General features: G+C 69.4%; 157 protein-coding genes and 9 pseudogenes. 89 read left to right on the forward strand and 77 right to left on the reverse strand.

What is annotated here, in order from left to right:
• Positions 1–277 precede the first annotated feature (277 nt).
• Positions 278–919, forward strand: coding sequence for a flavin reductase family protein (locus ACTWP9_RS23660; protein WP_443248262.1), 642 nt, complete (start codon positions 278–280; stop codon positions 917–919).
• A 48-nt stretch (positions 920–967) separates the two neighbouring features.
• On the opposite strand, the gene ACTWP9_RS23665 is transcribed toward ACTWP9_RS23660, so the two are convergent.
• Complete coding sequence (locus ACTWP9_RS23665) at positions 968–1,402, reverse strand: arsenate reductase ArsC (RefSeq protein ID WP_443248263.1); 435 nt, start codon at positions 1,400–1,402, stop codon at positions 968–970.
• A 92-nt stretch (positions 1,403–1,494) separates the two neighbouring features.
• On the opposite strand from ACTWP9_RS23665, the gene ACTWP9_RS23670 reads away from it, so the two are divergent.
• From ACTWP9_RS23670 to ACTWP9_RS23680, 3 genes are read left to right on the forward strand one after another with little or no spacing between them, the layout of a single operon-like run.
• The gene (locus tag ACTWP9_RS23670; RefSeq protein WP_443248264.1) at positions 1,495–1,803 is read left to right on the forward strand and encodes an ArsR/SmtB family transcription factor; all 309 of its coding nucleotides are present in this window, start codon (positions 1,495–1,497) and stop codon (positions 1,801–1,803) included.
• The gene (arsB, locus tag ACTWP9_RS23675) at positions 1,800–2,900 is read left to right on the forward strand and encodes an ACR3 family arsenite efflux transporter (RefSeq protein WP_443248265.1); all 1,101 of its coding nucleotides are present in this window, start codon (positions 1,800–1,802) and stop codon (positions 2,898–2,900) included. The genes ACTWP9_RS23670 and arsB overlap by 4 nt, the downstream gene beginning before the upstream one ends.
• A gap of 56 nt (positions 2,901–2,956) precedes the next feature.
• Complete coding sequence (locus tag ACTWP9_RS23680) at positions 2,957–3,298, forward strand: STAS domain-containing protein (RefSeq protein ID WP_443248266.1); 342 nt, start codon at positions 2,957–2,959, stop codon at positions 3,296–3,298.
• Positions 3,299–3,313: 15 nt separating this feature from the next.
• On the opposite strand, the gene ACTWP9_RS23685 is transcribed toward ACTWP9_RS23680, so the two are convergent.
• On the reverse strand, positions 3,314–5,194 hold the full coding sequence (locus tag ACTWP9_RS23685) for a hydroxysqualene dehydroxylase (RefSeq protein ID WP_443248267.1): 1,881 nt from the start codon (positions 5,192–5,194) through the stop codon (positions 3,314–3,316).
• Between the two features lie 128 nt (positions 5,195–5,322).
• Here ACTWP9_RS23685 and ACTWP9_RS23690 point away from each other — a divergent pair, with 128 nt between their 5' ends.
• Entirely contained in the window at positions 5,323–6,117 is a 795-nt protein-coding gene (locus ACTWP9_RS23690; protein WP_443248268.1) for an ABC transporter permease, read from the forward strand.
• A gap of 33 nt (positions 6,118–6,150) precedes the next feature.
• On the opposite strand, the gene ACTWP9_RS23695 is transcribed toward ACTWP9_RS23690, so the two are convergent.
• Both ACTWP9_RS23695 and aztA read right to left on the reverse strand, forming a co-directional pair.
• Positions 6,151–7,338, reverse strand: a complete 1,188-nt coding sequence (locus ACTWP9_RS23695; RefSeq protein WP_443248269.1) for a GTP-binding protein — start codon at positions 7,336–7,338, stop codon at positions 6,151–6,153.
• 73 nt (positions 7,339–7,411) lie between these two features.
• On the reverse strand, positions 7,412–8,125 hold the full coding sequence (aztA, locus tag ACTWP9_RS23700; protein WP_443248270.1) for a zinc ABC transporter ATP-binding protein AztA: 714 nt from the start codon (positions 8,123–8,125) through the stop codon (positions 7,412–7,414).
• 49 nt (positions 8,126–8,174) lie between these two features.
• Between aztA and aztB the strand changes: the two genes are divergently transcribed.
• The 6 genes and pseudogenes from aztB to ACTWP9_RS23730 form a co-directional block, all read left to right on the forward strand.
• Positions 8,175–9,053, forward strand: a complete 879-nt coding sequence (gene aztB, locus ACTWP9_RS23705; protein ID WP_443248271.1) for a zinc ABC transporter permease AztB — start codon at positions 8,175–8,177, stop codon at positions 9,051–9,053.
• Entirely contained in the window at positions 9,050–10,294 is a 1,245-nt protein-coding gene (locus ACTWP9_RS23710; RefSeq protein WP_443248272.1) for a hypothetical protein, read from the forward strand. Before aztB ends, ACTWP9_RS23710 begins: the two co-directional genes overlap by 4 nt.
• Before the next feature lie 8 nt (positions 10,295–10,302).
• Complete coding sequence (gene aztC / locus ACTWP9_RS23715) at positions 10,303–11,244, forward strand: zinc ABC transporter substrate-binding protein AztC (RefSeq protein ID WP_443248273.1); 942 nt, start codon at positions 10,303–10,305, stop codon at positions 11,242–11,244.
• 89 nt (positions 11,245–11,333) lie between these two features.
• Positions 11,334–12,524, forward strand: coding sequence for a zinc metallochaperone AztD (aztD, locus tag ACTWP9_RS23720; RefSeq protein ID WP_443248274.1), 1,191 nt, complete (start codon positions 11,334–11,336; stop codon positions 12,522–12,524).
• Between the two features lie 279 nt (positions 12,525–12,803).
• A complete protein-coding gene (locus ACTWP9_RS23725; RefSeq protein ID WP_443248275.1) occupies positions 12,804–13,118 on the forward strand; it encodes a DUF1330 domain-containing protein in 315 nt (104 codons plus the stop codon).
• Between the two features lie 48 nt (positions 13,119–13,166).
• Positions 13,167–13,377: pseudogene (locus tag ACTWP9_RS23730) on the forward strand (IS5/IS1182 family transposase); the annotation flags it as partial.
• 55 nt (positions 13,378–13,432) lie between these two features.
• On the opposite strand, the gene ACTWP9_RS23735 reads toward ACTWP9_RS23730, so the two are convergent.
• From ACTWP9_RS23735 to ACTWP9_RS23765, 7 genes are all read right to left on the reverse strand, one after another.
• Positions 13,433–13,762, reverse strand: coding sequence for a hypothetical protein (locus ACTWP9_RS23735; protein WP_443248276.1), 330 nt, complete (start codon positions 13,760–13,762; stop codon positions 13,433–13,435).
• A gap of 81 nt (positions 13,763–13,843) precedes the next feature.
• Positions 13,844–14,797 carry an ATP-grasp ribosomal peptide maturase gene (gene tgmB, locus ACTWP9_RS23740; RefSeq protein ID WP_443248277.1) on the reverse strand — a complete coding sequence of 318 codons (954 nt, stop codon included), beginning with the start codon at positions 14,795–14,797 and terminating at the stop codon, positions 13,844–13,846.
• 12 nt (positions 14,798–14,809) lie between these two features.
• Entirely contained in the window at positions 14,810–15,097 is a 288-nt protein-coding gene (gene tgmA, locus ACTWP9_RS23745; protein ID WP_443248278.1) for a putative ATP-grasp-modified RiPP, read from the reverse strand.
• 185 nt (positions 15,098–15,282) lie between these two features.
• Positions 15,283–16,233, reverse strand: a complete 951-nt coding sequence (locus ACTWP9_RS23750; protein WP_443248279.1) for a tocopherol cyclase family protein — start codon at positions 16,231–16,233, stop codon at positions 15,283–15,285.
• 2 nt (positions 16,234–16,235) lie between these two features.
• A complete protein-coding gene (locus ACTWP9_RS23755) occupies positions 16,236–17,324 on the reverse strand; it encodes a polyprenyl synthetase family protein (RefSeq protein WP_443248280.1) in 1,089 nt (362 codons plus the stop codon).
• Positions 17,321–18,421, reverse strand: coding sequence for a prenyltransferase (locus ACTWP9_RS23760; protein ID WP_443248281.1), 1,101 nt, complete (start codon positions 18,419–18,421; stop codon positions 17,321–17,323). The genes ACTWP9_RS23755 and ACTWP9_RS23760 overlap by 4 nt, the downstream gene beginning before the upstream one ends.
• Positions 18,418–19,443: a methyltransferase gene (locus tag ACTWP9_RS23765; RefSeq protein WP_443248282.1), complete on the reverse strand. Its 1,026-nt coding sequence runs from the start codon at positions 19,441–19,443 to the stop codon at positions 18,418–18,420. Before ACTWP9_RS23765 ends, ACTWP9_RS23760 begins: the two co-directional genes overlap by 4 nt.
• A gap of 344 nt (positions 19,444–19,787) precedes the next feature.
• On the opposite strand from ACTWP9_RS23765, the gene hppD reads away from it, so the two are divergent.
• The 3 genes from hppD (at position 19,788) to ACTWP9_RS23780 (ending at position 23,143) form a co-directional block, all read left to right on the forward strand.
• A complete protein-coding gene (hppD, locus tag ACTWP9_RS23770; RefSeq protein ID WP_443248283.1) occupies positions 19,788–20,948 on the forward strand; it encodes a 4-hydroxyphenylpyruvate dioxygenase in 1,161 nt (386 codons plus the stop codon).
• A gap of 138 nt (positions 20,949–21,086) precedes the next feature.
• Positions 21,087–21,836, forward strand: coding sequence for a demethylmenaquinone methyltransferase (locus ACTWP9_RS23775; RefSeq protein WP_443248284.1), 750 nt, complete (start codon positions 21,087–21,089; stop codon positions 21,834–21,836).
• Complete coding sequence (locus ACTWP9_RS23780; protein WP_443248285.1) at positions 21,833–23,143, forward strand: geranylgeranyl reductase family protein; 1,311 nt, start codon at positions 21,833–21,835, stop codon at positions 23,141–23,143. Before ACTWP9_RS23775 ends, ACTWP9_RS23780 begins: the two co-directional genes overlap by 4 nt.
• Before the next feature lie 333 nt (positions 23,144–23,476).
• Here ACTWP9_RS23780 and ACTWP9_RS23785 read toward each other — a convergent pair whose 3' ends face one another.
• Positions 23,477–23,905, reverse strand: a complete 429-nt coding sequence (locus tag ACTWP9_RS23785; protein WP_443248286.1) for an SRPBCC family protein — start codon at positions 23,903–23,905, stop codon at positions 23,477–23,479.
• A 272-nt stretch (positions 23,906–24,177) separates the two neighbouring features.
• On the opposite strand from ACTWP9_RS23785, the gene ACTWP9_RS23790 reads away from it, so the two are divergent.
• Both ACTWP9_RS23790 and ACTWP9_RS23795 read left to right on the forward strand, forming a co-directional pair.
• Entirely contained in the window at positions 24,178–24,669 is a 492-nt protein-coding gene (locus tag ACTWP9_RS23790; RefSeq protein WP_443248287.1) for an HIT family protein, read from the forward strand.
• Positions 24,670–24,787: 118 nt separating this feature from the next.
• On the forward strand, positions 24,788–25,993 hold the full coding sequence (locus tag ACTWP9_RS23795; RefSeq protein WP_443248288.1) for an MFS transporter: 1,206 nt from the start codon (positions 24,788–24,790) through the stop codon (positions 25,991–25,993).
• Positions 25,994–26,291: 298 nt separating this feature from the next.
• On the opposite strand, the gene ACTWP9_RS23800 is transcribed toward ACTWP9_RS23795, so the two are convergent.
• On the reverse strand, positions 26,292–26,696 hold the full coding sequence (locus ACTWP9_RS23800; protein ID WP_443248289.1) for a winged helix-turn-helix transcriptional regulator: 405 nt from the start codon (positions 26,694–26,696) through the stop codon (positions 26,292–26,294).
• Between the two features lie 62 nt (positions 26,697–26,758).
• On the opposite strand from ACTWP9_RS23800, the gene ACTWP9_RS23805 reads away from it, so the two are divergent.
• The 15 genes from ACTWP9_RS23805 to ACTWP9_RS23875 all read left to right on the forward strand — a co-directional run bounded on the left by ACTWP9_RS23805 (position 26,759) and on the right by ACTWP9_RS23875 (position 44,389).
• On the forward strand, positions 26,759–27,616 hold the full coding sequence (locus tag ACTWP9_RS23805; protein ID WP_443248290.1) for an MBL fold metallo-hydrolase: 858 nt from the start codon (positions 26,759–26,761) through the stop codon (positions 27,614–27,616).
• Between the two features lie 285 nt (positions 27,617–27,901).
• Positions 27,902–29,071, forward strand: a complete 1,170-nt coding sequence (locus ACTWP9_RS23810) for a Gfo/Idh/MocA family protein (RefSeq protein WP_443248291.1) — start codon at positions 27,902–27,904, stop codon at positions 29,069–29,071.
• A gap of 92 nt (positions 29,072–29,163) precedes the next feature.
• Positions 29,164–30,126, forward strand: a complete 963-nt coding sequence (locus ACTWP9_RS23815) for a PmoA family protein (protein WP_443248405.1) — start codon at positions 29,164–29,166, stop codon at positions 30,124–30,126.
• A 14-nt stretch (positions 30,127–30,140) separates the two neighbouring features.
• A complete protein-coding gene (locus ACTWP9_RS23820; RefSeq protein WP_443248406.1) occupies positions 30,141–30,932 on the forward strand; it encodes a cupin in 792 nt (263 codons plus the stop codon).
• A gap of 69 nt (positions 30,933–31,001) precedes the next feature.
• On the forward strand, positions 31,002–32,294 hold the full coding sequence (locus tag ACTWP9_RS23825; protein WP_443248292.1) for an ABC transporter substrate-binding protein: 1,293 nt from the start codon (positions 31,002–31,004) through the stop codon (positions 32,292–32,294).
• A complete protein-coding gene (locus ACTWP9_RS23830; protein ID WP_443248293.1) occupies positions 32,294–33,295 on the forward strand; it encodes a carbohydrate ABC transporter permease in 1,002 nt (333 codons plus the stop codon). The genes ACTWP9_RS23825 and ACTWP9_RS23830 overlap by 1 nt, the downstream gene beginning before the upstream one ends.
• 32 nt (positions 33,296–33,327) lie before the next feature.
• Positions 33,328–34,194 (forward strand): carbohydrate ABC transporter permease, encoded by an 867-nt coding sequence (locus ACTWP9_RS23835; RefSeq protein ID WP_443248407.1) that lies wholly within the window; start codon positions 33,328–33,330, stop codon positions 34,192–34,194.
• 4 nt (positions 34,195–34,198) lie between these two features.
• A complete protein-coding gene (locus ACTWP9_RS23840) occupies positions 34,199–34,798 on the forward strand; it encodes a hypothetical protein (protein WP_443248294.1) in 600 nt (199 codons plus the stop codon).
• Positions 34,799–35,138: 340 nt separating this feature from the next.
• Positions 35,139–35,348 carry a hypothetical protein gene (locus ACTWP9_RS23845; RefSeq protein WP_443248295.1) on the forward strand — a complete coding sequence of 70 codons (210 nt, stop codon included), beginning with the start codon at positions 35,139–35,141 and terminating at the stop codon, positions 35,346–35,348.
• Positions 35,349–35,364: 16 nt separating this feature from the next.
• The gene (locus tag ACTWP9_RS23850) at positions 35,365–36,597 is read left to right on the forward strand and encodes a hypothetical protein (protein WP_443248296.1); all 1,233 of its coding nucleotides are present in this window, start codon (positions 35,365–35,367) and stop codon (positions 36,595–36,597) included.
• 305 nt (positions 36,598–36,902) lie between these two features.
• Positions 36,903–38,426: a hypothetical protein gene (locus ACTWP9_RS23855; protein WP_443248297.1), complete on the forward strand. Its 1,524-nt coding sequence runs from the start codon at positions 36,903–36,905 to the stop codon at positions 38,424–38,426.
• Between the two features lie 111 nt (positions 38,427–38,537).
• A complete protein-coding gene (locus ACTWP9_RS23860) occupies positions 38,538–39,845 on the forward strand; it encodes an AAA family ATPase (protein WP_443248298.1) in 1,308 nt (435 codons plus the stop codon).
• A gap of 143 nt (positions 39,846–39,988) precedes the next feature.
• On the forward strand, positions 39,989–41,227 hold the full coding sequence (locus ACTWP9_RS23865) for a vWA domain-containing protein (RefSeq protein WP_443248408.1): 1,239 nt from the start codon (positions 39,989–39,991) through the stop codon (positions 41,225–41,227).
• Between the two features lie 180 nt (positions 41,228–41,407).
• Positions 41,408–43,048 carry a serine/threonine-protein kinase gene (locus ACTWP9_RS23870; protein WP_443248299.1) on the forward strand — a complete coding sequence of 547 codons (1,641 nt, stop codon included), beginning with the start codon at positions 41,408–41,410 and terminating at the stop codon, positions 43,046–43,048.
• Between the two features lie 489 nt (positions 43,049–43,537).
• Positions 43,538–44,389, forward strand: a complete 852-nt coding sequence (locus ACTWP9_RS23875) for a hypothetical protein (protein ID WP_443248300.1) — start codon at positions 43,538–43,540, stop codon at positions 44,387–44,389.
• A 315-nt stretch (positions 44,390–44,704) separates the two neighbouring features.
• On the opposite strand, the gene ACTWP9_RS23880 is transcribed toward ACTWP9_RS23875, so the two are convergent.
• Complete coding sequence (locus tag ACTWP9_RS23880; RefSeq protein WP_443248301.1) at positions 44,705–45,298, reverse strand: hypothetical protein; 594 nt, start codon at positions 45,296–45,298, stop codon at positions 44,705–44,707.
• A gap of 512 nt (positions 45,299–45,810) precedes the next feature.
• Between ACTWP9_RS23880 and ACTWP9_RS23885 the strand changes: the two genes are divergently transcribed.
• Positions 45,811–46,605, forward strand: a complete 795-nt coding sequence (locus ACTWP9_RS23885; RefSeq protein ID WP_443248302.1) for a class I SAM-dependent methyltransferase — start codon at positions 45,811–45,813, stop codon at positions 46,603–46,605.
• Between the two features lie 37 nt (positions 46,606–46,642).
• Here ACTWP9_RS23885 and ACTWP9_RS23890 read toward each other — a convergent pair whose 3' ends face one another.
• The 5 genes from ACTWP9_RS23890 to ACTWP9_RS23910 all read right to left on the reverse strand — a co-directional run bounded on the left by ACTWP9_RS23890 (position 46,643) and on the right by ACTWP9_RS23910 (position 50,461).
• Complete coding sequence (locus ACTWP9_RS23890) at positions 46,643–47,017, reverse strand: hypothetical protein (RefSeq protein WP_443248303.1); 375 nt, start codon at positions 47,015–47,017, stop codon at positions 46,643–46,645.
• A gap of 211 nt (positions 47,018–47,228) precedes the next feature.
• On the reverse strand, positions 47,229–47,534 hold the full coding sequence (locus ACTWP9_RS23895; RefSeq protein WP_443248304.1) for an SCO5918 family protein: 306 nt from the start codon (positions 47,532–47,534) through the stop codon (positions 47,229–47,231).
• A 112-nt stretch (positions 47,535–47,646) separates the two neighbouring features.
• Complete coding sequence (locus ACTWP9_RS23900; protein WP_443248305.1) at positions 47,647–49,155, reverse strand: DEAD/DEAH box helicase; 1,509 nt, start codon at positions 49,153–49,155, stop codon at positions 47,647–47,649.
• Positions 49,156–49,536: 381 nt separating this feature from the next.
• Positions 49,537–49,740, reverse strand: a complete 204-nt coding sequence (locus ACTWP9_RS23905; RefSeq protein ID WP_443248306.1) for a cold-shock protein — start codon at positions 49,738–49,740, stop codon at positions 49,537–49,539.
• 430 nt (positions 49,741–50,170) lie between these two features.
• Positions 50,171–50,461 (reverse strand): MerR family transcriptional regulator, encoded by a 291-nt coding sequence (locus tag ACTWP9_RS23910; protein ID WP_443248409.1) that lies wholly within the window; start codon positions 50,459–50,461, stop codon positions 50,171–50,173.
• A gap of 572 nt (positions 50,462–51,033) precedes the next feature.
• Between ACTWP9_RS23910 and ACTWP9_RS23915 the strand changes: the two genes are divergently transcribed.
• The gene (locus ACTWP9_RS23915) at positions 51,034–51,678 is read left to right on the forward strand and encodes a hypothetical protein (RefSeq protein WP_443248307.1); all 645 of its coding nucleotides are present in this window, start codon (positions 51,034–51,036) and stop codon (positions 51,676–51,678) included.
• A gap of 275 nt (positions 51,679–51,953) precedes the next feature.
• On the opposite strand, the gene ACTWP9_RS23920 is transcribed toward ACTWP9_RS23915, so the two are convergent.
• The 3 genes from ACTWP9_RS23920 to ACTWP9_RS23930 form a co-directional block, all read right to left on the reverse strand.
• Positions 51,954–53,420 (reverse strand): amino acid permease, encoded by a 1,467-nt coding sequence (locus tag ACTWP9_RS23920; RefSeq protein WP_443248308.1) that lies wholly within the window; start codon positions 53,418–53,420, stop codon positions 51,954–51,956.
• 367 nt (positions 53,421–53,787) lie between these two features.
• Positions 53,788–55,416, reverse strand: a complete 1,629-nt coding sequence (locus ACTWP9_RS23925) for a PucR family transcriptional regulator (protein WP_443248309.1) — start codon at positions 55,414–55,416, stop codon at positions 53,788–53,790.
• A 499-nt stretch (positions 55,417–55,915) separates the two neighbouring features.
• Positions 55,916–56,656 carry a VOC family protein gene (locus ACTWP9_RS23930; protein WP_443248410.1) on the reverse strand — a complete coding sequence of 247 codons (741 nt, stop codon included), beginning with the start codon at positions 56,654–56,656 and terminating at the stop codon, positions 55,916–55,918.
• A gap of 60 nt (positions 56,657–56,716) precedes the next feature.
• Here ACTWP9_RS23930 and ACTWP9_RS23935 point away from each other — a divergent pair, with 60 nt between their 5' ends.
• A complete protein-coding gene (locus ACTWP9_RS23935; RefSeq protein WP_443248310.1) occupies positions 56,717–57,139 on the forward strand; it encodes a helicase associated domain-containing protein in 423 nt (140 codons plus the stop codon).
• 128 nt (positions 57,140–57,267) lie between these two features.
• Here the strand turns inward: ACTWP9_RS23935 and ACTWP9_RS23940 are convergent, their stop codons facing one another.
• Positions 57,268–58,023: a hypothetical protein gene (locus ACTWP9_RS23940; protein ID WP_443248311.1), complete on the reverse strand. Its 756-nt coding sequence runs from the start codon at positions 58,021–58,023 to the stop codon at positions 57,268–57,270.
• A gap of 206 nt (positions 58,024–58,229) precedes the next feature.
• Positions 58,230–58,865 carry a hypothetical protein gene (locus tag ACTWP9_RS23945; protein WP_443248312.1) on the reverse strand — a complete coding sequence of 212 codons (636 nt, stop codon included), beginning with the start codon at positions 58,863–58,865 and terminating at the stop codon, positions 58,230–58,232.
• Positions 58,866–60,492: 1,627 nt separating this feature from the next.
• Between ACTWP9_RS23945 and ACTWP9_RS23950 the strand changes: the two genes are divergently transcribed.
• The gene (locus ACTWP9_RS23950) at positions 60,493–60,669 is read left to right on the forward strand and encodes a hypothetical protein (RefSeq protein WP_443248313.1); all 177 of its coding nucleotides are present in this window, start codon (positions 60,493–60,495) and stop codon (positions 60,667–60,669) included.
• 148 nt (positions 60,670–60,817) lie between these two features.
• Here the strand turns inward: ACTWP9_RS23950 and ACTWP9_RS23955 are convergent, their stop codons facing one another.
• A complete protein-coding gene (locus ACTWP9_RS23955) occupies positions 60,818–61,783 on the reverse strand; it encodes an NAD(P)H-dependent flavin oxidoreductase (RefSeq protein WP_443248314.1) in 966 nt (321 codons plus the stop codon).
• Between the two features lie 141 nt (positions 61,784–61,924).
• On the opposite strand from ACTWP9_RS23955, the gene ACTWP9_RS23960 reads away from it, so the two are divergent.
• The gene (locus ACTWP9_RS23960) at positions 61,925–62,161 is read left to right on the forward strand and encodes a hypothetical protein (protein ID WP_443248315.1); all 237 of its coding nucleotides are present in this window, start codon (positions 61,925–61,927) and stop codon (positions 62,159–62,161) included.
• A gap of 45 nt (positions 62,162–62,206) precedes the next feature.
• Here the strand turns inward: ACTWP9_RS23960 and ACTWP9_RS23965 are convergent.
• Positions 62,207–62,620: pseudogene (locus ACTWP9_RS23965) on the reverse strand (SAM-dependent methyltransferase); the annotation flags it as partial.
• Positions 62,621–62,761: 141 nt separating this feature from the next.
• On the opposite strand from ACTWP9_RS23965, the gene ACTWP9_RS23970 reads away from it, so the two are divergent.
• A complete protein-coding gene (locus ACTWP9_RS23970; RefSeq protein WP_443248316.1) occupies positions 62,762–63,442 on the forward strand; it encodes a DUF899 family protein in 681 nt (226 codons plus the stop codon).
• Positions 63,443–63,510: 68 nt separating this feature from the next.
• Here the strand turns inward: ACTWP9_RS23970 and ACTWP9_RS23975 are convergent, their stop codons facing one another.
• On the reverse strand, positions 63,511–64,368 hold the full coding sequence (locus ACTWP9_RS23975) for a maleylpyruvate isomerase family mycothiol-dependent enzyme (RefSeq protein WP_443248317.1): 858 nt from the start codon (positions 64,366–64,368) through the stop codon (positions 63,511–63,513).
• A gap of 201 nt (positions 64,369–64,569) precedes the next feature.
• On the opposite strand from ACTWP9_RS23975, the gene ACTWP9_RS23980 reads away from it, so the two are divergent.
• Positions 64,570–64,857, forward strand: coding sequence for a hypothetical protein (locus ACTWP9_RS23980; RefSeq protein WP_443248411.1), 288 nt, complete (start codon positions 64,570–64,572; stop codon positions 64,855–64,857).
• Positions 64,858–64,894: 37 nt separating this feature from the next.
• Here ACTWP9_RS23980 and ACTWP9_RS23985 read toward each other — a convergent pair whose 3' ends face one another.
• Positions 64,895–65,671 (reverse strand): GntR family transcriptional regulator, encoded by a 777-nt coding sequence (locus tag ACTWP9_RS23985; RefSeq protein ID WP_443248318.1) that lies wholly within the window; start codon positions 65,669–65,671, stop codon positions 64,895–64,897.
• Between the two features lie 129 nt (positions 65,672–65,800).
• Between ACTWP9_RS23985 and ACTWP9_RS23990 the strand changes: the two genes are divergently transcribed.
• The 4 genes from ACTWP9_RS23990 to ACTWP9_RS24005 all read left to right on the forward strand — a co-directional run bounded on the left by ACTWP9_RS23990 (position 65,801) and on the right by ACTWP9_RS24005 (position 70,347).
• Positions 65,801–67,123, forward strand: coding sequence for an MFS transporter (locus ACTWP9_RS23990; RefSeq protein ID WP_443248319.1), 1,323 nt, complete (start codon positions 65,801–65,803; stop codon positions 67,121–67,123).
• 70 nt (positions 67,124–67,193) lie between these two features.
• Positions 67,194–68,492, forward strand: a complete 1,299-nt coding sequence (locus ACTWP9_RS23995) for an L-fuconate dehydratase (RefSeq protein ID WP_443248320.1) — start codon at positions 67,194–67,196, stop codon at positions 68,490–68,492.
• A gap of 59 nt (positions 68,493–68,551) precedes the next feature.
• A complete protein-coding gene (locus tag ACTWP9_RS24000; protein ID WP_443248321.1) occupies positions 68,552–69,577 on the forward strand; it encodes a zinc-dependent alcohol dehydrogenase in 1,026 nt (341 codons plus the stop codon).
• A complete protein-coding gene (locus ACTWP9_RS24005) occupies positions 69,577–70,347 on the forward strand; it encodes an SDR family oxidoreductase (protein WP_443248322.1) in 771 nt (256 codons plus the stop codon). The genes ACTWP9_RS24000 and ACTWP9_RS24005 overlap by 1 nt, the downstream gene beginning before the upstream one ends.
• A 169-nt stretch (positions 70,348–70,516) precedes the next feature.
• Here ACTWP9_RS24005 and ACTWP9_RS24010 read toward each other — a convergent pair whose 3' ends face one another.
• The 3 genes from ACTWP9_RS24010 to ACTWP9_RS24020 all read right to left on the reverse strand — a co-directional run bounded on the left by ACTWP9_RS24010 (position 70,517) and on the right by ACTWP9_RS24020 (position 74,941).
• Positions 70,517–71,668, reverse strand: coding sequence for an ABC transporter substrate-binding protein (locus ACTWP9_RS24010; RefSeq protein WP_443248323.1), 1,152 nt, complete (start codon positions 71,666–71,668; stop codon positions 70,517–70,519).
• A 359-nt stretch (positions 71,669–72,027) separates the two neighbouring features.
• Entirely contained in the window at positions 72,028–73,515 is a 1,488-nt protein-coding gene (locus ACTWP9_RS24015; RefSeq protein ID WP_443248324.1) for an arabinose isomerase, read from the reverse strand.
• A gap of 55 nt (positions 73,516–73,570) precedes the next feature.
• A complete protein-coding gene (locus ACTWP9_RS24020) occupies positions 73,571–74,941 on the reverse strand; it encodes an MFS transporter (protein WP_443248325.1) in 1,371 nt (456 codons plus the stop codon).
• A gap of 308 nt (positions 74,942–75,249) precedes the next feature.
• On the opposite strand from ACTWP9_RS24020, the gene ACTWP9_RS24025 reads away from it, so the two are divergent.
• Positions 75,250–79,326, forward strand: coding sequence for a glycosyl hydrolase (locus ACTWP9_RS24025; RefSeq protein ID WP_443248326.1), 4,077 nt, complete (start codon positions 75,250–75,252; stop codon positions 79,324–79,326).
• Positions 79,327–79,355: 29 nt separating this feature from the next.
• On the opposite strand, the gene ACTWP9_RS24030 is transcribed toward ACTWP9_RS24025, so the two are convergent.
• Complete coding sequence (locus ACTWP9_RS24030) at positions 79,356–80,348, reverse strand: LacI family DNA-binding transcriptional regulator (protein ID WP_443248412.1); 993 nt, start codon at positions 80,346–80,348, stop codon at positions 79,356–79,358.
• An 80-nt stretch (positions 80,349–80,428) separates the two neighbouring features.
• On the opposite strand from ACTWP9_RS24030, the gene ACTWP9_RS24035 reads away from it, so the two are divergent.
• Positions 80,429–80,575, forward strand: coding sequence for a hypothetical protein (locus tag ACTWP9_RS24035; protein WP_443248327.1), 147 nt, complete (start codon positions 80,429–80,431; stop codon positions 80,573–80,575).
• Positions 80,576–80,672: 97 nt separating this feature from the next.
• Here ACTWP9_RS24035 and putP read toward each other — a convergent pair whose 3' ends face one another.
• Together putP and ACTWP9_RS24045 are read right to left on the reverse strand one after the other, a co-directional pair.
• Positions 80,673–82,223, reverse strand: a complete 1,551-nt coding sequence (gene putP / locus ACTWP9_RS24040; protein ID WP_443248328.1) for a sodium/proline symporter PutP — start codon at positions 82,221–82,223, stop codon at positions 80,673–80,675.
• Between the two features lie 221 nt (positions 82,224–82,444).
• Positions 82,445–83,131: a haloacid dehalogenase type II gene (locus ACTWP9_RS24045; protein ID WP_443248329.1), complete on the reverse strand. Its 687-nt coding sequence runs from the start codon at positions 83,129–83,131 to the stop codon at positions 82,445–82,447.
• Positions 83,132–83,215: 84 nt separating this feature from the next.
• Between ACTWP9_RS24045 and ACTWP9_RS24050 the strand changes: the two genes are divergently transcribed.
• A complete protein-coding gene (locus ACTWP9_RS24050; RefSeq protein WP_443248330.1) occupies positions 83,216–83,764 on the forward strand; it encodes a CGNR zinc finger domain-containing protein in 549 nt (182 codons plus the stop codon).
• Between the two features lie 21 nt (positions 83,765–83,785).
• Here the strand turns inward: ACTWP9_RS24050 and ACTWP9_RS24055 are convergent, their stop codons facing one another.
• Genes ACTWP9_RS24055 through ACTWP9_RS24075 form a run of 5 tightly spaced genes read right to left on the reverse strand, consistent with a single transcriptional unit; the run spans position 83,786 to position 89,789 of the window.
• A complete protein-coding gene (locus tag ACTWP9_RS24055) occupies positions 83,786–85,213 on the reverse strand; it encodes an MATE family efflux transporter (RefSeq protein ID WP_443248331.1) in 1,428 nt (475 codons plus the stop codon).
• A gap of 8 nt (positions 85,214–85,221) precedes the next feature.
• Positions 85,222–86,247 carry a cysteine synthase family protein gene (locus ACTWP9_RS24060; RefSeq protein WP_443248332.1) on the reverse strand — a complete coding sequence of 342 codons (1,026 nt, stop codon included), beginning with the start codon at positions 86,245–86,247 and terminating at the stop codon, positions 85,222–85,224.
• Positions 86,248–86,285: 38 nt separating this feature from the next.
• Positions 86,286–87,695, reverse strand: a complete 1,410-nt coding sequence (locus ACTWP9_RS24065; RefSeq protein WP_443248413.1) for an alanine racemase — start codon at positions 87,693–87,695, stop codon at positions 86,286–86,288.
• Positions 87,696–87,736: 41 nt separating this feature from the next.
• The gene (locus ACTWP9_RS24070) at positions 87,737–88,762 is read right to left on the reverse strand and encodes an ornithine cyclodeaminase family protein (RefSeq protein WP_443248333.1); all 1,026 of its coding nucleotides are present in this window, start codon (positions 88,760–88,762) and stop codon (positions 87,737–87,739) included.
• A gap of 31 nt (positions 88,763–88,793) precedes the next feature.
• Positions 88,794–89,789: a TauD/TfdA family dioxygenase gene (locus tag ACTWP9_RS24075; protein WP_443248334.1), complete on the reverse strand. Its 996-nt coding sequence runs from the start codon at positions 89,787–89,789 to the stop codon at positions 88,794–88,796.
• Between the two features lie 305 nt (positions 89,790–90,094).
• On the opposite strand from ACTWP9_RS24075, the gene ACTWP9_RS24080 reads away from it, so the two are divergent.
• From ACTWP9_RS24080 to ACTWP9_RS24100, 5 genes are all read left to right on the forward strand, one after another.
• Positions 90,095–91,633: an ABC transporter substrate-binding protein gene (locus ACTWP9_RS24080; RefSeq protein WP_443248335.1), complete on the forward strand. Its 1,539-nt coding sequence runs from the start codon at positions 90,095–90,097 to the stop codon at positions 91,631–91,633.
• Positions 91,621–92,655, forward strand: coding sequence for an ABC transporter permease (locus tag ACTWP9_RS24085; protein WP_443248336.1), 1,035 nt, complete (start codon positions 91,621–91,623; stop codon positions 92,653–92,655). The genes ACTWP9_RS24080 and ACTWP9_RS24085 overlap by 13 nt, the downstream gene beginning before the upstream one ends.
• A complete protein-coding gene (locus ACTWP9_RS24090) occupies positions 92,652–93,500 on the forward strand; it encodes an ABC transporter permease (protein WP_443248337.1) in 849 nt (282 codons plus the stop codon). Before ACTWP9_RS24085 ends, ACTWP9_RS24090 begins: the two co-directional genes overlap by 4 nt.
• A complete protein-coding gene (locus ACTWP9_RS24095) occupies positions 93,497–95,050 on the forward strand; it encodes an ABC transporter ATP-binding protein (RefSeq protein WP_443248338.1) in 1,554 nt (517 codons plus the stop codon). The genes ACTWP9_RS24090 and ACTWP9_RS24095 overlap by 4 nt, the downstream gene beginning before the upstream one ends.
• A 141-nt stretch (positions 95,051–95,191) precedes the next feature.
• Positions 95,192–95,788 (forward strand): hypothetical protein, encoded by a 597-nt coding sequence (locus ACTWP9_RS24100; RefSeq protein WP_443248339.1) that lies wholly within the window; start codon positions 95,192–95,194, stop codon positions 95,786–95,788.
• An 83-nt stretch (positions 95,789–95,871) separates the two neighbouring features.
• On the opposite strand, the gene ACTWP9_RS24105 is transcribed toward ACTWP9_RS24100, so the two are convergent.
• From ACTWP9_RS24105 to ACTWP9_RS24115, 3 genes and pseudogenes are all read right to left on the reverse strand, one after another.
• Positions 95,872–96,648, reverse strand: coding sequence for a sulfite exporter TauE/SafE family protein (locus ACTWP9_RS24105; RefSeq protein WP_443248340.1), 777 nt, complete (start codon positions 96,646–96,648; stop codon positions 95,872–95,874).
• 196 nt (positions 96,649–96,844) lie between these two features.
• Positions 96,845–96,979: pseudogene (locus tag ACTWP9_RS24110) on the reverse strand (D-alanine--D-alanine ligase); the annotation flags it as partial.
• Positions 96,980–97,135: 156 nt separating this feature from the next.
• A complete protein-coding gene (locus ACTWP9_RS24115) occupies positions 97,136–97,567 on the reverse strand; it encodes a GNAT family N-acetyltransferase (RefSeq protein WP_443248341.1) in 432 nt (143 codons plus the stop codon).
• Positions 97,568–97,836: 269 nt separating this feature from the next.
• Between ACTWP9_RS24115 and ACTWP9_RS24120 the strand changes: the two genes are divergently transcribed.
• Positions 97,837–99,237 carry an alpha/beta fold hydrolase gene (locus ACTWP9_RS24120; protein ID WP_443248342.1) on the forward strand — a complete coding sequence of 467 codons (1,401 nt, stop codon included), beginning with the start codon at positions 97,837–97,839 and terminating at the stop codon, positions 99,235–99,237.
• Position 99,238: 1 nt separating this feature from the next.
• On the opposite strand, the gene ACTWP9_RS24125 is transcribed toward ACTWP9_RS24120, so the two are convergent.
• From ACTWP9_RS24125 to ACTWP9_RS24135, 3 genes are all read right to left on the reverse strand, one after another.
• The gene (locus tag ACTWP9_RS24125; protein WP_443248343.1) at positions 99,239–100,597 is read right to left on the reverse strand and encodes a cytochrome P450 family protein; all 1,359 of its coding nucleotides are present in this window, start codon (positions 100,595–100,597) and stop codon (positions 99,239–99,241) included.
• Complete coding sequence (locus ACTWP9_RS24130; protein ID WP_443248344.1) at positions 100,594–101,718, reverse strand: SagB/ThcOx family dehydrogenase; 1,125 nt, start codon at positions 101,716–101,718, stop codon at positions 100,594–100,596. The genes ACTWP9_RS24125 and ACTWP9_RS24130 overlap by 4 nt, the downstream gene beginning before the upstream one ends.
• Positions 101,719–102,125: 407 nt before the next feature.
• Positions 102,126–103,772, reverse strand: a complete 1,647-nt coding sequence (locus tag ACTWP9_RS24135; protein ID WP_443248414.1) for a PucR family transcriptional regulator — start codon at positions 103,770–103,772, stop codon at positions 102,126–102,128.
• Positions 103,773–104,074: 302 nt separating this feature from the next.
• Here ACTWP9_RS24135 and ACTWP9_RS24140 point away from each other — a divergent pair, with 302 nt between their 5' ends.
• The 3 genes from ACTWP9_RS24140 to ACTWP9_RS24150 are packed head-to-tail and all read left to right on the forward strand — an operon-like array spanning position 104,075 to position 109,667.
• Positions 104,075–105,340 (forward strand): aspartate aminotransferase family protein, encoded by a 1,266-nt coding sequence (locus ACTWP9_RS24140; protein WP_443248345.1) that lies wholly within the window; start codon positions 104,075–104,077, stop codon positions 105,338–105,340.
• A complete protein-coding gene (locus ACTWP9_RS24145) occupies positions 105,295–108,231 on the forward strand; it encodes an FAD-binding and (Fe-S)-binding domain-containing protein (protein WP_443248346.1) in 2,937 nt (978 codons plus the stop codon). Before ACTWP9_RS24140 ends, ACTWP9_RS24145 begins: the two co-directional genes overlap by 46 nt.
• Positions 108,228–109,667, forward strand: a complete 1,440-nt coding sequence (locus tag ACTWP9_RS24150) for an NAD-dependent succinate-semialdehyde dehydrogenase (protein WP_443248347.1) — start codon at positions 108,228–108,230, stop codon at positions 109,665–109,667. Before ACTWP9_RS24145 ends, ACTWP9_RS24150 begins: the two co-directional genes overlap by 4 nt.
• A 207-nt stretch (positions 109,668–109,874) precedes the next feature.
• Here ACTWP9_RS24150 and ACTWP9_RS24155 read toward each other — a convergent pair whose 3' ends face one another.
• Positions 109,875–110,726: a class I SAM-dependent methyltransferase gene (locus ACTWP9_RS24155; protein WP_443248348.1), complete on the reverse strand. Its 852-nt coding sequence runs from the start codon at positions 110,724–110,726 to the stop codon at positions 109,875–109,877.
• A gap of 59 nt (positions 110,727–110,785) precedes the next feature.
• On the reverse strand, positions 110,786–111,835 hold the full coding sequence (locus tag ACTWP9_RS24160; RefSeq protein ID WP_443248349.1) for a methyltransferase: 1,050 nt from the start codon (positions 111,833–111,835) through the stop codon (positions 110,786–110,788).
• A gap of 356 nt (positions 111,836–112,191) precedes the next feature.
• Between ACTWP9_RS24160 and ACTWP9_RS24165 the strand changes: the two genes are divergently transcribed.
• From ACTWP9_RS24165 to phzG, 5 genes are all read left to right on the forward strand, one after another.
• Complete coding sequence (locus ACTWP9_RS24165) at positions 112,192–112,695, forward strand: PhzA/PhzB family protein (RefSeq protein WP_443248350.1); 504 nt, start codon at positions 112,192–112,194, stop codon at positions 112,693–112,695.
• A 99-nt stretch (positions 112,696–112,794) separates the two neighbouring features.
• Complete coding sequence (locus tag ACTWP9_RS24170) at positions 112,795–113,430, forward strand: isochorismatase family protein (RefSeq protein WP_443248351.1); 636 nt, start codon at positions 112,795–112,797, stop codon at positions 113,428–113,430.
• Complete coding sequence (locus ACTWP9_RS24175; RefSeq protein WP_443248352.1) at positions 113,427–115,445, forward strand: anthranilate synthase family protein; 2,019 nt, start codon at positions 113,427–113,429, stop codon at positions 115,443–115,445. The genes ACTWP9_RS24170 and ACTWP9_RS24175 overlap by 4 nt, the downstream gene beginning before the upstream one ends.
• A gap of 82 nt (positions 115,446–115,527) precedes the next feature.
• A complete protein-coding gene (locus tag ACTWP9_RS24180; RefSeq protein WP_443248353.1) occupies positions 115,528–116,406 on the forward strand; it encodes a PhzF family phenazine biosynthesis protein in 879 nt (292 codons plus the stop codon).
• A 44-nt stretch (positions 116,407–116,450) separates the two neighbouring features.
• Complete coding sequence (gene phzG / locus ACTWP9_RS24185; protein ID WP_443248354.1) at positions 116,451–117,095, forward strand: phenazine biosynthesis FMN-dependent oxidase PhzG; 645 nt, start codon at positions 116,451–116,453, stop codon at positions 117,093–117,095.
• Between the two features lie 111 nt (positions 117,096–117,206).
• On the opposite strand, the gene ACTWP9_RS24190 is transcribed toward phzG, so the two are convergent.
• Positions 117,207–117,785, reverse strand: a complete 579-nt coding sequence (locus ACTWP9_RS24190) for an HD domain-containing protein (RefSeq protein ID WP_443248415.1) — start codon at positions 117,783–117,785, stop codon at positions 117,207–117,209.
• Between the two features lie 192 nt (positions 117,786–117,977).
• Here ACTWP9_RS24190 and ACTWP9_RS24195 point away from each other — a divergent pair, with 192 nt between their 5' ends.
• The 4 genes from ACTWP9_RS24195 to ACTWP9_RS24210 all read left to right on the forward strand — a co-directional run bounded on the left by ACTWP9_RS24195 (position 117,978) and on the right by ACTWP9_RS24210 (position 122,193).
• Positions 117,978–119,453, forward strand: a complete 1,476-nt coding sequence (locus tag ACTWP9_RS24195; protein WP_443248355.1) for an ankyrin repeat domain-containing protein — start codon at positions 117,978–117,980, stop codon at positions 119,451–119,453.
• A gap of 305 nt (positions 119,454–119,758) precedes the next feature.
• Positions 119,759–120,610 (forward strand): hypothetical protein, encoded by an 852-nt coding sequence (locus tag ACTWP9_RS24200; RefSeq protein WP_443248356.1) that lies wholly within the window; start codon positions 119,759–119,761, stop codon positions 120,608–120,610.
• 63 nt (positions 120,611–120,673) lie between these two features.
• Complete coding sequence (locus ACTWP9_RS24205; RefSeq protein ID WP_443248357.1) at positions 120,674–121,204, forward strand: GNAT family N-acetyltransferase; 531 nt, start codon at positions 120,674–120,676, stop codon at positions 121,202–121,204.
• 212 nt (positions 121,205–121,416) lie between these two features.
• Positions 121,417–122,193: a glyoxalase gene (locus ACTWP9_RS24210; RefSeq protein ID WP_443248358.1), complete on the forward strand. Its 777-nt coding sequence runs from the start codon at positions 121,417–121,419 to the stop codon at positions 122,191–122,193.
• A 48-nt stretch (positions 122,194–122,241) separates the two neighbouring features.
• Here the strand turns inward: ACTWP9_RS24210 and ACTWP9_RS24215 are convergent, their stop codons facing one another.
• Positions 122,242–122,952: a DNA-binding response regulator gene (locus ACTWP9_RS24215; protein ID WP_443248359.1), complete on the reverse strand. Its 711-nt coding sequence runs from the start codon at positions 122,950–122,952 to the stop codon at positions 122,242–122,244.
• A 22-nt stretch (positions 122,953–122,974) separates the two neighbouring features.
• On the opposite strand from ACTWP9_RS24215, the gene ACTWP9_RS24220 reads away from it, so the two are divergent.
• Positions 122,975–123,817 carry an oxidoreductase gene (locus ACTWP9_RS24220; RefSeq protein WP_443248360.1) on the forward strand — a complete coding sequence of 281 codons (843 nt, stop codon included), beginning with the start codon at positions 122,975–122,977 and terminating at the stop codon, positions 123,815–123,817.
• A gap of 233 nt (positions 123,818–124,050) precedes the next feature.
• Here the strand turns inward: ACTWP9_RS24220 and ACTWP9_RS24225 are convergent, their stop codons facing one another.
• The 4 genes from ACTWP9_RS24225 to ACTWP9_RS24240 all read right to left on the reverse strand — a co-directional run bounded on the left by ACTWP9_RS24225 (position 124,051) and on the right by ACTWP9_RS24240 (position 128,536).
• Positions 124,051–126,261: an MMPL family transporter gene (locus ACTWP9_RS24225; protein ID WP_443248361.1), complete on the reverse strand. Its 2,211-nt coding sequence runs from the start codon at positions 126,259–126,261 to the stop codon at positions 124,051–124,053.
• Positions 126,262–126,263: 2 nt separating this feature from the next.
• Positions 126,264–126,515, reverse strand: coding sequence for a hypothetical protein (locus ACTWP9_RS24230; protein ID WP_443248362.1), 252 nt, complete (start codon positions 126,513–126,515; stop codon positions 126,264–126,266).
• A gap of 135 nt (positions 126,516–126,650) precedes the next feature.
• Positions 126,651–127,319: a response regulator gene (locus ACTWP9_RS24235; protein ID WP_443248363.1), complete on the reverse strand. Its 669-nt coding sequence runs from the start codon at positions 127,317–127,319 to the stop codon at positions 126,651–126,653.
• A 68-nt stretch (positions 127,320–127,387) separates the two neighbouring features.
• Complete coding sequence (locus tag ACTWP9_RS24240) at positions 127,388–128,536, reverse strand: sensor histidine kinase (protein ID WP_443248364.1); 1,149 nt, start codon at positions 128,534–128,536, stop codon at positions 127,388–127,390.
• 176 nt (positions 128,537–128,712) lie between these two features.
• Here ACTWP9_RS24240 and ACTWP9_RS24245 point away from each other — a divergent pair, with 176 nt between their 5' ends.
• Both ACTWP9_RS24245 and ACTWP9_RS24250 read left to right on the forward strand, forming a co-directional pair.
• On the forward strand, positions 128,713–129,135 hold the full coding sequence (locus ACTWP9_RS24245) for a hypothetical protein (RefSeq protein ID WP_443248365.1): 423 nt from the start codon (positions 128,713–128,715) through the stop codon (positions 129,133–129,135).
• A 211-nt stretch (positions 129,136–129,346) separates the two neighbouring features.
• Positions 129,347–130,246 carry a hypothetical protein gene (locus tag ACTWP9_RS24250; RefSeq protein ID WP_443248366.1) on the forward strand — a complete coding sequence of 300 codons (900 nt, stop codon included), beginning with the start codon at positions 129,347–129,349 and terminating at the stop codon, positions 130,244–130,246.
• 37 nt (positions 130,247–130,283) lie between these two features.
• Here the strand turns inward: ACTWP9_RS24250 and ACTWP9_RS24255 are convergent, their stop codons facing one another.
• From ACTWP9_RS24255 to ACTWP9_RS24275, 5 genes and pseudogenes are all read right to left on the reverse strand, one after another.
• Positions 130,284–134,135, reverse strand: coding sequence for an nSTAND1 domain-containing NTPase (locus ACTWP9_RS24255; RefSeq protein WP_443248367.1), 3,852 nt, complete (start codon positions 134,133–134,135; stop codon positions 130,284–130,286).
• A gap of 284 nt (positions 134,136–134,419) precedes the next feature.
• Positions 134,420–136,327, reverse strand: a complete 1,908-nt coding sequence (locus ACTWP9_RS24260) for an amino acid transporter (RefSeq protein WP_443248416.1) — start codon at positions 136,325–136,327, stop codon at positions 134,420–134,422.
• Positions 136,328–136,909: 582 nt separating this feature from the next.
• Positions 136,910–137,572 (reverse strand): annotated as a pseudogene (locus tag ACTWP9_RS24265) (DUF4982 domain-containing protein); the annotation flags it as partial.
• Complete coding sequence (locus ACTWP9_RS24270; protein WP_443248368.1) at positions 137,532–138,440, reverse strand: serine hydrolase; 909 nt, start codon at positions 138,438–138,440, stop codon at positions 137,532–137,534. The gene ACTWP9_RS24270 and the pseudogene ACTWP9_RS24265, both read right to left, overlap by 41 nt.
• The gene (locus ACTWP9_RS24275) at positions 138,437–139,399 is read right to left on the reverse strand and encodes a LysR family transcriptional regulator (RefSeq protein WP_443248369.1); all 963 of its coding nucleotides are present in this window, start codon (positions 139,397–139,399) and stop codon (positions 138,437–138,439) included. Before ACTWP9_RS24275 ends, ACTWP9_RS24270 begins: the two co-directional genes overlap by 4 nt.
• A 153-nt stretch (positions 139,400–139,552) precedes the next feature.
• Between ACTWP9_RS24275 and ACTWP9_RS24280 the strand changes: the two genes are divergently transcribed.
• The 3 genes from ACTWP9_RS24280 (at position 139,553) to ACTWP9_RS24290 (ending at position 143,567) form a co-directional block, all read left to right on the forward strand.
• The gene (locus tag ACTWP9_RS24280) at positions 139,553–140,620 is read left to right on the forward strand and encodes an MBL fold metallo-hydrolase (protein WP_443248370.1); all 1,068 of its coding nucleotides are present in this window, start codon (positions 139,553–139,555) and stop codon (positions 140,618–140,620) included.
• 151 nt (positions 140,621–140,771) lie between these two features.
• A complete protein-coding gene (locus ACTWP9_RS24285) occupies positions 140,772–142,397 on the forward strand; it encodes a serine hydrolase (protein WP_443248371.1) in 1,626 nt (541 codons plus the stop codon).
• Positions 142,398–142,571: 174 nt separating this feature from the next.
• Positions 142,572–143,567: an MBL fold metallo-hydrolase gene (locus ACTWP9_RS24290; protein WP_443248372.1), complete on the forward strand. Its 996-nt coding sequence runs from the start codon at positions 142,572–142,574 to the stop codon at positions 143,565–143,567.
• A gap of 111 nt (positions 143,568–143,678) precedes the next feature.
• Here the strand turns inward: ACTWP9_RS24290 and ACTWP9_RS24295 are convergent, their stop codons facing one another.
• Positions 143,679–144,200, reverse strand: a complete 522-nt coding sequence (locus ACTWP9_RS24295; protein ID WP_443248373.1) for an HAD domain-containing protein — start codon at positions 144,198–144,200, stop codon at positions 143,679–143,681.
• A gap of 88 nt (positions 144,201–144,288) precedes the next feature.
• The gene (locus tag ACTWP9_RS24300; protein WP_443248374.1) at positions 144,289–144,747 is read right to left on the reverse strand and encodes an Lrp/AsnC family transcriptional regulator; all 459 of its coding nucleotides are present in this window, start codon (positions 144,745–144,747) and stop codon (positions 144,289–144,291) included.
• Positions 144,748–144,824: 77 nt separating this feature from the next.
• On the opposite strand from ACTWP9_RS24300, the gene ACTWP9_RS24305 reads away from it, so the two are divergent.
• The 3 genes from ACTWP9_RS24305 (at position 144,825) to ACTWP9_RS24315 (ending at position 152,460) form a co-directional block, all read left to right on the forward strand.
• On the forward strand, positions 144,825–145,901 hold the full coding sequence (locus tag ACTWP9_RS24305; protein WP_443248375.1) for a Glu/Leu/Phe/Val dehydrogenase dimerization domain-containing protein: 1,077 nt from the start codon (positions 144,825–144,827) through the stop codon (positions 145,899–145,901).
• Positions 145,902–146,431: 530 nt separating this feature from the next.
• On the forward strand, positions 146,432–147,097 hold the full coding sequence (locus ACTWP9_RS24310) for a TauD/TfdA family dioxygenase (RefSeq protein ID WP_443248417.1): 666 nt from the start codon (positions 146,432–146,434) through the stop codon (positions 147,095–147,097).
• A 524-nt stretch (positions 147,098–147,621) separates the two neighbouring features.
• Positions 147,622–152,460, forward strand: a complete 4,839-nt coding sequence (locus tag ACTWP9_RS24315) for a CHAT domain-containing protein (protein ID WP_443248376.1) — start codon at positions 147,622–147,624, stop codon at positions 152,458–152,460.
• Positions 152,461–152,524: 64 nt separating this feature from the next.
• On the opposite strand, the gene ACTWP9_RS24320 is transcribed toward ACTWP9_RS24315, so the two are convergent.
• The 3 genes from ACTWP9_RS24320 to ACTWP9_RS24330 all read right to left on the reverse strand — a co-directional run bounded on the left by ACTWP9_RS24320 (position 152,525) and on the right by ACTWP9_RS24330 (position 154,248).
• Complete coding sequence (locus ACTWP9_RS24320; RefSeq protein WP_443248377.1) at positions 152,525–152,716, reverse strand: hypothetical protein; 192 nt, start codon at positions 152,714–152,716, stop codon at positions 152,525–152,527.
• Positions 152,688–153,362, reverse strand: a complete 675-nt coding sequence (locus ACTWP9_RS24325) for a DUF6338 family protein (RefSeq protein ID WP_443248378.1) — start codon at positions 153,360–153,362, stop codon at positions 152,688–152,690. The genes ACTWP9_RS24320 and ACTWP9_RS24325 overlap by 29 nt, the downstream gene beginning before the upstream one ends.
• A 268-nt stretch (positions 153,363–153,630) precedes the next feature.
• Positions 153,631–154,248, reverse strand: a complete 618-nt coding sequence (locus ACTWP9_RS24330; protein WP_443248379.1) for a TOPRIM nucleotidyl transferase/hydrolase domain-containing protein — start codon at positions 154,246–154,248, stop codon at positions 153,631–153,633.
• A 197-nt stretch (positions 154,249–154,445) separates the two neighbouring features.
• On the opposite strand from ACTWP9_RS24330, the gene ACTWP9_RS24335 reads away from it, so the two are divergent.
• Positions 154,446–155,105 carry a hypothetical protein gene (locus tag ACTWP9_RS24335; RefSeq protein WP_443248380.1) on the forward strand — a complete coding sequence of 220 codons (660 nt, stop codon included), beginning with the start codon at positions 154,446–154,448 and terminating at the stop codon, positions 155,103–155,105.
• A 118-nt stretch (positions 155,106–155,223) separates the two neighbouring features.
• Positions 155,224–155,432 (forward strand): annotated as a pseudogene (locus ACTWP9_RS24340) (ectoine synthase); the annotation flags it as partial.
• A 179-nt stretch (positions 155,433–155,611) separates the two neighbouring features.
• Here ACTWP9_RS24340 and ACTWP9_RS24345 read toward each other — a convergent pair.
• The 4 genes from ACTWP9_RS24345 to ACTWP9_RS24360 form a co-directional block, all read right to left on the reverse strand.
• Positions 155,612–156,040, reverse strand: coding sequence for a VOC family protein (locus ACTWP9_RS24345; protein ID WP_443248381.1), 429 nt, complete (start codon positions 156,038–156,040; stop codon positions 155,612–155,614).
• A 289-nt stretch (positions 156,041–156,329) separates the two neighbouring features.
• Positions 156,330–156,977, reverse strand: coding sequence for a YceI family protein (locus tag ACTWP9_RS24350; RefSeq protein WP_443248382.1), 648 nt, complete (start codon positions 156,975–156,977; stop codon positions 156,330–156,332).
• Between the two features lie 798 nt (positions 156,978–157,775).
• Positions 157,776–159,161: an MFS transporter gene (locus tag ACTWP9_RS24355; RefSeq protein WP_443248383.1), complete on the reverse strand. Its 1,386-nt coding sequence runs from the start codon at positions 159,159–159,161 to the stop codon at positions 157,776–157,778.
• 277 nt (positions 159,162–159,438) lie between these two features.
• On the reverse strand, positions 159,439–160,131 hold the full coding sequence (locus ACTWP9_RS24360; RefSeq protein ID WP_443248384.1) for a GntR family transcriptional regulator: 693 nt from the start codon (positions 160,129–160,131) through the stop codon (positions 159,439–159,441).
• Between the two features lie 130 nt (positions 160,132–160,261).
• Between ACTWP9_RS24360 and ACTWP9_RS24365 the strand changes: the two genes are divergently transcribed.
• The 4 genes from ACTWP9_RS24365 (at position 160,262) to ACTWP9_RS24380 (ending at position 164,799) form a co-directional block, all read left to right on the forward strand.
• A complete protein-coding gene (locus tag ACTWP9_RS24365; RefSeq protein ID WP_443248385.1) occupies positions 160,262–161,182 on the forward strand; it encodes an ornithine cyclodeaminase family protein in 921 nt (306 codons plus the stop codon).
• A 62-nt stretch (positions 161,183–161,244) separates the two neighbouring features.
• Positions 161,245–162,528 (forward strand): NAD(P)/FAD-dependent oxidoreductase, encoded by a 1,284-nt coding sequence (locus ACTWP9_RS24370; RefSeq protein WP_443248386.1) that lies wholly within the window; start codon positions 161,245–161,247, stop codon positions 162,526–162,528.
• Positions 162,529–162,910: 382 nt separating this feature from the next.
• Positions 162,911–163,729 carry an alpha/beta hydrolase family protein gene (locus ACTWP9_RS24375; protein ID WP_443248387.1) on the forward strand — a complete coding sequence of 273 codons (819 nt, stop codon included), beginning with the start codon at positions 162,911–162,913 and terminating at the stop codon, positions 163,727–163,729.
• A gap of 539 nt (positions 163,730–164,268) precedes the next feature.
• Complete coding sequence (locus tag ACTWP9_RS24380; protein WP_443248388.1) at positions 164,269–164,799, forward strand: hypothetical protein; 531 nt, start codon at positions 164,269–164,271, stop codon at positions 164,797–164,799.
• A gap of 55 nt (positions 164,800–164,854) precedes the next feature.
• On the opposite strand, the gene ACTWP9_RS24385 is transcribed toward ACTWP9_RS24380, so the two are convergent.
• Positions 164,855–165,166 carry a cupin domain-containing protein gene (locus ACTWP9_RS24385; RefSeq protein ID WP_443248389.1) on the reverse strand — a complete coding sequence of 104 codons (312 nt, stop codon included), beginning with the start codon at positions 165,164–165,166 and terminating at the stop codon, positions 164,855–164,857.
• Positions 165,167–165,482: 316 nt separating this feature from the next.
• Positions 165,483–166,181: a hypothetical protein gene (locus ACTWP9_RS24390; RefSeq protein WP_443248390.1), complete on the reverse strand. Its 699-nt coding sequence runs from the start codon at positions 166,179–166,181 to the stop codon at positions 165,483–165,485.
• Positions 166,182–166,304: 123 nt separating this feature from the next.
• Here ACTWP9_RS24390 and ACTWP9_RS24395 point away from each other — a divergent pair, with 123 nt between their 5' ends.
• Positions 166,305–168,398 (forward strand): WD40 repeat domain-containing protein, encoded by a 2,094-nt coding sequence (locus tag ACTWP9_RS24395; protein WP_443248391.1) that lies wholly within the window; start codon positions 166,305–166,307, stop codon positions 168,396–168,398.
• A gap of 746 nt (positions 168,399–169,144) precedes the next feature.
• On the forward strand, positions 169,145–170,089 hold the full coding sequence (locus ACTWP9_RS24400) for a hypothetical protein (RefSeq protein ID WP_443248392.1): 945 nt from the start codon (positions 169,145–169,147) through the stop codon (positions 170,087–170,089).
• 1,085 nt (positions 170,090–171,174) lie between these two features.
• On the opposite strand, the gene ACTWP9_RS24405 is transcribed toward ACTWP9_RS24400, so the two are convergent.
• From ACTWP9_RS24405 to ACTWP9_RS24425, 5 genes are all read right to left on the reverse strand, one after another.
• Positions 171,175–171,414: a hypothetical protein gene (locus tag ACTWP9_RS24405; protein WP_443248393.1), complete on the reverse strand. Its 240-nt coding sequence runs from the start codon at positions 171,412–171,414 to the stop codon at positions 171,175–171,177.
• A 1,019-nt stretch (positions 171,415–172,433) separates the two neighbouring features.
• Positions 172,434–172,907, reverse strand: coding sequence for a hypothetical protein (locus ACTWP9_RS24410; RefSeq protein WP_443248394.1), 474 nt, complete (start codon positions 172,905–172,907; stop codon positions 172,434–172,436).
• A 503-nt stretch (positions 172,908–173,410) separates the two neighbouring features.
• Positions 173,411–173,872: a VOC family protein gene (locus ACTWP9_RS24415; RefSeq protein WP_443248395.1), complete on the reverse strand. Its 462-nt coding sequence runs from the start codon at positions 173,870–173,872 to the stop codon at positions 173,411–173,413.
• On the reverse strand, positions 173,869–174,150 hold the full coding sequence (locus ACTWP9_RS24420; protein ID WP_443248396.1) for a hypothetical protein: 282 nt from the start codon (positions 174,148–174,150) through the stop codon (positions 173,869–173,871). Before ACTWP9_RS24420 ends, ACTWP9_RS24415 begins: the two co-directional genes overlap by 4 nt.
• 674 nt (positions 174,151–174,824) lie before the next feature.
• Positions 174,825–175,271, reverse strand: coding sequence for a PPOX class F420-dependent oxidoreductase (locus ACTWP9_RS24425; RefSeq protein ID WP_443248397.1), 447 nt, complete (start codon positions 175,269–175,271; stop codon positions 174,825–174,827).
• 329 nt (positions 175,272–175,600) lie between these two features.
• On the opposite strand from ACTWP9_RS24425, the gene ACTWP9_RS24430 reads away from it, so the two are divergent.
• Positions 175,601–175,978 carry a nuclear transport factor 2 family protein gene (locus ACTWP9_RS24430; RefSeq protein ID WP_443248398.1) on the forward strand — a complete coding sequence of 126 codons (378 nt, stop codon included), beginning with the start codon at positions 175,601–175,603 and terminating at the stop codon, positions 175,976–175,978.
• A gap of 26 nt (positions 175,979–176,004) precedes the next feature.
• Here the strand turns inward: ACTWP9_RS24430 and ACTWP9_RS24435 are convergent.
• Positions 176,005–176,609, reverse strand: a pseudogene (locus tag ACTWP9_RS24435) (PLP-dependent aminotransferase family protein); the annotation flags it as partial.
• Positions 176,610–176,647: 38 nt separating this feature from the next.
• On the opposite strand from ACTWP9_RS24435, the gene ACTWP9_RS24440 reads away from it, so the two are divergent.
• Positions 176,648–177,025 carry an EamA family transporter gene (locus ACTWP9_RS24440; protein ID WP_443248399.1) on the forward strand — a complete coding sequence of 126 codons (378 nt, stop codon included), beginning with the start codon at positions 176,648–176,650 and terminating at the stop codon, positions 177,023–177,025.
• 324 nt (positions 177,026–177,349) lie between these two features.
• Here the strand turns inward: ACTWP9_RS24440 and ACTWP9_RS24445 are convergent, their stop codons facing one another.
• Complete coding sequence (locus tag ACTWP9_RS24445; protein WP_443248400.1) at positions 177,350–177,832, reverse strand: MarR family winged helix-turn-helix transcriptional regulator; 483 nt, start codon at positions 177,830–177,832, stop codon at positions 177,350–177,352.
• Between the two features lie 111 nt (positions 177,833–177,943).
• On the opposite strand from ACTWP9_RS24445, the gene ACTWP9_RS24450 reads away from it, so the two are divergent.
• The 7 genes and pseudogenes from ACTWP9_RS24450 to ACTWP9_RS24480 all read left to right on the forward strand — a co-directional run bounded on the left by ACTWP9_RS24450 (position 177,944) and on the right by ACTWP9_RS24480 (position 183,321).
• A complete protein-coding gene (locus ACTWP9_RS24450; protein WP_443248418.1) occupies positions 177,944–178,690 on the forward strand; it encodes a dienelactone hydrolase family protein in 747 nt (248 codons plus the stop codon).
• A 316-nt stretch (positions 178,691–179,006) separates the two neighbouring features.
• Positions 179,007–179,486 (forward strand): annotated as a pseudogene (locus ACTWP9_RS24455) (STAS domain-containing protein); the annotation flags it as partial.
• A gap of 60 nt (positions 179,487–179,546) precedes the next feature.
• A pseudogene (locus ACTWP9_RS24460) lies at positions 179,547–179,795 on the forward strand (IS5/IS1182 family transposase); the annotation flags it as partial.
• A gap of 328 nt (positions 179,796–180,123) precedes the next feature.
• Positions 180,124–180,708, forward strand: a complete 585-nt coding sequence (locus ACTWP9_RS24465; protein ID WP_443248401.1) for a 2'-5' RNA ligase family protein — start codon at positions 180,124–180,126, stop codon at positions 180,706–180,708.
• A 155-nt stretch (positions 180,709–180,863) separates the two neighbouring features.
• Entirely contained in the window at positions 180,864–181,232 is a 369-nt protein-coding gene (locus ACTWP9_RS24470) for a VOC family protein (protein WP_443248402.1), read from the forward strand.
• Between the two features lie 70 nt (positions 181,233–181,302).
• Positions 181,303–181,524, forward strand: a pseudogene (locus ACTWP9_RS24475) (hypothetical protein); the annotation flags it as partial.
• Between the two features lie 234 nt (positions 181,525–181,758).
• A complete protein-coding gene (locus ACTWP9_RS24480; RefSeq protein ID WP_443248403.1) occupies positions 181,759–183,321 on the forward strand; it encodes an MFS transporter in 1,563 nt (520 codons plus the stop codon).
• A 23-nt stretch (positions 183,322–183,344) separates the two neighbouring features.
• Here ACTWP9_RS24480 and ACTWP9_RS24485 read toward each other — a convergent pair whose 3' ends face one another.
• Positions 183,345–183,704: a hypothetical protein gene (locus ACTWP9_RS24485; RefSeq protein ID WP_443248404.1), complete on the reverse strand. Its 360-nt coding sequence runs from the start codon at positions 183,702–183,704 to the stop codon at positions 183,345–183,347.
• Positions 183,705–184,004: the final 300 nt, after the last annotated feature.

Below are 184,004 nucleotides of genomic sequence, written 5' to 3' on the forward strand. Positions count from 1 at the left end.
GGGCGCCTCACCTCTGTCGGCGGGACAATCCGCCGGAACAGCGCCCATAACTCGTCCGGCACCAACCGCTCGACAAGATCCGTCATGCACGGTTCAACGAACGATCACGCCATAAGAAACGACGTCTAAAGGCGCGGAGACGCCTGCGTCACCCTGCCGCCCGTCCCGAGCCGCCCAGTGCGGCGTCCGATTCCCGCCGGACCGGGAGGAGATGAGGGACCACAGTGGTGCGCGGTCCGTCCGAAGTGAGCGGGACGGCGTAGGGAAAGGCGGGGACGTGCACAAGGCCGTTGATGTGAAGGTGCTCTACTTCGGGACGCCGGTGGTATTGATCGGTTCACGGAACGAGGACGGGTCGGCGAACGTGGCGCCGATGTCCTCGGCATGGTGGCTCGGCGACTCCTGCATGCTGGGGATGGGTGACGACTCCCAGACGACGGCGAATCTGCGGCGCGAACGCGAGTGCGTGCTGAATCTGGCGTCCTCGTCGATGGCCGAAACGGTCGACCGGCTGGCACTGCTCACCGGCAGCAAGGAGATCGCGGACTACCGCCTCCGGCAGGGTTATCGGTACGAGTCCGACAAGTTCGCGGTAGCCGGACTGACCGAGCAGTCCGCCGAGCTGGTCCGGGCCCCGCGTGTGCTGGAGTGCCCGATCCAGCTGGAGTGCGTCGTCGAGGCGCACTACCCGTTCGGTACCCCGGAGCCGATCGCCACCGCGTTCCAGGTGAGGGTGGTGCGAGTCCACATCGAAGAGGAACTGGTCATCCCCGGTACGCACTACATCGATCCGGTCGCCTGGGACCCGCTGATCATGAAGTTCTGCGAGTTCTTCGGCGAAGGCCGAAACGTGCGCCCCTCCCGGCTCGCCGAAGGCTGGAACATGCCCCACGCGTTGCGGGATGCCGCTGTCCATTAGGGCCAGCCCCTCCGTTGTTCTGGGCAACCCCGTACTGTGTTGTCTCGTCTACGCCGTGGATTCCGGCTTCTCCGGGGTGATTTCGGCGATCAGGTCGTCGACCAGGGTCTTGATCCGGTCGCGGATCGGGCGGACGGCTTCGACGCCCTGACCTGCGGGGTCATCCAGTTTCCAGTCCAGGTAGCGCTTTCCCGGAAAGACCGGGCAGACGTCGCCGCAGCCCATCGTGATGCACACGTCGGACTCCTTGACCGCATCGGCGGTCAGCACCTTCGGGGTCTCGGCGGAGATGTCGATGCCGACCTCTCGCATGGCCTCGACAACCGCGGAATTGACCTGGTCGGCGGGTGCGGAACCGGCGGAGCGGACCTCGACACGGTCGCCCGCGAGGTGGGTCAGCCAGGCGGCGGCCATCTGGGAGCGGCCGGCGTTGTGGACGCAGACGAACAGAACGGACGGCTTGGAGCCGGAGGTCTCGGGCATGGCTGCTCTCTCGTCGGCCGGCGGGCGGCGCCTGCCACCCTCACATCACTCCGCGCTGGTATCAGCAGCAGATGATGTGAGAATATCAGCGCATGCTGACTTCAGCCGAACCTGATGTGATCCGGGTGCTGGGCGACCCGCTCCGGTGGCAGATCGTGAACCTGCTGGCGCGGGAGACGCTGTGCACCACGCACCTGGTCGAGGAGACCGGCGCGAAGCAGACGAACCTGTCGAACCACATGAAGGTGCTGCGCGAGGCGGGCCTGGTGGAGACCGAGCCATGCGGCCGTTTCACCTACTACAAGCTCAAGCCCGAGGTGCTGGCCGGTCTGGCCGGGCAGTTCGCCCAGCTCGCCGAGTCCGCCCGTGGCGCTGCCCGGAACAAGAGGGCCTGCCCGTGACCGCGACCGATTCCGCCGCCCGGACCGCCTCGGACCCGGCGGGGGATGATTCGATCGTCAAGAAACTCTCCCCGCTCGACCGTTATCTGGCGGTGTGGATCGTGCTGGCCATGGCCGTCGGTCTGGGTCTGGGCCGGGCCGTACCTGGGCTGGGGGACGCCCTGGCGGCGGTGGAGATCGGCGGGATCTCGCTGCCGATCGCGGTCGGCCTGCTGGTGATGATGTACCCGGTGCTGGCCAAGGTCCGCTACGACCAGCTGGACGTGGTCACCGGCGACCGGAAACTGATGGTCTCCTCGCTGGCCATCAACTGGCTCGTCGGTCCCGGGGTGATGTTCGCGCTGGCGTGGACCTTCTTGCCGGACCTGCCCGAGTACCGCACCGGGTTGATCATCGTCGGGCTCGCGCGCTGCATCGCCATGGTGATCATCTGGAACGACCTGGCCTGCGGCGACAGGGAAGCAGCGGCTGTCCTGGTCGCCCTCAACAGCGTCTTCCAGGTGCTCGCCTTCGGGCTGCTGGGCTGGTTCTACCTCGACCTGCTGCCCCAGTGGCTCGGCCTGGGCAACGGCCAGGGCCTGGAGGTGTCCGTGTGGCATATCGCGCTGAACGTGGTCGTCTTCCTCGGTGTCCCGCTGCTGGCCGGGTTCCTCACCCGGCGCCTCGGTGAGCGGAAGCTGGGCCGGGCCGCCTACGAGAACCGTCTGTTGCCGAGGCTCGGGCCGTGGGCGCTGTACGGGCTGCTGTTCACGATCGTCGTTCTCTTCGCCCTGCAGGGGAAGACGATCACCTCGCAGCCGCTGGACGTGGCCCGGATCGCGCTGCCGCTGCTGGTGTACTTCGCGGTGATGTTCTTCGGCACCTTCGCCCTGGGCAAGGGCCTGGGGATGGCCTACGACCGTACGGCGACGCTGGCGTTCACCGCTGCGGGCAACAATTTCGAGCTGGCCATCGCGGTGGCCATCGCCACCTTCGGTGTCACCTCCGGGCAGGCCCTGTCCGGTGTGGTGGGCCCGCTCATCGAGGTTCCCGTCCTGGTGGGGCTGGTCTATGTCTCCCTGGCATGGCGGCGGAAGTTCTCTCTCCGCACCGGGTGAGCCCACAGTGCGACGATAGAAAGCAGGGAGCAGGGCCGACCGATGAGGAGGCTGCTATGGCAGGCGGGTTCCACTTCACCTTGGCGGCACGGCCGACCGTGTCCGTGACGATGATCGACGGGCGGCGCGCCGAGCTCGTCTTCGCCGGTGATCTCGGTGCCGAAGTACTCCGTGACCTGGAGGAACAGCTGAGCGATCCCCGACTGCTCACGGCGCGTGAGTGGGTAGTGGACATGAGCGGAGTCACCCGGCTCGACCTCGCGTGTGCCTACGCCCTCCTCCGTGCCGCTGTCGAACGTCCGGAGACCGCGAAGCTCCTGGTCCACGGGGCACGGCGCGACGTACAACGGACTCTGCACCAGGCCGGCATCGACCGGCTCCAGGCTTTCCCTGAGTAAGCGAGCGGGCACTCCTCACCGTCGGATGCCCGGATCAGGTGATCGCGGCGTGTCCCATGCGCCGCCCTTCCTGGCGGCCGGCATTGGCCGCGCAGAAGGGCCCGGGGCCGGACGCTCGCTAGCTGCCCGGGAAGTCGAGGATATGGCGGAGCCCGAGGCGGTACCGATGGGCGTCCAGTTTCTTGGCAGCCTCGAACTCCGGTGGCTCGTAGCCACGGAACAGCCGCACCGCGTCAGCGTCGGAACCAGCGGACTCCAGCAGGGCGTTGACCGCCCGGCGCGCGGCCTCGTTCGCCGTTTCCATCGACGTGAAATCGTGCTGTAGGTGCGCACGTAGTCGGCGGCGAGGAAGAGGTTGGGGATGGCCGTGTGTGCCTCGGGGCGGTGGGCCCAGGACCCGGCGTCGTTGAGTGCGTACTCCTCGTCGTTCGACAGTTCGCCGGAGCGGGTTTCGGTGACGGCCGGGTCCAGGTGCCACGAGTGGAGCACGTTGTCGGGCAGATAGCTGTCACCGGTGTCCTCCAGCGACTCCTTGAGCTGGTGCCAGACCTCCTCCGCCACCTGTTTGCGGCTGCACCGCTTCGCGGGCCTTCCGTGCAGGGAGCCGGGCTCGTCCCAGTCGGAGATCACCACGGAGAACGAGTCGCGTGCCTGTCCATCGCCCCAGGTGCTGCGGAAGTCCTGCTTCCAGAACTGGGACTGGCTGATCGATACCAGCGCCCATGGCGAATCGATGAAGGCCACATGGCCCTGGACGACGGGCACCGGCCGGCGCAGAAAGAACTGGATGCCCTGCGACCAGGTCGTACGCAGCTTGTCCAGCGCTGCCAAGCGCGGGTCGGCGGCGCGAATCTCCGCACTCCACAGCGGCCTGGCCCGCTCGACGGGCACGGCCGCCACGAACCAGTCGGCCTCGATCCGGACCGTCTGCCCCGAACGCGTACGCGCCCGCGCCGACTCGATACAGCCCTCGCGCAACTGGAGCGACTCGACCGCGTGGTCCATCGCGAAGTTCACCCCGAGCCCGCGCAGGTGACGGGCCCACGGCTGTATCCACGCCTCGCTGGTGGGCCCGTTGAAGATGCGGTTCGAGGGGCCGTCCACGCCGCGCTGCAGGAGGGAGTAGAGGATCGCCTCGAGGCCCTGACCGGCGGTGCGCGTGCTGGCGTCCTCGGGCTTGAGCGCCTGAATGACCTGGGCGCCGCCGCCGAGGATCCTGCGGTAGTCCTCCGACTTGCCCTCGACCTGCAGGAAGTCCAGCCACTTCACCTTCTCCCACTGTCCGAAGCGCCGCTCCTCGCAGCTCGTCAGCAGCACCGCCAGCCGCTGTGCGAAGAACGCGGCCTCGTGCGGGGCCAGTCGGAACAGCTGCCCGACGGCTCCCTCCACCATGCGCCGCAGCGCGTCCACATCCAGCGTCCGGCCACCGAACGGCGTGACCGGGACGGGCAGATCGGCCCGACCGTCGTCCCGTGCCAGGCTGATCCACGGGACCTGCGTGAGGTTGTCGTGCACCCCGTGCTCGTTGCCTTCGAACGGGATGCGTCGCAAGGTGTCGGGCAGGTTGTGGTAGAAGCCGAAGACGCCCCGGTGTCCGTGCTCCCCGGGCAGATCCCGCCGCCCGCCCGATCCTGTGCCGGGTACGGGCATGCTGCGGGCCTTGCCGCCGAGTTCCTTGCGCTCGTAGACGGTGACTTCGAAGCCCCGCTCGGCCAGTTCATGGGCCGCCGACAGGCCACCGACGCCGCCGCCCAGCACTGCGACCGTACGCCCCTTGCCGCGCACGCGGCGTCGGCCGTGTCCCAGGGCAGGGGCAGTACCCAGCCCGGTGAGCCCGAGAGCCCCCGCGGTCCCGGCTCCGTAACGCAGCACTCTTCTCCGCTCGGGCTCCGGCACGTCGAGCACCTCCTCCACCAGCTGTTGCGAACGGCCGGGAGGGTAATCACGCCCGCACGAATGCGGAACAGCAGCCGCTGGCGCACCGTCGGTAACACGCCATGGTCACCGGGAAGGTAATCTGCACCATGCAGCTGAGTGCAGCCTCCCTCCTGCCGGTCAACGCGACGCTTGCCGGGCTGCTCGTCGCACTCCTCCTCGCAGCAGCCGGAGCCGCCGCCCTCTTCCATCTCTCCCCGGACGGTGTGCGTACCCACCGCGCCCGGCAGATCCTGTTCGCCGGTACGCGGGGCGCGCTCCAACTCGCGGCCGTTTCCCTGGTCATCGTCTGGGTGGTCCGCTCCCGGGCCGCGACCGTCGCCTTCCTGACGCTGATGCTGGGCGTGGCCGTACGGACCGCCGGTCGCCGCATCACCCGCGACCGGACATGGTGGACGACGGCCCTGCCCCTCACCTCGAGCGTGCTGCCGGTCATGGCGGCGCTTCTGACCACCGGTCTGATTCCGCTCGACGGCATCGCGCTGATCCCGGTCACCGGCATCCTCATCGGCGGCGCGCTGAGCGCGACCGTGCTGGCCGGGCGCCGCGCCCTGGACGAACTGAGGCTGCGGCACGGCGAGGTGGAATCGGGACTGGCGCTGGGCCTCACCGAGCGGGAAGCGCGGATGGAAATAGCGCGTCCCGCCGCCTCCGAAGCATTGATCCCCGGCCTTGACCAGACCCGCACAGTCGGACTGGTGACCCTCCCGGGAGCCTTTGTCGGCATGCTCCTCGGCGGCGCCGACCCCCTCGTCGCGGGCGCCGTCCAACTGTTCGTGCTCGTAGCACTGCTGGCGGTCCAGGCCGTGGCGGTGGCACTCACCACCGAACTCATCGCCCGCGGCCAACTGCGCCCTCCCCCGCAGGAGCCCTACCAGCCATGACACACACGCACCCGCACTCGCCGGGAGGGCGGATCAGAGCCGATCGTTGTCGGTGAAGAAGGGGTCCTCGGCGTCGAGCCAGTGCTCATGCCCCAGTACCAGCTCCTCGTCGGTCAGCAATGCCGCGTCCAGGGCTTCGCGGATCCGGGAAGCGTCCAGGTCGAGGCCGGTGAAGGTGATCTCGTTGCGGCGCTCGCCGAAGTAGTCGTCCCAGAACCAGGAGGCGGCCGTACGCCGCTGTGCGGACACGGCCTCCCACAGCTGCGGCGTGTCCGCCTCCAGCCATGGGCCCGCTTCCCGCAGCTCCAGGTGGGCACCGGCCGACCGCCAGGTCACCACGGAGTCGGGGCGGTTGGCCAGCCACAGATGCCCATGGCCGCGTACGACCCCGAGCAGCGCGACGGAGAGGGCCTCGGCCAGCCGCCCGGGATGCACCGGGTGGCGGGCCCGCCACAGGACGGAGCCCACACCGTGGCTGGTGCCGTCTCGCACATGCGGCACCGCCACGGGGTCCAGGCGGGCCCGCCACACCTCCTGCGGGTCGTACGACACCGGCCGCAGAGCGGCGGACGGCAGCCCTGCCGGTTCGGCACCGTCGTGGGTCACCACCCCGGCGCGGCCGTTGAGGTGCCGGATCAACGAGGCCACCCCGGGTGCGAGTCGTCCCTCCGTGCCGGCCGGGGAGCGCACCACGACGGTGTCCGCCGTCTCCACCTGCACCGCCGCGGCCTCGGCTCGGGTCACAGGCTCGCTCGCCGTCCACCCGTTCCATCTGCGCACCGCCCGGTGAACGCAGCTGATGTCCGCCATGAAGGAGCTCGGATCGACACTGGTCAGCACGGGACCCGCGACGTAGTGGGTGCCGAGCGAGCCGGTCGCAGTCCGGTCACGCCACAGCTCCAGCACGAAGGGCAGCGCGTCGAGGTTCTCGGGCAGCGCCAGGACGACGGCGTCCGGGCGGTGCGGCGCGCGCCCGATCGAGAGCAGGTCCTCACGGACGATCACCGCCGGTGCGCCGGTCGCCCCGCGCGACGCGACGTCCCGGATACGCGCGTCCGGCCCGCGCAGAAGCCGCTGGACGACCGGATACCCCTCCGGTCTGTTCTGCAGCGAGACGGCCAGGACCAGGGCGTTCGGTGAAGCATGCAGCACCTGGTCCACCAGGGCGCCGCGCGCCTCGGGGGAGTTGCCGGACACCACGCTCAGAAGGATCTGGGGCACGTTCTCTCCGTCAGTGGCTGGGGCTGGGGCTGGGGCTGGGGCTGGGGGTGTGGTGCTGGGGCGGCGGGGCGGGTCATGGTGCCTCCGGAAAGTCCCAGACCCGTCGCAGTGTGCTGTCGGTGAGGACCTCCCTCGGCTTCCCCTCCTCGATGAGCAGCCCTTCCTGAAGCAGCAGGCAGTGGTCGGACTCCCGGGCCGCGTGGAGGTCGTGCGTGGCCTGGACCACCGTCACCCCCTCGGCCGCGGCGGCGCCGAGCACGGTGGAGATGCTCTCCCGCGCCGCCATGTCGAGGCCCGTCGTCGGCTCGTCCAGCAGGAAGAGCTCGGCCTCCTGGGCGAACCCCTGGGCGACGAGCGCCCGTTGACGCTGCCCGCCCGAGAGCTCACCGAGCTGTCGTTCGGCCAGGTCGAGGATGCCGAGCCGGTCCATGCTGTCGCGCACGAGGGAGCGGTCCCGGGCTGTGAGCCGCCGCCAGGCGCCGCGGTGCGCCCATCGCCCCATCGTCACCGTTTCCCGGACGGTCAGCGGGAGGGTGTCGGCGACCGCGCTGCGCTGTACGACGAAGCACGGGCGGGAGGTGCTGCTCCTCTCGATGGAGCCGGAGGTGAGTGGGCGTACCCCCGCCAGCACGCTCAGGAGCGTGGACTTCCCCGAGCCGTTCGGCCCGACGACGGCGGTGGTCGCCGACCGGGGGATGGACGCGGTGAGTTGGCGCAGCACCGGACGCCGGGGGTATCCGGCGGCGACGTCGTGCAGCGTGACCTCGTACGGCCTGGGATGTGGCATGTCCTCCCCTTGTTGTTATGACAATCGTTTTCATTATAGGCTCCCGGTCATGGAGTGGTTGACCGGCCCGTTCGAAGTGGCCTTTGTCCAGCGGGCCTTGTGGAGCGGGATCCTGGTTTCCCTGATCTGCGCCACCACGGGCACGTGGGTGGTGCTGCGAGGCATGACCTTTCTCGGCGACGCAATGGCGCACGGCATGCTGCCCGGCGTCGCCGTCGCCTCGCTCTGCGGAGGCAATCTGCTGATCGGTGCCGCGGTGAGCGTCGGCGTGATGGCCTGCGGGGTGACGGCCCTCGGGCGCTTGCCCCGGCTCTCCCAGGACACCGGGATCGGCCTGCTGTTCGTGGGCATGCTGTCGCTGGGCGTGATCATCGTCTCCCGGTCGCAGTCCTTCGCGGTGGACCTCACCGGATTCCTCTTCGGCGATGTGCTCGCGGTGCGGGAGCAGGACCTGGTCGGCCTCGCCGTGGCGCTGTGCGCGGCCGTACTCGTGTCCGTGCTGGGGTACCGCTCGTTCCTGGCCCTCGTCTTCGACGAGCGGAAGGCACACACCCTCGGCCTGCGCCCTCGCCTGGCGCACGCGGCCCTGCTCGGGCTCGTCACGCTGGCCGTTGTCACGTCGTTCCACGTGGTCGGCACGCTGCTGGTCTTCGGGCTGCTGATCGCCCCACCGGCGGCGGCGCTGCCGTGGTCCCGGCGGATTCCGGCGGTGATGTGCGGTGCGGCGCTGTTCGGTGTGGCTGCGACCTTTACCGGGCTCCTTCTCTCCTGGCACCTCGGTACGGCTGCCGGAGCGACGATCGCCGCGGTCGCCGTCCTGCTGTTCTTCCTCTCCGTGCTCGTTTCCAGGATCCGGAATCGCCGGGTGGAGTACGCGCAGCCCACCCCCGCAGTCGAACAGCGAAGGGAATACGAGCACTCATCATGATCTGGAACCAAAAGAAGGCCGGGCCGGCCTCCGCCGCGGTCCTCTCCCTGGGGCTGCTGCTCGCAGGCTGTGCGGACCAGGGCGACGACGGGAGCAAAGAGGGGAAGGGAAGCGGAAAGAAATCCGCGTCGTCTTCGAAGCCGCACGGGTATGTCGCCGGAGCCGAAGAGGCTGCGGAGCAGCAGTCCCGCCTCGTACTGGCCGACAGCCGGAGCGGCACTCTGAAGATTCTCGATCTCATCGAGGGGAAGACCAGGCCGCTGGGCAGGACGGCCAAGGGCGCGGAACTGGTCACCGACGGCCGGTTCGCCTACGCCAATTCGCGCAGCAGCTCCAAGGTTTTCGACAGCGGCGCGTGGATGGTCGACCACGGAGACCACATCCACTATTACCGGGCCAAGGCGCGCGGCCTCGGCACGGTTCGGGGCAAGAAGACGGAACACGTCTACAGCAGTCCGTGGCTGACGGCCTTCACCTTCACCGACGGCACGGCGCGGCTGGTGGACCATGCGCGGCTGGAAAAGGGCCGTATCAGTTCCACCGCTTCCCTCGACGAGGTCGATCGGGGCCCCGTCGTTCCCCTCAAGGAAAATGCTCTCGTTCCGGCCGCCGGACCCGGCGGGGACTCCGTGGAGGTACGCGATCGGAAGGGCAAGAAGAAAGCCACCCTCGACGCGAAGTGCCCGGAACTCCGCGGTGCCGCGGTGACGCGGACCGGTGTCGTCTTCGGATGTGCCGACGGAGCGCTGTTCGTGACGGAAAAGCAGGGGAAACCCCGCGCGGAGAAGATTCCCTTCGGCCGGAAGGTGCCCGACAAGGAGCGCCCGGACTCCTTTCGCAGCCGCTCGCTCGGCACCACGCTGACAGCGAGAGCCGGCGACAAGGGCGTGTGGGTCCTCAACGTGGCCGAGCGCGACTGGAAGCTGATCGAGACCGGACCGGCGGCGGCGGTGAACAGCGCGGGAGAGGGGACCCCGCTTCTGGTGCTGGACGACTCCGGCACGTTGAAGGCGTACGAGATATCCGACGGGAAGGAGATTGCGAGCAAAAGAATCCTTTCCGAGTCGTCAAGCGCGAAGAACACCTCCCGCCCGGTCATCGAAGTCGATGCCAGCCGCGCCTACGTCAATGACGTAGCGGCCAAGAAGGTGTACGAGATCGATTACAACGACGATCTCCGCAAGGCCCGTTCCTTCCCTTTGGACTTCGCGCCCTCCGAGATGGTGGAGACAGGACGTTGAGGGCCGCCATGAGCACCGAGCGCCCGGACAGACGCAGTACGGCAGCAGGCGTCCTCCTGATCGTCTGCGCGATGCTCGTCGGCCTGACGGGATGCGTCGGCACCAAGGAGGGGCGTCCCACCGTGGTGGTCACCACCAACATTCTGGGCGACGTCACACGCAAGGTCGTCGGCGACGAGGCCGATGTGAAAGTACTCATGAAGCCGAACGCGGACCCGCACTCCTTCGGTGTCTCCGCCGCCGAGGCCGCCCAGATCGAGAGCGCCGACCTGGTCGTCTACAACGGCCTGGGCCTGGAAGAGAACGTGCTACGTCATGTGGACGCGGCCAAGGAATCGGACGTGCCCACGCTCGGCGTCGCCGACGCGGTGGAACCCCTCGCTTACAGAACGGACAAGACGGCGGGCAAGCCCGACCCGCACTTCTGGACCGACCCCTCCCGGGTACGCAAAGCGGTCGCGCTCATCGGTGCCGCGGTCGCCGAACACGTCGACGGGGTCGACAAAGGCGCCGTCAAGGCGCAGGCCACTTCTTACGGGAAGAAGGTCGGGCAACTCGGCGCGTGGATGAAGCAGCGCTTCGACACGATTCCGAAGAACCGGCGGAAGCTGGTGACCAACCATCATGTGTTCGGGTATCTGGCCCGGCGATTCGATTTCAAGGTGGTCGGCACGGTGATTCCGAGCGGCACGACTCTGGCTTCGCCCAGCGCTGCCGATATGAAGGCACTCACCACCACCATCGAGAAGGCCGGAGTCAAGGCGATCTTCGTCGACTCCTCACAGCCGGACCGTTTGGCACGTGTGCTCAAGAAGGAGAGCCACGTCGAGGTGGCCGTGATCCCGCTCTTCTCCGAGTCCCTCACGGAAAAGGGCAAGGGTGCCGCCACATACCTGCAGATGATGCGCTCCAACACGAAGGCGATAGTGCGAGGACTCGCCAAGCCCTGAGGCACTCGCCAAGCCCTGGCGCCCCGAACAGAACAACACTCCGGTCCGCCGACCTCCGTTCGGCGGGCGAAGAAAGGAAGTAAGAGGCCATGAGCAGCAGTTCGCGCGTCCGCAGAGCGGCGACCTTCTCCGCGCTCCTTTTCACCTCGGTCGTCATGACGGCTTGCGGTGCGGAGGACGCCGACAAGACGTCGTCCGCGAAGAACGAAGGAAAGCAGTCCGCCGCAGCGGTCAAGGACCCGCTCGCCGTCACACACGACGGCGGGATATACGTACTCGACGGTGAATCCCTCAAGGTGGTCAAGGACGTGCCGCTCAAGGGATACAACCGGGTGAACCCGGCAGGTGACGACAAGCACGTCATGGTGTCCACGTCGAAGGGCTTCCGGGTGCTCGACACGGCCCGGCAGAAGCTGACGGAGACCGAGTTCAAGGGAGCGGAGCCCGGCCATGTGGTGCAGCACGCCGGGAAGACGATGCTTTTCACCGACGGCACGGGCAAAGTGACGATCTTCGATCCGGCCGAACTTGACAAGTCCGAGCCGAAGGTCGACACCTACACCTCGGCCTCCCCGCATCACGGTGTCGCTGTCGAGTTGGAGAACGGCGAACTCGTCACCACCCTGGGCACCGCCAAGAAGCGCAAGGGCATTCTCGTGCTCGACGAGAAGCGCAAGGAGATCACGCGGAACGAGAAGTGCCCCGAGGTGCACGGCGAGGCAACTGCCAAGGACGAGGCGGTGGTCATCGGCTGCGAGGACGGCGTTCTCCTCTACAAGGACGAAAAGATCACCAAGATCGACAGCCCCACCGAGTACGGAAGGATCGGCAACCAGAAGGGCTCGGAAAAGTCCCACATCGTTCTCGGCGACTACAAGCAGGACCGGGAAGCCGAACTCGAACGCCCCGAAAAGGTTTCCCTGATCAACACCAAGACGGGCAAGCTGAGCCTCGTCGACCTGGGAACCAGCTACAGCTTCAGGTCCCTGGCCCGCGGCCCGAAGGGCGAGGCCCTGGTGCTGGGCACGGACGGGAAGATCCATGTCATCGACCCCGAGGCGGGCAAGGTCAGCAAGACCCTCCCGGTCGTGGACAAGTGGCGCGAGCCCTTGGACTGGCAGCAGGCGCGCCCGGAGATCTTCGTACGGGGCGAGACGGCCTTCGTCACCGACCCCGAGCAGAAGAAGGTCTACGCGGTCGACCTGAACTCCGGGAAGAAGAAGGCGACCGGCACCTTCGACAAGAAGCCGAACGAGATCACCGGAGTCGTGACCGAGTAGCCGGCCGCAGCGCAGTCTCCTCGCCGGTACGCCGCGCCAAGGCACTCCGGTGGGGGCACGGATTTCCGACCGCGCTGTTCGACGGGGTGCCCATTTGCCGGCACCACCCCCGCACCGAGGCGGAAGCGGAAGAGGGGCGGCTTCGACGGGGGCCGCCCCTCCGGGTGTCCAGACGGCCCGGGCCTGTTCGCTGCCTGATCAACTGCTGTGATCATCTCGCCCGAGGTGAATTAGTCTTCGCCCGTACACGCGGTTTCCCCAAGGAAACGGAGAACCCCCATGGGCGCTTACGCCATCGTCAACGTCGATGTGCTCGACGAGGAGGCCGGACTGGCGTACGCGTCCGTGGCCCAGAAATCCATCCTCAGCCACGGCGGCCGGTACCTGGTCGCGGGCCCCACGCCCGAGCCCGTCGAAGGCACCTGGAACTCCTCCCGGATCGTGGTCATCGAGTTTCCCGACATGGACCGGATGCGGGAGTGGTATGACTCTCCCGAGTACCGGCGGGCCCGGGAGATACGGGAGGGCAAGGTCCGGGTGGGGATGCTGTTCGTCGAAGGCGCGCCACCCGAGGGCTTCTCCCTCCCGGCCTAGTTTCTGTCCGTCGGATCACGTGACCCTCTCGCCTTCACCCCGGTGCTGAAAAGAATCCGTGGCAGCCAAGGAGGTCGGCCCGTCGGCTTCGACAAGCAGATGTACCGGCGCCGCAACGAGGTCGAGCGCACGATCAACCGGCTCAAACACTCAAGACCGGCTCAAACACTCAAGAGCTTGGGCCACGCGCTACGACAAGCGAGCCTATGTCTTCCATGGGACCGTCACCGTGGCTTCGATCCGCCTGTGGATCAGGCCCTGGCAGCCGCGTCGCCAGATCGTCTTCCGGGTTCGTACGGCCGGGAGCGGCGGGCCTACTCGAAGTAGGACCCGATGTTGTGCCACATGAAGGCGTCCTTCCACGTCGGATCGTTCTTCGCCCAGCCGAGCACGGCGTCCACCACCTTCTCTCGCGACACGGTGCGAGTCTGGAAGTGCAGGCTGGGCTCCCCGTCCCGGTACTCCAGCTGGAATGTGTTGTCCGGGCGCATAAGCACCTGCACGTACCAGTCTCCGGGAGCCTGGTCATCAGTGCGCTCCGCGACAACAGCTCGCCCAGGTTGCAGGTTCGCTATCGCCGCACTCAGTTGCGGCTTCGTCGTCCGCCTGGAGGCGGTCCCCGCTCCGTAGCTCATCATCAACATGGATGGATTATCGCGGCACCGATCGGCCGCACTTCCCGAGGCCGGCCAACTCCGCACTTGCAAAGATCCGCCGGACAGAACCTAGATGGTTCGGGCGAGCGCGGTGGCGACCGTCGCGGCGATGGGCAGGCCCGTGTGCTCTTCGATCCATGCCCACTGCCCGTTCGGGTTGACCTCCAGGAATACCCATCCTTCCGCGGTGATGAGGAAGTCGAGGGCCCCGAACCGCAGTTGCAGTGCTCCCATCAGCGCCGTGACCCCGCACCGCACCTCATCGGGCACCGGCACGACTTCGTATGACAGTGCCGGATAGTCCGACCGCCAGTCGAGCCGGGCGGCATCGCTGGCACCATGGATCGCTGCGGCGAACATCTGGTCATCCACCACCGTCAGCCGGACGGCGCCGGTGTGTTTCACGCGTTCCTGGAACATGTGGGCCGTCGCCGCGATGCCGTCCGCTTCGGCGAGATGCTCGGGCGCGACGACCGAGGTGTAGATCATGCGTCCTTCCGTGACGCCTTCCTGAAGCAGCGGGGAGGAGAGAGGCTTGTAGATCATCTCGCCGACTTCGTTCCCGAACTCACGAGCCGCCGACGGGTCATTGGTGATGATGGTATTCGGCACCGTCAAACCCGCCCGCACCGCCTCCTGAAGCTGCACGGGCTTGTACTCGGCAGCCCTGATCCGCTGGGGGTGGTTCAGCCATCGGGCACTGGCTCTGAGCAGCCCACCGACACCGAACTGCGCCTCCCTGCTCGCCCACTGGCCGACCGGTTCCCGTACGGCGTCGACGTCGAACGCGCTCGGCCGCCGGTAGTAGATCCCGACGACGTCGTCCATGTTCAGCTTCCGTGTAGAGGTGGCCAGTTGGGTCGTCCAACCAGCACCGGAAGCGGACAGGACTCCCGTCACCGTCAACGTACGGGGGAAATCTCCCGGGTCGCAGCGGAAGACATCCACGCCGCGATGGTTCAGCTCTTCCACGACGTAATCGGCTGTCGGGTCGAACCGCTGTGTCAGGACAAGGACGGTCACCTGAGGCGAGTCCTAGTCGTAGTTGCTGTCGCTGTTGCTGTCGGAATCGCTCCCGGAGCCGCCGTCCGGGTAGCTCATCTGGGTGCTGGTGGACATGTGCGTGGATTGATGAGTGGACGCGCTGAACGACCTCCTCAACGGCATCGTCACACCGTTCTCGGTCACGGTGGCGACCTGCCGAACGGGGTCGTAACCGATGACCGACCAGTCGATATGAACTGCCGTTGCCGGATCGGGATCCGTGGCGTAGCGGAGTCCGAAGGGGAATTGATCCGTCAGCTTGGTCTGCTCGCCGTTCACCAGGGGTGTCCTTCCCTATCGCCCAACCTGCACGAGACGGCTCGACATGACTCTCCTGGCGCCTGCCCAGCAGGAAGAAGCCGGGGAGTTCGTGTGTTTGTCTACCCAACAGCGATCGATCTACCCGTTCGGCTCTTCGCCTCTCTCCAGGACCTGACGCTCCGTTGTGAGCGCCGGCCTCCCTCTCAAGAAGACCGGGGTGCTCGGCCCCTCTCCAGGCTGGCGAGGCGGGAGGTTCCCGCGTACAGCGGCTTGCCGTCGCGGTCGACCTCCAGCCGGACCTCGCCCGCCAAGTGCTGCTCGGAGCCGCCAAGACGGTGGGGAGTCAGCGAGGGGATGGGGAGCTTCAAGAGGGGGTCGCCCGCTCCCTCACCGGTCAGACGCACCCGGTGGCGTAGGCCGACAGCCGTGACGTACCAGCGGTCGGCCCGTACGCCGCCCCGGACGACCGCCGCGGGCGGAAAAAGGTCGGTGCGCCTGCCCGCGAGATCCAGCACGAGGCCGCCCACGGGCACCGTGAAGCGCCCCCTCCCCAGCAGACCTCCGGCGAAGGCCACCCGGACGTCGGGGCGGTCGAAGCCCTGGGCCTGGCCCCACCACCAAGCGGGCGGAAGGCCGCGCCCCCAGGACTTCTCTGCGTACACCTGGCAGCCCGTCAGTTCCCAGCGCTCGTCCCCCAGCCGCGCGGCACCCTCGACCCGGGCGTCGAAGAGGTAGGGGTGCCAGTAGTGGTTGAGCCATGGCACCAACGAGAAGACCCCGGCAGCGGGCAGCAGGGTACGACGCCGGGTGCGGGGGAGCAGGGCCACCTCCAGATCCACGTCCGGCAGGGAGACCTTCAACCGGTCCCGTACGAAGGAGAGCGCGGGCGCCGCATGGATGCCGAAGCGGTCGCTGTCCGCCCATGCGCCGTCGAGCGTCGCGGACCGTACGAGGGAGAGGGGACTCGCGGCTGCGACCACTGTTCCCCAGGAGCGGCCGCGCCGCCGGCTGACCCCACAGGCGACCAGCAGCACCCGGCGCCGCGCCGTATCGGTGAACCGCCAGAGGTAGCCCTCCATCAGCGACCGGTGCGAGGGAAGCGGGTCTCCCCAGGGCAGGTCCGCGCCGGTGCCGCGCCACCACGTGCGCAGCATCTCTAGGAGCCCCGCCGCGTCAGATAGGTGGCCATGGCGGCGAACCGCCCGCGTACGTCGGCGGGCATGGGTACCGCCGCGAGCATCCGAAGTGCCAGTTCCCTCTGGTGTTCCGCTTCCCTCCGGGTGGCCTCCTCTCCACCGGCCTCGCCGATCAGCCCCAGCGCCTCGGGCAGGACCTGCCGGGTGAGGGGGGTGTCCTCACGGGTCAGCAGCTCCCGCAGGCGCGCGGCAGCGGGCGTGTCCCCCGTGAGCGCGAGGAGCACCGGAATTGTCTTCCGCGCCAGGAGAAGGTCGTTGCCGACAGGCTTGCCCGTGCGCCGCTGATCACCCCACAGGCCGAGGATGTCGTCGGCGCACTGGAACGCCACGCCCATGTGGCGGCCGAAGGCGGCAAAGCGTGCCACCTGCCGCGGCGGGCCGCCCGCGAGCAGAGCCCCCAACGCCGCCGCGCAGGCCAGCAGCGCTCCCGTCTTGCCCTTGGCGGCAGCCCGGTACTCCGCGACCGAGACGGCATCCGGACCGGCCCAGGGCCGCTGGACGAAGCTGAGGTCCCTCACCTGCCCGTACATGGTGGCGAGGAGCGCGCGGTTGAGCAGTGCGGCCCCCGCGGCCGAGCGGTCGTCGCGCCGCCGCAGCAGGGCCTCCATGGACAGCACATGGAGACTGTCACCCGCCAGCAGGGCCGGGCCGACGCCGAACCGCTTCCACAGCGTGGGCCTGCCGCGGCGGGTGGCGTCCCCGTCCGTGATGTCGTCGTGGACCAGCGTGAAGTTGTGCACCAGCTCGATCGCGACGGCTCCCGGTACGGCACGCTCGAACGGTGCGCCCAGTGCCTCTGCGGCGAGATACGTCAGAGCGGGCCGTACCGCCTTCCCACTGTCCGGCCCCGCTCCCGACGCGGCCTCTGCTGTCCCGTCCGTCGCGCCTGTGTGCTGCCACCCGAACTGGTAGGCGCCTGCCGGAGCCAGCGGACCGGGCAGGCGGCTGACGGCTGCCCGAAGCGCGGGCTGCGTCCGCCGGCGGGCGTGCTCGCACAACTGCTGGGCAACCCGGATGTCGGAGGGAGTCGCCCCCGCCGCGGTGGTCATGCCCGCTCTGCCTGCCCTTCGACCGGAGCCGGCCGTCCGGGCCGCGCGTCCGCCACCGGCCCACGGCGGGCAGCCAGTGCGGTACGCGTCAGCCACCACGCGAACACGACGGTGGTGCCGACCGCGATGGCGACCCACGGGGCGGGCGCCGGGCTGTCCCGCAGCGAGAGGTCTGCCAGAAGCGCGACCATGGTGCCGCAGGTGGTCAGCGGCAGCTGCATGGACGCCCAGAACGTGACGTTGTCCGCCCTGCGCCGCTCCACCATCGCCCCGGTGCGCAGCGCGTGCAGTACGTGGAGTCCGGCCGGAGCACAGGCCAGCTGCGCCACCGCCACCACGAGCGGCAGCTCTCCCGCCGCGGCCAGGACAAGTACCCCGGCGTACAGCACGCCCTGACCTACGGCGTACAGACGGGTCAGGCTGCGGGGACCGAGGGCCGACGCGAGAGTGTGTTTGCCGACGAGCCGGTCGCCCTCGATATCGGCGAGGTTCATGATCAGGCAGCGCAGCACCTGGAGCACACAGACGTGCGCTGTGCACCACAGCAGCAGCGGCGAGAGCGAACCGGACTGCAGCAGCGCGGCCAGCACCGGCCCCATGCCGTACAGCACGCCCGCGCACGTCACCTCCCCCAGGGCGTGGTAGTTCAGCCGGAGCGGCGGCGCCGTGTAGAACCACGCCAGCGCCATCAGCGCGACGGCCAGCAGCCGGGTGGCCGGCGTCGGCATCGCGGCGGTCAGCGCGAAACCGGCGAAGAGGGTCACGAAGGCGGAGGCGAGGCTCACCGTGGGGCTGAGCAACCCGTCGACCAGGGTGCGGCTACCGCCCGTCCAGGAAGTGGGGGAGGGGTTGGCCCGGTCGGCTTCCAGGTCGAAGTACTCGTTGCAGAAGTGCGTCATCAGATGGGTCGACCAGGCGAAGCCCAGCGTGAGCAGATACCAGGAGAGCGAGAAGCCCCCGCTCGCGTGGACGGCCAGCGTGACGCCGAAGCCGGTCACCATCATGCTCTGGAAGAGGAACTTGACGCGGGCCAGCTGAAGGAAGGCGGCCAACGTTCCCGGGGCCGCGGACCCGCCGGTCGGCTCCGTCGGGCTCATCGGGCCTCTTTGGTGGCCACGATGATCCCGTGCGGGGTCCAGCCGGGTACGGGGAAGCGCTCGACGGCTCCGAATCCGGCATCCCGCAGACACTGCTCGTGCAGCCGCCAGGGGTAGATCATGCCGCCTTCGGCAGGCAACGCGGCGAAGTAGACGCTGTCCAGGGCCGCGACGAGCGGGCCGTCGCCCTCGTCGTTCGACATGGAGTTGAAGATGACCACCCGGCCGCCCGGGTCGAGCGCGGCGTGCGCCTTGCGCAGCAGCGCCGTGTTCTGCTCCGGTGTCCAGATGACGAGCTGATGGGCGAACAGCACACAGTCCATGCCCGTGGGGAACGGATCGCCGAACATGTCGCACGGCTGGACGGAGACCCGCTCGGACAGTCCGGCCCGAGCGATGTGGGCGGCCGTCATTCCGGCCGAGGCGGGGATCTCCAGCACGGTGACCTCGAGCGCGGGATTGTGCCGGGCCAGCGCGATGGCGTTGACCGCGTCACCACCGCCGCAGTCGAGCAGCCGACGCGTGTGCGTGAGATCCAGTGTGTGGACCAGATGGGTGTTGGCCAGCTCGGACCAGGACTTCATATAGCGGTAGAAGACCGACTCCAGCCGCGGATTGCCGCTCAGCCGCCGGTAGAGGTCGGGCTGGTCCCCGGGGATGCGGCGCAGGCCCACGTTGCTGTTCCGCCGCAGCGATTCGGCGAAGTCGGCCTGCCCCTCGTACACGATCTCCTGCTCGAAGGCGACGGTGTCGCTGATCTTCTGCCAGGTGCCGTCGGCGCGCAGTGATGCGAGGAGGTCGGCGGTGCGGTAGTGGGAGCCCTCCTTGACGGTCAGACCGAGCGCGGTGCACCCCAGCAGCAGGATCGCGCAGGCCCGCTCCTGAAGCCCGAGCTGTTCGCGGATCTCCTCCTCCGGCAGGGGGCCGCGCTCCGCCAGCAGGTCGACCAGCCCCAGCTCGCAGGCCGCGCTCAGGTACTGGAAGGCGGCGTGGCCGAAGAGGACGAACGACAGGCGGTCCATGGTCAGTGGGGGGACCGACGGGGCGGAGACGTGGCCAGCAGCGCTAGGCCGCGTGGTCGTCGAGGAGGTCACGTGGAGCCCTTCTTCTTCGTGGTCCGGGTCATCGGGAGGCACGCACAGCAGGGACCGAATTCCACGGCCCGGCGAACAATTGCAACCAGAGGCCATCGCTAATCACCCGCTGGGCCTGCGGCGTCAAACATTCACTTGGCTGAGTGACGGCACCTCGCTGACACCCTCGTGGTGACCGGTGTGCCGCCCGGTGGAACGTACGGTCTGTGGCATGCGGCCGCATACCGCCCGGCATCTCCACGCCGCCTGACGCAGTGCAAAGGACCACGAACATGGAACTCCAGGCCACGGTTCCCGCAGGTGAGATGTCGCAGCCACGGACGGAATCCGCCGGAAACCGCCCATGCGACCTTCTGGGTATCGACCACATTCGGCTGTGCGTCGGTAATGCCCGGCAGGCGGCGCACTTCTACGTCAACGCCTTCGCCATGGAGGTGACCGCCTATCGGGGAAACGAGACCTCGCACAACGGGCTCTCGGAGTATCTGCTCAGCTCGGGACAGGTGCGTTTCCTCATCACGGGTGGGGCGTCCCCGGACAGCACCGCCGCACGGTGGGCCGCAGCTCATGGGGACGGGGTCAGCGATGTTGCGCTTCAGGTGCGCAACCTCGAGGAGGGCCTGGCGTACGCGGCCGCGGCCGGGGCGACCGTACTCGAAGAGCCCACGGTGCATGCCGACGAATTCGGCCAGGTCCGGACCGCCGCGATCGCCACGTACGGGGAACTGCGGCACACCCTGGTGGAGCGCGACTCCTACGAGGGGCTTTTCCTGCCCGGTTTCGGCCCACCACCCGTCGTTCCTGTCCCCTCCTCGCCACCGCTTTTCCACCAGGTGGATCACACCGTCGGCTGTGTGGAGTTCGGCCTCATGGACAGCTGGGTGGACTTCTACCGGCGTGTGCTGGGCTTCTCCACGATGGCCGAGTTCGTCGGGAAGGACATCGCGACCGAATACTCCGCGCTGATGAGCAAGGTGGTCGCCGACGGCACGGGAAAGGTCAAGCTGCCGCTGAACGAGCCCGCGCCGGGAAAGAAGCGGTCCCAGATCGACGAATACCTCCAGTACCACCGCGGACCCGGGGTCCAGCACATCGCGCTGGAAACCCACGACATTCTTGCCGCCACCGACGCTCTGCGGGCTGCGGGAGTGGATTTCCTCGCGACCCCCGACGCGTACTACGACGATCCCGAACTCCGGGCCCGGATCGGGGACGTTCGCGTGGACGTCGCCGAGCTGCGTGAGCGCGGCGTACTCGTGGACCGGGACGAGGACGGGTATCTGCTGCAGATCTTCACCCGCCCTCTCGTCGACCGGCCGACGTTCTTCATCGAACTGATCGAGCGGCACGGCAGCCAGGGCTTCGGCAAGGGCAACTTCAAGGCCCTCTTCGAAGCGGTCGAGCGGGAGCAGGACCGGCGGGGAAATCTGTAGCCGCGCCGCTTGCTGTGCTGGCTGCGGGGACGGGCGGGTGCACGGGCCGCCGTACGTACGAACCGACGTATGGACGTGCCGGGCCGGGCCTGCCGGACCCCCGGCTGTGTCAAACGCTGACCGACCAAGGAGCTGCCGATGAGCCGTGCGACCCTCGCGAAGGACCCGGACGAGGTCACTCGTATGTTCGACGAAGCCGCCGGCCGCTACGACCGGACCAACACCCTGCTCTCCGGTGGCCAGGACAAGCTCTGGCGTGCCCGCGCCCGTGCAGCGCTCGCGCTCGCGCCGGGCGAAAGGTGCCTGGACATCGCCTGCGGCACCGGGGTCTCCACCGCGGAACTCGCCCGGTCCGGCGCGACGGTCATCGGCATCGACCGGTCGCCCGGAATGGTGGCCTGCGGTGCCGCCCGCTCCCTCGACCTGCGGGTCGGGGACGCGTTGGCGCTGCCCTTCGAGGCGGCCACCTTCGACGCGGTGACCATCATGTTCGGGCTGCGCAACGTCGTCGACCCCGGCGCGGCCCTGCGGGAGATGGCACGGGTGACCCGGCCCGGTGGACGGCTCGTCGTCTGTGAGTTCAGCCATCCCACGTGGGTGCCTTTCCGCACCGTGTACCTGCGGTATCTGATGGGCGGCCTGCCCCGGATCGCCGACCGGATCTCCAGCAACCCCGCTGCGTACACCTACCTGTCCGACACCATCCGCGCCTGGCACGACCAGCGCTCACTCGCTGCGCTGATCCGCGAGGCGGGCTGGACGCGGGTCTCCTGGCGCAATCTGACCGGGGGCATCGTCGCGCTGCACCGCGCCCTGGCCCCGGCCGAGGAGCCCGCACCCCAGGACACGCACGGGTACCAGCAGCGGCACGAGGAGTCCCCCGTATGACGCGGCCGGAGCGGGCAGCCCAGGTGCTCGTCGTGGGAGCGGGACCGGCCGGATCGACGGCCGCCTACCACCTGGCCCGCCAGGGGGTGGAGGTGGCTGTCCTGGAGAAGTCCGGCTTTCCCCGGGAGAAGATCTGCGGGGACGGGCTGACGCCGCGAGCCGTACGGCACCTCGTACGGATGGGCATCGACACCTCCGCCCCCGGGTGGAGCCGCAACCGCGGACTTCGGTTCGTCTCGCGTGGGGTCACCCTGGAGGTGGACTGGCCGGAGAGCAACAGCTTTCCGGGCTACGGCCTCACCCGCACCCGCCACGACTTCGACCAGCTTCTCGCCGAACGGGCCGTCGCCGCTGGTGCCGTACTGCATACGGAGACCAAGGTGACGGCGCCGTTGCGGGATGCGGCGGGCCGAATCACCGGTGTCAGCGCGGCCTGCGGTCCTGACGGGGTGTCACGCGAGCTGTCCGCCCCCGTGGTGATCGCGGCCGACGGCGTCGCGGGGCGGCTCGGCCTCGCCATGGGCGTCACCCGGCTGGGAAACCGCCCCGTGGGTACGGCCGTTCGCCGCTACTACCGCAGCCCCGCCAAGCACCAGGACCCGTACCTGGAGTCCTGGCTGGACCTTCGCCGTCCCGACGGCCACATCCTGCCCGGATACAGCTGGATCTTCCCGCTCGGCGACGGCAGGGTCAACGTGGGTCTCGGGGTCCTCAACGACTCCCGCACCGGCACCACCGACGTCCGAAAAATGCTGGCCCCCTGGCTGGAGCGGACTCCGCAGGAGTGGGGACTGCGCGGGGAGGAGCACGCGGACGGACCGCTGCGCGGCGCGGCACTGCCCATGGGGTTCAACCGGCTGCCGCACCACCACGAGGGACTCCTGCTCATCGGCGACGCGGGCGGCATGGTCAACCCGTGCAACGGCGAAGGCATCGCCTACGCCATGGAAGCCGGAGAACTCGTCGCCGACATCGTGGCCCAGGCCGTGAGCCGTCCCGCAGGCCACTCCCGGCACCGGGTGCTGGAACAGTACCCCCAGGAGATCGCCACTCGGCTGGGCCGCTACTACCGGCTGGGCCGCGTCTTCTCCTCCCTCATGGCCCGCCCGCTGTTCACCTCGCTCGTCACCCAGAACGCGGTGAAGTCGCCCCGCGTCATGAGCGCCATGGTGCGGCTGCTGTCGAACCTGTCCGACCGCCCCGGTGCCGACGCGGTGGATCACCTGGTCAACACCCTGGTCCGGGTGATTCCCGGGGACAAGGAGCTCAGGCGCGGCGCCCACGGAGCCACCATCGCGCAGCGCTGACGCGAAGAAGCCGCGCCGCACTGGAACTTGCCCCGAGAGGGCCTGCCGCTTCGCGTGGCCCGCTCCGCGGCCGTGATCGTCGCGGGTGGTGCGACGTCCGGAGCGGACCAAGTGGGGCCTGACCGTCTGTGCGGCGGCCTCTGGACGCAAGCAGGGGTGCGCAACTGTCGAAATCCCCCGGTGTGTTGGTGCGGTGTCGCCCCGCTGCTCGCGCGTTGCGGCCCTGATCGGGCGGGCCAGGCGCTGCCTCGGCGATGGCTTCCTCAGCCTATGACTTTCGCGCGGTGAACGCGCCACGTAGCGGCGCTCTCCTTGGGCTCGGCGGCCTGCTGATCAGCTGGAGGAAAGAGCCTGGGCGGATTCCAGCAGCTCCTTGAGTCGGGCCAGGTCGGCGGCGACCAGGCCGGCGTCACGCTCGAACTCGACGTCGCTCATCTCCGGCTGTCGGCGAAGGGTGAACACCACTTCGCTCCCCGTGCCGTCGGCGATCACGCGGACCGGGTTGTAGATGGTCTCCCCGGAGGGCAGCGTGACGTCGTGGTCGAGCACGCCCAGCTCGTTACGGGGCGCGAAGGTGACCACGACCCGCCCCATGGGGGAGGACTCCGCGACCCATTGAGCGTCGATCGTCTCGATGGAGCTTCCCAGCCCCCGGGCCCACGAGGGCACGTTGGCCGGGTCCGACGCGTAGGCGTAGACATCGTCGACAGTGCGGTCGATACGGACGCTGAGGTGGCGGGATTCCTTTCCTGTGCTGTTCATGGCGCTGACGGTAACGGGCCACCGTGACCATCCTCTTGAACGAATCGGACGCGTAGCTCCACCGGACGGATCCCGGCGAGGCAATTCCGCGGCCGTTGTCCTGACCCCATTAATGTGCCTCGAACGCGATCAACGGCAAGCCGGCATGCCAGCGTCGCCGTCGGCCTGTTCCGGTTCGGTTCTGGTTCCGGTTCCGGTTCCGGTTCCGGTTCCGATCACGATTCTCGCGTAGCGGACCTGGAGCACTCACCACCGCCCATACGATTCCTGCTATGACGGCACCCAGTTGCTATACGTGCGCCCAGGAAGAACGCTTCGACGCTCTGCCACTGCGCGAGCGCATCGTCGTGGACCAGCATTGGCGGGTGGCCCATGCTTTCGACACGGCACTTCCCGGGTGGCTGGTGCTGGTGCCTCGCCGCCATGTCACGGCCATCCACGAGCTCACCGGCAGGGAGGCCGAGACGCTCGGAATGTGGCAGGTCAGGCTGTCTCGGGCGCTGCGCGATGTGACTGGATGCGTCAAGACCTACGTTGCGCAGTTCGCCGAGGTCGAAGGGTTCGCCCATGTGCACTTCCACGTCGTACCGCGGATGAGCGACCTTCCCCAAGAACTGCGTGGACCTCGTGTTTTCGGGTTGCTCAGACAGCCCGAACAGAATCGGGTGTCTGGCGACGTCACGGATGAGACGGTGCAATCCCTACGCGCCAACCTGCTTTCCGACTCTCACACCGCCTTACAGGTCACGGAAGTTGAGCGGTAGGGCTGTCGTGTGTGGCCGGCGGTACTGCGCAGGGCGGGGCGGATACGGCATCCGGGCCAGTACCGGGTCGTGAGGCGGGTGGCACAGGTGTGACGGGTGAGGGGCGGGAAGGCGCCGTATGGCCACTAGGCGACAGGTTCCCTGGCACAGGTCCGCGGTGCTCGTGGCCCTGATGCTGGCCGCCTTCACGTTCAACACCGCGGAGAATCTGCCGATCGGCCTCCTGGAGCTCATCGCCGAGGACCTGCGGGTCTCTGTGTCAGCGGTCGGCTACCTGGTCACCGGCTACGGCGTGACGGTCGCCGTGGCGTCCCTGCCGCTGGCCCACGTCATGCGGGCCGTTCCCCGACGGCATGTCCTTACGGGACTGCTGGCCGCGCTCGTCGTGTCCAGCATGGTCGCGGCGCTGGCCACCTCGTACTGGCTGCTGCTCGTGGCGCGGCTGCTGACCGCGCTCGCCCAGGCGCTGTTCTGGGCCGTGATGGGGCCGGTGGCGGTGAGCCTGTTCCTGCCCGAGGCCCGCGGTCATGTGGTCGGGGCGCTGTCCGTCGCCGGTTCGCTCGCGCTCGTGGCCGGTGTCCCCGCCGGGACCTGGCTGGGCCAGCAGAGCGACTGGCCGGTTCCGGTCGCCATGCTGGCGGGTCTGGGGCTCGCCTCCCTCGTGACGATCGCCGTCCTGCTGCCGACCTCGCGTCCGGAAGAAGGGCACGCCGCCTACGGAACCGATCCCGACGCCCGCCGGTTCGGGACCGTCCTCGCGGCCGGCACCCTGTCCGCCACGGGAGCGTTCACGGGATACACCTACATCGTGAAGTTCCTGGGCGACGTGAGCGGGTTCGCCGGGAGCACGGTCAGCGCCCTGCTGCTGGCCTTCGGCGTTGCGTGTCTGGCCGGGGTGAGCATCACCGGGGCGCTGCTGAACCGCTTCCCGTACTCCGCACTGACGGCTGCCGTAGCAACGCAGGCCGCGGGCATGCTCGGCCTGTACGCGGCAGGCACCGATCCCGTGGCTGCGGTGGTGTTCCTGGTGCTGGTCGGCGGAGCACTCGGGCCGGTGTTCATGGCCACCCAGAACGCGATGCTGCGCTGTGCACCGGGCCGCACGGACATCGCACTCGCGGCCAACTCCGGTGCCTACAACGCCGGTATCGCGGCAGGCGCCGCGGTCGGAGGACTGGTCCTGCCGCTCACCGGGGTGCGGGGCACCTTCCTCGTGGGCGGCCTGCTGACCGCTTCAGCCTGCGCGGTGCTGCTCGGCGAGCGGCTGCTGCCTGGGGGGCGTCGTCACAAAGCCGTGCTGACATCAAGTGTGAGGCAAGCGTGACGGCGCCGTTGTGAGCGGATCGCCCCCGGGCCGGAGGGTGCGGATCGGCGGATACGGATCGGAGGGTGCGGCTCGGCGGATGCGGACCGGCTCGGGCCTGAACGGCAAGCCGTCGTCCACCGCGGCGACCTCGCTTCCCCGAGGATGCGACGGACCCGGTGGACCTCCCGGTCAGCGAGCCGCCGACCACCGTGGTGCTTGCCGCCTCGCACGGGGGCATCTCCGGTGAAGAGACGTGACTGAGAGGGGCGAACCGGCAGTGGGGCGCACGTTCCCCCGTTCTCGATGGACCCCGCGATCAGCCGGCGGCGTCCCGCCGTGCCGCGCCCCACTCCCACAGGCTCCGCACCACCGGCTCCAGCGCCCGGCCCTGGGCCGTCAGGATGTAGCGGACCCGCGGAGGCCAGCCGGGGGTGCGGTGGCGCTCGACAATGGCCGCGCTGGTCAACTGCGCCAGCCGGTCGGAGAGGACCTTGTCCGAGAGGGCGGGCAGTGCGGCGGACAGCTCGGAGTATGTGGCCTCACCACGGCGTAGGAACTCGCGGAGTACCAGCGGCGTCCATCGGCCCGCCAGGGCGGCAAGGGTGATGTCGACGGGGCAGCGCGGTTCGTGGCCCGGCGGCACGAGGGCGCTGTCCGGACAGTCGGCCAGCGGGCCGCCACTGCCGCCCGACCGTGTGTGTCCAACTGTTTGGTGAGTCACGAAAGCCCCTCCTACCGTCCGTCGTGAACAGCCCGCCCGATTCTCTCCAAGGGGCACCAGCTATGCGCATCCACCACCTCAACTGCGGGTCCCTCCGGGAGATTCCACCGCTCGGCGAAGAACCCACGGTAGGCGTCACGAACCGCGAACCGGCCGCCGTCTGCCATTGCCTGCTCATCGACACAGGCAAGGACGGGCTGGTCCTGGTCGACACCGGCCTCGGCACCGCCGACCGGCAGCACCCCGAAGGAAGACTGGGCGCGGACTGGGTGGCCTACGCCCAGCCTGCGCTGGACCCTGAGGAGAGCGCGCTGCGGCAGGTCGTCCGCCTCGGGTACGCGCCGCAGGACGTACGGCACATCGTGCTCACCCACTTGCATCGCGACCACACGGGAGGGCTGCCGGACTTCCCTCACGCACAGGTGCACGTGCACCCCGACGAATACCTGGCCGTCACAGATCCCGCGGCACCGCACCACAGGCACAGCCGCGACCGCTTCATGCAGGCACACGGGGCGCACGGCCCACTGCTGACCCCCGCACCCGTGGAGGAGCGCACAGAGTGGTTCGGCTTCCGGGGCGTGGCGCGCCCGCAGGTGCCGGCGTGCGAGCTGCTGCTTGTGCCGCTGCCGGGCCACTCCGCGGGACACGCGGGCGTCGCCGTACGCGACGGCGACGGCAAGTGGCTGCTGCACGCGGGCGACGCATACATGTATCACGGCGAGATCGAGCACACCCCGCCCCTCTCCCATCCCGTTCTCGAACCGGTCCAGCAGGGAGCGCAGACCGACCCCGCGGATCGCCTCGCAGCCCGCGACCGACTGCGTGACCTCCGCCGCGACCACGCGGAAGAGGTCACCGTCTTCAGTGCTCACGACCCGTGGGAGCTGGCCCGCCTCGCCACCCTCGCGGGCGGTTGATTCTCGACGGAGCCTGTCTTGGACGCCGACCGAGCCGGGGCCGCGCAGGCTGGGCAGGAGGGGCGGACGGGGTGGAAGTCGCAGGAGTGTCGCAGGGAACGGGGCCGAGCCTCCTGGGAGTTGAGTCGTTTCAATCTCTTGCTGCCCGGGTCTTGTTCTGTGTTGAGGGCGGGCCTAGGGTCCCTCGCGGGGAAAGCGCTTTCTGCCCCCGCATCACCTTCCGTACCGCCTGCTTCCGTGCTGCTCCGTGCCCTGCCCATCTGTCCCACAAGGAGCCGCTCCTGTATGCCCGTTGAGACTGCTCCGGTCCGTGCCGCTGTCATCGGCGTCGGCGCGATCGTGACCGACAGCCACCTGCCAGCGCTGCGTGCGCACGCCGACCGGGTGCGCCTTGTTGCCGCGGTCGACGTGGACGAGGGACGGCTCGCCGCCTTCCGTGACCAGGCCGGCGGGCAGGTGGCCGGATACCGCGACGCTGCCCGGATGCTCGCCGCCGAGCGCCCCGATCTGGTGCTGATCGGCACCCCGCCTTCGCTGCACACCGCCCAAGTGTGCGCCGCGCTGGAGGCCGGTGCCTGGGTGCTGTGCGAGAAGCCGCTGTGCCTGTCGCTCGCCGAGTACGACGAGATCGCCGCCGCCGAGCAGCGGTACGGGGAAGAGCACACCGGTGGGGGCGGCGGTCGGCGCGCGGGCGGACCGTACGCAGCGGTCGTCTTCCAGCACCGCTACGGCTCCGGCGCCGTCCACGCCCGTGAACTGCTGACCGCCGGGGAGTTGGGCCGCCCGCTGGTCGCGCACTGCCAGACGACCTGGTACCGCGACGCGGCCTACTACGGCGTCCCCTGGCGTGGCCGCTGGAGTACCGAGGGCGGCGGTCCGACGGTGGGGCACGGCATCCACCAGATGGATCTGCTGTTGCATCTGCTGGGCGACTGGAGCGAGATCCGGGCGATGGCCGGCCGACTGGTGCACGACGTGGAGAGCGAGGACGTCTCGACGGCGCTCGTGCAGTTCGCGAGCGGCGCCATGGCGACCGTCGTCAACAGCCTGCTCAGCCCCGATGAAGTCAGCCGAATCCGTATCGACTGCGCGGACGCCACCGTGGAGTTGACCCACCTGTACGGTCACCGTAACGACGACTGGGCCTACACCCCGGCTCCGCATGTGGATGACGGCGGGCCGCGAGCCGTCCGCTGGCGCACGCCCGCGGCGGACGTACCCAGCTCGCACGCCGCCCAGCTCGGCCACTTCCTGGACGCGTGGGAGAAGGGGGCCCGGCCGCCCGGCAGCGGCCACGACGCGCGCCGCACCCTCGAATTCACCGCCGCCCTCTACAAGTCGGCCTTCACCGGACGGCCTGTCCGCCCGGGCGAGATCACTCCTGGCGATCCCTACTACCGCGCCATGCACGGCAACCACCCCGACTGGGCCCCGAAGGAGCGGACCGACCAGTGACGAGCGCACCCACCAACGCAACCGGAACCGCTGCCACGACCGTGACCGTACCGACAGCCGAAGCCGGGACCGCAGCCGCCGCCACGCACAGGATCACGGCCCCGGCCCACGCCCCGGGCAGCGCGGCAGGCCCTCTCACCGTCACCCACGTGCACGGCGAACGCGTCAGTGTGCGTGCTGCGAACGGCAGCGAGCTGATGGCGTACGTCTACGCCCCCGATCCGGACCCGTTCGAGTCCTGGAAGCCGTACGCGCACCCGCTGCGGACCCTCGGCGGGCGTCTGGTGACCGGCTACCGGCCCAACGACCACCGGTGGCACAAGGGCCTTCAGATGACGGCCAGCCACCTGTCCGGTCAGAACTTCTGGGGCGGCAACTCCTATGTGCACGGGGAGGGCTATCTGCCGTTGCCTGGCCGGGTGGGCTCCATGCGGCACGACGGCTTCGACGCGCTCACGTCGACCGACGCCTCGGTGGACTTCACCGAGCGGCTCACCTGGGTGGAGAACGGCGGCGGCCAGTGGGCGCGCGAGACGCGCTCCGTCGTGCTGCACTCGGTGGACACCGCGGCCGGCGCCTACGCCCTGGACTGGTCGATCGAGCTGACCAACATCCGCTGCGAGCCGCTGCACTTCGGCTCGCCCACCACGCGCGGCCGTGAGATGGCCGGGTACACCGGCCTGCACTGGAGGGGGCCCCGCGCCTTCACCGGAGGCCAGGTGCTGACCCGCGGCGGGGCCAGCAGCGCCGAGGCCATGATGGGGCAGCCCGCCGCCGAGCACCCCTGGCTCGGCTTCGTCGGCGAGCACGATGACGTGGACGGACACGCGACCCTCGTCTTCGCGCACGCGCCCGAGAACACCGGGTCGGTGCACGCCTCGCACTGGTTCGTCCGCTCCAGTCCGACGCCCACCGTCGCCTTCTCCTGGGCGTTCTTCGAGGAGTTCGAGCTGCCTCCCGGCGAGAGCTTCCGCTACCGCTACCGCGTCGTGGTCGCCGACGGGGCATGGGACGCCGACCGCATCGAGAAGCAGCTGTCCGCACTGCCCTGGTGACGGGCACCGGGCGCCTGGTGACGGGCACCGGGCGCGCACCCACCGACGAAGGGAGCCCCGCCGTGCTGGACGCACCCCTGCCGGGCGGCATCGGTCTGTCCCACATCAGTGCGTACCCGTGGCAGGCAGCTGACGGGGTGTGCGGCGGGAGCCCGCACATCCACCTGGCCTGCACCGAGGCGTATGTCGTCACCCAGGGGGAGGGCTCCGTGCAGACCCTGACCCTGGAGGACGGCTTCACCGAGGCGCCGCTGACGCCCGGCTCCCTCGCCTGGTTCACGCCGGGAACAGTGCACCGCATGGTCAACGGCTCCGGGCTGCGGGTGACCGTGCTGATGCAGAACAGCGGTCTGCCGGAGGCCGGTGACGCGGTCTTCACCTTTCCGCCGCACCTGCTGAACGACCCGGACGCGTACGCAGCCGCCGCCGCGCTGCCCGCCCCGGAAGGGCCTGAGACGGAGGGCACCGCACGCAGGCGGCGGGATCTGGCCGTCGAGGGCTATCTGAGGCTGCGCGCGGCCCTGGCGGACGGTGACACCGGCCCGCTGCGGGCCTTCCACCGGGCCGCAGCGGACATCGTCGCCGACAAGGTGGCCGCCTGGCGGGAGCGCTGGCAGCACGGTGCCCTGGCAGCCGCGGAGCGCACCGGAGAGCAGCTGGACGCGCTCGAAAAGGGCGATCACTCGCATCTGGCCGCCGCCCGCGCATACGCCGCGGGCCCCACCCGGCGCGACGGCTACGGAATGTGCGGCCGCCGCGACGAGTACGCGTTGGCGGGCACCACCCTGCCGTACTACGGCGAGTAGCGCCCGCACGCCCACCCGCCGGCCCTCACGTCCCGCTGCTCCGGCCGTCCCATGAAAGGTCCCCTTCTCATGCACCGACCGTACCGACCCAGAGCGCGGGCGTTCGGCGCCGCAGCCGCCGCGTTCGCGCTGTGCGCGGCGCTCGCCGGCTGCAGCCAGGGCGACTCCGCGGCGGGCGAAGGCAAGGTCGTGCTCCACTTCACCTGGTGGGGCAACGCCGACCGGGCCGCCCGCACCGAGAAGGCCGTCGCCGCTTTCGAAAAGGCGCACCCTGACGTCGACATCCGGACCTCCTACTCGCCCTACGAGGCGTACAAGCAGAAGCTCGCCACTCAGGCGGCGGGCGGAGACGCGCCCGATCTCGTCCAACTCGACTACCGGCAGATCAGCCAGTACGCAGGGTCCGGCATCCTCCTCGACCTCACCGAGCAGCGGAAGGCCCTGCCGACCGGGGAGATGGACAAGTCGCTGCTGAAGACCGGCCAGTTCGAGGGGAAGCAGTACGCCGTCCCGATGGGCGTGGGCACGCAGACGCTTGCGTACGACAAGAAGGCGTGGCGCGAGGCGGGCCTGCCACTGCCGCGTCCCGGCTGGACATGGGACGAGTTGGAGGACGCCCTGCGTGGGCTGAAGCGCGAGCACGGCAGCCCTGTGATGACCGACCCCGGCTCGATGGAGGACTGGTTCGAGGTCTATCTGCGCTCCCGGGGCAAGCGGCTGTACGACGAAAAGGGCCAGGTGGCGTTCAACGAGGACGACCTGACGGCCTATTGGGCCTTCACCAGCAAGCTGCGCAAGGAGGGCCTGGTCAGCCCGGCGGAAGGAACCACACAGCTGGACGGTTCCGTGGAGAACTCGCCCATGGGACGCAAGAAGGCGATGGCGGAGTTCAACTGGGACGCACCTTCGGCCGGTTTCGAGTCGGTCTACGGCGACCGGCTCGCGCTGGCGCCGATGCCGGCAGGGAAGGACGGCACCATGGGCCAGTACTTCAAGCCCAACGTGCTCATCGGTATCGCCGCCAACAGCCCCCACCCACGCGAGGCCGCCCGCTTCGTCGACTTCCTCCTCAACACCGACGAGGCCGCGGACATCCTCAGCGTCGACCGCGGCACACCCGTCAACAACCAGCAGCGCACGAGGCTGCTGCCGGAACTCACCGGCTTCCAGAAAGGCGTCGCCGAACTGCAGAAGTCGCTGCAGGGCAAGCTGAAGGACCCGCCGACGGCACCCCCACGCGGTGACAACGCCCTCCAGTCGGTCTTCCAGAAGGACTACGACCAAGTGGCCTTCGAAAAGGCCACTCCGCGCCAGGTGGCACGGGAATTCCTCACCGAGGCCGGAGCGGAGCTGAGGCCGTGATGCCGCGCACGCCTACCACACCGCGCCCGGCGGCCACCGCCCCGAGCGCCGAAAGCGCGTCCCCCTCGCGCACCGGGCCAGGAAGCCGCAGCCGCAACAGCGGGCGCCCGCACCGCAGGGAACGGCAAGGCCCCGCCTGGGTGTTCCTCTCACCATGGGTGCTGGGCGCGAGCGTGCTGACGCTGCTGCCGATGGCGGTCTCGCTGTATCTGTCGTTCACCGACTACAACCTGTTCGACCCGCCGTCCTGGATCGGGCTGCGCAACTACGTGCAGATGTTCACCGAGGACCCCAGGCTGCTGCGTTCGGTCGGCAACACCCTGCTGTACGTCCTGATCGCCGTACCGCTGCAACTCGCCCTTGCGCTGGCCGCCGCCGTCGCCCTGAGGTCGATGGGGCGCGGCAAGGACTTCTACCGCTCCGCCTTCTACGCCCCCTCACTGCTGGGCGCCTCGATGAGCATCGCCCTGGTCTGGCGAGCGCTCTTCAACGACGGCGGCACCGTCGACAACGTGCTGAGCACGTTCGGGGTGCACACGGGTGGCTGGGTCACCCGGCCCGGCTGGGCCCTGCTCACCGTCGCCCTGCTGACGGTCTGGCAGTTCGGGGCTCCCATGGTCATCTTCCTCGCCGGGCTCCAGCAGATCCCCGGTGAGCTCTACGAGGCCGCGGCCGTGGACGGGGCCGGCCGGTGGCGGCAGTTCGTCTCCGTCACCCTGCCGATGCTCTCCCCGGTGCTCTTCTTCAACCTGGTCCTCCAGACGATCCAGGCGTTCCAGGTCTTCACTCCCGCCTTCGCGGTCAGCGGCGGCCGGGGCGGCCCGGCCGACTCGACACTCTTCTACACCCTCTACCTCTACGACCGCGGCTTCACCGCCTCCCACATGGGCTACGCCTCCGCAATGGCCTGGGTGCTGCTGCTGGCCATCGGCATCGTCACCGCGGTGCTCTTCCGCACCTCACGCTCCTGGGTCTTCTACGCCAACGAGGAGGGCCACTGATGTCCGCGCAGACCACCAGGGCCGCACGCCGCATGGAGGTACCCCCTGCTCGAAGAGCTCGGGGGAGGGTCAACTGGCCCCGCGTCGCACTGCACGCAGGATGCCTGGCCGCCCTGGTCGTGCTGCTCTATCCCCTGGCCTGGCTGGTGGCCACCTCGTTCAAACCGGCGGACGAGGTGCTCTCCAGCCTCTCCCTGCTGCCCTCCCGGCTCGCCACCGAGAACTACACCACGGCGGCCGACGGCATCGAAGGCGTCAGCCTGCTCCAGCTGTTCGGCAACTCGCTGACCATCTCGCTCGGCGCCGTGCTGGGCAACGTACTCAGCTGCTCGCTCGCCGCCTACGCCTTCGCCCGGCTCCGCTTCCGGCTGCGCCGCCCGCTGTTCGCATTCATGATCGCCACCATCATGCTGCCGCACCACGCGGTCCTCATCCCGCAGTACATCGTCTTCAACCAGCTCGGCATGGTGAACACCTTCTGGCCGATGGTGCTGCCGAAGTTCCTGGCCACCGACGCGTTCTTCGTCTTCCTCATGGTGCAGTTCATGCGCGGTCTGCCGCGCGAGCTCGACGAGGCCGCCAAGATCGACGGCTGCGGCCCCTTCCGTACCTTCGTACGCATCATCCTGCCGCTGACCAGGCCCGCGCTGATCACCACGGCCATCTTCACCTTCATCTGGACCTGGAACGACTTCTTCACCCAGCTCATCTATCTGTTCGAGCCCGGGAAATACACCCTCACCCTCGCCCTGCGCACCTTCGTGGACACCTCCAGCCAGTCCGCCTACGGGCCGATGTTCGCGATGTCGGTGCTCGCGCTGCTGCCGATCGTGCTGTTCTTCCTCGCCTTCCAGCGGCTGCTGGTCGAAGGCATGGCCAACTCCGGACTGAAGGGCTGACGCCATGAGTACGCCTGTGGGCACACGCGAGCGGGGAGAGCTGTTCAGCCCGCGCTTCGAGCTGTTCGCCGACGTGCTCAGCCTCGGGCTCGCCACCTCCGTGGCCGCCCTCCCGCTGGTCACAGTCCCGGCCGCGCTGTCCACGGCCTGCACTCTTCTGCGCCGCCGCCGGCTGTACGGCGAACCCTGCACCGCCAGGCGTTTCCTGGCCGCCCTGCGCGCCCGCCCGGACCGGCGCGGGGACCTGGCAGCGGGCGCCGTACTGCTGGCGGCCGGCGCTCTGCTTGCCGCCGACGCCGCGTTGGTGGCCGCGGGACTGCCCGGCGCCGTACAGTTCGCTCTTCTCCTCGCCGCCGCCTCGGCCGCCTCGGCCCTGGTGGGGCTGCGGGCCTGCGCGGGATACCGGACCGGCGAGCGCCACGGCTGGCGCGGGGCCTGTCGGGAGGCGGCGGCCCGGGCCGTGCGGGACGTGCCCGGGAGCACCCTCGTACTGCTCGCCCTGTGCACGGCAGGCGTCTGCGTCTGGGCGCTGCCACCCCTGCTGTTCCTGGCGCCGGGGCCGCTGGCGATGGCGCTGACTGCCGTCGAACTGCGCCCGCGCTGACCCCGCCGCGACCTGGCCGTACGGCTGGCCCCCGTCTCACCGGCGACCTCACCCCGCGGCGGGCAGCTGCGCAGGGCACCCCTCGCCTTGCCCGCGGGGGAGGGGGCAGTGCTCGAGGGCGTTGTCCGTGGTCGCGGCGCCCGTGGGACAGAGGACAGTTCGCCCGGCGCGACCGCCGGCCAGTACGGAGACCATGTCCCGCGTCGCCTACAAGACGCTGTCCGCAGGGCTGGATTTCGGCTACGGATCGACGGTCGCGGCAGCGATGTTCACTACGAGGTGCTCATCGCCGCCGGATTCGGGCTGTTCATCGTCCGTCGGCTGAGGGAGGGGACTGACCATGACCACCCTGTACGCCCGGCCCGCGCCGAACCGTCCGCGGCACGGTCCGCGTTGCAACCGGGCCCTTGCCACGCGCCGTCGCGCCCCCTTCGGCGCCCTGCTTCTCGGCATCGTCGTCCGGTCGCTGTTCCCCACCGCCCCGCTCCTCGTTCTCGTACGGCTCTTCCAAAAGCGCATCGTCGAAGGCGTCACGGGGCCGGGGCGGTGAGGGGATGAGCGTGGCCATGACCGCCACCGAGTGGCGCGATACCTACACGCGGCTGGCCCACCGGGTCACCGCGGACGCAGTACGGGCGCACACCGTACTGACCGGAAACAGCGCCTGCGTCGACGGGCTCTGGCGCATCGATGCCGGACTGCTGGCCGCGATGGCGCACGCCGCGGCATCCCCGCCCGCCGGCGAAGAGGAAGCCCGGGGACGGGACCTGCTCACCGAGATCCTGGGCCGGGTGGAGGCCGCCCGCGGAGGTGAACTGGTCCGCCACTGGCCGGGCGGGCCCCGGTGGCTCACGGCGCTGCTCGGCCGACCAGGCCGGTACCAGCTCGGCGGCACAGGCCCGCAGGTCTCCTGGGCACTGGCGACGGTCGGGGCTCCGTCGGTGCTGGCCCTGGCCGACCGCAGCGCCGAGCAACTGGCGGTGGTCGACCCCCGCACCGGGCTCTGCCAGTCGGACACCGTGGTGCCCGCCGGGTCGGTCACTCCGTCCGGACGCCCGACCAAACAACCGCACTGCGTCCTGGAGTTCACGGCAGGCACCCGCTACGGCCAGGGCGCCGTGCTGCGCTCGACCCGGATCATCGTGCGCTTCGGCGACGAGCCGATCGAGCAGGACGAGGACTTCGCCGGACTGACGCCCCGGCTGCCGGGCGTGCGGGCCGGTCTGCTGTCGGGCCTCAACGGGCCGCCGGACGGCGACCTGGCCTCCCCGAACTGGCTCGCCGGCCTCGGGCGCGACTGGGCAGCGGCAGGAATACCCGTCGTCCATCACGAACTCGCCGAGTTCTCCACCCCGCAACGGCTGCGCGAGGCCCTGGACCTGCGCGTGGCGACCTCCGTCGGACTCAGCCTGTCCGAGCTGTATACGGTGAGTGGGCGGCGCGGCGAACCACGGCTGCTCGCCCGCGACATCGCGGAGCGCACCGGAGCCCGCCGGGTCGTCGTCCACGCCGACAACTGGGCGCTGGCCGTGCACCGGGACCAGGACTCCGACCCGGCCGGGGCGCTGCTCGTCGGCAACCTGCTCGCCGGGGCCCGCGCCCGGGCCGGTCGTCCGGCCGCCGAGCTGGTGCCGCCGCCCGACGCCGAGTTCACGGCCGACCTGCCGGCGGACGGCCCGCTCGGCGACGGCTGGCGGGCGACCAGCGTCCCCTCCCCCCATCTGCGCAGACCTGCGGGGACCGTGGGCCTCGGCGACACCTTCGTCGCCGGCCTGTTGCTTGCCGAGAGCCTGCCCTGAGCAGTCCCTGGGCCCGGGCCTTTCCCGTCCGCCGGCCATACCCGAGGGCAACGAACTGCCGGGCCGGCGTCGCTGCGATCAGGGTGTTGACGCCCGGCAGCTGCCAGTACCTGCTGATCGCCGAGTACGACCGCCGCTGCCGACCGCGCCGGCAACGCGACCAGTTGATCCCACCTCGAACTGCCCAGCTCCGCACGGCCGATCCAAGTGGACTGACAGCTCCTGTTCGGGATGGTTAGGATGCTGGTGATGAAGAACTTCTCCTCATACGGATTGGGGGAATCGTTCGCGCAAGGTGAGTGCTGATGGCACCTCACTTCGCGAACATGATTCCGGCCCGTTTGTCGATGTGGCAGCGCGTGCGCGAGTACGCCGTGCCACCGTCCATGATCGAGGCAGCGACCACACGGCGTGCGGTCGGTGACTGGGCAGGGGCTTGCGCCGCCGCCCGGATCGACGTCAATCTCGATCTGCGCGCCGTGCGCGACCGCCACGGCACCGATCTCGTCACCCATCTCCGTGCAGATCTGCGTCGGCTGGCGCCGGATCTGCTCCGATGGCACATGCCCAGGATCGCCCCCGACGGGCGGCTCCGGCCCGGCCTCACCATCTCGCTGGCCTGTTACGGGGGCTTCGGCACCGCGCCGCTGGAGCTGGTGGTGCGGACACCGCCGGCTTGGGCGGACGCCGGACAGCGGATGTCCCTTGCTCTGTGGGAGGGGTCCGGGAAGTCCGGGAACGACGCCCCCGGACACCATCCGCACCCACACCCGCACCCCGACCGGCGTTTCCGGCTCGACCTGCACCGGCACCTCTGGGACTCCGGGCGGAGCGGCGAACTGGCGCGGCGGTGCGGTGCGGGCGGGGTACGGCCCGTGGTGCCGCCCGACCGGACCCACGCACCCGGCCGGCCGGTCCTGCCAGATCGTTCCGATCGGCCTGACATCCACACTTCCACGTGGGCGGTGGGAAGTTGGGCCGCCGAGGCGGAGTTGCTGTTGCGGGCCGAGGGGCGCCCGCGCGGGGCCTTCACCGTGCGGCTCGGTGCGCGGAGTCGCGCTGTACTCGAACTCGTCGCCCCCGACGACAGCCATGCCCCCACGTTCCGGCCGCTGCGGAAGGCGCTGCCGCCACAGGAGGTCGCGGCGCTTCCGGTGCTGCCGGAGGCGGCGGCCCGGGTCCTTCCGGATCTGGAGCTGCTGCGGTCCGGGCTGGTCGCGGTCGAACGGCTGCACCCGCTCGTCGCCGCAGCACTGGCGGCCTCCGGCTCGGTGGCGTCCGGCTCGGCGCCGGTGGCCGGTCCCGTCTCCGAGCCCGGTGATCCGCATCGGGTGGAGTGCCGGGGCGAGGTCCACCGGATCGCGCTGCGGGACGGGGTGCTGACGGCGATCGATCACGACCCGGCCCAACTGCGCCGGGAGGAGCTGCTGGTGGCACTCGGTGGGCCGGCGCTGCCCTGTCTGCGGGCGATCGACGCGGTGCACCGCAATCCGGAGGCACTGCCCGCGGTCCGGGAGCGGCTCGGCCACGGTGACGTCACCGGGGCGCTGGCCGTGGTCGAGGGGCTGCTCGGTCCCGGTGCGGTCCTGCGCGACGGGCCGCTCCGGGAGGAACTGGAGTCGGCCGCAGCCCGCCGTATCGACCACGGGCTCTTCCGCTCGGGACTGGTCGCCGTCCATCCCGGTGCCGGTGCGGTTGGGGGCGGGAACGCCTCGGGCGTGGGGCACACGGATACGGGTCACCGACCCCGACTCGACCGCCGTACACCTCCCGCAATGCGCCGCAAGCAGAGCAGCCGGGCCCGGCCCCGTACCGGCCTGACCTGCTGACCGGCTGCCCCCACCGAAGTCCCTCCCCGCACTGCGCAATCCGCGGTGCAACTCCCACACGACATCCGGGACGGGCCGTCCCGTTCCCTTATCCCACCCCAGGTGATGCTCATGACCACCAGCACTCTCCCTTCCGCCTCCGTCCCGGCCGCCGCCACGCCCGCATCCACCCCCGCCGACGCATCCGGAACCGGCACCCATCTCGCCCTCGCCGACGACCTCCTGACCCTCCTGCGGACGACCACCACCGAGCCGCGCCCCGACGAACAGCTCGAAGCGCTCACCCTGGCCGTCGCGGCCGACCTGCCCGTGCTGCTCTGGGGCGAGCCAGGCATCGGCAAGACCGCGGCCCTGACACAGCTCGCCACCTCCCTCGACCTGCCGCTGACGACCGTGATCGCCAGCGTCCACGAGCCGTCCGACTTCTCCGGGCTGCCCATCGTGGGCGACGACCCGGCGGTGCAGGGAGTGCCGATGGCGCCGCCGCAGTGGGCCGTGGAACTCGTGCGGGCCGGGCGAGGGCTGCTCTTCCTGGACGAGCTCTCCACCGCCACCCCGGCCGTCCAGGCCGCGCTGCTCCGGGTCGTCCTGGAGCGGAGGGTCGGTGCGCTGCAACTGCCGCCGGGGGTACGGATCGTGGCCGCCGCCAATCCGCGCGCGTCGGCAGCGGACGGATGGGAGCTGAGCCCGCCGCTGGCCAACCGGTTCGTGCATCTGCACTGGGTGCACGACCGGGAGGTGGTGGTGCGCGGGCTGGGCGGGGTGTGGCCCCGGGCGCAGCTGCCCCGGCTGGTGCCCGAGCGGCTGCCGGAGGCGGTGGCTTTCGCCCGGCGCGCGGTCTGCGGCTTCCTGGAAGTCCGGCCGACGCTGATCCACCGGCTGCCGAGCACCGAGACGCGGCGCGGCGGAGCCTGGCCCTCGCCCCGGAGCTGGGAGGCCGCGTTGACCCTGCTGGCCTTCGGTACGGCGGCTTCCGTCTCCCGGGAGGTGCTGGCGCTGCTGGTGCGGGGCGCGGTGGGGGACGGGCCGGGGCTCGAACTCCTCGCCCATCTGGACCGGATGGACCTGCCGGACCCGGAGTCGCTGCTGGCCGATCCGGCCTCCGCCGAACTGCCGGAGCGGGGCGATCTGCGTCAGGCTGCGCTGGAGGCGGTGGTGGCCGCCGTCGGGGCGCGCCCGGAGCGGGTGCGGTGGGAGGCGGGCTGGGCGGTGCTGGTTCGGGCGCTGGAGACCGGCGCCCCCGACCTGCTGGTCGCCCCGGCGACAGCACTGGCCGCGCTGCGGCGCGACGACTGGGAGGTACCGGAGGCGGTCGAGCGGCTGGCCGGGGTGATCGGTCTCGCACGGCGCGCTGACCGCTCGGTGGGGCGGGCCGCGGCGGCGGCCGACGCTGGGCCGGCGACGGGGGCGTGCCGATGACGGGGTCCGCGAAGCGCCCGGGGCCGCACCCGCTGCCGCGCCCGATGTCCCGGCCCGCGCCGCCGCACCCGCCGCGGACCACCGTGCCGAGGCCGCCGGCCGACTCCGGCGGACCGGCCGACCGGCCCGGACTCCCGCTGGACATGGAGAAGTTGCTGGCCGCCCGGCTGCACGCGGTGAAGGTCCGTCCCTACCTGGCGGACGCCCTCTTCGCGCTGCACGTGGTGGAGGACCGGTCGGTGCCGACGATGGCGGTGGACGCGCACTGGCGCTGTTACGTCTCTCCCGGCTTCGTGGCACGCACCCCGGTGGAGGAGCTGGCGGGCGTCTGGGTGCATGAGGTCTCCCATCTGCTCCGGGACCACCATGGGCGGGGCGAGCGGTATGCGCGGGAACACGAGGAGCACGGGCCGGGCGAGCGAAGCGGAATCTCCCCGGCCGAAGGCCGGGGGAGGCTGCGGCGGAACATCGCGGCCGACTTCGAGATCAACGACGACATCTACGGTGACGGTCTGCCCCTGCCTGCCGGGGCGGCACTGCCGTCGCTGTTGGGACTGCCCGACGGGCTGCTGATGGAGGAGTACCTGCGGACGGCGTCGATGTCGGGGCTCGCAGCGGACCTGGCCTGGCTGGACTGCGGCAGCGGTGCCGACGGGCAGGACCGGCCGTGGGAGCTGGGGCCCGACGGGGCACACGGGCTGAGCAGGCAGCAGCGGGACGCGGTCCGCTTCCGGGTCGCCGAGGGGATCAAGGGCCGACCGGGCGACGCGCCGGACGGGTGGCGCCGATGGGCGGACGAGGCGTTCCATCCGCCGCAGCCCTGGCGGCAGTTGCTGGGAGCTGCGGTGCGCTCGGCGGCGGGTGCGCCCGGGGTGGGCGAGGACCACAGCTACCGGCGTCCGTCCCGCCACTCGGCCAGTGTCCCCGGGGTGCTGCTGCCGAGCCTGCGCCGTACGCCGCCCCGGGTCTGCGTGGTGATCGACACCTCCGGTTCGGTGAGCGACGCCGAGCTGGGCAGCGCGCTGCTGGAGGTGGCGGCGATCTCGCGGGCGGTGGGCGGACGGCGAGACCTGGTCTCGGTGATCTCCTGCGACGCGGCGGCCGGCGTCGCCGTCCCGCTCTGCCGGGCCGAGAACATCGAACTGATCGGCGGTGGCGGGACGGATCTGCGCTCCGGCTTCACCCGGGCGCTCCGCTCCCGGCCGCGCCCGGACGTGATCGTGGCCCTGACCGACGGTCAGACGCCATGGCCGTCCGCGCAGCCGCCGTGCCGCACCGTCGTCGGTCTCTTCCCCCGCCCCGCCCGCGCCGTGGACGAGGAGAACCCCGAATACGTCCCGGACTCACCGCCTTCCTGGGCGCGTGTCGTCGCCATCAGCTGAGAAAGACCAGGGGCGCCGCATCCAGGTCGACGTCCTGCGGCTTGTCGTGAATTGATGAAGTTGCTGCATAGGATCGATGGAGGTGATGCAGCAATGGACCATTTTGTGGAGTAAGTGACTCTAGTCTCCTTGAGGGGTTGATGGAGTATTGGGTCCTCGTATCGATGGTGGGGGGCTTCGGTGGATCCTCTGCAACCCGGCGACCCGTGCCGCGTCGGCAAGTACCGGCTGGTGGGGCGGCTTGGCGAAGGTGGCATGGGTCAGGTGTATTTCGGTCGTTCCCCCGGGGGACGTCCGGTCGCGGTGAAGCTGATCCGGTACGAATACGCGCACCGTGAGCGATTCCGCGCCCGATTCGCCCGCGAGGTCGAGGCCGCCAGCAGGGTCGGGGGGTTCCATACCGCATTGGTCATCGACGCCGATCCCGACGCCGATCCACCGTGGATGGTCACCGCCTACATCCCCGGCCCTTCCCTGCATGGTGCCGTCACCGCACACGGTCCGCTCGACGCGCAGGCCGTACGGACGCTGGGCGCCGGGCTCGCCGAGGGGTTGGCCGCAATCCACGCCTGCGGGTTGGTGCATCGAGATCTCAAACCCGGCAACGTCATTCTGGCCGCCGACGGTCCGAGAATCATCGACTTCGGTATCGCCAGCACGCAGGATGCCGGCAAGATGACCGCGACCGGCGCTGTCCTGGGAACCTATGCCTACATGTCCCCGGAACAGGTGAACGGGTATCCGCCCGAACCCGCCAGCGATGTTTTCGCCCTTGGCGCGGTGCTGGGATTCGCGGCCACCGGGCACAGCCCTTTCGACGGCGAGACAACCGCCGCCATTCTTCGTCGAATCACGAGCGAGCCACCCGACCTACGCGATATTGCCGTGGAGCGCGGGGATCACGACTTGATCGTCGCTTGCCTGGTAAAAGACCCCGCAGCCCGGCCGCCTCTCGCTGACGTTCTCGCCCGGCTGGCCGGGCCCTGGCCGAGTGCCGACTGGCTTCCCCCCGCCGTGATGAACATGATCGCCTCCAGGGAGGCCGAGTCCACCGGCGCCCTGGCCTCGGAGGAGGAATCGGGCCATCGGCTTCACGGACAAACCACGGTGGATCCATCTCCGAGACGGAGGATTCCGCGCCGCGTCGTCCTGCTCACGGGGCTCGTGGCATCGCTGGGCGCCGTCGTGGCCGGGGTGATGTTCCTGGTTCCCCCGGAATCCGACAAGGCGTCGGCCGTTCCCTCGGAACCCGCCAAGTCGTCGTCGATTCGTCCGGAGTCCGAGTCCGCCAAGCCGTCGATTCTCCCGGAGTCACTCAAGCCCTCGGCGCTCCCGGAGTCCATCAAGCCGTCGGCCCAACGCGGGCGCACCGTCACCGACGATGGCCGGGCATTCGGGCCCGGCGGATGGAGCCAGTTCACCGTGACGGTCGACCCGGCCAACACCGGCGTGCGGCTGACACGCCGCCTCGATTCCAGCGTGTCCGGGCAGAGCGCGTCAATCTCCGTTAACGGCAAAAAGACGGGGAAGTGGGTACCTATGGACGGAGCACTTACCGTCTGGGTGGATCAGACTGTCGTGCTGCCGAGGTCATCCACGAACGGCAGGAGAATTCTCACCGTCAGGAACACGTTCGCGTCTTCGACAAAAGATTTCAACGAGTTCACCTACTTCGTGGAGCAGAAGATCGGCGGCGTCTGGCGCCCAACCGATGTGGTCGACATCGGCCCCGGTAGCCTCGCCGACGAAAAGGCGCACAGATACCGCATCAAGAAGATGACCTGGGAGGGTACGCGTACGTTCAGCTATCGGCGTAGCTGACTGGTGATCTGCGAGTTGGTCGGGGCGGGCGGGAAGACAGCGCGCACTGGGCACAGAAAACCGGTCTCCTACACTGCAGTGCCCAGAGCGCTACGTGGCCGAGCCGCTGGCGTCGGGTCCTCGGCGAAGCGCTCGACTGGCTCCTGTCGAGCGGCTTCCGCGGGAAGACCGCCTCCGCCACCATGGTGTTCTCGACGCGTCGAACCCGGTCCGGCCAACTCGGGCCACCCACCTCACCAAACGGCCCGAGCGATGGGTAGGGCAGATGGCCACGATTTCCTACGACTCCCACCTCGTCCCCGGCGGCGTCCCCGGGCATTTCCTGCTCGCCCGGCATCACCAGGACGAGGACGTCTATCCCCAACTCGCCGCCGACATCATCGGTTCGTTCCCGCACGAACGCCACGATCAAGCGATACGAGGCCACGGCTCACACGGCGGAACAGCGACGATACGGTCGGGGACACCTCCCGTACGGATGCGGCTGGCGTGGTCCCGAGCAACCGGGACGAGTACGAGAGTGGGGAGGCAGGGACGATGACGCTGGCGCCGCCGCGGCCACCGAGCAAGGTCAACCTGCTGCCGCAGGATTACGGGAGCCTGTCTCGCGGTATTCCGCCCGCGCAGCCCGGCACGCTGTTCGTCATGGGCGTCAACGGCGGCATGAGCATGGCCCCCGACGCCGCTTTCCCTCTCGTGTTCGGCCGCAACGAACCCGAAGTCCATGTCTGCATCGCACCGCACGACGCACACGTCAGCCGCAAGCACGGCTACATCACCCGGGAGCACTCGCGATGGGTGCTCAACAACTCCGGACGCCTGCCCATCCGGCTCCCCGGGGCACGCCTGGTCCTGGGCGGCGACCGGGTCGAGCTCCCGTCCGGATTCACCCCGCTGTTCATCGTCGGCCCGAAACGGGAGCACCTGCTGGAGGTCCGTATCGCCACGCCGGCACCCGGCACAGGAGAGGACGGGGTACGCGAGGCCGCCACGCACGAGGGCGAGGTGTGGGACCTGACCGCGACCGAGAAGCTGGTCCTGGTCTGCCTCGCCCAGCGCTATCTGTGCAACGACCCCCAGCCACAACCACTCACCTGGGCCGAGGCCGCAGCCGAACTGGGCGAACTGTGCCCCGCGGAGAACTGGACCAGGAAGCGGGCGGCACGCATCATCGCCGGCGTACGGACCAGACTCAGCCGCACAGTGCCCGGGCTCATGGAAGACGAAATCCCCCAGCCCGTCGGCAATGCCCTCAACCACAACCTGATCACCGAACTCCTCGTAACCACAACCCTCGTCAAATCCGACCTCGCCTACTTGGAGGGCGACGAACATCACTGAGGGCCCTGCGAGCCGCCCGGATCTCCGCGACAGCGGTCGGAATCGCCATCGCCCACGCAATAGTCGAGCGCGCCTTGTTCGGTTGGCCGGCCGGGACGAACTCTCCGGAGCAGCGACGGGATTGGCCGACGTCCCGCACCGCATCGGACCGAGGATGCAACGGATGCGGCGGTCGGTGTGGCAACGAAAGCAGTTGTGCAGTTGTGCGGTGCGGGCACCACCACAACTGCACAACTGACAAGAGAGCATCCCGCTGGGCTGGGCCGGCCTGGGCTGCGCCTCGCGTGGGCTGTGGACTGTACGCAGTACCAGAAATCAAACGGGGCGGAAATGCACCGAACGAGCCTGCTTATGTCCCTTGTTGAAGCGCCCGACCGGCGGAAGCCAGACCAGGATAAGTGCGACGAGGCCGAGAACGATGGCGAGGAAGCTGGTCAGGAACAAGCTGTTGGGCGGCTGGTCGCCCAGAATGAGGGTGTGCGGCAGGATGAACTGGACGACCGCCATCACAGTGATCAGAACTCGCGCCCAGGTGGCGCCCGTACGCAGAACGAAGACGGTGAACAGCAGGAGGCATGCCGCGACAAAGATCGCGATACCGGCCCGCGCCGATATCGTGTCCTGAAGGCTGCTGACGGCCTCGTTCCAGAGGGGCCCGGACATGTCCTTGATCTCCGAGGCACTGGTCCCGGTAGGCAGCCCGACCGCGTCCGGGTTGTCGTCCATGGCCTGGCGCAGATAATCGTCGGCGAAGTCCTTTCCACCCGCGTAGACAATGAACGCGCCGATGAGGGAACAGAGCGCCGACAGCGCGGTGATGAGCGACACGACGACCACGAAGGCCGGACGTCTCGGCGGCGCGGGCGGGGCAGCGGGCGCCCCCTGCGCAGGGGGGTAGGGCTGCTGCATGGGGTGGGGGTAACTCACGGCGGAATGCTCCTTGCAAGGCTTGGCGCCTCAGTAGGTTTGCGGGTGCGAGGATCCTTGCATACCCGCAGGTCTTCAAACCGCCTTTTCTGTGAAACTAATCGGCAGAATACTCCACGCTCCCTCTCGAACAATTTGCTTCCGCGACAATGTGCTCGGGCGACGTGCAGCCACCGCGACCGGGGCGATTCGGTTTGTGCCCCTGCGCAGGCCGGTGTCGCCGGAAAACGCACGTGAGGGCTTCCGTCGCTCGCATCGTGGCGGTGGACCGACCCCGTCCGGATCGGCGCCCTGTACGGCCTCGTTGTCGCCCTCGCGTTCGCGACTCCGCGGACTGAGGTGTCCACGCTGCGGGTGCTGTCTGCGGCACGGCTCAACCCGATCGGAGACGGTGAATGTCACCTCGGCCATCCCTCTCCGAGATGTCTTCAGCCCATAGCGATCACCGGTTCGTGAGGCTGTTCAGCCAAGTGGAAGCCCGACATAGTGCCCTCATGACCGTGGGCTTCAGTGGTGATGTGGCCGAGTACTACGCAAAATTCAGGCGAGGCTATCCCGAACAGGTCCTCGACTTCCTGCAGGGATACTTTGCGCTGTCTCCGGAAGACAGCGTCCTCGACCTCGGATGTGGCACGGGACAACTTGCCATTCCGCTCGCGCCACGGGTCCGGGCGGTAATCGGAATGGACCCGGAACCCGACATGCTGCGCCTGGCTCGCGAGGCGGCCGGTGAGCGCGGAGTCCGCAATGCCACCTGGGTGCTCGGTGCCGACACCGATGTCCCTTCTCTCGGCGCACTGCTGGGACATAAGTCATCGCTTGCGATGACCGTCGTGGGACAGGCCCTCCACTGGATGCGGCACGACGAGCTGTTCCGCGGCCTCCTTCCGTTCTTCCGCGTAGGCGGAGGCATCGCCGTGATCTCCAACGGGACACCGCTGTGGCTGCAGGACTCGGCCTGGTCACGTGGTCTGCGTTCCCGGCTGGAACACCACTTCGACACCGAACTGACCGCGTCCTGCGGAACCGCTGACACGGATCGGCTCCGGTATGCACAGTCACTCGAAGAAGCCGGCTTTTCAGACCTGCGAAGCACCACGGTCTCCTACACCGCCGAGCTGACTTTCGACCAGGTCATCGGCGGTCTCTACTCCGCCATTCCCGCAGAGCAACTACCGACTGCCGAGCATCGGCCGGCATTCGAGGACGGCATCCGGGCGGCACTGCCACACGACGAGCCTTTCCCCGAGCACGTCCACGTCTCCGTACTCGTGGGCCGGGTCGGCTGACCGGACGCACATTGCCGCATGCTACGGCGCGGGTCGCTCACTGGTCGGAGTAGCTGAGGTCCCCCATGGTCCAGGCGCTCACGTCCTTGATGGCGATCCGGTACATCCCGCCCGTTTCAGGAATGCCAACGGTTCCCTGGAGGATCCTGGCGACATGGAAGTGCAGGTAGGAGGGCGACTTGGGGTCACGAGGCTCCGTGCTTTCCGGTACGGCCATGAAAGTTCCGGCGAACGGACCGAGCCGGTCCGAGTCCCTCAGAACCTCGGCCACTCGCCGCCTCCACACCGTCTCGGGAGCCAACCGCCCCGTGATGACAGCCCCGTGGACCACGACGGTGAGAGACATCTGATTGGTTTGCTCCGACTCCACCATGGCGGCGATGTCGACGAGCAGCTCGTCAGCATTCGACATGGGTGCTGATGCTATAAGGCCGCGCACCCGGTCCGCGACGGGCAGGGACTCGCGCCGTTCCGGGGACGCGAGCGGAGCATCGCCACGTGGCGATGCTCCGTCCCGACGTTGATACGTACGACGCCCCGGCGGCGTCATGTGACACCACCGGGGCCATGCCTGGGCTCGGGCATGCCTGAGGCCCAGGGACGCGCCTACGCCCCCCGGGTGGTCAAGCCTGCGGCGCGGTTCCCAGCAGTGCCGCCGCCGTCTCCTGGGGGGTGAGAACAGCCTCCGGCGCGGTGACAGGGCCGTGGCAGGTGAAGCCGAGCCGGGTCAGTGCCCTGCCCATGTCCTCGGCAGTGAAGTCGCGGCGGTCCTGCCTGGTGACCACTTCGCCGACCTGCTTGACAGGGAAGGTGCGGCGGCCGATGGTCACGGACGCCCCTGAGACGGGTTCGGGCTTGATGCCCTTCATCGCCTCCAGTACGTCGCTCTTGAGCAGGTAGAAAGCGGAGTTGGCGATCACGCAGCGCATAGTGCCTCAGCAGGGTTGAAGGGGGAGCTCCGGAAAGGGCTGACTGTCGGGGACGGTCGGCGGGCGAGGACACCCCCGGCGTGGCCGTTCTCGTCGAGCACGGGGGAACACGTCATGCGGCGATGTCGGAGGACGGGCGACGGCGTCCTCGGGCAGGCCGGCTCCGTCGCCCACGCTGCGCGGAGGAGCCGGTGCGCTTGGGGCGCTCGGCGACCGGTGCGGCGATGGTGACGGGTACGCCAGGGGGCTGCTGGGCGCCCGTGATACGGCTCAGTTCGGCCTCGCCCGAGCGCACCTTGGCCACCTGCGCCGTGATACCGGCGTCGGCCATCAGCCGGTTCACGCTGCGGCGCTGGTCCGGCACGACCAGGGTGACGACGGTGCCGGACTCACCGGCGCGGGCGGTGCGACCGCCGCGGTGCAGATAGTCCTTGTGGTCATTGGGCGGATCGACATTGACGACGAGGTCGAGGTTGTCGACATGGATGCCGCGAGCCGCGACATTGGTGGCCACCAGGACCGTGACGTGCCCGGTTTTGAACTGGGCGAGGGTGCGGGTGCGCTGGGACTGGGACTTTCCGCCGTGCAGCGCCGAGGCGCGTACGCCGACGGCCAGCAGCCGCTTGGTCAGCCGGTCCACCGCGTGCTTGGTGTCCAGGAACATGATCACCCGCCCGTCGCGGGCGGCGATCTCGATGGTGGTGGCCTGCTTGTCGGCGTCGTGCACGTGCAGCACGTGGTGCTCCATCGTGGTGACCGCAGCTGCGGAGGGGTCGACGGAGTGGACCACCGGATCGGTCAGATAGCGGCGGACCAGACGGTCGACGTTCCGGTCGAGGGTGGCGGAGAAGAGCATCCGCTGCCCCTCCGGCCGTACCTGGTCGAGCAGTTGGGTCACCTGGGGCATGAAGCCCATGTCCGCCATCTGGTCCGCTTCGTCCAGGACGGTGATGGCGACCTGGTTCAGCCGGCAGTCGCCCCGCTCGATGAGGTCCTTGAGCCTGCCGGGTGTCGCGATGACGACCTCGGCCCCCGCGCGCAGCGCGCTTGCCTGACGGCCGATCGACAAGCCGCCGACCACGGTGGCGAGCCGCAGTTGGAGCGACCGGGCGTAGGGAGTGAGCGCGTCGGTCACCTGCTGTGCCAGTTCCCGCGTGGGTACGAGGACGAGTGCCAGCGGCTGCCGGGGCTCGGCTCGTTGCCCCGCGGTACGGGTCAGCAGGGCGAGACCGAAGGCAAGCGTCTTGCCCGAGCCCGTGCGTCCGCGGCCCAGGACGTCCCGGCCGGCCAGCGAGTTCGGCAGCGTCGCCGCCTGGATCGGGAACGGCACGGTCACGCCTTCGGACTGGAGCGCGGTACGCAGCCGGTCGGGCAGGTCCAGATCGGAGAACTTCTCGACGGCCGGAAGCGACGCGGTGCTGCTGACCGGCAGTGCGAACTCCCTGGGCCGGGAGGGGGAACGATGCCCTTGACCGCCCGATCGCCCGGCCGTGGCCGAACGGGGCGGAGCACTCTTGCGGGCCGTCCCCTGCGGACGGCCGCGGCCACCCCGTCCGGAGCCGCCGGCGGCGCCCGTACGGGAGCGGTTGGAGCTGTCGTTCGTGCGGGTGGAGCGATTCATACGGAATTACCTTCCTCGGTGCGGCACGCATCGAGGGAATTCCTCCAGCAGCAGTGAGCTGCATGAGTATTCGCAAGAACGAGCCGAAGAAAAAGAACAAACAAAACCGGGCCACAGTGGCAGCCGGTCCTTTTCGGAAAGAGCAGCGGCGAGTCGGAACGGGCAGCGGAAAATGGGCCGGGAAAAGGCACTCGCCCTTCGGTCCGTGAGGGCCGGGAGCAGGATTCCGCCTTGCCGGAGACTTGGGAATTCGGCAGACGACGCTGCCGTTGACCCGCCGTGCACAGAGCCCGTCGAAGACGAGGGGCACGGTCAGGGGGACGAGCTGGGGGCGCGTACGCGCGGTGCACCCCGGCTGCCTGGTACGCGTCGACGTCGGCGTCAGGCAGGAACGATGTTCTCGGCCTGAAGGCCCTTCTGGCCCTGCGCGATGTCGAAGTTCACCTTCTGGCCTTCCTGAAGCTCGCGGAACCCGGAGGCGGCGATGTTCGAGTAGTGGGCGAACACGTCAGCGCCGCCACCGTCCTGCTCGATGAAGCCGAAGCCCTTTTCCGCGTTGAACCACTTCACGGTGCCAGCTGCCATTGAATCTCCCTCGGGGGCAGTGACCGGAATCCGCACCTTGCGAAACCGGAGTCGCTGCGATGATCTCCCCTCCGGAAACACCGGAAATGAAAAGTACGCTCGCCGATGAGCGGCGAAAGAGCATGTGAAATCTCTGGGAACCACAACTGCAACTGCCATCAGCGTAGCACGGTCGAGCCGGAGACCGCGATTAGTGCCCGCTGCGGCCCTCCAGGGCAGAAATCCTGGCTGCTCATTTTCGGCATTTCTGCACCGGCCGGCAGAGATTCCTTCCTCCGGTTGGCAGCAGTGCTGTCACCGCGGGTTTGAGGCATCGGCGAGTACGGTGACCGCCTTAGCCGGCTCCTGGGACGACGAGTGACGGCCGGCCCGGCCGGGCGGCGAGTGAGGTTACACCGGTCACCACTGCGGGCTGTCGAGGCAGCCGTCGTCAGGCGTCGGTCTTCGACTCGGACGGGGCGTCGCAGGAGTGCCGCGCGCGCAGTTGCTCGTTGATGCGGTTGGCTTCCTCGAGTTGGTCTTCGAGGATGATGATGCGGCAGGCCGCCTCGATCGGGGTGCCCTGATCGACGAGCTCCCGGGCCCGGGCGGCGAGGCGTAGCTGGTAGCGGGAGTAGCGGCGGTGCCCGCCCTCCGAGCGGAGCGGAACGATCAGGCGGGCCTCGCCGACGGCCCGCAGAAAGGCGGGGCTGGTGCCGAGCATCTCGGCGGCCCGGCCCATGGTGAAGGCGGGGTAGTCGTCGTCATCGAGCCTGCTGGCGGGGGTGGAAGGGTTGTCTGCGGCCACTGACACCTTTCGGAAAACGCGTCGAGGGCCCCTGCCGCGATGCGGTGCCAGGGCCCGGAGGGATCAACACCATCTACCGGCTGCTGCGCTGCACCGGTCTTCTCTTGCCCCGCCACCGCTCCGGGAGGACGGGCGCGGAGATCGCGGCTACGGGACCGGGGACCGTGTTCCAACCCGCAACTGCGCGCGGCTTCTTGGGCTGCCCGCCCCGGCAGTCAGTGGTGGAGCACCCAACATCCGGCCCCATCGCTCGGTTTCCCCTCCACGATTGCTTGACCTGCATGTACGGAGGTTCGTCCCCCGCCGAACCTGTCTGATCTTCACAGCTACGCGAAAAACTCTAACCCGTCCGCCCCTTCATGTCTTACTCCCGCGAGTGCAGATTTCCTGCCCGGCCCGCTTCGCCCGCTCCGGCCGAAGCGCTCTCGGCGGGGATCTGTGCCCGATCGAGGGACGTGGGGGCGTTCGCCCCCCTCCGCGCGCGGTGCGCCCCGAAGATGCGGGCCATGACACGAATTTCGCTGCGTGCCCTGGCCCGTCTCACCGTCCCGGCTCTTCTGTCCGTCCAAGCGATTCTGACCACGGGCGGAACCGCCGAGGCCCAGCACAGCTGCCGGCCTGCGGACTGTGGCCGCTCGGTCGTCGTCGCGCCGCTGTCCCAGGCCCCGCCGAGCCAGGGGTCGTGCACCAGCCCGGAGAAGGCCGTCTGCATGATCAGGGGCGAGACGCCGCAGCAGCGCCGCGAGTCCCGCGAGACGCGGATGCGCTACCACGCCCTGCTCGGTGAGATGGACCGGACGGAATGCGAGATGCGGGCCCGCGGGTATACGGAGGAGGAGATCGCCCGGCGGCTGGTCGCGATGCGCAACGAGGCCAAGGACATCACCCGCGCCGACATGAGCCCCGAGCAGGTTGCGAAGCTTGAGGAGCGCAACCGCGAGAAGTACGGCAACCCGCTGGGCCCGACGGCTGACCAGCTGTACGCCAAGTACGGCTCCTGGAAGGCGGTCAGCGACGCCGCGACCCGTTCCAGCAGGGCCGTCGACGCCGAACTCGGCCTGGAGTACCGTCCGTGCCCCTGCGAGCAGGAACAGAGCACGGACGCTCCGGCCGGCATCACGGGCAACGCTCCGGCCGCCGACGCGCACTGACTGTCCGAGCCGACGGCTCTCGGCAGCACTGGCTCCCGTGAGTCCGACGGCTCGCTGGCCGACAGTCGCCGACCGTGACTGAGCACTCGGCGACTGAGCACTCGACGGAGCCTCGCGGCGCCGCGCGTCCGTGTCAGCCGTATCGGGCGATCTGACGAAGCCCCGGTCGGCCGACAGGCGAAGCGGGCGGACGGGGCGGCAGGACAACAGGAAGCGGCCCCCTTGCTCCCCCGAAGTCGGCGGGAGCAAGGGGGCCGTAGCGCGTTCCCCGGCGGTTACTTGGGCGCGACCGCCTTCTCGGTTTCGGTTTCCTTTCGGCGGGCCCGGTCCCGGACCAACGAGATCGCGATCACGAGTGCGGCAACGAGCAGCGAGAGCAGTACCTGGCTCCGGCCGCCGCCCTCCTTGTCATCGGTGAGCATGTAGAGGAGCACGAACGAGATCATCCCGATCGTCGCCCACGTCAGATACGGGAACAGCCACATCTTGACGACGAGCTTTTCCGGGCTCTCGCGCAGGATGATCCCCCGCATCCGCAGTTGCGAGAAGCAGATGACCAGCCATACGAACAGCGCGACTGCGCCCGAGGAGTTCAGCAGGAACTGGAAGACCGTGTCCGGCCACAGGTAGTTGAAGGCAACCGCGACGAAGCCGAAGGCCACCGAGGCCAGGATCGCGGGCTGCGGGACACCGCGGGAGTTCGTACGTACGAAGGACCGAGGGGCGTCGCCGCGCTGCCCGAGGGAGAAGGCCATCCGGGAGGCGGTGTAGAGCCCGGAGTTGAGACAGGACAGCACAGCGGTCAGCACGATGAAGTTCATGATCTGCCCGGCGTGCGGGATGCCGATCGTGTCGAGGGCCGCCACGTACGAGCCGTGCTTGGTGATCGAGCGGTCGTTCCACGGCAGCAGCGAGACCACGACGAGGATCGAGCCGACGTAGAAGATGCCGACCCGCCAGATCACGCTCCTGGTGGCCTTGGCGACCGCCTGCCGTGCGTTCGGGGACTCACCTGCGGCGAGGGTGACGATCTCGCTGCCCATGAAGGAGAAGACGACCAGGAGGATGCCGGTGAGGATCGCGCCGGGTCCGTTGGGCAGGAAGCCGCCGTGCTCGGTGAGATTGCTGAAACCCGTCGCGGCGTGGTCGGAGCCGGGCAGCACACCGAAGATCGCCAGGCCGCCGAGAACGATGAAGCCGGCGATGGCGACGACCTTGATGCCCGCGAACCAGAACTCGAACTCACCGAAGGAGCCGACCGAGGCCAGGTTCGCGGCCGTGAGGACCACCATCACGATCAGTGCCCAGGCCCACTGCGGTACGGCGGGCACCCATCCCTCAAGGATCACGGCGCCTGCCGTCGCCTCCACGGCGAGTACGACGACCCAGAAGAACCAGTACAGCCAGCCGATCGAGAACCCCGCCCAGCGACCGAGCGCCCTGTCCGCGTAGGCGGAGAAGGACCCGGAGGTCGGGTTGGCGGCGGCCATCTCGCCGAGCATCCGCATCACGAAGACGACCAGGGCGCCGACCAGTGCATACGACAGCAGGATGCCGGGGCCTGCTGCGGCGATACCGGAGGCCGAGCCCACGAAGAGACCGGCGCCGATCACCCCGCCGATGGCGATCATCGACAGATGGCGGTTCTTGAGACCGGCCCGCAGACCTGGCTGCTCCGGAGCCTGGTCACTCGTGGGCGGAGCAGTGTCGGAGGGCAGTGAATCGGGTGGACGTGTTGTCATGTCGACATCCATTGAGTGGTTGGGAGGGCCATGGGGGAGCGGCTGCCTGGGTCGACGGATGGACGGCCCCCGACGGATCGCCGGATTGCTTCGGTGGGGGTCCAGCAGGCCGGGTATGCGCAGGGCAGAGGCGTCATGGTCCTGACGATTCCCGAAGTGTCACGGCGTGGAGCGGTCTCAGGATGCCGCGGTGACGTGGGCGACACCGCAGGTCCGGAGCTTCGCGCCGTCTCCTTGTGGGAGGTGAGCCGCGTCACTTGCGGAAATTGATTTGCGCAAGCGTATGGGGGGTCAGGGGGCGAGGTGTTTGTTCCCCAGGACAAAGTCGTCCTCGATGGCTGTCCGACCGACCAAAGCGGAGTCAGGGTCAGCTGGTGGGCGGCAGCCGCAGCTGGAGCATGGCCAGCAGACGCTGGTCGGGACGGCTCAGATCGAGACCGGTCAGCTCCTCGGCCCGGCGCAAGCGGTAGCGCAGCGTGTTGGGATGCACATGAAGCTGGCTTGCGGCAGCCCGAACGTCACCGAAGGAATTCAGATAGGCCAGCAGAGACTCGGCCAGTCGGCCCTGGTGCCGGCTGTCGTGCGCCACCAGGTCGGTCAGCCGCGGATCCCGGATCTCGGGATGGGCGGAGAGCAGCGTCAGCATCTCGCTGACCAGGACTTCCGCCTGGATGTCCGGCAGCGCGGCGACGGTGGTGGACACGTCGGCGCTCAGCATGGCATCGAGGATGCGGTCGGCCTCCCGGCGTGACTCGGGGACACCGCCGAGCCCGGACACCAGGCAGCCGACCGAGCCGCGCATCGGCAGCCCCAGATGGCGGCCTGCCGCATCGATGATCTCCTGGCCCCAGCCCCGCAGCGTGGCCGTGTCGATGCTGCGCGGCAGTTGAGGCAGGAGCACATAGATACGGGAATCGAGCTGGGTGACCAGCGCGCTGCGATGCCGGGCGGCGCTGTGCACCGAGATCAGGTTGGCCAGCTCGGTGTGGGTCAGCTCCGGTGCGGCGACCACTTCGGCGGTCCCGTACGAGAAGCCCAGTACGGCGGCCGGGCGCGCCGCGTCGAGGCCCAGGTGGTTGGCCAGCGGCTGCGGCCCGGTGCTCCCTTCCAGCAGCCCGGCGAGCAGGGTCCGGGTGAGAGCCAGGTCCTCCGAGAGCTCCCGGCGGCGGCGTGCCAGATGGTGCGCGGCGACCCGGGCGGCGCCCAGCAGCGCCTGCTCCGAGTGCTCGGACAGCGGCGTCGAGCCCTCCTGCACCCAGATGGTGCCCAGCTGTCGGTCCCCGGACCGTACGGCGACCGCGAGCCGACGGCGGATCCCCAGCTCGGGGTGGCTCGCGATACCGATCACTTCGTCGCTGGAGTGCAGATGCTGGAACACTCCCCACTCGCGCAGCTTCGCGAGGTACGCCTCCGGTCCCTGCCAGCCCAGGATGGAGCGCCGCCGCAGGTCGTCTATCTCGTCCGAGTCGGTGGAGCGGGAGTATGCCAGCACCCGGTTGGCGGCGTCCTCGATGCTGACGATGCCGCCGGTGAGGATGGCGGTGGTCTGGGCGAGCGAGAACAGATCGCCCTCCTCGGCCCCTTCCGCCGGGTGGCCCGGCGCGTCGTCGAGGGCGGCGCGGGCCAGCGCGTTCACCTGCTCCCAGCGTGCTTCGTTGCGCAGTGAGAGCAGGGCGACCCCGGCCTCGGTCGCGGTTTCGGTGAGGACCGCGGCCTGGCCGGGACCGTCCAGCTTGACCACAGCGGCGGCAGCACCGTCGCGCCCGGCGCCCCGTAGCGCGGGACAGGCGGCTCGGCCACGGGCACCGATGACGAGGACCAGCTCGCCGGGCCGGGCGGTCGGCGGGTCCTCCGGGTCGAGCAGATCGACCCCGCGGATCTCGACGTCCAGCCCGGCGGGAGCGGCCTGCACCTCGACCAGCGAGTCACCCAGGGCCATCAGCAACTGGCGCAGGCTGATGCCGGCTGGGGGCGGAGGTACCGCGGCCGGAACCATGATCGTCGCCTTTGCTGAGAGCCACGCGGGACTCCGATGCTATCCGGCCGGAACACCGAGCCCCCATACGAGCGGACGGTCCCCGTCCCACCGCACAGAGTCACGGCAGGCCCGGAGCCGGTTCGCCGGAATCCGAGGCCCGGCAAGCCCTCCGTGCGTACCCGCACCCGGAACCGCCAGCCGCAGCAGAACGCCGCCCCTGGGGCCACGGCTCGGCGACGTCCTCGACGGGCTGCTGGAGACAGCCCCGCAGACGGCGGCCCCTTCCCCGGTTGCCCCTGAACCGAGCGTGGCCAGAGAGGCGGCTGTTCCGTCGTTGGCGCGCGGTCGGGCTGCCTACGGCGGCTCCCGGCCTGCTCCGCGGGCGCAGGCCGCGGCCTACGCCCGCGGCCTGCGCCCGCGGCCCCTGATCCACGAGTCGTGGACTTCTGGTTCGACGGAGCAGCTGCTGGAGTCCCTGCGGCGCGCTCTGGCCCAGGTACGTCGTCAACGCTCCGCGTCAGCCCGGAGTGAGGATGTCGAACTCGTTGCCCTCCGGGTCGACGAGGCACGTCCACGACACGTCGCCCTGGCCGAGGTCGATGTCGGTGGCGCCGAGAGCCCGTAGCCGGGCCGCCTCCGCCGCTTGATCGTCACCGGGGTACGGCCGGAGGTCGAGATGGACGCGGTTCTTCACGGTCTTGGCGTCGGGGGTGCGGAGGAGCTTGAGATACGGGCCGACGCCCTTGGCGGAACGCAGCATCGCATGATCGTCGGTGACCTCGTGCAGGGTCCAGTCCATCGCCTCGTCCCAGAATCGGGCCATGGCCCGCGGATCGGTGCAGTCGGCCACGATCGCACCGATCGGTCCGGTGTCACGGTAGATCTCCCGAGGCTCCGCCACGCAGAACTCGTTGCCATCCGGGTCGGCCAGGACCGTCCACGGAACGTCGCCTTGGCCCACGTCGACGGGCGTCGCGCCGAGATCCTTCAGGCGCGCGACCAGGTCCGCCTGATGGGCGGCAGAGGTGGTGGCGAGGTCGATGTGCACACGGTTCTTCACCGTCTTGGGTTCCGGGACGGTAATGACGTCGATGCAGACGGCGGCGGGGTCGGGATAGGCGAAGCCCTCGGGTTCGACGTTGGTCACCACGCCGGGTTCCTCGACGGAGGTATTCCAGCCCAGCGCCTCCGCCCAGAACCGGCCGAGCGCGGAGTCATCCCGAGCATTCATCGCAATCTGAACAAGCCGCAATGTCATGCCCGCGATCCTATGCACACCGCCCCGCAGCGACATACGCACCTGCCGTCCTTTTCCTGCGTGGGCAAGACGACCTCGGTTCTCGCTTTCCCCGACGAGTACCACTGTCGCGAACTCGCGGAGAAGGGCCAAATGCACGGCGGCGGGCGGAAACCCTGCGCCTGCTCGGCTCGCCGGCCGTATACCGCCACCGTCACCCTCGGCGACAGCTACATCGACTACCCGGTGGGGCAGTGGGCCGCCGAACAACGCCGCGCCTGGCGCAACGGCGAACTGGAGGACTGGCGCACCGAACTGCTGGCCGAGACGGGCTTCGTCTTCGACCCCCGCGACCAGGCGTTCACCGAGTTCCTGGACGTGTGCGCCCTCTACTTCGCCGAGCACCACACCCTCGCCGCACCCCGCGAGGCAGCTATCGCAGGTGTCCGGAGCCCGGAGCAGGGAACGGTCCAGCAGGCCCGCGAGGCGGGACTGCTGGCCTGAACTGCCGCCAAAGGCGTGCCGAATGCGATTGCCTCGGAGAGAGCGTGGGGCCGCTCGCGCCGGCCGCGAGGGCTGCCATCGGGTTCCGCCTACGCCTCCAGGAGGTCATCCGGGGAGGGCGGCCGCCGTCACTGGGGTTGGGTCAGCCGGACGTACCCGTACGGATTGAAGAACAGGTCGTCCTCGTCGTAGCGGTCGCACATGCCGGTGCGCAGCAATCGACGGGGGGCGTCCTCGGTCATCCGATAGCCGGCACCGTCCTCGATCTCCTCCGCGCGGGGATCGGTGAGCAGATAGATCGCGAGTGTGTCCAATTGCGCGACCAGATCAGACACACCTTCTCCGGTCAGTTGCTCCTCGTCGACCTCGATCTCCACCTCAGGCGCACCGAGAAGGTGCATGCCGCAGCTGTAGAGCACCTCACCGTCGTAGATCGGCCGCTTCACCCAGGCGTTGACAAGGGCACTGGCCAGATCCTCGTCCTTGGCATCGGCCGCTCGGTCGGCCAGCGCAAGCCATCGGGCGCGGCCGTGCGTGATGCCGCTGCTCTCGTTCTTCACCGCGGCGGCACCGGATCGCAGCAAGGCTGCCGTCGCCGCCAGCAACCGCCGCGAAGTGTCGGCCGCCAGTTCCCGCATCATCGGCGCGGACAGCAAGTAGCCAACGGTGTCGTGGGATTCCACTGCGGCCCAGTCCGACTCGTCGAACGACGCCGCTGCCATACATGCCTCGAACGCCTCCGGCATCTGAGGATCGGGTTCGGCCTCGGAGTACTCACGGTCGAGGACGAACCCGCCGAATCCGGTGGCGATCTGTTCCATTTCCGAAAGGCCCAGCCCGGAGCCGAGTACGCACAGCACATGCCGGGGTATCGCTTCACTCATCCCCAGAGGTTATCGACACGATCTACGCTCCGCGCCGGTTCACCGAAGTATCGGGAGGCCGATACGGCTGACACCGCCACGTCTGCCCTGCTGTCTGCCCTGCCGTCAGGCCGCGCGTCGGTCCGGAGGGCCCGCGCAGCTCAGGCTGCGCAGGCCGGGCACCGGACAGACCGACGTGCGACGGTCGGTCAGAGCCTGTACGCGAGTCAGTCAGAGCCCGTACGCGGACGGGTCTGCACCTCGCCGAAGCCTTCCATCTCGTCCCAGTTGAGCTGGGTGATGGTTTCGGTGGACGTCCGGCTGAAGGTGAGCAGACGGCCGTCGCCGCTCCCGGACACCTTTTCCCAGCCGTCGAAGTCCCTGGTCAGCTTGGTGTTCCAGGTGGCGAACCGATAGCTGGCGGCGGCGATCGACTCGGTGGGCGGCTCGCCGTCCGAGCAGTAATGACCGAAGTCGGCGATGGCCGCGACCGTGCCTCCGAACGCCTTCAGCTTCAGGCTCTGGCACGGATCGGTGGCGGTCTTGTAGATCAGCTGCGGTGTGCTCCACTTCTTCGACTTGGGGCTGTAGTGCTGCTCGACGAGCCCTCGCCCCTCGTCGTAGTACATGCCGACGCGTCGTCCATCGTCCAGCGTGACGACATCGTCGAACCTGGCGCTCCGGTCCCCGGCGTCCCCGGCGTCCCCGGCGTCCGCGGCTTCCGTCGCGCTCGCCGAGGAACCTGAGGAGTCCTTCTTGGGAGCTTCCCCTGCCTGTGCGGTGGCCTGGACGAACACCGCGGATCCCGCCAATACGACGGCGGCACCGGCCAGCCCCACCGCACGTCCCCCGCGTTTGGTCATACGCAAAATCGCAACTCCCCTGTCGAGTTGGTCCGTTGGTCGATTGCCAGGGTGTTCGTTTTTCGTGCACGGCACCGAGAGCTCCGGACCATCTGATGCGGGGTTGTGACACGGGGAGGTCAGGCCGCATCGGGGCGGCGGATCCTGCGGGTGATCTGGCGCCACACGGTTCGGCGACGTTCGGATGTGACGGGTTCGGATGCGGATTCGGGCTCGGAATCGGGTTCCGGTTCGGGTTCGGCGGGCCCCGTGGGTTCGGCGGGCTCTGTGAGGGCGTCGGACTTGCGGGGCTTGGGTGCGGAAGCGGGAGGTGTGGTGCGGTTGGCTTCGGCGCGTGCAAGTGCGGCGATGGCCCGGAAAGGGTCGGTAGGCATAGTTCTCCTGCGGCAGACGTGATGAACCGGAGCGGTCGCCGCCCGGAGCACGGTGAGTCGAGGGCTCCGGACAGGCGGGTCCGGTCAGCAGCGCAGGATCTGCCCTTGGGTTGCCCGTGGGTGACAGTCTGCGGCTGTGCCCGGAGCCGGGTCTGCGGCAGCGGCCGGGACGGTTGGCAGACTGCTTGCGGGCGGGGAGTGCACCGCAGCAAGCGGGACGTGACACAGCCGGGGGGATGACGAGGTCGCGGGACACACCTTGGCGGAGGAGCCGTGCCCATGGTGATGGCCGCGTGGCGGCGTGGCCATGTCCATCTCGTGACAGGAGGTGCTGGCGGAGGCCGCGACGGGGGTGCGACTTTCGGGGCACCCCTGCTCGTCCGCAGCCAGGTGGGGGCAGCCGAGGGCGAGCAGGGTGAGGAGCAGGACGAGTACGCCCGCCAGGGGTACGGCCGGCCCGTGTGCGCGGGCCGTCACCTGATGACGAGCCATGGGGGGCGTTCGAAGGAGCATTCGTGCTCGCCTCCCGCCGTCCCGGTCGTGCCTTCTCCTGCCATGGTCGATGCGGTCGGGACAGAGCGGGTCGGCGGTCACCTGTACGGGGGCCGTAATTCACCCGCGTCGACTAACGTTCCGGGATCCGGCACCCCTCGTCATCGTGCCAACCCGGCCCTTGGGTGCCCGGCCCCGCGCCTTGGCGAGCAGCACCGTCCCGGGGCGGAAGTTCTCCATCACGACCTCGCAGTGCCGGGCCAGGCCGAGCACGATGTCCCGCCCCCATCGGTCCGCACGTCAAGGGTGACGGAGCGCTTGTTGCGGGCGAGGGTGCGGAACACCATTGAGGTCTCCACGGGCACGTCGTCGGCCGTGCAACCCGTGGCCTGTGTCTGGACGTTCGACCTTCACGGCCTGCGTCCCGAAGTCCGCGAAGATGCACGTCGCGAAGGTGCGGCGATGAAGTTGCCGAGTTCGAGTACCCGGATTCCGGAAAGCATGGACTTCTCTGCCTCGGTCGCGGCGACAGCTCGCGCGTTCGTCCGAGCGCCGGCCGCAACCTCGTTCGGAGCCCGCGGTACGTGGGTACGCGCCGCAGGCTGTTGGGCGTCGGCCATTGACTCCCATGTGTCCGGTGCTGCTGCAAGTCGTCGTAAATGTTCGGGCGTCCTGGCCGTCGCGGTGCCTCCGGAATTCAGGTAAAAACGCTGCTCCTTGATGTGACGAGCCGGCGCATCGCTGAACTCAGGAGGAAATTCGTGGAAGAGCATCTTTCGGCAGCGCGGAAGTACGCCAGGCAGGCGGAGGAGTTGGTGGAGGGCATCAGTGAGCCAGGGCAGAAGGCCACGGTCTGCGCTCTGTTGGCCATCGCTCATGGGGTGATGGAGGTGGGCTTCGACCTCGACAACGTGAAGAGTGCCATCCAACGGTCATGACGGCACTGCCCGCACGCTGGTTCTGCTGTTGGGCCCTCACTTGAGGGCCCAACAGCAGAACCAGCGCACTTGCGGCTGGGCTGGAGGATGTACGGCGTCTCATGGACACGCACGCGGCCCTGATCGCTGCGTACCGGAGTTGTTGCGGTCAGCGCCTGCCTGCTCGGGCCAACGCGTCCTCAGCCTGTGCGGCCATGGTGCGGACCAGATCAGCCGCGGACGGCAGGTCGTTGATGAGATCGACGGCCTCGCCGGCCCACTGCGGCAGCGCCGGGATCTCGCCGCGTGCCACGGCGTCTTGGTACGCCTGCTGGGCATGCGGGGCAACGGCGAGTTCTTCCTCCCGGCCCCGCCATTCGTCGAGGAAGGGGTGGCCAAGCGTGCGGGCTGTGTACTGCGCCGGCCAGCGCGAGCGGCGGGCGATGTCGAGCACTCTGTTGCGCTCGGTGTCCTCTCCGCGTCCCTCAACGATCGCCTTCGCTGTCGCGGGGGCGACCAGGGCCTCGGCCGTGGCTTGGAAGCGGGTGCCCAACAGCGCTCCGGCAGCACCCAGCGCCAGGGCAGCCGCCACGCCGCGGCCATCGGCGATGCCGCCCGCCGCCAGCACCGGCACCGGCGCTGCCAGATCCACCACGATGGGCACGAACGGCAGTGTGGACCGCCCGCGCCGGGCTCCGTGCCCGCCCCCTTCGGTGCCTTGCGCCACGATCACATCGGCGCCCAGATCCACCGCCCTGCGGGCCTCCTCCAGGTCGGTGACCTGAATGATCAGCGCCGTGCCCGCGCTGCGAATGCGCTCTACGAACGGGCTCGGGTCGCCGAAGGACAACATCACCGCCGACGGTCTGTACTCCAGCGCCCGCGCCACCGCACCGACGTCGATCGCCCACGTCAGAAAGCCGATGCCCCAAGGCTTCGCAGCACCCTCGTCGGCCACTGCACGCGCTTCACGGGCCAGCCAGTCCGGATCACCGTTCCCGCTGCCCAGCAGTCCGAGACCGCCGCCGCGCGAGACCGCCGCCGTCAGGGCACCACCGGCCGACCCGCCCATCGGTGCCAGCGCAATCGGATGCTGCACATCGAACAGTTCCGTGAACGCCGTCGCCAATCCCATGCCCCCGATCCTCCCCCGCCGTCACGCCGGTCGTACCCGGTGTGGTGTTGTCAGGTCGCCTGCTCCGAAATCTCTGGCGGGCAGTGCAGCGACGGGGAACGATCGCGGAGCATCGCTCTCCGGCCGTTGACGCTCGATTTCATGGCGCTGATCGACAGATACGGTGCTGCCCTGATGACAGGATCGACAATCGGCTTGGTCTTGAACCGCCATGCCGGAGTGGTCCGCTCCAAGGGCTTGGGCATCATGGCGGACGGCTCCAGCGGCTCCGTCTCCTACGACGACGTTGTGGTGCGCACCTCCGACGGCTGGAGGATCTCCTGCCGGAAGGTGTCGCCGCGGCGTACCCCGTTGAAGCGCGCGACCGAGCTCGACTGATCACGGGCGGTCATCCATCGACAACCAGGCTCCGTTCGGCGGGATTCAGGTGCCGGCGTGCTCGCGGTCGGCTTCGGAGGGCCGGCGGCCCCAGGCAGAGATCATCGGTGAGGTGGCGAGATCGAGGCGGCCTGACGCGATGTTGGCGAGGTGCTGCTCGATCTCCTCCTCCGTGGCGAGGCCCGCGGCGGTGAGCTTGTCGCGCACCTGGTGGACGGTGGCCGCCTCGAGGACGTCGCACGCGGGCGAGGTGATCGGGAAGTAGGCGTCGGCCTCGACATCGGCAAGACCGACCTCGCGCAGCAGCCGCGGCAGTTTGCGTCCGTAGGTGAGGTCGGCACCGCGCTGCTGAAGCAGCTGACGGAAGCCGCGGCGCAGCCGGTTGGCCAGTTCCTGCTCGGGGCCGTGTTCGTCAGGGCAGATCAGCGGCTGCAGCGCGGGATCGGCGTCCTCGATCAGGCGGACCTTCGGATCAGCTGGGCCGTGATCGGAGAGACGGGCCCCTTGTCGTTTCGCTGCCCGGCGAGCGCTGTGCGCAGGCTTACGGTGGTGGGCCAGAGCAGATGGTGGCCACCAGACAGCAGCCGGACCGGGGTATCGATGCGTCAAACCAATCTCACCGGAGAGTCGGCCGAATACGTCAGCGCCCGCGAGGAGCTGCGGCAAGCCGAGATCGAGCTGATGCGCCACCGCGAACGCGTGGCCGACCTGCGGCGTCGCTTGCCGCTGGGCCCTGTCGTCGATGACTACGTGTTCGAGGAAGGCCCTGCTGATCTGCAGGCCGGTGACGCGCCGGCGCGGACCGTGCCCCTGGGCGAACTGTTCACTCGGCCCGGGCGTGACCTGGTCGTCTACCACCTCATGTATGGCAAGAAGCAGACCGAGCCGTGCCCGATGTGCACGATGTGGCTCGACGGGTTCAACGGGGTGGCTCACCACGTCGCGCAGAACGTCGATCTCGCAGTTGTCGCCGCGGCCGATCTGCCCGCGCTCCGCGCCCACGCCCGGAACCGGAATTGGACGAATCTGCGGCTGCTCAGCGCCGGAGCCGGCACCTTCAAATACGACCTGGGCAGCGAGGACGCCGAGGGCAACCAGGACTCGACGGTGTCGGTGTTCACCCGCGACGACGACGGGTCGGTACGCCACTTCTACTCGGTGCACCCCCGGATGTCCGACGACATCGACCAGCGAGGCATCGACCTGCTCAGCCCGGTGTGGCACATCCTCGACCTCACTCGCCGAGGCCGCGACAACTGGGACGCCGCCCTCAGCTACTGAACGAAACCGCACCCCCCAACTGCGGGCCCGGGCTCCCCGCGCTCTTTGGCGCATGCGAAGCCGCGTGTTCAGTAGACGATGGACACGATCCGGCAGGCAGCTTCGGCAAGTTGGCGATTGCCGTCGATGCGGGAGCGGGCCAGTGCGGTCGCCGGCTCGATCGCACGGGTGCAGAGCCGCCATGCGGTCTCCGTGTCCAGGCTGACACGGGCGGCGGGTGGTCCGGCGTCGGGCTCGGCGAGGGACCAGCGGGCCTCGGTCGCGGTGACGGTCCAGGTGCCGCCGGCCGGGCCCTCGACGTGCACCTGGATCTGCGTGCCGACAGAGGCAGGGGTGTCGTGCAGGGTGTGGGGGAGTGCCCGCATGAAGGTGTCCAGAACGACGGACAGAGAGCGCGGGTCGGGATCGGTTTCCTGGCCGGTGGCATGGCGGATCTGCTGGCGATGGGTCCAGAACTCGGTGAAGTCCCGGGCGTTGTCGAGCCACATCGGAGCCGGGTCGACGCCGGCCCAGGACACCCCCAGCGACGGCTCGTCGGGGTCGGCCGTCTCGAAGAAGCGGGAGACCTGGTCACCGACCAGGTTCAGGGTGTCGATCAGTGCGGCGGGGCTGACCCGGCGATGGGCGGCGACCCACTCCTGGTTGATGCGGTGGATGAACGCTTCCAGCGTCTCGCCCGGCGCGAAGACGGGCCCGTGCTGGTGACCGTCGCGGTCACGGCCGAGGCGCCCGTAATAGTCACCGAGAACGTGGGCGGCCACATCGTGCACGGCCCAGCCCGGCACGGCCTCCTTCTGCCAGTCGGCAGGCTCCAACCCCCGCAGAGTGGCCATCAGCGCCGCATGCTCGCGGGCAAACAGTGGGCGGGCATCGATCAATCCGCCGAGCCAGGACTGGCCGGGAACCTCATCGGGCCGGGAGTTCATGCTCACAGCCTGCCAATCGAATGCCCGGCGCACTATCGGATATCTCCGCCGGGGGCATGAGAGTGTCTGGTTGTGTCGGAGACGGTGAGCGGGTTGCAGGCGGCGTTGGCTAAGGCTTTGTCTCCTTCATGGTCGCAACGCGCTGGTGCCGGGCGTGACCTCGCTTCCTTCGCCGATGTTCCAGAAGCTGCGGCAGCGTTGGTGGGTCTGCTGCTGGACGTCGCGGACACGGCGGTGACTCGCCGGACGGCAGAGGCCCTGGCCCAGGTGGGGACGGTGGCCGCCGCGAGGGTCATCGCGCTCGCGGTTGCCGATGCCGACGACAACCACGCCGACTGGATACAGACCGGGGTACAGGACGCGCTCGCTCCACCCGACGGTGCGCCGGGCCTCGTGGCAGTCTGCGGGCAACTCGCGAGGGACCCGGAGGCAGCTGTCCGTCGGGGTGCTGCGGAGCTCTTCGCGTGGACGGTGGACACCAGATGTTGAGGTGAGTCGGATGTCTGTCGGCCGGCTCAGGCAACGGTCACTTCACCAGGCGTCTCGGGGGTGTGTCCGGCAGCGTCGGCGGCGTTGCCGTCTCGTCGAAGGCCCTGGCGAACCTGTCGAACGCCTTCCGGATATGGCCGGTCATGGCCTGCTCGGCTTCCTCCGGGTCGCACTCATTGATTGCCGCGCTGATCCTGCGGTGCTCGGTCACGGTGTTGGCGGTGTCGATGTCTTCCGGGTAGAGCCGGAAGGTGTGCAGGTGGCAGTGGGTCTGTTCGTATGCCTGCTCCGCCACCGGGTTGCCGGTGGCCTTGAGGATCGCCGCGTGGAAGGCGGCGTCGTGCGCCACGAGCTGCTGGCGTACGTCGTGGTGGGAGTTCTGCCCTCCGGCCTCGTTCTCCGGCGCGGCCAGGACCTGTTCGAAGGAGTCGAGCTCACGGTCGAGCAGAGCGCCGGGGTTGCTCAGCCGGTCGACCGCTGCCGCGCGCGCTGCCCATGGTTCGACGAGCAGGCGGAACTCGAACAGTGCGCGCAGGCCGTCGAGGTCGAGCAGCGGGGTGGTGCTGTAGCCACGCCCCGGCTCGTAGGTGATCAGGTTGTCGCCTTCGAGTCGCTGCAGTGCCTCGCGTACCGGCGTCTGTGAGACCCCGAGGTCGCGGGAGAGGGCGACGATGTTGATGCGGGTGTCGGGCAGCAGCACACCGTCCATGATCAAGGAGCGCAGCCTGTCATAGACCCCGTTCGCCGCGGGCTTGGGCGCGTTCTTGCGTGGCACGCACACCTCATCGTTCGGGCCGGTGGATAGCTCTGTCACGTGATCGTAACTCCAAGTGGTCCCCTCCGTATCGGGCGGAGGTATTGACAGCAGCTCTATACGATCTACAGGATCAATATAGAGCTTAGCCAAATGCTATACACATCAGTGTCGATGTGAGGACATCACATGGCTGCATCCCCTGTTCGCCAAGACGCTGCGGTCCGTCCGCCGCGCACCGCCACCCGTACTCGGTGGATCATCATCTGGCTCGCGTTCGCCGGGCTGACGATCAACTACCTGGACCGGTCCAGCCTCAGCGTCGCGCTGCCTTTCATGGGAGAGGAGTTCCACCTCTCGAACACCCAGAAGGGCCTGGTCTTCGCCGCCTTCTTCTGGGCGTACGACTTCTTCCAGCTCGCCGCCGGCTGGTACGTCGACAAGGTCGGCCCCCGCCGGTCGTTCACCATCGCGGCCATCTGCTGGTCGGTCTTCACCATGGCGACCTCACTGGCCAGGGGTTTCTGGAGCCTGATCACCGCACGGTTCCTCCTCGGCGTCGGTGAGGCTCCCGCGCCGAGCACCTCGGCGAAGGTGGTCGCCACCTGGTTCCCCCAACGGGAGCGGGCGTTCGCGACCAGCATCTGGGACTCGGGGTCGCGCGTCGGGGCCGTGATCGCACTGCCCGTCGTGACGCTGCTCGTGGCGGTGACCTCCTGGCACATGGTCTTCATCGTGATCGGGTGCGTCGGCCTCGTCTGGGCCCTTACGTGGTGGAAGGTGTACCGCAGCCCCGCGGAGCACCCGTGGGCCAACGAGGCGGAGACCGAGTACATCCGGTCCGGTGGCGCTCGCGACGAGGTGAACGACGACGCCGGGGCAGCCTCCCTGCCCTGGAAGTCCCTGTTCCGGTACCGCACCGTGCTCAGCATGATGTTCGGCTTCTTCTGCCTGAACAGCGTGATCTATTTCTTCATCACCTTCTTCCCCGATTACCTGGTCAGCGAGCGTGGCTTCGACCTGCTGCAGCTCGGCTTCTTCGGCGCGATCCCCGGTATCTGCGCCGTCGGCTGCGGGTGGCTCGGCGGGCTGACCGCGGACCGGGCCGTGCGCCGTGGGCACTCCGTCGACCGCGTACGCAAGGTGACCATCGTCGGCGGGCTGGTCAGCGGCTCGGTGATCATGTTCGCCGCCGTCGTACCGGAGGCGTGGATGGCGCTTGCGCTGCTGTCCGTCGCCTACTCCGGGCTGACGGTCGCGGGAACCGGCATCTGGTCCCTTCCTGCCGATGTCGCGCCCAGCTCCCGGCACGTCGGGACGATCGGCGGGATGCAGAACTTCGCCTCCAACTTCGCCGGAATTTTGACCCCCATCCTCGTCGGGTACCTCGTCGACCGGACGGGCTCCTACATCTCGGCGCTCGGGGTGATCGGCTGCCTCGCCCTGCTGGGAGCGCTCAACTACCTCTTCGTGCTGGGCAAGGTGCAGCCCATCAAGGTCCGTACCAGCTGACTGCACGACCTCCGCACCGCTCCCGCCACCCGGGAACACCACCCGCGATCCTCCGATCCGAAGGAGAACAATGCCCCTGATCACTGCCGTGGACGTCCTCGACGTCCGGTTCCCCACCTCGCTGACGGGCGATGGGTCGGACGCGATGAACAAGGACGGCGACTATTCGGCGACGTACGTCGTACTGCACACCGACGACCCCGAGCTGGCCGGTTACGGCTTCACCTTCACCATCGGCCGGGGCAACGACCTGTGTGCGGCCGCGGCCCGGCAGCGTGGCAGCGCGCTGGTGGGCAGGAGCGTCGAGGAGCTCACCGGTGACCTGGGCGGCACCTACCGTGAGCTGCAGTCGGACTCCCAACTGCGGTGGCTCGGCCCCGACAAGGGCGTGGTGCACCTCGCGCTCGCGGCAGTGATGAACGCGGTCTGGGACCTCGCAGCGCGTCGGGCAGGCGTCCCCCTGTGGCAGCTGCTCGCCGGGATGACGCCAACCGAACTCGTCGACGCCGCCGATATGCGTTACCTGTCGGACGCCCTCACCCGCGAGGAGGCGATCGATCTGCTCACCCGGCTGGCCGACACGCACGAGGAGCGCACAGCCCAGCTGGAGAAGACCGGCTACCCCTCCTACACCACGTCCGCCGGATGGCTCGGCTACTCCGACGACAAGCTCAGGGCCCTGTGCGAGGAGGCGGTGCAGGCGGGATACCGCCATGTGAAGCTGAAGGTCGGCGCGAACCTGGACGACGACATCCGGCGGTGCGCCATCGCCCGGGAGATCATCGGCGAGGACGCCCATCTGATGATCGACGCCAACCAGGTCTGGGACGTGCCCGAGGCCATCGAGTGGGTCCGTGAACTCGCCCGGTTCAAGCCCCTGTGGATCGAGGAACCCACCAGCCCCGACGACGTACTCGGACACGCGCGGGTGCGCGAGGCGGTGGCCCCGATCGGGGTGGCGACCGGAGAGCACGGCATGAACCGGGTGCTGTTCAAACAGCTCTTCCAGGCCGAGGCGATCGACTACTGCCAGCTGGACTCCTGCCGTCTCGGCAGCGTCAACGAGATCCTCGCCGTGCTCTTCATGGCGGCGAAATACGGCGTGCCGGTGTGCCCGCACGCCGGGGGTGTCGGCCTGTGCGAACTCGTCCAGCACCTCTCGGCGTTCGACTTCATCGCCGTCTCGGGCAGCCTCGAAGGACGGGTCACCGAGTTCGTCGACCATCTGCACGAGCACTTCACCGACCCCTGCGTCGTCCGCGACGGGGCGTACGTCCTGCCCCGGCAGCCCGGCTACAGCGCGCGGATGTATGACGCGTCGCTGGCCGAATTCGCCTTCCCGGACGGCACGTACTGGGCCGGACGGTGACGCCTGCGACCGGCCACGCATCCGCCACGGGACGAAGCACGAGAGGAAAGAAGCGGACGATGCACGCAGCTACGTACGTCGGGAACGGGACCATCACCGTCGGGGAGACGGAACCGGCAGCCCCGCCCCTGGCAGGCCATGTGCAGATCGAGGTGGCTTTCACCGGAATCTGTGGCACGGACCTCCACATCCTGCACGGGGCCATGGACGGGCGGGTCACCCTCCCGGCCGTGATCGGACACGAGATGTCGGGGCGGATCGCCGCCATCGGCCCGGGAGTCGAGGGCTGGGCGGTCGGCGATCCGGTCGGCGTGATGCCGCTCGACTGGTGCGGTACATGCCCCGCCTGCACCGCGGGTCACCAGCACATCTGCCAGAACCTCGACTTCATCGGCATCGACTCGCCGGGATCGCTGCAGACCCGCTGGAACGTACCCGAGAAGGTGCTGGTCCGCCTGCCGGAGTCGCTGCGGCTCGACCATGCGGCACTCCTCGAACCGGTGGCGGTGGCGGTACACGACGTACGGCGCGCCGCACTCCGGCGCGGTGAGAAGGCCGTCGTCATCGGGGGCGGCCCCATAGGTCTCCTCATCGCGGTCGTGGCCAGGCACAGGGGAGTGCAGGTGGTCATCGCGGAGCTCGATGCGGCACGGCGGGCGACGGCTGCCGGGCTCGGGTTCGAAGTCCTCGATCCCGCAGCGGTCGACCAGGCCGCCTGGGTCGAGGAGTGGACGGCGGGCGCCGGTGCGGACGCGGTGTTCGAGGTCTCCGGCTCCGCGGCGGCCGTGCTCGGCGCGGCCTCGCTGGCCCGGGTCAGAGGCCGGCTGGTCATCGTCGCCATCCACCCCCAGCCGCGGCCCGTGGATCTGAAGCAGATCTTCTGGCGGGAGCTGACGGTGCTGGGAGCCCGGGTCTACGAGCGGCAGGACTTCGAGACGGCGGTGACCCTGCTCGACAGCGGGGAGATCCCGGCCAACCGGCTCATCACCGGCCAAGTGCCGCTGGCGGACGTGGCGGACGCGTTCCGCCAACTGTCCGAGGGCAAGGCGATGAAGGTGCTCGTCGACTGCGGGGGAGAGAACTGATGGCGGACAGTCCGTTCGATCTGACGGGCAAGCTCGCGGTGGTGACCGGCGCCCGGCGCGGCATCGGCAAGGCGATTGCCGAAGCCCTCGCCGCTGCCGGGGCCGACATCATCGGAGTGAGTGCCTCTCTGGAGCCCCACGGCAGTGCGGTGGGCGAGGCTGTTACGGCCCACGGGAGGACCTTCACCGCCCGCCAGGCCGACTTCGCCGACCGGACCGAGGTCCGTGCACTCGGTGCGGAACTCGCCCGCCAGGACCGGCCGGTGGACATCCTGGTGAACAACGCCGGGGCCATCGAGCGGGCACCGGCGGCCGAGCACCCGGACGACATGTGGGACCGCGTGGTCGAGGTGGATCTCAACGCCCAGTTCGTCCTCAACCGCGAGGTGGGCAAGTCCATGATCGACAGAGGCGTTCAGGGGAGGATCATCTTCATCGCCTCTCTGCTGAGCTTCCAGGGCGGGATGTACGTCCCCGGTTACGCGGCGGCGAAGTCAGGAGTCGCCGGGCTGACGAAGGCGCTGGCCAACGAGTGGGCACCACACGGGATCGGCGTCAACGCCATCGCCCCCGGCTACATCGCCACCGACAACACCCAGGCACTACGCGACGACACCGACCGGTCCCGGTCCATTCTCGAACGCATCCCCGCCGGCCGCTGGGGCCGGGCGGAGGACATCGGCGGGGCGGCGGTGTTCCTCGCCGGCTCCGCGTCGACCTACGTGTCAGGAGTCGTGCTGCCGGTCGACGGGGGGTGGCTGGGCCGCTAGGTGTTGCTGGTGCAGGGCCGCAGGTGGGCCCAAGGTTGAACGCCTCCGAAAAGAGAGCGGCACGCCCAATCGCCTCGATCGCGAGGGGGCACTGCTGCTGCACGTCGATGGCAAGGATCGCCACGCCTCAAGTTCGGACAGATCTGGGCAGTCGGACCTCCGTGCTCTGTCAGTCGGCGCGGAGGATCCGAAAGCGATCGGGTTCCGCCGGATCTCGATCGACGACTTGGATCGGGGGCCGAGCCCATTGCCATACGCTGATGCCGGGCGTGCCGGAGAACTGGATCCGCCCGCGGGTGCCTTCGACTGCAACGCGCGGCCAGGATTCGGCGATGCGCGCCCGGTCCGCGCCGTGGGAACGCAGCACATCGGCGAGGACGGCGATCGTGTCGTAGCCCTCGAAGGCGACGAAGGAGGGCGCTTCGGGCAGCTGCTCGCGGAGGGCCGTCTCGACTCGTACACCGAGTGGGGTGAGGCGCTCGGGCAGGTAGCGCAAGAACGGGACAGCGGCGCCGTCGTCGCCCAGCAACGCCGCCCATTCGGTGAACTCCGGCTGCCCGGCCGGAGCACCGATCAGGATCTCGGCGGTGCGCTGGTCGCTGCGGACAGCCTTGACGATCGGCACGGCCGGTTCCGGGTGGCCGACCAGAAGAAGGAGGGCTGTCGCCCGATGGCCGACGAGTTCGTCGCACACGGCCGTGGGGGTGAGCGCGCTCATGTCGAGTTCGACGACGGTGCCGCCGCGTGGAGCGAGGTGATCCCGCAGAATGCGGGTCCCGGATGCCCAGTAGACGCTTGGCTGGGCTGCTACGGCGATGCGACTGTGGCCCGCGTCGAGGAGGAAGTCCGCGTAGACCTGCCAGCCGCGGGACTGCGGCGGGGGGAGGCGCGCGACCCATCCCCGAGTTCCCGGCTTCGCTCGCGCAGGGGAGACCCCACTCGTCGGCTGTTCGGTGAGCGCGTCGAGAACCGCTGACGAGCAGAGGAACGGCACGCCGAGCGCTTCGGCCCTGCCGGCAGCGGCGCGAGCGACGACGCTGTGATACTCACCCGCCAAGGCGGCCACGCCCAGGTCGGCCAATTCCTCCACGGCCGCCGCGGCCCTCTGCGGATCGGCCGCGGTGTCTCGGACCACCAGTTCAAGCGGTCTTCCGGCGATCCCGCCGGCGTCATTGACCTCGCGAACGGCCAGTTCGAGTCCAGCGAGCAAGTGCCGGCCCGCCTCGGTCCAGCCGGGCCGAGTGAGCGGAACGAGAGCGCCGATCCGGACGGCTGATCCGTCAGTCGACTCCGCTCCAGGTGGCGATGGTGGCGTAGTCATGCGCCGGCGTCTCCCGTGCGGCGATGCGGTTGCCGTTTGCCCGGATCGCAGAGTGGCAGGGCTCGGTAGTACGCGTTCATCTCATCCCGCCGTGGCGGGCGCACCTGGGTGACCATGCCGGCCATTGCATCCACCACCATCGCCAACAGGCAACCGATTAATTGTTCGCCGAGCTGCCAGTTTCTCGGCGGTCGGGAGAAGGCCAAATTGAGTCGATCAGTGCCCCGTCATGGTGAGCAAGTCAGCAAGCCGAGTCCCACCCACGGCGGCTGCAAGGGGGGGACCGGTCCCGGCTTCGAGAGGGCCATCCACAAGCAGCCCTCGGTCGATCGCCGCGCCCACGGCGCCGGCCTCGTCCGTCACACCGCCCGGAAGTCGATGCCGAGCAGGCTCGCCGCTGCCTTGTAGTCGGCGGCATGGTGGCCGACCGAGAGCGACCAGTGGTGGCCGACGCCGGTGGCGCTCCACTCGTCCACCCATTCACCGGGGTCACGGCCGAAGTCGACGCGGCTGGTGGTGTTGCCGATGCCCAGCAGCGGACCGGGGACGACCGTGCCTTCCGAGGCGATGAAGGACAGGCTGCCGTCGGCGCCCTGCCCCAGTCCCAGGAGCGTGACGGGGCCGTGCTGGACGTCCAGCTCCACGCTGACGCCCCAGCCGCGCTTCCCGTGGTAGACGCCGAGCCCGCGCAGCAGCGGGTTCCGGGAACCGATCGCGAGATCGGCCGGGCCGTCGTGGCCCATCTCCACGACTCCGTCCACGAAGTTCAGCGCCTGGATCTCGGTGAACGACCCGCCCCCGCCCACGCTTTGGGAGGCGAGCTGCGCCACAGAGGTACGCAACTCGTACTCGCCCGCCGCCGGAATGCCACGAGCGGTCAGCAGCGAGGCGCCGAGAATCATTCCGGCGCCGAGGCGCTCGTGCTGCTCGCCGTCCAGGCCGCGGTGGTAGTAGGCGAGCGTGTCCAGGCCGAAGTCGTCGACGAGGCGGTCGAGGGCGACCGAGACGGTGGCGCCCCAGGCGAAGTCGTCCTCAGCGACGGAGTCGTCGAGGGTGAAGATCTCCCGCGCGAGGTCCATTCGCTCACTGGTCTCGGCTGCGGTCACCTTCTCCACCCGGTGCCGCAGGTCGTCGAACTCCAGCACTTCGATGTGCGAGCCGAAGGTGGTCGGCAGCAGCGTCAGGTCGGTCGAGACATCGAGCATCCCGGGGTAGAGGTGGCCCATCAGGCCGTGTCGGGCTTCCCGCAGCGCTGCCCGTACGTGGGCGGCGCGGATCCACTGCTCGATACGCCGCCACGCTGATTCCTGGCGCAGCCATCCGGACACCGACCGGAACGGGATGCCGGCACGGCGGAAGACGTTGCCGATCTCGGGGACGGGGCACTGGCCGCAGTAGGCGAGCCAGGCACCGGTGTCGAAGGTGGCGTGGTCCATCTTCTCGGTGGGCTGAAGGTCGATCACCAGCACCGGTGTGTTCGCGCGCTGGGCGATCGGCAGCACCATCGAGGAGGTGAGATAGGTGGTCAGGAAGAGCACGATCAGGTCGCAGTCCGCCTGGCGCAGCTTTTCGGCGGCGGCGGCGCCCTCCTGGGCGTCGGAGATGAATCCGGCGTCGGTCACCTCGGTGTCCATCGACTGGAAGCGCCGCGCCACATAGCGGGCCGATTCCTGCAGTTGGGGAAGGAGTCCGGGGAACTGCGGCCAGTACGTACCCAGACCGCCGGAGACGAGCCCGATGCGGGTGGGGCGCCTGGTCGCCGCCGGGAGCACCCTGTGCGGCGCTGCGGCGCGGTCGTCGGCGGGCTCTTCGGCGGGGGATGCGGGGTCGGTCGTTGTGGGGTGCATCGTCACTCCTCGGACGTGTACGGCGGCGTGTCAGCGTCGGGACGTACGCCCGGCGTCAGGGCGTGACGAGTTGGGCTTCCGGCTGGGCAGTGGCGGGAGCGGCGGCTGCGCGGGGCAGGAGTACGCGGATGATGAAGATCCCCACAGCCATGGCGAGGGCCATGCATCCGGTGATCGACCACAGCAGCAGCGAGGGGCTGAACTCCAGAAGCGCCGGCGTGAAGAAGGCCACCAGCGCGAACGTCGCCCGGGAGAGGGCGTAGGTCAGCCCCTGGGAGGTGCCACGGGTGTCGGCCGGAAGGAGGAGTTGCGACCACACCTTGTAGTTGGCCTCGCCTGCCAGCGGGTTGGAGATCTGGTACAGGACGAAGTACGCGATCATTCCGGCCAGTACGGCGCCGCCGGTGAAACTGGGGATGGCGAAGCCGACGGTCTGCACCACCGCCGCGACGAAGAACAGCCGGTCGCGCCACGCCGTGTCGGCGACCCGGACGAAGACCAGGGCCATCGCCAGCTGGACCGGGAGGAAGGCCAGGTTCAGCCCGGTCGCCAGACTCTGCGAAGCGTCGCTGACGGTGACGAGGAAGTACGTGCCGAACTGCCCGAAGGTGTTGGCGCCGAGCCCCCACGCGACGTAGAAGAGGAAGGTGGCGGCCATCGGCAGCAGAACGGACTTCTTCAACAGGCCTTTCAACTCGGGGCCGTTCGGCCGCTGCGCCCCCTTGGCGTCGTTCTCGGGGACGGTGGGCGGGGAGCCCAGCTCGGACGGCATGGAGGCGCCGTTCGCAGACGTGTCCGGCGACGCGTTCTCGGGGGCCTCCGCCGACAGCGCCGCAAGCCGCGACCGCAGGGCCCAGGTCACCAGGGCCGCGAGGGCGAGATGACCGACGATCAGGCGGGTGCCGAGTTGACCCATGGTCGAGAGGGCGAAGCCGAGCAGAGTGGTGACGGCGATGCCGACGGACCACATGACCTGGGTGAAGGCGACCAGACGGCCGCGCGCCCAGGCGGGGACCGCCTCCGACACCACGGCCAGCGACGTCGGCAGGTCGGCACCGGCTGCGAGCCCGGCGACGACGACACCGGTCAGCAGCACCTCCTCGTTCGGTGCCAGGGCGATGGCGAGCGCACCGCAGCTGTAGCAGAGGATGTCCAGGTTGTAGACCCGGCGTCGGCCGAAGAGGTCCGCGAGCCAGCCGCCGACCAGCGAGCCGAGGGCGATGCTGAAGGCGACGATCGCGCTGATGGCACCGGCCATCCACACGCCCATCCCGAAGCTCTCCCGCCAGATGGCCAGGCTCACCGAGATGCCGATGAGCAGGCCGGAGTCGAGGTAGGACGCCATCCCGGACAGGACAGCCAGTCTCCAGTACCGCCCCTGCAGGCGCTGCCTGGCGGGGGAGGAGGCAATCGGGTCGTTGGCCATGGCTGCGACTCCGTCGTCGAGTGGTCACATGGATGCCGTGCTGCGAGTGGATGCCGTGCTGCGCGGCAGCGACTGTAAGACTGATTGCAACGTTCCAACAAGACATCGCAAGGCATCGGTGCCAAATGTTGGGAGTGGGCCGTCGGTTGGGCCGATGACCCGCATACCCGCTCCGTCACTCCCCTGTTGCGAGCGGGCACCTCTGATGTAAAACGTTTTTACCCTTGCTCGTCGCGTCGACCCCGCATCCGCGTCGCCCCTCCGGTCTTCGATCAACCTCCCGACGTCCGTGGAAGGACCGAGCGTCCGTGATCTCCCCCGCACTGCAGCAGTTGTTCGACGAGCCGCCCCGGGACTTCGGTCCCACCCCGCTGTGGTGGTGGTCCGGTGCGCGGGTCACCCGGGAGCGGCTGGAGTGGCAGATGCGCAGGTTCGTCGAGGGCGGCGTGCACAACCTCGTCGTCATCAACCTGGCGCCGGCCGGTCCGGCCTTCGGCGCTCGGGCGGACGACCCGGCCTGGTTCAGCGAGGAGTGGTGGGCCCGTTTCACCGACGCCTGCGAGATCGCCCAGGACCTCGGGATGCGGCTGTGGCTCTACGACCAGATCGGATTCTCCGGCGCGAACGTGCAGGGCGGCATCACTCATCGTCACCCGGAGGCGGCCGGGCGGGCGTTGCGTGCGCGCCGGACCCGGGTCGTCGGCGGCGACCCGGGGCTGCTCGGGACGGAGAGCATGGTCGGCGCGTACGACGTGGTGACCGGCGAACGCCTCACGTCCGACGGCGCCGAACGGGTCGCGGTGCCGGACGGGACTCAGGTGCAGCTGGTCACGTCGGTGCCGACGGCTTTCGACTACCTCGACCCGTACGCCGTCGGCCTGTTGATCGACACGGTGCACGGCGCATACGAGCGCCGGGTCCCGCAGTACCTCGGCAGCGTCATCGCGGGCAGCTTCCAGGACGAACTGCCCGGCACCAACTCCTGGACCGCCCGCTTCCCGCAGGAGTTCCTCAGCCGCCGGGGCTACGACCTGCTGGACCACATACCGGCCCTCTTCACGGCCGACTTCGCGCCCGACTTTGCAGCCGACCGGGGACATGCGGCCAAGGTGCGCGCCGACTACTACGCCGTACGCGCCGAGCTCACCGAAGAGGCGCTGTTCAAGCCGCTCGGCAACTGGCACACGGAGCGTGGCATGCTGCTCGGCGCCGACCAGAGCAACCCGGCACGTGCGGGCAATCCCACCCAGGCCACCCAGATCTACACCGACTACTTCCGAACCCACCGCTGGTACAGCGCCGTCGGCAGCGATCACGAGGGCGACTCCAAGGTGCACTCGTCCATGGCCCATCTGTACGGCCACGACCGGGTGTGGATCGAGGCGTTCCACTCCTCGGGGTGGGGCGGCACTCTGGAGGACACCTACGACTGGCTGCTGCCCTTCCTGCGCAGCGGGGCCAACCTCTACAACCCGCACGCCGGCTATTTCGGCACTGCCGGCGGCTGGTTCGAGTGGGCGCCGCCCTCCACCGACTGGCGCCAGCCTTACTGGAAGCACTACCCGGCGTTCTCACGGGCGGTCGCCCGGATCGCCTCCGTCATGACGTGGGGCACATATGACGCCGAGGTCGCCGTCCTCCACCCGACCACCACCGTGCAGGCATTGCTGCCGCTGGGGTCTCCGATCGACCACTTCGGCGACGGCCGGCTCGGCGGCACGTACACCGATATCGACGAGACACAGGAGCACTACCTCGGCCTGTGCGGCGCGAACAACTGGTTCCGGACCCGGATCGGTGCGCTGGACCGCGAGGGCATCTCGTTCGACGTCATCGACGACGCCTCCGTCCAGCGCGCCGTCCCCGCTGACGGCTGCCTGCGGCTGCCCGAACGGGACCTTCGCTACTCGACGGTGCTGCTGCCGTCGGCGAGCGTGCTGGAGGAGCCCACCGCGCGTCGGCTGCTCGAACTGCTCGACAGCGGTGGCCGGGTGGTCGTGGTGGGCCGGACCCCGTCGTCGGCGGCCGGGATGGCAGGCGACGACGCGGTGGTGGCGGCGCTGGCCGCGCACCCGCGGCTGGAGCGGGTGCCCGACGCGGCGACCGCGGCCAGGGCGGTGCGTGCCGCGGCAGGCCATGCGACCGGTGACGTTCCGCTGCTCGTACGGCGTCGGGGCGACATCGGGGCCGCCTTCGTGACCGGCGCTTTCCCCAACGCCAGCGCGTACCGGCTGCGCGAGAGCTCGTCCGGGCCTCAGGATGACCACGACTTCGACCCCGCACGCTACGCCCTTGCGTCCACGGTCCGGGTGAAGGCACACGTGGCCGAGGCAGAGGTCTGGAACCCGGCCACCGGGACGCGCGAGCCCGCCCGCTGCACCGTCTCCGGCAGTTGCTCGACCATCGAGGTCCCGCTCGACGGGGCGCCCGCCGCGATCGTGGTGTGGCGGGAGGGCGAACCTGCGAACGGTGCGACAGCCTCCCGGCCGCGTACGGTCACACGTGCCCCGCGTACGGTCACACGTGCCGACCCCGCCACGGGCGTCGACCTCTCATCTGGCTGGCAGGGCCGGCTGGTTCCCACGATGGACAACACCTGGGGCGATATGGCGCTGCCCGCAGGGACCTCGGTGGCCGATTTGCAGATCTGGACCCTGTGCTGGACGGAAGGGGAGGGCGAGGGCGCAGACGGGTGGCGGCCGGTACGGGCCACGTACGGCAACCGCGTGCGTCAGCTGCCGCCGGTGCCCGCCGCCGATGCGCCGATGCCGCTCGACGCCGACGCCGTTGCCCAAGTGCTCGCCGGGGACCGCCCGCTGGTACCGCCCGGCGACAGCTGGTCCACCGCGCTCCACTCCTCCAGCGGGGGCGCCGCCGATCCCGGACCCGGTGTGCTCGGTACCAAGGGGCTGATCGGCGAGGAGTTCGTCCGCACGGGCGCTCCCGGTGCCGGAGAGGTGGTCCGGGTCCGCACGATCGTGGCGACGGACCGCCTGGGCGAGGCCGACCTGGTCCTCGGCGCTGCGGCGGCCAAGCGGTGGTGGTGGAACGGCGAGGAACTGCCCGGCGGGGAGGGCTGTCTCGTCTCGTCCCGGCTGCGCCTCGACCGGCGGCTCAACGTCCTCGAGTACGAGCTGGCCGACCCGCAGACGGCGCCCTCCGTCGGGGCGACCGGCGACGACGAGCCGCTGGGCAGCTTCTACTGCCTGACGCGGCCCGGTAGCTTCGCACCGCGACCGCAGTTCATGCGACTTCCCGCCGCAGCGCGGCCGAACGGCCGGGTCACCTACCGCGCCCAGCTGGACGCCGGGGCCCAGCCGGCGGAGGCGGTGTTGGTGGTGGGCGCGGCGACCGGTGTGACCGTGGTGCTGGACGGCGAGGCTGTGGCACGTCAGGAGAAGGTGGAGTACTACGAGTCCAGCTGGGGCGCGAGCCCCATGTTCTTCCGGCACGAACTGGTCCTGAAACCGGGCCTGCACGTGCTCGAGCTGACGGCGGACAGTGTCCAGGCGGCGGATGTCGTCTTCGCCGATCTGGTGGCCCGTACCGCTTCCGGCACGGTCGCACTGGTCAGCGGTGCCGGCTGGGAAGTGGACACGGGTGACTGGCGCGGGTGGACGATCGAGCACCCCGGGCGGTGGGCCGAGCTGCAGCCCTGTTACGCCGCCGTCCGGCCGCACCCCCTGCACGGCACCGAGTGGCTGACGGGCACGCCGATGCTCGGCACCCGGGTGGACGCGGTGCGCAGTACGGACGACGTGGTGCCGGCCGCTCAGCGGTTCCGCGCCACACTGCCTGCCGGCACCCAGTCGGTCACATTGCCGCTGGCCGTCCCACTCGCGGCAGCGCGTATCGGCGGGGCTTTCCACACCATCGACGGAGACGAACTGCGCCTCGGCCGCCCGCTGCAGGAGGCGGCGGAACTGGAGATCGTCACCTGGCCGACCGCGACGCGGCGCGGCGGTGCGGCACTGACCGGGCCGCTGGTCGTACGGACCGCGCCGGCACCCATGCCGCTGGGCGACTGGCGGTCCATGGGCCTGGAAGCCTGGAGCGGCGCGGTGGCCTACTCACGCACCGTCGACGTGCCCGCAGGCGGAGTTCCGGTGCTCGACCTGGGCCGGGTGCGGGGCAGCGTGGAGGTCGCCGTCGACGGCGAGCCGGCCGGGGCGGCGTTCTGCGCTCCGTACCGCTTTCCGCTGCCGGGCGCGGCGGGACGCACGGTGCAGATCGAGGTGACGGTCCACAACACCCTGGCGCCCTATCTGCACGAGGCGACACCCACTTCCTGGACCTTCCCCTCGCAACTGGTGTCGGGGTTGCTGGGACCGGTGACGCTGCTGACGGCGGACCCAGCGGAGGACACGGGGGAGACGGCGGACTGAGCGCCGACGGGGCCGTGGGCGGGCCCGGTTCAGGCGGAGGCCCGGTGTCGCAGGTGCGGGCTGAAGACCCGGGACTCGTGGACATGCTCGCCCTGCGCCTCCACCTCGTCGAGCAGCATGTCCACTGCGGCCCGGCCGAGGTCTTCCACGGGCTGGTGAATCGTCGTCAGCGGCGTTGCGGCGAAGCCGGCCGCATCGAGGTCCCCGTACCCGACCACGCGCACGTCTTCGGGGACCCGGACGCCGCGCTCGGCGAGCCCCCGGCAGAGTCCGACCGCCAGGAAGTCGTTCGTACAGAACACCGCGTCGGGCATGTCGGCCAGTTGCCGGGCGATGTCCTCGCCGGAGGCCGCTGTCATCTGCTCGGCTGTGATCTGCCTCAGCCGGGCGCCGCGTCGGCCGCGGACGGCCTGCCGGGCGCCCTGGTAGCGGTCGGCGCACTGGCGGATCTCCAGCCGGCCGTTGACGACCAGCACCTCCCGGGCGCCACCGGCCAGCAGGTGCCGCACCGCCAGGAGACCGCCGGCCACGTCGTCCACCGAGACCGAGCACCCGTCCTCGGCCATGCTCGACCGGTCGGCCAGCACCAGCGGTATCCCGCGCCGCCGCAGCCGGGCGAGCCGCTCCGGATCTGCGGTGAGCGGCACCACGACGACACCGACGGCCCGTTGCTCGACCAGCATGGACAAATAGCCCTGCTCCCGCTCCGGATCGTCGCCGCTGTCGCAGAGGGCCAGTGAGAACCCGTGCTCGTACGCCGCCTCCGCCGCACCCCGGGCGATACGGGAATAGAACGAGTTCGCCACATCGGGCAGAACGAGTCCGAGGGAGGACGCCCGGCCGCTGCGCAGACCGGCAGCGCCCGTATGAGGCACATAGTCGAGAGCGGAAATGGCCGTCCGGACCCGCGCAGCCGTCTCGGGCTTCACACGGTCCGGGCGGTTCAACACGTTGGACACCGTGGACACCGAGACACCGGCAGCCTCTGCCACATCCTGGATACGGGCGGGACGCGTGGTGATGACGCTCCCCTCCCGTCCGGACCCCCGGAGCCGTGCCCTCGGGCGCGGCGACAATCACCGCGTGCGCACATCCTACGACCGTGCCCAACGCCGGGAACGGCTCGGCGAGGCAACGCTCGGACGGCACCGGCGGGGCTCGCGGCGTCGGTGGCCTGTTCGCCGGCGGTCGCGGTCGGGACGCCTGGGTGGTCTTCTCAGGATGGAAGATCCTCATGAACGAGCGCTGAACGGGCTGCCTCGGGCGCCCAGGGGGAACACCCGCTCACCAACGAATCGATGTGATAACGCCCGTTGTGCCCGGAGAGGCGCCCTTCGGGCCGGAAGTCACCTTCCAGGGCCGTCAATGGGCGACGTGGGGTACGGGGGCCATGGGCCCTGGCCGCTCGGTGCGGCCTGAGGAGTGTCGTTCGCCATGGCGTTGCTCCAGTCCAGGGTCGGGCGGTGTCCGACGAACTTGCCGAAGAGCAGTGCCGCCGCGGTGGCGGCGAGCACGCCCGGCACCATCTCGTAGATGCCCGATTGCAGCGGGCCGAGGAGCGGGTCGATGTGCTTCCACAGAAGCACTGTCAGGGCACCGGTGAGCATTCCGGCCTTGGCCCCGGCCGCCGTCATCCGTGGCCAGAACAGCGACAGCAGGATCACCGGACCGAAGGCCGCGCCGAATCCCGCCCAGGCGTACGCGACGATGTCGAGGACGCCGCCGCCGCTCAGCGCGATCACATAGGCGATCAGCGCCACGGCCAGCACGCTCAGACGTCCGATCAGCAGCAGCGACGTGTCGGAGGCCCGCCGGTGGAGGAACGCCCGGTACAGGTCCTCGGTGAGGGACGTGGCGGAGACCAGCAGTTGGCTGTCCACCGTGGACTTGATCGCGGCCAGCACGCCCACCAGCAGGACCCCTGCGATCCAGGGTGAGGTCAGATGTGCGGACAGCGCGATGGTGACCGTCTCCGGGTTCTTGAGCGGCTTGTCGAGCGCGGCTATCCCGGCAAGCCCGGTGAGGGATGCGCCGGCCAGGACGGCGATCACCCAGCCCATGCCCAGACGGCGGGCCAGCGGTATGTCCCGTGTGCTGCGGATACTCATGAAGCGGGTCAGGATGTGGGGCTGGCCGAAGTAGCCGAGTCCCCAGGCGAGCAGCGAGATCAACGCGACGGCTCCGAGCGGTTCGCCGGCCGTCCACTTCTTGTCGGCGAAGGATGCCTCGGCTCCCGGTTCGAGCAGCGCGGGGGTTATGGCAGTGAGCTGACGGTGCAGCCCGTCGAAGCCGCCGAGATGCCAGAGGGTGATCGCGGGGAGGGCGACCGCCGTGAGGAGCATCAGCGTGCCCTGTATGGAGTGGCTGACGCTCAAGGCGCGGAAGCCGCCGAGGATCGTGTAGATGACGATCACCACCGTGAAGACGGTGAGCCCCAGCTCGAAGCCGGCGCCGAAGATCTCGTCGGCCAGGAGGCCGCAGGCGAGCAGCCCGCTGGCGACGTAGACGGTGAAGAACACAACGGTGACGGTGGCCGAGAGGAGCCGGAGCACCCTGCTCCGGTCCTCGAACCGTTCCTCCAGATATGCCGGCAGGGTCACGGCACCGACCCGCTCCGTGTAGACGCGCAGGCGAGGCGCGACAAGACGCCAGTTGAGATACGTGCCGACGATCAGGCCGACGGCGATCCAGGTGGCACCGATCCCGGCCGCGTACACGGCTCCTGGCAGACCCAGAAACAGCCAGCCGGACATGTCGGCGGCTCCGGCGGACAGGGCGGCCACCGGTGCAGTGAGCCGACGACTGCCGACGGTGAAGTCATCAAATGTGGTCGTTTCTCCGTGCGTCACGACGCCGACCATGACCATCGCAATCAGAAAGACTCCGAATGTGACCATGACTGGGACAGTCAGGGCGATCATGAGTTACTCCCTGTGATGCAAAAGTGACCGTTGGCACATGCCGCGTAGGTGGCCACACTTCGGGCCGGAAAGGCTGGAGCTTAAGAAGGTGCAGCGCTTACTGGCGAGGGGATCCGACGTCGGACGTCCTCATCGGTTCCGGATCGTGATAAACGAGCAGCTCGGGGTGCCCCTGACCGAAGTGCGCGGGGCGCGCCTCAGCTCAGCGCGGTGACCAGTTCGTCCAGTCCGTCGAAGTGCCAGTCGAAGGCATCGGAGTTCGTCGGCGGATCCCCGGCCGGGCGCTGGACGTAGGCGGTCCGCATGCCCGTCGCCTGAGCTCCGCGGAGGTCCCAGGCGTGGGCGGCGACCTTGAGCACGCGTTCCGGGGGATATCCGGTGGCGTCGATGGCGAGTTGATAGACCTCCGGTGCCGGCTTGAAGGCAAGGGCGGCTTCGGCGGACAGGGCTTGGTGCCAGCGCAGACCGGCATATGCGTTGAGCCGCAGCAGAGTGGCGCGGCTGGCGTTGGAGAGTCCGATCAGGGGGAACTGCTGCGTGAGCCGGTCGAGACCGGCGACGGAGTCGGCCCAGGGGGACAAGCGTCGGCCCGCTGTGGCCAGCCGGGCGATGGTCGCCGGATCGGCGAGCCCGGCATGGTCGGCCACCCGCCCCGCAGCCTCTGCGTCAATGATGTCGGTGTTGACGTACGGGCGGTGCCCTTGCCCGATGCGTTGCTGCTCGCGCTCGACATGCTGCCGCCACACGGTGAGCAGCTCGTCGACAGACGCATCGTCGGACGCGGGCACCGCCTCGCGGATAGCCGCTCGCAGCCCGCCGGGTTCGTCGACCAGTGTTCCGAGGACGTCGAAGACGATGGCGTCGATGTCGCAGATCTGGGTCATGCGGATTCCCCGTTCGGTGTTGGCGTCACCAGTTCAACAGGTGACGACCTTGTCACCAGCCCCGTCACCGGTCAAGATGGTGACGTGTACTTCTCCTTCGTGAGCGGCGACCCAGCCCTCGATCTGACCGGCACCGTGCTGTCCCGCCGAGACGAGCCCGTCGACGCCCTGGCCACGCCCGCAGACCTGGAGCGGTGGGTGGCCGAGTGTGACGAGCTCCCTGACCGCGTCACCGCGGACTCGGCAACCTTCGAGTCCGCGCTGTCACTGCGAGAGGCGTTCTACCGACTCGCTCTCGATCGCGTACTCGACAGGCACTTCGATCCGCGCAGCCTCGAGATCGTCAACGACACGGCCGCCGGACCGCTGCCCACGGTCGAGCTCAGCGACGCAGGGCTGCGTATGACGGGGGACCTGCCCGCAGTGCTCTCGCATATAGCCAGAAGCGGTATTGCCGTGCTCGCCGATCCGCATGTCTGTCTGAAGGAGTGCGGTCGCACTGGCTGCACTCGCCTCTATCTCGACCGCTCGCGCGGCGCCCGGCGTACCTGGTGCGGGATGGACGAGTGCGGCAACCGCGTCAAGGCCGCGGCTTATCGGGCCCGCAGACGAGCCCGACCGCAGGGACAGTGACGAGGGTGGGGCGGGGCGGAATCAGGTTGCCGGAACGGTCTCGGTCGAGGTGAACCGGGCGTTGAGCGCGGTGCCGTAGCGGCGCAGGAGCAGGACGGCGGTGGCGGCCAGGCCCGCGAGGAGACCGAGCCAGATGCCGAGCGTGTCGAACCCGGCCGCAAAGGCGAGCAGCCAAGCAGCGGGCAGGCCGATGACCCAGTAGCCGACCAGGGTGATGCGGAAGCCGCTCTTGGTGTCGTCCAGTCCGCGCAGCAGCCCGACGCCGATGTTCTGAGCGCAGTCGAAGAACTGCAGGACCATCGTCACCAGCAGCAGATGGGTGGCGATGGAGACGGCCTCGTTGTCACCGGAGCCGCCCTCGAAGAAGGGGGCGAGAACCAGCTTCGGCACTGTCACGTAGATCACCGCGACAAGTGCCATGACGGCTCCGGCGCAGGCGAGCGCGGTGTTCTTGATGCGCAGCGCCGCCTGGGGCCGGTCTTGGGCGATCTCCCGGCTGACGTTGATGGAGGCGGCGTGGGAGAGACCGACCGCCACCTGGAAGACGATGTAGACGAGCTGGTTGACGGCGGTGTGCGCGGCCAGCGCGGCGCTGCCGAACGAGCCGGCCATCAGCGTGGTGACGGAGAAGAATCCGGCCTCGGACCCGTAGGTGGCCGCGATGGGTATGCCGAGGGCGATCAAGCGGCGGACGGTGGCCGGGTCCGCCTTGAGGATGTTGAGGCTCAGCAGGGGCGCGAGGACCGGGTCGCGGCGCGTGAACAGGTAGAGGGCGAAGAAGGACAGCAGGTAGACCAGCGAGGTGGCCACACCCACGCCGGGCAGTCCCAGCTTCGGAAACCCCCAGGTGCCGTGGATGAGGACCCAGTTCACACCTGCGTTGACGGCCACGGAGGCGATGGTGATCTGCAGCAGGGCCTGGGGGCGGCGCATGCCGACCGTGAACTGCCGGAGGGACTGGAACCACAGGCACGGCAACAGCCCCGGGGCGAGCGCGAGCAGCATGTGCTGGGCGTTCCGCGCTACCGATGCCTCCTGGCCGAGGAGGGTGAGGGCCTGTCCGATCAGCAGCATGAGGACCGCGCCGGCCACCCCGGCGAGGGTGGCGACGGCCATGCTCGCCCGGACGATGGTGCGCACCTCCTCATCACCACCGGCTGCGGTGTCCGGGGCCCCGGTTTCGGTGCCCTCGGCGTTCTCGGCAACCTCCGCACGTGCGGAGGCCGCGGCCACCTGGTTGCCGACCGAGGTGATCAGGCCGACACCCATGGTGCGCAGCTGGTTGAAGATGACGATGGCCAGCCCTCCCGCGGCCAGGTCCGCGGCACCGAGCATGCCCATCATCACGGTGTCGGTCGTCGTCAGCGCCACTTGGGCCAGCTGCGTCAGGACGAGGGGGACGGCGAGCGTGGCCAGAGCGCGGCTGTCGCGGAGGAGGGTGGTCAGCATGAGGGGCATCAGATCCTGCGGAGTTTTCGGAGGGTCTCGTCGATTTCCCGTTCCACTACCGGGTCGATGAGATCGCGCGCGGTCATCCAGTCGTCGTTGAAGATAGTGTCAAGATATTTCTCGCCGCCATCGTTGATCAGGGCGACCATGGTGCTGCCCGGCGGGAGAGAGGGGAGTCTGGTCAGTGCCTCGTAGACGACTCCGCCGGCCGATCCGCCGATGAGCAGCCCGGTGCGGGCCACGGCGCGGGCTGCGGCGAACGCCTCCACGTCACCGACCTTGACCCCTTCGTCGATCAGGTCGTAGTCGACCAGTGCGCCGATCTCGGCGCCCTCCGGGGTGCCGGTGCCGGACTGGTAGTAGTCGTGAGCGGGACCCCCGAAGGCGATGGAGCCCTTGGGCTCCACCCCGACCGTGGAGAAACCGGGGACGAGGGTACGCAGCTCCCGAGCGGTGCCGCAGAGGCCGCCGCCGGTGCCGACCGCGCCGACGAGAACGTCGATGTTCCCGTCCAGAGCCTCGTGCAGCTCGTGGGCGACCGGGAAGTATCCGACGCCGTTGCTGGGGTTGTTGTGCTGTTCGGTGAAGATGGTGTTGTCCTGGCCTTCGGCCAGCTTCTCGGCCAGCTCTTCGCGGGCTGCGGTCGCCAGCTCCTCCCCGTCGCCCTCGTCGACGTAGAGGAGTTCGGCGCCCATGGCCTGCATGCTGCGCAGCTTGTCGGCCGCGGCATGGCTGTCGACGACGGCGGTGAAGGTGTAGCCGCGTTCGGCGGCGAGGACGGCCAGGCCCAGTCCGGTGTTCCCGGAGGTGGATTCGATGATGCGGCCGCCGGAGCGCAGTTCACCACGTTCTTCGGCATCGGTGATCATCTGCCGGGCCATGCGTATCTTCGCGGTACCCGTCGGGTTGAACATCTCCAGTTTGAGCAGCAGGCGGCTGCCGGACTCGGTCGTGGCCAACTCCAACAGCGGGGTGCATCCGATGAGATCGGATACGCGGGAGACCACAGCGGGACGCTGCAGTGCACCGGACATGGCGGACTCCAGTAGGGGTCGTGGCGTAGCAGGGCCGGTCAGTGGAAGTGGCGGTCCAGACGCCATCGGGGCCTTGCACGGTCCGTGCGGTCGATGACGACTTTGGCGGGCAGCGGCAGGTCGTGGAAGGGCGACTCGTTGGAGTCCATCTGGTATCCGGCCGTGTCGGGGTAAACCAGCAGATCACCGGGGCGGGGAGGACGGGGGAGGCGGACCTTGCGCCAGGAGAGCATGTCCGATTCCAGGCAGGTGGCGGCCCCGACGGCCGCGGCGCACGTCCTGTCCGGCCCCCTCCGCACCGGCTGTTCGGCCTCCGCGGGGCCGAGCAGGACTTCGTCACCTGCGCTGTCGAGCAGGACAGGGTCGGGCAGATACTCGCTGTTGAACCACTGCTCGGAAAGGCTCAGGCTGGTGCCGTTGACCGTGACCAGGAGGTACCCGTCGCGCTCCTTGACCCCCTGCACCTCGAAGACGGTCGCGCCCGCCTGGTGGAGCAGCGCTCTGCCGGGCTCCATCAGCAGCGTGATCCCGCCGTCCTTGAGTATCCCGGACAGTGGTTGCTCGTGCCCGTCAGGGACCAGGGCCAGCAGCTCGCGCAGCGCCTGCGCTCCGGGCGTGGGTGAGTGGTAGGGGTAGAAGTCACCTGCGGAGAACGACTTCTGAGCGTGGTAGTGGCCGCTGTGCTGCTCCGATAGGTAACGCTTGAAGTGGTGGTCCTCGGTGTAGCTGGTGGGCAGTCCTCCGCCGATACTGATCCGGTCAGCTCCCAGCCCCAGCGCGCGGGCTCGGTAGCAGTGCCCGATCAGCTCGGCCGCGAGATCGGCCCGGGGCTGGAGGGCGTATCCGGACAGGTGGAAGCTGAAGCCTTCCAGCCGTACCGCTTCCGCGCCCCGCGTGCACATCTCCAGCGCGGCCGCCAGTTGCCCTGCGTCCAGGCCGAAGCGGCTGTGGGGCTGCGAGGTGGGAAGGCAGCGCAGCAGGATCCTGGCGGGTCCCGTCCGACCGGTCTCGACGAGGCCGATGAGGGCATCGAGTTCGTCGAGGGAGTCCACGGCGATCAGTGCCCGGTGCCGTACGGCCAACTCGTGCAGTGCCGCAGCCTTGGCCGGTCCGGTGACCACCAGCTGGTCACCGGGCACACCGTGCCCCAGAGCCTCGCGCAGCTCGCCCAGGGACGCGACGTCGACCCCGCATCCGGCTGCGGCGCACCGCTCGACCCACACGGCGGCTTTGTTGGCCTTCTTCGCGTAGTAGACCTTCCCCTCGACGCCGGTCTCGGCGAACACCTCAAGGGTCGCGCTGAGGTTCGCGTCGAAGGCGTCCGGCAGCAGGAAGTGGAACGGCCCGCCGAAGGCGTATGCCAGCTCGGCCGGAAGGCCGCTGCGCAGCACGGCCTCAGCTGCCGGATCCGGCAGAGCGGGCACGGGGGGCGCCGCCGCCGTGTCCATGTCCACGTCCGTGTCCATGTCGGCGGGCGGGTTCGCGGTCGTCACTGCCACAGCGTCACCTCGGTGCCCAGCCCCTGCTCCAGCGCGAGATGCGCGAACCGGTGACCCAGCGCGATGTCGGTGACCACGAGACCGCTGTTGTACGCGAAGATGCGGTCCGCCGGTGACCCGCGCCCGGCCCGGGCACCGGCCAGCACCTCGGGAAACTCGGCATGAACGGCGGGGAGTTTGCCCTCGGCGTCGGCCATGTCGGTGCCGGTGACGTTCATCTGCGCTTCGCTGGTGGCGATGATGCGGTCCGCGGCGTGCAGGGTGGAGGGCGCCAGGCCGTGGCCGACGAGGATTGAGAGCGCACCCGGTTTCAGCCACTCCGCTTCGACGGCGGCGGGTGTATGGCCGCCGGCGGTGGCCACGATGACGTCCGCCTCCCCTGCTGCGGCCCGCACATCCTGCACGACCTCGACATCACGGTCGGGGAAGTGCCGGTTCAGCTCCGCGCGGACCTCGGCGATGCCTTCTTCGTGGGTACCGAAGAGGAGCAGCCGTTCCAGGCCGGGCAGTACGGTCAGCAGGAAGGGGAGGGCCAGTCGGCCCTGGGTCCCGGTCCCGATGACCAGAGCGGTCCCGGCGTCGGCGGGGGCGAGTTCGCGGGCGAGCAGTGCGGAGACCGCTGGGGTGCGCAGCGAGCCGATGCGGGAGCAGTCCATCATCGCCACCGGCAGCCCGGTGACGTCGTCGTAGAGGGTGAGGCTCGTGTAGTAGTGCTGCTCGGTGCGGCTCTTGTCCAGGCCGTGCTTGTAGGAGGTCTTGATGGCCACGACCTCCCGGTTGCCGTCCCGGCCCAGCATCGCGTAGGCCACCGAGTGCCCGTCGGCAGGCTTCACGGTCAGTTTGCGGGGGTTGTCGGACCGGCCCGTCTGGAGCGTGCGATAGGCGTCCTCGACGGTGGCCACCACGTCGGCCAGGGATATCTCTATCCCGGCCAGGTCCGAGGTGGACAGCAGGCGCAGCGTCCGGTCCGCCCCTGCCGCGTGGGGCGGTGTGGTCACGTCTGTGGTTTCGCTCATGAGCGAGTCTCCCGAAGGTGTCCGGTCGCGGTCAGTGCGCGTGCGCTTCGAGGGCGGTCTGCCCGTAGCCGTGCTCCTGCTTCTCGGCTGCCGGCCGGGTGCGCCGGTCGGCGACCCGCACGGAGGCGCGCTTGAGCCAGCGGTCGGTGCCGTCGTAGCGGGCCGTGAACGGAACCCGGCCGTGCACGACGAGGTCGTTGTCCACCACCAGGATGTCGCCCGGGTCAAGGCTCACCGCGACGGACACCCGGGCCAGTTCGCTCTCCAGCCGCGCGTAAGCGGCCCGGTAGGTCTCGTCTGCTTCTTCCAGCGGGGTGTAGGCCGGGTCGAAGCGCATCGTCAGTCCCTCGTCGGACTGATGCAGCGTGGGCATCGCAGGAGGCGGCGCGTCCGCGAATCCCTGGGCCTCGGTGTAGGCGTCATCGGGCAGGATCGGTACAAGGGGGCGGCTGAGTGTGGCGATGTCCTCCTCGGCGAGGCGGGTCTTGCGGATGCTCGCCGCGGTGGTGGCGATCTGGTCGTGGTTGCGCATGCATCCCAGCATCAACAGATGGGCGCGGCCGGGGTGGAAGGCATCCTCGGTGTGCGGGCTGAGCAGCACGTCGCTGCTCGCACCTGTCTGCTTCGTCTCATGGCCGGCCGCAGGAACGATGTTGTGCACGAACCGGCCGTCCTGCTGCCCCTCCCAGGCAATCGGGTTGCCCATCACCGAGGCCAGCAGCAGAAGCATGACGTCGTACGCAGCTCCGCTGTCCCCGGCCTCCGCCCAACTGGCCGGTGTGGGGCCGAGATCGGCGTCGTCCACCGGCAGGCCGCGCAGCACGAACAAACCGTCGTCGGTGTCGACGGGCCGCAACTGAGCACGCAGGGAGGGGCTGAGTGCGCCCGCCTCCCGTGCCACGTGTGGGAACAGCGCCTCGGACGCGGATACTTCGCCGCATGCGGAGATGATCCGTTCGGCGGCCGAGCGGAGTTCGTCAACGTGGCGGGCTTCTATCGGACGTACGGGAGCGACCGCCATGCTCATGGCAAAAAGATCCGTTTCTTCGGGTACGACGGACATGAGGGGTGCGCGCATCCGGCCCGGGTCGGCGAACTGCTCGCGTAGGTACGGCAAGCAGGGACGAGCCGCCGGGAGGAACCCGGCCGGGGCGTCTGCGACGCTAGCACGTATATTAGGTTAGGCAAACCTAAGCAATCGAACGCAGTGTGAACCCTTGGTGGGCGGAGAGTGCAAACCCCACGGTGCCTGTTCCCCTCCGGCCAGCTCGGTTTAGGGTAGGCAAACCTAAGAGGTCATGAGTGCCATTTTCGTCTCCGGATAGGACGCACGTGAGCATCAACAGGCGCCAAGTGTTGTGGGGCAGCGGGGCGATAGGGGCGGCAGCGCTCCTGTCGGCCTGTTCCGGCAACGACAGTTCTGCTGGATCCGCAGGGGGGAAGCCGAAGAAGGGCGGCACGCTGCGCATCGGCGCCCTCGGCCGCGCCGGCGCGATCACCCGGGACCCGCACGGCACCCAGGGAAACGAGAGCGACTATCTGATCCTGGCCCTGGTGTACGACACCCTGGCCGTGCCCGGCGCGAAGGAAAACACGGTGCCCCGCCTGGCGTCCGGCTGGAAGCCGTCCAAGGACCTGAAGACCTGGCGGTTCACGCTGGCCAAGGGGGCGACCTTCCACGACGGAAGCCCGGTGACGGCCGAGGACGTGGTCTGGTCCCTCAAGCGGCTGCGCAACACGCCCTCAGGAACGGCCCGGCTGCCCGGAATCAAGGCGAAGAACATCCGGGCCGAAGGCTCCGACACCGTCGTGCTGGTCTCGGACTACGCCAACGCCGAGCTTCCCCTCATGCTCCGCTTCACCACCTTCGTGCTGAAGAAGGGCACCAAGGACAAGGACATCGAAAAGGCGCCGGGCACCGGGCCGTTCAAGCTGGACTGGTACAAGGGCGGCAACGCCCGCCTGGTGCGCAACGACAAGTGGTTCAAGCGCGCGCCCTACCTCGACGCCATCGAGGTGAAGATGTTCGAGACCCCGCAGGCCATGGCCAACGCCCTGCTGGCCGGCCAGATCGACGTGGCCTCCAACGGCGGGGCGATCGCGGCCCGGACCGCCAAGTCCCGCAGCGACGTCAAGGTTATCCGCCGCCGCGACGACATGGCGATGCCCATCGTCATGCGTACCTCCGACGGCCCGTTCGCCGACCCCAAGGTGCGCGAAGCGATGCGGCTGGTCGTGGACCGCGATGCGATGGTCAAGCAGGTTCTCTCCGGCTACGGCACCGTGGCCAACGACGTGATGGGCACCGGCGATCCCGCCTACGACCGGAAGCTGCCCCAGCGGAAGCGCAATGTGAAGAAGGCGAAGAAGCTTCTCAAGGAAGCGAAGTTCGACTTCGACAAGACATACGAATTGATTACGACAGAGGACATCTCCGGCCTGGCCGAGTCCGCCACCCTGTTCGCCTCCCAGGCACGCGATGCCGGAGTGAAGATCAAGGTCGTCAAGCAGGAGTCCGGCACCTTCTACGAGAAGACCTGGCTCAAGGGCACCCTGTACACCAACTACTGGGGCACCAACGACTCGGTGCTCTTCTACGCCTCCAAGACCCTCACCAGCGGTGCCGGCCAGAACGAGACCGACTGGCACGACGAGGACTTCGACGCGGCCTACCGCAAGGTGATCAAAACCGCGGACCAGAAGGCGCGCACCGCTGCCCTGCGGGAGGTGCAGAAGATCGAGTACGAGCGCTCGGGATACCTCCTGTGGGGGATGGCCGACGGTATCGACCTGGCCGCCTCCAAGGTGCAGGGACTGCCCGAACTGCCGGGCTACGGCCGCGTTCAGCTCGAGAACGTGTGGCTGCGTTGAGCGTCTCCGCAGGCATACGCACCGGCGGCACGGACACCGGCCCGCACAAGGCCGAGCCCGTGCCGCCCGGGCGCGTGCGCCGAGGAGGATTCCTGCGAAGCCTCGCCGTATCCGTCGTACACCGCGCGCTGATGCTGCTCGTTCTGGTCGCGCTGGTCTTCGCCGTCGTGGAACTGCTGCCCGGAGACGCCGCGAGCGCCACGTCGGAGCGGGGCGAGAGCGCGGCCGACATTGCTGCCCGCCGCCATCTGCTGGGGCTGGACCAGCCGTTGTGGCAGCGGTTCCGGGACTGGATGACCGCGCTGCCCACCGGTGACCTGGGCACCTCCGCACGCGGTGAGAAGGTCACCGACCTGCTGTCCTCCCCGTTCCCCAACACCCTCGTCCTGGTCGGAACCGCGCTCGTCCTCACGGTCGCCGCCTCTTTGGCACTCGGCTGCTGGGCTGCTTCCCGGCCAGGCGGCCTCCTGGACCGGGTCATTCGGCACGGATCCACCGCGGCCTTCGCCGTGCCCGAGTTCGTGATCTCCGTCGGCCTGCTGCTCGTACTGTCCCTGTGGACGGGCTGGTTGCCGGCCGTGACCGTGACCGGCGCCGACGGCTCGCCGTCCACCTGGACCATGTTCATCATGCCGGTGCTGGCCCTGGTGATCCCGCAGACCGGCTGGAACACCCGGATCGTGCGCGGCGCCCTCGCAGATCAGGCCGCTGCCCCGCATGTGGAGGCCGCCCACTGGGACGGACTCTCCGTTCGCCGGGTCGTCCTGCGGCACGCGCTGCCCGGCGCCGTGCCCGCCATCGCCACCGGCATTGCCACCTCCACCGGAGTTCTTTTCGGAGGGACGGTCGTGGTCGAGACCCTCTTCAACTATCCCGGCATCGGCGTGCTGCTGTCCCAGGCGGTCTCCTCCCGGGACACCCCGCTGATCGCCGGAGTCGTCCTCTGCGCCGGGCTGGCCATCAGCGTCGTGCTGCTCGTCGCCGATCTCATCCGCGCCCGAGTACTGGAGGGCCGGGCATGAACGCAGCCACCACCTCCGTGCCGGCCGCCGAGCGCCGCGCCCTGGCCCCGGTGCTGCTCCGCGTCGCGCCCGGGCTGCTCCTCACCCTCGCTGCTCTGACCGGGCCCTGGCTCGCTGCGCACACCATCGACAAACCGGTCACCGCGGCCTTCGCCGCACCGGGTGGCAGCGCTCCCCTCGGCGGAGACCAGCTCGGCCGGGATGTGCTCAGCCGGCTCCTGCACGGCGGTACAGCGCTGATCGGCAGCGCCCTCCTCGTCGCGACGATCATCATCATCCTGGCCGTCACGCTCGGCTGCTGCGCCGCACTCAGCCCCCGCCTGCGCACCGTGGTCGAACGCAGCGCGGATGTCCTGATCCTGTTGCCGCCGCTTCTGGGCATCATGCTCGTCGCACTGGCCTGGCCGGAAGGCGGACGGTGGGCAGTCAACTGCGCCGCCATTGTCCTCGGCACCCCGTACACCACCCGCGTCGTCATCAGCGCCGCCGCGCCCCTGGCGAACGCCGGATACGTCGAAGCAGCCACCGCGCGGGGCGAGCGCCTGCCCTACATTGCCGTGCGGGAGCTCCTGCCGAATCTCCGAGCCACCGTGCTCGCCCTGTTCGGCCTGCGCTTCGTCGAAGCCGTCTACGTCATCTCCCTCGCCGGCTTCTTGCAGCTCGGGCCGCAACCGCCCGATGCCGACTGGGCCCTGATGATCCGGGAGAACTCCCCGGGCATACTCCTGAACCCCTGGGCGACCGTCGCACCCAGCATCGCCATCGCCGTTCTGGCCATCAGCGTCAACGTCGCCTCCACCACCCTCGCCCCGCATACCGCACGCAAGGCGGTCCTCACTCCATGAGCATCACAGAGTCACGGTCCAGCGGGCCCACGTCGGTCGCGGCCGAAACAGACCTGATCTCCGTCGCCGAACTGGAGATCGCGATCCCGACCGGCCCGGTGCTGCTCCCCGCCGTCAGCATGACGGCACGCCCCGGCCGCATCACCGCACTCACCGGCCCGTCGGGTTCCGGCAAGAGCACCCTGCTGCGCGCGCTCATCGGGCACGTGCCGGCAGGCGCCCGTATCACCCGCGGGACGGCTGACGTCCTCGGCCATACGATGCACTGCCCCGACCCTCGCGTCGTTCGCGACCTGCGCCGCTCCCACATCGCCTACGTCGGCCAGGATCCCGGCTCCGCACTCAATCCCCGTATGACGGTGCACCGGCTCGTCACCGAGACGACAACGCAGCCGAACGAGAAGAAGGTCCGCACGCTGCTCGAAGAGTGCCGCCTGCCCACCGACGACTCCTTCACCAGCCGCCGGCCCACGGCCTTGTCCGGCGGCCAGCAGCGACGCGTCGCCCTCGCCCGTGCGCTGTCCCGTGACCCCCGCGTACTGCTCCTGGACGAGCCCACCGCAGGACTCGACCCCTCTCTCCGGGACGAGATCGGCAGCCTGCTGCGCGAACTCGCCGCCTCCCGCGGCATCGCCGTCATCATGGCCTGCCACGACCTGGAACTGGTCGACTCCTGCGCCGACCACACCACACACCTCACAACGTCGGCGCCCTCCGCGGCGCCCTCCGCGGCGCCCTCCGCGCAACAGCCCGCTCAGCAGGGCGCCGACACCCCCATGGCCACCGGCGAAGGACTCGCCGCAGGCGAGGTGACCGTGGTCTTCGCACACCATGGCGTCGCCCGACCCGCCCTCCGCGCCGTCGACTTCACGCTGCCGAACGGCACGATCAGCGGCATCGTCGGCCCGTCGGGCTCCGGCAAGACCACCCTGCTCCGCGTCCTGGCAGGACTCCAGAAGCCCGACTCCGCCACCCTCACCCTCGACGGACGTCCGCTGGCCGACCGCGCCCGCCGTCGTGGACGCGACCAGCTACGGCGCATTCAACTCGTGCCGCAGAACCCGCTCAGCGCACTGAACCCCGCCCACACCGTGGGCAAAGCTCTCACCCGGCCGCTGCGCCTGCACACCGACCTTCCCCGCGAGAAGTTCGGCCGACGCATCCACGAACTCCTCGAACGCGTCGGCCTGCCTGCCGACACCGCCGATCGCTACCCCGCGGAACTCTCCGGCGGACAACGCCAACGCGTCTCCATCGCCCGTGCGCTGGCCACAGAGCCCGACTACCTGCTGTGTGACGAGATCACCTCGGCACTCGACCCGCACACCACCACCGCGATCATGGACCTCCTCACGAGCCTGCGCCGGGAACGCGGGCTGGCAGTCGCGCTGGTCAGCCACGAACACGAACTCATCACCGCCTACAGCGACACCGTCCATATGCTCCATGACGGCGCCTTGACCGCTCACGGCCCCACCCGCTCCCTCTTCCCCACCGCGCGTCAATCGGCCTCTCCCTCTCCGCCGCACGACCCGCACCACCGCCCGTGAGCAGCCTCCGTCAGCGGCCGGGTCACTTCCGGAGATCGACGTCCGGGCAGGTCCATGGAGACCGGGCCGCGAGGCTGTGCGAGGCATGCTGTGAAAGCCCCGAAGCCACGGGCGCGCTGCGTATATGTCATCGTGCTCGCAATGAAGTCCGAGTCGAGCGGTCCGCCGCGGCACATCGATACGGGGCGGTGGCTGGTGCAGTTCGCCGACCGCATTCTGGTGGTGTGCCCGGGGTGTGGGGGCCGCGCTCTCGTCGTGCTCAGACCAGATCTTGAGGCACCTCGGTATTTCAGTGAGCTGATGTTCATGCCGCGCCGGCTCGTGTGCGCCGCGTGCGGGACCACCGACGCATGGGAAGCCGAGGTGCGGGGCGCCGCACTTGTGGGTGCGGCGGTGGGCGGCACCGAGGATCCGTTCTTCCGGCAGCCGCTGTGGCTGCAGACGCGCTGCGTCGGGCACATCCTGTGGGCGTACAACGAGAAGCACATCGATGAGCTGGCCGCCTACGTCCGCGCCGTGTTGCGGCAACACGTTGCTTCGCCGACGTTGGCGATGTTTTCGCGGCTTCCCGAGTGGATGAAGCGGGCCGACAACCGCCCCGAAGTCCTCGCGGGCCTGGGGACATTGCGGGGCCTCGCCGAACGCTCAGCACCGGCTGAGCGCTCCGATGCCGCGTATCGAAGAGACGACCGGCCGCGTTTGCGCGGGAGCACGTTCTTCCGGGGAGGCCCCTACTGATGTGTGTCCGACCAGCTGCCCCCGGGCCGTGCGCAGCGTCGGCTGCTCCCACGAGGTGACCTCGCCGTCCTGCCCCGCAACAGCTAGGCCCACCACTGGTCGTATGCGAGCTTGGTGACCAAACCGACGACGGTGGCCAGGAGGACGACGCGCACGAAACCGCTGCCCCGCTTGAGGGCCATGTGTGCGCCGACGAGGCCGCCAGACATGTTGAAGAGTGCCATCAGCAAGGCGAGCTTCCACAGCACCGTGCCCTGCCAGGCGAACATGGCCAGCGCACCGATGTTGGTGCAGACGTTGACGACCTTCGTGGTGGCCGAGGCGGTGACCATGTCCATGTTGAGGAGGGCCACCAGGGCGATCACCAGGAAGGTGCCGGTGCCGGGGCCGAGCAGCCCGTCGTAGAAGCCGATGCCGACACCCGCCACGCCGAACGTGGTCAGAACGCGCTGCCGGGTGACCAGCCCGCCCGGAGTCTGCCCGAACTGCGGGCGCAGCACCACGAACGCCGCGACACCGAGCAGCAGCACCATGATCAGCGGACGCAGCACGGCGCTGTTCACGCCGGCGGCGAAGAACGCCCCACCCACCGAGGAAAGCGCCGCCACCACGCCCAGCCGGCAGGCCAGCCGCACGTCGACCGGTGCCTTGCGCAGATACGTCGCCGCGGCGGCCCCTGTTCCGACGACGCTCACCGCCTTGTTGGTGCCCAGCGCGTACGCCGGGGGCAGGTGGGGGAGTCCGATAAGGAGGGCTGGCAGTTGGAGCAGTCCACCCCCGCCGACGACCGCGTCGATCCATCCGGCCATTGCGGCGCCGACGCACAGCACCGCCACAGCGGTGATCGATATGTCATACACGGGTACAGCGGTCCTCGCTGGTAGCGGGTTGGCACGGCGGGTCCCACGTCCAGCGCCGGGAGGCATGCCAAGGGTCGCCCCAGCATCCCAGACGATCATCCGCACCGATCGTCGAGGTCACCATCCGGCGCCTCCCGCGGCCCGTAAGCCCGGGGCCGGGGGGACAGCCGCTACCGGCGGGGCGAGACGTGCGGGCTCAGTGTGCCGCGAGGTCCATGAGGCGCTGGATCAGGTCGGGGTAGGTCCAGCCGGCCCCTGTCGCCGCGAGCGGCAGCAGGCTCGTCGTCGTCAGGCCCGGCAGCGCGTTCACTTCGATGCACATCGGCTCCCCATCGGCGTCGCACCCGTCTTCGCCCCAAGCCGCCGTGCAGTGCCAGGAACACCGTCTCCGCGCCGCGCAGCAGCTCCAGGACCGGACCGCCGGTCAGGGCGGCGTGGCTCTGACGCATCCCCTGACGTTCAGTGAGAAGCCGTGGGGGCTGCCGAGTCATGGCGCCGGATTCAAGATCATCAGGTGTTCAGGGTTCGGCAGCGGTGTGAAGCCGGCCTTCGAGTAGATCTCGTGAGCGTCAAGGGTGGAGAGCAGAACGCGCTTGAGCTTGTAGGGAGCAAGGTGGTCGCGAACAGCGCCCGCCAACCAGGTACCGAGACCTTTGCCGCGGTGTGCGGGAGCGACGTAGACATCGCACAGCCAGGCGAAGGTGGACCGGTCGGTGACGACACGCGCGTAGGCGACCTGAGCACCGGTGACGTCATGGACAGCGAAGTTGAGAGAGCCGCGTATCGACTGCTCTACCGTTTCCCGGCTGCGGTCGAGCGCCCAGAACGCATCGGTCGAGAGCCAGTGGTGCACCAAGCCGACATCGAGACGGTCCGGGTCGGTGGAGAGCTCGTATCCGTCTTCCCTACTGGTGATCATGCCGAGGCAGCATAGCGACGGCACTTGGGTTTTCAAAGTTCTGACTTGGGATGGCCAAGCAACTGTTCAGGGCCGGTGAAGTTCGGAATGGGGGGGTCGGGGGGTGCGGGTCACCTAGGGGCCCGTCGTTCCTGTGACGTATGAGGCTGCTGGGGCGCGTACCTCGGCGGGTTGATGTGGGCCCCGCTGCGGCCCCACTAGCGTCCCTCCCTATGAATCACCGCAACAGGACCCTTGCCGTATCGGTTTCCGTCCTGGTCCTTGCGTCCTTGACAGCATCGGTGACCGTGGCGCTGTCGTCCCCGGATACCGGCGCCTCCGGCAGGGCGACCGGTGCGATCAGTTGGAAACGGTGCGCGAAAACGGCGGCGTCCGGTCCGGTCCGGTGCGGGGCGATCTCCGTACCGGTCGACTGGTCCCGGCCGGGGGCCTCCGAGCGGACCCGCGTTCATCTCGCGCGGCTTCCGGCGTCCGACCCCCGGCACCGCATCGGCACGCTCTTCTTCAATCCGGGCGGACCCGGCGAGGGGGAGATCGGATACCTGCTCGACGCGAAGACCAGGAAACGGTACTTCCCCGCGACGCTGCGCGAACGGTTCGACATCGTCGCCGTGGAACCGCGAGGCGTCGGCCGTAATACGCCGCTGCACTGTCCGCCGCCCCTCGATACGAAGGTGAGCAGGTTTCCCACCGATCAGTCGAAGGCCGCTGCCCTGGTGCGCAGCAACAAACGGCTCGGTACCGACTGCGCCCGGAAGAGCGGCGCCCTCTTCGGGCACTTGGACACCGCGAGCGTCGCCCGGGACATGGATGCGGTACGGGCGGCACTGGGGGAACGCCAGGTCAGCTTTCTCGGCGTCTCCTACGGCACGATGCTGGCCCAGAGCTACGCCGAACTGTTTCCGCGGCGGGTCCGCACAATGGTCCTGGACGGGGTGGTGGACCGGTCACTGTCCTGGCGCCGGCTCGCCGAGATCGACGCGGTCGCGGTGGAGGACGGCGTGGGGCGGTTCGCGAAGTGGTGCGCCGCTCACACGGACTGTGCCTTGCACGGCCGGGACATCCCCGCGTTGCTGCGGGCGTTGCAGCAGCGGGCCGATGCGGGCCGGATCGTCGACGGCGCACGTCCGGTCCGCGCCGAGGAGATCGCACAGGCCGTCAACAACGCGCTGAACATGCCCCCGCTGTATTCCGGCCTCGCGTCCGCCTTGCGGAAGGTCGGTGATACGCGGAAGTTCGAGCCGCTGGCGGTGTTCACCGCGGCGAAGAACCCCGGTTATCCCGCGTACCGGGCGATCATCTGCCAGGACGTGCCGGTACGGGACGGTGCAGCAAAGGCGTTTCCCGACGAGGTCAGGCGGCTGCGGGCACTCGCGCCCACCCTGCGCGGGTACTCCGAGTTCTGGGACATCGCGAGCGGCTGTGCGGGCTGGCCGGAACAGAGCAAGTGGAGGCCGCACGCGTGGCGGGTACCGAAGGGATTCCCGCCGGTGCTGCTGCTCTCCGGCTCGCACGACGTGGCCACGCCGCGGCCGTTCGCCGTACGGGTGCACCGCGCTCTGCCGGGCAGCCGACTGCTGCGCTGGGACGGTGACGGGCACACGGCCTGGGGCAACAGCCCTGCGACCGTCGCCACCGCTGTCAGGCATCTGACCAGCGGCGGTCGCTGAGTCAGGGAGCCCCCTCCAGGCGTAGCGGGAGGTTCTGGAGACGCCAGGCGCCCGGCTGGCGGCGGCGTACCTGGGTTCTGAGTTGGTCGGGGGCGACGGCCAGCGCGAGGTCCGGGTAGCGCCGCAGCAGACGGCCGATGGCCACCTCGCACTCCTGCCGGGCGAGCGGGGCGCCCAGGCAGTAGTGGGTGCCGTGGCCGAAGCCGACCTGGTCCTCGGCACCCCGCCGGGTCAGATCCAGGCGCTCGGGGTCGTCGTAGTGGCGCGGATCGTGGTTTGCGGAGACCAGGACGGGCTGGACGGCCTCGCCCTGGCGGATCCGGGTGGCGGCCAGCTCCACGTCCTCGGCGGCGTACCGCAGTTGGGTCATCTGGACCGAACCGCACCGGCGCGTCAGTTCATGAACGGCGCGCGGCAGCAGCCCCCAGTCCTGCCGGAGCAACCGCAGCTGGTCGGGGTGGGTGAGCAGGGCGACGGTGGCGTGGCCGATGAGATGGGCGGTCGTCTCGTGCCCGGCGAGCACCAGCGTCATCACAAGGGTGACCATCTCGGTGTCGTCGAGCCGGCCGCCGTCGTCGTCCTGGGCGCGGATGAGCGCGCTGATCAGGTCGTCCCGCAGATCCGCACGGCGCTCGGCGATCAGGTCGTGGATGTGGTGGACCATGACCGGAAAGGAGGCACCGATCCGCTCGGGATCCAGCGAGGCGAGGTCGGAGCCGAAGAGCCGCCAGCGCGGTCGGTCCGCCTCGGGTACGCCCACCAGCTCGCAGATGACCGTGATCGGGAGCGGGTATGCGAAGTGCTCGATGAGGTCGACCACTCCGTTCTCGTCCGTATGTCCGGGGAGTCCGTCGAGCAGCTCATCGGTGATCTCCTCGACGCGCGGCCGCAGCTCGGGGACCCGGCGGGCGGTGAAGGCGCGGGAGACCAGACGACGCAGCCGGGTGTGGTCCGGCGGGTCGCTGGTGAGGACCGACTCCAGGATGTGCACGCTGAACTCCTCGGGAATGCCGAGCAGTTCCATCAGCTGGTCGCGGGTGTCCGGACCGGTGTGGCCCGGAATCGAGTACGGGCTGTTCACGAACCGCGGGTCCCGCAGGACGGCGCGTACCTCCTCGAACCGTGTCACCAGCCAGACCGGTGTGTCGTCCATGAAGCGTGCGCGGACGACGGGGCCCTGCTCACGGAGCCGGCCGTAGCCGCCGAACGGGTCGGCGAGCAGTTCCGGGTCCATCACGTTCGGCTCGTCGGGGTGTTTGCCGATGAGCTGCTGCAAGGAGGGCGGGAGATCGGTGGGCAGGGCTGTGGACGGGGTACCGATTCCGCTGGGTTCAGTGGGGCCGCCGGGCGGGGTCGTCATGATCGCCCGGTCTCGTGGAGGGGCGAATGTGCGAAGGCGGCGAGGGCTGCTGGAGGTGGCCCGTGGGCGCCGGAGGGGCTTGGGTGACCGGCGGCCAGTACGTAGAGGGGCGTGTGCCCGGCGTTGTCCAGGCCGCATCGTTCTGCGACCAGGGAGTCGTTGAAGGCGCCGGTCTGGGCGGGGCCGAGGCCCAGCGCGGTGGCGGTCAGGGCGAAGGTCTGACCCAGGTGGCCGGCGTCGAGCAGGCAGACGCGGTAACAACGGGGCGTGCGGTACTTCACGCTCATGCGTTCCAGTCGGGCGGCAAGCACCACCAGGAATGCGGCATCGCCGATCCAGTCCTGGTCGGCGCACAGGTGCGCCGCCTCGTCGCGGGTGAGCCCCTCGGTGCGCAGCTCCAGGGAGTGTTCCAGGCCGTTGTAGTGATACCAACCGTTGGCGAGCCCGGCGATGTCGAGCGCTCCGAGGTAGGCGTCGAGTTCCTGGCGGGAGCCACCGGCCGGGCTGGTGCGGCGGTAGAGCGCGCCGTGACCGCTGTCGATGAAGTCCACCGGGCCGAACACGGCGGAGAGCAGGGCTGCCAGTGTCCCCAGCGACACCGCTTCGCGGGCGAAGTCGCGGTGGGTCCGGCGGGCGTAGAGCACCTGCTCATACGGGATTTGCAGGTCGGCCCGGGGGCGGGGCAGTGGATGCCGCGGCGCGTCCGCGTAGGTGGTGAACAACGGCGGCAGCTGTGCCGGGTCCGGCATCAGCTCCGGGTCCTGGACGTTGATCTCGCTGTCCAGATAGTCGTGCTGCGTCGAGTAGTGGAGGAAAGACGCCTCGGGGGCCCAGGTGGACCAATGCCGGTCGATCTCCTGGTCGTGGTGCGCCTCCGGGCTGTCTTCCGTCAGCAGTGCGCCGGCATCCGCGAGGACGGCCATGGCCTCTTCGACGGTTTCGGGGGTGAGGTGGTCAAGGGTCTTGGCGGCTCCGGCGGGCTCGGTCCATTCCTCGAACGCGGAGAGGACCTCGGCGGCCACCGGATGCAGCGAGGTGGGAGTGCCGTGGGGATAAGGATGGACGACGAACGCCCCGTCACGCCAGTAACACGTCAGGCAGCGGGAACGGCGGTAGCGCACGGCAACTCCAGCAGGCGGGGAAGGGCGGAACAAGGTGGGGGCGGGCAACGGTCAGGTGGCCTGCGGCCCTCCGCGGTGCGGCCCGTTGCCCACCCCGCGGGCTCACTTCGCAGTGGCCGCCTGGAACTTGAAGATGTAGTAACCGGCGCGCCTGTCCTTCCGGACCGCCGCCTGCGCGTTCATCGTGACCTTGCGCATGAGATGTCACTTCCTTTCAGCTGGTGTTGTGGGGGAGCGCGCCCGAATGCGAACAGGCGCACCGGCACCAGCCTGCCTGGCGAGGGGCTCTCCGCCTCTCCAGGTACCGCAGATTTCGACACTATGGGTGAAACGGGCATTCCTATGTTTCGGGACAGCTTCGGCCACGGCTCGACGAGCCGGCCCGCGCCGCTCCCAACAGTGGTACTTCAGCGGACCCGCAGGACGTCCATTGCCGTCAGCGCCACGTGCAGTTCGGTGCGCTGTTCCCCGGACTCCAGGTCGCAGTCGAGGACGCGTTCGATGGTGCGCAGACGCTGGTAGAAGGTCTCCCGGGACAGGCCGCCGCGGCGTGCGGCGTTGGTCTTGTTGCCCGCGGCTTCCAGATAGTGGCGCAGGGTGGGCAGCAGATCGGTGCCGTGCCGGGTGTCGTGATCGAGAAGGCGGCCGAGTTGTCGTTCGGCGTACTCCTGGATCCGGGTGTCCTCGCGGAGTGCGTAGAGCAGGCAGCGCAGGCCGACATCGGACAGTTCGCGGAAGGAACGGCCCGCAGGGAGAGGCTGATCGGGCGGGGTGGCGTCGGCCACGCGGGCGGCCTCGTGGAAGGAACGGGGCGCATCCGTGAGGTCGTCGGCCTCGGAGCCGACGCTCACGAGAGCATGCGGTGCCAGGTCGAGCACTGCGCTGCTCAGCCGTTCGACCGCAGGCAGCCAGGGGCGGGAGGCGTTCAGGGCGAGCAGTACCCCCACGCGTCCCGGGGCCAGTTCACCGACGAGTGCCGGGATTCCTGCCGTGCGCAGCTCCTGTGACAGCCGGGTCTCCGGGGTCGCCGTGGTGTTCGCCGTGGTGTCTTCTGCGGGGAGGTCCACCACGACCGCGAGGAAGCGGCTGTTCTCGGTGGGCAGCCCCAGTGCGACCAGCCGGGCGCGGGCGTCTTCGGGGGAGTGGTGGCGCTGCTCGACGAGGTCGCGGAGGGCGTTGCGGTGCGCGGTGCGCTCCCAGGGCGCGGGGTGGATGAGGCGGGCGACGGTCAGGGCCATCGCCGTCCTCTCCAGCACGATGATGTGCTCAGGGCCGAAAGCCGGCTCGGTGGTGCGGGCGGGCAACATGGCCACGCGGCCCCAGCGTTCGCCCTGGTACTCCACCGGTGCGGCGAGCCAGCCCTCCGGACCGCCCTGGCGGGTACGGTCGCCGGACGGGGTGGCTCGCGACCGCTGCTCCCAGCCGGTGAGTGCCTCCTCCAGCGTGGTTCCGGAAGGCTCACAGATCAGTGCCTGGCGGACCAGGTTCTCCAGGACCACCGTGCGGCCGCTCATCTCGGCCGCCGCGCGCACCACGTCCTCCGGCCCCGCGCCGCGCAGCGTCAGGGCGGTGAACGCCTCGTGGATGCGCTGCGTACGGCGCATCGCCTCCGCCTGGTTGCCGAGGATGAGGGCGTGGACGACCTGGGTGACCTCCAGGAAGTTGACGTCCCGGGCGAGGGTGATCAGTGGGAGACCGCGGGCCTGGCAGGCGTCGACGAGGGCTTCGGGCGGGCGGTGGTAGCGCCGCACGAGTTCGATGACCAGGGCTGCCGCTCCGACACCGGCGAGCTCGTCGACGTATCGGCGCACGCCCGCCGCGTCGCCGGGCAGCGGCATACCGGTGGTCAGGACGAGTTCGCCGCCCTTGAGGAAGGAGGCGGGGTCCGTCAGTTCGGTGATGTGGGCCCAGCGGACCGGCCGGTCGAGGTGGGTGACGCCGGTGACGACCTCGGGCTCTCCGGCGGTCAGGACGGGGAGGGCCAGGACATCGGCGACGGTGACGGCGCGGACGGGCGCGGAGCTGTCCAGGTCGTCCGGGGCCGGTGGTCGCATCGTCGGGTGGTCCTCGGTCACGGTGTCTCCAGGGGGGTCCCCGCGCCCCGGCGGAGCCGAGAACTCGGGGGAGTGCCAGGTCACTGTGTCAAGCGGCGCTGACCTGCGCAAGAGGTGCTCCGCCCGGGCCGCTGAGGCACCGGGCGCGGGGTTCGGGCCCTCATGGTTGACACAGTGTCCGAACACCATGCGTCAGCTGGACAGTTCACGCGTTGTCGCGCTCCGGGACGGCAGGGATGCTTGGTATGCCGGAGTGGACCCACTCAGGTACGCAGAGCACGACACACGGCCGGGAGACGACCATGACCGCACTGTCGCCGCACCTTCGCCAGGCCACCCCCGTGGTGGCTGCCCGGGGCGAGGGCGTCCACCTCTACGGCGAAGACGGCCGCCGGTACCTCGACTTCACCGCAGGCATCGGCGTCACCAGCACCGGACACTGCCACCCCAAGGTCGTGGCTGCGGCGCAGGAGCAGGTCGGTACGCTCGTCCACGGCCAGTACACGACGGTCATGCACCAGCCCCTGCGGCGGCTCGTCGACAAGCTGGGCGAGGTGCTGCCGGACGGTCTGGACAGTCTGTTCTTCACCAACTCCGGCAGCGAGGCCGTCGAGTCCGCACTGCGGCTGGCCCGGCAGGCCACCGGCCGGCCCAACATCCTCGTCTGCCACGGCGGCTTCCACGGCCGTACCGTGGCCGCCGCCTCCATGACCACCTCCGGCACCCGCTTCCGGTCCGGTTTCTCGCCGCTGATGAGCGGCGTGGTCGTCACCCCGTTCCCCTCGGCCTACCGCTACGGCTGGGACGAGGAGGCCGCCACCCGCTTCGCCCTCCAGGAGCTGGACTACACGCTCCAGACGATCTCCCCGCCGGCCGACACGGCTGCGATCATCGTCGAACCGGTGCTCGGCGAGGGCGGGTACGTCCCCGCGAACCGCGCCTTCCTGGAGGGACTGCGGGAGCGTGCCGACCGGCACGGCTTCCTGCTGATCCTGGACGAGGTGCAGACGGGCGTGGGCCGCACCGGACGGTTCTGGGGCCACGAGCACTTCGGCGTCACCCCGGACATCCTCGTCACCGCCAAGGGACTGGCCAGCGGCTTCCCGCTGTCCGGCATCGCGGCCTCCGAGGAGCTGATGACCAAGGCATGGCCCGGTTCGCAGGGCGGTACGTACGGCGCCAACGCCGTCGCCTGCGCCGCGGCCTGCGCCACCCTCGACGTCGTACATGACGAGAAGCTCGTCGAGAACGCCGAGGCGATGGGCGCACGGCTGCGCCAGGGCCTGCAGGCGGTGGCCGAGCGGACGCCGGCCATCGGCGATGTGCGGGGCCTCGGGCTGATGCTGGGCACCGAGTTCGTCAACGAGGACGGCAGCCCCGACCCCGAGACCGCCTCCGCCGTGCAGCGGGCCGCCGTCGACGAGGGCCTGCTCCTGCTGCAGTGCGGCGCCTGGAACCAGGTCGTGCGGATGATCCCGGCGCTCGTGATCGACGAGACGGCGGTGGACGAGGGCCTCCAGGCATGGGCGGCCGCGGTCGAGGCCGGCACATCAGGAGCATCGCGGTGACAACCGGCACCGCCACGGCCCTGGAGGGCCTGGTTGCACGGCTCGCCGACACCGCTCCCGACCTGAAGGTGGAGACCGGCCCAGGACCCACCGGCCTCTACGCCTACGACGCCTCCAACTACCGGGTCCCGCCGCGGGCCGTGGCCTTCCCCCGCAGCGCCGACGATGTCTGCGCGGTGCTGCGGGCCTGCCGGGAGACGGGCGTCCCGGTCACCGCGCGCGGCGGCGGCACCAGCATGGCGGGCAACGCGGTCGGACCGGGCGTGGTCCTGGACTTCTCCCGGTACATGAACCGGATCCTGGACATCGACCCGGTGGCGCGCGCCGCGCGCGTCGAGGCCGGAGTGGTTCTCGACGCGCTGCGCAGCGCGACCGCAGCGCACGGGCTCACCTTCGGCCCCGACCCGTCCTCGCACAGTCGCTGCACCCTCGGCGGGATGATCGGCAACGACGCCTGCGGCAACCGGTCCGTACGTCACGGCCGGACCAGCAGCCACATCGAGTCCCTGGAGCTGGTGACGGCCGACGGCGTACGGGTCGTCGCCGACCGCACCGGCCTGCGCGCCGCCGACCCGGACGACTCGGAAGCGCTGCAGCACGTTGCCAGGCTCGAAGCGGACGTACGACGTCTGATCGACGCCGGTCTGGCACCGATCCGCACCGAACTCGGCCGCATTCCGCGCCAGGTCTCCGGCTACCAGCTGCACCACCTGCTGCCGGAGCACGGTTTCGACATGGCCCGTGCGCTGGTCGGCACCGAGGGCACCGTCGCGGTCGTCACGGCCGCGACGGTGCGGCTGGTGCCCACCGCACCGGCCTCCGCACTGCTCACCCTCGGCTACGACGACGTCGTCGACGCCGCCGAGGACGTGCCGGAGATCCTGCGCTGGAATCCCACCGCCGTGGAGGGCATGGACGAGGCGATCGTCGCCACCATGCGCGCCCGCCGTGGCTCGGACTCCGTCACCGGCCTGCCCGAGGGCCGCGCCTGGCTGTACGTCGAGCTCGACGGCGACGACGAGGCGGCGGTGAACTCCCGCGCCGCCGAACTGCTGGACGTACTCGAGGCACAGGGCCGGATGACCGGCGGGCGCGTCGTGGAGAGTGCCGCCGAGCGGCGCTCGCTGTGGCGCGTCCGCGAGGACGGGGCCGGTCTCGCCGCCCGTCTCGTGGACGGCGGGGAATCCTGGCCCGGCTGGGAGGACGCGGCGGTCGCGCCCGAGGACCTGGCCGCCTACCTGCGGGACTTCCGCAAGCTGCTGGCCACGCACGGCCTGACCGGTGTGCTGTACGGGCACTTCGGCGCCGGCTGCGTCCACGTACGCATCGACTTCGATCTCGCCACGGATGCCGGGAGGGCTGCCACCCGCCGGTTCCTCTCGGAGGCGGCCACCCTGGTCGTCGAGCACGGCGGAACCCTCTCGGGCGAGCACGGTGACGGGCGGGCGCGCGGCGAACTGCTGGAGGTGATGTACAGCCACCGCATGATCCGGATGTTCGCCGAGTTCAAGGAGATCTTCGATCCCGAAGGGCTGCTGAACCCGGACGTCATCGTGGCGCCGGCCCGGCTCGACGCCGATCTCGCGCTGCACACACCCGAAGTGCTGCCCGTCGAGACACTGTTCTCCTTCCCGCACGACGAGGACGGCTTCGCGGGTGCCGTGCGCCGCTGCGTCGGCGTCGGCCGCTGCCGCAGCTCCGCGGGCGGCGTGATGTGCCCCAGCTATCGCGCCACGGGGGAGGAGAACGACTCCACCCGGGGCCGGGCCCGCCTGCTCCAGGAGATGGTGCGGAGCGGAACCGTCCAGGACGGCTGGCGCTCGACCGAGGTCAAAGACGCCCTCGATCTGTGCCTGTCCTGCAAGGCGTGCTCCAGCGACTGCCCGGTCGGCGTGGACATGGCCACCTACAAGGCCGAGTTCCTCCACCACCACTACAAGGGCAGGCTGCGGCCCCGCTCGCACTACTCGCTGGGCTGGCTGCCCCTGACCTCGGCCCTCGCCGGATACGTCGCCCGACCGGTCAACGCCCTGCTGCGCGGGCCGCTCGGCAGGCTGCTCGCCCGGCTCGGAGGCGTGACCACGAAGCGCAGGATCCCGGCCTTCGCGTCCCGGCGCGCCCTGCGCGGGGTGCTGCGCAAGACGAAGACCGGCGAATCGTCGAAGGCGCTGCTCTTCGTCGACAGCTTCACCCGCGCCTTCCGCCCCGAGGTGGCCGGAGCAGCGAGCCGTGTGCTCGCCGACGCCGGAATCCCCTGCACCGCGGAGGACGGCCTGTGCTGCGGCCTGACCTGGGTGAGCACCGGCCAGCTGTCCGTCGCACGCCGCATCATGGCCCGTACGGTCGCCCGCCTGGACAACGGCGACGACCGGCCCGTCGTCGTGGCCGAACCCAGTTGCGCCGCCGCCCTCAAGCGGGACGTGCCCGAACTCCTCGACACCGATGCCGCACGTCGCGTCGCGGCCCGCGTCCACACCCTCACCGGCGCCCTGACCGATCTGGCCGCCGAGGGCTGGACGCCGCCCGAGCTGCCGGAGAATGTCGTGCTGCAGACCCACTGCCACGAGTACGCGACCTTCGCCGGCCGCCGCCCGCACGACCTGCTGCGTAGACTCGGCGTCCGGAAGGTCGACGAGGCCGAGGGCTGCTGCGGGCTCGCCGGGAACTTCGGCTTCGAGGAGGAGCACTACGACACCTCGATGGCCGTCGCCGACCTGGCGCTGAAGCCCCGTCTCGACGGGATCGACGAGGACCCGCAGACCGTCGTTGTGGCCGACGGCTTCAGTTGCGCCACCCAGATCGACCATCTCGCCGGTGACCGGGGCGTCCGTGCCCGGCACCTCGCGGAACTGCTCGACCCCGCCGCTGATCAACCAGGAGAGACCTCATGACCGACACACCCACGCAGTTGTTCATCGGCGGCTCCTGGGTGGACGCCGCGGACGGCGCCACCATGCCCGTCGACAACCCCGCGACGGGCGAGATCCTCTGTCACATCGCCGACGCGGGGCTCAAGGACGCCCGGCTCGCGGAGGAGGCAGCCGTCCAGGCGCAGGAGGAGTGGGCCCGTACGGCACCTCGGGCGCGCAGCGAGATCCTGCGCCGCGCGTACGAGATCATCCTCGAGCGCACCGACGAGCTGGCCCACTTGATGACGTCCGAGATGGGCAAGCCGCTGGCGGAGGCCAGGGGAGAGGTGGCGTACGCGGCCGAGTTCTTCCGCTGGTTCTCCGAGGAGGCCGTGCGCATCGACGGCGGCGGCGGCGTCCTGCCCGACGGCCGCAACCGCATGCTGCTCTCCCGTCGACCGGTCGGCCCCTGCCTGCTGATCACCCCGTGGAACTTCCCGCTGGCTATGGGCACCCGCAAGATCGGCCCGGCGGTCGCCGCAGGCTGCACGATGGTGCTCAAGCCCGCCCCGCAGACCCCGCTGTCCAGCCTCGCGCTGGCCGGGATCCTGAAGGAGGCGGGACTGCCGGACGGGGTGCTGAACGTCGTCACCACCTCCCGCGCCGGGGAGGTCTGCGAGCCGCTGCTGCGAGGCGGGCAGATTCGCAAGCTGTCCTTTACCGGCTCCACGCAGGTCGGGCGGCTGCTGCTGGCCCAGTCCGCCGACACGGTCGTACGCACCTCCATGGAACTGGGCGGCAACGCGCCGTTCATCGTCTTCGACGACGCCGACCTGGACGTGGCGGTGGACGGCGCGATGCTCGCCAAGATGCGCAACATGGGGGAGGCGTGCACCGCCGCGAACCGCTTCTTCGTCCACCGGTCGGTGGCGGAGGAGTTCGGGCGGCGCCTGGCCGAGCGCATGGGCGCGCTCGTCGTCGGGCCTGGCACCCAGGACGGCGTCGACGTCGGTCCGCTGATCGACGCCACCGGTCGGGCCAAGGTCGAGGAGCTGGTCGCCGACGCGGTCGAGCGCGGTGCCCGCGTGCTCGTCGGCGGGCGTACGCCCGAGGGGCCGGGCTGCTTCTATCCGCCGACCGTGCTCGCCGACGTCGCCCCCGGCAGCCGCCTGATGGACACGGAGATCTTCGGCCCGGTCGCCGCGATCCTCACCTTCGACGACGAGGACGAGGTGATCCGCCGGGCCAATGACACCCCCTGGGGCCTCGTCGGCTACGTCTTCACCGAGGGCCTCGACCGTGGCCTTCGCGTCAGCGAGCGCCTGGAAGTCGGCATGGTCGGCCTCAACACCGGTCTCGTCTCCAATCCGGCAGCGCCCTTCGGTGGCGTCAAGCAGTCCGGTCTCGGCCGCGAGGGCGGCCGGGTCGGGATCGAGGAGTTCCTGGAGTACCAGTACCTCGCGGTGCCCGTGCGATGACGGCGGTCTTCCTGCCCTGACATACGCCTCATCGCGCACCGCGGGCCACCCGTGCCCGGCCGACGACTCCCCTCCCCCGGCCGGGCACGGGACACCCGCCCCTGATCGCGATTGACCGAGTAACCGTCGGCGCTCACGCACCAACCGGGCATGCAACTGCTCGGTATCGCCGGTCATGCCCTCCGTCGCGACACGCGCCCTGCGGGCTCAGCGCCGCTCGGCGCACACGAGGAAGATCCGGCGGACGCCGGGGACGCTCCGCGGGGGCACGGGGTCCCGCCAGCGGCCGTAGTGGGCGCTCGGGTCGCCCGGCTGGACGACCTCGGCGGTGAAGCGGTGCCGGTCGAAGAGGGCTTCCGGCTCGTCCGTGCCGAACCGCCAGGGGCAACCCCACCGGGCGAAGACGTCCAGCTGACCGCGTGCGTGGGCCGAGGTCAGCGCTTCGGAGTTGACCAGATCCCCCGCCACCAGACTGCCGATTGCGGTGAGGGTGCGGATGCGCTGGAGCAGGCGGTGCACATCGTTCTCGCGGAGGTACGGGAGCACGCCTTCGAGGAGCCACACCGAGGGCGCTTTCGCGTCGTACCCCGCCACTTCCAGCCGGCGCTCCCAGCCCGGCGCCGTCAGATCGGCGGCGATCATCCGGTGCGCCGCCCGGGGGTGCGCCCGGGCGAGCCGGTCGCGCTTGTAGTCCAGCACCGAGGGGCGGTCGATCTCGAAGTAGCGCACGTTCGGTGGCCATTCCAGCCGGTAGGGCCGGGAGTCCACCCCCGACCCTGCGGACACGATCTGGGCGCGGTCCTGGGACGCGCGCTGGAGAAGGTCGTCGAAGTAGCGGGTGCGGATCGCGTTGACATCGAGAGTGTTGGGCATGGCGCGCCGTCGGTGCGGTGGGAAGGTCGCGCCCCACACCTCGTCCAGCAGCTTCGGCCCGTCGTCGCCGCACAGGTCCTGTGCGTACGGATCCACGTAGAGCCGGTCCGGTCGGCGGCTCTCCAGTGTCCGCATCGCCGCAGTCAGCAGCGCTGTGCGCCCCACCGCGTCCATTCTTTCGGTCATGACGCCCTTTCCGGCCGCGGTATCCCGCCCGCCGATCGGCAATTCCGGCCGGTTCCCGGTCAACGGTCGTCGATCACGGCCTCGATGATCGATGCGTGAGCGGAGAGGGTCCGCACCTGGCGCACCGTCAGCCCTGCCCGCGCGAGGAGCTCCTCGTACTCCCTGCGCGTCCGCCCCTTGCCGTTGAGTACGGTCATCATCAGCATGTCGTGGGTCTTGCCGGGGTGCGGCTCGTTCCCTTCCGGGATCAGCGCGTTGACGACGAGCAGCCGACCACCGGCCGGAGCCGCCCGGCTGCAGGTACGCAGGATCCGCACACAGTCCTCGTCCGGCCAGCTGGCCAGCACGTGTTTCAGCAGGTAGACATCGGCTCCCGCCGGAACCGAGATGAAGAAGTCGCCCGCCTCCACCCGCCAGCGCCCGGCCAGTTCGGGGGAGTCGAGCACGTGACCGGCGACCACGGACTCCAGATCGAACAGCGTGCCCGTCATCTGTGGGTGGCGCAGCAGGATCGACCGGAGCAGGCCGCCGCGTCCGCCGCCCACATCGATAACGCTCCGCACGCCGGAGAAGTCGTAGGCGTCCGCGACCTCGTTGCTGAGCGCCTGCGAGAACGCCGCCATGCTGGAGTGGAACGCGGCTCCCAGTTGGGGGTCGGCCGCCAGGTGGTCGTAGAAGGGGACTCCGTAGAGCTGCTCGAAGGCCGTGCCACCGGTGCGGACCGCGTCCGGCAGCCGGGCCGCCGAGAGCCAGAAGATGTCCTCGCCGCGCATCATGACGTAGTCGCGCAGAGATCCCTCGACGTCCGTGCGCAACGGCTGGGCGAGCGGGGTGAGGTGGAAGCGGTCTGCCGCCTCCTGCCGGAAGACGCCCTTCGTCGCGAGGAAGCGCAACAGCCGCCGCAGATGGGGGCCGTGCACCTGCGCCGCCTCAGCGAGTTGCTCCGCGGTGCGCGGGCCGTTCACCAGATGGTCGGCGATGCCCAGCCGCGCCGCGGTGTGGAGAGCAGCCGAGTAGAGGTAGCCGAAGGACAGCTCGAGCAACTGACCGGCCGGGTCCTCAAAGACCGCAGGGGTGGTCGGGTCGTCGGGACGGGCGGCGCTGGTCATCAGCTGAGTCTCCCTTTCCTCGTGCGGACTTCCCTGCACGACGTCGGGTCGGCGTTCTCGTCCTGCCGAAAGCGTCGCGACCGCCTTCGCGCAGTGCGGATCAGCCTGCGGCGTGCGGGTCGTGCGGTGGTCGAGGAGCGCACGAAGTGGTGGGGGTCGAGAGGCGCACGAAGTGGTGGGGGGCGAGGAGCGCATGGGTGGTGTTGGCCGAGGCATATGAAGGGCGGTGCGGCGGGGTGGTGAGTCGGCGTTGACTGGCCATCATGCCCACGTCAAGTCCCGGCCGAGCCCGTTCATGGACGATCGGCCCGCTCCGTACGAGCTTCCGCACTCTCCCGCCCGCAAGGAGGCTTCCCATGGCCGACGCATCTGCCCGTACCGCGGCACAAGGCTTCGCCGACGCCGCCGAGCAGCGCCGCGCCAACCGCGCCACGGTCGAGAAGTACCTGGAGTACACCAAGGGCCCGAACCGGCTGCGTCGGCATGAGCTGTTCGCCGAGGACGGCAGCGGCGGTCTGTGGACCAACGACACCGGCGCCCCGATCGAGATCAAGGGCCGCGAGCGCCTGGCCGAGCACGCGGTCTGGTCTCTGAAGTGCTTCCCGGACTGGGAGTGGTACAACATCCAGATCTTCGAGACGCAGGACCCGTGCTTCTTCTGGGTCGAGTGCGACGGACACGGGAAGATCAACTTCCCGGGCTACCCCGAGGGTTACTACGAGAACCACTTCCTCCACTCGTTCCGCTTCGACGAGGACGGGAGGATCCGGCAGAACCGGGAGTTCATGAACCCGTTCGAGCAGCTGCGCGCGCTCGGGATCCCGGTGCCGACAGTCCGCCGGGACGGCATCCCCACCTGACCCGCGCAGGCCCAGGCCCATGGCGGGCGACGCCGGGCCGGCGCGACAACCAGGCAGCCGCGGTGAGTTCCACGGCAAGACAGAAAGGCACCTGCGCCCATGCCAGGTATCCCGCCCATCGAGTGCTACCCCCTTCCCGCCCCCGGCGAGCTGCCGGCCAACACCGCCGAGTGGACCGTGGACCCGAACCAGGCGGTACTGCTCATCCATGACATGCAGCGGTACTTCCTCGCGCCGTTCCCCGGCACCGTGCGCGCGGAGCTCCTCGGCAACCTCACGCGGATACGCGAACGCTGCGCCGCACGCGGTATTCCCGTCGCCTACACCACCCAACCCGGCAGGATGAGCGCCCGGGACCGCGGGCTGCTGTTGGACTTCTGGGGGCCAGGGATGCGCGCCTCGGCCGACGACCGACAGGTCGCCGACGAACTGGCCCCCGCCGAGGGCGACTTGCTGCTCACCAAATGGCGCTACAGCGCCTTCTTCCGCTCACCCCTGCTGCCACGTATGCGCGAGGCAGGCCGTGACCAGCTCATTCTGTGCGGCGTGTACGCGCATGTGGGCGTGCTGGCGACCGCGTTGGAGGCGTACGCGAACGACATCCGGACGTTTCTGGTCGCCGATGCCGTCGCCGACTTCTCGCAGGACCACCATCGGATGGCCCTCACGTACGCGGCGGAGCGCTGCGCCATGGTCGTCTCCGCCGAACAGCTTCTCGCCGAGGTCTCGCGGTGAGTGGGGGGCTGCTGGAGCGGGTGCTCAGCGACCCGTCCACGCCGTTCGCCCTCCTCCACCGCGCGCCCCTCACCGGCCCCGACCACCTGGAGGTTCTCGTCGGGCCGGTCTCCACCCCTCCGACGCTGGCGCGCATACCGCTCCCGGAACCCTCCGCCCCGGACAATCCGGGGGCGCCGGGCCGACCGGGAGGCGCCGCAGTTGCCGGCGCTCCCCGGGGTGAGGGAAACCAGCACGAGGCCCTCGTTCTCATTCCGTACCGCCAGATCACCGAACGCGGCTACGCCTGCGTCGACGATGCCACGCCGCTCGTCACGCTCACGATCACAGGCCAGGAGACACTCCCGCTCGCCGAGGCGCTGCCCCGTCTGCCGCGCGCGAGGACCATGCTCGTGAACCGACGCTTCGTCCCGGGGGACACGGAGTACGCGCACACCGTGCGCCACGTCGTCACGGACGTGATCGGCCGCGGGGAGGGTGCCAACTTCGTCATCAAGCGCGACTTCGTCGCCGACATCACCGACTACTCCACCGACCGCGCCCTCGCCTTCTTCCGCCGTCTCCTGGAGAGCGAATCGGGGGCCTACTGGACGTTCCTGGTGCACACCGGGGAGCGCACGCTGGTGGGCTCCAGCCCGGAGCGGCACATCAGTCTGCGGGACGGCACAGCGGTGATGAACCCGATCAGCGGCACTTACCGCTATCCGCCCACCGGTCCGGAACTCGCCGGTGTCCTGGACTTCCTGGCCGACCGCAAGGAGGCCGAGGAGCTGTACATGGTCGTGGACGAAGAGCTGAAGATGATGGCGCGGATCTGCGAACGGGGCGGCCGCCTGGCCGGGCCGTATCTGAAGGAGATGGCCCGGCTGGCCCACACCGAGTACTTCGTCGAGGGGCACACCGGGCGGGGCGTACACGAGATCCTGCGCGAGACGCTGTTCGCACCGACCGTGACCGGAAGTCCCCTGGAGAGCGCGGCCCGGGTCATCTCGCAGTACGAGCAGCAAGGCCGCGGCTACTACAGCGGTGTCGCGGCCCTCATCGGCCGGGACGTGCACGGCGGCAGGACGCTGGACTCCGCGATCCTCATCCGGACCGCCGACATCGACGCCGCCGGGGAGGTCCGCATCGGCGTCGGAGCCACCCTCGTACGCCACTCGGACCCGGCGTCCGAGGCAGCCGAGACCCGCGCCAAGGCGGCAGGGCTGATCGCGGCGCTGGAGTCCGGCCGGTCCCGCTCCTTCGCCGCGCACCCGAGCGTCCGTGGGGCTCTCGCCCGCCGCAACGAGCAGCTCGCGGACTTCTGGCTCAACGGGACGGAATCCACTCGGGCACCGGCGCCCCGACCACACCCGCGGAGCCCCTGCGGCACTCCCGATGTCGCGGGCACTCCGGGCTTTGCCGATGCTGCCGACGCTGCCGAGGCTGCCGACCTGGTCGGCCGCAGCGTCCTGGTCGTCGACATGGAGGACACCTTCACGGCGATGATCGCCATCCAGTTGCGCTCTCTCGGCCTGCGCGTGACGCTCCGCCGGTACGACGAGGACATCGAGTTCGCCGCCTGCGACCTGGTCGTGATGGGACCCGGCCCCGGCGACCCACGGGACCTTTCCTCTCCCAGGATGACCCGACTGCATACCGCGATCGGAACCTTGCTCGAGCGGCAGCGCCCGTTCGTCGCCGTCTGCCTGAGCCATCAGGCCCTCAGCCGGCGACTCGGATTCCCGCTGTTCCGCCGGGACGCCCCAAATCAGGGCGTGCAGCGGGAAATCGAGCTGTTCGGCGTCCGCGAGCGCGTCGGCTTCTACAACACGTTCGCCGCCCACGCCCAGCACGACAAGACAGACGTCGGCGGCGTGGGCGTGGTGGAGGTGGCCCGGGATCCGGAGACGCACGAGATCCACGCGCTGCGCGGACCGCACTTCGCGTCGATGCAGTTCCACGCCGAGTCGGTCCTCACCCAGAACGGCCCGCGCATCGTGGGCCAGGCCCTCCAGGCCGCACTGGGACGGTGACCCCTGGCCCCCGGTCCCGACCCCGCCCTGTGACGGCGCCGACCCGCCGCACACCGCTCCACCCACCCGCTTGGAGGCCCCGATGCACGCGTACGTAGTCGTGGACGCGTTCGCCCACGAGCCGCTGCTCGGCAACCCCGTGGCCGTGTTCTTCGGCAGCGACGACCTGTCAGCGCGCACGATGCAGCGCATCGCCCGGGAGATGAACCTGTCGGAGACCACCTTCGTTCTCACGCCTCGGCAAGGCGGCGACGCCCGGATCCGCATTTTCACCCCCGTCAACGAGTTGCCCTTCGCCGGGCACCCGTTGCTGGGCACAGCCATCGCCCTGGGCGCACGCAGCTCGCGTGACGACTTGCGTCTGGAAACGGCCGTGGGCATCGTCCCGTTCGACCTCGTCAGGGAGCGGGGCCGAACGGTCGCAGCCCGCATGCGTCAACCCGTCCCCACCTGGCGCCCGTTCGAGCGCGCCGAAGAACTACTGGCCGCGATCGGCGTGGAGAAGTCCACGCTGCCTGTGGAGATCTACCACAACGGTCCCCGTCATGTCTTCGTCGGCCTGGAGAACGTCAGCACGCTGTCCGCCCTCCGCCCCGACCACCGCGCTCTGGCCGACTTCGAGGACCTGGCCACCAACTGCTTCGCCCCTGACCTCGATGCGGACGACACCTGCGCCGCACCTGGCCAGGAGGGCGGGAGCTGCTGGCGCACCCGGATGTTCTCCCCCGCCTACGGTGTGACCGAGGACGCCGCCACCGGGTCTGCCGCAGGCCCGTTGGCCGTCCATCTCGCCCGGCACGGCCTCGCCCCGCACGGCCGGCAGGTCCGGATCACTCAGGGCGTCGAAATGGGCCGTCCGTCACTGATGCTCGCCTGGGCCGAAGGGACCGTGGACTCCCTCGACGCGGTGGAAGTCGGCGGTGCCGGGGTGCTGGTGGCGGAGGGCAGCCTGCACATATGACCTCCGCGCGACGGCCGCACGGCATGACTCGAAAGAAGGACGGCATGGACACTGGCAGGTCCGAAACCCTGACCGCGGCGATCGACGTCACCTTTCCCGAGTACATCTCGCCGCCCGACCAGCCACTGGGGCTCCTGCGCCGCTGGCTGGAGTCGGCGGAGGCACACGGCGTACGCGAACCGCGGGCCCTGGCCCTGGCCACCGCGGACGCCGCGGGCCGTGCCTCCCTGCGGACCGTCGTACTGAACCGGGTCACCGACACCGGCATCGTCATCGCCACCCACGACGGCAGCCGCAAGGGCCGTGAACTCCGCGTCAACCCCTGGGCCTCCGGCCTGCTGTATTGGCGCGAGACCGGTCAGCAGATCAGCCTGGGCGGCCCCGTCCGTCGGCTGTCCGACGCCGAGTCCGACGCACTGTGGGCCGCCCGCCCGGTCTTCACCCACGCCATGACCGTCTCCTCCCGCCAGAGTGAGCCCCTCGGCGACCTGGGGGACGTGGCCCGGCTGCGCGCCCGCGCCGAGACGCTCAGCGCGCAGGGCCCCCAGCCACGCCCCGCCGCGTACATCGGCCTCGAACTCGTCCCCGAATCCGTCGAGTTCTGGGCGAACGGCACATCCCGCCTGCACGAACGACTGCGTTACGACCGCACGGCGGAAGGCTGGACCGCGGTCCGCCTGCAGCCGTGACGGCGGCCGACTGCCGACCCGCCGCCGTACGAGAAGCCGCCACTTCCACGCCTGAGTTGTGACCTCGGCGCCCTCGGAGTGAGTGCCGAAGTTCCGACCCTCGCACGACCTCTATGCGTACACCGGGAAGGACGCTTGGAATGCGAGGCGGCGATCGGCTCCGTTGCCGATGTGCTCAAGCAGCTCGTCGAGTGCGAGGTATTCCTCCCAATGCTGTTGGCCTGTTGCGTGCGCCAGCCGCGAGATCAGGAGGTCTTCGAGTTCTGGGACGCGTTTGTTCTTCCAGACCTTGTCGGCCGTACTCACCAGCAAGTCTTCGAACGTCGCATCGGGATCCGCCCAAGAGGCGTGAGTTCCGGCGAAGCGGGCCAAGTCCGGGCTGAATCCGTGAGCCAGCAGCATTTCCCGACCGGTCTCTTCGTGTGCTGAGCCAGGCCCGGACAGTTCGGCGACGTGCACAGCTTTGCCGATGTCATGTGTCGCTGCTCCGAAGAGAACGGCGTCGCGGTTGACGACGATGTCCGGACAGCGCTGCTCTGTCCAATCCACCAGTTGATACGCCACGTCGTGGACGGCACGCAGGTGGGCAGCCAGCCGCGGCGGAGCATTCAGGGACCGGAGAAGGTCTGTCACCGAAGACGGAAGCGGCCGGAGTGGCGGATCGGTGGAGGCAAGCAAAGCTCGGGACAGGGCGTCTGATGGTGTCACCGGTTCAGGCTACTGACGCGACCGACGGCGCCTCCGGTCCACTGACCCGGGTCGGCGGTACCCAGTCTGCGGGGGTTACCTGGATGGGCGGCCGACCGACATCAGCCACGGCGCTTCACGGCGGTTCGGGCAGCGCCGGGGCCGTTGTCAGTGGCGTGGTGCAGACTCGGGGCCATGGACGAGGAAGAGGTGCTGCGCTGTCTCGCCGAGGCGGAGTCCGGCCGGCTGCGGCCCGAACTCTGCGGAGGACGGTACGTGGCCGCGGCGTACGACATCGACGGTACGGACGACGAGGACGGATTCGAGGACGGATACGAGGAGGAGGTCGACGAGGACTTCGAGAACGTCCGCGTACTGGGGGAGGTCTCGTCGGTCTACGAGGCGTTCGATCTCCTCATGGCGGAAATGGCTGACGAGGCCGAAGCCAAGGAACTGCTCGTCGATACCGGGCTTCCTTTGGACGATGGCCTGAACGGCGACTTGCTCGACGACGACCAGGGCGACGGCCAGGACGGCGACCGGAACAACGACTTGGACCACGACGATCCGGACGCCGACGATCCGGACGACGATTGCGACGACGACCGGGGCGCCCCCGCCCTCCCGGGAATCACCTCGCCCGCCCGGCGCTACCTCGCCTACACGGCGCTGAGCTGGACGGCGCCCATGGACCTGGTGACCAGCAGCCACCACGAGGAGCATTACCTCGGCCACGCCCCGGCACTCTTCGACGGCGCCCGGTTCCGCTTCCTGTGCAGCGCTGCGCCGCCGCATCACGAGGAAGCGTGGGCAATTCTCGAACTCCAGCCCACGGGTGAACCCTCGGACGCCGACCGCGCCCTGATGACCGCGTCCGCCCTCGGCGACACCGAAGCAATCGGCGCGGCCCTCACGGCGAACGCGGACGTGAACGCCCTGGACGAGCACGGCATGACGGCCCTCCATGCCGCCGTGGCCCACCGTCGGCCCGGCGCTGTGACCGCTCTGCTCGCCGCGGGGGCCGACCCCGCCCGCCAGGCGGAGTTCGGCAACGCACCCCACTTCGCCGGGCTGGATCACCGGCAGCGGGTCCGCTCCTGCGCCGACCGGCTCGACGGCGCCGAGCACGCGGCGGTCATACGGTCGCTCCTCGACGCGGGAGCCCCCGTGAACGCCCGCGACCGAGGTGGCGCAACACTCATCGACCTGGCTCTCAACACACTGCCGTACCCAGCAGAGTTGGTGAGCCTTCTCAGGGACCGAGGCGCTTCCAGCGGCCCGTTGGGGAACGGGTCGCTGGGCAACCTGCTCACCGGCCTGCCCTACCGAGACCCCCGAGCGCTGCGCACCCACGTCAACAAGGTGCGGTTCCTTCTCGACGCCGGCGCCGACCCGAACGCGGGGGAGAACGACGGGGCGGCCTTCACCCACCGACGTCCCGCACTGCGCGCTCTCCTCACCGGCACCATCTACTACGCCCACGAGGTTCCCGGCAAGGTGCTGGCAGCCCTGGTCGACGAGCTGCTCCGGCACGGCGCCCGGGACGTTCCGCACCGGGGAGAAACCGTCCTCGAGCAGGTCGAGCGCCTGCTGGACGACCAGCGCTTCCAGAACTACCAGCCCGTGGCAGACCGACTCCGCGCCGCCGCGACGGAACAGCGGGCCCGCTGATCCCGATCCGTCCCAGCGCCCTACCCGGCACTCACCGGCGACAGGGGATGGGTGGCGGATGGATGGTCGTGGGTCGGACCGAGGGGCCATGGGAAGGCTCAGGCCGCGCGGCATGGTGGGCAGTCGCCGTGCGAGTTGATCCCACGCTGACCGTGCGCTTCACAACGGCACACCGCCGCGCCCCGCAGAAGCGAAACCGCCTAGTCTTGGGCGCGCGCTTCGCGTAGGTACCGTCCCTCCTCTGCTTCGGGAGTGCCGGGCCCGCATGTCAACGGAAGAACAGAGAGCGGAACGGGGGATGGGACATGAGCTTTCGCGACAAGGTCCGCGGCATCGGTGACTCGGTGAGCAGTGCTGCCGCCTCGGCGGCTGCGCGGGGTCGCGAACTCACGGACCGGGGCGCCGAGGCACGGCGCAATGGCGCGGTCAACTCCGGGGAGTGGGTGCTCAAGGCGGTGCGCGCGCTGCCGGCGCCGGCCGCTCCGGCTCGCGAGCCCTGGGAGTTCTCCCTGGGCGCCCTGGTCTGCCAGCACCCGAGAGTGCCCGCCCTCACCGCGAAGGCGCTGCGGCCCCTGAGGAGCCTGGGCGCCCTCAGCTTCGGGCCGGAGTCGGTGGGGTTCGACGGGGAGGACATCCCCTGGAAGAAGGTCGTCAGCCTGCGACTGCACAACGCGTTCGCCGCGATGAGCACCGAGGGGCTGGACCAGGAGGTGGACCGGATACGTGAGGTGCTGCCGCCGTTGCCGGGGCGCAAGTGGGCGGTGACCAAGGTCGTCGAAGGGCTTGGCTCCGTGGTGCTGGCCTCGCTGGAGCGGGCCTCCGGGCAGCGCCTGGATGCGGTGGAGGTCGCCTCGGAGATCACCTACCGCGGTCGGCTGGGCCGCGAGTCGACCCTGCGCGCGAGCCTCTTCCCCACCGCCCTGCTGGCCCACCAGGTGGAGGTGGCCCACAGCCTGGTCGCCACCGCCCAGCAATGGAACATCCCGGTCCTGCCCGCCGAGCCGGTCGACGTCGACACCGTCGCCCGCATCCAGGCACTCCGGGCCCGCGCCGACAAGGTCTACGACGAACTGCTGGTGGAGGAGGATCGCGAGTCGCTCGAGTCCGGCCAGGGGCACGAATCCCAAGCGCCCGACGCCCAGCGGGCCGACGCCTAGGTCCGTGTCTCCTCGGTCCATCACGCCCGACCGGCGGGCGGACTGCGGCCCTAGGCTTCCGCCGTGAACGACACCGCACCTGGCATACGGATCAGACCGGGCAGCCCGGCCGACGTACCAGCCATTCTGGACATGCTCGACTCCGCGGTGGTCTGGATGAACGAGCGCGGGAACACCGAGCAGTGGGGCACGACGCCGTACTCGCAGAAGCCCGGCGGGATGGAGCGGGTCGAGCGGTACACGACCGAGAACGCCCCACACATCGCGGAGTTGGATGGAACCCCCGTCGGGGCCCTGGTGCTCCACACCGGGCCCAGCCCGCAGATGCCGATCGCGCCGGCCGGGGAGCCGGAGCGGTACGTCCGGCTGCTGGTCTCCGACCGACGGCACGCCGGTCGGGGCATCGGCGCTGCGTTGCTGGCCCTTGCCGTCGAGGAGACCCGGCGGGCCGGCGTGGACCTGCTGCGGGTCGACTGCTGGGCGGGCGGCGGGGGCGAACTCGTCGCGTTCTACGAGCGCAACGGTTTCACCTCCACCAACCGTTTCCTGCTCGGGGCCTGGCCGGGACAGGTGCTGGCCCGGCGGGTCGGCTGATGACGCGGGAAAAAGGGACGGCGCGGGAGAGAGGGAGCCGAGAGGGCACGCCTCCCGCAAGGTCGCCGAGGCGGAACGCCACTATTAAAGTTTGACTAGTCGAGATCGCGGTCGTACCGTCGGGTCCCAGTTCGGCGCTCACCCTTTGGGCAGTGATGCCCGAGCGGCGAGGGATGCCGGGGAAGACCGGGACGCGATGAGGCGGAGGACCGTTGACGGAAGCGACGATACGGGCGAACGAGACGATGGTGCCGGTGCTGCCGTGCGCGGACATGGAGGCGACACTGGCGTTCTACCAGGCGCTCGGATTCAAGGTCACCTACCAACAGACGCGCCCGTACCTCTACCTCGCCCTGGAGTGGAGCGGTTTCGCGGTGCACTTCGGCAGACCGCCCCAGGACCATGACCCGGCCAGGGAAGACGGTGGCGCCTGTCTGGTCATGGTGGACGAAGTCGCCCCCTACCATGCCGCCCTCACCCAGGCCATGCGCGCCGCCTACGGCAAGGTGCTGGCCAAGGGAGTCCCGCGCATCACACGTTTCCGCCCCGGCCAAACGCGGTTCACCCTCGTCGACCCGTCCGGCAACTCGCTCATCTTCATCCAGCGGGACGAGCCGACCGAGCTCGAATACGGCGGCTCCAAGGAGCTGCAGGGCCTGGCCCGGGCGCTCGACAACGCCCGTATCTTCCGCGAGTTCAAGAACGACGACCGGGCCGCCTTCCGGGCCGTCTCCTCCGCCCTGCGCAGGCACGGCGACACTGCCGTGCCCCTTGACCGGGCCCTGGCCCTGGCCACCCTCGTCGAGCTTGCCACCGCACTGAACGAGCGTGACCGCATCGACGCCTGGATCGGTGAGCTGGAGCAGATCCAGCTCACCGACGCCGAACGCAGGCGCGTCGCAGCTGAACTGCACCATGCCGAAGACCTCACGCAATGGCTCGCCGAACATTCCACCAGGGCAGGCACGCAGGACGACTCTTCTCAGTGATCCGCCCGCCTACCCCTACCCCCGCCTCCGGCGGCGATCAGCGCGGTCTCAGCGGGGTATTCCCAGCTCGCCTGCACGCAGCCCGGCCTGGAAGCGGGAGTCGGCCTCAAGTGTGGCCATCAACTCGGCCACGCGCCGTCGGTAGGTGCGTAGCGAGAAGCCGAGCCGTTTGGCCGCCGCTGCGTCGGTGAGGCCCGAAGCGAGGGCTTCGAGGATGATGCGGCCGTCGGCATCGAGGTGCGGGACGTCGCTGCGCAGATAGGTGTCGAGATCGACGGCGCTGTCCCAGAGCGCCCGGAACAGCGAAAGGACGCCGTCGACCAGGATCTGTGACGTCGTCACGGTGTACTCGCGGCCGGTGGGGGTCTCCCGGCCGGCCAGGATCATCACCCGCCGGTCGATGAGGATGGTCTCGTGCGGCAGCGACGAGCCGCTGATCCGCACGAGGGCCCCCTTGCTCTGCACCAGCCGCAGGTGCGTGCGGGCTTCCTCGTCGGCGAGCGCGACCGGGCTGAGCAGCTTGCGAGTGGTGAAGTCGGGGGAAGCCGTTGCACGCATCCGATTCCCGATCGCTGCCCTGGCCTCCGGTTGCGACCAGGTCCTGAGATCCCGGGCCGCGCACAGGAACTCGGTCTGCGCGGATTCGAAGAGATGACCGGCACGCATGATCAACTCTGCGTCGCCACGGACTGAGAACACCTGTTCATTCGGCACCCCGCCAGTCTGGCAGCAAGATGCCACGAACTCGCGGGGCGCCATGGAGGCGGACACCATGAGCCTCATGACGATCAAGACGTTCGCCCTGGGCGGAGACCTGACCATCAACCGGCTCGGCTTCGGCGCCATGCGCCTGGCGATGGGTACCTTCGACGGTCCGCCGCGAGCCCCTGAGCGCGGCATAGCGGTGCTCCGGCGTGCCGTGGAGCTCGGCGTCAACCACATCGACACGGCCGGCTTCTACGGCAGGGGAGCGGTGCGGGCCAACGAGCTGATCCGTACGGCATTGACCCCCTACCGTGACGACCTGGTGATCGCGACGAAGGTCGGGCCGCTGCTCGGGCCGAACGGTGTGCCGAGCGAGCAGGCGACGCCTGACCAGCTGCGCGGGCTGGTCGAGGCGGACCTGCGCTCCCTCGGGCTGGACCGGCTCGACCTGGTCTATCTGCGGGTGGGCGGGGTGACCGGACCGGGTGGTGAGTCGATCGCCGAACGGTTCGAGGTACTGGCCGAGCTCCGGGCGGAGGGGCTGATCCGGCATCTGGGCGTCAGTAACGTCGACGCAGCCCAGTTCGCCGAGGCCCGGGCGATAGCGCCCGTCATGGCGGTGCAGAACCAGCACACCGGTGACATGGCGCTGCTCGCGGAATGCGAGGCAGCGAATATCGCGTACGTGCCGTACTTCCCGCTCGGCGGTGGCGGCAGCCCACTCGACACCGAACGGCTCGGCAAGGTCGCAGCACGCCTGGGCGCGACCACCGCGCAGGTGCAGATCGCCGCGCTGCTGGCGACATCGCCGTCGGTGCTGGCGATTCCGGGCACCGGCTCCCTCGCTCACCTGGAGGAGAATCTCGCGGCGAACGATCTCCGACTCAGCGACGAGGACCTGTCCGACCTGCGAGGCTGACCGGTCGGCTACGGAAATCAGCGCAGCTGCCATGCCCGTTCCGCCGCCTGCGCCATCAGACCCCCACTCTGCGTGCGATCCCCCTGGCCCTTTCCGGCTGTCGTTCCGACGCCTGTACCAGCCACCGGCAGACCTTCTGGCGCTCCGAAAGCGCCGACTTCGGCGACGGCGATGCCGCGCTCATCGCAGAAGTCGAGCACCTTCCGGGGCCGGGCAGGCCGTCGGGCCGTCGGTCAGCGAGCTGGTGACCGGGCTCCGGGACGCTCCAGTGTGGCTTCGGGACGCTCCAGTGCCACCGTCGGCAGCAGCCTGGCGAGCGGCGCAGGGAGCCACCATGCGCGGCGGCCGAGCAGTCGCATCGCGGCGGGCACGATGAGGCAGCGGATGACCAGCGCGTCGAGCAGGATCGCCACCGCGAGCCCCAGACCGAACTGCTGCAGCATGCGGCTGGGGCTGAGGAGGAAGGCGGCGAAGACCACGATCATGATGGCCGCAGCCGCAGTGATCACCTTGCCGGTGGCGGCCAGGCCCTCCCGAACCGCATGACCGTGGTCTTCGGTGCGCTCCCACTCCTCGTGGATGCGGGAGATCAGGAAGACCTCGTAGTCCATGGAGAGCCCGAAGACGATCGCGAAGATCATCACGGGGATGAAGGCTTCGATGGGCCCCGGCTGCACCCCGAACCAGCCTTCTTGGAAGACCAGCGTGATCGCGCCCAGCGCCGCGGAGATGCTCAGCAGATTCAACAGCGCCGCCTTGAGCGGGATCAGGGCAGAGCGGAAGACCACCATGAGCAGCAGCGACGACATCCCGACGACGATCACCACGAAGAGCGGCATCCGCTGTGCGACGCTGTCGGCGAAGTCCTGGGTAGCGGCGGTCGATCCACCGACCAGGAACTCCGCGCCGGTGTCCCGCTCCAGGGGTGGCAGTACGTCGTCACGGAGCCGGTGTACGAGATCGGTGGTGCCCTCGTCCTGCGGCGCGGCCTCCGGGAAGACGATCAGCGTGGCGAGTCTGCCGTCCTTCGACGGCAGCGCGGGGCTGGTCGCGGCTACTCCGTCGGCCTTGACGAGGGCCGCCCGCGCGGCATTGCCTGCCGCCTGGTCGCCGTCCACGGCGACGATCAGCGGGCCGTTGAAGCCGGGGCCGAAGCCCTCCGCGAGGAGGTCGTACGCCTGCCGACTGGTCGAACTCCGCGGATCGTTGCCCGCGTCGGCGAAGCCGAGGCGCATCCCCAGTGCCGGAGCGGACAGCGCAAGGAGCGCGATGAGCGCGGCCAGCAGCGAGGGCAGCGGGCGACGCTGCACCGCTGCGGCCAACTGCCGCCAACGGGAGCCCTCTTCCCTCCCCTTGGCCTTGGCCTTCCCGGCATGCTTGCGTACCTGGTGCTGGATCCGACGACCGAACAGGGCGAGCAGGGCGGGCAGCAGGATCAGCGAGGCCGCCACGGTGATCAGCACCGTCAGCACCACCGCCAGGGCGACACCCTGCAGCGAGCCGAGGCCGAGCACCACCAGGCCGAGCAGCGCGAGGACCACGGTGCAGCCGGCGAAGAACACCGTGCGCCCCGCGGCGTCCAGGGCGAACCGGGCCGCACTGTCGGAATCCGCGCCGTGGACCAGTTCGTGCCGGTAGCGGTAGAAGATCAGCAGTGCGTAGTCGACGCCGACACCGAGCCCGACCAGCATCATGATCGGCGGAGTGAAATCGGCGACGGCGAACAGATGAGAGGCCAGGGCGATCAGCCCCACCGCACCGCCTACCGCGAACAGTGCGGTGACCAGCGGCAGCGCGGCCGCCACCAGCGAGCCGAAGAGGAGCACCAGGATGACCAGCGCGGCGAGCATGCCCGCCCCCTCGGCAGAACCGCTCTCTTCCTCCTCCGCGCCGCGCACGGCTTCGCCGCTGAGTTCGACCCGTAGACCGTCCTCGGCGGCGGCCTGCGCGGTGTCGATGATGTGTGTGACGTCGGCCTTGGGCACGCTCTGCGCCTTGTCGTCGAGCGTCACCGTGGCATAGCCGATCGTGCCGTCTTCCGAGACGGCAGAGGCGTCTGCGAAGGGGCTGCGCACCTCGGCGACGCTGGACTTGCCGCGTACCTGATCAAGCAGATGTTCCACGGCCGGCTTGCGTTCCGCGATGCCCTGCGGGTGTTCGAGGACGAGCTGGATGCTGTCCCCGGCCTGCAGCGAACTGTGCTGCTTCATCAGATCCGTTGCTGCCTGGGACTCGGTGCCGGGCAGCGTGAAGTCATTGCGGTAGTTGCTGCCGGCCGCCTGCGAGCCGACCGTGATCACGGCAAGCAGGAGTATCCAGAGCAGCACGGCGGCCCTGCGATGGCGCTGGGACCAGGCGGCGAGCCGTCCGAAGGTACCCGAGGAAGAGGCGGTGCCGGACGGCGCCGAGGCGTTGTTCGCGGGCGTGCCGCGTGAGTCGGACACGATTACCTGCCCTTGTTCTGTCGGAGCGGACGGCCGGCCCGATGGGCGCCGATCACTGCGCCGATGAGGGCGCACAGGACGGGCACAGCGATGAAGGCGGCCGGCAGGGTGCCGTCGCTCCCCTCGCGGGCGCGGTCATGGACGGGGATGAGGAAGGCGCCCATGGCTTCGGTCAGCAGAAAGCCCGTTGCCCCGCCGACCAGGAGGCCCAGCAGGGCGGCTGCGGCCTTGCCGCGGATGGACGGTTCGTTCATACGGGGAGCATGCGGGGCTGCGTTCGCGGCAGGCGTCAGCCCGCGGCGGACACTCGTGCTACCCCAGCGGTTGCGGTCCGGACGGACCGGTGTACGCCGGTGGTTGCGGGCCGGCGGACCGCTCGGCCCGGCAGGTCAGTCCGCCAGCCAGCCGGGGCGGACCATCCCTGACTCGTACGCCAGGACCACCAGCTGGGAGCGGTCGCGGGCCTCCAGCTTCGTCATGATCCGGCTGACATGGGTCTTCGCGGTGGCCGGGCTCAGCACCAGCCGGTGGGCGATCTCGTCGTTGGTCAGCCCGGCCGCGACCAGCTCCATCACCTCGCGCTCCCGCCCCGTCAGCGCATTCAGGCGTGGGCTCGGTTCCGGTGCCGCGACCCGGCCGGCGAACTCCGCGATCAGCCGCCGTGTGACGGAGGGGCTGATCAGCGCATCGCCGCGCGCCGCCACCCGTACCGCCTGCAACAGCTCCTCGGGCTCGGTGTCCTTCACCAGGAAGCCGGTGGCGCCTGCCCGCAGCGCCCCGTAGATGTGCTCGTCCAGGTCGAAGGTGGTCAGGACGACCACCTGCACGTCGGCGAGACGCGGATCGGCGGCGATCAGGCGGGACGCCTCGATGCCGTCCATGCCCGGCATCCGGATGTCCATCAGAACGACATCGGGGCGGAGTTCCCGGCAGGCGGCCACGGCCTCCTCGCCGTCGCTCACCTCTCCGACCACGGTGATGTCGTCCTCGTCCTCAAGGATCGAGCGGAACCCGGCGCGCACCAGGCGCTGGTCGTCGGCCAGCAGAGCCTTGATCATGTGAGGGTCGGCTCCGATCGTCACGTGATTCGATGGGTGAGGCCCGGTCGCCGAAGACCGGCCTGGACTCAACTCTCGTACGGAATACGGGCCCTGACAAAGAAGCCACCGCTCGGCCCTGGACCCGCGGATAGTTCGCCGCCGAGCGTAGCCGCCCGCTCCCGCATCCCGGCGATGCCGCTGCCCCCGGTGCTGTCACTCCTGGATTTTCGGTCCCATGCGCCCGTCGTATCCCCGTCGTCCTCGATCGTCAGTGAGAGCTGCCGCGTCCCGAAGCCGATCCGCACCTCCACCGCCGTGGCCCCGCGAGCATGCCGGGTCACATTGGTCAGCGACTCCTGAACGATCCGGAACGCCGCGAGATCCGCCGCGGCGGGCAGCGCCCGTGGCCGCCCCCGGTTGTGCACAGTGACATCGAGCCCCGCCGACTTCGCCGAGGCCACCAGCTCATCGAGGCGGGCAAGTCCGGGCGCGGGCCGCGTCGGCACCTCGTCGTCGACCTGGCGGAGTACCCCGAGCGTGGTGCGCAGCTCCCGCAGCGCCTCCCGACTGCTCTTCTTGATCGCTGCGAGGGCGTCCTCAGCCTGTTCCGGGTGTTTGTTCAGCCGATGCAGCGCTGCGCCGGCCTGCACATTGATCAGGGAGATGTTGTGCCCGACGACGTCATGCAGTTCGCGCGCGATCCGCAACCGCTCCTCGGTGGCCCGGCGCCGCGCCTTCTCCTCCGCGTAGGCGAACTGCCTGAACCGCATCGTGCCGAGCGCCACCATCGCGACCAGCCAGCCGGTGAGCATGAAGAGCGTGACGCCGTTGATCTCTTGGTTGCCGGCCAGCGTCCCGACGCCCACACCGATGACGGCAACGGCGGCGATGGCCACCGCCGCCTGGAGTCCGCCCTGGGCGGCCACCGAATAGAGCGCAACGATCAGGGCGATCATGAGAGGGCCGTCGTACTCGCTGGTGAGGTAGTACGCGGCGGTGCCGGCCAGGACGAGCAGCGCAACGGCCACCGGATACCGCCGCCGGAACGACAGCGCCCCGCACGAGGCCACGATCAGCAGCCAGCCGAGGACGGTCATGGGCCAGGGTTCCGCGGAGTTGCGGATCAGCGCCGCCGCACTCCCGACGGCAACCAGCAGGAGAACACCGCAGGCCGGCACCAAGTCCGCCGTGCGACCGTGCGGAAGCCGCAACCGACGCGTGGTCTCGCTTGCCATGCGACCAGCGTAGGCAGCCGCTGTGCCCCGCACCGTCGGCCGCACGGCGAAACCTTCCGCACCACTCCGCAACCACAGGTGTACGCCCACCTGCCCCGACTGCAACCCCAGGTGTAGGACAGCTGCCCGCCCACGGCCGACGCCCACAGCTCCGCCTCCTGTCCATGATCGGCGGCATGAACACGTACGAGCACGAACCCCAGGCCCCGACGCTGCTGAAGCGCCTGAACTGGCCCCTGACGACGGGACTGGCAGCCGTGGCGCTGATCAGGCCGCTGTTCTCGATCACCGGCCTGAGCGACAGCCTCGGCAAACCGGTCACCCCGCTGATCCTCACGGTGGCCATCTCGGCGGTATGGATCGGCGTCGGCGCCCTCAGCAGGGTGCGGGAGCCCCTGCTGACCCTCATCGCCGCCGGCCTCACCTATGCGCTCGGCACCATCGTGCTCAGCGGAGTTCTCTCGCCCCTGGTCGACGGCGAGTTGGACGGCCCCCTCGCTCATCCGCAGGCGATCGCACCCCTCTTCGCCGTCAACGCCGCCTGGGGCGCCCTCTGCGGTGCCTGCGCCTTGGGCCTGCGCAAGACGACTCGCTCGTAGCACCCCGCGGGACCGACGCTGTGGTTGGCGTGTCCGAACGCGGGCGCCGGCCTCGGAACTTCCTGGTTCTGCCGGGCAGCCCTCGGCCACCAGGGGTTGTTCACGGCTGCGGACCGGGTGCCTGAACAATCCCGTGCTGCGCTGAACTGGGCCTGCGGTGCCGGCATCCGGCGCGCGAAGACGGGGTCACAGCACGGAAAGAGGTCCTTGGATGTTCAAGAGGGAGAGCATCGCGGTGGTGGTCGCCGGGCTGCTGCTGGCCGTCGGCGGCTGCGGGGACGGGGCGGACGGGAAGGCCGACGCGTCGTCGGACAAGGGGTCGGGCAAGCCGACGCCGACACGGCCGCCGTCCAAGAAACTGGTGGCGTGGGTCGGCGACATGTGCGAGTCGACGACCGCGCTCAAGACCGCCCGGAAGGACAGCGCGGCGGACTTGAAGGAGATCCGCAACCCGGAAAAGGCCGGCCCGTCCGCCGAAGCCCTTGCCGTCGGCTACATCTCCCGCACACCGTGGACGGTGGAGGACGTGGAACGCGACCTGAAGGGCCTCGACCCGTCGGGCGTTCCCGCGGCCGACCGGCTGCGCGACGCCTGGCTGAAGAAACTGAAGGGCGTCGTGCCCGAACTCGAGAAGGTGTCCCCGGGTGCGGCCTTCGAAGACGCCGAGGGCAGCGCCGCGGACGTCGACAAGCTCATCCAGTCCCTCACATCGCCCAAGCCCGGCCTGCCCGCGCTGACGAAGAAGGACCCGCAGCTCGCGGCAGCACACAAGCGCGCCAAGCAGTGCGCCCCGGGATGGAAGCCCACCGAGGAGACGGGGAAGCCCGCACCCGCCCCCACCGGCCCGCTGCCCAAGGCGGCCGACGGCAAGAACACCGGCGCCTGCACGGACGGCAAGTGCGAGGTCCTGGTGACCTCGGCGGTGGACATCACGGCGAACGGGCTGAGCGTGCACGTCACTGCGGAGAAGGACTCCGTCACCTTCAACACGGCGAACAGCGTGATGCAGCTGGGCGGCTCGGGCGGCGTGGCCGAGTTCGGCGACGACCTCACCGTTACCGTCGTCGCGCAGAACGAGGACGGCGCCGTACTGAAGTTCACCACTCCCTGAGTGCCGCGCCGCCCGGTCGCCCCGCCCCGGCCGATCGCTAGCGGGCCCCGCACGCCTCCCGATAGCCGAGTTGTGGCAGGTGCTCCTCCCATTCGGCGCGGGTGAGGACGCCGCCGGTGCGGTCGCAGACGTAGTCCGCCGCCCGGTCCGCGTCCAGGATCCACACCCGGGCCGTCAGGTCGTAGCCGACGGAGGCGAGGGCGTCGCCATCCCGGTTGAACGCGACGGAGGTGACGGTATCGAGGTGGCCGGTGAGTGGCCGGCCGGCGGGCTCTGCACGGGCCGGGTCGGCCACATCCCACAGGCGGACCGTATGGTCGCCGCTGCCGGTCGCCAGCGTCTTTCCGTCCGGGGCGAAGGACACGGACCTCACCGGTCCGCGGTGCCCGGCCAGTTCCTTCCCCACCGGCCGCACGCGGTCCGCCCGTCGTACGTCCCACAGCCGCACGGTACGGTCGTCGCTGCCGGTCGCCAGCGTCTTCCCGTCCGGCGCGAAGGCCACCGCGTTGACCTCCTGGTCGTGCCCGGTGAGGGCCGCACCCGCAGGCCGTGCCCGCGCCCGGTCGGCTACGTGCCACAGCCGCGCCGTGTCGTCCTCGCTGCCGGTGGCCAGGGTGCGGCTGTCCCGTGCGAAGGCCACGGAGGTGACGGCGCCCCTGTGGCCGCGCAACGGTTTGCCGAGCGGCCGTACGCGGTCCGCCCGTCGTACGTCCCACAGCCGCGCCTTGTTGTCGCGTCCCCCGGTGGCCAGCGTGCGGCCGTCCGGGGTGAACGCAACGGCGAGGGCGCCGCCGTCATGTGCGTCCAGCGGTTCTCCGAGCGGGGCGGGACGTTCGGGTGCGGAGACGTCCCACATGCGTACGGTGCCGTCCTTCGAGCCGCTGGCCACCGTACGGCCGTCCGGGGCGAACGCGACGGCCAGCACCTCGTCCTTGTGACCGGCGAGCGTCCGCGGTATCCGGCGCGGGCGGCCCGGCTCGTCCACGTCCCACAGGCGGATCAGCGCGTCGTCGGTGCTGGCAGCGGCGAGCAGGCGGCCGTCGGGGCTGTAGGCGACGGCGGTCAGCGGGTTGGTGAAGTCGGTGAGGACGGTCGGCGGCCGGTGCCAGAGGCGGACGCTGCCGTCGGCGCCGGTGCTGGCGAGGGTACGGCCGTCGGGATGGAAGGCCACCTCCCACACGGCCTCCGTATGGCCGGTCAGCGGTTCCCCGAGCTGCTGCGGGTATGCGGGGTTGGCCACGTTCCACAGGATCGGCGAGTCGTCCTCGCCCGCGGACGCCAGGGTGCGGCCGTCGGGACTGAAGGCCACCGACAGGACCGGCGCCGTGTGCTCGGTGAGCGGTTCACCCAGCGGTCGCAGTCGGGCCGGGGCGGACGCGTCCCACAGCCGTACGGTCTCGTCGAAGCCGGCCGTGGCCAGCGTCCGGCCGTCCGGGGAGAAGGCCAGCGTCCAGACGGCGGCGGTATGTTCGCGCAGCGGCTTGCCGAGCGGTTCGAGCCCGTCGCCCTCGCTGGACCGCCACATGCGTACGGTGCCGTCGTAACCGGCCGTGGCCAGGGTGTCCCCGTCCGGGGCGAATGCGACGGCGCGGACGCTGCCCGACTCTGAGCCGTCCGCCTCGGCGGGCTTGCCGAACGGCGCGGGGTGGGCCGGGTCGCTCAGGTCCCACAGTCGTACGGTCCCGTCGTCGCCCGCGGTGGCCAGCCTCCGACCGTCCGGGGCGAACGCTACGGAGACGATGTTCTGCTCGTCGTGGCTGACCAGCGGCCGGCCGACGGCGCGGGGCCGCTCCCGGTCGTGTACGTCCCAGAGCTGGATGCCGCCGCCCTTCCCGGTGGCCACCAGCAAGTCGCCCTCCTGCGGAGAGAAGGCGACCGCGCCGACCGGTCCCGTACGAAGGCGCAGCGGCTCGCCCAGCGGCCTGCCCATGCCTTCGGACCCTGGCCCTCCAGCCGTGTCCCACAGCCGGACCACCCCGTCGTGTCCGCCGCCGGCAAGGGTGCGGCCGTCGGGCGCGTACGCCACGGAGCTGCCGACACCGCCGTGGCCGGGCAGCCGGGTTGACAGCGTCCGGCCCGCGTCCGAGGCCAGCCGGGCCCGCAGGTCCGGAGTGGAGCGCATGCGGTGCGCGGTGACATCGAGCCGGGCGGCGAGCCCGGAGTGGGAGTCGCGGACTCGGTCCGCCTCGGCGGTGAGGCGGCCGAAGACGGCGTCGTCCCGCTCGGCCTGCGCGGTGGCGCGCGCCTGGAGGGCGACGACGGCGGTGCCGGTGGCGAGCAGCACGAGCGCGGCGAGGACGGCCACAACCGAACGGCGCAGCTGCGTGGCTCGGTGCCGGCGCCGGAGCGAGGTGGTGAGGAACTGCCGTTCCAGCGGGATGAGTTCGTCACCGCGCCGACCGTCCGGAGTCGGGCGCTGCGGGAAGGCTTCGCGGGCGGCGTCCAGCCGGGAACCGGCGTAGAGCGCGGCGTTCTCCCGGCCGAGTTCCTGCCAGGTGCGGGCAGCCTCGGAGAGTGCGCGGTGGACGCGCAGCCGGTCGCGTTCGGCGTCGATCCACGCGCGCAGCCGGGGCCAGGCGGTGATGAGGGCTTCGTGGGCGAGGTCGACGGTGCCGTCGTCGAAGGTGATCAGGCGGGCGCGGACGAGGCGTTCCAGTACGACTCGGGTGTCGGCGGGGCTGTCGAAGTCGAGCTCCGCGTGTTCGGTGGGGCGACGCGTGTCCGGAGCGCCGTCGCCGCCGGGCGCCACCAGGCGCAACAGGACACGGCGGGCCAACTCGGCCTGTGGCGCGGTCAGTTCGCCGTACACCTGCTCGGCCGTACGGACGACGGCGCCGTGCAGCCCACCGGCCGCCTCGTACGCGCCCTCGCTCAGGGCTCGCCCGCTGCGGTGGCGCCAGGTCTCCAGCAGGGCGTGCGACATCAACGGCAGTCCGCCGGGGGCGCCCTCGACCTCGTCCAGGAGGCGGTCGGTGAGGGAGCGCTCGACGATCAGGCCCGCTGCGGCGGCCGGGCGGACGACGGCCTCCCGCAGCTCCGCGCGGCTCATCGGCCCGGCGAGCAGCGTGGTGTGCTGCAACGCGGCGGTGAGGCCGGGATGTTCGGCGCAGCGGCCGAGGAAGTCGGCCCGCACCGCGATGACGACGCGCAGCCGGCTGTCGGCATCGGTGGCGGCGACGAGGCGGTCGATGAAAGTGTCCCGGTCCGCCGGGTCGGCGCCCAGGGTGTACAGCTCCTCGAACTGGTCGACGATCAGCCAGGTGTCGGCGTCGGTGTCGGGTACGGGCAGAAGCCGGTCGGCGTGTGTGCGCAGCGGGTCCGCACCGGGCGTGAGGATCCGTACGGCCGCGGGAGTGGTGTCACGGTCCCCGCCGCCTGCGCCGTCACGCGGGGCCCGCAGCCGGGGGATCAGGCCGGCACGCAACAGCGAGGACTTGCCGCTGCCGGAGGGGCCGAAGACGGCGGTGAAGCGGTGCTTGCGGTTCAGCTCGGTCAGCTGTTCCACGAGCTCGTCGCGGCCGAAGAACAGCTCGGCGTCGCCAGGTTCGAACCGGGTCAGGCCGCGGTACGGCGGACGGGAGGTCTCCTCGGCGGCGGCCTCGGCGGCCAACTCCGCCGACGCCGCGCGCCAGCGCCGCTCCCACTCGATCATGTCGCCGCCGCACGCCTTCACATAGGCGAGCGTCACTGCACGGGTGGGCAGCCGCTTCCCGGCCGCCGCCTGCGACAGCGCGGTCACCCCGTACCGCGCCCGCTGAGCCATCGCCCGGTATGTGGGCTTCCCCGCGGCCTCGCGCAGCGCGCGCAGCTCGGCGGCGAACCGCGGTACGGGTCCGGCCTTTTGATCCAGCTCGCCCTCGGTGCGCCCCGGTTTCGGTTGTCCCGACACGTGCCCGCCCCACCCCCGTACCCCACGCCGCCGCCGGCCCATCACCCAGCGCGTCCGCTCGGGCGCCCAAGGTAGGCAGCCGCGAGAACGGCCGCAACCGAACTTCCGGCGTATCGGCAGGCGGGGCAAGGGTGCTCACCCGATCTTCACGACTCCTCCCGACCAGTTCGTCTCCCGGCCAGTTCGTCCGGTTCACGCCTTCAGGTTGTGCCGCGCCCGGGGGAGAGGGCCTGCTGAACGACGGCGACGCGGTGGCTGTACGGCACGTTGCCGACTGCGTGTGGTCAGCCGCCGACGTGGATGCCGGGGCGCTGGTCCGGATCGGGTTCGTTGCTGCGGATGATCTCGCGCACGACCGGTGCCGTATCACCGCGGCCGAGCAGGAAGTACCGGTACATGTGACGCAGCGGGCTGCCTTCGGCCCAGGCGAAGTAGCAGTGCGGCTTGACACCGGTGGCATCGCGCAGGGCCAGGAGGATGGCGGCGATGGCGTTCGGTGCGGCGGGGGCCTCGGTGCGCAGAATGCGATAGCCGTCGACTTCGACGCCGTGGATGGTGAGGGTGTCGCTGAAGTCGGACGGGTCGACCACGTCGATCTCGAGGAACAGCACGTCGGCGGGACCGGGAACGGGGTTGGTTCCGCGCTGCTCCCGCTCCTTGAGGCTGTACTCGGCCCGGTCGCCGGCCTGGCGCCGGTTGGCGATGATGTTGATGGAGTTGTCGAAGGCGAGGGTGTCGGTGACGAACCGACGGGCGGCAGGGTCGAAGACGATGCGGTCGGCGCGCAGTTCCGTGGTACGTGAGACGCGGGAGACGAGCGACACGAGAACGATGCCGACGATGAACAGGCCGGAGATCGCGATGCCGTCGGGCTTGTCGACGATGTTGTAGACCAGGGCGTAGAGCAGGACGACGGTGAGCAGTGCGAAACCGACGGCCGTGACCCTGCGTCGGTGCCGGGCGACCGAGACGGTGACGGCGAAGGCACCGGAGACCATCATGGCGAGGATGCCGGTGGCGTAGGCGCCTGCTTGGGCGTCGACGTCGGCGTCGAAGGCGATCGTGATGCAGACGCACACGGCGGTGTAGACGAGGACGACCGGCCGTACGGCGCGTCCCCACTCCGGTGCCATGCCGTAACCCGGCAGGTATCTGGGGACGATGTTCACCAGTCCCGCCATCGCGGACGCGCCCGCGAACCAGAGGATGAGGATGGTGCTGATGTCGTAGACGGTGCCGAACGCCTCTCCGACCTGTTCGTGCGCCAGCCAGGCCAGGGCCCGGCCGTTGGCCGCGCCGCCGGGCTCGAACTCCTTGTGCGGGATGAGAACGGTGGTCACGAAGCTGGCGGACAGCAGATAGACGCTCATGATGAGTGCGGCGGTGGTCAGCAGCGCGCGGGTGTTGCGGATCCGCGAGCGCAGCCGCTGCTCGGCATCGGCGCCCGCTGCGGATACGAGCGGCATCATGCTGACGCCGGTCTCGAAGCCGGAAAGTCCCAGCACGAGCAGCGGAAACGCCAAGAGCGCCGGGCCCATCAGGTCGCCGAAGCCGCCGCCGCCGTCGAGCAGCGCGTCCGACCAGTCCGAGAGGGCCCCCGGGGTGGTGAAGACATCGACCAGGCCGGCGGCGATGACGATCGCGTTCAGCGCCAGGAAGAGTGCGACCAGCGGGATGGCGACGCTGACCGCTTCGCTGAACCCGAGCAGAAAGACGCCTCCGAGCACCAGCAGCAGAGCCACCGTGAGCGCGACCTCGTGGCCGTGCAGGGCGTGCGGGAAGAACGGGTTCTCCACGACATGCACGGAGGCGTCCGCCGTGGACAGGGTGATCGTGATGATCCAGGAGGTCGCCACGAAGCCGAGCAGGACCAGCACGAACAGCTTGCCCCACCAGAACGGCAGGAGGTCTTCCAGCATCGCCACCGACCCGGCACCGCGCGGGCTCTGCCGCGCCACGTGCCGGTACATCGGCAACATCCCCAGCAGGGTCAAGGCCACGATCAGCAGCGTCGCCAACGGAGAGACCGCTCCGGCCGCCAGGGCTGCGATGGCCGGGACGTAGGCGAGGCTGGAGAAGTAGTCGACACCCGTCAGGCACATCACCTTCCACCAAGGGTGTGGCTTGACGTGCCCCTCACCGGCGGCCGGCCCGACCGGCTCCACCTGATGGCGCAGCAACCAGCCGGCCATTTTCCCGGTCGGCTGGTTCCGCAGAGCCGGGCTGTCCACCACTTCGGGAACAGCCGACCCGTCCGCTTCTGCCATTTCCTTGGTCAGCCCTTCTCGTCTGCCGAATGCACCTGTCGCGGCAGTCACCGTCTGTGGGGAACCGCCGCGGTCACCGAGTATGCGCTGCGCCGATGGCACGGTGCGGTAGCGGGTCCGTGCACGCTGCCTGAGGAGTGCGGTGGGCAATGACGAGAGCGTCCGCCCACGGCCGACCAGGAACGCGGCGGCAGTGACGACGGACAGTGGCCGGTCCGCCTGCCCCGGCTCGCCGGAGACCGGGCAGGCGGACGTGTGGGAGGCGGCGCGTGGCAGCTCAGCCCTGGCCGTCCGCCCCTCCGCGCCGGGCGAGGTGGTGAGGCGCACGATGCGGAGGAAGCCGTTGTCCTCGTGCGGGTGGGGGCTTGCCATGTCGACCCTCACCCGGGTGGTGGCCACGGTGTCGAACGTGATGCGGGTGGGCTCCGCTTCGGGGGCGGGCAGTGCGAGCGCACGGTTGTGGCGACGGCCCCCTCCGGTGGCCTCGATCCTCGTCGATCCGGTCCGGAGCCCGTCCGCGTGTGCGGTGACGGTGACCGGCCCGGAGTCCCCTCCCGCCTGCACGACGGCGAGTGCTTTGCCGTGGAAGGCGGCGCGTGCGGGGGAACGGTAGTTCTCCGCGCTCTCCTGCTGCCCGTTGTCCACGCCCACGAGGCGGCTTCCGCCGCCGGTCACGTAGAAGGTGATGCGGTGATCCGCGTCCGGCACCAGGACACCTCGCGCGTCGGTGACCTCGGCGGTGACGAAGCACAGCGAGCGGCCGTCGGCTGTGATCCGTGTCCGGTCCGGGGTGAGCCGGACGGCGGCCGGGTCACCGGCCGTGCGCAATGTGTCCCGGGCCACCTCGGCGCCGTCGCGGCGGGCCACCGCGACGAGCTTGCCCGGCTGGAAAGGGACCTGCCACGTCAGGTGCAGCTTGCCTGCGCTGCCGTTCGGGCTGGTGTAACTGCCGGGATAGGGACCGGAGGTGACTGTCTTGTCGTCGCCGGTCGCCTCGGTCGTCTCCCAGTACTTCCGGCCGTCCTCGGTGGTCTTCCGGTCGAAGGACTTCGCGCCCAACGACCGGCCGTTGAGCGTCAGGTCCAGCCGGGCTGCGGCGCTGCAGATGCCGGCAGCACCCCGGCCACAGCTACTCCCGCCCTCGCAGGTGCTCGACCGCCGTGCGGGCAGTGGCGCCGATGACCGCGTCGGCGCGAGGCAACCGGCGGTCGGCGCGGGCTGCCTGTGTGAAGACGACGGCCGTGTACGCGCGGCCGTCGGCCAGTTCGACGACCCCGGCCTCGTGCCGCATGACGCCGAACGTCCCGGTCTTCCCGTACACCGCCACCTCGTCGTACGGGAAGCCGGACGCGAGCCGGTGCTGCGCGGGCTGGTGCCCCATCGTCCGGCGGATGAAGGCGCAACTGTCGGCGGAGGCGGCCTCGTCCAGCCAGATGGTGCGCAGCAGGTGAGCCATCTCCGCGGGGGTGGTCGCGGTCGCGCAGGCGGGGTCGTAGACACCCGGTGGCACTGCCCGGTCGTTGTCGGCGATCCGCGCGAACGCCGCGTCCACCGTCTCCGCACCGGTCTCCGTCACCAGCCGCGCCAGGGTGCCCGCGGCACCGTCGTTGAGCTGCGTACGGAAGAGACCGAGGGCCCGGCAGGTGTCGTCGACCGCCGCAGCGCCCACGTGGCGGAGCACCGCGTCGGCTGCGGCGTTGTCGGAGATGGTCATCATCATGACGACCAGATCGCGCAGGGACATCGACACCTCGTCCTGGAGCTGTGAGATGCCGGTGGGTCCCGGCAGCCGGTCCTGGGGCGGCAGGGTGATCCGTTGCCGCGGGTCGAGCAGGCCCGCATCGACCTGGCGGCAGTAGGTCACCATCAGCGGCACCTTGTAGACGGAGCCCATCAGCGCGGCTTCGTCCGCGTCGATGGTCACCCGCGCTTCGGGCCGGTGCAGTTCGGCCACATGGAGCCAGCCGCGCACCCCGGCGTCGTCGAACATTTCGCGCAGGGTGCGCTCGATGCCCCTGCCGGGTGCCTCCGCGCTCATCGGGCGCTCTCCCGGGCGGGGGCCAGCGCGTCGACGAGTGCTTCGGCCGCTTCTTCCGCCTCCGCGGCGGCCAGCCGCCTGGCGTCCCACACCACCCGCAGCCGCAACGGCAGCGCCGGATCGGCGGTCGGCTGCCGGACGACGCCGTCGGCGGTGAGTGTTTCGTCGGCGGTGACGAGCACGGCCTGACCGGCGGCAACCAGAGCCAGCCCGGCGCGCTCGTCCGAGATCACCACGGTCTCCACCCGCTGCCCCCGGCCCGCGAGCGTATCCAGGAACAGGTCGTGTGCCGCGGGCGCCTCGGCGCGCGGCCGGACGGCGTACGGCAACAGCCGCCCCGCTCGCGCACCGCCCGAGCGCCGGGCGGATTCAATGGTGGTGCTGTGCGGCGCGGTCCGGTCGGCCACTTCGCCCGGCGAGGACTGCCCGGCCGGCCCACCGACCGTGTCATCCGGTGCCAGCAACCACGTCGGCAGCAGCGTCACCGGGCCCGCGGCCAGCCCGTGGAGCACGGCGGGGTGGCGGACGACGGCCAGGTCGAGACGTCCTGCCGAGACGTCCGTGAGCAGCATGGCCGTCGGCGCCGTCACCACCGAGACCCGGCCGCGGATCCCGGCCCGGACGGGTGCCGCGGCGACGGACGCGCCGAGCCGGGGCGGCAGTTCGGGCGGCAGGCCGAGTCGGAGGCGCTGCCCGTCCGCGTGCTCCCTGGCGCCGGTCTCCCGCAGTTCGGCCAGCGCGATGAGTGCCCGGCGGGCGTGCGGGAGCAGCAGAGCGCCCTCCTCGGTGAGGGAGACCCCGCGTTCCCGGTCGAACAGCCGCACCCCCAGCAGCGCCTCCAGCCTCCGCAGCGCCTGCGAGAGGGGTGGCTGGGTGATGCCCACGCGCTGCGCGGCGTCGCCGAAGTGCCCTTCCTCCGCGAGCGCGACGAAGATTTCCAGGTGCCGCTCCGTCAGCATGCGTCCCCCATGATCTGCGGTGATACGCCGAACGAATCGGCGCGCGGTCGAGAGCATATTCGACACAGGGTGACTGCCGAGGTTTGACTCCTTTCCCCCAGGCCCGGGCCATGAGCAGCAGTTGAAACCCGCACGAGGCGAAGGAGTACCGCCATGCCCTCTCAACAGCCCGCAGCCGCCCAGCGCCGTCCGAGCCGTCGCAGGGTGCTGCGGACCAGCGTGGCCGCCGGGGCCGTCGGCGTGACGGGAACCTCAACCATCGCTTCAGCGGCAGCAGCAGCGCCCACAGCCCGTACCGCGCGGGACAGCGGTCGCCGGGGGAGCAGCGGTGTCCGGCTGCGCTGGCTCGGCATCGCGGGCTGGGAGCTGACCTTCGACGGGCACCGGCTGCTGATCGACCCGTACCTCACCCGGCAGCGCTACACGGGCCCCGACGGCAAGGCCGACCTGACGAGGAAGCTGGAGGTGAACCACCGGATCATCGACCGGGTGCTCGGTGAACACCTCGCAGGAGCACCCGAGTTCGTGCTGCTGACCCACGGTCACTGGGACCACCTCGCCGATGTGCCGTATCTCCTGGACCACCCGGCCTGGCGGGACAAGGAGATCAACATCCTCGGCACCGAGACGCATCTGCACTTGCTGACCGCCATGGGCGTCCCCGGCAAGGGGCGCAAACACCGCCCCGTCCTGGTGTCCGGGGGAGAGGTGCTGCGCCATCCCCTCCAGCCGTCCGGCAAGCGGTCACGTGCCGACTACACCGTCGAGGTGGTCCGCAGCCTGCACAGCCAGCTCGGAGGCTACGGCTTCGATCCGTACGGCACCCTGACCGCACCCCCCTCCCGGCCCCGGACGCTGGGCGATCTGGTGGAGGGCGGCACGCTGGGCTACCAGGTGACGGTGGGCGACCGGCTGAGCGTCATGTTCCTGAGCGGTACGGCCAACTTCGCGGCCCGCGAGGTCTCCGGCGCCACGCCGGACGTCCTGGTGCTGGGCTCCAGCGGGCACGCCGCCGTGCACGACTACTTCGAGCGCGCGGTCAGCGCCCTCGGCCGGCCCCGCGTCGTCGTCCCGAGCCACCACGACGACATGGTCACGGCGCTGGACGATCCCGCGGTGCACGACACCGTGAACCGCCGCGTGGTCGACCAGCTCCAGCAGGTGGTGGGCACCGACGGCCACGTCGTCGACCCCCGCCACTTGGAGCAGTTCGAACTGTGAGCTCCGCTCCGAGATCGCGGGTGCCCGTCTCGGCGCTCCTCTCGCCGAGTCCGTCATCCAGGCCGTACTGGACCACTGACCCGTACGCCTCACCACTGTGCCGGCACAGCAGCCCGGTACCACCTGGCCCTGGGCCGAGAAAGGACGAACAGTGACGCGCGCATCCACGGCCGCGCAGCCACCGGAGCGAAGCTCGGACGATCCCGCGACCGAGCGAAGCTCGGACGATCCCGCGACCGAGCGAAGCTCGGACGATCCCGCGACCGACGACGGAGCCCAGGGGCCGGAGGAGGAGCACACAGCGGGGGAGCCGGAGGCTGCCGAGGCTCCGGAGCCGGAGTCGGACGACGTGGGGGAGCCGGAGGCCGCCGATGCGCCGGACCCGGAGCCGGACGACGCCGGAGCCCCGGACACCGCCGACCCCCAGAAGCCGGAACTGCCCGGTGGCCAGGGGCTGGAGGGGGACCCGGAGCAGAAGCCGGCGGAGGGCAACGCTGGCCCCGCAGCCGTGCAGGAGGCGGCGGCTTCGAGCCCTGCGAGGTCCCGCAGGGTGAAGGCAGGGGTGGCGGTCGTGCTCGCGCTGTGCCTGGTCCTGGTGGTGGTCCAGACGGTGCGGCCGCTGCCCGCCCCGGTGCTGCGGCTGGATGCGGCGCTTACCTCCTACACCCTGCCGGGACACTTCACGGTGCCGTGGCCGCGGGAGGGCCAGGCTGCCGTCGCGCTGCCGGGTACGGGCACAGTCGGCACCTACGGCACGCAGAAACCCGTGCCGACCGCGAGTGTCGCCAAGATGATGACGGCGTACGTCCTCCTTCGCGAACGTCCGCTGGGGAAGGACGAGAAGGGGCCGATGATCGAGGTCGATGCCAAGGCGGTGCAGGAGGGCAGGTCCAAGCACGAATCGCGTATCGAAGGGCTGGAGGTCGGCCAGAAGTTCAGCCAGCAGGACATGCTGAAGATGTTGATGATTCCCTCGGGCAACAACATCGCCCGCCTGCTGGCCCGCTGGGTCACAGACAGCCGCACCGAGGCCGCTTTCGTACGGAAGATGAACGATGCCGCCCGGAAGCTGGGGATGAAGGACACCACCTACACCGATCCCAGCGGCCTGGACGCCAAGACCGTGAGCACCGCCGTCGACCAGCTGAAGCTCGCGGAGGCTGTCATGAGGCTCGGCACGTTCCGCGCGGCTGTCGCATTGCCCAGTGCCCAGGTGGACGGTCTGGACAAGCCGTTGATCAACAACATGGACAGGCTGCTGATGTCCGACCTGAGTATCAGGGGCATCAAGACCGGGTCCAACACACCGGCCGGCGGCACCCTGGTGTGGGCCGCCTACAAGACCGTCGACGGCAAGACCCCACTGATCCTCGGCACCATGCTGGACCAGCACGCCGACGGACCCGACCCGAACGGGGCCAGCAGCCTGACCCAGGTCAAGAACAGCAGCAAGAAGATCGTGCAGGCGGTCCGGGCGGCGCTCACTTCCGCCGCGGCTGTCCGCAAAGGCCAAGTGGTCGGTCATCTTGACGACGGACTCGGCGGGCGCACCCCGCTGGTCGCCGCCGGGGACTTCACCGCCGTCGGGGTACCGGGCCAGAAGGTGGATCTGCGGATCACCCCGGACAGCACCACGCTCCCGCACTCCGCGAAAGCCGGCACCAAGGTCGGGTTCCTGACCGCGGGCAGCGGCCGGGGCGGGGAGAAGGTGCCGGTCACCCTGCGGAACGACCTGTCGAGCCCGTCCTTCGGAGCGAAGCTGGCCCGGTGGGGCTAGAGCGGTGTGACCGTCGTGCGCCGGGCTCAACTACCCGACCGAGTGGTGCCACTGGCCGTACGGCGACGAGCGGTACGGAGCTCTCAGGTGCCGACCACCCGGGCCACGGACCGCGAGAGCTCGCCTGAGGATTTCTGAACACTTCCGAGTCATTCGAGTCATGAGGAGAACGCCATGACGCATCTGCCCCACCACGAGCGACCCGCCGGCCCTCTCTCCAGGCGTCGCTTCGGCCGGCTCGCCGCCCTCGCCCTCGCAGCCGGAGCCGGCTCGCTCCCCTTCGACTCGGCGACGGCCGCCACGTCGGACGGGCAGGCTTACTACGACCGTGCCCGTCGGCTGGCCGGCAGCGACCCGATACTGCGCACCCTCGTGAAGGCGCTGACCCCCGGCACCGAGGTTCCCCGGCCACCCGCGCCGGAACCGCTGAAGATCTTCGACAACCTTGCCATGCTGAGCGCGGGCTGGGTCTCCGCCATGGCCGTACTGACCGACGACGGGATCGTGCTGATCGACGCGTTGACGTCCTCGCGGGAGGCCGAAAGCGTCCTCGTCCCGGGGCTGCGCACCTTGGGAGCCGATCCGGAGACGATCAAATACATCGTCATCACGCACGGCCACGACGACCACTACGGCGGTGCGCAGTACCTTGCCGAGCGCTACGGATCACGCGTGCTGATGTCACCGGCCGACTGGGACCTCGCGGCCCGCACCGACCCGGACCACGCCCCCGCCCGGGATCTGGACATCGTGGACGGGCAACAGCTCACGCTCGGCGGCACGAGGATTCGGTTCCACCACACTCCGGGCCACACCCCTGGCACCGTTTCCCCAGTCTTCCCCGTACAGGTGGGCCACGCGCGCCATACGGCCATGCTGTGGGGCGGCTTGAACCCGCCCTCCGCGCCCGCCCAGTTGCGCACCTACCTGACCTCCATCCAGTCCTTCCGGGATCGGATGCGGCAGGCGAACGTGGATGTGGAGCTGTCCAACCATCCCAACGACAACGGCCTCGAACGTGCCGAGCAGCTACGGAACAATCCCGACGGACCGAACCCCTTCGTGCTCGGCCGACCGCGGGCACAGCGGTATATGGAGGTGATGGACCTGATGCTGCACGGCAGGCTCGCCGACGCCGAGGCAACGACCACAGCCGACAGCACACGTTGATTGACTCGACAGCTTCTGCAGGTCCGCAGGGCAGAACTCGCGGGAGACGAACCAGATTTCGCCCGATGTTCGCATGCCATAGCTCGAATCCGGCACTCTCTTCAGCCGAGTTCAGGATGGCTGCCGCAGCCATGAGTCGAGAGCCGCAAAGTCAGCATCGGTCAGACCATGGCGGGGATCAACACGGTGGAGCAAGGCGGGCCCTTGGTGGTGGGCGGCGACCCAGGCCCGATCAGCGCCGGTGAGCTCGTCGTCGATCCAGGCGAATGCGCGGCCCGCTGCCCATTCGACGATGGTGCGGGTCTTCCAGTGCAGTCCGCTGCGCTCGTCCTGGTCATCGATGTCGGACGGTTCGGGCCAGTTCACCACTGCCAGCGGCGGCAGACCAAGGCGCGGGGCGATGCAGTCGTTCGCGTCAGCCATCCATGTCGTGGCCCAGACCACCTCGCACGGGAGGGCCGCCAGTCGGCGCCCGTGCTCGGGATCGATCCTGGTCAGCAGCGGATTCGCAGAGGTGTCAAACGGGTCGGCAGCTGTCGCACTGGCCGGATACTGCTGGGGCTCCCGGCCGAACGGGATGAGTGGTCCGTCGACATCGAGAAACAGCAGCGGACGCTGCACGGAACCGGTCACGCCGACACGATAGCGACGCATCCCGGCGCGCGGGGCACGGTGGCTGTTTCCCGAACCGGTGGCTGAGCAGGACGAGCACGCCCGACAGTCAAGGGGTGAGGGGTTCGAGCACCCGGTTGTGGGTGTGCTGGTAGATCACCGAGCTGCGGAATCCGACGACTTCGCGGCGCTCGGTGAACTTGTCCATCAGGAAGCCGTGCAGGTAGTCCACGCTGGGCACGGAGACGTGCACGATCATGTCGTCGCCGCCCGTGACGACATAGACCGTGTTGACCTCGGGCAGGCCGGCGGCGTACGCCTTGAAGGTTTCGATGACTGCTCGATTCAGGGGCCGTACCTGGAAATGGATGAGCGCCTGTACGTGGCGGTTCAGGGCCGCCGGGTCGACTGCAGCGTGGTAACCGGTGATGACCCCGCGGGCGCGCAGCGCCCGGGTTCGCTCCAGGCAGGTCGACGGGGCGATGCCGAGGGCGCGGGCGAGGTCGCGATTGGTCTGCCGCGCATCGCGCTGCAGATGCCGAACGATTGCCGAATCAAGTTCGTCCATGCCGCGAGTATGCACCCGGATTCGAATATCGTTCGGGGCTTTGCCCACTGCCTCGGCGGACCGGCTAGCTTTCCGGCATGACCACCGCATTTCCGTACGCCCCTGTCGCCGATGCCCCGAATCCCTCACACGAGCTGGTGCAGGTCGTGCGCGGCCGCCGCAGCAGCCTGGCGATCACCATCGCGATCCACTCGACCTCCCTCGGCCCGGCGGCGGGCGGGTGCCGGATCGCTCACTACGACGACCCGGCCGCCGCCACCGCGGACGCGCTGCGTCTGTCGGCAGCGATGACCGAGAAGAACGCGCTGGCCGGTCTGCCTCATGGAGGCGCGAAGGCGGTCGTCGCCCTTCCGGCCGCAGTCCGGCCGACCGGCGCCGAACGCACGGCGCTGCTCCACGACCTCGGCGACGCGATCGAGTCGCTCGGCGGCAGCTACATCGCAGGCCCGGACGTGGGAAGCAGCCCGCCCGACATGTCCGTGATCGGCGAACGTACGTCGCACGTCTGCTGCCGGCCCGTCGAGGACGGCGGCAGCGGCGACTCCTCCCTCCACACCGCGCGCGGCACCGTCACGGCGCTGGGCGCGGTGGCCGACGAGCTCTTCGGGGCACCGGAGCTGACCGGGCGGACGTTCGGGGTGATCGGCCTCGGTGCGGTCGGCGCCCATGTGGCCCGGCTGTTGGATCGCGCTGGTGCGAGGCTTGTGATGACCGACGTCAACCCTGCCAAGCGAAGCCTGGCCGAGGAACTGGGCGCGACCTGGGTGCATCCGGACGACGCCGTCAAGACGGAGGTCGACGTCCTCATACCGGCCGCGCTCGGCGGTCTGCTGACGAAGCACACGGTGCCGCTGCTGCGGTGTGCCGCCGTCGCCGGCCCGGCCAACAATCAGCTCGACGAGCCGGACACCGCCCGCCTGCTCGCGGCGCGAGGCATCCTCTGGGCACCGGACGTGGTCGTCAGCTCCGGAGGGGTCATTCACGCCACCGGTGTCGAACTGCGCCAGGAATCCGAGGAACGGCTGACGGAGCGTATCCACGGCATCGCAATGACGCTCCGGCAGGTATTCCGGATGGCCCGGGATCTTCAGATCACGCCCGCTTTTGCAGCCGGGCAGCTCGCCGCGCAACGGGTCCGAGGAGGGGAGGGGTGATGGGTGAACGGAGCGCGTGTCGCCAGCAACTGACGTGGAGTCACGCAGCCTGCCCCAGCTGTTGGCATGGGCCTGGAGCCTGGCTACCGCTGAGTCGCAAGCGCTTATGATTCGTCTTCGTAGGTGACCCGAAGGGAATCAAAGTGATGGACGCGTCCTCGGACACTGCTGAGTCCGACGGCATAGATGAAGCCTGGCGGTTCGGTGTTCTGGAGGGTGAGGCCGTCCTCGGAGTGGCCGAGGGCGACCTCGCGGATTTCGAGCAGGCGGCACGCACGATCGCCGACTCCCATGGGGAAAGGCCACTCGACGATCAGGTTCTGTTGACTGCTGCCGCTATTGCAAGTCGCTCTCTGCCCACCTCCCTGTTGGAACAGCTGATCCGCTTCCGGGTGGTGGGGAATGAGCCCGGAACGCTGTTGCTGCGGCATCTTCCGGTGGAAGCCCCACTGTCCAGGACCCCGGCTGACGGAAGGTTCTCCGGCCATTGGTCCGCACTCCCATTGAGCACACTGACCCAGTTGGCTGTCATGAGTGTGCTGGGGGATGCGGTTTCCTACGCGGACGAGAAGGAAGGGCGGCTCGTCCAGGACATCTGCCCGTTGCCCGGGGCCGAAGAGCGCCAGGAGAACTCCGGAAGTGTGTTGCTGGATTTGCACACTGAGGACAGCTTCCATCCCTACAAGCCCGACTATCTGAGCCTGTACTGCCTGCGCTCGGGGCCGGACCGCGGCGCCATCACCGTGACCGGATCGATCAGGGCGGCCCTGCCACTGCTGTCTCCGGTCTCTGCGGCGACGCTCCGTGAGCCGATCTACCGCACTCGGTTCAGCAGTTCTTTCGCCGACGGCGCGGCTGCCCCCCGATACACCCCGCCTCAGCCCGTACTCAGCGGCCCGGCCGACGACCCCGATCTGTGCGTGAACTTCTTCGGGACGGAGGCGGTCGACGAGCGAGGCGCTACGGCCCTGGACGAATTGCGTGGGGCGGTCGAGAAAGTGCTGTGCGGAGTGTTCCTGCGGCCCGGAGACATGATCGTGATCGACAACCGCACCGCCGTGCACGGCCGTACGGGGTTCACACCCAACTACGACGGACGGGACAGGTGGCTCCGGCGCTGCTTCGCCGTGGCTGATCTGCGGCCCTCCCGCGCGCTGCGGAAGCAGGACTCGCGAGTCTGCGCACCGGTCCGGTGACCAGGGGTTCCCTGGGCGGGCGGCGGTAATTGCCCAAGCGATAAGGGCCCTTGGCGTTACTCATCGACAGGGCCCGCAGCCCAAGCCGGCACGCACCCGCTCGCTGAGTTCGTACTCGGCGAGTGGGCGGCCGGGCCGATGGATCGGCAAGCACCACCCCGCCGTCCTGGCCTCGTCCCATCGGCGTGGCTGCAAGGATGTCGGGGACCCGCGCTCAAGTAGGCCGCGGAATCGGTAAGTTGGGTGGACTACTGGTGTTCCCCGCACGCGGGGAGCGCGAGTGGGGGTGCGCAGGGCCAGCGCAAGTCGACCGGAGGGGCGATGACGCAGACGGTGAACTCCGCCCGGCGTGATGGGGACAAGGCTGGGACCGCCTCGGGCTCTGCGCCGGGCCGATGGACGAGCTCAGGCGCACGCCGGAACCTCGCGGCCGACGACCCGCTCGGTACGGACGACCCCGCCTGCCTCCCACCCGCTGTACCCGCTGCGCGGCGCCGCATGACCATCCGCGGCCGGACCTCTGTGTGAGGCCCGAAGACGCCGCGCGCCGTATCCTCCACCAGGCCGGGCGTGCGGACGCCGAGCCCGGCGCTCTGGAGTGGTTCCTCGGGCCGGAGGCCGTGGCGGCGGCCGACGAGGTGCGCGGCGGCATCGTCCGGTCCGACGGGAAGGTGTGGGGCCTCGGGGTCCTGGCGCTCGGTCACGCCGACTGGTGCCGCTATCTCGCGGGAGGCGAGACCGATCAAGGGGCGCTCGGTACCGCGGTGCTCTGGTTCGCCGGGATCCATGAACAGGATCCCGGACAGGTGCCGCCCGGGCTGCGCCCGCTGTTCGCCACGTTGTCCGGCGAGCCCGACGGTGCCGCGACGGAGCCAGGTTTCGCGTACGACGGTGGCGTCGGGGTGACGCTGGTGTTCCAGCAGAGACGCCATCCCGGAACCCTGCCCATGGCCGAGACCCTGCTGCGGCACGCCGTCGCCGGTTTCGGCGCGGGCAGCATGGAGCAGGGCTGCTGTCTGTCGGACCTCGGAATCGTCCTCCTCTACGCATTCCAGGACGGCGCGGGACGCCACGTGCTCGGCGAAGCTGTCGACATCGGCCGCGCCGCCGTGGTGTGCGCACCTGGTCCCCGGGACGAACAGGCCCGCAGGCACGGCAACTTGGGGTACACGCTCAGCCACTGGGCCCAGGCGAGCGCGAGCAGCGACGCGATGCGGGAGGCGGTTGCCCAACTGCGGGAGGCGTTGGAGCTGTGTACGTGGAACAACCCGCTGCGCGCGCAGCACAGCGCCACCCTCGGTTCGGCGTTGTGCCGCGCCGCCGGCGATCTGGCTGATCCCGCGCTCCTCTCCGAGGGCATCGACCTGCTCCGCGCCGCCGTGTCGGAGCCGGACGTCGTTCTGCCCCACCGCGCCTCGTTCCTCTCCGACCTGGGCGTCGCCCTGATCACACGGGCCATGGAGAGCGGCGACGGTGCCGAGCTGTACGAGGAGGGCATCGCCGCCTGCCGCAGGGCCGCCGATAAGGCCCCCAACCCCGTCGAGCGCACCGTGTACCTCACCAACCTCGGCCTGCTGTTGGACGGGCGCACGTCGCGAACCGACCATCCGGGTGCCCTGGACGACGCGTACGCAACCGCTTGCGACGCCCTTGAGGGCGCACCGCCCGGGCATCCGGTGCTTGCCCAGGCGCACATGGTTCTCGCCCGTGTGCTGGGCTCGCGGTACGCGGTGACGGGCAGCCTCACCGACCTGGACGAAGCTGTTGTCCACGCCCGCCGCGCCGTGGAGTCCGTACCGGCCGACGATCTGCGCCGCCGGGTGAACAACAGCACCGAACTCGCCGACCTGGTTCGGCAGCGCACCATTGTGCGGTACGCGACCCAGCGCGCCCTCGTACTGCATCCGTACGCCTCCGAGGAACTGAACGAGCCGATCACGCTGCTGCGTGGCCTCGCCCGGGAGGTACCGGCCCGGTCCGCGGAGCGCGCCCGGGTCCTGCTGGCGCTCGGGCGCTGTCTTGAGACCTCGGGCAGAGCTGCCGGCTCCGACGACGACGTGGACGAGGCTGTCGACTGCTTCCACAAGTGCCTCGCTCTGCCGCCCCCCAACAGCGACTTCGAGGCCACCGCGCGCTTCGAACTCGGAGCGGCGCTGGCCCGCCGCGCCGGTGCGCAGGGCGACGCCTGGCAGCAAGGTGCCGATGAGATGCTCCGCGCGCTCGACCTGCTTCCGCCCGATGATCCGCGGCTCCGCGAATGTTGCTCGACGTACGCCGTAGCCCTCATGGAGCGGGGCGACGCGACGAGCGGCGTCGACCTGTACGAGGAAGCGGTGCGGTTCCTGCGCGAGGCGGTGACGCGCGTCCCGCACACCCGCGCAGCCGAAGGCGCCCTGCGCCGCACGAACCTCGGTACAGCGCTGGCGAAACTCGCCCAGCGCACCGCCGATGTCGAACTCTTCGCCGAGGCGATGGCCAGTCACCGCGAAGCCGTCGCCATGACCTCGGCCAACGACAACCACCGCGGGAACCGGCTCGGCGCCCTGGGCGAAGCCCTGCTGGCTGTCGCCGAGTTCCGCGCCGACCCGGAGCTGCTGAAGGAGGCCGTCGAGGTGCTGCGGGCGGCCGTGGCCGCAACCGACGAGGACTGGCCCGGCCGGTCCGGCTGCCTCAGCTCCCTCGGCGACGCCCTGCGCACCCTCACCCGCTTCACCGGCGACCCCGCTGCGCTGGAGGAGTCCGTCCGATGCCATCGGGAGGCAGTCGCCACATCGGCGGGACCGCTCACCCCCATAGCCCTGCTCAGCCTCGCGAACAGCCTGGCGGACCACTACCGCCACCACCGCGACATCAGGCACAGCGACGAGGCCATGGAGCACTACCGCGCAGCCCTGGCAGCCATACAGCCCGCATCCGCCGAGCGGGGCGTCATCCTCACGGGCCTCGGCTACGCCCAGTGGTGCCGGGCCGTCGACAGCGGCGACGAAACCCTCATGGACTCCGCCATCGGCACGCTGCGCGAGGCCGTGAGCAACGTGTCCAAAGCACGCCTCGGCCTGGCGCTCACCAACCTGGGCGGCGCCCTCATGGACCGCGCGCGGGTCACCGGCAACCGCGTCTGGCTGGCCGAGGCCGTGACGGTGCTGCGCCGCGCGGTGCAGGACAGCCCGCCGACGGCCATGGAACGTTCCCTGCACCTGAACAACCTCGCCGAAGCGCTGCGCGGCTGGTACGAGACCGTCGGCGACGTGTCCGCCGCCGACGAAGCTGCTGCGCTCCTGCGTGAAGCGATGGCCATGGAGCACGGCGAGCACCTGGGGTCCGAGCTGGCCGCCATCAACCTGGGTGTCGTACTGGGCAGCCGGGCCCGGCTGGACGCGGACCCGCACATCGCCGGTGAAGCCCGGCGAGTACTCGAAGAGGTGGTGGCCGGACTCGACGAGCATCACCCCTCGCGTTCCTTCGCCCTGCTCAACCTGGCGACTGCCTGTCTCACCGCCGCCGACCTGGCGGAGGAGACCACAGGGGCCGTGGCCCGGCAGGCGCTGCACCGGGCGGTCACGGCCGCCCGGGAATCCCTCGCCGGAATGCCCGACGACCACCCGAACCATGCCCAGGCGCAGTGGCTCCTGGCCCAGGCGCAACTGGGCCGTGCCGCGCTGGGCGAACAGGTCGACCTGGTGGAGGCGGCCCGTACCGCACGCAGCTCCGCGCACAATCCGGTCGCCCCCAGCACGTCCCGTCTCCTGGCCGCGCGTGCCTGGGGCGAGGCCGCGGCAAAAGCGGGCCACCACGCCGACGCCTTGGACGGGTACGCATACGCCGTCGGCCTGCTGCCCAGCGTCGCCCCGCGTGACCTCGCCCGCGCCGACCAGGAGGCGCGGCTGCGTATCAGCGCGGGCCTGGCGAGCGACGCCGCCGCGCTGGCGCTCGACGAGGGCGCACCGGGCCGCGCCCTCGCGCTGCTGGAACAAGGAAGAGGAGTGCTGCTCGCCCAGGGCCTGGAGAACCGCGCCGACGTGTCGCGGCTGCGTGACCTCGCCCCCGCCCTCGCAGCCGAGTTCGAGCGGATCCGCGACGAGTTGAGCGCCCCGCCCCGGCTCTCCCCGGCGCTGCGCACCGAAGCCGTCGGCACGGCCGCCCCGCCCTACGACGCGCATGAGGCGGGCGTGATCGCCGAGGCCCGGCACAACCTGGCCCGGCGCCGGGACCAACTCCTCGACGAGATCCGGACGTTGCCCGGCCTCGCCGGATTCCTGCGCCCGCCCTCCGTACCGGAACTGGTCACGGCCGCCGCCGACGGTCCGGTCGTGGTCGTCAACGTCAGTGACTACCGGTGTGACGCTCTCGTCGTGACCCCCGACGCCGGGATCGACGTGGTCCCTCTGCCCGACCTCACCCCCGACGCCGCCCTGTCGCGGGCGGAGAAGTTCATCGACGGGATCGACGAGGCGTACGGCGGGAACGGAGTGGACAACGCGGTCGCCACGATGCGTGCGCTATCCGAGACGCTGGGCTGGTTGTGGGACACGGTGGCCGCACCCGTGCTCGACCGGCTCGGACTGGACGCCGTACTACGCGACGGCGACCCCTGGCCCCGGCTGTGGTGGTGCCCCACCGGCTGGCTGTCCTTCCTGCCGCTGCACGCGGCCGGGCGCGGCGCGCCGGACTCCGGCACCTGGGTCCTCGACCGCGCCGTCTCCTCGTACACACCGACCGTACGTGCCTTGGCCCGGGCACGCGGCGGGCTCGCCACCGGCGCTCCCGCGCGCCCCTCCCCGCTGGTCGTTGCGCTCGCCGAGACGCCCGGGGCGACCCGGTTGCCCGGCGCCTCGCAGGAGGCCGCGCTGCTCGCGGAACTGTTCCCCGCGGGACGGCAGTTGACCGGGTCCGACGCCACGGTGGAAGCCGTCGGCCAGGCGCTGGAGGCCCACCCCTGGGTCCACTTCAGCTGCCACGGCGTCAGCGAGCTGCTCAGCCCGTCGCAGAGCGGTCTGATCCTGCACGACGGACGGTTCACCGCGTTCGCCGCCGCCGCGCAGCGCCCGAGAAGCCCGGAACTCGCCGTGCTGTCCGCCTGCTCCACATCCCGGGGCGGCGTCACGCTGCCCGACGAGGCGGTACAGCTGACCTCGTCCTTCCAACTTGCCGGATACCCACATGTGATCGGCACCTTGTGGACCATCTCCGACAAGCTGGCAATCCGCGTCACCGAGGAGTTCTACGCCTCACTCGCCGAGGACGTCTCCCTGGGCCGCCCCATCGATCCGGCCGCGGCCCTGCACCGCCCGGTCAGATCCCTGCGCGATCGCTACGCGCAGGCGCCGCACCTGTGGGCGGCGCACATCCACACAGGCCCTTGAGACGGGGCGGTTCCTTGCGGCGGGTCACACAGCCTCACACCCCCGGAGCCTCACCGGCCCACGCTCACGACTCCGGCGGCTCCTCGGCCCCGTCGACGGGCGACGCTGCCTCTCCCATCGCCGTACCGGAAGGCCCCGGCGGCACCTCGTCGGGCTCGGCCATGCCATCACGGGGCCGATAGGTCTTGCGTATCGAGAACTCCTCGACCAGCGCCGCCAAGTCCGCGTCACTGCTCGCCGCTCGATCCTCCGTCATCGACTTCTCCCTCCGCTGCCGGCGCCGACGGCGGCAGCAGCACCTCCAGCACCTCTACGTCGCTCGCCCGCACGTACACGCCCGCGGTACCGGGCACTTTTCCGAGGAACCTGCCGTCGGACCCCACACGGTACTGAGCCTGGAGATAGAGGTCCCCTTGCTGCGGATACGCTGATACGGCCGACCGCGAACCAAGCCAACCGGCCACCCACAGACCGCTCTTGAGACGCACCCGTATGAAGCAGGACCCACGGTCGTGGAAGAGGGCGTCCCAGGCGGTCGGCATCGGCTCGTACCGCGCCCGTGCGTGCCGCCTCCGCCACACCGCCTCCACCCAGGCCAGCCCGGACGGTACGGCAACGATCAGGAGCAGCGCGGCGAGCCCCGCTCGGCGAGGCTGCCCCAGCACCCCGGCGATGGGCCCGTCCCCACCCCCGGCCAGCAGCCGCACCAGCCACGGCCCCGCAGCCACCGCGTAGAGGGCATCGAGCAGGGCCCCGGCGGCGATCGCCCGCACCAGCCGGTTCTGCGGCTCCTGCTCACCGGCGAGGGCGCCGCGCAGCCGCTCCCGTACGGCCTGGTAGAACACGCCGGGCAGCACGAGGATCAGCAGGATGGTCAACTGCTGCACCGTCCCGGGAACCATGGTGGTGCTGCACCCCCGTGCTCAGTGCGTCAGCCGTATTGCTGCCGCCTCAGAATGACGTGCCTCAGGATGACGTATGGCAAGGCCCGCGTCACGGGTGAGTGGAAAGTCGGCGACGCCGACGCCACGACGTCCGAACCGCGCAACCCGCTCGGGCGCCTGCCGCGCTCAAAGGCGGTCGGGCCGCGGGGAATCCCCTGACGGGTGACAAGTTTGCCGTTGATCACTGCTGATTCGCTGGGGTCGACCGACGACCTTGGTGCGTCGGTCACAGACTTGCGAGGAGAGCGTCGAGGGGGGTCGGTACCTGTTCGGGGTCAAGGGCCTCGACAAGGAGGCGCCCGTAGCGGATCTTGCGGCCCTTCTTCGTGCCGAGGAAGCGCCGCAACTGCTGCTGCCGGGGCCGACCGTGGTGTGCGGGCTGGTGCAGGAAGGTCTGCCAGGCACGAAGGTCGCCTTCAGTTCGGACGATCTCCTCGACTCTTTCTGTGCCCAGCGCGCGGATGAGCTCGTCCTCCAGGTCCGTCACGCACACGAAGAAGCCCTGGTGCGGTGCCCGTGCCCGCTTCAGGCCGCGGTCGTAGAAGCGCTGCTCGCGCTCGTCGCACAGTCCTGCCAGGCGCAGGCCGAGGCCGGGCGGTCCGAGGAGGCCGGCGTAGAGGCCGACGCTCATCGCCCCGCCCATCGGCACGACGCACACCCGCTCGGCAGCCAGATCCCGGCCACGCCGTGCGGCCAGCGTCTCAACGGCCGCGAGGTCGCTCGGCCCCTCCAGCAGCACCGCCGTCCGCACCCCCAGTCGTCCAGCCAGATCACTCGCGGGCCCGCCGGACCCGCCGTTCGCCCAGCCACTGACCGCATCCCGGAATGCCTGCATCTCCGCCATGGAGCGAGTCTGCACCTCCACCGACGACACGGCACGCAATATTCGACGGCCCCGATCGACATGCCCGACGCCCTCCGCTTCGCCGCCGCCCACACACAAACCGGAACACGTCTCGCTTTCGTCTGCGGCGCCGCAACGGTCATCAACTGGCGGGACTCACCGCGGAGTAGGACTGCGCGCGGTGCGAGACTGCCGCCATGACTATGCACCTCATCTCCGTCATCGGGAGTAGCCCCGGAGTCGGAAAGTCCACCCTGTGCCGTGCGGTGGCCGAGTGGCTTACCAGCGCCGGTGCATCGGTCGATCACTTCGAGGAGGCTGACATTCTCAAACGGCCGGCCTTCCGGCCCGTGGCTGAAGAGTTCGCCGGCGGGGCTGCCACCGTCCGGCCTGCGACCCTGGTCGAGTGCACTCGCGCCTACGTCACGGAGTCACTCGCGGCGGGCAAGGACTATCTGGTGACGGATGCCCTTCTGCCCTTCATTCCGTCCCTTGTGGCATGGGGCCATGACGAGGGGACCCTCGTCCACGTGATGGAAGAGTTGTCCCGGGCTGTGGAGCCCGCCGAGGTCACCGTGGTGTACGTCCACGACGATCCGGAGATGGCACTGGGACGTGCAATCGAGCGAGAAGGCAATGCCTGGGAAGACTGGTACGTGCAGAAACTCGCCGGCTCTCCTGGCACTCGGGCTGTTCACAACCTCTCGTCGGCCGCCGCTCACCTCCGTTTCGAAGCGGACCTGACACGTCGGCTCCTCGCACAGACCCCATGGCACGTTCTGACCGTGGATGTAGGGACACTCAACGCGCAGGAGGCATACGCCCACACCCAGCGCCACCTGATGGACGTGCTGTGAGCGAAGGCCGGTGCGGCCGACGGTGTCCCTCGTGTACCGGACAACTCCTCATGCCTTGCCGGTCGTTGCGATTGCCGGGCACCGGTCGGCCCACCGCGACGACGAGCCGGGTGCAGGCACCGTGGTGCACGCGGGCACCGAGATCAAGATGTGGTACGCCAACCACTTCGAGGCCGTCTACGCCATCGAGGGCCAGGGCGAACTCGTCAACGACGAGACCGGTGAAAAACACCGCCTAGAGCCCGGCGTGATGTACCTGGTAGACGAACACCAGCGTCACACCCTGCGCGCCCACACCGGTTCCGCGCGGTCTGCGTGTTCAACCCGGGGGGGGGACCGAACGGCTGCGTCTTGCCGTGCCTGGTCTGATCACGGCGTCGGAGCCATCCTGCAACGTGCAATCGCCCGGCTGCACAACCTCGCCCCTCATGGGACAACGCCCGCCCCATACGGGTACCAGAGAGGCCCAAGAGAGGCGGCTCCCACCTCTCCGGCTCGGAGAATGCTCAGTCGATACAGAACTCGTTGCCCTCGATGTCCAGCATCGGGATGCACGAATCATTGCCGTCATACAGCGTTCGCACGTGTACCGCGCCGAGCGGGACCAGTCGTGCGCATTCGGCCTCGAGTGCGGCGAGGCGCTCTTCCCCCACAAGACCGGTGCCGACCCGCACATCAAGATGCAGCCGGTTCTTGGCGGCCTTTCCTTCGGGGACGCGCTGGAAGTACAGTCGCGGGCCCACACCTGAGGGATCACTGCAGGCGAACCATGAATCCCGCTGCTCAGGTGGCTGCGAGCGCTTGAAATCCTCCCAAGTTGCAAACCCCTCCGGTGGCGGCGGTACGACGTACCCCAACACCTCGCACCAGAAACGAGCGAGGCGCTCAGGTTCCGCGCAGTCAAAGGTGACTTGGAACTTCCGGATCGCTGACATCGGCGCACCTTACCAAGGGCACTTTGCCGCTCATTCCCCAGGTGGATCAGCCCGCAACGCCGTCGCGCCCTGGGCCAGGCGGGACACCAAGCGAACACACCGGCCGGTCTACCGAGAACGACGCGAACCTGGCGGCGGAGCCCATCGGATCCTCATGCGACTACTCGATTCCACCGCGCCGGCCGGAGGCACAGCCAGGAACGCTTCCTTCGGATTCGGTTCGTCCCGGGTCAAGCGTTCGCAGGCGGCGGCGTCAGCACGGTGGTTCCGCAAGTCGTCGTTCGCGCGCTCAGCCGGCAGGGGCGTTCCGGATCGCGGCTATGTCGAATTGCAGGCGTACCTTTTCGCTGACCATCGAGCCGCCCTCGGCCAGTTGGCTGTTGTACGTAAGGCCCCAGTCGGAGCGATCGATGGTGGTCGTGCCGTCGAAACCTGCGCGCTGGTAGCCGAAGGGATCCAGCACATGGCCTATGTAGGCCATCTCCAGTACGACGGGCCGGGTCACGTCCTTGATCGTGAGGTCCCCCGTCATGCGGTACACATCGCTCCCGGCGAACTGCACGGCTGTGCTGACGAACTGCATGCGGGGGTAGTTGGCGGAGTCGAAGAAATCACGGCTGACCAGGTGGGCGTCCCGCTGCCCCACCCCCGTGTCGACACTGGCCGTGGATACGACAACCTCCGCCCGGGAGCGGGACGGGTCGTGGCCGTCGAAGAAAAGGCGACTCTGGTACTCGGTGAAAGACCCGCGCACCGTGGTCACCATGGCATGGCGTACAGAGAAACCGATCCGGCTGTGCGCGGGGTCGATGATCCATTCCCCGGTGAGCTCCTGCAGGGCCGGATCCACCACGCCCGTACCGGGGTTGGCTTCACCGTACGCGGCAGGGCGGGTCTGGGAAGGGCGGGGTGACATGCCACGTCTGAACAGTTTCATGCTTCACCTGGCGACTCGATGATGGGCAGTCAGGCAATGCTGCACCACCAATCGCCGTGACCTAGCTCCGGATAAGAACCCCTTTGGGCCGTGTTCGTGTAGTTGCCCCACTCGGAACCTCTCGGAACCTTCACATGATCTACCTAGTTCTTCCGGAGTCGCGAAAGCGGCAAAGCCCGCGGACACGGCTGAAGGCTGGTCGTATCAAAAACGCCGTAGCCTGATCCCTTTGCCTGCGCGCTCAGCGACGACCGCCACCGTGGCCCACCTTCCCTGCGTGGGACACGAGTTCGTCCGCCGTCGGCCGCCAGAAACAGGACAAGAATTGCGGCTCCTGGGAGCTCGCTTCTCCATGCCGACCCATTGCGCTGAGTCGCCCATCTCAACCGTGCGTAAGTACCGTACCCCTCCGGCCACTTGCGGTAGTTGCTTCAGGCGATGCGTTCGCGGATGACATCACCAACACTTTCCGCAGGCGTTCCTGACTTCGGCTCGCGTATGTGCCTCAAAAGCGCAACTGAATCTGTGCGGACGGTGACACCACGCGGGGTGCCATGCGTTGTGCCGGGAAAGACGATCCTGGCCACCAGCCTCATCACGCTCTTCGCCGACTCCGAAGCCACACACGGCGCGCTGACTCTTCACCACGCGTCAGCGTGAGGTGTTCCCCGCACCTGGCTGAGCGGTGTGTCCGGCCGTGATCTGGCTGGTGACCAGGACGTGGACGGGGGCGGCGAACACTGTCTCAGCAGGCGTGTTCCCGGTGCCGTCGACCGGCGGTGACCGCGAGGGCCGGGTTCACCGGACGACGGCGCCGGCGGGCTGATCGACCGGTGTCGAGCCGGGCGACGCGGCGACGCTGCTGGCCTCCGCCAACCGGCGCCCGCGGGTCTCGGGGGCCATGGTGAGGCAGACCGCGAATCCCAGCAGGGTGATCACAGCCATGATCAACATGGTGGGACCGACGCCGATACGGTCCAGCCCGACGGGCAGGAGATAGGTCCCGATGGCAGCACCGATCCGGCTGACGGCCGTGCCGACTCCGACCGCGGTCGCGCGCACCTCTGTCGGGAACAGCTCCGTGGGGTAGATGAATTCAAGGATGCTCGGGCCGCCGGAGAACAGGGCGTAGGCGCAGAAGCACGCCAGAACGACGGCGACGGGCGCTGCCGGCGCCAGCCCCAGAACGGCGAGGGGGAGGACCATCAGGGCGAAGGACCAGACGATGAGGGGGCGCCGCCCCAACGTGTCGATGAGGCGCAGTGCGGGGACGCACCCGATCAGGAAGAGCATGCTGATCAGCGCTGAGCCGATGATCGACTCGCTGCTGCCGGACATCCCGAACGCGCTCAGGATCGTCGGGCCGAAGGAGTAGATCGCGAACAGCGGAACGATCTGCAGCAGCCAGAACAGGCCGACGAAGGCCGTGCGCTTGAGGTACTCGCCACGGAAGACCTCGGTGAAGCCCAGGCCGTGCGCGGTTTCGTCGTCCACCAGGGATTCGATCGCCTCCGGGGTGGCTTCCTTCCCGTACACGCGGGTGAGTACGGCCCGTGCCTCTTCCACGCGACCGCAGCTGGCGAGCCAGCGGGGCGACTCCGGCGTCCCTATACGCGCGATGATGAATGCGACAGCGGGTATCGCCGCACTGCCCAGGGCCCAGCGCCAGGCCCCGGAATCCACGACATTGATAAGCGTGTAGCCGACCACGTACGCGGCCGTGGCCCCCACGAACCAGGCCATGATGAGCATCCCCATGACACGGCCCCGCTGAGCGGTCGGGAGCCACTCCGACAGCAGGGCGCTGCCGATGGCGTAGTCGGCGCCGAGCGCGACTCCGATAATGAATCGCAGGGCGACCATCAGCGTCGGATCGTTCACGAACATGGACGCGATCGAGGCCGCTGCGATCACGGCGAAGTGGAGCGTGAAGAGCAACTGCCGGCCGATACGGTCCGTCACACGTCCGAAGATCAGGCCGCCCACGAAGAGGCCGACCAGCGCCGATGCGCCGATCAGGCCCTCCTGGCTCGCCGACATGCCGAGGTCCTGGCTCATTCCCAGGACGACCACGCCCACGATGCTGAGCAGGTAACCGTCGAGGAACTGACCCCCGGCAGTGAGCGCGAACATCTTTCTGTGGAACGGCCGGAAGCGAGCGTCATCGATGAGGGAACTGCTCACAGGTCCTCCTTGGTGTCCGTCGGCGACCTGGACAGGGCCGCCCACGCGGCGGCATGTGAGGTGTAATACCTCACTCGTCGGCGAGAGTGTGCTTCTGCCGAAGATGCCGCTTTCGGGATTCGGGGAGTAGGGGTTCGGGGACGGGCTTCGATGCGTCGAAGACGAGATGCGGCCCGCCTGCGGTGTGATGTGTAATGCCTTACCGCTGTACGCAGAGGATTGGCCGATTGCGGCCTACTGTCAAGGCCCCGGCGGAGACATTGCTCGGCTCAGGACCTCAGGAGTCGCCCTCTGTCCGGCCGGCCCAGATCCCGCGGCTGTGGGCGAGGTGCTTGCGCATCAGTTCGGCGGCCAGCTCGCAGTCCCCCGACTCGATCGCGTCCACGATGGCGATGTGCTCCTCGCCGGACCGGGTCAGCTCGCCCTGGTCCGCAAGCTTCTGCAGGCCCTGCATACGGGCCTGATCGCGCAGCTGGCCGACTATCTCCACAAGACGGCGGTTGCCCAGCAGTTCGAGCAGGCCGAGGTGGAACTGCCGGTCCCGGTCGAGGAAAGAGACGAGGTCTCCTTCGCGTGCGGCGTCAGTGATCTGCTCGGCGAGCCGCCGGAACTGCGGTACGGGCTCCCCGTCCAGGGTCTGGACGACGTCGGCCATGGCCTGGGCCTCCAGCATCGTGCGGATGCGGAAGATCTCGTCGAGGTCGTGGTCGGTGAGGACCGGCACCCGGAACCCGCGATTGCGGATGATCTCGACCACGCCGAGATTGGCGAGATCCATGATCGCTTCCCGGACCGGGGTGACCGACACGCCGAGCGCTGCAGCCACGTTGATGGCGCTCTCCACCTGCCCCGGCTCGATCTGCCCCAGCACGATCTGGGTCCGCACCGCCTCCCGCGCCTGCTCCCGGAGGCTCACCGACTTGAGCTGCGGGCTATGGGCAGACATGGCTGACGGGCGCGAAGTGGTCACGCCTTATGCATAACACGGAACACCTGGACCGTCGACGACGGCCTTGTGAGGCTTGCTGAGGTGTAATACCTTACTCGCCATCCTTCCCTACGAGGCAGTCGAGGAAGGTCCTGCGAGGAAGCGGAGTGCCATGAAGACCATCACCCTCGGTGAGCGCGAGATCCGCGAGGCCGTGACCATGCGCGAGGCGATCGATGCCGTACGGCGCGGCTTCGTCGATCTCGCTCGCGGGGAGTTCGAGATGCCGACCCGTACCGCGCTACGGGACGGGCGGTTCCTGGTGATGTCTGCTCATCACCGGTCCACCGCGTCCGCCATGATCAAGACCTTGAGCGTGAACTTCGAGCGCAACCCCGCAATCGCGGGCACCGTCGTCTGGAGCGAGACCGGCCGTCTGGACCACCTGGTCGCCGATGCCGGAGCGGTGACGACCCTGCGTACAGGCGCGGCGGTCGGCGTCGCCACGGATCTCCTCGCCGCGCCCGAGGCCGGACGGCTGACCGTGATCGGTGCGGGAGGACAGGCCCCCGACCAGGTCCGCGCCGTCCACGCGGTCCGACCGCTGCGCCGGCTGACCGTCGTGGACGCCGACCCGCGGCGCGCCAAGGCCCTCGTCGAGACACTCGAACCCGAGCTGGCGGGAGCGGAACTCCACACGGCGGCCGACGCGGAGTCCGCCGTTCAGGAAGCGGAGATCGTCTGCTGCGCGACCAATGCGACCAGCCCGCTCTTCACGGATTCGGCACTGCCCGCGCAGGTGCACGTCAACGCCATCGGCGCCTACCGCCCCACCATGCGTGAACTGCCCGACGAACTGCTCGCCAACAGCACCGTCGTCATCGACGAGCTTGACGCCGTCCTCAAGGAGTCCGGCGAGATCATCCACGCTCTCGAAACCGGGGCCATCACCGAGAACGCCCTCACGGAGCTCGGCGCCGCTCTGACCGCCACCTCCACGGACCATGGCAAACGGACGGTGTTCAAGACCGTCGGTGTCGCCATACAGGACTGGGCCGTCGCCCACCTGCTGGCCGGGAAGTTCCTCCCCTGACCCGGCTGCCATGATCCCGGCCCTCCCACGGGCCGTACCAGCTCGACCGCAGGAGGAAAACGATGACAGACAGCGCGGTGATCGTCGGCGCCGGCGTGATCGGACTTGCCACCGCCCACCGGCTCGCACGCGACGGCCTGGCCGTCACCATCGTGGACGCGACCCGCGGCGACACCGGAGCGTCCGCCCACAACGCCGGGTGGATCGTTCCGATCATGTCGGCTCCCGTCCCCGCACCCGGAATGCTCGGCCAGGCCCTGCGGTGGATGGCGCGCAAGGACAGTCCCCTGTATATCCGGCCCTCCCTGCGCCCCGAGCATGTGCGCTTCATGCTGAGCATGCTGCGCCACTGCAATCCCCAGGACTTCCATCACGGTGTCGAAGCCCTCGTCTCCCTGAACGAACGAACCGTCGCCCTCTTCGACGAGTACGAGAAGGACGGCGTGGAGTTCGAGTACCACCGCACAGGCCAGCTCATGGTCTTCCACACCGGGGAGGCCATGCGGCGGTACCAGACGGAAGCAGAGTCACTTGAGCGGATCGGCCACACCGCGGAGCCCCTCTCGGGCGACGAGCTCAGGGATCTGGAACCGGCGCTCGGCAGTCATGTGCGGGCGGGCCTGCAATGTCCTCAGGAACGACACGTGGATCCCGCGAGCCTCGTCAAGGGCCTGGAAGACCGCTGCCGAGAACTCGGTGTCCGATTCCTGCACAACAGACCGGTCACCGGCATCCGTTCCCGGGGCGGGGTGGTGACTTCACTCCTCGCCGGAGGTGAGGAGATCAGCGGCGATGTGTTCGTCCTGGCGGCGGGGGTGCACACCGGCACGCTGTCGCGGCTGGCCGGATTCCCCCTGCCCATTCAGCCCGGCAAGGGATACGGATTCGACGACACCAGTGGCTCGGTGACACTGCGGCACTCGGTGTACCTCGGTGAAGGGAAGGTGGCCGTCACACCGCTGTCGGACCGGCTGCGGTTTGCCGGGACGATGGAGTTCGGCAGCTCCGACTCGACCATCGACCAGCATCGCCTACGGGGCATCGTCCGCTCCGTCCACGAGTTCCTGCCGAGCTTCCCGCCGGGGTCGCAGCCGCGTGGCTGGACGGGACTGCGTCCGATGACGCCTGACGGGCTGCCGGTCATCGGGCCACTGCCGGGCAAGGACAACATCCTCGTCGCGAGCGGACACTGCATGCTCGGAGTGACCCTGGCCCCGATGACGGCGGAACTCGTCTCCGCACAGATCAAAGGCGCTCACCAGACTTCCGGCAGCGCCCACCCAGCCCACGCCTTCACCCCGCAACGCTTTGCCTCACGGCGTGGTCACACCACGGCAGACGGCTGAGATGGCGTACGCCCTCCCGTGGCCTACGGGGGAGGCTGACCGTGCCGGTCCGGCGATGTCTGTGGGGTGGTGGCCGGTGGGTGTGTCGGTAGGGGGATCGCCGGACGCAGCGGCCAGTAAGGGGGCGGGCCGTCTTCGGGCCGACGTCGATGCATACGTCGGCCGACGGCCTGCGCCGCGCTTCGAGAGGCACGGTACGGGCTGACGTCGAAGGTGCCGACGCTCAAGTGGCTGGCACGCCAAGCTCAAGGGCCTGCCGCCCGGCCGTCCGCCCGCAGCTTCGGCGGGCGGCCCTTCTTGGCAAGGCCGGTCACCTGCCGCGCACATTTTGCTGGCGGCAAAACCGGTTTCCGGCATGCGGCCGCAGACCTACCGTGGCCGCATGCGCTCACCGATCACGGGCACAGCCGCCGGCGTGCCGTTCACCGCGTTGCCGCCGGCCGGCGACGGCCCCGCACCGGCGGGCGACCGCCCCGCGCCGCTGATCGTCACCTGGCACATGATGGACGCGCCGAGGTCGAACGCCGCGTTTGCTGCCGCGTTGCCGATGAACGACCTGCCCGCGTGGCGGGTGCACCTTGGCATGCCGATGTGCGGGGCACGCATGGTCGACGGCAGCACGGACGCGATTGTGGAGCTGTTCCAGAAGGACCCTCTGATGTCCTTCCTTTTCCCGTTCGTTCGACAGGCGGCCGAGGAGTTCCCGGCCGCACTGGAGTCGATTCGCGCCCAACTGCCGGTCGCTGACGGCCCGATCGGCGTGCTCGGCGGCTCGCTGGGTGGGGCTGTGGCGCTGCGGATTCTTGCCGGCACCGAGATTCCGGTCTTCGCCGGTGCCGTTGTGAACGGCGCCATCCGGATGCGGTCGGTCGTCGATCTGTTCCCGGGCGACTACCACTATGACGCCGCGTCCAAGAAGGTCGTCGACGGCCTGGATTTCGTCACCAAGGCGGGCGATATCGCCGGTCGCGCGCCGCTGCTGGTCGTCAGCGGCGAACTGGATCACCCGGCGCTGCGTACCGACGCGTTCGACCTCGTGGACGCGCTGGGGGAGCGGTCCGAGCTGCTGTCGATCCCTGGGCTGGCGCATCCCCTCGCCGACGAGCCCGGCATCGAGCCCGCGCCGCAGCTGCCACCGGCCCGCGAGGTGGACGCCGGACTGACCACATGGTTCCGACGCCACCTCGCGGATGCAGCCTGAGCATTGCCGGTGACCTGCATCGCGGCGACGAGCCCAAGTGCCGACCGGCCACCAAGTCAACGGCCCCTCCGGGTGGTGCACATGCGTGCCCGGTATGCAGGCATATGCAGGCCAAGGGCGGCTACAACAACTGCTGGGAGAAGTGGTGGCGCGCTCAGCGCGGCTTGTGCCGCGTACTGCCACGCGAGGGAGGCCCCCCGCTGCTGGTGACACAACGCCGGCGACCGCGTATCGCTCACAGCTTCGCCAACGCGGAGGTGACCTGCCCCTGACCACGTCATGGACGACCACGCCATTCACCGGCGGTGGCAACGGTGCGCGATCCTCCCCAGCCCATCCGCCACTCACCCCTACCGGGCAATGCGATCGAGTCCCCGCCTACCGCCGGGCCATCGGATGTACGGAGGTCGGTGACGTCGCGACACAATCAGCCTGTGGGGACAGACATTCGGGGATTCGTGGAGTGCCGCACCTGGGGCGCCGGGCTCAGCGTCGGGGAGAGGGCTTGGTATCCAGCCATCAGCTTGTCAATGCTCGGGATGACGAGGGACTACTGCGCCTTCGCCTGCCTCTTCGGGGTCCGTGACTTCAGCGGTCATTGGCGGCCCGTCGCAGCCGACCGTGGCCTGCCGGCTGACGTGTCGGAGACAGCCCGGACCGAACACGCCTCGTTGGGTGAGGAGGCGTTCGGCGCCACGTGGATCGGCTGGGACGAAATCTGCGCCATCGACTGGGACGAGCCGGCGATTCCCCGAGCAACCAGCATCGCCCGCTACCGGAGGCAGCCGGACGGCACGCTGGAGCTGAAGCACCGGTACGACTGGAGCCGCGGTTTCGCAAGGGCCAGTGGTGTCGACACCCTGACCGTCGAGCCCGACCGCGTCGGCGAACTGTGGGACGAGGGCACGGAATGGGACGTCGGCACCACCGTCTTCCGCGCCGAACGCGACCGGCGGCGGGACGCTGTCCCTGCTGACGGGCCATGGCAACCGGTATGGGTCGTCATGCGCTCTCTCGCCGGCATCCACGGTGACAACAACGTCCGCCTGACAGTCTGGTTCGAGGAATAACCTCTCTCCCGTTCCTCCGCCGTCGGCCTGCCGAGGCTCCCTTTGCCAGATACGCTCAGGCCGCGTTTGCAAAGTGCTCGATGATGACGAGCGTGCCCTGGCTGCCAGGGCGTACGGCATGCTCTACTCCCGCCTCGACGACGTACAGCTCTCCCGCGCGCACCTCGACCTCGATGCCACCGGCTACCAACTGCAGTGCACCGTCTACGACCAGCAGTACTTCCGCTGTGTCATGGGATTCCGGTTCCATGGGGCGTCCGTCCATCCGTAGCACCTTCACCCCGGTGTCCCCGCCCTGCCAGAGCAGGAGCGAGCTCCAGGCGCCGGGCAGTTCTGCGGCCGTGCACTCTATGTCGATGACGTTCATGGCATGCCTCCTGGCGGGCCGCCTGGCCGTAGGGCTGAATGAGCCGCCGGGAAAGACGCCCGCGATCGTGATCAAGGGATGGAGTGACGCTACGACACGGTGGCGGACTGCTGGTCGACCGTTCGGTAAAACTTCCCAACTGCCCTTTCCGCCTTGTCCGAAAGGCAGGGGGAGGGGCTGTGTGAAGTGCCGGGGTGTGGCTGTGGCTGCGGAACGATCTTGGTGTGGCTCGCGGAGATCTCACGGGCGCCAACAGTGAGGGCTGCCGCACCTGTCGGACAGGGCAGGTGTCGGGGTGACTGGTCCACCGCTCCGCTCAGTACGCCGACTTGCGCGGGTTCAGAGGGTTGAGGAGGAGGCCGAAGCACGTCAGTGCGGGCGGCAGGCACAGGGCCCACACCCACCACTGACTCTCCTCGGTGACGATGCGGATGCCCGGAAAGTAGGCGCACAGCCCCATCCCCATCCACGCAACGGGCCGCACCATCGGTGCCGTTCCCCCCGGGCTCCGCCCGTGCCACAGCATGCACGCCAGGGCCAGCCCGAGACCCGCCCACGCCAACAGCAGGCTCAGCACCAGCGTCGAGCCCCCGTTCGGCGCCACTTCGCAGGTCTTCCCGCGCACGGTGACGCGCATCAGCTTTCCGTGCCAAGTCACCATGTCGGCACGGGACCCGCGCCGAGCGTCGTCGTGGCAGGGCGGAATGGAACCTTCCACGTCGTAGGTCTTCTCGGCGCCCGAGGCCCACCGCAGACGCGGCGTCGGGCCGGTCTGCGGCCGGTCCTTCGCGACGACGCGGCCTTGGGTACGACGCAGACAGCCGTGCGGTGACTCCTGTCCATCCCGCTCGGCGCACCAGGGCGCTTGCGGATAGTGCACCCGCTCCTGAAACGGTTCGTACGCCAGACTCAAGCCGCCCCAGGCCAGAAGAGCCCCGATCATTGCACCGAGCGCCCGCCCCAGCAGTTCCGCCACATCCAACTCCCCCGTCGGCAGGGCCGGAACACGGCGCACGGCCCGGCACACTGACCGAGCAAGCCTGTCACAGCCGAGCAGGACGGGGGCGTCGTCAGGGCACACCGCTGTCGTGAGGGATTTCGAGTCGCCGGACACGCCCCAAAGTGCTACTCCTTGGGGATGCGCGACGAAGATGATCTCTACATCGGGGTGTCGGAGGACCATGGTGATGCCGTCACCGCGGTCGCGGTCTCCCGGGACGGACGGCTCGGGGCGACTGGCGCGCGCTCCGGCGAGATCCGGCTGTGGGATCTGCGCCATGGCCTGCTGACCGGCTATATGGGAGGGCTGCACGACGGGCCTGTGGAGAACGCCGCGTTCATCGGCGACGCCAAGCGGCCCACGTTGCTGACCGCGGGCCCATCGGTCTCGCTGTGGACGGTGACGACGGAGGCCCTGGAATGGCGGCAGCTCCCCTGGGACGGCGGGCGGCTCCTCACCTCCTCCGACCAGGAGGCCGTGCTCAGGCAGTGTGGAGACCTGCGCTGGCTGGGCCTCTTCGGTCCCCTCTACGGCCGCATCAAGTCGGACTCCCCGATGGCATTGGGGCGCACCGGCTCCGGTCTGATCGTCGTGAGCAGTGACAAGGGCCGGATCGAGGCATGGCGACGGCCGCCCGGAGACACCTATGACGACGCCCGGCCCGTGTGGGACGTCGGCGGACGCGATGCGGCGGATCAGCGGCTGACCCGCTGTTGTGACGGGTGGCGGCTCGTGGTGTCCCCGAGGCGCGGCCGGGTGGTCGTTCTCGACGCGGAGACCGGGGCGGCGGTGACCGCGTTCGCTCCGCCCGCCCGGCCGACGGCGATCGCGGCCCATCCGGACCGGCCGCTGGTGGTGCTCGGCGGGCGGGACGGTTCGCTGTCGTGGTGGGATGCCCGCTCGGGACGCTGCCTCGGACGCGTTCAGGCGCATGGCGGCCGTATCCGGGCTTTGGCGCTCGCCACCGGCACCGACCTGGTGATGTCGGTTTCCCAGGATGGAACGGCCGCGCTGTGGCGGCTGCACGGCCGTGGGCCCGTCGGCCGCTTCACACCCCCCACGCCCGCCGGCCCCCGGGAGCTGACCCAGGTGGCCGGTACGCCCGACGGGCGGTGCTGGCTGATCGGCGGGCGCGGCGGCCAGGTCCACGTTCTCCACTGGTCCGGCCACGCCGGACTCGTGCCGCAACGCGTCGGTCGCCCCTCCTGTGTGATGGACGGTGGTGACGTGGAGACCCTGCTCGACGACATCCGCAACCACTGGGACGACGGCCCGGCGAGCCTGGCCGCAGTCCGTGAACTGACCTTGGGCGACCTCGACAAAGCCTGGCGCGCGACGGCGGTGGACGCGCTGGCGACGCTGACCGTGAACGGTGCGGACCCGGCGGCCCGCGAGGCCGCAGCGATCGCACTGGCGGAGATCGACGAGAACGCGGCCACCACCGCCTTCTACCGGATGTTCGCTCGTCATGACGGCCACGGTTCCGCCGGGCGGTTGCTGGCGTACTTCACAGGCAAGGACGAGTCCACGACGGAGGAACTCATCGCGAGCTTGCCCGGGATCGGCAACTTCCTCGGTGTGCTGACCTCGGCCACCTTGGGCGAACGGGGCGCAGTCGCGGTCCCGGCGGTGCACGCGGCGCTCCGCGCGCTTCCCTTCCCGACCCGGCAAGACACCGAGCACTGGTTCCGTGACGAGTCGACCAAGTACCGGCTGCTGCACGCCCTCAGACAGGCCGGTGCGGCTGCGGCGCCCACGACACCGACCCTGCTGGCCGTGCTGGAGGACGAGGAGATCTACCGGGACACCCGGCACCAGGCGGAGGTGACCCTTCAGGCGATCGGCCTCCCGGAGACGGCCGACACGATCGCCGCCGAGATCCGGCGGCGGGCTGACCTCGTCGTCCACGGCGAGAACGATGAGGACGACGATAGCGGTGAGGACAACGAGAACGGCGAGGTCGGCGAGAACGGCGAGGACGACGAGACGGAAGGCTTCAGCCTTCTGCTGGATGTGCTGCTGGGCATGCCTCCCGCGGCTCTGATGGCCTCCCGCGAGGTCGGACCGGCGCTTGAGGCGGTGCGGCGCCGCTTCGGCGACGGCATCAGGACGTACGAGGAAGACGGCGAGGTGTGCGAGTACACCGCGTACGAGATTCGGCTCGCCGACTGCATCGACGAGAAGATCGCCGAGCAGCTCAAGGCCACTGCGACTGGTGGGCTCGCACGTTGAGGTGTCGCGTATTCCTCGGTGATGGGCATTGCGGCGTCTCTTGCACGAGGCGGTGGTCGCGTAGTGGCATACGGACCCGCTCCATGCCTCGTCTTCCAGCACATGGAAGCTGTATGCCGCCTCCGTGGTCGGGCTCGCCGGTCACGCAGAGCAGCAGGGGCACAGGGGCCCGCTGAGCAGTGGAGCCAGGAGCATCCGAAGTTGCGGTAGATCCGGATCCGGTGGCCGCCGAGTTCTCACGTTCCCGACGTGCCTGACCAACCAACGGAACTCGTCAGGCAGGCATGTGCATCAAGAACCTCGTTAACCTCGGGCTTTTACGGGCGGGGCTGTCCGAGCGGTGACCACATAAGGCGAGAAGCGCTCCTGATCTGCAACGATCGGGCTTGCCGAGAATCTTGTACGTGGCAGGAAAGAAGCACTTCTCGGGCCAGGCTCATAAACTTGCTTTCAGGGACTCCGCGAAACCGGGATCAGCTCATTGTCAGGTCACGATGTCTGGTCCGTGCGGCCTGGGCTCGTTCACCCTCACACACCAGAAACAACGGTGCTTCCTTGCCGGACGCACGACCTAACCTCAGGAGGTGTCCACCGTTGTACGGGAAACCGCGTGTGCGGTGATGGGCCCGGCAGCTGTGTGGAGTGCTGTCTGCATTCCGGCGGTGAAGGGACCGTACTGAAGGAGGCTCCGAATGATCGGCCGACTCCGTTCGGTCCCGTGGCGCCCGCGATGGGGCCGAACACGCGTGAGTGCATGGGTCGTTGCTGCAGCTTTGGTCCTCCTGGTGGGGGCGGGAGTCGCATGGGAAAGGCAGCAATCGCCGGAACCCGAGTGGGAGCGGCGTGCGGACAAGGCGATCGCGCTCACCAAGCGGCTCGACAATGGCAAGGAGGGCGTGCTCACGTACGCGTTCCTCGCCGGAGCCGTCGCAGAGCGGCGGGGCTGGGAGAATCCCGAGGTCAAGAGGTATCTGGGCAAGGTGTACGGCCAGCGGCTGGACAGCGGCGGGTACGGCCTCAACTACGCCTGGGACGCCTTCTCGGACGGGACGGTCAATCCTCGGACAACCACCTATACGGTCAGCGTCTCCGGGCATGCCGGCCGAGTCATGCTGGATGGGTACCGGGAAGGCCGAGTTCCCCGCGAGGAGATCGTCCGGCTGGTCGACTCCCTGCTGAAAATGCCCCGTGTCACAGGAGGTCCGGGCGTTTGTCTCGCGTATAGCGATTCCCGATACGACTCGCGGCGGTGCGTGCCGAATGTCAACGCCTCGGCAGGTTGGTTCCTGGCCCGTGCCCGCGCCGAAAGCGTCAGCAGACCCGGTGTCGACGCCCTGATCGCCGCGATCGCCGAACGTGACGCCCACAGCTATCGGCCCGAGTCCGGCTTCTGGCCGTATATCGAAGGAGACCGGAAGAACCAGGACTGGGCGCACAACGCACTCAACGCAGAATCCGAGTTGGAGCTTTCCCCGGCGATCGGCAAGCAGGCAGTGGCCAAGATGATGGCGCTGTCCTCACCACCGCGCTGGATCGACCCGATCGGCCAAGTCGAGCTGCTGCCTCACTCGTGCGGAAACGCACCCGCGATGCTCCGGCCTTTCGACGGGATGCTCACTCACCCCCGTCAGACTGCCCAGACTGCAGCGCAATTGGCCTACTGGTCGGCGCGAACTGCCTCACACTGCTGACGACGCCACGAGATTGCAGACCCGGTACGGCCGGATACTCGGCGAAGGGGGGTCGAGCCGCTGAAGCGTCCGACTCACTAACCATTCTGTATCGGGCCGGCCGGGTCTCCCCGACGATGCAGCGGCTGTTGGGCGGCTGATGGCTGCTACAGGTTCGTTCCGGACAAACCTTCGTGAATTTCCGTCGCAGGGAGCTCATCACACCCTCCCGTAAGACGCACTCGATATGAGGCACTCGATATGAGGCATTCGATATGGGGAGTGCCGAGGAGTTCGCAAGCAGCTTCTGAGGTTGTTCTTCAACCTCTGGCCTGGCCGCCTGGTCACGGGCGTCGACTGCTCGACAGGGCAGTGCACCGAGGGCCCCCCGGCGAGGGCCAAGGTACAGCTCAGAGACCAGGCCGATATCGGTGGAGGGTCAGCCGAGATCGAGCCGTTGGTGAGGCTTGTTCTCTTCGGCCGGTGACCGAAGCCTCATCCGTGCTTGCGGAGGTACGCCTCCAGCTCGGCGGCCCCGTCAGCATTGCCCGGCTGCGGGCGGCCAGCCCGGCGTGTGCCGCGAGCAGTTCGCGGCCAGCGGATGGTGGCCTTCGCGGGACGCTGTTCCCAAATCACCGCGGCCGCTCGGCTCGCTCTGTCTCCGCCCGTCAGTCCTTGGCTCGAACGACGGCCTCGGGGCCCCATGCTGCCGGATCAGGGCGGACGACCCACCGCAGGGAACAGCTTGGCCGCTTGCGGTCCGGGAGGCTCGGCCGGTGTCGACGCAGCCGATCGCACCGTCCTCGGCGTCGCTGCCGCGAGCGAACTGTAGATCCGCCATGTGAGCGGCGCGGGGCCTGGGCCAATTCCCAGGCCCCCTTGCCTCCGACTCCGCCATCCGCCATCCGCCATCCGCCTCCGGGCCTCGGCCTCAGCTGCCGCCCACACGTGCGGCCACCAGTTCCTTCCGCAGCTTCTCCGTCTCGGCCGCGGTGCGCGTCTCCTGGCCACGCCCGTGCTCGGCAACAGCTCCGGCCGTCGTCGCTGCGCCTGTCTTCTACGTCTTCGACGCGGACGCAGCGTCGTGAGCGCGCGATGCAGATGACCTAATCGTCAATGCACTTGGGGTACTTCGACCCCCGGTTGCAGTCGTGGTAGTCGTACTTGCTGACCCGGAACTTCTTCTGGTCGGCTCCATTGGCCGGATCAACCACCAGGTAGAACTTCTTTCCGTCTTTGACCTTGTCGGTGACTCGCCCTTTGGGGCCTTGGTCGAAGTCCTGGGCGCATCCTGCGAGGGCAAGGGCTGCAACGGCGGCGGAGATAAAAAGGGCAAGGCGATGCATGTCGTGCTCCGTTCAACTTGGGACACGAACACTCTAAAGACCTTGGAAGAGCCAGTGAGCCGGCGCCCGCCCTCGACCTCGTCGCGACCCTGCGTGGCATCCCTCCCGACGAGGGCTCGACCCGGACACGGCGCAGGCCGCCGCAGCGAGTTCAGCGAGCCGCAGCCCGTACCGAGCAAGCATCAGCCTGGCCTCCACCACATGACCAGCGGTGTTTCCTCCGGATCGATGGCGGTGACGGCTCCTTGGGCGGACAGGGTCGGCGTGAGGACCAGCCTTCTGCCGCCGATTGTGGCCATCGCCTGCGATCGCGCCCGTATTGTCCCCCCGGACGGCGTGTGCAGGCCCGTGGCGCAGGGAAGCGGGGACGGTGCTGGTCGTGGGGGAGATAGGCGCGTTCCAGATCGTGGGGCGGGGCGGAGTCAGGAAGTCGGGCAGCCACGGTTGGAGGCGATCAAGGACCGCAACAGCCGGGCCTGTGCGGCGGGACCGAGTCCGGTGAAGGTGAAGGCGACCCGGGGGCCGAACCACGGGCGCTGCCGGGGGATAGTGGTCGGGATGAGTTCACATGCGCAGGCTCAACACCGTGTCTTGCAGGGATGAGCAGGCGAAGCCCGCCGACGCAGGTCGTCGACGCTGAGGCGCCGGAGGACGTGGGGCCGAGCGCCCGGACGGCACGGGTGCCGAGGCGAACGCCTTCCCTACGCCCTCGAACCCCCCGCCACGGTCCCGGTGCACCCGGTCTGCGTCGCTCGCCATTGCCCTGCCCCTCTTGTTGATCACATGTGGTCGAGGGTTCACAACAGCGGCATGGGGACGGTCATTCATGTGAAGGGCGATTCATGAATGAGCTCAAAGGCTGTTCCGCAAATGATCAGGCAGTCTGTCCGGCGGTGCCAAAACTCACCCGCGCTGCGGGTCAGTTTTGGCACCGCCGGACTTCACCGTCGCAGGTTGATGGCTGCTGCGGCGGAACGAAGGGGCTGGCGTCCCCCTCTCCCGGTCCCCAGGGTTGGGGGTCAGTCGTAGAAGGCGATGTTCATGTTCTTGGCGCGGCCATCTGCCGTGACTGCGTAGAACTCGGCCTTTTTGTTGCTGCCGTCGACGTACTGGCTCGCGTCGTTGGTCCCCCCACAGTTGTTCTTCTCCGTGAGTTTGCCGTGGCTCACGCGCTCATCCTTGTTGCTGCCCTTGTCCCATTCGTACACCAGATATTCGTTCCCGCCATTCGGCTTGGGGCTGTACATGCAGTCACGGAACTTCCCGCCGCCGGACTCCGCGATGTGCTTCGAGAAATACAGGCTGCCCTCCTGGCGGAACGACGACCTGCCGATGAGGTTCAGCTCGTCGTCGACCTTCGCGGAGCTGTCGGCGAGCACCTCCGTCGACCCGGAGGCGGCGGACGCCGGCGTGGCTGCGAGCACCGGTAGGGACAGTATTGCGATGGAGGCGCCCAACAGGCCCAGCGTCTTCCGCGACGTTGTGATGGTCATGCCTTTCTCCTCTGAGTCTGACTCAGGCCCTGTCCGGGCCTCTTGCTTACGTGCCGCTCGTGGCGGTGTGGTCTCGACTCTCGAGGCAGTGAGAATTGTCTGTAAGGCCAGAACGGGCGTATAGACAAAGGGGATTGAAGGCAAGCCGGATCGTCATGCCATTGAGTGGGCCCACTCGCCCGGTCGCGGCAGCAGCAGGCCGGCAAGGTGGTCGTCCCCACGGACGCTGAAGCCGGGCCTCGGGCAGCGGCAAGCCAATGCAGCAGGGTGCCTGTCGCGGGACCGTACGAGGACCTGACGGGACCGTACGAGGACCTGACGGGACCGTACGAGGACCTGACGGGACCGTACGAGGACCTGACGGGACCGTACGAGGACCTGACGCACCGTCCCGGCCATGTGGGCGTGAGCCCGGTCGCCCGCCCGGCTGGTGGTGCAGCCCGTCGTCGGCTGTCTCGGCCGGGAGACCGGCCGAGACAGCCGACGACAACAGCTGAGCCGCGTCAGTCCAGGCAGAACTCGTTGCCCTCGGGGTCGGTCATCACGATGAAGCCGGCGCTCAACGGGGGAGCGGGCTCGTCGCGGCGTACTCGCGTGGCTCCCAGCGCGACGAGCCGGTCGCACTCGGCCTCCAGCGCCGCCATCCGCTCCTCTCCCTGCAGCCCGGGAGCCGCACGGACGTCGAGGTGAACGCGGTTCTTGGCGACCTTGTCCTCCGGCACCTGCTGGAAGAACAGCCGTGGGCCGTGCCCGTCCGGGTCCTCGATGGCCGATTTCGTGTTGCGCTGCTCCTCCGGTACGCCGATCCGCGCGAGGAAGTCGTCCCAAGCGGCAAGGGGGTCGGCGTCCTTGGGCAGGTCGACTCCGGGCGGGCCGGGGTGGACGTAGCCCAGTACGTCGCGCCAGAAGGACGACAGCGCCCGCGGGTCGTGGGCGTCGAAGGTGATTTGGAGGTGGCGACTCATCGGGTTGCTCCGTTCGTAGCGGGTTGAGTGTGCAGGTAGAGGTCGCGGCTCAGGCATACCTCGGACAGGTGGTGGATCAGCTCGCGGTGGACGTGCAGCACCAGATCGGCCATGGACATCTCCGGAAAAGGCACCTTCGGGCCGACCCGGATCCGGAGCCCGGCCTCGCCGAGGCCGGCGTCGGTGAGCTCGTCGAGCCTGGCTCGGAGCTGATGGTCCCGGTGGAACTCCCACTGCTCGCGCAGCGTCCGGCTCCAGTGGAGTTCGTCCGTGTTCATGGGAGCCACGCTGACACCGCACGCGGTCAGCTTCCGTCCGCAACCCCGTGCCGCGTACGGCCCGGGGGCCTGTCCACCCTCAAATTCGAACCAATGTGCGCATGCGGTGAGTGGGTGTCGAGACAGGACGGGGCGCCGCCCGGGACCCTGGAGCTTCGTTCGGCCCGACGACCAGTAGCCGACGAGCATCGTCGTCGACGTCGATCGCGCCTATCCAGTCGCCGGTCGACGGCTCCCGCAGGGTTGCCGAGGACGAGACAGCCCCGACCCGGGTAGTTGTCCTCGGACACGTGATCCAGCTGCTCTTGGTCAGGTATCAGGTGAGAGTGTCGGCCGACCAGTCGCCCGCGTGGACCACGTTTGGCGCAGAGGCGGTGGCGAAGCAGCGAACGATACGCCGCAAGGGCGGGCCGCCCCGAGCGAGCAGGGCTCTTTCCACGACCGAGGGTGCCTCTGCCACTGCGACGGGACGGCAATCGCGTGGCTCGCGTCGCAACCGGCTGTCGGGGTTGATGCCGGAAACAGTCCACTCTTCGCGAGCGCGTCCGGCTTCAGCCCGGCGTCCTGCTGGTCCGTCCGCAAGTCCTGACAACGGCTGGAGCACCCCTGCCGTGAACTGGCCGATGGCCCATACCTCTTCAGTTCGACAGGTCCGCTTCCTCTTTCCCGACGGGTCAGGAAGCGGGGACGGGACCGCCGGGGCGGAACCGCTCGACCCCGACGATGTGCCGTACCTTGACCGGGCGCACGATCACCGCGACTCGCTGCTCTCCCGGCATGATCCACTCGAACCGCTCGCTGCCCAGGTACTTTTGGGCCAGCCGGTCCATCCTGTCGTGCGCCTCCTCGCCCTCGATGAAGCGGGCCACCTCGCCACTGATCTGCACTCGGTCGAAGGGGTCGGCGGCGTCCGCGTGGGAGAGATAGACGCGGGGATCGCGGCGCAGGTTCTCCTCCTTCACCCGGCCCACCGAGGTGTTGAAGGTCAGCTCGTCTTCTCCCTCCAGGTCCACCCACATCGGACTGACCTGCGGTGCTCCGTCGGCGAATACGGTGCCGACGAACCAGACGTTGGGGGCTTGGAGCCGGGCGCGAACGGCTTCGTCGAAGGTCGCAGTCATCCCGGGAGGCTACCAACCGTGATCATTCGGGGGAGTGGTGGGTTTCAGCGGGGAACGCCGTTCACCGATCCCCGCCTTTGTGCCGCCGTCGTCGTCGGTCGCCTCGCCTTCAACGGCACCGTCATCGAAACCGGCACCGGCTCCTGCCAGCTCGGGCACCGGCTCCTGCTGCTCCGCCGATACATGCGCACGGAGGAAGAAGGCGCCAGGGTCGGCCGACCACCGCGGGCAGGCTGTCTCCTCGGCGCCCAAGTCCACTGACCGTGACCGTGACCGTGCCTGTACGGGACAGCGGAGCCACTGTCAGTGGTGCGGTGCAGGATGTGGTCATGGAACCTTCGAAGACTGTCCGGATGCTCTGGGACCGGATGCAGGATCGGAACTGGGCGGGCGTCGGCGAGCTGCTGGCAGACGATGTAGTCGTGGAGTGGCCGGTCAGCGGTGAACGCATCCTCGGCCGGGAGAACTACGTACGCATAAACGCGGAGTATCCGGAGGGGTGGTCGATCAACGTCCTCCGCCTCGTGTCGTCCGGTAACGAAGTCGTCTCCGAGGTCGAGGTCCCGCACGACACGATGGGCGTCCACCGGGTGGCGTCCTTCTGGACCGTTGACGACGGCCTGATCACCAGCGGCCGCGAATACTGGACCCAGCTCGGCGCGGATCCCTCTCCTGCGTGGCGGGCTTCATACGTCGAGCGCATCTGAGGCCGATCGACCCCATCCCGCACCGCTCAACTCCTGCCAACTCGTGGTCCCGCTGTCTGCGCAGTGAGCGGGCCAACTTCCGTGCCGCTCGCTGCTCCACAGGAGGCGGGCGTAACCGGCACGCTGCGACGATCGGCATACGGGCCACTGTCGCGGACGCCGCCACGCGGGTCGCCGAAGGTGCCATCAGGTGGAGGCCGGCAGTCGCCCCGTGGACGCGGGCGCCGGGGAGGTGCGCCTCAATGGCCCGCAGCATCATGTCCCGGCGCCGACGGTGGCGTAGCCGGACATGGCGCAGATGCCGTTCCAGCTCGCCCGAGTCCATCAGCCGGGCGAGGACCAGCTGGGTGAGGATGCCGTTCCCAAGGTCGGCATACCGCTTGGCGGTCACAGCGGCGTCCAGTCGGCCCGGCGGTACGAGGAGCCAGCCGACCCGCAGCGCGGGCGCGAGCAGTTTCGACACGCTGCCCGCATAGCAAACGCCTTCGGGTATCAGCGAGCGCAGCGCCGGCACGGGCGGCCGGTCGTAGCGGTGCTCGGCGTCGTAGTCGTCCTCGATCACCACCCCACCGTCGGCCGCCCAGCTCAGCAGCTCGCGGCGGCGTTCCCCATCCAGGACGACGCCGGCGGGACCGCGCCTGCCATGACGACGGGCGCCGCCTGGGCGGCGTGCTACTGACCGTCCTCGGCACGACGCTGGAAGGGCCTTCCGCCGACCGGGAGTTGTCCGGATCCCAGTGGGCGGCTGTCGGCCACCTGGCGCTGATGGGGACGGCGGTCGCCTTCGTACTGTGGTACTCGACGGTACGCGCCGTCGGGGCCGGGCGAGCCGGGCTGCTCACCGGCATCGCGCCGCTGGCCGCGGCGGCCGTCGGCGCCGTCTCGGGCACCGGCGCGCCAGGGCCGTCGGTATGGCTGGGCATCGCCGTAGTGATCGTCGGCCTGGTCGGCGGTCTGCGGCCACGTGACGTTCCCGCCGTCCAGCGGACGCAGCTTCGGGATCTCGAAGCGTTCTCATCTCGCCCGACCGATCGGCGGTCCGGGTGAAGGTGCGGGCTCGGGTCGGAGGCAAGGGCAGAGGTGTGATCCGGATACGGACGTGCCCGACCGGTGCGGTGCCCGCGCTCGCGGGCCGAGGCAGCTCGGTCCAGGCCGAGCCCGGCCTGCGCACGGCGGGGGTCGGTACGTTCAACGCCTTGGCGAGTTGGGGCACGAGGCGGAAGGAAGCGGGCGGTGTGGTACTGGATGGACACCTTGCCCTTACCTGTGCGGTACGTCGAACCCGCTGGCATCGCGAACCCGCTGGCACGGCGAACCCGCCGGGCCGGCGCAGGCCCGGGCAGCGTTGACGTCGGATGCCACTGCAGGGGGTCAGGAGGTCCGTGTGTGGTGGTCCAGCAAGCGGGTGAGCAACTGCACGAGCTGGTCGCGTTCGGTCGGACTCAGCGGCGCGAGCAGTTCGTCGTGGAGGTCGTCCAGGACCTTGTCGAGGCGGCGTAGGTGGCGGCGGCCTTGGGCGGAGATCGTGATGATGTTGCGGCGCCGGTCGCCGGGATCCGGTGCCCGCTCGACGAGGTCACGCTCGGCCAGTTCGTTGAGCACGGCGACCATGTCGCTGCGGTAGATGCCGGAGCGCCTGCTCAGCTCCGCCTGGCTGCCCGGTCCGTATTCCTGCAGTGAGGCGAGCACGGCGTAGTGCCACTTGCGGGCATCGATCTGGGCCAGCCCCTCGTTGATCAGCCGGTCCGACCGCATGGTCAGCTGCGACAACAGTCGGCTCGCCCGTCGGCGCAGCCTGGCGGGCGTCTTGGGCGCGCCGTCCTCGGGCATGTCCGCGGCTTCGGCTCTGCTCATGGCGCCCACCTACCGTTGCGTTAGTGCGACTAACGATGTACGTTCGCTCGTGCCGAAAACGTTAGTGCAATAAACGTTAATTCGGTGAACTCCAAGGAAGGAAGATCCGCTATTCCCGCCAAGATGCTGCAGATTCCCACCATGGACGGCCAGGCCGACGCCTTCGCCGCCTTCCCCGACCACGGCGAGCAGCACCCAGGGGTGCTGATGTACGGGGACGCCTTCGGCATCCGGCCCGTGCTACGGGAGATGGCCCGCGAACTGGCCGGGCACGGGTACTACGTGCTCGTCCCCAACTTCTTCTACCGGCACGGCCCGGCACCGGTGATCGAGCTTCCTGAGCACATCGGAGAAGAGGTCCGGCCCGCGGTCATCGCCCAGCTGATGCCCTTGATCGAGGCGCACACCGATGAACGCATCCTGCGCGACGCCGACGCCTACCTCAGGTTCCTCACCGCCCAGCCCGAGGTCGGCGCCGGACCGGTCGCGGTGACCGGCTACTGCATAGGCGGCCTCCTGGCGATGCGCACCGCCGCGGCCCACCCCGGCCAGGTGGCCGCCGTCGCCGGATTCCACGGCCCCGTGAGCACCGGCGGGCCCGACAGCCTGCAGCGCCTCCTCTCCGAACTCACCGCCCAGGTCCACCTCGGCCACGCCGAAACCGACATGACGCCCGAGGCCCTCGCCGAGCTCAACCAGGCCCTCGATGCCGCAGGTGTCGACTACACCTCCGAGATCTACTCCGGCACGGTCCACGGCTTCACCATGGCCGACACCGACGCCTTCGACCCCGCCGCACTGCAGCGCCACTGGGACCGTCTGCTCCCTCTCCTCGGCCGCACCCTGACCCACAGCTGACGCTCCGGCTCGAAAACCGAACCCGAAGTACACGGCTCCGGGAGCCCTCAGCTCGCACGCCGGCCGCAAAGTAGCCGCCGAGACATGGTGATCGAGGCGGCCAACGACGCGTATTTACGGGCGGATTCGGGAGTAGAGCTCGAAGCGGAAGGCCGCGGCGAAGAAGAGCCGGGCCCACCCGCGCAGTTGAAATAACGGAGACCGACGTCGACGACGAGCTCAAGGCTCCGGGCGCGACGGCCACCCGTAGGTGGCACATCGGCAGCGATGCGTGGCCACGCGCTCCTCGCCGGTCATCTGATCTGCACGTTTGCCGTTCGCGACCTTCGACTGGCACTCCATAGTGCCCAAGACCCTCAAGCGCATGCCAGCCGGAGAGATCACGGTCATGGTGGTCACCGTCGCGGTAGTCGTCGCCACCCACAACCTCGCCATCGGCGTCGTCGCCGGCACCCTCACGGCTGTGGTCATCTTCGCCCAACGCGTCGCCCACCTGGCCGAGGTCACCTCGGTCACCGACCCCGACGGCAGCAGCGTCGTCTACCCCGTCACCGGCGAACTCTTCATCGCCTCGTCCAACGATCTGGTCACCCAGTTCGATTACGCGGGTGACCCGGAGAAGGTCGTCATCGACCTGACCGCCGCCCACATCTGGGACGCCTCCTCCGTCGCCGCGCTCGACGCGATCGAAACCAAGTACGCCCAGCGCGGCAAGACCGTCGAGATCATCGGCCTCAACCCGCCCAGCGCCCAGATCCACAAGCAGCTCAGTGGCGAGCTAGCCGGCACCCATTAGCTTGGCCGCCGGAGTACGAGAGGGCTGCAGGAGGCTGACGTCCGCAGCCCTCTCGGTACGCTTCTTGTCGGCGTATCGGCCGCCAACGTCCACGACTGCGAGGAACCGAAGCCGATGGTGGCCGGTCACCAACCGAGATATGACCGCCGATCGCGGCCGACACTTCAAGCCCCAACGGCTCCTGCGGGTGCCTGCCGAGAACGCTTACGACCTGGCCCGATCTGGGCAGATGGCTACGCGGCAAACGCATCGGCGTGCGTATCGCCTGTGAAGGCGTCGAGTCCCGCCAGCGTTCAGGGCGCCCCGTGGGCGTGGTTGGTTATGGGCCCGCGCTTATCTATGGGTGGGCAAGTAGACCTCCAGGTAGGTCGCGATGTGCTGTGTCTGTCACGTAGGGCACGTTCTTTCGGCGCCGGGCCACGCCGGAACGTGGGCGGTGCCGATCCCGGATTGATGCGGAACGCCGGGGCTGTGCGTGCAGTTGACGTCCAGCTATACATGGCCGGCCTGCTCGACCGAGTCGCTCGTCTATGGCTTGCACTCGGTCGTACATGGCCACTCTGCTCAGCGGTAGTTGGCGATCTGGTCCCTGGACTCAGTCTCTTGATCGCGGCGTATCCCACCTGTGATCGTAGGCGTGGTGATCTCAGATGAGAGCGAAGTCGCGAGCGAGCAAGACACGGACCGGTGGCCGGACATACCTGGCGATACAGCGTTCACCATCAAGGTCCCCGAGGCTGATCTGCTGGTCAGGGCCGGGTTCCCCGCCCATGTGACCGTGCTCTACCCGTTCGTGAACGAGAGCCGCATAGACGCACCCGTCCACCGTGAGTTGTCCGGCCTTTTCGCCAAGCACGATGCATTCGCCTTGACGTTCGCCGAATTCGGCCGCTACCCCGGTGTGCTGTACCTGGACCCGCAGCCACACGACCCCGTCAAGGCCCTTACTGAGGACCTCACGCTGCGCTGGCCCGAGGTAGTGCCGTACCGAGGGCTCTTCGGCGCCGGGCTCGACCCCCACTTGACGGTCGCGAACCACGAGGGCCCTGCGACCCAGGACGCTGCGTACGACGCGTTGCAGGCCGAGCTCGCGCCCCAGTTGCCGCTGCGGTGTCACGTCCACGCGGTCCAGCTCATCGTCTGGGACGGCGAACGCTGGCAGGACCGGGCCACGTACCCGCTCGCTCGTCGCCAAGCCGGCCCGTTCGGCGAACGATTCTGAGTATTCCAACACCGCAGGTGACACATTCCCGGGCGGAGCGCTCTTTTGGATCCTCGACGTGGACCGCTGCCGTCGCCCACGGGCTGTGGGTCGGCGAGCGGGTGGCGCCTCCAGGGTGTGCATCGCGAAAGTCCGCCGATCGGCCCGGAGGTGCCATGCCCCTACAGATGACGTTGCGCGCGATAACACTCGACTGCTCCGATCCGCCGGCTCTGGCGGCGTTCTATCAGCAGGCCACCGGCCTCCAACCCCACCCGAAATCAGACGCCGACTTCGCTGGTCTCACCTGTGAAGGCGGGCTCTTCATCGGCTTTCAACGGGTCGACGACTACCGGGCGCCGCGCTGGCCCGATCAGACCGTTCCCCAGCAGTTTCACCTCGACTTCGCCGTCGACGACCTGAACGAGGCCGAGGCCCGGCTGCTGGAGCTAGGCGCGGGCAAACCGGATCACCAGCCGAATGAGGACAGGTGGCGGGTTCTCACCGATCCGGCCGGGCATCCCTTCTGCCTGGTCAGAAGCTGATTGCTCTTGCTCGTTCTGCTGGCGGACACCCGCAGCGGCCGATACGCAACGCGCTGAACTGCCCATGAAGAACGGCCGTGTGGTGATCCACCGGCCCGGACCGGTGGTTGCGCTGGACACCCCGGTCTTGCCGGTCTTGCCGGTCATGGTCCGCGAGGGCGTCTTCGGTGACCCCGTGAAGCCGCATCTGACAATCGCCCTTGATACCTGTACGCATTCGCTGGTCGCGTTCCGGCTCACGCTGGTGTCCGACACCGCGGTGGACGTCGCGATGCTGCTGCGGGACCTAATGGCTCACCGGAGGGCATGAAATCCGCTCAGTCGCAACCCTCCGGAAGTCATGAAATTCTTCAACTCGCAAATTCGCCGGAGGGCACAAAATTATTCAGTCCGCAAATCCGGCAGAGGGCATACATTCCGTTCGGCCGCAACAGTCTTGACAAGAAATTCTGAGCTTGACGGCGTCGTGGAGTTTGTTTATGGTCCAGTCGTTCAAGTTCCCGCCGATCGATATCCGAAGGTGTTCATGACCGCGCCTCCGACGTTGCCGAAGTCCAGGCAGCAGTTGATTCTTGCCGTTCTTATGTTGTGTTCGCTGCTGATTTGGCTGGAAAATACCGTCCTGAGTACTACGCTGGAGACCCTTGCAGACCCGGTCCGTGGACTGGGGGCCAATCCCGGTCAGCTGCAATGGGCGACCGGTTCGTACACCCTGGCCTTCGCTACATTGATGTTCACTGCAGGCGCATTGGGCGATCGGTTCGGTCACCGGACTGTGTTTTCCAGTGGGTTGGTGATCTTCGCCGGGTCCTCGCTGTGGGCGGCGTACGCAAGCGATGCGGGCCAGCTGATTGCAGCTCGAGCTGCGATGGGGGTGGGCAGCGCGCTGATCACGCCCGCCAACTTGGCCATCCTTATGTGGACCTTCACCGGCCCCGCGCGGGCTGCTGCGATCGGCATTTTCTCGACGTCGGCCGGTGTCGGAATGGCTGCCGGCCCGGTGCTGGCCGGATTCCTGCTCGATCATTTCTGGTGGGGCTCGGTCTTTCTGATCAATATCCCGGTCGCGGCATTGGCATTGGTCGGGCTCGCCGTGCTGGTTCCGAATTTCCGCAGCCCCACTCTTCGGCCGCTGGACCCCGCTGGAATGTTGCTGTCGATCAGTGGGCTCGTGGCGTTGGTCTACGGGCTGATTCGGGCGGGGCAGGTGGCTGTGTGGAGTCGTACCGACGTCTGGGCGCCGATCGTTGTCGGTCTGGTTCTGCTGGCCGTTTTCGTACTCGTCGAACTGCGTGTCAAGGTGCCCAGCTTTGATCCGCGACTGCTCGCGCAACGCACGTTCGGTGGCGGCAATGTGGCGCTCGGATTGCTGCTCTTCGGTGTGGCCGCCATTACCTTCTACAACGCGTTCTATCTGCAAGGCGCGCTCGGATTTTCGCCGATGAAGGCGGGTTTGGCCAATATCCCGACCGCATTCGGCGCGCTCGCCGGGGCGCCCCTTGCCTCGCGCCTGGTTCGCCGCCTGTCGCTACGTCTTGTCACCGTGCCGACGCTGACCGTGGCTGCGCTGACCATGGGCGGGTACGGGTTCCTCGGACTCCAAACTCCACTCATCTGGATCGAGATCCTGTTGTTGGTACAGGGTCTCTCGATCGGCATGGTGATCGGCCCCGTTACGGCCGCATTGCTCAGCAACCTGCCGTTGGAACAGGCCGGTGCAGGATCGGCCGTCACCAACACCGTGCGACAAACCGGCAGCGTGATCGGGATCGCAGTAGGCGGCACGATCATGTCGATCATGTACCGACGTGCGATCGAACCTTCGCTGGAGGGCGCACCCGGTCCGGTGCAGGATCAGGCGCGAGTTTCCGCCGAACAGGCCCGCCACGTCGCCACCGCTGTCCACCGGCCCGCTCTTGCTCAGGCTGCTGATAATGCGTTTGTCCATGCTATGCACGTCGGCGCGGGCTGGATCGCGGTCATCGCACTCCTCGGAGCAGCTGTGCTGCTGATTACCTTGCCTGCTGTCGAAAAGAAGAAGGGTCCGATACCGGAGCCGGACTACGAAGAGGCCCGCAGCTCCGTCTGAGAGTGTGAGGGCAGAACCCAGGCTCAGGCCCGCCGCGGGGCAGCATCAAGTATCAGCTTCCGCAGCTCAGTCGGCACATTGGGCGCATCTCGCCAAGCGTCTGCGATCGCGAGCAGCGCCTCCCACGCGAGCTCGGCAGCGACGCCGGGCTGACCAGTGTCGATTTCGGCGAACAGCCGCTTGCAGAGGACGTTGGTGACGTCATACAGGGCGCCCGAGGCACGGGCCACATCGGCCACCCCCGAGTCCGCAGCATGAGGCGGTTCACCGGGAAGCCGAATGGCAACCGAACCCGCGGAGTAACTCCGCCCATGAACGAAGTCACGCAGAGCGCAGAGTTGATCTCGGGTCGGCAGCGACGGCTGGACAATGCGCTCGGTCACCAGCCGACTCTATCGGTGCCGCCCTGCCTGCCGCCCCGACGCTGGTTCCAACTCCCGTGGCCGGGTTCCAACTACCGCGTCCCGGCTCACCTGCTCCATGCGGCGAGGGTAGCCGGAGCGGCCACACGTGAGGACTACGACCCAAAACCCACGTCCCAGTCATCGGCTTCGACCTAGTGACGTGAGTCGCAGATTCGTCGTTGGTTGGGTATGAGTCGTCCTGGACCGAAGATTCCGCCGTTGTCGTTAACTCATGCTCAGCGGGAGGTGCTTGAGGGATGGGTGCGTCGCCGGACGACT

The organism is Streptomyces sp. 3N207, from assembly GCF_052246355.1.
Taxonomy (GTDB): domain Bacteria; phylum Actinomycetota; class Actinomycetes; order Streptomycetales; family Streptomycetaceae; genus Streptomyces.

Coding starts and splice junctions, on each gene's coding strand:
- ACTWP9_RS24240 (WP_443248364.1), bottom strand. CDS start 128,536: ATGGCAAGCGAGACCACGCGTCGGTTGCGGCTTCCGCACGGTCGCACG.
- ACTWP9_RS24215 (WP_443248359.1), bottom strand. CDS start 122,952: ATGGCGCCCCGCGAGTTCGTGGCATCTTGCTGCCAGACTGGCGGGGTG.
- ACTWP9_RS24155 (WP_443248348.1), bottom strand. CDS start 110,726: ATGACCGAAAGAATGGACGCGGTGGGGCGCACAGCGCTGCTGACTGCG.
- ACTWP9_RS24250 (WP_443248366.1), top strand. CDS start 129,347: ATGTTCAAGAGGGAGAGCATCGCGGTGGTGGTCGCCGGGCTGCTGCTG.
- ACTWP9_RS24430 (WP_443248398.1), top strand. CDS start 175,601: ATGGAACCTTCGAAGACTGTCCGGATGCTCTGGGACCGGATGCAGGAT.
- ACTWP9_RS23830 (WP_443248293.1), top strand. CDS start 32,294: ATGCCGCGCACGCCTACCACACCGCGCCCGGCGGCCACCGCCCCGAGC.
- ACTWP9_RS24070 (WP_443248333.1), bottom strand. CDS start 88,762: ATGAGCGAAACCACAGACGTGACCACACCGCCCCACGCGGCAGGGGCG.
- ACTWP9_RS24365 (WP_443248385.1), top strand. CDS start 160,262: ATGAAGACCATCACCCTCGGTGAGCGCGAGATCCGCGAGGCCGTGACC.
- ACTWP9_RS23945 (WP_443248312.1), bottom strand. CDS start 58,865: ATGACCAAACGCGGGGGACGTGCGGTGGGGCTGGCCGGTGCCGCCGTC.
- ACTWP9_RS24095 (WP_443248338.1), top strand. CDS start 93,497: ATGAGCATCACAGAGTCACGGTCCAGCGGGCCCACGTCGGTCGCGGCC.
- ACTWP9_RS24395 (WP_443248391.1), top strand. CDS start 166,305: ATGCGCGACGAAGATGATCTCTACATCGGGGTGTCGGAGGACCATGGT.
- ACTWP9_RS23780 (WP_443248285.1), top strand. CDS start 21,833: ATGACGCGGCCGGAGCGGGCAGCCCAGGTGCTCGTCGTGGGAGCGGGA.
- ACTWP9_RS24125 (WP_443248343.1), bottom strand. CDS start 100,597: ATGACGACCCCGCCCGGCGGCCCCACTGAACCCAGCGGAATCGGTACC.
- ACTWP9_RS23765 (WP_443248282.1), bottom strand. CDS start 19,443: ATGGACCGCCTGTCGTTCGTCCTCTTCGGCCACGCCGCCTTCCAGTAC.
- ACTWP9_RS24135 (WP_443248414.1), bottom strand. CDS start 103,772: ATGCGACCACCGGCCCCGGACGACCTGGACAGCTCCGCGCCCGTCCGC.
- ACTWP9_RS24445 (WP_443248400.1), bottom strand. CDS start 177,832: ATGAGCAGAGCCGAAGCCGCGGACATGCCCGAGGACGGCGCGCCCAAG.
- ACTWP9_RS23910 (WP_443248409.1), bottom strand. CDS start 50,461: ATGGGCCGGGCCGCCGAGATGCTCGGCACCAGCCCCGCCTTTCTGCGG.
- ACTWP9_RS23725 (WP_443248275.1), top strand. CDS start 12,804: ATGGGCGCTTACGCCATCGTCAACGTCGATGTGCTCGACGAGGAGGCC.
- aztC (WP_443248273.1), top strand. CDS start 10,303: ATGAGCACCGAGCGCCCGGACAGACGCAGTACGGCAGCAGGCGTCCTC.
- ACTWP9_RS23975 (WP_443248317.1), bottom strand. CDS start 64,368: ATGAACTCCCGGCCCGATGAGGTTCCCGGCCAGTCCTGGCTCGGCGGA.
- ACTWP9_RS24385 (WP_443248389.1), bottom strand. CDS start 165,166: ATGAACGTCATCGACATAGAGTGCACGGCCGCAGAACTGCCCGGCGCC.
- ACTWP9_RS23775 (WP_443248284.1), top strand. CDS start 21,087: ATGAGCCGTGCGACCCTCGCGAAGGACCCGGACGAGGTCACTCGTATG.
- ACTWP9_RS23915 (WP_443248307.1), top strand. CDS start 51,034: ATGACACGAATTTCGCTGCGTGCCCTGGCCCGTCTCACCGTCCCGGCT.
- ACTWP9_RS24005 (WP_443248322.1), top strand. CDS start 69,577: ATGGCGGACAGTCCGTTCGATCTGACGGGCAAGCTCGCGGTGGTGACC.
- ACTWP9_RS24115 (WP_443248341.1), bottom strand. CDS start 97,567: ATGATCACCAGTAGGGAAGACGGATACGAGCTCTCCACCGACCCGGAC.
- ACTWP9_RS24270 (WP_443248368.1), bottom strand. CDS start 138,440: ATGAGCGCGGAGGCACCCGGCAGGGGCATCGAGCGCACCCTGCGCGAA.
- ACTWP9_RS23710 (WP_443248272.1), top strand. CDS start 9,050: ATGATCTGGAACCAAAAGAAGGCCGGGCCGGCCTCCGCCGCGGTCCTC.
- ACTWP9_RS24310 (WP_443248417.1), top strand. CDS start 146,432: ATGAGTGTGCTGGGGGATGCGGTTTCCTACGCGGACGAGAAGGAAGGG.
- aztB (WP_443248271.1), top strand. CDS start 8,175: ATGGAGTGGTTGACCGGCCCGTTCGAAGTGGCCTTTGTCCAGCGGGCC.
- ACTWP9_RS24165 (WP_443248350.1), top strand. CDS start 112,192: ATGGCCGACGCATCTGCCCGTACCGCGGCACAAGGCTTCGCCGACGCC.
- ACTWP9_RS23850 (WP_443248296.1), top strand. CDS start 35,365: ATGACCGCCACCGAGTGGCGCGATACCTACACGCGGCTGGCCCACCGG.
- ACTWP9_RS24235 (WP_443248363.1), bottom strand. CDS start 127,319: ATGATCAAGGCTCTGCTGGCCGACGACCAGCGCCTGGTGCGCGCCGGG.
- ACTWP9_RS24010 (WP_443248323.1), bottom strand. CDS start 71,668: ATGACTACGCCACCATCGCCACCTGGAGCGGAGTCGACTGACGGATCA.
- ACTWP9_RS23860 (WP_443248298.1), top strand. CDS start 38,538: ATGACCACCAGCACTCTCCCTTCCGCCTCCGTCCCGGCCGCCGCCACG.
- phzG (WP_443248354.1), top strand. CDS start 116,451: ATGGACACTGGCAGGTCCGAAACCCTGACCGCGGCGATCGACGTCACC.
- ACTWP9_RS23885 (WP_443248302.1), top strand. CDS start 45,811: ATGACCGTGGGCTTCAGTGGTGATGTGGCCGAGTACTACGCAAAATTC.
- ACTWP9_RS23890 (WP_443248303.1), bottom strand. CDS start 47,017: ATGTCGAATGCTGACGAGCTGCTCGTCGACATCGCCGCCATGGTGGAG.
- ACTWP9_RS23960 (WP_443248315.1), top strand. CDS start 61,925: ATGGCGCTGATCGACAGATACGGTGCTGCCCTGATGACAGGATCGACA.
- ACTWP9_RS24045 (WP_443248329.1), bottom strand. CDS start 83,131: ATGACCCAGATCTGCGACATCGACGCCATCGTCTTCGACGTCCTCGGA.
- ACTWP9_RS24140 (WP_443248345.1), top strand. CDS start 104,075: ATGACCGCACTGTCGCCGCACCTTCGCCAGGCCACCCCCGTGGTGGCT.
- ACTWP9_RS24300 (WP_443248374.1), bottom strand. CDS start 144,747: ATGGACGAACTTGATTCGGCAATCGTTCGGCATCTGCAGCGCGATGCG.
- ACTWP9_RS23750 (WP_443248279.1), bottom strand. CDS start 16,233: ATGCTGCGCACGTGGTGGCGCGGCACCGGCGCGGACCTGCCCTGGGGA.
- ACTWP9_RS24325 (WP_443248378.1), bottom strand. CDS start 153,362: ATGGTTCCCGGGACGGTGCAGCAGTTGACCATCCTGCTGATCCTCGTG.
- ACTWP9_RS24100 (WP_443248339.1), top strand. CDS start 95,192: ATGAAGTCCGAGTCGAGCGGTCCGCCGCGGCACATCGATACGGGGCGG.
- ACTWP9_RS24020 (WP_443248325.1), bottom strand. CDS start 74,941: ATGGCCAACGACCCGATTGCCTCCTCCCCCGCCAGGCAGCGCCTGCAG.
- ACTWP9_RS23840 (WP_443248294.1), top strand. CDS start 34,199: ATGAGTACGCCTGTGGGCACACGCGAGCGGGGAGAGCTGTTCAGCCCG.
- ACTWP9_RS24060 (WP_443248332.1), bottom strand. CDS start 86,247: ATGTCCGGTGCACTGCAGCGTCCCGCTGTGGTCTCCCGCGTATCCGAT.
- aztD (WP_443248274.1), top strand. CDS start 11,334: ATGAGCAGCAGTTCGCGCGTCCGCAGAGCGGCGACCTTCTCCGCGCTC.
- ACTWP9_RS24055 (WP_443248331.1), bottom strand. CDS start 85,213: ATGCTGACCACCCTCCTCCGCGACAGCCGCGCTCTGGCCACGCTCGCC.
- ACTWP9_RS23930 (WP_443248410.1), bottom strand. CDS start 56,656: ATGACATTGCGGCTTGTTCAGATTGCGATGAATGCTCGGGATGACTCC.
- ACTWP9_RS24180 (WP_443248353.1), top strand. CDS start 115,528: ATGCACGCGTACGTAGTCGTGGACGCGTTCGCCCACGAGCCGCTGCTC.
- ACTWP9_RS23665 (WP_443248263.1), bottom strand. CDS start 1,402: ATGCCCGAGACCTCCGGCTCCAAGCCGTCCGTTCTGTTCGTCTGCGTC.
- ACTWP9_RS23995 (WP_443248320.1), top strand. CDS start 67,194: ATGCCCCTGATCACTGCCGTGGACGTCCTCGACGTCCGGTTCCCCACC.
- ACTWP9_RS23925 (WP_443248309.1), bottom strand. CDS start 55,416: ATGGTTCCGGCCGCGGTACCTCCGCCCCCAGCCGGCATCAGCCTGCGC.
- ACTWP9_RS23905 (WP_443248306.1), bottom strand. CDS start 49,740: ATGGCAGCTGGCACCGTGAAGTGGTTCAACGCGGAAAAGGGCTTCGGC.
- ACTWP9_RS24425 (WP_443248397.1), bottom strand. CDS start 175,271: ATGACTGCGACCTTCGACGAAGCCGTTCGCGCCCGGCTCCAAGCCCCC.
- ACTWP9_RS24480 (WP_443248403.1), top strand. CDS start 181,759: ATGACCGCGCCTCCGACGTTGCCGAAGTCCAGGCAGCAGTTGATTCTT.
- ACTWP9_RS24405 (WP_443248393.1), bottom strand. CDS start 171,414: ATGCATCGCCTTGCCCTTTTTATCTCCGCCGCCGTTGCAGCCCTTGCC.
- ACTWP9_RS24380 (WP_443248388.1), top strand. CDS start 164,269: ATGACGAGGGACTACTGCGCCTTCGCCTGCCTCTTCGGGGTCCGTGAC.
- ACTWP9_RS23755 (WP_443248280.1), bottom strand. CDS start 17,324: ATGACCACCGCGGCGGGGGCGACTCCCTCCGACATCCGGGTTGCCCAG.
- ACTWP9_RS24330 (WP_443248379.1), bottom strand. CDS start 154,248: ATGGCGGAGATGCAGGCATTCCGGGATGCGGTCAGTGGCTGGGCGAAC.
- ACTWP9_RS24420 (WP_443248396.1), bottom strand. CDS start 174,150: ATGAACACGGACGAACTCCACTGGAGCCGGACGCTGCGCGAGCAGTGG.
- ACTWP9_RS23790 (WP_443248287.1), top strand. CDS start 24,178: ATGACGGCACCCAGTTGCTATACGTGCGCCCAGGAAGAACGCTTCGAC.
- ACTWP9_RS23735 (WP_443248276.1), bottom strand. CDS start 13,762: ATGTTGATGATGAGCTACGGAGCGGGGACCGCCTCCAGGCGGACGACG.
- ACTWP9_RS23895 (WP_443248304.1), bottom strand. CDS start 47,534: ATGCGCTGCGTGATCGCCAACTCCGCTTTCTACCTGCTCAAGAGCGAC.
- ACTWP9_RS23990 (WP_443248319.1), top strand. CDS start 65,801: ATGGCTGCATCCCCTGTTCGCCAAGACGCTGCGGTCCGTCCGCCGCGC.
- ACTWP9_RS23940 (WP_443248311.1), bottom strand. CDS start 58,023: ATGAGTGAAGCGATACCCCGGCATGTGCTGTGCGTACTCGGCTCCGGG.
- ACTWP9_RS23855 (WP_443248297.1), top strand. CDS start 36,903: ATGGCACCTCACTTCGCGAACATGATTCCGGCCCGTTTGTCGATGTGG.
- ACTWP9_RS24230 (WP_443248362.1), bottom strand. CDS start 126,515: ATGAACGAACCGTCCATCCGCGGCAAGGCCGCAGCCGCCCTGCTGGGC.
- ACTWP9_RS23690 (WP_443248268.1), top strand. CDS start 5,323: ATGCAGCTGAGTGCAGCCTCCCTCCTGCCGGTCAACGCGACGCTTGCC.
- ACTWP9_RS24195 (WP_443248355.1), top strand. CDS start 117,978: ATGGACGAGGAAGAGGTGCTGCGCTGTCTCGCCGAGGCGGAGTCCGGC.
- ACTWP9_RS23785 (WP_443248286.1), bottom strand. CDS start 23,905: ATGAACAGCACAGGAAAGGAATCCCGCCACCTCAGCGTCCGTATCGAC.
- ACTWP9_RS23680 (WP_443248266.1), top strand. CDS start 2,957: ATGGCAGGCGGGTTCCACTTCACCTTGGCGGCACGGCCGACCGTGTCC.
- ACTWP9_RS23920 (WP_443248308.1), bottom strand. CDS start 53,420: ATGACAACACGTCCACCCGATTCACTGCCCTCCGACACTGCTCCGCCC.
- ACTWP9_RS23880 (WP_443248301.1), bottom strand. CDS start 45,298: ATGCAGCAGCCCTACCCCCCTGCGCAGGGGGCGCCCGCTGCCCCGCCC.
- ACTWP9_RS24015 (WP_443248324.1), bottom strand. CDS start 73,515: ATGCACCCCACAACGACCGACCCCGCATCCCCCGCCGAAGAGCCCGCC.
- ACTWP9_RS23845 (WP_443248295.1), top strand. CDS start 35,139: ATGACCACCCTGTACGCCCGGCCCGCGCCGAACCGTCCGCGGCACGGT.
- ACTWP9_RS23670 (WP_443248264.1), top strand. CDS start 1,495: ATGCTGACTTCAGCCGAACCTGATGTGATCCGGGTGCTGGGCGACCCG.
- ACTWP9_RS24350 (WP_443248382.1), bottom strand. CDS start 156,977: ATGAAACTGTTCAGACGTGGCATGTCACCCCGCCCTTCCCAGACCCGC.
- ACTWP9_RS24370 (WP_443248386.1), top strand. CDS start 161,245: ATGACAGACAGCGCGGTGATCGTCGGCGCCGGCGTGATCGGACTTGCC.
- putP (WP_443248328.1), bottom strand. CDS start 82,223: ATGGTCACATTCGGAGTCTTTCTGATTGCGATGGTCATGGTCGGCGTC.
- ACTWP9_RS23955 (WP_443248314.1), bottom strand. CDS start 61,783: ATGGGATTGGCGACGGCGTTCACGGAACTGTTCGATGTGCAGCATCCG.
- ACTWP9_RS24150 (WP_443248347.1), top strand. CDS start 108,228: ATGACCGACACACCCACGCAGTTGTTCATCGGCGGCTCCTGGGTGGAC.
- ACTWP9_RS24470 (WP_443248402.1), top strand. CDS start 180,864: ATGCCCCTACAGATGACGTTGCGCGCGATAACACTCGACTGCTCCGAT.
- hppD (WP_443248283.1), top strand. CDS start 19,788: ATGGAACTCCAGGCCACGGTTCCCGCAGGTGAGATGTCGCAGCCACGG.
- ACTWP9_RS24335 (WP_443248380.1), top strand. CDS start 154,446: ATGACTATGCACCTCATCTCCGTCATCGGGAGTAGCCCCGGAGTCGGA.
- ACTWP9_RS24280 (WP_443248370.1), top strand. CDS start 139,553: ATGCCCTCTCAACAGCCCGCAGCCGCCCAGCGCCGTCCGAGCCGTCGC.
- ACTWP9_RS24170 (WP_443248351.1), top strand. CDS start 112,795: ATGCCAGGTATCCCGCCCATCGAGTGCTACCCCCTTCCCGCCCCCGGC.
- ACTWP9_RS24320 (WP_443248377.1), bottom strand. CDS start 152,716: ATGACGGAGGATCGAGCGGCGAGCAGTGACGCGGACTTGGCGGCGCTG.
- ACTWP9_RS23835 (WP_443248407.1), top strand. CDS start 33,328: ATGGAGGTACCCCCTGCTCGAAGAGCTCGGGGGAGGGTCAACTGGCCC.
- ACTWP9_RS24275 (WP_443248369.1), bottom strand. CDS start 139,399: ATGCTGACGGAGCGGCACCTGGAAATCTTCGTCGCGCTCGCGGAGGAA.
- ACTWP9_RS24245 (WP_443248365.1), top strand. CDS start 128,713: ATGAACACGTACGAGCACGAACCCCAGGCCCCGACGCTGCTGAAGCGC.
- ACTWP9_RS23825 (WP_443248292.1), top strand. CDS start 31,002: ATGCACCGACCGTACCGACCCAGAGCGCGGGCGTTCGGCGCCGCAGCC.
- ACTWP9_RS24305 (WP_443248375.1), top strand. CDS start 144,825: ATGACCACCGCATTTCCGTACGCCCCTGTCGCCGATGCCCCGAATCCC.
- ACTWP9_RS24410 (WP_443248394.1), bottom strand. CDS start 172,907: ATGACCATCACAACGTCGCGGAAGACGCTGGGCCTGTTGGGCGCCTCC.
- ACTWP9_RS23805 (WP_443248290.1), top strand. CDS start 26,759: ATGCGCATCCACCACCTCAACTGCGGGTCCCTCCGGGAGATTCCACCG.
- ACTWP9_RS23900 (WP_443248305.1), bottom strand. CDS start 49,155: ATGAATCGCTCCACCCGCACGAACGACAGCTCCAACCGCTCCCGTACG.
- ACTWP9_RS23760 (WP_443248281.1), bottom strand. CDS start 18,421: ATGAGCCCGACGGAGCCGACCGGCGGGTCCGCGGCCCCGGGAACGTTG.
- ACTWP9_RS23865 (WP_443248408.1), top strand. CDS start 39,989: ATGGAGAAGTTGCTGGCCGCCCGGCTGCACGCGGTGAAGGTCCGTCCC.
- ACTWP9_RS24375 (WP_443248387.1), top strand. CDS start 162,911: ATGCGCTCACCGATCACGGGCACAGCCGCCGGCGTGCCGTTCACCGCG.
- ACTWP9_RS24160 (WP_443248349.1), bottom strand. CDS start 111,835: ATGACCAGCGCCGCCCGTCCCGACGACCCGACCACCCCTGCGGTCTTT.
- ACTWP9_RS23795 (WP_443248288.1), top strand. CDS start 24,788: ATGGCCACTAGGCGACAGGTTCCCTGGCACAGGTCCGCGGTGCTCGTG.
- ACTWP9_RS24075 (WP_443248334.1), bottom strand. CDS start 89,789: ATGAGCATGGCGGTCGCTCCCGTACGTCCGATAGAAGCCCGCCACGTT.
- ACTWP9_RS24065 (WP_443248413.1), bottom strand. CDS start 87,695: ATGGACACGGCGGCGGCGCCCCCCGTGCCCGCTCTGCCGGATCCGGCA.
- ACTWP9_RS24200 (WP_443248356.1), top strand. CDS start 119,759: ATGAGCTTTCGCGACAAGGTCCGCGGCATCGGTGACTCGGTGAGCAGT.
- ACTWP9_RS24260 (WP_443248416.1), bottom strand. CDS start 136,327: ATGGCCGGCTGGTTGCTGCGCCATCAGGTGGAGCCGGTCGGGCCGGCC.
- aztA (WP_443248270.1), bottom strand. CDS start 8,125: ATGCCACATCCCAGGCCGTACGAGGTCACGCTGCACGACGTCGCCGCC.
- ACTWP9_RS24345 (WP_443248381.1), bottom strand. CDS start 156,040: ATGTCAGCGATCCGGAAGTTCCAAGTCACCTTTGACTGCGCGGAACCT.
- ACTWP9_RS23970 (WP_443248316.1), top strand. CDS start 62,762: ATGCGTCAAACCAATCTCACCGGAGAGTCGGCCGAATACGTCAGCGCC.
- ACTWP9_RS24415 (WP_443248395.1), bottom strand. CDS start 173,872: ATGAGTCGCCACCTCCAAATCACCTTCGACGCCCACGACCCGCGGGCG.
- ACTWP9_RS24290 (WP_443248372.1), top strand. CDS start 142,572: ATGACGCATCTGCCCCACCACGAGCGACCCGCCGGCCCTCTCTCCAGG.
- ACTWP9_RS24000 (WP_443248321.1), top strand. CDS start 68,552: ATGCACGCAGCTACGTACGTCGGGAACGGGACCATCACCGTCGGGGAG.
- ACTWP9_RS24220 (WP_443248360.1), top strand. CDS start 122,975: ATGACGATCAAGACGTTCGCCCTGGGCGGAGACCTGACCATCAACCGG.
- ACTWP9_RS23810 (WP_443248291.1), top strand. CDS start 27,902: ATGCCCGTTGAGACTGCTCCGGTCCGTGCCGCTGTCATCGGCGTCGGC.
- ACTWP9_RS24090 (WP_443248337.1), top strand. CDS start 92,652: ATGAACGCAGCCACCACCTCCGTGCCGGCCGCCGAGCGCCGCGCCCTG.
- ACTWP9_RS24145 (WP_443248346.1), top strand. CDS start 105,295: ATGGGCGGCCGCGGTCGAGGCCGGCACATCAGGAGCATCGCGGTGACA.